This window comes from Pseudomonas sp. NBB (assembly GCF_032701105.1).
Taxonomy (GTDB): domain Bacteria; phylum Pseudomonadota; class Gammaproteobacteria; order Pseudomonadales; family Pseudomonadaceae; genus Aquipseudomonas; species Aquipseudomonas asiatica.
Genome location: NZ_CP103994.1, coordinates 5,573,048 through 5,799,631, shown reverse-complemented (window position 1 = coordinate 5,799,631; position 226,584 = coordinate 5,573,048). Strand labels below are relative to the sequence as shown.

Here is a 226,584-nt window from a genome sequence, read left to right as displayed (position 1 = left end):
TATCGGTGTTCGAGGGTATCTGCACCGGCCTGCGTGCCGACCGGGCGCAGTTCATCGCCGATTTCGCCACGCCGTTCTATGGCATCAACCATGGGCAGCAGGTGTCCCAGGGTGTGCAGACCCAGACCTTGAACATTGCGCTGATGGCATCGATCAAGGGCACCTTGGATTGCGTGACCGCGTTCTCCGAAACCGACTTCCGCCCGGATATGGCCAAGATCGATGTGCCAACCCTGGTGATCCACGGTGACGACGACCAGATCGTGCCGTTCGAGAGCACCGGCAAGCGGGCGGCGGAGCTGATTCGTGGGGCTGAGCTGAAGGTGTACGCGGGGGCGCCGCACGGGTTTGCGGTGACTCATGCACAGCAACTCAATCAAGACTTGCTGGCGTTCCTTCAGAAGTAACTGTGCTGGGGCATTCGCGGGTAAACCCGCTGCCACAAGGGACACCACAGTCTTCAAGGCCGGTGATGTCCCTGTGGGAGCGGGTTCACCCGCGAAGAGGCCAGCCCAGGCAGCGCAAATGCTGAACAAGGCTAACCTTCAACAACCCACCGCACATCCATCCAAGCCTTGTCCCTACACCAACCGGCATGCTCCGCAGTTGCGCCTGCCCGCTGCCGCACCAGACGGAGAACCCCATGTCCCAGGACCGCAACGACAAGACCCGTCGCCAGTTCCTCGCCACCAGTACCGTGCTCGGTGCCGCTGGCGCGCTCTGGTCCGCATTGCCTTTTACCGGTTCCGCCGGTTCCGCTCACGCATCCACCCAAGGAGGTTCCATGACCGCCGATCTGATTCTGTTCAACGGCAAACTGCACACCGTTGATCGTGAAAAGCCCACCGCGACCGCCGTCGCCATCAAGGATGGCCGTTTCATCGCCGTGGGCAACGACGCCGAAGCCATGGCCCACAAGGGCGCCACCACGCAGATCATCGACCTCAAGCAGCGCACGGTCATCCCTGGCCTGAACGACTCGCACCTGCACCTGATCCGTGGTGGCCTGAACTACAACCTGGAGCTGCGCTGGGAAGGCGTGCCTTCGGTGGCCGATGCCCTGCGCATGCTCAAGGACCAGGCCGCGCGCACGCCCACCCCGCAGTGGGTGCGCGTGGTCGGTGGCTGGAACGAGTTCCAGTTCGCCGAAAAACGCATGCCCACCCTGGAGGAAATCAACCAGGCCGCACCTGACACCCCGGTATTCCTGCTGCACCTGTATGACCGCGCACTGCTCAACCGCGCCGCGCTCAAGGCAGTCGGCTACACCAAGGACACGCCCAACCCGCCGGGCGGCGAGATCCAGCGTGACAAGTTCGGCAACCCGACCGGCATGCTCATCGCCCGCCCCAACGCGATGATCCTCTACGCCACCTTGGCCAAGGGGCCGAAGCTGCCGCTGGAATACCAGGTCAACTCCACCCGCCAGTTCATGCGCGAGCTCAACCGCCTGGGCCTGACCAGTGCCATCGATGCCGGTGGTGGCTACCAGAACTACCCGGACGACTATCAGGTGATCCAGGAGCTGGCCGACAACAACCAGCTGACCGTGCGCATTGCCTACAACCTGTTCACCCAGAAGCCCAAGGAAGAGCTGGACGACTTCCGCAAGTGGACCTCCAGCGTGAAGCTGCACAGCGGTACCGACTTCCTGCGCCACAATGGCGCCGGCGAAATGCTGGTGTTCTCCGCCGCCGACTTCGAGGACTTCCTCGAACCGCGCCCGGACCTGCCGCAAACCATGGAACAAGAGCTGGAGCCGGTGGTGCGCCACCTGGTCGAGCAGCGCTGGCCGTTCCGCCTGCATGCCACCTACAACGAATCGATCACGCGCATGCTCGACGTGTTCGAGAAGGTCAACCGCGACATCCCGTTCAATGGCCTGCCATGGTTCTTCGACCACGCCGAAACCATCACCCCGCAGAACATCGAGCGTGTGCGTGCGCTGGGCGGCGGTATCGCGATCCAGGACCGCATGGCCTTCCAGGGTGAGTATTTCGTTGACCGCTACGGCGCCAAGGCTGCCGAGCAGACCCCGCCGATCAAGCGCATGCTCGACATGGGCGTGCCGGTGGGCGCCGGTACCGACGCCACCCGCGTGTCCAGCTACAACCCGTGGACCTCGCTGTACTGGCTGGTCAGCGGCAAGACCGTCGGTGGCATGGAGCTGTACCCGGAAGGCCTCAGCCGTGACACCGCGCTGCAGCTGTTCACCCAGGGCAGCGCCTGGTTCTCCAGCGAGCAGGGCAAGAAAGGCCAGATCAAGGTGGGCCAGCTGGCTGACCTGGCGGCGCTGTCGCTGGACTTCTTCAGTGTCGATGAAGAGGCGATCAAAGGCATCGAGTCGGTGCTGACCGTGGTCGATGGCAAGGTGGTGTATGGCGCGGCGGAATTCGACAAGCTCGGCCCGCCCCAGGTGCCGGTGCTGCCGGAGTGGTCGCCGGTGACCAAGGTGCCGGGCCACTGGCGCGTGGGCACGCCGTCGCTGGCAGCGGTGGCGCACCAGTGTGTCGGGCCTTGCGGGGTGCATGCGCACAGCCATGAGAAGGCACGGCATTCGAATGTGCCGGTGAATGACTTCCAGGGCTTCTGGGGGGCGCTGGGTTGTTCGTGCTTTGCTTTCTAAGCTGAGCTGATGTGAAAAAGGGGGCCAGTTATTGGCCCCCTTTTTTGTTCCTTCAGTGCTGGCCTCTTCGCGGGTAAACCCGCTCCCACAGGTACGGCAGCGCCCTTCAGGCCTGTGTTGTCCCTGTGGGAGCGGGTTTACCCGCGAAGAGGCCACAGCAGACATCAATGGTGAGTCTTGTGCTCAGCTCCAGCCAACAGATGCCGAATCTTCACTTCCACACCATCGGTCTGCAGCATCCGCACCCTGGCCTCGATCTTCAGCTCACCCCGGGTTACCCGGTGGTGATGCCTCAAATGCTCCAGCCACGATTCCTCGAAGAAGAACTCCAGCCACAACGCCGGGTCCGCGCTGTCGCGCATCAACCCCCACGACAACGCGCCATTGCGCTTGCGCATCGCCTCCAGCTCCCGCGCTGCCTGCTGGAACGCCTCGGCCTTGGCCGGGTCGATGTGGTATTCCACGGTAACCATCACCGGCCCGCTTTCCTTGTCCATGTCGTCGCTCAGCAGCGGCAACGGCCAATGCAGTGACGGCGTCAGCTCCTCGGCTGCGGTTTCCGGCAGCGTCACCTTGCAGGTCAGCAGCGTGCCCAGTGCCAGGCCAGCTGCGGCCAGCAGCAGGCTCAAGGTGATGGTTGCATGGCTGGCCAGCGTGCCCCACAGCAACCCGCCACTGGCCATGGCACCAAAGAAGATCAGGATGTACACCGACAGCGCCCGCGCCCGTACCCAGGCCGGTACCGAGGTCTGCGCCGCCACCTGCAGGTTGGACAGCACGGCAATCCACGCCGCGCCGCTGAGCAGCATTGCCGGCAGCAGCACATAGAAGTTGCGCACCAGCGCCAGGGCTAGCAGGAACAGGGCATACAGCAGGCTGGCCAGCAGCACCAGGCGGTCGCGGCTGATGCGTTCGCGCAGGCGTGGCAGCAAGGTGGCGCCGGCCACCGCGCCGATGCCGATGGCCGCCAGCAGCAGGCCGAAATCGGCGGCGGTACCTTGCATCTCGCCACGCACGATCAACGGCAGCAGCGAGGTGCCGGCGCTGGCGCAGAAAAAGAATGCCAAGGCGCGCAATATCACCGCCTGCAAGGGCTTGGCACTGCGCGCGAAACGCAGCCCGGTGCGCATGGCGCCGACGAAGCGCTCGGCCGGCAGCAGCGGCTCCTTCACCTCGCGCTTCCACAGGAACAGCACCAGGATCACCCCGGCGAACGAGATGGCATTCAGGGCGAAGGTCAGCCACGGGCCGACCATGCTCACCACCACGCCCGCCAAAGCCGGGCCGATGGCGCGCGACACATTGATACCGACACTGGAAAGCGCCACCGCGTTGGCCAGGTCGTCCTTGCCTACCAGCTCCGGTGTCAGCGCACTCCAGGCCGGCATCATCAGTGCCGTGCCGATGCCCAACGCCAGGGTAAGCACCAGCAGCAGGGTGACGTTCATCACCCCGAGCAGGGTCAGGGCCGCCAGCACCACGGCCACCGAAGACATCCACAGTTGCACCAGCAACAGGTATCGGCGCTTGTCGACGATATCAGCCGCCGCGCCGGCCGGCAGGGCAAGGAAGAACATTGGTAGCGAGCCGGCTACCTGGATCAGGGCCACGTGCAACGGGCTGGCCGACAGCGTGGTCATCAGCCAGCCGGCGCCCACCTCATGCATCCAGGTGCCGATGTTGGAAGCGATGGTGGCGATCCACAGCATGCGGAAGGTGGCGTTGCGCAATGGGCTCCAGGCGCCTGAAGGGGACGTGCTCATGTCAGAAGCTGCCTTTGAGTGGGTATTCGATGATCAGGTAGATCCGGTCGATGTCATCGCCAGCCTGGGCCTGGTTGGCGCGGTGGCTGACGTGGGAAAACGACAGGCTCAGGTCCTTGGCGGCGCCCGACTGCACCACGTATTTCAGGTCGATGTCGCGCTCCCAGTGCTTGCCGCCGTCGCCGTACTGGCCCGCATAGGCGCCGCCTGCCGGGGCATGGCTACCGTCGATGCCACGGCCGCTGACGTAGCGGCCCATCAGGCTCAGGCCGGGGGCGCCGAGGGTGGCGAAGTTGAGGTCGTAGCGCAGTTGCCATGAGCGCTCGCCGGGGCCGTTGAAGTCGGCGTACTTGATCGAGTTGGCCAGGTAGATGGAGTCGCCGCCGACGAAGTCGAACGGGGTATCGCCCTCGACCTTCTGGTAGGCCAGGCTCAGCGCCTGGGCGCCGAAGCTGTACCTGGCCAGCAGGCTGTAGGCGAGGGTGTCGATTGCCCCGGCACTGGCATTGCCGGTGTCGCGGGTCTTGTACAGGTTGCCGTCCAGGCGCCAGTTACCCTCGGCCAGGTTCAGGTTGAGGTAGGCCTGGCGCCAGGTGTCCTCCAACTGGCCTGCGTACAGTGCGCCGCCGAATGGCCCGTCGGGTGCGAACGCGGCACCGGCCAGGCTGATGGCACGGTTGTCGGTGGTGGCGCCGTAGCCGCTGAAGTCATCATGGCTGGAGCTGTTGCCCTGGTTGTTGAAGGCGGTGAAGTGCCCGGCCTGCAGGCGCCAGTCGGGCAGGTCGGTGTTGTCCAGGAACCAGCCGGTGGCGTACTCCGGGTGCAGGCGTTTGTCGCTGGTGTCGAACACCGGGGTTTCCACGGTCATTTCGCCGTAGTGCAGTTGGGTGTTGCCCAGGCGCAGCTTGAGCGCGGCGCCGGCGCTGGAGTAGTCGGACTCGGCGCGGCCATCGCTGTCGCGCGGCAGCAGGCCGGTGCCGGCATGGCCGCGGCCGCCGTCCAGCTTGAGGCCGAGAAAGCCATGGGCATCGATACCGACGCCGAGCGTGCCCTCGGTGAAGCCGGAGCGGATTTCGCCAATGAAGCCCTGGGCCCATTCCTGGCGGTAGTTCTGGCCACTGCCGGAGGGCGAGCGGAAGTCGCTGTGCAGGAAGTAGTTGCGGCTGAGCAGCGACCAGCCGGGCTCTTCGGCCTGGCTGAGCACCGGGCACAGGGCGAGGGTGGCGAGCAGGGCGCAGCCTGGTCCGTGGGTGGCGCGGATCATGGGGGCTCCGGGAGGTATGATCCGGGACTGTGGAGGAAGGATAGGCCAGGGGTCTTGTATGTGTGTGCTCTGGCTGTTCTTGCCTGTGCCGGCCTCTTCGCGGGTGAACCCGCTCCTACAGATACTGCACAAACCTTGAGGCTAGTGGTGACCCTGTGGGAGCGGGTTTACCCGCGAAGAGGCCGGCACAGGCGGCAACCGGCTCAAGCCATGTCGCTGATGGCGAATTCTTCGGCCAGATGATCGATCAGCGCCCGCACCGATGGCAGCAACCCCCGCCGCGACGGGAAGATCGCATGCACGATGCCGCAACGCGGGTGCCAGTCCGGCAACAACTCCACCAGCCGCCCCGCCGCCAGGTCTTCGCGCACCGCCACCCGCGGCAGGTGAGCGATACCCACCCCGGCCACCACGAAATGGCGCAGGGCGAACAGGTCGTCCGTCACCATGCGCGGTGTGTGCGGGATGACGATGCTGCGGCTGCTGTCCTCACCCAGGAACAGCTCCCACTGGTACTCACGCTGGGCGCTGCCCCAATGCAGGCTCGGCAGCGTGCCGAGCAACTGCGGGTCGAAGCCCTTGGGCAACTGCTCCAGGTACTGCGGCTGGCCGACCAGGCACTGGGTGCTGTTGCTCAGTACCTTCATCACCATGTCGGTGTTCTCCAGCGGCGGAAAGCGCACCCGCAGGGCGATGTCGAAACCCTCGTGCAGCAGGTCGACGCGGCGGTTGGTGCTCTCGATGAACAGCTCCACCTGCGGGTACTTGAGCATGTAGCGGGTAAGCATCGGCCCGACCCAGGAATTGAGCAGGGTGGTCGGGCAACTGATACGCACCAGGCCGCGCGGTTCGCTGCGGTTGCGCTCGATGATCTCCGCCGCGCCCTCGGCCTCCACGCGCATGGCCAGGCAGCGGTTGTAGTAGGCCTGGCCGATCTCGGTGAGCGAACAATGGCGGCTGGTGCGGTGCAGCAGACGCACGCCCAGGCGGTCTTCGAGATCGGCGATGCGTCGGCTTAGCTTCGACTTGGGCATGTCCAGCGCCCGGCCAGCCGGGGCGAAGCCGCCGTGCTCGACTACCTGGGTGAAGTAGTAGAGGGAGTTGAGGTCTTCCAATGATCGGTCTCCGGGTGTTTGGTTGCCTGTGCCGGCCCTTTCGCGGGTAAACCCGCTCCTACAGGTAATGCACAGGGCTCAAGCCCTGCGCTATCCCTGTGGGAGCGGTTTTACCCGCGAAGAGGCCGGCACAGCCCCTACAAATCCATCGTTCATAAAACGGAACGCTAAAGCCAAATTCTGCTATCTACCGCCACAAAGGTGATGATTTTAATCTGTGCCCATCAACGCGAAACACCCCCGAATGCTGAAAAATTCATAACCCTCAGGAGCACAGACCATGAGTAAATTCACCTACAACCGCCTGAACAAAGACGACGCTGCTGTCCTGCTGGTCGACCACCAGGCTGGCCTGCTGTCCCTGGTCCGTGACATCGAGCCGGACAAGTTCAAGAACAATGTGCTGGCCCTGGCCGACCTGGCCAAGTTCTTCAACCTGCCGACCATCCTCACCACCAGCTTCGAGCAAGGCCCCAACGGCCCGCTGGTACCAGAGCTGAAAGCCCTGTTCCCGGACGCCCCGTACATCGCCCGCCCAGGCCAGATCAACGCCTGGGACAACGAAGACTTCGTCAAGGCGGTGAAGGCCACTGGCAAGAAACAGCTGATCATTGCCGGCGTGGTGACTGAGGTCTGTGTAGCGTTCCCGGCGCTGTCGGCCCTGGAAGAGGAGTTCGAAGTGTTCGTGGTGACCGATGCTTCCGGCACCTTCAACGAAATGACCCGCGATGCTGCCCATGACCGCATGAGCCGCGCCGGCGCGCAAATGATGACCTGGTTCGGCGTGGCCTGTGAGCTGCACCGCGACTGGCGCAACGACATCGAAGGGCTGGCGGCGCTGTGCTCCAACCACATTCCGGATTATCGCAACCTGATTACCAGCTACAACGCGTTGACTGCGGGTAAGTAACAGCCCGTTAGTTGAATGCAAAAAGGCCGGCTCCCTCTGTAGGGAGCTGGCCTTTTTTGTTTGCTGCGCTGGCCCTTTCGCGGGTAAACCCGCTCCCACAGGGACTGCACAGTTTCAGCGCCTGTGGTGATCCTTGTGGGAGCGGGTTCACCCGCGAAGAGGCCAGCAAGGACAACATCAATTCATGGGCTGCGACTCAATCCCATCCAGCAATGCCTCAACCAACCCTTCTGCCATTTCGAGCGCATTCAGGTTGCTCCAGAACAGGCTCTTGCCGGTTTCATCCAGGTGTTCCAGGGCTTTGTAGCCACAGTCGTAGGCGCCGCGCAGGTACTGGGCGACATGCACCAGGGCGTCGTGGGCAGAGACGCCCGGGTTTACTGTGAACAAAGGTGGATGGCCGGCATCGCAGCGGCTGAAAGCGCGTTCTTTGGTGTCGGGAAGAGGTGGATTGGGGACAATTTTTTTCATAGCCAAACTCCGATAGAGGTTGGCCGGCACCATCCGTTTCCACGCGAAGGGTGGCGGCTGCACGCGGGGTGGAAAGCCAGGCTATCGGAACCCCGGCAGGCCATTCGGCCTCCCGCGCGCAGCTGCCATGACAACAGCTATTCCGATTTACCTGCCGGGTTTCCACACCCGATCGCTGAACCGACAGCGACCCGGCAAGCCTAGAGAGCAGGCTTTCCCCGGACAATCAGACGGGCTTCGACACGGTGCGTAGGATAATTCGTCAGATGGTATGGCTGAGTAGGAAATGGCTCGCAACGAAGTAGGATGCTGCTGATATTTTTGTGCACTGGGGCCGCGCAGCGGACCCAGACAATCTCAAGCCAAAAATACAAAAGAGGGCCTGAGCCCTCTTCCTGAATCGATGCGCCAACCCTCAATCCGCATCCGAATCAAACAACCGCTCCAACTCCGCCCGGGCCTCCTTGGCCGTCTGCATCACCTTGGCCCGGTCATCACGCACCTGCCCCTGGGCCACCAGCACCTCTTCATCATGCTGGGTAAACCGCGCAATCCGGTCCGCCGCCTGCGCCTCGCTCAACCCCAACCCCACCAATGCCCGGCGGGTCATCTCCAGGCTGGAGTAGAACGTCTCGCGAATCGGCTCGGCGCCGACATCCGCCAACTTGTGCACATGCTGGCGGTTACGCGCGCGGGCCAGCACTTTCAGGTGCGGGTACAGGCGTTTCACCCGTTCCGCCGTGTGAATGGCAGCTTCCGGGTCATCGATGGTGATGATGAAGTATTCCGCCTCGCCCACCTTGGCGGCATGCAGCACCTCGGGGCGCAGCGGGTCGCCGTAGAACACGGGTACCTGTTCGAACATACGGGTCATCTCGATGGTGTCCACCGAGGTTTCCAGGGCAATGAACGGAACTTTCTGTGCCCGCAGGATGCGCGCGACGATCTGGCCCATGCGGCCCATGCCGACGATCACCACCCGTGGCGTGTCAGCCTGGATCTGCTTGTAATGCTCCGGCACCTCACGCGCCGGTTGCGGGCGCTTGAGGGCGTGGGCGCAGCCAATCATCAGCAGCGGGGTAATGGCCATCGACAGGGTGATGGTCATCAGCAGCAGGTCGTAGGTCTGGGTGTCGAACAAGCCTTGGTCCTTGCCCAGCTTGAACACCACGAAGGCAAATTCGCCACCGGCAGCCAGCACCATGCCCAGGCGCAGGGCGCTGGCGCTGTTCAGACCACCGGCCAGGCGCCCGACGCCGATCAGCAGTACCAGCTTAACGGCCACCAGCAGCAGGGTCAGGCCCAGCACCACCAAAGGCATTTCCAGCAGCAGGCGCAGGTTGGCGCCCATGCCGACGCTGATGAAGAACAGCCCCAGCAGCAGGCCCTTGAACGGTTCGATCTGCGATTCCAGTTCGTGGCGGTATTCCGAGTCGGCCAGCAGCAGGCCGGCGAGGAAGGCACCCAGGGCCATGGAAATGCCGGCTTCTTCCATCAGCCAGGCAGTGCCGATCACAACCAGCAGCGCGGTGGCGGTGGACACTTCCGGCAGGCCGGTGCGGGCCACGGTGCGGAATACCGGGCGCAGCAGGTAGCGGCCACCGACGATGACCACGGCGATGCTGGCGAACACCTTCAGGCCATGCTCCAGGCTGTCGCCGTGGCTGGTGTCCGGGCCACTGGCGGCCAGCAGCGGAACCAATGCGATCAGTGGGATGGCGGCGATGTCCTGGAACAGCAGGATGGCGAACGCCAGGCGGCCGTGCGGGGCGTTGAGCTGCTTGCTTTCGGCCAGGCTCTGCAGGCCAAGGGCGGTGGACGACAGCGCCAGGCCCAGACCGAGCACGATGGCCGCCGGTAGCGTCTGGCTGAAGCCGAACAGGGCGATGGCGCCGATCAGAGCACCGGTCAGCAGCACCTGGGCGGTGCCGACGCCGAATACGGACTTGCGCATCAGCCACAGGCGCTTGGGCGACAGCTCGAGGCCGATGATGAACAGCAGCAGGACCACGCCCAGCTCGGAAATGTGCGCCACGCTTTCGGTATCGCGGATCAGGCCCAGCGCCTGCGGGCCGATGATCACGCCGGCAAGCAGGTAACCGAGCACGGCCCCCAGGTGCAGGCGCTTGGCCAGGGGGACGGCGAGGACAGCGGCGAGCAGGAAGATCACCGCGGTTTGCAGAAGGCTGCCTTCGTGTGGCATTGGCTCGTACTCCATGAGCTGCCGGGGCAGCGTTAGATCAGTTTGGCGGACAATTCTGGGGGAATGGGAGAGTGCCAGACAATCTGCTGAGAGGAAGACACATTGTCCTGAATCAGGTGACAGTCGTGCCGGCCTCTTCGCGGGTGAACCCGCTCCCACAGGTACAGCGGTGTCTTCAAGCCTGCGCAACACCTGTGGGAGCGGGTTCACCCGCGAAGAGGCCGGCACAGGAAATCTGCATACTCAACTGCCACCAAACTGCGCCCGATACTGCGCCGGCGTCATGCCAATCCGCTCGCAGAAAACCTTGCGCAAATGCCGGTCACTGCCAAACCCGCACTGCGCAGCCACTACCTTCAACGGCAGGTCGCTGCTTTCCAGCAGCTTGCGCGCGCGGTCGATGCGTGCGTTCTGCAAGTATTGCAGCGGCGTGATGCCCACCTCGCGTTGAAAGGTGCGGGCGAAGTTGCGCCCACTCATGGCTACCAGGTCGGCCATCTTCTGCACAGTGAAGGCTTGCTCGATATGGTCGACGATATACGCCTGCACCCGTGCAATCGGCGAATCATCCCGCGGTACAGCCGCCAGCAGTGGCCCGTAGGGTGTCTGCCCGCCCTGGCGATGGCGGGCGACCAGCAGCACCTTGGCCACTTCCAGGGCCAGCGCCTTGCCGTGGTCCTCGGCCACCACTGCCAGTGCCAGGTCGATGCCTGCGGTGATGCCGCCCGAGGTAATCAGGCAACGGTCGATCACGTAGATCTGCTCTGTCTCGACCTTCGCCTCGGGGAACGCTTGTGCCAGGCGCTCCACGTAGTTCCAGTGGGTGGTGCAGCGATAGCCGTCCAGCAGCCCGGCCCGGCCCAGCAGGAATACCCCGGTGCATATTGCACCAAAACGTTTGGCCCGGCGCACGGCCTGGGGCAGCCAGCGCTCGATGCCTGGCAGGGCGATGTCATAGGCGCCCGGGCCGCCTGGCACCAGCAACAGGTCGACGGATTCCGGCAAATCCTCCAGACGCAGGTCGGCTACCACTTTCAACCCGCAGGAGCCGCGCACCGCTGCCTGCCCTTCGGCCAGGGTCAGCAGCCGGTACTTCCGCTCGGCAGGAAGGAAGCGGTTAGCAATGGCAAACGCGTCCATGGGCCCGGTCACGTCCAGCAACAGCACATCATTGAACAACACCATGGCCACGGTGCGGTGGGCGGGTTTTTCCTGCATCGCTCTTATGCCTTGAATGCCGGCCGCCACCAGCGGCCCGAAGCTGAATACGAAACGCATCTTAAGGTATCGGCAAAACCGTCAGGGCCAGCAGCGCGCAATTAACAACAATTCAGGTTTGGCTCAGGACTTTGTCATGTGCCGGAGGCGAGACTTTCTGCATTGAACAGGAGAGCCGCCATGCACCCCGGGACGCCCCAAGCGCCGCTGCAAACCCCCGGCGCACTGACGCCGGCGCGCTTGCGCCGGGCCAAGGAACTGATGTTGCACAGCCCGTTGTCGATCATCGAAATCGCCGGGTTATGCAATCTCACCCGCAGCCACTTCTCGCGCGCGTTCAAGGTCAACACCGGCCTCTCGCCCCAGGCGTGGCGCCTGCTGGCACGCATGGAAAAGGCCAAGCGCCTGCTCGCCACCGAGGCGCCGATCACCCACGTGAGCCTGGAATGCGGCTTCTGCGACCAGGCCCATTTCACCCGCGCCTTCAGCCGCCTGGTCGGCCAGCCGCCCAAGGCCTGGCGCCAGGCGCAGGCCCATCCTTAAGCCGAACCTATCCGCCGGTATAGCCCCTTGTGGACAGTGCCGGCCCGTTTTCCCAACCCAAGGAGTCACCCCGATGAGCCAACCCGATTACAAGCGCCTGAACAAAGACGACGCCGTGGTGCTGCTGGTCGACCACCAGACCGGCCTGATTTCGTTGGTGCAGGACTTCTCGCCCAACGAGTTCAAGAACAACGTGCTGGCCCTGGGCGACCTGGCCAAGTTCTTCGGCCTGCCGACCATCCTCACCACCAGCTTCGAGCAAGGCCCGAACGGCCCGCTGGTGCCCGAGCTGAAAGAGATGTTCCCGGATGCGCCGTACATTGCCCGCCCTGGCCAGATCAACGCCTGGGACAACGAAGACTTCGTCAAGGCGATCAAGGCCACTGGTCGCAAGCAGCTGATCATCGCAGGCGTGGTGACCGATGTGTGCGTGGCGTTCCCGACCCTGTCGGCGCTGGCGGAAGGTTTTGAAGTGTTCGTGGTGACCGATGCTTCGGGCACCTTCAACGAAACCGTGCAGCAGGCGGCCTGGGTGCGCATGACCCAGGCGGGTGCACAGATGATGAACTGGTTCTCGGTGGCCTGTGAGCTGCACCGCGACTGGCGCAACGACATCGAAGGGCTGGGTAACCTGCTGTCGCAGCGCATTCCCAACTACCGCAACCTGATGAACAGCTATGCGGCCCTGAGCGCCCGTTGATGTAAGCCTGTACCGGCCCTTTCGCGGGTGAACCCGCTCCCACAGAAACCGTGCAGTTCTCAGGCTGTGCACTATCCCTGTGGGAGCGGGTTTACCCGCGAAAGGGCCGGTACAGGCTCAAGAGGGATTCATAGGCAGCGTAAAGCGAATCCGACACCCCCCCAGCTCCGACACCTGCGCCTGCAACTGCCCTCCATGGGCCTGCACCACCGAGTTGCAGATCGCCAAGCCCATCCCCATGCCGCCGATCTTGGTGGTATGAAACGCATCGAACACTCGCTCGCGCTCATCCGCTGCAATCCCCGGTCCGTTGTCGTCCACGCAGATTTCCACCTCATTCCCGACCACCGCCGACGCAATCCGCAGCACCCCATCGCTGCGATACCCCGCCAGCGCCTCCAGGCCATTGGTAATCAGGTTGAACACCAACTGCTGCAACTGCACCGGGTCGGCCATCACGCTCACCCCCGCCTGCAAGCGCATCTGCACGTCCACCGGGCCCTTGGCGGCATCGGCCGATGTAAGGCGCACCACTTCGCGGATCAACTCGTCCAGCTTCACCACCTTGAGTTGCATCGGCGACTGTTTGGCCAGCGAGCGTAGCGCACGCACGATGTTGGCGGCCCGTTCGCTGTCGTTGCGGATGTCTTCCAGGCCGGCAATCGCCTCTTCCAGGTCGGGCTTGGCGCGTTTCAACCAGCGCAGGCTGGCAGCGGCGTTGGACGCTATGCCCAGCAGCGGCTGGCTGATCTCATGGGCGATGGACGCGGACAGCTCGTTCATCACCTGCAAGTGCGACGTGCGGGCCAATTCCGCGCGGGAGCGGCGCAACTCGGTCTCCATCTGGGCGCGGGTCTGGTTGTCTTCGGCCAGGCGTGTGTAGAACTTGGCGGTTTGCAGCGACACCGCCGCCTGTGAGGCGAGTATTTCCAGCATGGCCAGGCGCTGGCCGCCGAACAGGTTCGGCACCAGGCGGTTTTCCAGGTACACCAGGCCGATCAGCACGCCCTGGATCACCAGCGGCAGGCACAGCACCGAACGGGCCTTGCGCGCGTGCAACTGCTGGCGGAAGGCCTCGGGGCAGTCGCTCTGGGCATCGTTGAGCACCAGGGGCTTCTTGGTGCGCATGGTGGCGTTGATGATCGACAGCGGTGCCTGGGTCATGAACTTCTGGCAGTCGTCCATGCTCACGTGCAGCCCGGCGTCGTCGATGTAGGCGAGGGCAGCCATCTGGAATTCGGCACCGCTGACGATCAGCAGCGCACCGTGGTCGGCGCCGGAATGCTGGGTCAGGTGGCCCATCAGGGTTTCGATAAGGCCTTCGAGCAGCACTTCCTCGGACAGCGCCCGTGCTGCCTCGATGCCGGCTTCCAGGTCGAGCTTGGCCTGGTGGGTTGCGCGTTGGCTTTCCTGGATTGGCTGGGTGCGCAGGAACGGGTGCAACGCCTCCAGCTGGTGCACCTTGCCGGTCGCGCCCCAGATATGGAAACAGTCGCGGGCGATGCGCAGGTGCAGGTTGGCACCAGAGATCAGGCCGCTGGGGATACATACTTCGGCCAACTGCTCGTGGGCCAGCGCCTGCTCGTGGATGAAGCCGGCTGCGGTGGCGGCGATCTGTGCCTGGTCGAAGCAGCGGATGGCGGCCAGGCCGTCGCCTTCGAGCTTGGCGATCACGCCTTCGATCAGCAACAGCTTGTTGCGGAAGGTGGCCGGGTTGAAGCCGGCCCAGCGGCCGAAGCGCTCGCGAAGGGTGTGTAGTTCGCGCAGCTTGTCGGCAAGGCTGCCAATGGCCTCGGGGCTGCCCAGGGCCAGGCCGCGAAACAGGTGATAGTCGGCCAGGTTGATGTGCGCTGGTACCGCCCAGGTGTTGTCCCCGGCCAGTGCCAGGTTGCGCATGGCCTGCGGGATGTTACCCAGGTAGAAGTCGCCCATGCCGGCCATGAGGTATTGGAAGAACCGCGTGGTGGGCGATTTCGAGGCTGTGGCCGAGGCCGGGCAGGGCGTGCAGCTCAATTTGGCGACGAACGCTTGCTGGGCCTGCAGGATCTGCTCGATGTCGCGGTAACCGTAGTGACGCACGGTGGCCAGGCCTTGCGCCAGTTCCTCCACCACGTCCGGCAGGTAGCGGCCCATGAACAGCGAATCGGAAACCAGGTGGTTGCAGGCATAGCAGCTCATCGCCAGGTCGCCGCTCAGGCGCCCCGAGTCGACCGCATCCAGTGCGGTACGGCGGGCGAACTCCATGGGCGAGGTCCAGGCGCTGACCTGGTCCAGGGCCAGCAGCGCGCTGGTCAAGTCAGCGTCGAAACCGTGCCGCTCTATCAGCTTGAGCGCAGCCAGGCAGCAAGCGTGGCCATCATGGTAGGCACCGAAGCGCTCGGCAATCATCACCCCGTACCAGGCCATGCCGTAGGTGCTGCCCGGGGCGACGCCGTGCAGCAGTGACAGCTCCATGAGCTTGGCCAGGTGCAGGAAGCAGATGTCGTCCTTTACGAAAAACGATGACGACAGGGTGGCCAGCAGGCTGATGGCAACTGTCACTTCCTCCGAATCGGTGCGCTGCAGCGATTCCAGGCAGTGTCGGCCTTTCTGTTCGACCAAGGTCTGTACATGGGCATGACTGGCTTCGACCTGTTGCCAGTCGACACCTCGCACCGGGCTCATACCCAGCAAGTCCAGGCCGGAAATGGCGCTGTCGATGGCCGCCTGATAGTCGCCGCGCAAGGTGTACAGCAGCGCCTGCAGGCGGCATACCCGCGCCTGGTCCAACGCCGAGCGCGCGCGCAGGCGGCATTCAGTGATGCGGGCCTCGGCCGCGACCATTCGCGACAGTTGCATGTCGCACTCGGTGGCCATGCAGGCGATGGCAAAGCCATGCGTGGCGCGGCTTTCCAGCGTTGCGCCGCGTTGCAGCAACTGCTCGGCCGTGTGCAGGTAGCCAGCCGATTGTTCGAACGCGCCGCCATCGCGTGCGCGTGCTGCTGCCTCGCGTAAAAGCTGCAGAAAAGCTTCGCAGTCATCCGCTGCAAACCCGCATGGGCTGGCGCGTTGCAGCTGGTTGGCAAGCTCGAACAGTACCTCGTGCAGGCGCCCCGGCCAGGCCTGGCGCATGGCCTGGGCAATACGTGCATGCAGTTGGGCACGTGCGCGCGCTGGCGTGAGAGCGTACGCAGCTTCCATCACCCGTTCATGGGCGAAACCCAGGCCGTTCTGGCCCGGTTGCAGGAAACCCGCGCCAATCAAGGCTTTCAACGGCTCGCCGGGCGCTTGAGAGAGTACCTGGTGAAGCAGGCGTTCATCACAGCGGCTGCCAGCCGCACTGACCACCCGCAGCAGGTCGCGCTGCGGCTCGGGCAGGCGCACCAGGCGGTGGATCATCAGGTCGGCGACATTGTCGGAATAGCGGTGGCGGGCCACGGCCTGCAGGCACCATGACCAGCGCATGGTCTGGGTATCGAAGGTGAACAGCTGGTCCTCGACCATGGCCCGGAGGATCTGATTGATGAAGAACGGATTGCCCGCAGTCTTGTCGTGTACCAGTTCGGCCACCTGCAATGCGTCCTCGGGGCCGACGTGGTAGCGCTCGCCGATCAACTCGGTCACCGCGCTCACCGCCAGGGGCCGCAGGTTCAGCGTGGTGCTGCGCACCGCTGCGGGCAGGGCAAGGGGTGTACTGCTGGCTGGCGCATCACTGCGCCGGGCGAAGATCAGCAACAGGTTGCCGGGCGCGTGAGCCAGAAGTTGCGCCAGCAGTTGCTGGCTGGAGTCGTCGACCCAATGCATGTCATCGAAGAACAGCACCAGCGGCTGGTCGGGGCGGCTGAATACCTGCAGGAATTCGACGATCGCCCGCAACTCCTTCTGCAGCGCCAGACGCGTGGGCTTGGCCGGCAACTCGGGCAAGGGGCCGAGGATCAGTTGCAGGTCTGGTGCCAGCTTGCCGAGCAGCCGGCCGTGGCCTTTGATACGGCGCAGAATCTCGCAGCGCAAGGCGTCGAGGTCCTGGCTGTTCTTGGCCAGCAACTGGGTGGTCAGCGCGCCGAGAATTTCGACCCAGGGCGCGTAGGGCAAGGCCTGTGCAACGCCGTTGCACTTGCCGATGGCCCAGTAACCCTGGGCGTTGGCCCTGAGCGCTGCCTCGACCAGGCTCGACTTGCCCATGCCCGTAGCCCCGTTGATGAACAGGGCTTGTGGCTTGCTGTCACGGCGCTGTGCCTTGAGCAGCAGGGCGATGGCCATCTGTTCGGCACTGCGGCCATACAGGCGTGCGCGGTCGGGCGTCATCGGGTCGGCACAGCCTGGTTCGAAGGCCTCCATGGACTTGCTGGCGGCCCACTGTCGCTGGCAATAGGCCAAGTCCACCGCCAGGGCGCGAGCACTCTGGTAGCGGGCGTCCGGCTCTTTGGCCAAGGCCTTGGCCAGGATCCGGCTGAGAGGTTGCGGCACATTGCTGTCCACTTCGCAGGCCGCTCGTGGCTGCACGCCGGCATGCAGCTGGCGCCAGTGCTGGGTGTCGCGCCCGGCCAGAGGCAATTCGCCCAGCAGTAGCTGGTAAAGGATCGCGCCCAGGGCATAGATGTCGGTGCGTCGGTCGCTGCTGCTGCCGTGCGGGCAGACCTGTTCAGGCGCCAGGTAAGCCCAGTTGCCGAGCGGGGTGCCTTGTTCGCTGATCAGTTCCGCCGGGTCGGCGCGAAAGCAGCCCAGTCGCACTCGCTGGTCCGCGCGCAGGCACACATGTTCGGGCTGCAGCGCGCCGTGCAGCACATTGCGTTCGTGTGCCTGGGCCAAGGCAGTGGCTGCATTCACCGCAATCTCGAGAAACGGCGCCAGGGCGGCAGGGCCCTCTGCGATAAGGTCGGCGATGGAGCGGCCGGCCGGGTACACCAGCAGGGGGCCTTCGGCCGAGCGCACGAACGCCGAGGGGATCACCGCCCATTGCGGGTCGAGTTGCTGGCGGTAGTCGCGTTCCAGGCGCTGGCAGGCGGCGGGGACCTCGCGCGGGGCGCGCACGGCGATCCATGCCTGGTCGGTGGCTGGATCGCGAAGGCGGAAGTAACTGAGTTCACCTTCCTGGCCCAGCGCGTTGATGTCGCACCGGTTCAGCCAACCCTCGTCGACGGACTGGTCGTAATCGATGGGCCTGTGGGCAAGGCGTTCATCGAGCATAAGGCACCCCTGCTAGCGACATCCTGACGCACGAGTATACGCAGCGGACCCAGCAGGGATGCGGGCTGCAGGCTGCTTGGCAGGAAAGGGTACGCTGTTGTCCGTTATCGTCCCCTGGGGGCTGGCGGGCTTTTGTATAGTCCTCAGGCCAACCTATCCCTCGGGATAATTGTCTGAAGGCGTACCCTGGCCTAGGCTGCCCTGGGCTGGGAAACGCCCGTGCCCGCGCGAGGAAGCCATGATCCGAATAGGTAATGCCCAGGTGTCGCTGGAGCGGCGCGAAGCCTTTGTTGACGGTAAGCCTGTCCTGTTGGGGGGGCGGGCATTCGAAGTGCTGGCGACGCTGATCAAGGCCAAGGGGCGGGTGGTCGACAAGGACGAGCTGTTCAGCCAGGTGTGGGCCGGCACGGTAGTCGAGGACAACAACCTGCAGGTGCAGGTGTCCTTGCTGCGCAAGGCCTTTGGCGACCGGGGCCTGATCCAGACCGTGCCACGCCGGGGCTACCGCCTGGCCGCCGAGATCAGCCTCGAGTTGCCTGGCAAGGCGGCGGGCAAATCGCCGCTGTGCGCCGCGGCCGAACCTGTCGAGTTGTTCGATGAGCACTTGAACGTGCCGGTGCTGGTGGTGGATGACGACCCGTCGGTGCGCACGGCGTTGGGCCGCCTGCTGCGCTCGCAGGACATTCCGCATCATTTGTTCGCCAGTGCCGAGGCGTTGTTCGAGGCCCGCCTGGAAACCCCCTATGCCTGCCTGTTGCTGGACATGCACCTGCCCGATACCAGCGGCCTGGAAGTCCAAGATGCGCTGCGCCGACTTGCGCTGCCCTGGCCGATCGTGTTCATGACCGGCTTCGGCACCATCCCGATGACCGTCCAGGCCATGCGTGCCGGGGCCGTGGAGTTCCTGACCAAACCGTTCGACGAAGACCAGCTGCTGACACTGCTGCAGGCGGTGCGCACGCGTGCCGTGGCCGAAGGGCGCAAGTGGCACCATGCGCGGCAGGTCCAGGAAAAGTACCAGCGCCTGACCCAGCGCGAGCGCCAGGTGTTCTCGCTGGTGGTCGGCGGCCTGTCGCACAAGCAGATCGCCAGGCAGATCGGCACCAGCGAGGTGACGACCAAGGTGCACAAGAAGAACATCATGAACAAGATGCAGTCCCGCTCGCTGCTTGAACTGGTGGCCATGCACAACGTTATCGGGGCGCAGCCTGAGGGCCTAGGCGGCGCATGAGCAGCACGGTGTGCATCGTTGACGACGATGCTTCGGTGCGCAAAAGCCTGGCCAACCTGCTGCGTTCGGCAGGTTTCGAGACCTTGTCTTTTGCTGCCGGGGACCTGTTCCTGGCCTCGGCACTGGCGCGGCAAGCGGGGTGTGTGCTGCTCGACCTGAGGATGCCCGGAATGAGCGGGCTGGCGGTGCAGCGCGAGCTGGCCAGGCTGGGGTGGCGGTTGCCGGTGATCTGCATGTCGGCGCACTGGGATGAAGGGGCGGTGCGGGCGGCGATGGCGCTTGGGGCGCTGGTCTGCCTGGGCAAGCCATTCTCTGAAGAGGTGCTGCTGAATGTCGTTGAAGATGCTTTGGTGGGCAGCCACTGAGGTCTTCCTGCCCCGGCCCCTTCGCGGGCTTGCCCGCTCCTACAGGGACTGCACAGGCTTTGGGCCGATGTATTCGGTGTGGGAGCAACTGTCTTGCACTGCCTGTACTGGCCTGATCGCTGGCAAGCCAGGCTCCTACAGGGACTGCGCATGGTTTGAGGCCGATGCGGTCGGGGTGGGAGCTGGCTTGCCTGCGATGGGCTGCAAAGCAGCCCCGGCAATCTAACTGCTCCCCGGCCGGTACTGCAGGGCCTCGGCCAGATGCGCCCGGCCAATTGCCTGGTTACCTTCCAGATCCGCCAGCGTCCGCGCCACCTTCAGTAACCGGTGAGCCGCACGTAACGACAGGGTCAGCCGCTCACAGGCCCCCTCCAACCAGGCCTGGTCCGCCGCCGCCAACCCACAATGGCAGCGCAACCCCTCAAGGTCGAGAAATGCATTCGCACACCCTTGCCGCCGCTGTTGCAGTTCACGTGCCTCGGCTACCTTGGCCGCCACATCGGCACTGGTCTCGCCGCAGGGCTGGTTGTTCAGCGTGGTGCTCTCCCGGGCCACGGTCAGGTGCAGGTCGATACGGTCCAGCAATGGCCCTGACAGCTTGTTGCGATACCGCGCGATCTGCTCGGTGCTACAGCGGCAGCGGCCAGTGGGGTCGCCCAGGTAGCCGCAAGGGCAGGGGTTCATTGCCGCCACCAGCTGGAAACGGGCCGGGAAGCGTACCTTGTCGCGGGCCCGGGCAATCACGATCTCGCCCGACTCCAGCGGTTCGCGCAACACTTCCAGCACGCGACGCTCGAACTCAGGTAGTTCATCCAGAAACAGCACGCCATGGTGGGCGAGGGTGATTTCGCCCGGTTGCGGCCGGCTGCTGCCGCCGACCAGTGCCGGGCCGGAGGCGGAGTGATGCGGATGGCGGAAGGGCCGCTGCGGCCAGCTGCTCAGTGGCGTATGGCCGCTGACCGACTGTATCGCCGCCACTTCCAGTGCTTCGTGCTCGTCCAGTGGTGGCAGCAGCCCCGGCAAGCGGCTGGCAAGCAAGGTCTTGCCGGTACCGGGAGGCCCGGTGAACAAAAGGTTGTGCGCCCCGGCCGCCGCTAGCAGCAGCGCACGCTTGGCCGCCAGTTGGCCCTGCACTTCGCTCAGGTCTGGGTACGGGCGTTGCTGCAGGATCAGGCCGTTGGCGGCATACGGTGGCAATGGCACCTGGCCGTTCAGGTGGGCGACCAGTTCCAGCAGGTGCCCCACCGCATACACCACCAGCCCGCCTGCCAGGCTGGCTTCCTCGGCATTCTCCCGCGGCACCACCAGCGCCCGGCCTGCTTCGCGTGCCGCCAGTGCTGCGGGCAACACGCCCTGCACCGGGCGCAACTTGCCAGACAGCGCCAGTTCGCCCAGGCATTCGACCTCGGCAAGGGTGGCCGTTGGTACCTGGCCATCGGCGGCGAGGATACCCAGGGCAATTGCCAGGTCATAGCGCCCGCCATCCTTGGGCAGGTCGGCGGGGGCGAGGTTCTGGGTGATGCGCCGCTGCGGGTAGTTCAAACCGGAGTTGACGATGGCGCTGCGTACCCGGTCCTTGCTCTCTTTGACCGTGGTTTCCGGCAGACCGACCAGCGTGAGATGGGGCAAGCCGTTGGCCAGGTGGGTTTCGACGCTGACCGCCGGTGCCTGCACGCCCACCTGGGCGCGGCTGTGGACGAGGGCTAGGGACATGGACGCTCCGTTGTCGCTGAAGAGGGCCGCTTCCTGCGGCTTTGCAAGAATAGCGAGCACGGCCCGGGCCGGCGAAAGAAGTGTGCGTCCTGGTTTTTCAGGCAGGGGTTTCCCCTGCATTGTCACCCCGTCGGGTTCGTGCCTGCTGTGCGCCGGAAGGGCTCAGGCGCGTACATAAACCCAGGCGTTCAGGCCCGATGCGAGCGTTACGGCCACGCGCTTGTAGTCAGCGACTTCATAGCGATCCGCCGCTGCCAGCTCTTCTTCGCTGATCTGGAAGACCATGCCGGCCACGCTGTCGTCTGCCTGGCTGCTGGGAGCGACGATAGGGTGATGGGACTTGCCGCTGGCTGCCAGCACGGCCGGATCGGTGATCTCGACCCAGTCCTGGCGGTAGCCCAGCATGCGGTCGGCTTGGCCGCTCAGTTCGCGGCCGAAGTTGGCGAGCTGCACGGCCTTGTCCTGCAAGGTGCCGTAGGAAAACAACAGTACCGGGTATGCGCTGGAGGGTTGCATTCACTCATCCTGTGGGGTCGGGTTCAGCCGGGCTTCCAGCTCGGCCACTTGTTTTTCCAAAGCCTCCAGGCGTGCGCGGGTGCGCGCCAGTACGACCATCTGGCTGTCGAATTCTTCGCGGCTGACCAGGTCCAGCTTGCTGAAGGCACCTTGCATCAGCACCTTGAACTGACTTTCCAGTTCGGCGCGGGGCTGGGCGGTATCGCTGCTGAACAGGCGCGATGCCTGGTCGCTCAGGGCATCGAGAAGGGCTTTGGGCGCGAGCATGGGGCTGTCCACTGATACTGGGAAATGGCCGGCAGTGTAGCACGCATGCATGAGCATCCGGCCTCGTCGCTGGCTCCTACAGAAAGCAGCGCTCATCTGAAACTGCACATTTTTCGAGCGATGCGGCAGGTCGAAGTGCACCGAAATTGTGCATGTTTCCCATGCTGGCGACTGGCCAATCCCGACTGATTCACATAACTCCCTGTTTTCCCGAGCTTTGACGGAACTGGCAAGGTTTCTGCAAAGACCAGTGCGAGCCATGCACTGATGCAGTTCTTTGTGACCAGGCAGTGCGCACGCGGAGCCGGATGCCGACGACGCGTTACAAAGACAACCGCTGCGCTTAGACTTGAGACGGGTTTGTTTTCCTGGGGCAAGTCCACCAAATCGGGAGAGAGTTTCATGAAGCTAGTCACAGCCATCATCAAGCCGTTCAAGCTGGACGACGTGCGCGAGTCGCTGTCGGAAATCGGCGTGCAGGGCATCACCGTCACCGAAGTCAAAGGTTTCGGTCGGCAGAAGGGCCACACCGAGCTGTATCGCGGTGCTGAATATGTGGTCGATTTCCTGCCCAAGGTGAAGATCGATGTCGCCATCGATGACAAGGACCTTGATCGGGTAATCGAAGCCATCACCAAGGCAGCCAACACCGGCAAGATCGGTGACGGCAAGATTTTCGTGGTGAATCTGGAGCAGGCGATCCGTATCCGTACCGGCGAAACCGATACCGACGCGATCTAAGCAGCAACAAAGCCTCACCAAACCCAACGCCCCAGGAGAAAACAACATGACTCTGCGTAAGATCGCAGGGCTAGGAGCCCTATTGTCCCTCGTAATGCCCGGGCTTGCCCTGGCAGAGGAAGCTGCCCCAGCGCTGAACTCCGGCGACACCGCCTGGATGCTCACCGCAACGGCGCTGGTGCTGTTCATGACCATTCCGGGCCTGGCCCTGTTCTATGGCGGCATGGTGCGATCCAAGAACGTGCTGTCGGTGATGATGCAGTGCTTTGCAATCACTGGCCTGATGAGCATTCTCTGGGTTGTCTACGGCTACAGCATGGCCTTCGATACCACCGGTATGGAAAAGGGCGTGCTCAACTTCAATTCCTTCGTCGGTGGCTTCTCCAAGGCGTTCCTCAGCGGCGTCACGCCCTCGAACCTGACCTCGGCTGCCGCGCTGTTCCCTGAAGCGGTATTCATCACCTTCCAGATGACCTTCGCCATCATCACCCCGGCGCTGATCGTTGGTGCGTTCGCCGAGCGCATGAAGTTCTCCGCGATGCTGGTGTTCATGGGCATCTGGTTCACCCTGGTCTACGCGCCTATCGCGCACATGGTCTGGAGCGGTGACGGCGCACTGATGTGGGACTGGGGCGTGCTGGACTTCGCCGGCGGCACCGTGGTGCACATCAACGCCGGTATCGCTGGCCTGGTCTGCTGCCTGGTGCTGGGCAAGCGCAAGGGCTACCCGACCACCCCGATGGCTCCGCACAACCTGGGCTATACCCTGATGGGCGCGGCCATGCTGTGGGTCGGCTGGTTCGGCTTCAACGCAGGCTCTGCCGCGGCTGCCAACGGCACCGCCGGCATGGCCATGCTGGTGACCCAGATCGCCACCGCCGCCGCAGCCCTGGGCTGGATGTTCGCCGAGTGGATCGGTCACGGTAAACCGAGCGCCCTGGGCATTGCTTCGGGTGTGGTCGCCGGCCTGGTCGCCATCACCCCGGCTGCCGGTACCGTAGGCCCCATGGGTGCCCTGGTGATCGGCCTGGTCTCGGGTGTGGTCTGCTACTTCTGCGCCACCAGCCTCAAGCGCAAGCTGGGCTATGACGACTCGCTGGACGCCTTCGGCGTGCACGGCATCGGCGGTATCGTCGGCGCCATCCTCACCGGTTTGTTCGCAGCTCCGGCGCTGGGCGGCTTCGGTGCCGTCACCGACATCGGCATGCAGGTCTGGATCCAGGCCAAGGGCGTGATCTTCACCGTGGTCTACACCGCCATCGTCACCTACGTGATTCTCAAGGTGCTTGATGTGGTGATGGGCCTGCGGGCAAGCGAAGAAGAAGAGTCTGTCGGCCTCGACCTGGCTCAGCACAACGAGCGCGGCTACAACCTGTAACCGCGACGCGGTAAAAACTTGCCCGGCTTGCCGGGCATTTTTTTTGCCAGATTTTTAGCATTTCCCGCACGGCAAACGGTTTATCCGACACGTTCGCGACGTAGGCGGAAATCTTACAAAACGCAGAGCATTCATGGTGCTTTGCTTTTTCTGCTGGCGCGCTAGAATGCGCGCCGAAGGGTGTTTGACGAGGAGTCCACACGCTTCGCCAGCCTTTGCTAGGCTTGCCAATAGCGTGTGGCCAGCAGGGGCTAAAGGATTTGTCAGGTCCTGCCAGGAGCAGGGTCTGCTGGGTGCCGCCTCCCATCAGGAGCGCCGACCCTAGGGCAGTGGCCTAACCCACGGCCAGTTGAATTTTCACTGGTGGCTGCCGGTCTACGGCTGCACTGGTCTATAACTAACCTGCTTTTCGCAAGTCATGAGGTAGAACATGAGCGACGACGATCTGGAAAATGATGACCTCGAAGTAGGCGACGAAGACGAGGGCGATGAAGGCCTCGAAGCGGCAGCTGATGATGGTGCCGAAGACGCTGGCGATGACGACAGCAGCCCGGCACCCGCTGCCAAGGGCAAATCCAAAGCCGCGGTCTCGGTAGACGAGATGCCGAGCATGGAAGCCAAGCAGAAGGAGCGTGACGCCCTGGCCAAGGCCATGGAAGAGTTCCTCGCCCGCGGCGGAAAGGTTCAGGAAGTCGAGGCCAACGTGGTCGCCGATCCGCCCAAGAAGCCGGACAACAAGTACGGCAGCCGCCCTATCTGAGTGGCTGATCGAAAAAAAGCCCGCCGTCGCTGCGGGCTTTTTTGTGCCTGTCTGTTTTGTGTTGCCTGTACCGGCCTCTTCGCGGGCTCGCCCGCTCCCGCTGGGATCGCGCAGAAGCTGAGAGGGCAGTAAACCTGTGGGAGCGGGCGTGCCCGCGAATGGGCCGCGAAGCGGCGCCTGTCAGCGCCAGCGCGCGAGGATGTCGGGTAACTGCGACAGGCGCTGGATCTCGGCGTCCGGCGCCTGTTCGCCTACCCACGCCTTGCCCTGGGGGTTGAACCACACCGCCCGCAGCCCGGCGCGCTGGGCGCCGGCAATGTCATCGCCCGGGTGGTCACCGATGTGCACCGCTGCGCTGGCCTCCACGTCACCGCGGCGCAGGGCTTCGAGGAACGGCGCCGGGTCCGGCTTGCCGATGCCGAGGTCTTCGGCACACAGGGCAAAGCGGAAATAGTCCGCCAGCCCCAGCCGGCTTACGTCGGCATTGCCGTTGGTGACCACGCCCAAGGTGTAGTGATGGCGCAGGATCTCCAGCACCGGCTGCACCTCCGGGAAAATCTCCACCTGGTGGCGGGCATGCAGGAATACTTCGAAACCTTCGTTGGCCAGCTCCTGCGCATGTTTTTCGCTGTAGCCGACTTCTTCCAGGGCATGAAACAGCACCCGTCGACGCAGGGCGCTGATACGGTGCTTCAGGCCGGGTTCGGCTTGTACCAGGCGCTCGCGAATGGCGAACAGGTGCTCCACCGGTACGCCACCAAGGATCGGGGCGTTGGCTTCGAGCCAGTCGCGCAGCACGACTTCCGCGCTGGCAATCACCGGCGCGGTATCCCACAGGGTGTCGTCGAGGTCGAAGGTGATCAGCTTGATGCTCATGAGTCTGTGCCTTTGCTGCGTTTGGCCCGAGGGTGGGCGCTGTCGTACACCGCGGCCAGGTGCTGGAAGTCCAGGTGGGTATAGATCTGCGTGGTGCCGATGTCGGCATGGCCGAGCATCTCCTGCACCGCGCGCAGGTCCTGGGACGATTCCAGCACGTGGCTGGCGAAGGAATGGCGAAGCATGTGTGGGTGCAGGTGCTGGCCCAGCTCGCGCTCACCGGCCGCCTTCACCCGTTGCTGAACGGCCCGTGGGCTGATGCGGTTGCCTTGGCGGGTGATGAAAACCGCGCGGTCGCGCGGGTTGCCGATGCCGCGCAGGCGGTACCAGGCCTGCAAGGCTTCGCGGGCCTTGCGGCCGACCGGCAGCACGCGGGCCTTGCCGCCCTTGCCCAGCACCTGCACCAGGCCGGCGGCGAGGTCCAGGTGATCGAGGTCGAGGTTGGTCAGCTCGGACAGGCGCAGGCCCGACGAATAGAACAGTTCGAGGATGGCCTGGTCACGACGGGCGATGAAGTCATCGTCGACACCGCCATCAAGCAGTTGCAGGGCGCGGTCGGTGTCCAGCACCTTGGGCAGCCGGCGTTCGCCCTTGGGCGCGCTCAGGCCGCTGGCCGGGTCGTGCTGGCACAGGCCTTCGCGGTTGAGATAGCGGTACAGGCCACGCACCGCCGACAGCAGCCGGGCCAGGCTGCGCGAGGACTGGCCGTGGTGGTGCTGGCGGGCGATCAGCTGGCGCAGCTGCTGGATCTGCAGCGCCTGCCAATCGGCAATGCCGTGCTCCTTGCAGTAGGCGACCACCTTGTCGAGGTCGCGACGGTAGCCCAGCAGGGTGTGCTCGGACACCTGGCGCTCGTTGCGCAGGTGTGCGCAATAAGCCTCCAGCTGGCGTTCCATCAGCGTACCGGGCGCAGGGTCTGGGTAACGCGTGGCACAACGCGGCCAAGCACCTCGGCAATGTAGCCAAGGAACAAGGTGCCGACGCTGCTCTTGTAGTGTTGCGGGTCGCGGCTGCCGATCGCCAGCACCCCGTGCAGGCCCTGGTATTCCAGGGCAGCCACGGCGCTGGAGCCCACTTCCCGGCGCTGTTCTTCACCGAACAGGAATGCCAGCTCGTGCTCGCGCAGGTTGCCGCTGACCGTCTTGCCGCCGCCCAGCAGGGCACCGATGGCCTGCTGCGCTTCGGCGTTGCTCACCCAGCGCCCGACCGGCGCGACGTTTTCGCCGAACAGGATCAGGCTGACGAAGGGCACCTGGAATTCCTGGCGCAGGCTGTCTTCGACTGCCATCACCACTTCCTCCAGGCTGCCGGCGTCGAGCAGGTCGAGGATCAGCCGGCGGGTCTTGTCGAAAAGCCGATCGTTGTCGCGGGCCACGTCCATCAGTTGCGACAGGCGGTGGCGCATCTCGATGTTGCGGTCGCGCAGCAAACTGAGCTGGCGCTCCACCAGCGATACGCTGTCGCCACGCTGGTGAGGGATGCGCTGTTCGATCAGCAACTCGTCGTGCTCGGCGAAGAAGGTGGGGTGGGCGCGCAGGTAGGCGACCACCGCTTCGGCATCGAGCTCGGCGGACTGCTGGGGTACAACCTGGGGCTGATCGGTCATGGCGGTTACTCGCTTAGAGACGAACCTGTCCTTCGTAGACGCGTACGGCCGGGCCGGTCATCAGCACGGGCTTGCCGGGGCCGGCCCATTCGATGTGCAGGCGGCCACCGGGCAGGTCGAGGGATACCGGGGAGTCCATCCAGCCCTGGCTGATCGCCGCCACGGCGGCGGCGCAGGCGCCGGTGCCGCAGGCCTGGGTTTCGCCCGCACCACGTTCCCACACCCGCAGGTTGGCGCGGTGGCGGTCGATGACCTGGAGGAAGCCGGCATTTACCCGCTGCGGGAAGCGTGGGTGGTTTTCGATCTTCGGGCCCAGCTCATGCACAGGGGCGGTACGCACGTCGTCGACACGCAGCACGGCATGCGGGTTACCCATGGACACGGCGGCAATCGAATGCACCTGGCCGTCGACTTCCAGTGGGTAGTTCAGCGCCTGCTCATCGGCGACGAAGGGGATTTCGGCAGGGATGAAGCGCGGTGGGCCCATGTCGACACTGATCTGGCCGTCGTTCTGCACGTCCAGTTCGATGATGCCGCTCTTGGTTTCCACTCGGATACGCTTTTTAGCGGTCAGGCGCTTGTCCAGCACGAAGCGGGCGAAGCAGCGCGCACCGTTGCCGCACTGCTCGACCTCGGAGCCGTCGGCATTGAAGATGCGGTAGCGGAAGTCCACTTCCGGGTTGTTCGGCGCCTCGACGATCAGCAACTGGTCGAAGCCGATGCCGGTGTGGCGGTCACCCCATTGCTTGGCGTGCTTGGGCTGGATGTGCGCGTGCTGGCTGACCAGGTCGAGGACCATGAAGTCGTTGCCCAGCCCATGCATCTTGGTAAAACGCAGCAGCATGGGCTTACTCCGGCAGCAGGCTTTCGCCAGCGTACAATTCGGCGATGGTCTCGCGGCGGCGTACTTCGAAGGCCTGGTCGCCGTCGACCAGGATTTCAGCGCAACGGCCACGGGTGTTGTAGTTGGAGCTCATGACAAAACCATAGGCGCCCGCGGACTGTACGGCCAGCAGGTCACCTTCGGCCAGGTTCAGCACGCGGTCCTTGCCGAGGAAGTCGCCAGTCTCGCAGATCGGGCCGACCAGGTCGTAGGCACGGCCTTCGCCTGCGCGTGGCTTGACCGCGCTGACACCCATCCAGGCCTGGTACAGGGCCGGGCGGATCAGGTCGTTCATCGCCGCATCGATGATGGCGAAGTCCTTGTGTTCGGTGTGCTTGAGGTATTCCACGCGGGTCAGCAGGACGCCGGCGTTGGCCACGATGTAGCGGCCCGGCTCGAACACCAGGGCCAGGTCGCGGTCGCCGACGCGCTCGCGGATTGCCTTGATGTAGTCGGCCACCAGCGGCGGCTCCTCATCGCGGTAACGCACGCCGACGCCGCCACCCAGGTCCAGGTGGCGCAGATGGATGCCGCACTCGGCCAGGCGGTCGACCAGCACCAGCAGGCGGTCAAGGGCATCGAGGAAAGGCTCGACGGTGGTCAACTGCGAACCGATGTGGCAGTCGACGCCGACCACTTCCAGGTTCGGCAACTGCGCGGCCCGCACGTAGATGGCCTCGGCGTCGGCGATGGCGATGCCGAACTTGTTCTCTTTCAGGCCGGTGGAGATGTACGGGTGGGTGCCGGCGTCGACGTCCGGGTTGACCCGCAGCGAGACCGGGGCAACCTTGCCCATCTCGGCGGCCACTACCTGCAGGCGCTCCAGTTCGTCGGTGGATTCGACGTTGAAGCAGTGCACCCCGACTTCCAGGGCACGGCGCATGTCGTCGCGGGTCTTGCCTACACCGGAGAACACCACGCGGTCGGCACGGCCGCCAGCGGCCAGCACGCGCTCCAGCTCACCGCCGGATACGATGTCGAAGCCTGCGCCCAGGCGTGCCAGCACGTTCAGCACGCCAAGGTTGGAGTTGGCCTTGACCGCGAAACATACCAGGTGCTCGGTGCCTTGCAGTGCATCGGCGTAGCTACGGTACTGGGCCTCGATGTGGGCGCGCGAATACACGTAGGTAGGGGTGCCGTAGCGTTCGGCGATGGCCGACAGGCCCACGCCTTCCGCGAACAGCTCGCCGTCGCGGTAGTTGAAAGCGTTCATCTGGTTTCCTTACTGCGCTGGCGACTGCTCGGGCTCGGACTGCAGCTCGGGTTGCTGCTCCTGCGTCGGGGCCGGCTTGGCTTTTGGCTGGTACTGGTGCGACTTGTGGCTGGCCTTGCCGTCCTTGCCGTCTTCAGGCAGGTACAGCGGGCCTTTCTGGCCGCAGGCCGAAACGAGGCAGGCAACAGCGACCAGCGCCGCGAGGGAGGAAATCAGGCGCTTCATGGGTGAAATCCTTAGAAATATGCAGTATTGCGCCCGAGTATACCGAGCGACCGACGGCTTGCCTATGCAAGGGCCGGCCCGCCGGGCGGGCTATTCTTACCGCCTGCAAGGGCCCTTTCGCGGCTGAAGCCGCTCCCACCTCGACCGCATTGGCCTCACGCCATGTGCAGTACTGTAGGAGCGGCTTTAGCCGCGAAGGGGCAAGTGAAGGTAGCGGCTAAACCTTTGCATTCGGCGGCAAGCGCCCGTATCTTGCCGGGCTTGCCTGTAACGCAGCCAATTTCGAGGTTCCTGCAATGAGTTTGAGTGAAGCGCGTTTCCATGATCTGGTCGACGCGACCCAACAGGCCCTGGAAGACCTGTTCGACGAGAGCGGCCTGGACCTGGACATGGAGAACTCCGCTGGTGTCCTGACCATCAAGTTCGACAATGGCAGCACGCTGATCTTCAGCCGCCAGGAGCCGCTGCGCCAGCTGTGGCTGGCCGACCGTTCCGGCGGTTTCCACTTCGACTACGACGAAGAAAGCGGCAAGTGGGTGTGCGAGAAGAGCGAGGAGCTGCTGGGCGAAATGCTCGAGCGCATCGTCTGGGAGCGGGCCGGCGAGAAGCTGGACTTCGACGAGATCTGACATGAGCAGTACCCAGGCCCGGCCGCCCAAACCGCTCTACAGCAACGTCAGCCCCGCCGTGCCGTCGCCGTGCATCAGCGTTTGCCGGCTGGACGAACAGCGGGTGTGCACAGGTTGCCACCGGCATGTCGAGCATATCCGTGAATGGCGTTCGGCCGATGACGAACGGCGCCGGCAGATTTGCCGCGAGGCCCAGGCCCTGCGCGACCAGGCTAAGGCACACTGATCGCAGGGGCTTGAGTATTTACCCGGCTGTGGTAACGTCGGGTTCTGCGTCGGTGACGCCAAAGCCTTCACAAACCCCGCCCTTGGGCGGGGTTTTGCTTTATCTGCACGATGAAAACCGCCTGTTCAAAGGAGTCTGACTGGATCATGAGCACCAAGCCTTCCCTCATCCTCACCCGATTGGACGTACAACGTCTGGAGCGTCTGATCGACAGCCTCGACGAGAGTACGCCGGGTGTGCTCGCCCTGCAGGGCGAGCTGGACCGCGCCGAGCAGGTGGTCGGTCACGAGGAAGTCCCGGCTGGTGTGGTGACCATGAACTCGCGCGTGCACTGCCGTGAGGAAGCCAGCGGCAAGGACTACCACCTGACCCTGGTGTACCCGAAGGATGCCGGGCCGGAAGGCAAGGTCTCGATCCTGGCACCGATCGGTTGCGCCTTGCTGGGGTTGTCGGTGGGCGAACAGATCGACTGGCCGGCCCCGGGGGGCAAGACCCTCAAGCTGAAGCTGCTGGAAGTGGAATACCAGCCGGAAGCGGCGGGGGATTTCGACTTGTAAGGGCCAGGGGGGCCGCTGTGGGAGCGGGTTTACCCGCGAAGAAGGCGACGCGGTGTATGGCACCGGCTTCGCCGGTGTTCGCGGGTGAACCCGCTCCCACATGTGTCCCCCGGCAACTCAGGATCCTTCTGCCAAAACCTGCTCCAACCCCTCGTTCAAAGCCTGCTCCAGCTCCCGCTTGTAGCGCAGGTACAGCTGCGTCGACCCCAGCTGGTCATCCAGCAACTCGGACAAATCCAGGTCCGTGATGTAGCAGCGGTACTGCCCTGCACCACGTCGCTGCCCGATGATCTGCCGGGCCACCACCGCATACAACTGCTCACCATGCTCCAGTTCGGAAAACTCCTGCTGGTCGCAATACAGCGTCACGTGCGCCGCGCCTGCCACCCCGGCCTGGATGATCGCCTGCACCTCATAGTAAGGCTGGTCACTACCCTCGACCGGCGCCTGGCGCGGCTCGATGCTGCGCGCCTTGCCTGGCCCGGAAGGCAGCAGTTGCGCGTAGTGGATGTCCAGTGATGCCGCGCGCTGGGTGTCCAGCGGCAGCTGGGCATCACGGCGCATCACCACCGAGCGCAGAAAACGCTGCAGCGGCAACAGCAAGTGAGCTTCGTCGTGCAGCGGCAGGCGTTGCTGCCACAGGGCATTGTATTCATCCAGCACGTACAACTCGGCCCAGCCACCCTGCAGGCGGTAGAACACCTGGATGCAGAAAGGCCGGCCTTGCTCCAGCACCAGGTGCAGGTCGTGGTCCTGCAGGGCGTTGGCGTCCAGGTACAGTGGGCTGTAGGCGCTGCGTTCTTCGCCCAGATGGTTCAACAGTGCCTCATGTTCGGCCAAGGTGGTGAGGCCGACATGCCCGGCCATCAGCTCCAGCACATGGGTGTGCTGGGCCACCTGCAGCAGGTAGCGGTGGTTCAGGCCTTGGTCCAGCAGCAGTTGTACGGTGTCGAATATTTCCTCCACGCGTTGGCCGATGGCCTGGGCGCGGCTCTGGCAGAAGCAACGCACCCGCACCTTCGGCCGGTGTCCGCGCGGCACGGGGCTGTTGAGGAAGTCGCGCAGGCAGCGCACCAGTGCGTGCTCGCCGTCATAGCGCTGGACCAGCACTTCGTTCCAGCTGTTGAGGATGACCTGGTCCAGCGTCAGGACCAGGTTTTCGCGCACGCCTGCGTAGCTCAAAGAGTCGGTGCGCTCGGTGGTCATCAGGATGTTCAGGTCGCGGTGGTGGCGCAGCGGGTCGATGGCGACGTTGACCAGCAACAGCACCTCGTCGGCAACGCTCGGCTGCAACAAGCGCACCTCGCTGACGGTCGGCAAGGGCAGGGGAATGCTCTGCTGCAGGCAGCCGATCAGGTTGAATAGCTCGAATTCGCTGAGGTCGCTGACACCTGGGTGCAGCGCCAGGCGCGTGCTGCTGTCGATCACTCCATTGCGATAAGCCCAGGTCAGCAACTCGAGCACCTCGCGGCAGCGTTTGAGCGGGCTGAAGTGGTCCACCTCATGGGGGCTCAGGTTGCCGGTGTACAGCTCCCAGTGATGGCTGCCGGGCTCCTTGCGATTAGGCGCTTGTACCAGGGTCAGGGTGCCTTCGGCCAGGTCCGGGGCGATACCGGGGTTGATGACTTCGACCTTGCCGGCGCGGCGCTCGAAGGCGGCGTAAAGGCGCCGGCCCAGCACATTGAGATCGCGTTGGTCGGCGCGGCTGCTGGCGTTCTGGGTGCGAGCGAACTGGCTGAGAAATCGGTAGCTATGGTTCAGTTCGGCCACCAGTTCACGGCGCTCGATGGCAACCTGCTGCACCTTCCATTGATTGCGACTGTCCAGCAGGGCCAGCTGGCGCTCGTCCCAACCCCATTCGTCGGCCAGGCGCTGCAACAGCCGGCGTTGCCAGCCATTGGCCCGGGTCGGGTCGCTGAGCTTCTTGTTAACCTTCAGGTACAGGCTGCGCCGCACCAGCTCTAGGCGCGCGTGTTCGCCACGCTGCAGCAGGTAGCGCTCGATGCGCCGGTACACCATCACGTAGGGGTCCAGCTCGTCAAGGTCTAGCTGGTTGGCGAACACTGCCTGCTTGTAGTCCAGGCTCAGGCAGCGAACGGTGGGGTGCTCGCTGGCATAGGCCTCGGTCAGCAGCAGCTTGAGCAGCGACTTGTAGGGCGAGTCGATGCCTTTGAACAGCTGCCACAAGCCGGCGCCGACGAACTCGCCGGGCGGGATGTGCGCCAGGTTGCCGAGATCGAGGGCGTCCTGGCTGCGGATGAAACGCTTGGACAGCAGGGTCTGGGTATAGGTGTGGTAATCGTGTTCCTGGTAGACCGGCACCAGCCACCACAGTGGCGTGCGCCCGGCCAGCCAGATAGTGGTGCGGTAGAACTCGTCCAGCAGCAGATAGTGCTGGGTGGTGCCGCAATCGTCGGAGCCGAGCTGGCCTTCGCGCTGGCCTTGGGCGAAACCTTGCGTGTCGATCAGGAAGAAGTGCGCCTCGGCACCCAGGCTTTCCGCCCATGCCTCAAGCAGCTGGCATTTGCGGCGCAGTTCGTCCAGCAGCTCATCGGCCAGGCCCGGGGCGTGGCAAACCCACAGGTCCATGTCGCTTTGCTCGGCTTGGGCCAGTGAGCCCAGGCTGCCCATCAGGAACAGGCCGTGGATCGGCCGCGGCGGATTGCCATGACGGGCCTTGTAGGTGAACGAGCGGGCCAGGCGCTGGGCCTCGACTACCAGCTCGGCGCTTGGCTCGTAGCCCGATACGCCGGCGGGGGTGCTGCCGGAGACATAGCCCGGCAGCAACGGGTGGTTCACATGAAACAGCAGCGGCAGCAGTGTCAGCACCTGTTGCTGGCGCGTCGACAGGCCCTCCAGGGCCCGCTGCAGCCGGCCTTGGTTGAGCCGCAGGAAGCGCGCACGCAATGTCGCCAGGACCTTGCGGTCGATGCCTTCGTCCAGGTCGGGGCGGATTTCGTGGGGGTGGTTCATTGCGCACTCGGCAGGCCAGCGGGGCTGTGGCGAGTGTAGCCTGAGTGGCGAGGTCGGATAAGCGGCAATTGAAATATTGGCGCCATTTTTCCAGCGCCCATGGGTGACTGCTGCAGCTTTCGTTGCGCTTGAGGCATGATGGGGGCCTCAAGCTGATTGCGAGGTTTTCCGATGCGTGTGTGGATCGATGCCGACGCCTGCCCCAAGGCAGCCAAGGATCTGATCGTCAAGTTCGCCCTCAAGCGCAAGTTCGAGGTAGTGATGGTGGCGGGCCAGGCTGTGGCCAAGCCGGCGTTCGCTATCGTGCGCCTGATCGTGGTACCCAGCGGCATGGACGCAGCCGACGATTACCTGGTGGAGCACGCCGTGCCTGGTGAGTTGGTGATCTGCAGTGACGTGCCGCTGGCCGACCGCCTGGTGAAAAAGGGCGTGGCGGCGCTGGACCCCCGCGGGCGCGAGTTCGACGAACGCAACATGGGTGACCGGCTGGCGGCGCGCAACTTGTTTACCGAGTTGCGCGAGCAGGGCCAGGTGGGGGGAGGGCAGGCGCCTTATGGCGAGCGCGAGAAGCAGGCGTTTGCCAATGCGCTGGACCGGATCATCGCCCGGTTGTCCAAACCCTGAAGCGACCCGGCTGGCAGGATGGACACGACGTGTGGGAGCGGCCTTGTGTCGCGAAAGGGCCGCGAAGCGGCCCCAGGATTTTCAGCTTCGCCGCATAAATTGCCGGGGCCGCGCTGCGGCCCTTTCGCGACACAAGGCCGCTCCCACAGGGACCGCGTCAGATTCTGAATCTTGCACCAGTTACTCGTGCGTCAGCTCCAGCACCCGATCCACCAGCTTGTAGATCCCGCCAGCCGCTTCACTGATCGACTTGGCCTCCATGTACGCCGGGGTGGTCACCAGCTTGCGCTGGGTGTCCTCGACAATATCGTGCACATCGCATTCTTCATGAGTGCCACCCATCTTCTGCACGGCCGCCGCAGTGCCAGCGTCGGTACCGATGGTGCAGACCACGCCTGGCCCGTAAATCTTCGCCGCCAGCGCCGGCGAGATGCAGATCAGGCCGACCGGCTTGCAGGCGTCGGCAAAGGCTTCGGCCAGGGCCAGCACATCCGGGTTAACGGTGCAGTTGGCGCCTTCCACGGCAAAGTTGGACAGGTTCTTCGCCGCCCCGAAACCGCCCGGCACGATCAGCGCATCGAACTCTTCGGCCTTGGCCTCGCGGATGTCCTTGACCTCGCCGCGGGCAATGCGTGCCGACTCCACCAGCACATTGCGCGATTCGGGCATTTCCTCGCCGGTCAGGTGGTTGATCACATGCATCTGCGCAATGTTCGGCGCGAAGCACTGCACCTGCGCACCACGCTGGTCGAGGCGCAGCAGGGTGATCACGCTTTCGTGGATTTCGGCGCCGTCATAAACGCCACAGCCGGAAAGAATCACCGCTACTTTTTTTGTCATGCTTTTTACTCCAGTGTCGAGGCGCTAAATGTCCTCTAGTTTGGCAGATGTAGCCATAGGGATTCCTGCAAGCGCGGCCTAATCTTGGCGGATAACGTCTGAGGTCGTACCCATGGACCTGATCCTGCTGGCCGTGCCGTTCTTCTTCGTGCTGATCGCCGTCGAACTGCTGGCCGACCGTGTGCGTGGCCAGCGCAACTTCACCCTCGCCGACTCGATCAACAGCCTCAGCACCGGCGCGCTGTCGACCAGTACCGGGTTGCTGACCAAGGGGGTGGGGTTGGTGACCTATGCGCTGGCGTTCGAGCACATGGCGTTGCTGCGCCTGCCGCCGCAGGCCTGGTGGGTGTGGTTGCTGGCCTTTGTCCTGTACGACTTCTGCTACTACTGGCTGCATCGTCTTGGCCACGAGCGCAACGTGCTGTGGGCTGCGCATTCGGTGCATCATCAGAGCGAGGAGTACAACCTCACCACGGCGCTGCGCCAGACCAGCAGTGGGTTCATCTTCTCGTGGCTGTTCTACCTGCCGCTGGCGTTGCTCGGTGTGCCGCCGCTGGTGTTCATCACGGTGGCATCGCTCAACCTGCTGTACCAGTTCTGGGTGCATACCCGGCACATTCCCAAGCTGGGCTGGTTTGAGTGGGTGTTGATCACGCCATCCAACCATCGCGTCCACCATGCGCAAAATCCTGCTTACTTGGATCGCAATTACGGCGGCGTGTTCATTCTCTGGGATCGTCTGTTCGGCACCTTCAAAGAGGAGGACCCAGCCGAGCCGGTGGTGTTCGGGGTGACCACGCCGCTGGCCAGCTGGAACCCGCTGTGGGCCAACCTGCAGTTCTATGCCCAGCTCTGGCACGACGCCCGGCGCGCCGACAGCCTGTGGGACAAGCTGCGCATCTGGTTCATGCCCACCGGCTGGCGCCCGGCCGATGTGGCCGCACGCTACCCGCAGGCCAAGCAGGAGCTGGCGTTGTTTCGCAAGTTCGAGGTTGCCTTGGGCCGTGCGCAGCAGGCCTATGTGGCGGCGCAATTCGTGGGTTACGTGGCGCTAGGCAGCTATCTGATGGAGGTGGCCGAGCGCGTGCCAACCGCCGCCCTGGTACTTGGCTGGGCGCTGATGGCGTTTGGCTTGTTCGTACTTGGTGCGCTGCTGGAGAACCGACCATGGGCCATGCGCCTGGAGTTGGTACGGTTGCTGGCGAATGCGCCGGCGCTGTACCTGGCAGGCGCACTGGGCCTAGCGGTGGTCGTGCCGCCGACCTGGTTGTTCCTCGTGGCTTACAGCTTGCTCAGCCTCTGGGGCCTGGGCTTTGCCCGCCGCCTTGCGCTCCGCGCGCAACGTGCGGAAGCGCCGGCGCAGCCACAACAGGCCGCCCAGCGCCAACAGGCCACCGAGCACCCATAGCTCGTAGCGCTTCACGTTGCCCAGCAGGCCTTCAAGGATGGCGCCGAAGTGATACGCGGCCGCGCCCAGGGCCACTGCCCAGATGGCCGCGCCGATACCGTTCAGCAGCAGATAGCGGCGTGGCGGGTAGCCGGACAGGCCAATGGCCACCGGCATGACCGTGCGCAAGCCATAGACGAAGCGGAAACTCAGTACCCAGATGTCGGGGTGTCGACGGATGTGGTCCAGCGCCCGGTCACCCATCGCCTGCCAGCGTGGCTTGCGCGCCAGGATCCTGCGCCCGTGGCGGCGGCCCATGAAGTACCACAGCTGGTCGCCGGCATAGCTGCCGAAAAATGCCACCAGACACACCAGGTTTATGTCCATGTAACCGCGGAACGCAAGGAATCCTGCAAGCACCAGGATGGTCTCGCCTTCGAAGAAGGTGCCTAGAAAAAGGGCGAAGTAGCCGAAATCCTGCAGGAATTGTTGAAGCATTTTCTGAGGTGCTGGCGAAATGAACGCGAAGCCTACCCCTTCGCGCGCGTTCGTGAAAGTGTCCAGATGTGTCTCGACATGAACAATTCCTGCTTGGAGAATGCCAGAAGCCACGCGCCACGGCTTGCCCTGGCATGTAACACAGGCGTCATAATGGGCGCTTATCTTGCCGCTCAATAGATGATAGGGCGTTAACGTCCTCAGGAACGCCAGATGAATAATGAAGTGCTAACCCCTGTCGCGATCAAGGATGCTCAGGAACTCCCCGAAGAGATGGTGCAGACCCCGCCAGACCTGCCGCCAGCGCCCCTGCCTGCCGAACCGGTGGCAGAGACTGCGGCCCCGGCCCCTGCGCCGGCCCCGGCGATCGTCATCCCAGGCCTGGACGACAGCAGCCTGTACATTCATCGCGAACTCTCGCAGCTGCAGTTCAATATCCGTGTGCTGGAGCAGGCGCTGGACGAGAACTACCCGCTGCTCGAACGCCTCAAGTTCCTGTTGATCTTCTCCAGCAACCTCGACGAATTCTTCGAGATCCGCGTTGCCGGCCTGAAGAAGCAGATCAACTTTGCCCGTGAACAGGCCGGTGCCGACGGCCTGCAGCCGCACCAGGCGCTGGCGCGTATCAGCGACCTGGTGCACAGCGAAGTGGAGCGCCAGTACGCGATCCTCAACGACGTGCTGCTGCCCGAGCTGGAAAAGCACCATATCCGCTTCATCCGCCGGCGTTACTGGACGCCCAAGCTCAAGACCTGGGTGCGCCGCTACTTCCGCGACGAAATCGCCCCGATCATCACTCCGATTGGGCTGGACCCGACCCACCCGTTCCCGCTGTTGGTGAACAAGAGTCTCAACTTCATCGTCGAGCTCGAGGGTGTCGATGCCTTCGGCCGCGATTCGGGCCTGGCGATCATCCCGGCACCGCGCCTGCTGCCGCGGGTCATCCGGGTGCCGGAAGAGGTGGGTGGCCCGGGCGCCAACTACGTGTTCCTGTCGTCGATGATCCACGCGCACGCCGACGACTTGTTCCAGGGCATGAAGGTGAAGGGCTGCTACCAGTTCCGCCTGACCCGTAACGCCGACCTGGCGCTGGACTCCGAAGAGGTCGATGACTTGGCCCGCGCCCTGCGCGGCGAGCTGTTCTCGCGCCGCTACGGTGACGCCGTTCGCCTGGAGGTGGCCGACACCTGCCCGAAACACCTGTCGGACTACCTGCTCAAACAGTTCAGCCTCAGCGAAAGCGAGCTTTACCAGGTCAACGGCCCGGTCAACCTTACCCGCCTGTTCAGCATCACTGGCCTGGACAGCCACCCCGAGTTGCAGTACACGCCGTTCACCCCGGCGATCCCCAAGCTGCTGCAGAACGCCGACAACATATTCAGCGTGATCGGCAAGCAGGACATCCTGCTGATGCACCCGTTCGAGTCCTTCACCCCGGTGATCGACCTGCTGCGCCAGGCCGCCAAGGACCCGCACGTGCTTGCCGTGCGCCAGACCCTGTACCGTTCCGGGGCCAACTCGGAAATCGTCGATGCGCTGGTGGACGCGGCGCGTAACGGCAAGGAGGTCACTGCGGTGATCGAGTTGCGGGCGCGCTTCGACGAAGAGTCCAACCTGCAGATGGCCAGCCGCCTGCAAGCGGCCGGTGCGGTGGTGATCTACGGCGTGGTCGGCTTCAAGACCCACGCCAAGATGATGCTGATTCTGCGCCGAGAGCACGGCGAGATTGTGCGTTATGCGCACCTGGGCACCGGTAACTACCACGCCGGCAACGCCCGTCTGTACACCGACTACAGCCTGCTGACCTCCGACGACGCCCTCACCGAGGACGTCGGCAAGCTGTTCAGCCAGTTGATCGGCATGGGCAAGACCCTGCGCATGAAGAAGCTGCTGCACGCGCCGTTCACCCTGAAGAAGGGCATGCTCGACATGATCGCGCGGGAAACCCAGTTCGCCCTCGAAGGCAAGCCGGCGCATATCATCGCCAAGTTCAACTCGCTGACCGATGCGAAGGTCATCAAGGCGCTGTACAAGGCCAGCCAGTCGGGCGTGAAGATCGACCTGGTGGTGCGTGGCATGTGCTGCCTGCGCCCAGGCATTCCGGGGGTTTCGCACAACATTCAGGTGCGCTCGATCATCGGCCGCTTCCTCGAGCACACGCGGGTGTTCTACTTCCTCAATGGCGGCGAAGAGCAGATCTACCTGTCCAGTGCCGACTGGATGGAGCGCAACCTCGACAAGCGCGTCGAAACCTGCTTCCCGGTGGAAGGCAAGAAGCTGTTGCTGCGGGTGAAGAAGGAGCTGGAAGGCTACCTGACCGATAACACCCACGCCTGGACCCTGCAGCCGGACGGGCGCTATGTGCGCAGCACGCCGACCGGCAACCAGAACCCGCGCAGTGCCCAGGCGACCCTGCTGGAGCGCCTGAGCAACCCGGTCCTCAACGTACGCTGAGGACGAAGCCGACCCGGGCCAGCCACTCCGCCTCGTTGGCGAAGTCGGCCTGGGTCAGCTGGTTCTGTTCCAGCCAGCCCTCCGGGAAGGCGACATCGAGGCTGCTGTCGGCAGCCTTGAGCTCGACCTTCGGCATCTGCTGATTGCCACGGATGTGGTGGAACAGGATGGCGAAGCGCAGCAGCACGCACAGGCGCAGCAGCTTGACTCCTTCCTCGCCCAGTTCGGCGATCTTGTCCTTTGGGATGTTGCGGCGATGGCCGCGTACCAGCAAGGCCATCATCTGCTGGTCCTCGCGGGAGAAGCCCGACAGGTCGGAGTGCTCGATCAGGTAGGCGCCGTGCTTGTGGTAATGGTAGTGGGCGATATCCAGGCCGATTTCGTGCACTTTCGCCGCCCAGCCCAGTAGATCGCGCCAGTTCCCGTCTTTGAGGTCCCACGCGTCGGCCACCTGGTCGAAGGCGTGCAATGCCTTGCGCTCGACGCGTGCAGCCTGGCCCTGATCCACGTGGTAGCGCTCCATCAGCGAGTTCAGGGTGCGTTCGCGCACATCTTCGTGGTGGTGGCGGCCCAGCAGGTCGAACAGTACGCCTTCGCGCAGGGCGCCGTCGCAGTGGTCCATGCGCTGCAGTTCCAGGGCATCGAAGATCGCTTCGAGAATCGCCAGGCCCGCCGGGAAGATGGTGCGGCGGTCCGGCTTGACGCCTTCGAAGTCGATCTTGTCGACCTCTCCCAGCTTGAACAGCTTGCGCTTGACCCAGGCCAGCCCTTCGGCGTTGACCTCGCCATTGCCCAGGCCGCCTGCCTTGATGGCGGCGCCGATGGCACGAATGGTACCGGACGAGCCGATGGCCTCGTCCCAGGTCAGGCGGTGCAGGGCATTCTCGATGCTCATCAGCTCCAGGCGCGCGGCGGTGTAGGCCTGGGCGTAGCGGGCCGGGGTTATTTTGCCGTCGCGGAAGTAGCGCTGGGTGAAGCTTACACAGCCCATCTGAAGGCTTTCGCGCAGCAGCGGCTCGAAGCGCTGGCCGATGATGAACTCGGTACTGCCGCCACCGATATCGGCCACCAGGCGCTTGCCGGGGGTATCGGCCAGGGTGTGCGACACGCCCAGGTAGATCAGGCGCGCTTCTTCACGGCCGGAGATCACCTCGACCGGGTGGCCAAGGATGGCTTCGGCGCGCTGGATGAATTCGTTGCGGTTGCGCGCTTCGCGCAAGGCGTTGGTACCGACGATGCGCACGGAGCCTGCCGGCATGCCGTTGATCAGTTGGGAAAAGCGCTTGAGGCAATCCAGGCCTCTTTCCATTGCCTCTTCACTGAGCATGCGTTCTTCGTCGATGCCAGCGGCCAGCTGAACCTTCTCGCCGAGCCGCTCGAGAATGCGGATTTCGGTATGGTGGGCCTTGGCCACGACCATGTGGAAGCTGTTGGAGCCAAGGTCGATGGCGGCAATCAGGGACAGGTTCTTCGCGATGGTATGCGGCATGATCTGGTTTTTCTCGGTCGTTAACCCGGCAATCGTGCCACGATAGCAGGCTGTCGCCAACGCGTGGTACACAGCCATTGAGCTGGCCTTGATGCAAGGCAATGTGCCATTCGATGCTATGACGTTTGTATGACAGTTTCGATTCGTGGCGTCTTGCACAACTATAGTTACACTCAATCGTCCGTGGCTTCCTGTCGGGCGTGGGTACGGCTATCATGGGCCACGTTTTTTTGCTTACGACCCTGGAGATATCCATGAGCAGCGATCTGATCAAACATGTCACCGACGCCTCCTTCGAAGCCGATGTCCTTAAGGCCGAAGGCGCCGTACTGGTCGACTACTGGGCTGAATGGTGCGGTCCATGCAAGATGATCGCTCCGGTACTGGACGACATCGCCTCCACCTACGAGGGCAAACTGACCGTCGCCAAGCTGAACATCGACGAGAACCAGGAAACCCCGGCCAAGCACGGCGTGCGTGGTATCCCGACGCTGATGCTGTTCAAGAACGGCAACGTCGAAGCCACCAAGGTCGGCGCCCTGTCCAAATCGCAGCTGGCCGCGTTCCTCGACGCCCACCTGTGATGTGAAAAAGCCCCGCAGATGCGGGGCTTTTCTTTGCCCGAAGGGCCTGTGGGAGCGGGTTTACCCGCGAATTCGATGCCGAACCCGCTGCCGCCTTCGCGGGTAAACCCGCTCCCACATGGCACGATTTACCCGGTCAAAACCACTAGACGTCGAAAAAAGCAAGTGTTACATTCGGCCTCGCACTGCTTCTCCAGTGCCCTCTACACGCCGTCGCCGAAGCATCCCTAATTCGAATCAGTACGCGATCTTGTCGCCATCTAGCGGCGCGGCCTCATTAAGCCAGAAGCTTAATTCTCCCTTCTTACATGATTACGTCATTCCCCTTATGAACCTGACTGAACTCAAGCAAAAGCCGATTACCGATCTTTTGGAAATGGCCGAACAGATGGGCATCGAAAACATGGCCCGTTCGCGCAAACAGGACGTGATTTTCGCCCTGCTGAAGAAGCACGCGAAAAGCGGCGAAGAGATCTCGGGTGACGGCGTGCTGGAGATTCTCCAGGATGGTTTCGGTTTCCTGCGTTCGGCTGATGCGTCCTACCTGGCCGGCCCTGACGATATCTACGTCTCGCCCAGCCAGATCCGCCGCTTCAACCTGCGTACCGGCGACACCATCGTCGGCAAGATCCGCCCGCCGAAGGAAGGGGAGCGTTACTTCGCCTTGCTGAAGGTCGACACCATCAACTTCGACCGCCCGGAAAACGCGAAGAACAAGATCCTGTTCGAAAACCTGACGCCGCTGTTCCCGAACAAGCGCCTGAAGATGGAAGCCGGTAACGGCTCCACCGAAGACCTGACCGGCCGCGTCATCGACCTGTGCGCCCCGATCGGCAAAGGCCAGCGTGGCCTGATCGTTGCTCCGCCGAAAGCGGGCAAGACGATCATGCTGCAGAACATCGCGGCCAACATCACCCGTAACAACCCCGAGTGCCACTTGATCGTCCTGCTGATCGACGAGCGCCCGGAAGAAGTGACCGAAATGCAGCGCACCGTGCGCGGCGAAGTGGTTGCCTCCACCTTCGACGAGCCGCCAACCCGCCACGTGCAGGTTGCCGAAATGGTAATCGAGAAGGCCAAGCGCCTGGTCGAGCACAAGAAGGACGTGGTCATCCTGCTGGACTCGATCACCCGTCTGGCGCGTGCCTACAACACCGTGATCCCGAGCTCCGGCAAGGTACTGACCGGTGGTGTCGACGCCCACGCCCTGGAGAAGCCGAAGCGCTTCTTCGGCGCCGCGCGTAACATCGAGGAAGGCGGTTCGCTGACCATCATCGCTACCGCGCTGGTCGAAACCGGCTCGAAGATGGACGAAGTGATCTACGAAGAGTTCAAGGGCACCGGCAACATGGAGCTGCCTCTGGACCGCCGCATCGCCGAGAAGCGCGTGTTCCCGGCCATCAACATCAACCGCTCCGGTACCCGCCGCGAAGAGCTGCTGACTGCCGACGACGAGCTGCAGCGCATGTGGATCCTGCGCAAGTTGCTGCACCCGATGGACGAAATCGCCGCCATCGAGTTCCTGGTCGACAAGCTCAAGCAGACCAAGACCAACGACGAGTTCTTCCTGTCGATGAAGCGCAAGTAAGCGTTTCAGGCCGGAATTTATGGGGCCGCTTCGCGCCCCATCGCGACACAAGGCCGCTCCTACAGGATTACGCATTCCCTGTAGGAGCGGCCTTGTGTCGCGATGGGGCGCGAAGCGGCCCCAAGTCATTTTTGGCTATTAAGCACTGAACGGCGCTACACTCTGCACCCCCGACCGATACGGCCAACATGAGGCTTCTGCATGCAGTATCGCGACTTGCGCGACTTCATCCGTGGCCTGGAACAGCGCGGCGAGCTCAAGCGCATCCAGGTTCCGATCTCCCCCGTCCTGGAAATGACCGAGGTCTGCGACCGCACCTTGCGTGCCAAGGGCCCTGCATTGCTGTTCGAAAAGCCCACTGGCTTCGACATCCCGGTGCTGGGCAACCTGTTCGGCACCCCGGAACGTGTGGCCATGGGCATGGGTGCCGAGTCGGTCGATGAACTGCGGGAAATCGGCAAGCTGCTGGCCTTCCTCAAGGAGCCCGAGCCGCCGAAGGGTCTGAAGGATGCCTGGTCCAAGCTTCCGATCTTCAAGAAAGTCGTGTCGATGGCGCCGAAAGTGGTCAAGGACGCGGTGTGTCAGGAAGTGGTCATCGAGGGCGATGACGTCGACCTCGGCGCTCTGCCAATCCAGCACTGCTGGCCGGGCGACGTGGCACCGCTGATCACTTGGGGCCTTACCGTCACCCGCGGCCCGAACAAGGACCGTCAGAACCTGGGCATCTACCGCCAGCAGGTTATCGGCCGCAACAAGGTCATCATGCGCTGGCTCAGCCACCGTGGCGGCGCCCTGGACTACCGCGAATGGTGTGAGAAGAACCCTGGCCAGCCGTTCCCGGTCGCCGTGGCCCTGGGCGCCGACCCGGCCACCATCCTCGGCGCCGTGACCCCGGTGCCGGACACCCTCTCCGAGTATGCCTTTGCCGGCCTGTTGCGTGGCAACCGCACCGAACTGGTCAAGTGCCGGGGCAGCAACCTGCAGGTACCGGCCACCGCCGAAATCATCCTGGAAGGCGTGATCCACCCGGGCGAAATGGCCCCGGAAGGCCCGTATGGCGACCACACCGGCTACTACAACGAAGTGGACAGCTTCCCGGTGTTTACCGTCGAGCGCATCACCCATCGGCAGAAACCGATCTACCACAGCACCTACACCGGCCGCCCGCCAGATGAGCCGGCGATCCTCGGCGTGGCGCTGAACGAAGTGTTTGTGCCGATCCTGCAGAAGCAGTTCCCGGAAATCGTCGATTTCTATCTGCCACCGGAAGGCTGCTCGTATCGCATGGCGGTGGTGACCATGAAGAAGCAGTACCCGGGCCACGCCAAGCGCGTGATGCTGGGTGTGTGGTCGTTCCTGCGACAGTTCATGTACACCAAGTTCGTTATTGTCACCGATGACGATATCAATGCCCGTGACTGGAATGACGTGATCTGGGCCATCACCACACGCATGGACCCCAAGCGTGATACGGTGATGATCGACAACACCCCGATCGACTACCTGGACTTCGCGTCACCGGTATCCGGGCTGGGGTCGAAGATGGGCCTGGATGCCACGCACAAGTGGCCGGGCGAGACTACACGCGAATGGGGACGGGTCATCGTCAAGGACGAAGCCGTCACCCGCCGTATCGATGAGCTGTGGGATCAGTTGGGAATAGATTGATGCAGGTAACGTTGCAGCCGTCCGGGGCGGTGCTGGCGCTCGAACCCGGGGAACGGATCCTGGATGGAGCGCGGCGGCTGGGCTATGACTGCCCGAACAGCTGCCGCAATGGCAATTGCCATGTCTGCGCCGCGTTGTTGGTCGAAGGCCGGGTACGCCAGGACGGTGAAGTCCGCGACCATGGCGAGCTGTTCACCTGCATTGCCGAACCGCTGGAGGACTGCGTGTTGCTCTGGGATGGTGTGCTCGCCCTTGGCGAGCTGCCGGTGCGCAAACTGGCGTGCAGTGTCAGTGAGTGCGTCGAGGTCGGTGGCGACGTCTGGCGCGTGCGGTTGCGCGCGCCGGCTGGCAGGCCGCCGCGCTATCACGCGGGGCAGTACCTGATGATCGAGCGCGAAGGCGGCAAGCAGGCGGCGTTTTCGCTGGCTTCCGCACCCCATGCCGGGCGCGAGCTGGAGCTGCATGTGCTGGCGCGCGAGCCCAGTGCGCTGCAACTCATCGAGCAGCTCAAGCGCGACGGCCTGGCGCGCATTGAAATGCCGTTCGGTGACACCCACCTGGCCGAGTTGCCCGATGGGCCGCTGGTGCTGATCGCTGCTGGCACCGGCATGGGTCAGATGCACAGCCTGGTCGAGCATTGCCGGGCACAGGGTTTCAAGCACCCGGTGCACCTGTACTGGGGCGTGCGTCGGCCCGAGGACTTCTACCAGATCGAGCACTGGGACGAATGGCAGCGCCTGCCCAACCTGTTCCTGCACCAGGTGGTCAGCGACCTGTGCGGTTGGGAAGGCCGTTGCGGCATGCTGCATGAGGCGGTCTGCGAAGACATCGCCGATCTCAACAGCGTGCATGTATATGCCAGCGGCTCGCCGAACATGATCTATGCCACGCTCGACGCCTTGGTCGAAGCCGGCATGGATGCGCATCGCATGCGTGCCGATGTGTTTGCCTACGCACCGCGCGGCTAATAACTGGAGTTTGAAAGTATTGGTATAAGGCGGTAATTGTTACCGCCTTGGCTAATAACTTTCACAGTTGCTGAAACAGTACTTTCCAGTCGTCGGGAGCGAGGATGAAACTCTGGCGGGAGGGCTTGAGTATTTCTGCACTTCTGTCCTATGGTTACTGCAAGCGCCCCTGGTACAGAGGCTTGGGGTCGCATCTTAATCGAATCTCGCTACATCCGTAGTTCACAGGGATAATGGCGGCAGCTTATGTCGGCACTTGAAAGTATGTCCTGGGAAGTTTCATATCCACCGACACTCGACTTCGGTCAGCAACATACTCGCGAACAGTTGTTCAACTCCATGAAGACAACCATGTCTCGCCATCAGGGTGGGCCGGTGTGGCTGTTCGCCTATGGTTCGTTGATCTGGCGGCCGGAGTGCAACTCGGTGGAACGCCAACGCGCGCGGGTACATGGTTACCACCGTGGCTTGTACCTGTGGTCGCATGAGCACCGTGGCACCCCGGAAACCCCTGGCCTGGTGTTCGGCCTGGACCGTGGTGGCTCCTGCAGCGGTTTTGCCTACCGGCTGGATGACAGCAGCCTGGACGATTCGCTGATGGCCTTGTGGCAGCGCGAGATGCCGTACCCGGCGTACCGGCCGCACTGGCTCAGCTGCCGGTTGGATGATGGCAGCAAGGTGCAGGCCCTGGGCTTCGTGCTGGAGCGGCATTTGCCGTGCTATGCCGGGAACCTGCCGGACACCCTGCTAAGCCAGATCCTGGCCAGTGCCAAGGGGCGCTATGGCACCACGCGTGATTATGTCGAGCAGACCCTGAATGCCCTGCGCAGCCACCAGATGCCCGATCGCAACCTGGAGGCGCGTTTCAGGCGCTGCCATAACCTGCGGGAGGTTTGATCACCTGTGCCGGTCTTTTCGCGGGTGAACCCGCTCCCACAGGTACTGCACATTCCTTGAGGGCGGTGCGGTCCTTGTGGGAGCGGGTTCACCCGCGAAAAGGCCGGAACTGTCTTACCTGGCCAGCACCACCAACTTACCCACAGCCTGACGCTGCCCCAACTTTTCAATGGCAGCCCCTGCCTCAGCCAGTGGATAAGTCTGCGACACCAGCGGTTTCAACTTGCCTTCGGCGTGCCATGCAAACAGCTGCCGGAAGTTGGCCGCATTGTCCTCCGGCTGACGCTGGGCAAACGCACCCCAGAATACCCCGAGCACCGCCGCGCCCTTGAGCAACACCAGGTTGGCCGCCAGTTGCGGAATGGCCCCGCTGGCAAAGCCCACCACCAGCAACCTGCCATTCCAGGCCAGCCCGCGCACGGCCTGCTCGAACAACTCGCCACCCACCGGGTCGTAGATCACGTCTACACCCTGGCCACCGGTCAGGCGCTTGATCTCGTCACGCAGGCTGGCCTGGCTGTAGTCGATCAGTTCATCCGCGCCGGCTGCCTTGGCCACGGCCAGTTTTTCCGCACTGCTGGCGGCCGCGATCACCCGCGCGCCCATGGCCTTGCCGATCTCCACCGCCGCCAGGCCGACCCCGCCGGACGCACCCAGCACCAACAGGGTCTCGCCCGCCTGCAACTGGCCGCGCTGGCGCAGGGCGTGCATGGAGGTGCCGTAGGTCATGCCGAATGCCGCGGCAGTGGTGAAGTCCATGCTCGCCGGGATCGGCAACACATTGTAGAACGGTACCGCCACCTGCTCGGCGAATGCACCCCAGCCGGTCAGCGCCATGACCCGGTCACCGACCTTGAACGCGCCGGCCTTTTCCCCGACTGCGGCCACCACGCCCGCTGCCTCGCCGCCGGGGGAGAACGGCAACGGTGGCTGGAACTGGTACTTGCCTTCAATGATCAGGGTGTCGGGGAAGTTGACCCCTGCGGCCTGCACATCCAGCAGGATCTCGTTTTTCTTCGGCACCGGGCTGGCTACCTCTTCCAACACCAGGTCGCGCGCCGGGCCTAGGGTTTTGCACAACACAGCTTTCATCGGGGCTATTCCTTTGCGGGTCGTGGCCGATAAGTGTAGGAGGGCCGCCTGCCCGGTCAACGAGCATGGGGCGCCCTGATGTGCAGGCATAAGCGGCGGCACAAGCACGGGCTTGGGTTTGAGCGGCATGCTGGGTAAGCTGGCACCAACTGTATTGAGGAGCGAATTCTTGAAAGCGTGGATCTTGATGGTGCTGGCGCTGCTGCTGCCGGCTGCGGCCATGGGCGAGGAAGCCAAGGAAGGGGCGCCGAAAGTCGCCTACATCAGCCTGAGCCCGCCCTTTGTGGGCAACTACGCCCTCGACGGTAGCCCGCGGCTGCGCGTGTACAAGGCCGACGTGGCCCTGCGCGTGACCGGCGACGAAGCCGCCAAGGCGGTGAAGCACCACGAGCCGCTGATCCGCAACCAGCTGGTGGCGCTGTTCACCCAACAGTCGGTGGACAGCATGAGCAATGTCGAGGCCAAGGAGCATCTTCGCCAGGAAGCGCTGAAACAGGTGCAGCAGGTGATGGAAGCCGAAGAGGGCAAACCGATCGTTGAAGACTTGTTGTTCAACAACCTGATCGTGCAGTGACCGGCAAGCCGGCTCTCTCAGGAACAGCGCAATCCGCACTGTGGCGCGATCCCTGTGGGAGCGGCTTTAGCCGCGAAGAATCCAACGCGGTGCATGGCACCGGCTGCGCCGGTGTTCGCGGGTAAACCCGCTCCCACAGGAATCGCGCAATCTTTCAGATTTTGAGCCGGGTATGCGCGGATCAGGACGCCAGGCTTCGGCGAAACCGCGCCAGCGCCACGCCGAAGAACACCAGTCCGATCACGGCCAGTGCCAGGATGTCCGGCCACACCACCGTCCAACCGGCATCACGAAACAGAATTGCGGCGCCAAGGCTTACGAAATGTGTCGACGGCGACCCCTGCATCACCCACTGCAGCCACTGCGGCATGCTGTCCAGCGGTGTGCTGCCGCCGGACAGCAACAGCATCGGGATGATTACCGGGATCGCCAGCAGGCCGAATTGTGGCGTCGAGCGCGCCAGGGTGGCGAGGAAGATGCCCAGTGCGGTACTGGCGAACAGGTAGAGCGCCGTCACGGCCAGAAACAGGCCCATCGAACCGGACAGCGGCACGCCAAGCGCGCCCTTGACCACCACCACCAGCGAAATCCAGGTACAGATCACAACTACCAGCGCGTTGCTGGCAATCTTCGCCAGCATGATTTCCAGCGCGGTCAGCGGTAGCACCAGCAGGTGGTCGAGGGTGCCGTGCTCGCGCTCGCGCAGCAACGCGGTGCCGGTGAGGATGATCGCCAGGATGGTGATGTTGTTGACGATCTGGATCACCGCAAGGAACCAGCCGCCCTCTAGGTTGGGGTTGAACAGAGCCTTGGCGTTTATTACCACCGGGCTCTGTGTGTTGCTGCGCTGGCTGTAGTCGAGCAACTCGCGTTCGAAGATGCGGCCGATGTAGCCGGCACCCATGAACGCCTGGCTCATGGCCGTGGCGTCGACATAGATCTGCAGTTCCGGCGAGCGCCCGGCCAGCAGGTCGCTCTGGAAGTTCACCGGCACGTTGATCACGAAGGTGTACTGGCCGCTGTCCATGGCCTGGTCCAGACGCTGTGGGGGCAGTGGCACGGCGGGCTGGAACTCGGGTGGTTGCAGGGCTTCACCAAGCTTGCGCGATAGCAGGCTGTGGTCTTCGTCCACCATCGCGACGCTGGCGTTGTGCACGCCGATCACCGAGCCGGCTGCCGGCATGTAAATGGCCACGCTGAAGGCATACAGCAGGAACAGCAGTAGCACGCTGTCATGGCGCAGGCTGGTCAGCTCTTTCAGGCCAAGACGCAGAGTGTGGTTCAGGCGTGACATATCAGGCCTCCTGCTTCTTCAGCATGGCCAGGCTCAGGCCGGTGAACACGGCAAAGAAGCTGAGCAGGATCAGGCACTGCGGCCACAGCTCGCGCAGTCCCAGCGCTTTGGTGAATGTGCCGACCGCGATATCGAGGAAGTAGCCCGCCGGGAACAGTTGGCCCATCACCGCCGCCGCGCCGTCCAGCGACGAGCGTGGCACGATCAGCCCGGAGAACTGGATGGTCGGCAGGCTGGTGATGATCATGGTGCCCAGGATGGCGGCGATCTGGGTGCGGGTGAAGGCCGAGATCAGCAGGCCCAGGCTGGTGGTAGCCAGCAGGTAGGCGACGCCGCCACAGGCCAGGGCGAGCACGCTGCCCTTTAGCGGCACGGCGAACAGCCAGCGGTTCATCGCCACCAGCAGTGCCAGGTTGACCAGGCTCACGGCCAGGTAGGGCATCTGCTTGCCGAGGAGGAACTCCAGGCGGGTGAGGGGTGTGGCGTAGAAGTTGGTGATGGAGCCGAGCTCTTTCTCGCGGACGATACCCAGCGCGGTGAGCATGGCCGGGATGAAGGCCAGGATCAGCGCCATTACCCCAGGGCCGATGGCGTTCACGCTGACCACATCCTGGTTGTAGCGAAAACGGGTTTCCAGGCGCACCAGGTCCTGGCGCGGCTGCGGCTGTGGGCTGGCTTTGGCCAGTTGCTCGAGGTTGGCCTGGTGCACGGCTTCCACGTAATTGCGGCTGGTTTCGGCGCGGAACGGCATGCCGCCATCGAGCCAGGCGGCCACCACCGGTTGACGCCCGGCGTAGAGGTCGCGGCCGAAGCCGGGTGGAATTTCCAGTGCCAGTTTGATTTCCGAGCGCTGCAGGCGCTGGTGCATTTCGCGGGTGTCGCGGATGGGCGCCTGTTCGGCGAAATAGCGTGAACCACGGAAGGCTTCGAGGTAGGCCCGGCTTTGCGGGCTCTGGTCCTGGTCGTGTACGGCGAAGGCGAGGTTTTCCACATCCAGTGAAATGCCATAGCCGAAGATCACCATCATGAACATCGCCCCCAGCAGGGCGAAGGCCAGGCGCACCTTGTCACGCAGCAGCTCCTTGCCCTCACGGCTGGCCACCGCCAGCAGGCGACTAAGGCTGAAGCCCTGGCGCAGCGTCGGCGCAGGCGTGGCGGTCTGCTCCAGCACGGTGTTGTCGGTGGCTTGCGGCGCCAGTTCCTGAGCCTGTTCCAGGCAGCGCACGAACGCGTCTTCCAGAGTGTTGCCCTGGTAGTGGCGTTGCAGGGCATCCGGCGTGTCGCAGGCCAGTACCCGGCCTGCATGCATCAGCGAGATACGGTCGCAGCGCTGGGCTTCGTTCATGAAGTGGGTAGAAAGGAAAATGGTCACGCCCTGCCCGCGTGAAAGCTCCACCAGCAGGCGCCAGAAGTCGTCACGGGCAGCCGGGTCGACGCCGGAGGTGGGTTCGTCGAGGATCAGCACTTCCGGGCGGTGCAGCACCGCTACCGCCAGTGACAGGCGCTGACGCAGGCCGAGGGGCAGGGCGCCGGATGGCTGGTCGGCGATAGCAACCAGGTCGAAGCGCTCGATCAGCTCGTCGATGCGCTGGGCGCTCTCGGCCTTGGGCAGGTCGAAAAGGCGTGCATGCAGAGTGAGGTTCTGCCGGGTGCTCAGCTCGCCATACAACGAAAAACTCTGCGACATGAAACCGACCCGTTTGCGCGTGGCCAGGTCACTGGCATCCACCGGGCGGCCGAGCAGGCTGGCGCTGCCTTCGCTGGCCGGCATCAGGCCGGTGAGCACTTTCATGGTGGTGGTCTTGCCGCAGCCGTTGGAGCCCAGGAAGCCGAAAATCTCCCCGCGGCCAATGGCGAAGCTGACCTTGTTCACGGCAGTGAAATCGCCAAAGCGCAGGGTCAGGTCGTGGGCCTCGATGGCGACCGGGCTGTCAGCGGCCGGGCGCGGCGGGATGATGAGCGGAGGGTGTTGTGCCTTGCCCGCGCCCTGGTAGTGGGTGAAGGCGTCGTCCAGCTTGCCGCTGGGGGTGACCGCGGCCAGCTCATGGCTGGGGCCGGCGGCCAGCAGGCGGCCGCCATCGAGCATCAGGCAATGCTCGAACTGTTCGGCCTCCTCCATGTAGGCGGTGGCCACCAGCAGGGTCAGTTGCGGGCGCTGTGCACGCACTTTTTCGACCAGCTCCCAGAAGCGCCGCCGTGACAGCGGGTCGACGCCGGTGGTCGGCTCGTCGAGGATCAGCAGGTCCGGCTCGTGGATCAGCGCGCAGCACAGGCCAAGCTTCTGCTTCATGCCGCCCGACAGTTTGCCCGCCGGGCGCTCGGCAAAGCGCTGCAGGTCGGTGGCCTGTAGCAGGTTGGCCATGCGCTGTTCGCATTCGCGACGGCCGAGGCCGAACAGGGTGGCGAAAAAGCGGATGTTCTCGCTGATCGACAGCTCCGGATACAGGTTGTTGCCCAGCCCCTGCGGCATGAACGCCACTTTCGGGTACAGCGCCGCGCGATGGCGCCGCTGGCGGATCGAGCCACCCAGCACCTGCAGTTCGCCCTGTTGCAGGCGCTTGACGCCGGCGATCAGCCCCAGCAGGGTCGATTTGCCAGCCCCGTCAGGGCCGATCAGCGCGCAGCGGGTGCCCGCCGGCAGGCTGAACCCGAGGGGATGCAGGGCCACCAGGTCGCCGTAGCGATGGCTGATACCCTCGGCCAGCAGTGCCGGGGCGTTCATTGCAGGTTGGCCGGCCAGTCCACCTCAGCCGTGCGTACATAGCCGGCGCCTGGCATGCCCGGCTTGGCCTGCGGCACGGCGCCCGGGTCGGTCAGGCGCAGCTTGACCCGAAACACCAGCTTCTGCCGCTCGTCGCGGGTTTCCACCTGCTTGGGGGTGAACTGGGCCTTGGCCGCGACAAAGGCCACCTTCGCCGGCAGCGCCCGCTCGGGCAGGGCGTCGAGCACGATCCGTGCCTGGTCGCCGACGGTCAGCCGGCCGCTGGTGGAAGCGGGCAGGTAAAGGTTCATGTACTGGTCGCTGGGGTCGATCAACATCAGCACGCGGCCGCCGGCACCCAGCACTTCACCGGGCTCGGCCAGGCGCAGCTGGATGATGCCGTTGATCGGTGCGCGCAGACTGCTGTCGTCGATTTCGCTGGTGAGCTGCGCTACCTGGGCCTCGGCGGCGCCGATGGCGGCCTTGATCGCCGCCAGTTGGGCGCGGGCGGCGACCACGGCCGCGTTGGCTGTGTCGAAGCGCGCCTGCTGTTGGTCGAGCAATTGCTGGCTAGCGTATTTGCGCTGGAAGATCTCACGCACGCGCTTGAGCTCCTGGCTGGCCAGCAGCAGTTCACTTTGGCGCAGCTGCACGCTGGCCTGGGCAGCGGCGTAGTTTTCCCGGGCGCGCAGCACTTCGGCTTCGGCCTGGCTGCGCTGGGCTTCCATGGTACGGGTGTCGATGCGTGCCAGCAGTTGGCCGCGAGACACCTTGTCACCTTCGTCGACCAGCACCTCGGCCAGGCGGCCAGGGATTTTGCTGGCGATCTGCACTTCGGTGGCTTCCAGGCGGCCGTTGCCCATGCTCAGGCCTTCGGGCAACTGGTCGTGGATCGACTTCCAGTACCCCAGCCCACCGGCTGCTGCGAGTAGGGCGATCAGCGCGGTGGCGAAGATCCTGGGGGCGTATCGGTTCATCGGTCTGCATCCTTGCGGTCATGCACACTGCATCATGGCCTGCGGCCATTGGCGATGTGTTGATGCCGGTCAAAGTCCTTATGCGGTGCCTGTGGGAGCGGCCTTGTGTCGCGAAAGGGCCGCAACGCGGCCCCAGGATTTTCGCGCCCCTGCACAAATCTATGGGGCTGCTTCGCAGCCCTTTCGCGACGCAAGGCCGCTCCCACAGTACCGAGTAACTGTGCAAAGACTGACCTTAGCCGCCGTTTCAACGCAAAGCGACAATCACCGCCCATTGCTCTGGCGTCACCGGCATCACCGACAGGCGGCTGCCCTTCTGCACCAGCGGCAGTTCGGCCAGGCCTGTCTGCTGTTTCAGCCAGCCCAGCTCCAGCACCCGTGGCAGGGTTTGCACATGGGCAACATCGACCGCGCTCCAAGGGTTCTTGTCGGCCGTGGCCTTGGCATCGTAGTAGGGGCTTTGCGGGTCCAGCGCGGTTGGGTCCGGGTAGGCTGCGCGGGTGATCCTGGCAATGCCGGCGATGCCCGGCTGCGGACAGCTGGAGTGGTAGAAGAAGAACTCGTCGCCAACGTTCATGGCCCGCAGGAAATTGCGTGCCTGATAGTTGCGCACGCCGTCCCAGCGCGCTTCGCTGAGCCGGCTGAGGGCTTCGATGGAGAGCTCGTCGGGCTCGGATTTCATCAGCCAGTAGGCCATGGGAACTGCTCCTGAAAAGGTTTGAAATAACCTGTTGGACGAAACCGACAGCCGGTTGGCGTCAAGGTTTGCGTGCAGACGCAGGTTGTCGGAAAATGCGCCCCGTTTAAAGCGCGATGCTCCGGCAATACCCAGAAAATTGCCGAGCCTGAACAGTTTGCCTGGGGGGCAATCTTCGATGAATCAACGTAACAAGCCGGATCTGCTGTGGATCCTGGTGTTCATTTTTGGCCTGGGTGTGGTCACTACCGGTTATGCGCAAGGGATCTGGGAGCGCAAGCTGGACAACGCCTATCAGATGCCGGTCGACGCCAGCCAGCCGCAACGTTGATGCCCCCGCCGGCGCCGCTCAACGCGGCGCCAGGTACCAGCCACGGTCCGAGACCGTCCCCTGTAGCGGTACGTCCCAACTGGCCTGAGCCAGCCGCTCGACCTTCTGGCATTCATGTGCCAGCCCCAACAGCAATGGTTTTTTCCAGGTCTGGCGACGTGCCTGGTAGGCCAGGCTGCGATCATAGAAACCACCGCCCATTCCCAGGCGACCGCCCACTTCGTCGAAACCGACCAACGGTAGCAGGATCAGGTCCAGCGACCATATCGGGCGCTGGCGCTTGCGCTCGGTGACCGGCTCGGGAATGCGAAAGCGGTTGGGCTTGAGCTTCTCGCCTTGCTCGAAGCGCTGGAACACCATGCGCGTGCGTGGCCAGGCGTGCAGCACCGGCAGGTAGGTGCGCTTGCCGCGGCGCTGGGCCTCGCGCAGCAGCAGGTAAGGGTCGATTTCGCCATCGTTGGGCAAGTACAGGGCAATGTGCCGGGCGCGTCGGAACAGCGGGTGCTGCGCCAGCTGGCGGTAAAGGCCAAGGGCGGCCTGGCGTTGCTGAGCAGGGGTAAGGGCGCGGCGGGCATTGCGGAGCAAGCGACGGAGCTGGGGGCGGGTGAGCTGCGCGGTGTCGGTCATGGCACGGGCGATCCCAGGTGCTGGCCGACGTGGTCGGCCAATACGAATTGCCCGCCGGAAGGGGCGGGCAAGAGAATTCAGGCTCCCCGATAAGACCGCTATCGGTGTAGCCCTTGAACCCGAAAGTTCAAGGTGGAGATTGCAGGGGGCGTTAAGGCTTTCCGTCGGGCGGACATGCACACCGGCCCCAGCGTGCAACCCCCGTGGTTGTGCGTATCGGCTCAGGGACATAACCGACTGGCGCATCCCCCAGGGAGTGGCGCCAGTATACCAATCTCAGCCGATTTTGGTATCCGCGTCGTCGGACAGTGCCTGGTCGACCCGTTCCAGCAGGTCGCGCACCTGTTCGCGGGTGGTGCCGCCTGCCGGGGCATCGTTGCGGTCTTCCTGGCGGTGCAGCATTTCGTGGGTGATGTTCAACGCTGCCATGACCGCGATGCGGTCGGCGCCGATCACCTTGCCGCTGCTGCGGATTTCGCGCATCTTGCCGTCCAGGTAGCGCGCGGCACTGACCAGGTTGTTGCGCTCTTCCGGCGGGCAGATGATCGAATATTCCTTGTCGAGGATCTGCACGGTGACGCTATTGCTTGAACTCATGAGTCTTGCTCCAGAGCCTTGAGGCGTAAAATCATCGACTCGACCTTGCGCTTGGCGATCTCGTTCTTTTCGATGAGGTGGGCGCGCTCTTCGCGCCAGGACTTTTCCTGAGCTACTAGGAGTGCATTTTGCCGTTTTAGTTGCTCGACACGTTCGATCAGCAACTCGAATCGGCTCATCAGTGCCTGCAGGTCGTTCTCTTGCGTGGGTTGCACTCGATTCGCTCCGTCGTTGAGTCACCTGGCGATGATGCCTCTCCCTGGGCGGCGACGGCCAGTGCCGATGGTCTTGGCGCGCCTGCCGGTGCTAGGATACAAGGTCTCCATTCTAGTCATTGCGCCGTCTGGCGCCTAGCTGCCCATGCCCAATACCCAATCGCCCTACATCGCCTTCGCCATGCTGCTGTCCAGCAATGGCCATCCTGTAACCCCGGCCGAACTGCACGGCCTGCTGATCGGCCGCAGCTGCGCCGGTGCCGGCTTCGACGCCGACGGCTGGCTGGCCGATGCCGCCCAGCTGCTGGAAACCGAGCCCGGTGACACCGTACGCAACGCCCTGGTCGGCCTGCAGGAAATGGTCAAGGGCGAACTGACCAGCGACGAAATGGCGATCGTCCTGCTGCTGCCTTCCGACGACGCCGCCCTGAGCGATCGCGCCACCGCGCTGGGCCAGTGGTGCCAGGGCTTCATCACCGGTTTCGGCCTGAATGCCGGTGGCAAGGACTTGTCCGACGAGGCCAAGGAAGTGCTGCAGGACCTGGTGGCCATTTCCCAGGTCCAGGAAGCCCTCGAGGAGTCCGAGGATGGCGAGAGCGATTACATGGAAGTCATGGAATACCTGCGTGTGGCGCCGTTGCTGCTGTTCTCCGAGCTGGCCAAGCCGGCCGCCCCTGCACCCAAGCCATCGCTGCACTGATCAACCAGGGGTAGTCTGCCCATGAGCCACATTCCCAAGGCCGAGTATGCCCGTCGGCGCAAGGCGCTGATGGCGCAGATGGTCCCCAACAGCATAGCCATCCTGCCCGCCGCCGCGGTTGCCATCCGTAACCGCGACGTCGAGCACGTTTACCGCCAGGACAGCGACTTCCAGTACCTCAGTGGTTTCCCCGAGCCGGAAGCGGTGATTGCGCTGATTCCCGGTCGCGAGCATGGCGAATACGTGCTGTTCTGCCGTGAACGCAACCCCGAGCGCGAGCTGTGGGATGGTCTGCGGGCCGGTCAGGAAGGTGCGGTGTGCGATTTTGGCGCAGACGATGCCTTCCCCATCACCGACATCGACGAGATCCTGCCGGGCCTGATCGAAGGCCGTGAGCGGGTATACAGCGCCATGGGCAGCAACCCCGAGTTCGACCGCCGGCTGATGGACTGGATCAACGTGATCCGCTCCAAGGCCCGCCTGGGTGCCCAGCCGCCGAACGAGTTCGTTGCGCTGGATCATCTGCTGCACGACATGCGTCTGTATAAATCGGCAGCGGAAGTGAAGGTGATGCGCGCTGCCGCAGACATCTCGGCGCGGGCCCACGTGCGAGCCATGCAGGCCTGCCGGGCCGGGTTGCACGAATACAGCCTGGAAGCCGAGCTGGACTACGAATTCCGCAAGGGCGGGGCGAAGATGCCGGCCTACGGCTCGATCGTCGCGGCCGGGCGCAATGGCTGCATCCTGCACTATCAGCAGAACGACGCCCCGCTCAAGGATGGTGACCTGGTGTTGATCGATGCCGGCTGCGAGATCGACTGCTACGCCAGCGACATCACCCGTACCTTCCCGGTCAGCGGGCGTTTTTCGCCCGAGCAGAGGGCCATCTACGAGCTGGTGCTCAAGGCCCAGGCAGCGGCGTTTGCCGAAATCGCCCCTGGCAAGCACTGGAACCACGCCCATGAGGCGACCGTGCGGGTCATTACCGAGGGCCTGGTGGAACTGGGCCTGCTGACGGGCGAGGTACAGGCGCTGATCGACAGCGAGGCCTATCGTGCCTTCTACATGCACCGCGCCGGGCACTGGCTGGGCATGGATGTGCACGATGTGGGCGAGTACAAGGTGGGCGGCGAGTGGCGGGTGCTCGAACCCGGCATGGCGCTGACCGTCGAGCCGGGCATCTACATAGGCGCCGACAATCAGGCCGTGGCCAAGAAATGGCGCGGCATTGGTGTAAGGATCGAGGACGACGTGGTAGTGACCAGGCAAGGCTGTGAAATCCTGACTTCGGGCGTGCCGCGCACGGTCGCCGAGATCGAGGCGCTGATGCAGGCCGCCCGCAAGGACGCGGCATGAATCGGGTAAACCTGGCGATCATCGGTGGCGGCCTGGTGGGCGCGAGCCTGGCCCTGGCCCTGCAGGCGGGGGCCAAGGCGAGAGGTTGGAAGATCCTGCTGATCGAGCCGTTCGCCCCCGGTGACAGCTTCCAGCCCAGCTACGACGCGCGTTCGTCGGCACTGTCGTTCGGTACCCAGCAGATCTACCAGCAGCTGGGCCTGTGGCAGGCCATCGGCCATCGCGCCGAACCGATCTTGCAGATTCACGTGTCCGACCGCGGCCGTTTCGGTGCCACCCGCCTGGATGCCCGGGAAGAGGGTGTGCCGGCGCTTGGCTACGTGGTGGAAAACGCCTGGCTGGGCCAGTGCCTTTGGCAAGGGCTGGACAGCGAGGTGGTGAGCTGGCGCTGCCCGGCGGAAGTGACTGCGATGCAGGCCATCGAAGGTGGTTACCGCCTGCAGCTGAACGATGACACCCAGTTGGAGTGCGACCTGTCTGTACTGGCCGACGGTGGCCGTTCCGGCCTGCGCGAACAACTGGGTATCCACGTGCGCCACACGCCCTACCAACAGAGCGCGCTGATCGCCAACATAACCCCGGGCGAGGCCCACGGCGGCCAGGCCTTCGAACGTTTCACCGAAGAAGGCCCCATGGCCCTGCTGCCGCTGCCGGATAACCGCTGCGCGCTGGTCTGGACCCGCCAGGGCATGGACGCGCGGCGTCTGGCCGACATCGACGAGCGCAATTTCCTGCGTGAACTGCAGGGCGTGTTCGGCTATCGCCTGGGCGCCTTGCGCCAGGTCGGCGCGCGGCACCTCTACCCACTGTCGCTGATCGAGGCCCAGGAGCAGGTGCGGCCGCATCTGGTGGTGCTGGGTAACGCCGCGCACAGCCTGCACCCTATTGCCGGCCAAGGCTTCAATCTGTCGCTGCGTGACGTGCAGGCGCTTGCCGAGGCGCTGCTGGCCGGCCCGCAGCAGCCTGGCGACCTGACAACATTGCAGGCCTACCACCAGCGCCAGCGCGTGGACCAGGCCATGACCATCGGCTTTTCCGACCAGGTCACCCGTCTGTTCGGCAGCAGCCAGCCATTGCTGGCCGCCGGCCGCAACCTTGGCCTGCTCGGGCTCGACCTGCTGCCACCGGCCAAAAGCTGGTTCGCCCGCCAGGCCATGGGCCTGGGCACCCGCCCCGATCCGCGAGGTCAGGCATGAGTGACAACACGCGCAGGCTGGCGCGCCGGGCGTGCCTGTTGCGCTGGCGGCTGAACCTGTTCCCGCCGCACCTCGGCGCTGGTATCCGCGTACAGCACATCAGCCCGGACCTGCGCAGCGTCAAGGTGGCGATGAAGCTGACCCGCTGGAACCGCAACTACGTCGGCACCCAGTGCGGCGGCAGCCTGTACGGCATGGTCGACCCGTTCTACATGCTGCTGTTGATCGAGCAGCTGGGGCGTGACTACATCGTCTGGGACAAGGCCGCCAGCATCGATTTCATTTCGCCGGGCAAAGGCCCGGTGTATGCCGAACTCCACGTCGATGACGCGCTGCTGGACGAAATCCGCCAGCAGACTGCCACCGGCAAGAAGTGCCTGCCGCGTTTGCAGGTCGATATCCGCGACGGCGCCGGCGAGCTGGTGGCGCGGGTCGATAAAACCCTATATGTGCGGCTCAAGCCGCAAGCGAGGCTGGCGTAAGGCATGGAAATGCGCGCAGATCTGTTGATTGTCGGTGCCGGTATGGTCGGCAGCGCACTGGCCCTGGCGTTGCGCCACAGTGGCTTGCAAATCCTCTTGCTCGACGGCGGCCCGCTGACGGTCAAGCCGTTCGATGCCCAGGCCCCGTTCGAGCCGCGTGTCAGCGCGCTGTCGGCAGCCAGCCAGCGCATCCTCGAGCGCCTTGGCGCTTGGGATGGCATCGCCCGCCGGCGTGCCACGCCATACTCGGACATGCATGTATGGGATGGCAGCGGCACCGGGCAGATTCACTTCTCGGCTGCCAGCGTGCATGCTCAAGTGCTCGGTCACATCGTCGAGAACCGGGTGGTGCAGGATGGGCTGCTGGAGCGCCTGCATGACAGCGATATCGGCCTGCTGCCCAATGCGCGGCTCGAACAGCTGCGACGCTCCGGCGACGAGTGGCTGCTGACCCTCGCCGATGGCCGCCAGCTGCGTGCGCCGCTGGTGATCGCGGCCGACGGTGCCAACTCGGCAGTGCGGCGCCTGGCCGGCTGCGCAACCCGCGAGTGGGATTACCTGCACCACGCCATTGTCACCAGCGTGCGTTGCAGCGCCGGGCACCAGGCCACGGCCTGGCAGCGCTTTACCGACGAAGGACCATTGGCGTTCCTGCCGCTGACCCGCGACGGCCAGCAGGACTGGTGCTCGATCGTGTGGTCGACCACGCCGGAGCATGCCGAGCAGTTGATGGCGCTGGATGAAGCTGCGTTCCTGAAGGCCCTTGAGCGGGCTTTCGAGGGGCGCCTGGGTGATGTACTGCAAGCCGACCCTCGGGTGTGCGTGCCGCTGCGCCAGCGCCACGCCAAGCGCTATGTGGATGAAGGCCTGGCATTGATCGGCGATGCCGCGCACACCATTCATCCGCTGGCCGGGCAGGGCGTCAACCTGGGCTTCCTCGATGCTGCAGTGCTGGCCGAGGTGCTGGTCAACGCCTGCGAGCGTGGCGAGCGGCTGGCGGATGTGAAGGTGCTAAGCCGTTACGAGCGGCGGCGCATGCCGCACAACCTGGCGCTGATGGCGGCGATGGAAGGGTTCGAGCGGTTGTTCCAGGCCAACCCGTTGCCGTTGCGCTGGTTGCGTAACAGCGGGTTGAAGCTGGTGGAGCAGATGCCGGAGGCCAAGGCGATATTTGTGCGACAGGCGCTGGGTTTGAGCGGTGATCTGCCGGATCTCGCCAAGGCTTGAGATTGTAGGGGCTGCGCAGCAGCCCCTCTGCAACATCCAGTAACGCCTATGTAGATGAGTCGGAAAATGGGATTCACTACCATTTGCGCCTCTCATACGATCCGAGGAGTGCTTTCCATGTTGCCACGCAAGCCCCTACTGGCCGCCCTGGCCCTGACCCTGTTCGGCGGCACCGCCCAGGCAGCGGACGAAGTGGTGGTGTACTCCTCGCGCATCGACGAGCTGATCAAGCCGGTGTTCGATGCCTATACCGCCAAGACTGGGGTCAAGATCAAGTTCATCACCGACAAGGAAGCCCCGCTGATGCAGCGCATCAAGGCCGAGGGCGAAAACGGCGTGGCCGACCTGCTGCTGACCGTCGATGCCGGCAACCTGTGGCAGGCTGAGCAGATGGGCATCCTGCAGCCGATCAAGTCCGACATCATCGACCAGAACATCCCGTCGCAGTACCGCGCCTCGTCCCACGACTGGACCGGCCTGAGCCTGCGCGCGCGCACCATCATCTACTCCACCGAGCGGGTCAAGCCGCAAGAGCTGAGCACCTACGAAGCCCTGGCCGACAAGCAGTGGGAAGGCCGCCTGTGCCTGCGCACGGCGAAGAAGGTGTACAACCAGTCGCTCACCGCCACCCTGATCGAGACCCACGGCGAGGCGAAGACCGAGCAGATCGTCAAAGGCTGGGTCAACAACCTGTCCACCGACGTGTTCTCCGACGACAACGCAGTGATCCAGGCCATCGAGGCCGGCCAGTGCGATGTGGGCGTGGTCAACACCTACTACTACGGTCGCCTGCACAACCAGAACCCGAAACTGCCGGTGAAGATCTTCTGGCCCAACCAGGGTGACCGTGGCGTGCACGTGAACCTGTCGGGCATCGGCCTGACCAAGCATGCACCACACCCGGAGGCGGCGAAGAAGCTGGTTGAATGGATGACTGGTGAAGAGGCGCAGAAGCTGTTCGCCGACATCAACCAGGAGTTCCCGGCCAACCCGAAGGTCAAGCCATCGGAAGAAGTGGCAGCGTGGGGCAGCTTCAAGGCTGACAGCATTCCGGTTGAAATCGCTGGCAAGCGCCAGGCTGAAGCGATTCGCTTGATGGATCGGGCTGGCTGGAACTAAGCGCCAGGCTTTATCCTTCCGGGGCCTGCAAGGGCCCATTCGCGGCGGTTCGGCGTTCCGATAAACCCGCTCCCACAGGGACCGCACAACCCTCAAAGGCAGTGCAGATCCTGTGGGAGCGGGTTTACCCGCGAACGACCGCGCAGCGGTCGCCATCGCAATCGAGAATCAAACCTTGCCCCACTCCCCCCAACGCCGCTGGTACCTCCCGGTCACCCTGGTCGCCGCCCTGGTGCTCCTGCCCCTGAGCGTCCTGCTGTTGTCCTGGCAGTCGATCGACCTGCAGATCTGGTCGCACCTGCTCGACACCCAGATGACTCGCCTGCTGGGCAATACCCTGACGCTGGTGGTGGGTGTGGGCATCGGCGTCACCGTGCTGGGCGTCAGCCTGGCCTGGCTGACCAGCCTCTGCGAGTTCCCTGGCCGGCGCTGGCTGGACTGGGCGCTGATGCTACCGTTCGCCATCCCGGCCTATGTACTGGCGTTCGTCTTCGTCGGCCTGCTGGACTTCGCCGGCCCGGTGCAGAGCGCCCTGCGCGAGGTGTTCGGGCCGATGCGCCTGCCGCGGGTGCGCTCCACCGGCGGGGTGATCGTCGTTCTGGTGCTGGTGTTCTACCCCTATGTCTACCTGCTGGCGCGCAGCGCATTCCTGGCCCAGGGCAAGGGCCTGATGGAAGCCGCGCGGGTGCTGGGGCTGTCCCCGCTGCAAGCGTTCTGGCGTGTGGCCCTGCCCATGGCACGGCCGGCGATCGGCGCCGGTATTGCCCTGGCCCTGATGGAAACCCTGGCCGACTTCGGCGCGGTGGCAGTGTTCAATTTCGACACCTTCACCACGGCCATCTACAAGACCTGGTACGGCTTCTTCAGCCTCTCCAGCGCGGCCCAGCTGGCCAGCCTGTTGCTGCTGGCGGTGATGCTGGTGCTGTATGGCGAGCGCCGTGCCAGGGGTGCCAGCCGCAGCGGCAACGAGCGGCCGCGCGGGCAGGCGCTGTACCACCTGCACGGGGTCAAGGCGTTGCTGGCCAGCGGTTGGTGCTTGCTGGTGTTCGCCTGCGCCTTCGTCATCCCGCTGCTGCAACTGCTGGCGTGGTTCTGGCAGCGTGGCCGGCATGACCTGGACGAGCGCTATGTCGGCCTGGTGTTGCACACCCTGTACCTGGGCGGCATGGCGGCGCTGGTCACGGTGTGCGTGGCGTTGCTGCTGGCCTTTGCCCGGCGCGAGGCGCCGACGAGTGGTATTCGCGCCGGGGTGGGCCTGGCCAACCTGGGCTATGCCTTGCCCGGCTCGGTGCTGGCGGTTTCGATCATGCTGGCGTTCAGTTACCTCGACAACCACCTGGTCATCCCGCTGTCCAACTGGCTGGGTGGTGCCGGCAAGCCGCTGCTGCTGGGCAGCCTGGCCGCGTTGCTGCTGGCCTATCTGGTGCGCTTCATCGCGGTGGCCTACGGGCCGCTGGAGAGCAGCCTGGAGCGTATCCGCCCGTCACTGCCCGAGGCGTCCCGTAGCCTCGGCGTCGGTGGCGCGGGGTTGTTCTTCAAGGTGTATCTGCCGCTGCTGGTGCCTGGCGCGCTCAGCGCCGCTCTGCTGGTGTTCGTCGACGTGCTCAAGGAAATGCCGGCCACCTTGCTGATGCGCCCGTTCGGCTGGGATACCTTGGCGGTACGGGTGTTCGAGATGACCAGCGAGGGTGAGTGGGCGCGTGCATCGCTGCCGGCAATGACCCTGGTGCTGGTGGGCCTGCTGCCGGTCATCGGCCTGATCCGCCGTTCGGCACGTCGACCTGGTCACAGTCACTGAGGGTGCCAGCCCGCGCCCTTGCGGCTACAATGCGCGGCATTCGCGCGGCGGGTCCTACACAAGAAGAGCTGACGACCCGACGTCATCGACCGCCGCCGCTTCGCCACGCCCGGAAGGAGAAACCCATGGGACAGCGCACGCTTTTGTATGACCTGCACCTGGCGCTTGGCGCCAAGACGGTCGATTTCGGTGGCTGGGACATGCCCCTGCACTATGGCTCGCAGGTCGAGGAGCACCATCAGGTGCGCAGCGATTGCGGGGTGTTCGATGTTTCCCACATGACCGTGATCGATGTCGATGGTAGCGACGCCACCGCCTGGTTGCAGCGTCTGCTGGCCAACGACGTGGCCCGCCTCGACGACACCGGCAAGGCGCTGTACAGCCCGCTGTTGCAGGAACAGGGCAGGGTGATCGACGACCTGATCGTCTACCGCACACAACATGGCTATCGCCTGGTCACCAACGCCGCCACCCGTGCCAAGGTACTCGACTGGCTGCAGCAGCAGCGTGACGGTTTTGCCGTGGACTTCCAGGTCCGCCCAGACCTGGCCATCCTTGCCATCCAGGGCCCGCATGCTCGAGAAAAGGTTGCAGCCCTGCTCAGCCCCTCGCGTGCGGCGCTGATCCGCGAACTGCGTCCTTTCGAAGGCTTTGCCGAAGGCGACTGGTTCATTGCCCGCACCGGTTATACCGGTGAAGACGGCCTGGAGATCATCCTCCCCGGCGAGCAGGCCGTGGCCTTCTTCAACGACCTGGTCGGTGCCGGCATCGCCCCCAGCGGCCTTGGTGCCCGCGATACCCTGCGCCTGGAAGCCGGCATGAACCTGTACGGCCAGGACATCGACGAAAACCACACACCGCTCACCTCCAACCTCGGCTGGAGCATCGCCTGGGAGCCGGCCGAGCGCGACTTCATCGGGCGCGCTGGGCTGCTGGCGGAAATCGAGCACGGCGTGCAGGAAAAACTGGTCGGCCTGGTGCTGGAAGAGCGTGGCGTGCTGCGTGCCCACCAGGTGGTGCGTGTAGCCGGGATTGGCGAAGGGGAGATCACCAGTGGTAGTTTCTCGCCTACGCTGAGCAAGTCCATTGCCCTTGCACGCGTGCCCATGGCCACTGGCGACCGGGCCGAGGTGGAAATTCGCAGCAAGTGGTACCCGGTGCGGGTGGTCAAACCGACCTTCGTGCGCCACGGCAAGATCCTGATCTGAACAATTTTTAACCGGCGGGCGTACCGCTGAGCCAATCGAGGAATTCAAGACATGAGCAATATCCCCGCCGAACTGCGTTTTGCCGAAAGCCACGAGTGGGCTCGCCTGGAAGCCGACGGCACCGTGACCGTGGGTATCAGCGACCACGCCCAGCAAGCCCTGGGTGACGTGGTGTTCGTCGAGTTGGCCGAAGTCGGCAAGGTATTCGCCGCTGGCGATGCGGCCGGTGTGGTCGAGTCGGTCAAGGCCGCTTCGGACATCTACGCCCCGGTCGGTGGCGAAGTGATTGCGGTCAACGAAGAGCTGGCTGACAGCCCTGAGCTGCTCAACGAAGAACCTTACGATTCGTGGATTTTCAAGCTGAAGCCAAGCAACCCGGCCGAGCTGGACAAGCTGCTGGATGCTGCGGGCTACAAGGCCGCGATCGGCGAGTAAGACCGCGTCGCCTTCTTCGCGGCTAAAGCCGCTCCCACAGGTACTGCACAGCGTCTGATACGTGTGCGGTCCCTGTGGGAGCGGCTTTAGCCGCGAAGAGGCCGGGCCTGCGAGCAACTTTCCCCGCAGAATCGGCAATCCCTTCCTAGACTTGTAAGTCTCCATGAGAGCTGTTCCAGGAAGAGAGCGTCGTCATGTCCCAGTCGCCATCCCTGCATCAACTGCAAGAGCTCAACCCATTCCTGCGTCGCCACCTTGGCCCGGATGCCGCGGAGCAGCAGACCATGCTCAACGCGCTGGGTGTCGCCAGCCGCAGTGAGCTGATCGAGCAGACCGTACCGCCAGACATCCGCCTCAACCGCCCCCTCGACCTGCCGCCTGCACTGGACGAACAGGCCGCCCTGGCCAAGCTCGCCGGTTACGCCAGGCAGAACCAGGTCTGGACCAGCCTGATCGGCATGGGCTACCACGGCACCATCACCCCCACGGTCATCCTGCGCAACGTGCTGGAGAACCCGGGATGGTACACCGCCTACACGCCTTATCAGCCCGAGATTGCCCAAGGCCGGCTGGAGGCGCTGCTGAACTTCCAGCAGATGGTCATCGACCTCACCGGGCTGGCCCTGGCCAATGCCTCGCTGCTCGACGAAGCCACCGCCGCCGCCGAGGCAATGGCCCTGGCCAAGCGGGTGGCGCGCAACAAGAGCAATGCCTTCTTCGCCGATGAGCACTGTCACCCGCAAACCCTGTCGGTACTCAAGACCCGTGCCGAGGGCTTCGGCTTCGAGCTGATCGTCGACTCTGTGGATAACCTTGGCAAACACGCGGTTTTCGGGGCCTTGCTGCAGTACCCGGATACCCACGGCGAGGTGCGCGACCTGCGCCCGCTGATCGACCATTTGCACAGCCAGCATGCCCTGGCCTGCGTAGCCGCCGACCTGCTCAGCCTGGTGGTGCTGGCACCGCCCGGGGAGCTGGGAGCCGATGTGGTGCTGGGTTCAACCCAACGCTTTGGCGTACCGATGGGCTATGGCGGCCCCCACGCGGCCTATTTCGCCTGCCGCGATGACTACAAGCGAGCCATGCCGGGGCGCATCATCGGCGTGTCGCGCGATGCCCGTGGCAACACCGCGTTGCGCATGGCCCTGCAGACCCGCGAGCAGCATATCCGCCGCGAGAAGGCCAACTCCAACATCTGCACGGCCCAGGTGCTGCTGGCCAACATTGCCGGCTTCTATGCGGTATACCATGGCCCCGAAGGGCTGCAGCGCATTGCCCAGCGCGTGCACCGGCTGACCTTCATCCTGGCCGCCGGCCTTGAGGCCAAGGGCATCAAGCGCCTCAACCAGCACTTCTTCGACACCCTTACCCTGGACGTCGGCGGTGCCCAGGCGGCCATCATCGAAAGCGCCGAGGCCGCCCAGATCAACTTGCGAATCCTCGGCCGCGGGCACCTGGGCGTGAGCCTGGACGAGACTTGCTCGGAGCAGACGGTGCTGCGCCTGTTCGATATCTTCCTGGGGGTGGATCACGGCCTGGATATAGCCGCACTCGACCAGTTGGCGCTGCCCGAAGGCATCCCTGCCAGCCTGGTGCGGCGCACACCGTTTCTCGCCCACCCGGTGTTCAACCTGCACCACAGCGAAACCGAGATGCTGCGCTACCTCAAGCAACTCGAGAACAAGGACCTGGCGCTGAACCAGTCGATGATCCCGCTGGGCTCGTGCACCATGAAGCTCAACGCTACCAGCGAGATGATCCCCATCACCTGGCCCGGCTTTGCCCAGCTGCACCCGTTTGCCCCGGCGGCCCAGGCCTCCGGCTACAAGGCGATGATCGACGAACTGGAAAGCTGGCTGTGCGCCATTACCGGCTTTGATGCCATCTGCATGCAGCCCAACTCCGGCGCCCAGGGCGAGTATGCCGGCCTGATGGCCATTACCCGCTATCATCGCAGCCGCCACCAGCCGCAACGCACGCTGTGCCTGATCCCGTCGTCGGCCCACGGCACCAATCCGGCATCGGCGCAAATGGCCGGCATGGAGGTGGTGATCGTCGATTGCGACGACGATGGCAACGTCGACCTGGCCGACCTCAAGGCCAAGGCCCACTCGGCCGGGGATCGGTTGTCGTGCCTGATGATCACTTACCCATCGACCCACGGCGTGTACGAGGAGGGGATTCGCGAAATCTGCGAAGTGGTCCACCAGCATGGTGGTCAGGTGTACATGGATGGCGCCAACCTCAATGCCCAGGTGGGCCTGGCGCGTCCGGCGGATATCGGCGCCGACGTTTCACACATGAACCTGCACAAGACCTTCTGCATCCCCCACGGTGGTGGCGGCCCGGGCATGGGCCCGATCGGCATTCGCGCGCACCTCAAGCCGTTCGTTGCCAGCCATCCGGTGGTGCCGGTACCCGGCCTGGACCCGAACAACAGCGCGGTCAGTGCTGCGCCCTGGGGCAGTGCGAGCATTTTGCCGATCAGCTGGATGTACATAGCGATGATGGGCCCGCAACTGGCCGATGCCAGCGAGGTGGCGATCCTCTCGGCCAATTACCTGGCCAGCCAGCTGGGTGGTGCCTTCCCAGTGCTCTACCGCGGGCGCAACCAGCGGGTGGCGCATGAGTGCATCCTCGACCTGCGGCCGCTGAAGGCGCTGACCGGCATCAGTGAAGAGGACGTGGCCAAGCGCCTGATGGACTATGGCTTCCATGCGCCGACCATGTCGTTCCCGGTGCCGGGCACGCTGATGGTCGAGCCGACCGAGAGTGAATCGAAGGCTGAACTGGACCGATTCGTCGAGGCGATGCTGGCGATTAGGGCGGAAATTGGCGAAGTTCAGGAGGGCAACTGGCCTGCGGAGAACAACCCGCTCAAGCATGCGCCGCATACCCTGGCCGATGTGCTGACGGTGTGGGACAGGCCTTACAGCCTGGAGCAGGCGGTGGCGCCCAGTGCTCACGTGCGCCAGCACAAGTACTGGCCAGCGGTGAACCGGGTCGACAACGTTTATGGGGACAGGAATCTGTTCTGTGCTTGTGTGCCGGTGGAGGCGTATCGCTAATTGTGGTTTGCCTGTGCCGGCCCCTTCGCGGGTAAACCCGCTCCTACAGGACTTGTACAAGTTTCGAATACTGTGCAGTACCTGTGGGAGCGGGTTCACCCGCTAAGCAGGCGACGCGGTTACTCGGCTACCGCATTCTTGGCCAGGATGGCATTGGCCAGTTCCATGTCGGAAGCCTGCATCCCCGGGTTCTCCGCGCGAGCCTGGCGAATTGCCGCTTCGAGGAACGGCCCACGGATCGCGCCTTCGCTGGCCACGAAGCTGCCGGCGTCATCCTGCGCCGCCATCACCAGCTTGTGATCCCCGGAAGTCAGGTAGCTCGATGCCGTGGTAGCACCGGTAGTCATCACGTTACGCCAGAAGGTATCGGCCATGGCCGAGCCGATAGGCAGCGAAAGCAAGGCAGCGGCAGCGATGGCGGTTTTGAAACGCATGTTGAAACACCTCGAAGGGTGAGGGTTGAAGATGCGCGATTTGATCCTGCCGCAGGGGTGCAAGTTCCTTGAATACAAAGGATTTTTGCTCAGGAACAGGCCCGTAGCACTTCCTCTTGGCGAGTCTGCCCACAGGCTACCTTGGCTTCGCCGCAGCGGCGCAGATCGAGCAAGCCATCGGCCACGGCCTGGCGCCGCAAACTGGCCAGATCGCTGTCCGGGCCTATCAGGGCGCGCAGACTGTCGCTGGGTATCAGCAGCTCGAACAACCCTGTGCGGCCATGGAACCCCGTGCCACGACAGGTACGGCATGGCTGCCCTTCGCGCAGCGCTGTATCACCCCGGCAATCCGCGCACAGTGTGCGCACCAGCCGCTGGGCCATGACCCCCACCAGCGTCGCCTTGATCAGGTAGTCGGCCACACCCAGTTCCTGCAGGCGGGTGATCGCGCCACAGGCGTCGTTGGTATGCAGGGTCGACAGCACCAGGTGCCCGGTCAGGGCTGCCTGCACCGCCACCAGGGCGGTCTCGCGATCACGGATTTCGCCGATCATGATGATGTCCGGGTCCTGGCGCAGCATGGCCCGCACACCATTGGCGAATCCCAGGTCCAGGGCGGGTTGCACCTGCAACTGGTTGAAGGCGGGTTCCAGGCGCTCGATCGGGTCTTCGATGGTGCACAGGTTGACCTGCGGCGTGGCCAGCAGCTTGAGGCTGGCGTAAAGCGTGCTGGTCTTGCCGGACCCGGTCGGGCCGGTAACCAGAATGATGCCCTGACGATGACGCAGCAGGCCTTGCCACTGGTCCAGTTGCGCCCCGTCCAGGCCGAGCCGGTCGAAGCCTTCTTGCAACTGTTGCGGGTCGAACAGGCGCAGCACCAGTTTCTCGCCGAACGGAGTCGGCAAGGTCGACAGCCGCAGTTCCACCTCGCCGCCGCCAGGCAGGCGGCTTTGCAGCCGGCCATCCTGCGACCGCCGTTTTTCTGCGACGTCCATGCGCCCCAGGTGTTTCAGGCGGCTGACCAGCGCCAGGGTCACCCCGGCGGGGAAGGCATAGACGTTGTGCAGCAGGCCGTCGATACGGTAGCGCAGCTGGCCCAGTTCGCGGCGTGGTTCCAGGTGGATATCACTGGCGCGTTGCTCGATGGCGTACTGCAGCAGCCAGTCGACGATATGCACGATGTGCGCGTCGTCCGCACTGGCCTCGGCCTGGCGCTTGCCCAGCTCCAGCAGCTGTTCGAGTTCGCCCAGGCTGGCTGACTGCTGGTGTTGCGCGCCCTTTACCGATTGGGCCAGGCGGTGGAACGACTGCCCTGCCTGGCGGACCTGCTGCGGGCTGGCCAGAACGCGCCGGATCGGCCGGCCCAGGCTGCGGGTGAGGTCGGCCAGCCAGTCGTCCTGGTAGGGCTGGGCGCTGGCGACGGTGACGCTGGAGGCGTCGGCGGCGACGATAAGGATGCCGTGGCGCTGGGCGAAGGCCGGGGATATCAGGCCGGTGACCTGGGGCAGGTCCAGTTGCAGCGGGTCGATGCGCAGGTAGGGCTGGCCGACCTTGTTGGCCAGCCATTGGCAGAGGCGATCCAGGTCCAGGGGCTTGCCAGGGTGTCGGCGGTCTTCCAGGGCGCAGGCGGCGATCTGTTCCAGCGGGTGGGCGGTGGGGTGATTGGCGGCGTGCTCGAGTACCTGCAGGGTGTCGTTGGCGTGCAGGTGCTGGTCGGCGAGCAGGCCCTGGAGCACGCGCTTGAGGTCGAGTGCCGGGTTGTCGGGGGTGTGCATGATTGGCGTCCGTGCCTGATAGGGGAGTGCTGATCAAGGCTAGCCGGGCGAGGGAGGGTTACCGAGGGTGAAAGGTTTCGAAATTTTGCTTTGCTTGTGCCGGCCTCTTCGCGGGTAAACCCGCTCCCACATGACCGCACAAACTTGAATGTTGTGCAGTACCTGTAGGAGCGGGTTTACCCGCGAAGAGGCCGGCACAAGCACCGAGCATGGCTCAGACCACCGCCAGCTCCACCCGCTGCAGGTTGCTCAGGCTCACTTCACCCACACACACCAGGTTGCGCAGTTTCTGCGCAATCACCTCGGCCCGGTGCCAGCTGAGGCCGCCGATGCCGACCTCGATATCCAGCCAGTCGTCCTGCTGACTGACCTGCACGCTGTGCGGGGTCAGGAACTGCAGGGCAAACAGGTTGAGCACCCGGCACAGGCTGTCAGGCTCGGCCTCGGCCTGCAGGCGATAGTGCACGGTGCTGTGGGCGCTGCTGGCGGCCCAGGCGTCGGTACGGGGCTGTGCGTTCATGCTGGTCTCCGCAAATGTTGGAGAAATTCTTGCACGTTGGTTGCGGTATTTTTTCGCTATGATTTGATCATTTCGCTGTATTGGCGAATTGATCTATTCATAAAGTTATTCGATGGAGAATTTTCTATGCACAGCGAGCTGGATGCCTACGACCGCCGTATCCTCGAACTGCTGCAGGAGGACGCTTCGCTGTCCAGCGCGCAGATCGCCGAACGCGTGGGGCTGTCGCAATCGCCGTGCTGGCGGCGTATCCAACGGTTGAAGGAGGAGGGAGTGATTCGTGGGCAGGTGACCTTGCTGGACCGCAAGAAGGTCGGCCTGAACACGCAGATTTTCGCCGAGGTGAAACTGAACGCCCACGGGCGCTCCAACTTCACAGAGTTCACCGACGCGATCCGCGGGTTTCCGGAGGTGCTGGAGTGTTATGTGCTGATGGGGTCGGTGGACTTTCTGTTGCGCATCGTCACCCCGGATATCGAGGCTTATGAACGGTTCTTCTTCGAAAAACTGTCGAACGTGCCGGGGATTCAGGAGGTGAACTCGATCGTGGCGCTGTCGGAGATCAAGTCCACCACCAGCCTGCCACTGTCGCGCTGAGGCATTCGCGGGTAAACCCGCTCCCACAGGGTTATCAGTGAGCCAGAGAGCAGCGCGACCCCTGTGGGAGCGGGTTTACCCGCGAAGAATGCGACGCGGTATCACGCCTTGAGCAAGTGCTTCCAGCCGCGGCTCTGATCCACTGCACGAGCCTGTTCGATACGCGCTTCCAGCACTTCATCGCTGATCGGCTGCTCAGCCAGCTCGTGCAGCTTCTTCAGGTCGCCATACAGGCGGTCCATCTGCGGCGCTTCCAGCACCTGACGAGCGTGGTGCAGCCAGGCCAGCAGCTGCTCGATACGCGGCAGTTGCTCGGCCAGATCTTCCGGACGCTGCGTGTACAGCGGCAGCTTCAACGCTCGGCCTTCTTCGCCCAGCAGGTGCGCCAGCCAGCTTGCCAGCTGCGCCTTGCCCTGGCGCTCGCCACGGCCTTTGCGCTCCACGGTCCAGGCACGGGCCAGCAGCCAGCGCGAGGTTTCCAGCGAGAACTGGCCCCAGCGCACGTCCTCCAGCTCTTCGGCGAACTGCTCTGGGGCGGCGCGGCGGATATCTTCGTCTTCGTTACCGGCCTGCACCAGCGGACGCCAGTCTTCAAGCAAGGCGTCCAGGCTGCTGCGCAGGTCGCGGGTGGTGGCGCGTGGCGCGGCCTGGCCCAGGCTAGCGGTAATGGCGCGCAGCTCGCTCAGGCACTCGACCCAATCCTGCAGCAGGCGCCAGTGGCCGTTGTGGCGGTATTGCTCGGCCAGACGCTGGCTGCTACCCAGCAGTTGCCAGGCCAGTGCGGCGTAGGCGTCGTCCACGGCCATTTCGGCTTCCAGCTCGGTGTGCGGCAGGCCCAGCTCGTAGCTGTCCGGCTCCAGCAGACGGTAGCCACGCTCGGCCTTGCTGATGTCGCATGGCATCAGCGGCAGGCTGGCGGCCAGCTCGGCGGCCAGTTCCAGCAGTGCCTGCGGCTCACCTTCACGCAGTTCCAGTTCCAGCTCGCAGATTTCTTCCTTGCGCTTGCCGGCGATCACGAAACCCTGGTCCAGCGCGGCCTCGATCACCACCTTGCTCTTGCCACGGCCCCAGGCGATTTCGGCGTATTCACGGCTGAAGTCGGTGGTGAACAACGGCTTGATGGTCTTTTTGTCCAGGTTGGCCAGTTGCGCGGGCCAGCAGCTGTCGTCGAGCTTCTTCAGGTCGAGCTTGACCTTGTCCAGCTGCCATTCATGCTCGTTGCGCTCGGACAGGCCGGCCACGCTGGTGCCGCGGCACTTGAGGGTCTGGATGATGGCCTCGCCATCGCGGCGCAGGCGCAGGGCGACACGGGCGGCGGAGAGCTCGCGCTCGGGGGTGTCGAAGTACTGGTTGAGCAGTTCGCGGGTCTGCCAGCCGGACTTGTTGCGCTTTTTCAGCAGCGGGTGCTCGCGCAGGGCGGCAAGGGTCTCGCGGCTGGCGCGGAGCTTGAGTTCGGTTTCTTTGTGCATCACAGGCTCGAAGGAGGGGCGTGGTTGCCCAGCAGTCTACAGGAGTCGGCTCTCGTCTGTTGGATCGTGGTGGCCTTCTTCGCGGGTGAACCCGCTCCCACAGGTCCTGTGCTGCCCTCAGGTGCGGCGCTTTCCCTGTGTGAGCGGGTTTACCCGCGAAGAAGCCCACACGATTGGACGGCATTGTTATGATGGGCAACGCTTCCGAGGAGTACGCGCATGCCGTTGCCGACGCTGAAAGACCAGTTCGCCGCCCTGATCGCCGCGCCCTCGGTCAGTTGCACCCAGCCTGCGCTGGACCAGTCCAATCGCCAGGTCATCGACCTGCTGGCCGGCTGGCTGGGTGACCTGGGTTTCAAGTGCGACATCCAGCAGGTCAGCCCCGGCAAGTTCAACCTGCTGGCCAGCCGTGGCACCGGCCCGGGTGGCCTGGTGCTGGCGGGGCACAGCGACACGGTGCCCTACGACGAACAGCTGTGGGCCAGCGACCCGCTGAAACTGACCGAAACCGACGGCCGCTGGGTCGGCCTGGGCAGCTGTGACATGAAGGGCTTCTTCGCCCTGGTCATCGAAGCGGTCATCCCATTGCTGGAGCACGATTTCAAGCAGCCGCTGCTGATCCTCGCCACCTGTGACGAAGAAAGCTCTATGTCCGGGGCCCGTGCCTTGGCCGAGGCTGGCCAGCCGCTCGGCCGTGCGGCGGTGATCGGCGAGCCCACCGGGCTGCGGCCGATCCGCATGCACAAAGGCATCCTCATGGACCGCATCGACATCCTCGGGCGCAGCGGCCACTCCTCGGACCCAAGCCTGGGCCGCAGCGCCATGGAGGCCATGCACGCAGTGATGGGCGAGCTGATGGGGTTGCGCCAGCAATGGCAGCAGACCTACCGCAACCCGCAGTTCACCGTACCGACCCCGACCATGAACTTCGGCTGCATCCACGGCGGCGACAACCCCAACCGAATCTGCGGCCAATGTGCCCTGGAGTTCGACCTGCGCCCGCTGCCAGGCATGGATGTGGAGCAACTGCGCGCGGCCATTCGCGCCAAGCTGATGCCGGTGGCAGAGCGCTTTGAGGTGCGCATCGACTATGCGCCGTTGTTCCCGGAGGTGCCGCCTTTCGAGCAGGCAGCCGACGCCGAGTTGGTGCAAGTGGCGGAGCGCCTGACCGGCCATCGCGCCGAAGCGGTGGCGTTCGGCACCGAAGCGCCTTATCTTCAGCAACTGGGTTGCCAGACCATCGTGCTGGGCCCCGGCGACATCGCCTGTGCTCACCAGCCCGGCGAATACCTTGAAATGTCACGAATCGAGCCTACCGTGCGTCTATTGCGTGACCTGATCCGGCACTATTGCCTGGACTAAACGTCAACCGAACTGTTTCGTTCCTGCCTAGAGGAGACCGCGTGTGACCGCAAGCCTGTTCCGACGATGATCCTGAACGCCCCCTGTATCGCCGTTCTCCGTCCACTTATCCACAGGCCCTGTCATGCCCGACTACGTCAACTGGCTGCGTCATGCCTCCCCGTATATCAATGCCCATCGCGACTGCACCTTCGTGGTCATGCTCCCTGGCGATGGGGTGGAACACCCTAATTTCGGCAACATCGTCCACGACCTGGTGCTGCTGCACAGCCTGGGCGTGCGCCTGGTGCTGGTGCATGGCTCGCGCCCGCAGATCGAAAGCCGCCTGGCTGATCGCGGCCTGACCCCGCACTACCACCGTGGCCTGCGCATCACCGATGCCGCCACCCTGGATTGCGTGATCGATGCCGTCGGCGCCTTGCGCCTGGCCATCGAGGCACGCCTGTCGATGGACATCGCCGCTTCGCCGATGCAGGGCTCGCGCCTGCGTGTGGCGTCCGGCAACCTGGTCACGGCGCGGCCGATCGGCGTGCTCGAAGGCGTGGACTACCACCACACCGGCGAAGTGCGTCGGGTCGACCGCAAGGGTATCAGCCGCCTGCTCGACGAGCGCTCCATCGTGCTGTTGTCGCCGCTGGGCTACTCGCCCACGGGTGAAATCTTCAACCTGGCCTGCGAAGACGTGGCCACCCGCGCCGCCATCGAACTGGGTGCCGACAAGCTGCTGCTGTTCGGTGCCGAGCCGGGCCTGCTGGATGCCGATGGCAAGCTGGTACGTGAGCTGCGCCCGCAGCAGGTTGCCCCGCATCTGCAGCGTCTGGGCAGCGATTACCAGGGCGAATTGCTGGATGCCGCGGCCGAAGCCTGCAAAGGCGGCGTGGCGCGCAGCCATATTGTCAGCTATGCCGAGGACGGCGCCTTGCTGACCGAGCTGTTCACCCGTGGTGGTGGCGGCACGCTGGTGTCGCAGGAGCAGTTCGAAGTGGTACGCGAGGCGACCATCGAGGACGTGGGCGGTTTGCTGGAGCTGATCAGCCCGCTGGAAGAGCAGGGCATCCTGGTACGCCGTTCGCGTGAGGTGCTGGAGCGGGAGATCGAGCAGTTCAGCGTGGTCGAGCGCGAAGGCATGATCATCGCTTGTGCGGCGTTGTACCCGATTGCCGACTCCGACGCCGGCGAGCTGGCGTGCCTGGCGGTGAACCCCGAGTACCGCCATGGCGGGCGTGGCGACGAGCTGCTGGAGCGCATCGAAAGCCGGGCGCGACAGCTGGGGCTGAACACCCTGTTCGTGCTGACGACGCGTACCGCGCACTGGTTCCGCGAACGCGGGTTTGCGCCGAGTGGGGTCGAGCGACTGCCAGCGGCGCGGGCTTCGCTGTACAACTACCAGCGTAATTCGAAGATTTTCGAGAAGCCCTTGTAAACCTGTACTGGCCTCTTCGCGGGTGAACCCGCTCCCACAGGATCTTCACCGGGCCTGAGGCCGGCGCGGTCCCTGTGGGAGCGGGTTTACCCGCGAAGCAGTCGACACCAATCTTGAACAAGAACGCCGCCCTTGTGGGCGGCGTTTTCGTTTACACGGTATGCAGGTACCAGTTGTACTCGAGGTCGGAGATCGAGTGCTCGAACTCCTCCAGCTCGCTCTCCTTGCACGCGACGAAGATGTCGATGTACTTCGGATCGATGTACTTGTTCAGGATCTCGCTGTCGTCCAGCTCGCGCAGGGCATCGCGCAGGTTGTTCGGCAGGCTCTGCTCCAGCTGCTCGTACGAGTTGCCTTCGATCGGCTCACCCGGTTCTACCTTGTTGGTCAGGCCATGGTGCACGCCGGCCAGTACGGCGGCCATCATCAGGTACGGGTTGGCGTCGGCACCAGCCACGCGGTGCTCGATGCGTACGGCGTCCGGCGAGCCGGTCGGCACGCGCAGGGCCACGGTGCGGTTGTCCAGGCCCCAGCTTGGCGCGTTCGGTACATAGAACTGCGCGCCGAAGCGGCGGTACGAGTTGACGTTCGGGCAAAGGAACGCCATGGACGCGGGCAGGGTCTCGAGCACACCGCCGACAGCGTGACGTAGCGCGGCGTTCTGCTCGGGATCCTCGCTGGTGAAGATGTTGTTGCCATCTTTGTCCAGCACGGAAATGTGTACATGCAGGCCGTTGCCTGCCTGGCCCGGGTAGGGCTTGGCCATGAAGGTGGTGTCCATTTCATGGTCGTAGGCGATGTTCTTGATCAACCGCTTGAGCAGTACTGCGTAGTCGCAGGCCTTGAGCGGGTCGGCCACGTGGTGCAGGTTGACTTCGAACTGCGCCGGGGCGCTTTCCTTGACGATGGCGTCGGCCGGGATGCCTTGCTCCTTCGCGCCTTCCAGGATGTCCTGCAGGCAGTCGGCATATTCATCGAGGTCGTCGATCAGGTACACCTGCGTCGACTGCGGGCGCTTGCCCGAAATTGGCGAGCGCGGTGGCTGCGGGCGACCGTTCACGTTCTCCTGGTCGATCAGGTAGAACTCCAGCTCGAACGCGGCACAGATGGTCAGGCCCAGTTCGTCGAACTTGCTCACCACCTGACGCAGCACTTCACGCGGGTCGGCGAAGAACGGCTCGCCTTCGAGCTCGTGCATGGTCATCAGCAGCTGAGCGGTTGGGCGCTTTTGCCACGGCTCGTTACAGAGGGTGTCAGGGATTGGATAGCAGATGCGGTCAGCATCGCCGATGTCCAGGCCCAGCCCGGTGCTTTCAACGGTGGAACCGTTGATGTCCAGGGCGAAGAGGGAGGCAGGCAGGTTGATGCCTTTCTCGTAAACCTTGTGGAGGCTGGTGCGCTCTATGCGCTTGCCACGCACCACACCATTCATATCTGCAATCAGAAGGTCAACGTAGAGAACCTCAGGATGTTCCTTAAGGAACGCGTTCGCTTCGTTAAGCTGAACGGCACGCGGGGGTACCGACATGATGCAACACCTTTGTTGTTAAAAATATCAATCAAGGGGGGCTTGCAAGACCAGTCAATCGAAAAGACAAACTGATGTCAAGCCAACCCCATGATGCCCTGAAATGGCACATCGACGGCAGATTTGCTGCATATCGGGGCAAGCCATTATCCGCTATTTCCCTCGCAAAGGGCTATCTCCGACCAACCGTGTTTTATTTTTTACGGAGGTGTTGTGTAAAAAAATGAACAAGGCTAAGCTCGGTCTCAACCCAGAACACAATAATACGAGGGTCACATGGTCCGCTTGCCGAGACCTGAAAGTACTGCCTGCGCAGTGCCATCGGGTACATCCGTCATTTTTGCAAGCTTCGTCAATGGCGTGGCCGCCCTGGCCGCAATAATTGACGTTTGGCGCTCCCGGACCTGCCCTCGTAGCGGCTTGCCGCCCTTCGTTTCGTCTTCCTGCCTTTCGAACTCATTACGGACACACTTGTTTTCAGTGTATCCACTGCGGCTCTGCGCGGGGGTTTTTGCTTTAGCAATGTACTCCATCCAGAATCAGTGCGCGGACCACCTTACCTCCTGAGGTATTTATGAGTAACAACCTCGACCAGCTCACCGATTGGTTGAAAGAGCACAAGATCACCGAAGTCGAATGCATGATCAGTGACCTGACCGGCATCACGCGCGGCAAGATTTCGCCTACCAACAAGTTCATCGCCGAAAAAGGCATGCGCCTGCCCGAGAGCGTGCTGCTGCAGACCGTGACCGGCGACTACGTCGACGACGACATCTATTACGAACTGCTGGACCCGGCGGACATCGACATGATCTGCCGCCCCGACGAGAACGCCGTGTTCCTGGTGCCATGGGCCATCGAGCCGACCGCCCAGGTGATCCACGATACCTACGACAAGAAGGGCAACCCGGTCGAACTGTCGCCGCGCAACGTGCTGAAGAAAGTCCTCAAGCTCTACGCCGACAAGGGCTGGCAGCCGATCGTCGCGCCGGAGATGGAGTTCTACCTGACCAAGCGCAGCGAAGACCCGGACTTCCCGCTGCAGCCCCCGGTAGGCCGTTCGGGCCGGCCGGAAACCGGCCGTCAGTCGTTCTCGATCGAAGCCGCCAACGAATTCGACCCGCTGTTCGAAGACGTCTACGACTGGTGCGAACTGCAGCAGTTGGATCTCGACACGCTGATCCATGAGGACGGCACGGCGCAGATGGAGATCAACTTCCGTCATGGCAACGCCCTGCACCTGGCCGACCAGATCCTGGTGTTCAAGCGCACCATGCGCGAGGCCGCGCTCAAGCACAATGTGGCCGCCACCTTCATGGCCAAGCCCATGACCGGTGAGCCAGGCAGTGCCATGCACCTGCACCAGAGCGTGGTCGACGTGGCCACCGGCAAGAACATCTTCAGCAACGACGACGGCAGCATGAGCGAACTGTTCCTGCACCACATCGGTGGCCTGCAGAAGTTCATCCCCGAGGCGTTGCCGCTGTTCGCCCCCAACGTCAACTCGTTCCGTCGCTTCCTGCCCGACACCTCGGCGCCGGTGAACGTGGAGTGGGGCGAGGAAAACCGTACCGTCGGCCTGCGCGTGCCGGACGCCGGCCCGCAAAGCCGCCGGGTCGAGAACCGCCTGCCAGGCGCCGACGCCAACCCATACCTGGCCATCGCTGCCAGCCTGCTGTGTGGCTACATCGGCATGGTCGAAGGCATCGACGCCAGCGCGCCGGTGCAGGGCCGTGGCTACGAACGCCGCAACCTGCGCCTGCCACTGACCATCGAAGATGCCCTGGAACGCATGGAAAACAGCCGTGCACTGGTGCAGTACCTGGGCAAGAAGTTCATCACCGGCTACGTCGCTACCAAGCGCGCCGAGCACGAGAACTTCAAGCGAGTCATCAGTTCCTGGGAGCGTGAGTTCCTGCTGTTTGCTGTCTGATCAACTTGGTGCCGCAGGACGCGGCTGTCGAACAACGGAGAAGCACATGAGCGTCAACAACCCGCAAACCCGTGAATGGCAAACCCTGAGCGGGGAGCATCACCTCGCGCCCTTCAGCGACTACAAGCAGCTGAAGGAGAAGGGGCCGCGCATCATCACCAAGGCCCAGGGTGTGCATTTGTGGGATAGCGAGGGGCACAAGATCCTCGACGGCATGGCTGGCCTGTGGTGCGTGGCTGTGGGCTATGGCCGTGAAGAACTGGTGCAGGCGGCAGAAAAGCAGATGCGCGAGCTGCCGTACTACAACCTGTTCTTCCAGACTGCCCACCCGCCTGCGCTGGAACTGGCCAAGGCAATCTCCGACGTGGCGCCGCAAGGCATGACCCATGTGTTCTTCACCGGCTCCGGCTCCGAAGGCAACGACACCGTGCTGCGCATGGTCCGCCATTACTGGGCGCTGAAAGGCAAGCCACAGAAGCAGACCATCATCGGCCGCATCAACGGCTACCACGGCTCCACCGTGGCTGGCGCCAGCCTGGGCGGCATGAGCGGCATGCACGAGCAGGGCGGCCTGCCGATTCCTGGCATCGTGCATATCCCGCAGCCTTACTGGTTCGGCGAAGGCGGCGACATGACCCCGGACGAGTTCGGGGTGTGGGCGGCCGATCAGCTGGAGCAGAAAATCCTCGAAGTCGGCGAAGACAACGTCGCCGCCTTTATCGCCGAGCCGATCCAGGGCGCCGGCGGCGTGATCATCCCGCCGGAAACCTACTGGCCGAAGGTGAAGGAGATCCTCGCCAAGTACGACATCCTGTTCGTCGCCGACGAAGTGATCTGCGGTTTCGGTCGTACCGGCGAGTGGTTCGGCTCCGACTACTACGACCTCAAGCCCGACCTGATGACCATCGCCAAGGGCCTGACTTCCGGTTACATCCCCATGGGCGGTGTGATCGTGCGTGACACCGTGGCCCAGGTACTCAGCGAAGGCGGCGACTTCAACCACGGCTTCACCTACTCCGGCCACCCGGTAGCGGCGGCGGTGGGCCTGGAAAACCTGCGCATCCTGCGCGACGAGAAAATCGTCGAGAAGGCGCGCACCGAAGCGGCACCTTATTTGCAAAAGCGTTTGCGTGAGCTGCAGGACCACCCTCTGGTGGGCGAGGTACGCGGCCTGGGCCTGCTCGGCGCGATCGAGCTGGTCAAGGACAAGGCCACCCGCAGCCGTTACGAAGGCAAGGGCTTAGGCATGATCTGCCGCACCTTCTGCTTCGAAAACGGCCTGATCATGCGTGCGGTGGGTGACACCATGATCATTGCGCCGCCGCTGGTGATCAGCCATGCAGAGATCGACGAACTGGTGGAAAAGGCACGCAAATGCCTGGACCTGACGCTCGAAGCGATTCGTTGACAGTTTGCTAGGCTAGCGATGTGACATTAAGTCGTTACAAGGCCCTGCTTTCCTTGATACAGAGCCTTGTAACTTGCCAGACTAGCGACTGTTTCAGTCGCCGCGCGCTCTGCACCGTAGGTCCTGGCTGCTGAACAGTTGGCTAAATAAAAAATTCTGGAGCATTACGCATGAATAAATTGGGCAAGACGTTGCTGGCCACCGCCCTGATGGGTGCCATGGCTACCGCTGTTCAGGCTGAAGACAAGGTGTTGAACGTCTACAACTGGTCGGACTACATCGCTCCGGACACTATCGCCAAGTTCGAGAAGCAGTCGGGCATCAAGGTCAAGTACGACGTATTCGACAGCAACGAAACCCTCGAAGCCAAGCTGCTGGCAGGCAAGTCGGGCTATGACATCGTCGTGCCTTCGAACAACTTCCTGGCCAAGCAGATCAAGGCTGGCGTGTACGAGGAACTGGACCGCTCCAAGCTGCCGAACTGGAAGAACCTCGACCCTGACCTGCTCAAGGCCGTTGGCGATGCCAGCGACAAGGACAACAAGCACGCCTTCCCGTACATGTGGGGCTCGATCGGCATCGGCTACAACCCGGAGAAGGTCAAGGCCGCGCTGGGCGTGGACAAGATCGACTCGTGGGACGTGGTGTTCAAGCCTGAGAACATCGCCAAGCTCAAGAGCTGCGGCGTGAGCTTCCTCGATGCCCCGACCGAAATGCTCCCGGCTGCGCTGCACTACCTGGGCCTGCCGAGCAACAGCACCAAGAAGGAAGACCTGAAGGCCGCCGAGGACCTGTTCCTCAAGATCCGTCCTTCGATCACCTACTTCCATTCGTCCAAGTACATCGGCGACATGGCCAACGGCAACATCTGCGTAGCTGTCGGTTACTCGGGTGACCTGGAGCAGTCCAAGGCCCGTGCCCACGAAGCTGGCGACAAGGTCAAGGTGGACTACGTCATTCCGAAGGAAGGTGCCGGTACCTTCTACGACATGGTCGCCATCCCCAAGGATGCCGAGCATAAAGACGCTGCCTACCAGTTCATGAACTTCCTGATGCAGCCGGAAATCATGGCCGAGATCACCAACGCCGTGCGCTTCCCGAACGGCAACGCTGCCGCCACCCAGTTCGTGGACAAGGAAATCACCAGCGATCCGAGCATCTATCCGCCAGCTGACGTGAAGAAGCAGCTGTACGCGATCGCTGCGCCTGAAGCGTCTGCCCAGCGTGTGATCACCCGCAGCTGGACCAAGATCAAATCGGGCAAATAAGCCCGATGCGGTACCTCTGGGCCGGGGAACCCCGGCCCAGAGCCAGTGAAAGGCAATTGATGATTGCGGCATCGAAGCTGCGAAGGTAAGTTGCGCGCCGGTTTTGCGTGTGCGGCAGCACTGTCGCTACCCAGGCACTGATTGTGAGGACCACCCACTTGTCCATTTCTGTATTCCGCAAGGCCTTGATGGCTGGAGCGGGCCTGACGCTGGCATGCAGCGTCCAAGCGGCGCCTACGGTGCACTTCTACAACTGGTCCGACTACGTCGGCCCGACCACACTCGCGGACTTCGAGAAAGCCACGGGCATCAAACCCGTGCAAGACGTGTTCGACTCCAACGAAACCCTGGAAGGCAAACTGCTGGCCGGCAACACCGGCTATGACGTGGTCGTGCCATCCAACCATTTCCTCGGCAAGCAGATCAAGGCGGGCGCGTTCCAGAAGCTCGACAAGAACCTGCTGCCCAACTATTCCAACCTGGACCCGGCGCTGATGAAGCGCCTGGAAAGGAACGACCCGGGCAACCAGTACGCCGTGCCTTACCTGTGGGGCACAAACGGCATCGGTTACAACGTCGACAAGGTGAAGGCCGCGCTGGGCGTGGACACCATCGACTCTTGGGCAGTGCTGTTCGAGCCCGAGAACATGAAGAAGCTCGCCAAGTGCGGCGTGGCCTTCCTCGACTCGGCGGACGAGATGCTGCCGGCGGTGCTCAACTACATGGGGCTGGACCCCAACAGCACCAATGCCAAGGACTACCAGGCCGCCGAGAAAAAGCTGCTGGCGGTACGCCCGTACGTGACCTACTTCCACTCGTCCAAGTACATCACCGACCTGGCCAACGGCGACATCTGCGTCGCGGCAGGTTTCTCGGGTGATGTGTTCCAGGCCAAGGCGCGCGCCGAAGAAGCGAAGAAGGGCGTGAACCTGGCCTACGCAATTCCCAAGGAAGGCGGCAACCTCTGGTTCGACGTGCTGGCGATTCCCAAGGACGCCAAGAACGTCAAAGAGGCGCATGCCTTCATCAACTATTTGCTGAAGCCTGAGGTTATCGCCCAGGTCAGTGATTACGTCGGTTACGCCAACCCGAACCCCAAGGCTGGCGACCTGATGGACCAGGCCGTGAGGACTGACGCCGCGGTTTACCCACCGCAGGAAGTGCTGAACAAGATGTTCGTGAATTCAGAGTTGCCACCCAAGGTGCAACGGCTGATGACCCGTAGCTGGACCAAGGTCAAGTCGGGCAAGTAAAAATCCAGGCCCGTGGCGGCACCTTTAGAACAGGGCTCGCGGGCACAAAAATCTTGTTGGGAGTTTCACTCATGGCAGTTGCCTCCGGTGCCTATAAAAAAGCCCTCGAGGGTGGCCAGCAACCCAAGCAGGTGCTGGTCAAGATCGACCGGGTCACGAAAAAGTTCGACGAAACGGTAGCCGTGGACGATGTGTCCCTGGAAATCCGCAAGGGCGAGATCTTCGCTCTGCTGGGGGGCTCCGGTTCCGGCAAGTCCACCTTGCTGCGCATGCTGGCCGGCTTCGAGCGCCCGACCGAAGGGCGGATCTTCCTCGATGGCGTCGACATTACCGACATGCCGCCCTACGAGCGGCCGATCAACATGATGTTCCAGTCCTACGCGCTGTTCCCGCACATGACCGTGGCGCAGAACATCGCCTTCGGCCTGCAGCAGGACAAGATGCCCAAGGCCGAGATCGACGCCCGCGTGGCCGAGATGCTCAAGCTGGTGCACATGACCCAGTACGCCAAGCGCAAGCCGCACCAGCTGTCCGGCGGCCAGCGCCAGCGCGTGGCACTGGCCCGCTCGCTGGCCAAGCGCCCCAAGCTGCTGCTGCTCGACGAGCCGATGGGTGCACTGGACAAGAAACTGCGTTCGCAGATGCAGCTGGAACTGGTGGAGATCATCGAGCGCGTTGGCGTGACCTGCGTGATGGTGACCCACGACCAGGAAGAGGCCATGACCATGGCCCAGCGCATCGCCATCATGCACCTGGGCTGGATCGCCCAGATCGGCTCGCCGGTGGACATCTACGAGACGCCTACCAGCCGCCTGGTGTGCGAGTTCATCGGCAACGTCAACCTGTTCGAAGGTGAAGTGGTCGACGACGCCGAAGGCCACGCGATCATTGCCAGCCCGGAGCTGGAGCGCAAGATCTATGTCGGCCACGGCATCACCACGTCGGTGGAAGACAAGCACATTACCTACGCCCTGCGCCCGGAAAAGATGCTGGTCACCACCCAGCAACCGACCTGCGAGCACAACTGGTCGCGCGGCAAGGTTCACGACATTGCCTACCTGGGTGGCCACTCGGTGTTCTACGTCGAGTTGCCGAGCGGCAAGGTCGTCCAGTCGTTCGTCGCCAACGCCGAGCGCCAGGGCACCCGCCCGACCTGGGGCGATGAAGTGTACGTGTGGTGGGAAGACGACAGCGGCGTGGTACTGCGGTCATGAAACTGCGCAAGCTCAAGCGAGCCTTCCAGCGTATTACCCCGGAGGGGCGGCACCTGGTGATCGGCGTGCCGTTCATCTGGCTGTTCCTGTTCTTCATGCTGCCGTTCTTCATCGTGCTGAAGATCAGCTTCGCCGAAGCCGACGTGGCGATCCCGCCGTATACCGAGATCTACAGCTACGTCGAAGACAAGCTGCAGCTGGTGCTCAACCTGGCCAACTATGGCCTGTTGACCGAGGATGAGCTGTATATCTCGGCCTACCTGGGCTCGCTGAAGATGGCCTTCTTCAGCACCCTGCTGTGCCTGCTGATCGGCTACCCGATGGCCTATGCCATTGCCAACGCCAAGAAGGAGACCCAGACGGTCCTGCTGTTGCTGATCATGATGCCGACCTGGACCGCGATCCTGATCCGCGTCTATGCCTGGATGGGCATTCTCAGCAACAACGGCCTGCTCAACGGCTTCCTGCTGTGGACCGGGTTGATCGACCAGCCGCTGCAGATCCTCAACACCAACCTGGCGGTGTACATCGGCGTGGTCTATTCGTACCTGCCGTTCATGATCCTGCCGCTGTTCGCCAACCTGGTGAAGCACGACCCGAGCCTGCTCGAGGCCGCTTCGGACCTGGGTTCGAGCACCTTCAACAGCTTCTGGAAGATCACCGTACCACTGTCGAAGAACGGCATCATCGCCGGCTGCATGCTGGTGTTCATCCCGGTGGTGGGCGAGTTCGTGATTCCTGAACTGCTTGGCGGCCCGGAAACCCTGATGATCGGCAAGGTGCTGTGGCAAGAGTTCTTCAACAACCGTGACTGGCCGGTGGCCTCTGCGCTGGCGGTGGTCATGCTGGCGATCCTGATCGTGCCGATCCTGCTGTTCAACCGCAGCCAGGCCAAAGAAATGGAGGGCAGGGCATGAAGCGCTTCAGTTTCTCCAAGCTGATGCTGGTGCTCGGCTTGCTGTTCATCTACCTGCCGATGCTGATCCTGGTGATCTACTCGTTCAACGCCTCCAAGCTGGTGACGGTGTGGGGTGGCTGGTCGGTGAAGTGGTACGTCGGCCTGCTCGACAACACCCAGTTGATGGGTTCGGTGATGCGTTCGCTGGAAATCGCCTGCTACACGGCGGTGGCGGCGGTGGCGCTGGGTACCTTGGCGGCGTTCGTGCTGACCCGGGTTACCCGCTTCAAGGGCCGCACGCTGTTCGGTGGCCTGGTTACCGCGCCGCTGGTAATGCCTGAGGTGATCACCGGCCTGTCGCTGTTGCTGCTGTTCGTGGCCATGGCGCAGATGATTGGCTGGCCGCAGGAGCGCGGCATCGTCACCATCTGGATCGCCCATACCACGTTCTGTGCCGCGTATGTAGCGGTGGTGGTGTCGGCACGCCTGCGGGAGCTGGACCTGTCGATCGAGGAAGCGGCGATGGACCTGGGTGCCAAGCCGTGGAAGGTGTTCTTCCTGATCACCATCCCGATGATCGCGCCGTCGCTGGCTGCGGGCGGCATGATGTCGTTCGCCCTGTCGCTGGATGACCTGGTACTGGCGAGCTTCGTCTCCGGCCCTGGTTCGACCACCTTGCCGATGGAAGTGTTCTCGGCGGTGCGCCTGGGCGTGAAGCCGGAGATCAACGCCGTGGCAAGCTTGATCCTGCTGTCGGTATCGCTGGTGACCTTCTTCGTCTGGTACTTCAGCCGCCAGGCCGAAGAGCGCCGTCGCAAGGCGATACAGCAGGCGATCGAAGAGGGCGCTGCAGCGAATGCTTCGCAGCCACAGGTGAAGCGCCCGGCGCAGGTTGCGGCGTCTGCCTGATCTGGCCTCTTCGCGGGTGAACCCGCTCCCACAGGAATATCACTGCCTCGAGCCTGTGTTAATCCCTGTGGGAGCGGGTTTACCCGCGAAGGCCCCAGCACAGATTCAAAGCCAGACTGCATCCCAATGTGGATAGTCCCTGACACTTCTGACCAGGCCTGCCCGCAAGGGGTTGGCAACAATGTACCTGGCGACATGCACCATGCTTTCTTCCCTTCTTAATGCCCGGTCCTGATACCCAGACTGCCATACCGGATCATGCTCAACCCCCGCCTGATGCAAAACCAGACTGGACCTGGACTTGAACCTTCGCATCAAGGTGCCCAACGTCGTACCTTTCAACTCAATCAGCCAATGCAGATGGTCCGGCATCAGCACCCAGGCCAATGATCGGCAGGCATGTTCCTGGTCTGATTGTCGCAGTTGGTGAATGACCAGCCGGGCATGGTGGAAATCATGGAACAGCGGCTTGCGCTGGTGGGTGACGGTGGTCAGCAGATAGAGCCGGCCAAGTTCTGAATAGCGACCACGGCGAAGCAGGTGAGACTGGGCTCGCGACATTGGCTTCTTCCTTGAAAAGCAGGTGACTTTTCAAAGGTAGTGGCTGAGATACAGGTGCTGCGTAGATCATGGTTTCTGAATATGGCAGAAGCTTGCGGATGGCAGTACCGGCCCTTTCGCGGGTGAACCCGCTCCCACAGGTATTGCGCAGGTCCTGAAGGCTGCACATAACCCTGTGGGAGCGGGTTCACCCGCGAAGAGGCCCTGAAGGTGTACGACTTTTCATCAACTCAAACCAAAGGCTTCAGTTGGATCGGCTTGGGAATTATCCTACGAGCCGTGTGGAAGCTGCTCTGTTGTAGGGGAAATGCCCCAGGGATAACGTCGTCGAGTCGCCAATCAAGGTGACCGGGTGTGAGAAACCCGCTCGATGTTGAACAGGCTTCCTGTCATGGCGGCCTTGCGTGGGCAGGCCTCGGCCTGGCCGGGTTCAATGTCCTCGGTTTTCTCACCCCGCGTACGGCTGCCACCCCTTATCCGTGAGAAAGATGAGCTGGCGGTTCTATAAACGACATTGGATTCCGACCATGACAACGCACGTTCCAGATCACCCAAAAAACAGCAGCACCGTCGGTAAAGAAACCTGCATGGACCTTTTCCGCGTCCAGGCCAATATCCCTTTCAACCATGCCTTCTCCGAACTCTCCGTCATGCTCGGGTGCATCAATCACCTGACGACCGAAGCCGAGATGGAAAATGACCGGCTGGCCGGTAGTGCCGCGAGAATTCTGAGCGGTTTTGCCAAAGCACTGATCGATGACATCGAACTGGGACTGAACAAGGCTTCAGTTCAGCTCTGACCTGTACCGGCCCTTTCGCGGGCACGCCCGGTCCCACAGGTACAGCGCAGGCTTGAGGCTGGCGACCATCCTGTGGGAGCGGGCGTGCCCGCGAAGAGGCCCGCGCAGGCGCTGGAAATGCCTAATAAATTCCCGTCAGTTCTTTAAATTACGAATCTTTTTCACGCCAGCAGGGAGCTCTGTCGTTGGTGCGCCCGGTGTTGGATGTCTATTCGCTGGTGTGCTTCCAAAATTCGCTGGTGTGCTCGAACCTACACTAGGCTGGATCCTTGCTCGAGGGATAATGTACGTTCGTGGAGCCATGTAAAGCCCATTGAGTTCGAAACTCTCGTTGTTGCTCTCGGGCGGAACGGAATTTAGCTTCTCGCGGCACTTCGGTGATTATTGTTTTGGGGAATCCCGGGCGGTTGAGCAGTATTCCCTCTGCCCACGGGGGCACCCCGCGATGGTCGTAGAGGGATGCGCTTACCCAGGTTATAGGCACCCGCCGCAAGCGCGACGGCTGTAAGTAACCCAGATACGCCCTGTAGAACATCTCGGGCTTTAGGATCTTTTACAATAAAACTTGCAGTGAGTGTTCCAAGGCTGGCTAATTCTGTCGTAGCCATAAAAAGTAATGAGAAAGAAAAGTGCCCGGTGGGGTCAACGTTGTTCACCGGGTCCCCTACACAATACGCGTAGGGGTTCAACCCACCTTCCTCAAACGGGCTTTCATCATCGGGGCTGCACAACCTCTGCAGCACGGGACTATACTGACGATAGCCATTACCCAGCGAGTAACAGTCTGTTACTTCGTCCAGCTGCTCGCCATTGAATCCCAAAGGCATATTAGAATCGGCAGAGGCCGGGCGTTGGCCGTACGGGGTATAACGGTACTGCGTTCTACCAGCCTGTTCGAACGCACTCATCACTGTGTTGCTGCTGTTCACTGCGAAGAGTAAAAGCGGTGTATCTGCACCTGCCGTGCGTTGTGCCAAGAGGTTCCCCTCATGGTGAAAATACGAGCGTGTTACAGACCCGCAGATTTCGGTGGTACATCTGTTGTTCTGGTAAAAACGGAGTGAAGTTTCGCGCGCGTCCATATGGCTTCTCAGTTTCAGACTTTGACAGAAATTGCCCAGGCGTAGCTGAGTTTGTCGGTTCGACCAAGGTCATCTCACTATGTAACGGTCGCATGCTTCCAGCTACTGGCATAAATGCTAGGTTTTTGGTGGACCGTCTGACCTGTGCGGCCGATTCGCAGACCCGCCCGCCCGACAGGCGCTGAAAATGCTGAACTGATCCCCGTCAGTGATGTTTATCGAACCCTGATCTACGCTAACAGTCGCATCCCACGAATCATTTGCGCGCAAGCAAGGAGCCTGCATGACGTTGATACGTCCGCTGTTGGTCGTCTGCCTGGGGCTTGTGTCCCTGCTGTCGGGCTGTAGTAAGGAAGAAACCACCGAAACATTGCCACGCGTAGGCGTGCAACAGGTATCCCCCACCGATTTCGCTGCCAGGGTCACCCTGACTGGCGATGTGCAGGCGCGGGTGCAGACCGACCTGTCGTTCCGGGTGGGCGGCAAGATCATTTCGCGCAGCGTCGATGTCGGCGACCACGTAAAGGCCAACCAGGTGTTGGCGCGGCTGGACCCGAAAGACCTGCAGAACAATGTCGACTCGGCCAAGGCCGAGGTGTTCGCCGCGCAGGCGCGGGTCACCCAGACCAGCGCTGCCTTCGTACGCCAGCAAAAGCTGTTGCCCAAGGGCTACACCAGCCAGAGCGAATACGATTCCGCCGAAGCCGCGCTGCGTAGCAACCAGAGCGCGCTCAAGGCCGCACAGGCACAATTGGCCAATGCCAACGAACAACTGAGCTATACCGCGCTGGTCTCCGAGGCCGATGGGGTCATCACCGAGCGCCAGGCCGAGGTTGGCCAGGTGGTGCAGGCGACCATGCCGATCTTCAGCCTGGCCACCGATGGCGACCGTGATGCCGTGTTCAATGTCTACGAATCGCTGCTGGTGGCTCCGCCAAGCGACGCCGGCGTGATCGTCAGCCTGCTGGACGACCCCAAGGTCCAGGCCCGTGGCTTCGTGCGCGAAATCACCCCCACGGTGTCCGCGCAAAGCGGCACGGTACAGGTCAAGGTCGGGCTGAGGGATGTGCCGCCAGGGATGCAACTGGGTGCACCGGTGACGGCCACCACCAATGCCCAGGGCCGGCCAAGTATCGAGCTGCCATGGTCGGCACTGACCAAAGCCCTGCATGAGCCCGCCGTGTGGGTGGTGGGCGAGGGTGACAAGGTAGAGCTGCGCAAGGTCGAGGTCAGCCGTTACCTCACCGGCAGGATCGTGGTCGCCAGTGGCCTGAAAGGCGGCGAGACCGTGGTGGTCAATGGCGGGCAGTTGCTGCACCCCGGCATGCAGGTGCTGAAGATCGATGCCAAGGCCAAAGGGGGTGAGCTATGAAGCGCCTGCTGCTGATGCTGTCGGCCGGCGTGCTGTTGGCCGGCTGCAGTAGCGAGGATGAAGTGCCGGAACCGATTCGGCCGGTGCTGTCGGTCAAGGTCGAACCCCAGGTGCAGTCGCAGCTCGGCCGCTTCGCCGGCAGTATCCAGGCCCGTTTCGAAAGCACCTTGGGCTTCCGGGTTTCCGGGCGTATTGCCCGGCGCTGGCTGGATGTGGGCGCCCAGGTGAAACCGGGCGATACCCTGGCCACCCTCGACCCGACCGACCAGCAGAACCAGTTGCGCGCCGCCGAAGGCGACCTGGCCAAGGTGCAGGCGCAGTGGATCAACGCCCAGGCCGATGCCCGCCGGCAGCAACAGCTATATGACCGTGGCGTAGGCGCCCAGGCCCAGCTGGATATCGCCCAGACCAACCTGAAAACCACCAGCGCGGCGTTGGAGCAGGCGCGCTCTGCACTCAGCCAGGCGCGTGACCAGCTCGACTACAGCACCCTGCGCACCGACCACGCCGCGGTAATCACTGCCTGGCAGGCCGAAGCCGGGCAAACCGTCACCGCCGGCCAGGCCGTGGTAACCCTGGCCAGGCCGGATGTGAAGGAAGCGGTGATCGATCTGCCGATCGGCCTGGCCGAGCAGTTGAGCAAAGGCCTGACCTTCACCGTTGCTTCGCAGCTGGACCCGACCATCAACACCACCGCCAGCCTGCGGGAACTGGAACCCCAGGCCGACGCCACCACGCGCACCCGCCGCGCGCGCCTGACCCTGGCCAGCACCCCGGCGGCCTTCCACCTGGGCACTGCCATCAGCGTGACCCTGAGTTCGGAGGTGTCGCCGCGCAGCGAACTGCCCTTGAGTGCCTTGCTCGAGCGCGACGGCAAGACCCAGGTATGGGTGATTGATACGCAGCAGAAGACCGTGGCCACCCGTGATGTGGCCCTGATCGGTCGAACCGCCGACAGCATCGTCCTGACCTCGGGCGTACAGCCCGGCGAGCGGGTGGTGACTGCGGGCGTGAACAGCCTCAAGCCTGGCCAGAAGGTCACCTTCGACGAGGATGCGCAATGAAAGGAAGCTTCAACCTGTCCGACTGGGCACTCAAGCATCAATCGTTCGTCTGGTACCTGATGTTCGTCGGCCTGCTGATGGGGATCTTTTCCTACTTCAACCTGGGCCGTGAGGAAGACCCGTCGTTCACCATCAAGACCATGGTCATCCAGACCCGCTGGCCCGGCGCGACCCAGGACGAAACCCTGTACCAGGTCACCGACCGTATCGAGAAGAAGCTCGAGGAACTCGACTCCCTCGACTACACCAAAAGCTACACCCGCCCCGGCGAATCCACGGTCTACGTGTACCTGCGCGACACCACCAAGGCCAAGGACATCCCGGAAATCTGGTACCAGGTGCGCAAGAAGATCCAGGACATTCGCGGTGAGTTCCCTGCAGGCATCCAGGGGCCCGGGTTCAACGATGAATTCGGCGATGTGTTCGGTTCTATCTATGCCTTCACCGCCGACGGCCTGACCCTGCGCCAGCTGCGCGACTACGTGGAACAGGCGCGGGCCGAAGTGCGCGATGTGCCCAACATCGGCAAGATCGAGCTGATCGGCACCCAGGACGAAGTGCTGTACCTGAACTTCTCTACCCGCAAGCTGGCAGCCCTGGGCATCGATCAGCGCCAGGTCATGCAGGCCCTGCAATCGCAAAACGCCGTGACCCCTGCCGGCGTGATCGAGGCCGGGCCGGAACGTATCTCGGTGCGTACCTCCGGGCAGTTCACCTCGGAAAAAGACCTGGAAACCGTCAACCTGAAGATCAACGACCGCTTCTTCCGCCTGGCCGACATCGCCGATATCGAGCGTGGTTACGTCGACCCCCCTTCGCCAATGTTCCGCTACAACGGCCAGACGGCGTTGGGCCTGGCCATCGGCATGAAGGCCGGCGGCAATATCCAGGTGTTCGGCGCGGCGCTGAAAAAACGCATGGACCAGGTGGTCGAAGACCTGCCGGTGGGCGTCGGGGTGCACACTGTTTCCGACCAGGCCGTGGTGGTCAAGCAAGCGGTCGGCGGCTTTACCAGTGCGCTGTTCGAGGCGGTGGTGATCGTGCTGGCGGTGAGCTTCGTCAGCCTCGGCGTGCGTGCCGGGCTGGTGGTGGCCTGCTCGATCCCGCTGGTGCTGGCCATGGTGTTCGTGTTCATGGAGTACAGCGGTATCACCATGCAGCGGATTTCGCTGGGGGCGCTGATCATCGCCCTGGGCCTGCTGGTGGATGATGCGATGATCACTGTGGAAGTGATGGTCACACGGCTGGAAATGGGCGAAAGCAAGGAGCAGGCGGCGACTTTTGCCTATACCTCCACAGCCTTCCCCATGCTCACCGGCACCCTGGTGACTGTGGCCGGCTTCGTGCCGATCGGCCTCAACGCCAGTTCGGCCGGTGAATACACCTACACGCTGTTTGCGGTAATTGCCGTGGCACTGATGGTGTCGTGGGTGGTGGCGGTATTCTTCGCCCCGGTGTTAGGCGTGCACATCCTCAGCAGTGCCAAGCTCAAACACCATGAAGCCGAGCCGGGGCGCGTCGGCCGGGCCTTCGAGCATGGTTTGTTGTGGTGCATGCGCAACCGCTGGCTGACCATCATCGGCACCGTGGTGTTGTTCGCCCTGGCGATCTTCTGCGAACGCTTCGTGCAGAACCAGTTCTTCCCGTCCTCTGACCGCCCGGAAATCCTCGTCGACCTCAACCTGCCGCAGAACGCCTCGATCGAGGAGACGCGCAAGGTGGTCGACCGTTTCGAGGCGCGGATCAAGGACGACCCGGACCTGGTGCACTGGAGTACCTATATCGGCCAGGGCGCGATCCGCTTCTACCTGCCCCTCGACCAGCAGTTGCAGAACCCGTACTACGCGCAGTTGGTGATCGTCAGCAAGGGCTTCGAAGAACGCCAGGCCATGATGGAGCGCCTGCAGAAGATCCTGCATGAAGAATTCGTTGGCGTCGGCACCAACGTGCAATCGCTGGAAATGGGCCCACCGGTGGGCCGACCGATCCAGTATCGGGTAAGCGGTGCCAATATCGACGAGGTTCGCAAGCACGCCATCGAGCTGGCCACCTTGCTCGACCAGAACGAACACATCGGCGAGATGATCTACGACTGGAACGAGCCGGGTAAGGTGCTGCGCGTGGAAATCGCCCAGGACAAGGCGCGCCAGCTGGGCCTGTCGTCGGAGGACGTGGCCAATGTGATGAACAGCATCGTCAGCGGCGTGCAGATCACCCAGGTCAACGACAACATCTACCTGGTCGACGTGGTCGCCCGTGCCGAGGACAGCGAGCGTGGCTCGCCGGATACCCTGCAGAACCTGCAGATCCTGACACCCAACGGCACTTCGATCCCGCTGCTGGCGTTCGCCACCGTGCGCTACGAGCTGGAGCAGCCGCTGGTGTGGCGTCGCGACCGCAAGCCGACCATCACCATCAAGGCTTCGGTCAACGGCGACATCCAGCCCACCGACCTGGTGGCCCAGCTGAAGCCGAAGATCGACGAGTTCGCCAGCAAGTTGCCGGTGGGCTTCGAAGTGGCCACCGGCGGTACGGTGGAGGAGAGCGCCAAGGCGCAGGGGCCGATCCGCAAGGTCATCCCGCTGATGCTGTTCCTGATGGCGACGTTCCTGATGATCCAGCTGCACAGCGTGCAGAAGCTGTTCCTGGTGGTCAGCGTGGCGCCGCTGGGGTTGATTGGCGTGATCATTGCGCTGGTGCCCACAGGTACGCCCATGGGCTTCGTGGCGATTCTCGGCATTCTCGCGCTGGCGGGCATCATCATTCGTAACTCGGTGATCCTGGTGACGCAGATCGACGAGTTCGAAGCCCAGGGCTTGTCGCCGTGGGATGCGGTGGTGGAGGCAACCAACCACCGGCGCCGGCCGATTCTGCTGACCGCGGCGGCGGCGAGCCTGGGCATGATCCCGATTGCCCGCGAGGTGTTCTGGGGGCCGATGGCCTACGCCATGATTGGCGGGATCATCGTGGCGACCCTGCTGACGCTGCTGTTCCTGCCGGCCTTGTATGTGGCTTGGTACAAGATCCGCGAGCCACAGAAACACAACTGAAGCCCTGCACGGGCTCTGTGGGAGCGGGTTCACCCGCGAATGCGATGGTGGAACCACCGCCGCATTCGCGGGTGAACCCGCTCCCACAGGGTCTTCCGTCGCTTTCAAAATTGTATTTTGTTTTGGTTATATAAACATTCTCAAACAGTATTTTTAAGAATAACCCCGCCTCACTACTATTGCCCTCAAGCCAGGCGCAAATCCCCTTCAAACCTCAGCCCGGCACCCTCACTCCAAGGAGAACGAGCATGAGTGCATCTGTGCGTAGCATCGACGGTCAGGACGAAGCCACCATTCTGCGGGAAATCCAGAGCGCTCTGCGCGACCTGCGATTCGGTGCGGTGGAGATCACCGTGCACAACGCTCAGGTCGTACAGATCGAGCGCAAGGAGAAGTTCCGCCTGCAGCAGCCCGGCAACAAGACCGGCTGATCGCACCACACATTCAAAAACTAGAAAAATGCCAATCGGGAGCTTCACCATGTCCATCCGCCGTTATGCGCTTGCCGCCTTGGCCAGTGCTGTTTTTGCCGGTTCCGCCATCGCCAAGGACTACGAACTGCTGAACGTGTCCTACGACCCGACCCGCGAGCTGTACCAGCAGTACAACGCCGAGTTCATCAAGCACTGGCAGCAGGCCCACCCGGGCGACAAGGTGAAGATCCAGCAATCCCACGGCGGTTCGGGCAAGCAGGCCCGTGCGGTGATCGACGGCCTGCGTGCCGACGTGGTGACCCTGGCCTTGGCCGGCGACATCGATGAAGTCGCCAAGCTCGGCAAGACCCTGCCAGACAACTGGCAGACCCGCCTGCCGGATGCCAGCACCCCGTACACCTCGACCATCGTGTTCCTGGTGCGCAAGGGCAACCCGAAAGGCATCAAGGACTGGGGCGACCTGATCAAGAAGGACGTGTCGGTCATCACCCCCAACCCGAAAACCTCCGGCGGCGCCCGTTGGAACTTCCTGGCGGCCTGGGCCTATGGCCTGAAGGCCGGCGGTAGCGAAGAAAAGGCCAAGGAGTACGTGCAGGAGCTGTTCAAGCACGTCCCGGTGCTGGATACCGGCGCCCGTGGCTCGACCATCACCTTCGTCAATAACGGCCAGGGCGATGTGCTGTTGGCCTGGGAAAACGAAGCCTTCCTGGCGCTGAAGGAAGACGGTGGCGCCGACAAGTTCGAGATCGTCGTGCCGTCGTTGTCGATCCTCGCCGAACCGCCGGTGGCGGTGGTGGACAAGAACGCCGAGAAGAAGGGCAATACCGAGATTGCCACCGAATACCTCAAGCACCTGTACAGCCCGGCCGGGCAGAAGATCGCAGCCGAGAACTTCTACCGCCCGCGTGACGAGAAGGTCGCTGCCGAGTTTGGCAAGCAGTTCCCGAAACTGGACCTGGTGACCATCGACAAGGACTTTGGTGGCTGGAAGACTGCACAACCTAAATTCTTCAATGATGGCGGTGTGTTCGACCAGATCTATCAGGCACAGTAAGGGCCAAGGAAAAGCGGGGCCGCCATGCGGCCCATTCGCGACGCAAGGCCGCTCCCACAAGGAACCGTAATCTCCTGTGGGAGCGGCCTTGCGTCGCGATTGGGCTGCAAAGCAGCCCCAGGATTCAGAAGCTTGCACCGGCCCGGGATCTGTCCCGGGTTTCGTGCGTTCAACCAGGGATATTTATGTCACGTCGCATTTCCCCCGTCATACCCGGCTTCGGGCTGACGCTGGGTTACACCTTGGTGTACCTCAGCCTGATAGTGCTGATACCGCTGGCCGCCATGTTCGTGCATGCCGCGCAGCTTACCTGGGAGCAGTTCTGGAACATCATCAGTGCACCGCGGGTGATCGCCGCGCTCAAGCTGAGTTTCGGCACCGCCCTGTTCGCCGCCATCATCAATGGTGTGATCGGTACCCTGCTGGCCTGGGTGCTGGTGCGCTACACCTTCCCAGGGCGCAAGATCATCGATGCAATGATCGACCTGCCGTTCGCCCTGCCCACCGCCGTGGCCGGTATTGCCCTGACCGCCCTGTACGCACCCTCGGGCTGGGTCGGCCAGTTCGCCACCGACCTGGGCTTCAAGATCGCCTACACCCCACTGGGCATCACCCTGGCGCTGACCTTCGTCACCCTGCCGTTCGTGGTGCGTACGGTGCAGCCGGTGCTGGCCGACATTCCGCGTGAAGTGGAGGAGGCCGCTGCCTGCCTGGGCGCCAAGCCGCTGCAGGTGTTCCGCCATGTGCTGGCGCCAGCGCTGCTGCCTGCCTGGCTGACAGGTTTTGCCCTGGCCTTCGCCCGCGGCGTGGGCGAGTATGGTTCGGTGATCTTCATTGCCGGCAACATGCCGATGAAAACCGAGATCCTGCCGCTGCTGATCATGGTCAAGCTCGACCAATACGACTACACCGGCGCGACCGCCATCGGCGTGCTGATGCTGGTGGTTTCCTTCATCCTGCTGCTGCTGATCAACCTGCTGCAGCGCCGCATCGAAACCCCTTGAAGGAGGCCGGCATGTCCAGTTCATCCCTGAATGCAACCGCCGCCGCCAACGCCGCCCGCCGGGGCAGCGCCACTTCGCGGCGTATCCTGATCGGCCTTGGCTGGCTGGTGTTCGCGCTGTTCCTGCTGCTGCCACTGGTGATCGTGGTGTCGCAGGCGCTGAAGAACGGCTTTGGCACCTTCTTCGAGGCGATCTTCGAGCCTGACGCATTGTCGGCGCTGAAGCTGACCCTGCTCGCCGTGGCCATTTCGGTGCCGCTGAACCTGGTGTTCGGTGTCAGCGCCGCCTGGTGCGTGAGCAAGTACACCTTCCGTGGCAAGAGTATCCTGGTCACCCTGATCGATCTGCCGTTCTCGGTGTCGCCGGTGATCGCGGGCCTGGTCTACGTGCTGATGTTCGGCGCGCAAGGCCTGTTCGGGCCATGGCTGCAGGACCACGATATCCAGATCGTGTTCGCCCTGCCGGGCATCGTCCTGGCCACCATCTTCGTCACCGTACCGTTCGTGGCCCGTGAGCTGATCCCGCTGATGCAGGAGCAGGGCACGCAGGAAGAGGAGGCCGCGCGCTTGCTCGGCGCCAATGGCTGGCAAATGTTCTGGCACGTGACCCTGCCGAACATCAAATGGGGCCTGATCTACGGGGTGGTGCTGTGCACCGCGCGGGCCATGGGCGAGTTTGGCGCGGTGTCGGTGGTGTCCGGCCACATTCGCGGCGTGACCAACACCTTGCCGCTGCACGTGGAGATCCTCTACAACGAGTACAACCATGTCGCGGCCTTCAGCGTGGCCAGCCTGTTGCTGATCCTGGCGCTCTTCATCCTGCTGCTCAAGCAGTGGAGCGAGAACCGTATTAACCGCCTGCGCCACAGCGCCGCGGAGGAATGATTCATGTCGATCGAAGTTCGTAACGTCAGCAAGCGCTTCAACAGCTTCCAGGCCCTGGACAACATCAACCTGGACATCAACAGCGGCGAGCTGGTGGCGCTGCTTGGCCCTTCCGGCTGCGGCAAGACCACGTTGCTGCGCATCATCGCCGGCCTGGAAACCCCCGACCAGGGCAATATCGTGTTCCATGGCGAGGACGTGTCCGGCCATGACGTGCGCGACCGCAACGTCGGTTTCGTGTTCCAGCACTACGCGTTGTTCCGCCACATGAGTGTGTTCGACAACGTTGCCTTCGGCCTGCGCATGAAGCCCAAGGGCGAGCGCCCGAGCGAGAGCAAGATAGCCGAGAAGGTGCATGAACTGCTGAACATGGTGCAGCTGGACTGGCTGTCCGACCGCTACCCCGAGCAGTTGTCCGGTGGCCAGCGCCAGCGTATCGCCCTGGCCCGTGCGCTGGCGGTGGAGCCCAAGGTGCTGCTGCTGGACGAGCCTTTCGGTGCGCTGGATGCCAAGGTGCGCAAGGAGCTGCGCCGCTGGCTGGCGCGCCTGCACGAGGACATCAACCTGACGTCGGTGTTCGTCACCCACGACCAGGAAGAAGCCATGGAGGTGGCTGACCGCATCGTGGTGATGAACAAGGGCGTGATCGAGCAGATCGGCTCGCCGGGCGAGGTGTACGAGCACCCGGCCAACGATTTCGTCTACCACTTCCTTGGTGACTCCAACCGCCTGGCCCTGAGCGAAGGGCATCATGTGCTGTTCCGCCCCCACGAAGTGTCGCTGTCGCGGCACGAGACCGAAGGGCACCATGCGGCCGAGGTGCGCGACATTCGGCCGTTGGGCGCGACCACGCGGGTGACCTTGAAGGTGGAGGGGCAGAGCGAGCTGATCGAGGCCGAAGTGGTCAAGGACCATGACAGCCTGACCGGGTTGGCGCGGGGGGAGACATTGTTCTTCCGGCCGAAGGTTTGGCAGAAGGTGGCGGATATCTGAGTCGCCTTTGATAATGAAAAAGCCCGGGGTTGGTCCCGGGTTTTTTATGCCTGATGGATCGAGGGCGCAGCCCTCGCGGCAATCTCATGCCTTACGCGAACATTTCGCATGCCGGCAATGCATGATTGAAAGCCCGCCCGGCTACAGCCCGCGAATTCCGCAGCTTTGCCACAATTCTTCAAAAATATATTCAGTAAAGTTCTAACCATAATTCTAAAAATTACTTTAAGAGATAAGCCCCTGACACCGATGATTCAGCCACACACCTGAATCGAGTCCCAGGAGCTTGATCAATGGGTAATGTCCAGCGCGGGCCATGGCGGCTATCGAACGTGCGGGGATCAGCAAGCTGGCGGTGATTACCGCGCGCTGAACCCGTGAACTTTCTTCAAGCAAGTGCTTAGGGGCCATATCTCTTGGCAGGGGATGGCCCCTTTTTTTTTGCGTGATCCCTGTGGGAGCGGGCGTGCCCGCGAACACGGGCGAAGCCCGTGCCATCCACCGCGGTGCTTGCTTCGCGGGCATGCCAGCTCCCACAGGGGGGCGCACAATATCGATATTTTGGTTATTAATAAATATCTTCTTATTCCTTTACTGATATAACTCCCTCCCTATACTTGTCTCCAAGCACGCAAACTCACTGGAGGCGTCCCCATGCGCAATGAGTCAATTCGTTACCTGATTGTGCCGGGCTGGCAAGGATCGCCAGACAACCATTGGCAAAGTCACTGGCAGCGCACCTTGCCCAACAGTGCCCGGGTCGAGCAGCACGACTGGCTGACCCCGCAACGCCAGGACTGGGTGCAGGCACTGGAGCAGGCGATTGCCGCCGAGCGCTCGCCGGTGATTCTGATTGCCCATAGCCTGGGCTGCATAACCGTCGCTCATTGGGCCGCGCAGGCCAGCCCGGCCCTGCTGCGGCGGGTACGTGGCGCGCTGCTGGTGGCACCCGCTGACGTAGAGCGGCCAACCTGCGCGCCGGCTCTGCGCAACTTCGCGCCGATCCCGACCGAAGCACTGCCATTCCCCAGCCAGGTGGTCAGCTCGGACAACGACCCGGCCGTGAGCGTGCCAAGGGCGTTGTATCTGGCCCAGGTCTGGGGCGCCGAAGCAGGGCTGCTGACCAACGCCGGGCACATCAACGTCAAGTCCGGCCATGAGCGCTGGGAACAAGGTTTCGCCTACTTGTATCGCTTGCAGAGCCGGGTCGAGCAGCGCGCACTGCGCCGCGCCTGATCGCCCTTACTGTTTACCGTTTGCCTGACGCCCGGCCATTGAAGGTCTGGGGCGGGAGTTCGTCATGACTTTTCAAAACCCTTTTGGCCAGCCGTTGCTGACCTTCCCTGAACTGGACAAGAGCCCGCTGAGCATCCGCGCCAAGGCGCTGGTGTTCATCGACCCACGTTCGCAGCAGCTGCGCGAGGAGCTCGAGCACCTGGCGCCACAACCCTTGCCAGTGCTGATCCGTGGCGAAACCGGTACCGGCAAGGAACTGCTGGCTCGGCAGATCCACCGTGCCAGTGACCGCAGCGGGTTGTTCGTGTCGGTCAACTGCGCTGCCATCAGCCCCACCTACGCCGATGCCGAGCTGTTCGGCTACAGTGCCGGCAGCCAAGGCGGCACAGCCAGCAGCCGTGCCGGCTGGTTCGGCTCGGCCAACGGCGGCACGTTGTACCTGGACGAGATCGCCGACTTGCCGCTGGCCATCCAGGGCAAGCTGCTGGCCGCCCTTGAAAACCGTGAGGTTACCCGGGTGGGCGCGCAGCAGCCGCAACCGGTGGACGTGCGCCTGGTAGCCGCCACCAGTATCGACCTGGCGCGGGTGGTGCGCGCGGGGCGTTTCAACGAGCGCCTGTACCAGTACCTGCGCGAGGGCACGCTGGAGCTGCCGCCACTGCGCGAGCGGCCGGGCGATATCCTGCCGTTGGCCGAGTACTTCGTGGGCATCTACAGCGTGCGCCTGCAGCGGCCTGTGCCGCTGGTTAGCGAGGCGGCACAGCAGGCGCTGGAGGCACACCCCTGGCCCGGCAACACCCGTGAACTGGAGAATGTCATCCACTTTGCCTTGCTGCTGAATGATGGCGAGGAGATCCTGGCAGAGGACCTGGACCTGCCCGACCCTGCGCGCTAGGCACTGCTCAAAAGCAAAATGGCTGATAGCATTTTGTTTTTGGAATAAGCAGCTAAATAAAAGATATTTTTACGGAATAAAGAATCTGGGTATTGTCCGCCTCACGCCCGCTGGTGAACCGGTTGGGCACCCGATTCGCCATCGTCGATGGCCCAGAACCAGAACAAGGATCACCATGAAGAAGACCCTGCTGACCACTGCCCTGGCCGCTGCCCTGTCGTTTGCCGGCCTGGCTACCGCCGCCGAGAAACTGGTTGTCGCCGCCACCCCGGTACCGCACGCCGAAATCCTCGAGCTGATCAAGCCGACCCTGGCCAAGGAAGGTGTGGACCTGCAGATCAAGGTTTTCACCGACTACGTGCAGCCGAACGTGCAGGTTGACCAGAAGCGCCTGGACGCCAACTACTTCCAGACCCTGCCTTATCTGCAGAACTTCAACGAAGGCAAGGGCACCCACCTGGAAACCGTGATCGGCGTGCATGTCGAACCCTTTGGTGGTTACTCGAAGAAGGTCAAGAGCCTGAGCGAACTGAAAGAAGGCGCTACCGTTGCCATCCCTAACGAGGGCAGCAACAGCGGCCGCGCCCTGCTACTGCTGCAGAAGGCTGGCCTGATCACCCTGAAGGATCCGAAGAACGCCCTGGCCACCCCCAAGGACATTGCCGAGAACCCGAAGAAGCTGAAGTTCCGCGAGCTTGAGTCGGCCATGCTGCCGCGCGTGCTGGACCAGGTCGACCTGGACATGATCAACACCAACTACGCCCTGGAAGCCGGCCTGAACCCGGCCAAGGACGCGCTGGTGATCGAAGGCAGCGACTCGCCATACGTGAACTTCCTGGTCGCCCGCCCGGACAACAAGGACAGCGAAGCCATCCAGAAACTGGCCAAGGCCCTGACCAGCCCGGAAGTGAAGGAGTTCATCGCCAAGAAGTACCAAGGTGCGGTGCTGCCGGCGTTCTGATGCGCTTGCATTACCTGGCATGACCCAACGCCGACACCCTTGTGTCGGCGTTTTTATGTGTGGGCATAGTTACCTGTGGGAGCGGGTTTACCCGCGAACACGGGCGAAGCCCGTGCCATCCACCGCGTTGCCTGCTTCGCGGGTAAACCCGCTCCCACAAGGGCTGCAAAGCAGCCCCGGCGATCTCACTGGTTACGCGGTAGCCAGTTCAACAGGAACTCATTCACCACCCGCGGGTTCTCCAGGCTGGAGATATGCCCCGCAAACGGAATCTGCGCCGCCAGGCAGCCAATGATCCGCGCCATTTCATTGGACTCTTCCGGCGGCCGCGGAATGTCCTGGTCGCCGCACATCAGGATGGTTCTCTCGCTCGGCAGCTGCTCGAGTTGCGCCAGCAGGTCGTGTCGTCCAAAGATTATCCGCCCCATGGGATCGAGGCTCTCGCGAATGATTTGTGCACTGCTTGCCTTCAGCTGAGCACGAAACCGCTCACGGATTTCAGGCACGGTCTGGCCGCCTGCGTGGAAAAAAATAGGCACGATGATGTCGAGCAACGGGTCGCTGAATTCGCCGGCTGCGCTGGCGGTATCCAGCAAGGCGAAATACTTGAGCCGAGTTTCCTCCGGCTCGGCGCCCAGGTAAGTGTCCATGAGCACCAGGCGATCAATTCGTTCAGGGTGGGTAGCAGCCAGCGGTGCCCCCCACATACCGCCTACCGACAGCCCGACCAGGTGGCACTTGGTAATTTCCAGTTTGTCCAGCAACGTCAGGTGCTGGTGGACCAAGCTGTTCATGTCGATGGTCGTGGCAGGCGGAGCATCGGAGCCGCCGTGGCCCCACAGCTCGGGGACGATGACGCGGAAGTGTGCTGAAAAGGCTTCGATTTGTGGCTGCCACATCTCGGCGGACCACAGGTAGCTGTGGCCGAGCAGGACCGGGAAACCCTGGCCCTGGTCGATGTAGCTCATGCGGGCGCCGTCGATTTCGATGAAGTGTCTTTGCATGGAATGGGTCTCGGCTGGGAGTGCTGTAGGGTATTCGAAATTGTCGGGGCCGCTTTGCAGCCCCTTTACTGAGCTGGCACCAGACGCAAGGTACTCTGCGCCGGAATCACCCCCATCTGCGCCTTCTGGTACTGCCCCTGCACATACCCTTCGGCCTGATCCGCAAAATGCCTGTCGAACGGCACGCCACTCTGCCCGACCGGGTTGGTGGTCAGCGCCTGCCCGGCATCGGAAAAGTCGACCAGCCGCCGCGTCGACGGCCCATAGGTCACCGGCCATGGCGCCGGGCCGATCTTCGCCGAGAGGTTGTTCGGCACTTCATGGGTGCCCGGTGCGGCGAACGGGCCGACGTTGAACAGCAGGTTCAGCGGCTTTTTGACCCCCAGCGGGTGGTTGTGGGTCAGGGTATGGGCCTTGCCCCACTGCCAACTGGCCGGGTCGTTGCCCAGGGTTTCCCGCAGGTGCTTCAAGGTGTTCTGCCACGCCATGCGCACCACGGCGTTACGGTCGGTGCGCTGGTTGGCTCCGCGGGTGTTCCACCACGGCGAATCGGCATCCGCCGCCAGGCGCGGCAGGGCGGCGTCGATGGCGCGGGTGCTGATAAGTACCGGGAACCAGGTGTCGCCCAGCTCGTCATGCAGGGCCGCGAATGCCAGCTCGTAGAGGAACTGGTTGAACAGCGTGGCACTGGTCGAGTCGAGCGGGTAGTCGCCGCTCCAGGCTGCCAGTTGCTCGACCAGCTCCTTCTCTTCGTCCCCTTCGGCCACTGCGCGTAGCGTTGCCAGCAGTGGTGCAAGGGTGCGCGGGCCATAGTCGCTGGCAGTGTCCAACTGCAGCGCCTGGCTATTTTGGGTATCCCACTTCACATCGGGGTTGGCCAAGTGGCGATCGAGCTGGCGGCCTCGGTCCGGCAGGTTGTAGTAACCGGGTATCGGCACTGCCGCCGGAGGCTGGTAGTTGGCCGAGACAATGTAGCCGCGTGCCGGGTTCTCCTGCTGGGGGTTGACGCTGAAGGGGTAGAAGCCGAGCTTGTCCGCCTGCGCACTGGCACCATCGAGGATGAACACGGGGTCGACGCCGTCGGGGCGGATCGGCAACTGCGCCGCCGCCCACCAGCCGATATCGCCACGGGCATTGGCCCAGACCAGGTTCAGCCCTGGCGCATGCACCTTGGCCGCAGCCTCGCGCATCTTGCCCAGGGTATCCGCGCGGTTGAGATGGTAGAAACCGTCGAGGAGCGGGTTTTCGGTTTCCAGGAACGCCCACCACATGGCGATTGGCGTGGGCCCGGCAGTGGCACCCAGCACGTCGTTGACGATCGGGCCATGGGGCGACCGGCGGAGGCTGAGGGTGACCGGTGCTTCGCCTTTAACGGCAATCTGCTGCTCGGTCTTTTCCAGCGCCTGCCATTTGCCATCGACCATCACCTGGTTGGCGTCGGCAGGGTTGGTGTGCTCGGCGATCAGGTCGACGTCGTCATTCTGGAACATGGTCAGGCTCCAGCCGAAGTCGCGGTTGTGGCCGAGCAGGGCGAACGGGTTGAGCGCCTGGAAGTAGCCATACAGGTTGAAGCCCGGCGCCGACAGCTCGGCCTCGTACCACACCGCCGGCACCGCAAAACCGATGTGCGGGTCGCCGGCCAGCAGCGGCCTGCCGCTGCGGGTGCGGCTGCCGGCCACGGCCCAGGCGTTGCTGCCCTCGAATTGAGGGATGCCCGCATCGCCCAGCACGTCATGGCTGAGGCGGGCGAGGGCCTCCAGGCTTTGCCAGTCGGCAGCGGCCAGCGGTGTACCCAAGGCACCCTCGGGCTGCCAGGCGAGATCGAAGATGTTCAGGTACTCAGGGCCCAGCTGGTCGCGGATATAGGTAAGCGCGGGTTCGGTGCGAAACGCGGCGGCGAAGCTGTAGGCCAGGTAGCCGGCGATGCTCAGGGTGTCTTCGGCGCTGAAGGGGCGTGGGGTGATGCCGAGCAGGTCGAACTCCACGGGTTTTGGGTGGCTGGCCTGCCAGCTGTTCACCCCGTCGAGGTAGGCCTGCAGGGCTTGCCAGGCGGGTGACTGGCGGTTCTGACGCTTGGCCATCAGTGCTGCCTGTTCGCGAATGCGCAGGCTGCGGAACAGGGTGTCGGTGGGCAGCAGCTTGTCGCCCAGTACCTCGGCCAGCTCGCCCCGGGCCAGGCGCCGCAGGATCTCCATCTGGAACAGCCGGTCCTGGGCATGCACGTAACCGAGAGCACGATACAGGTCCGGCTCGCTCTGCGCCTGCAGGTGCGGCACCCCACGGGCGTCGTAGCGCACGTTGACCGGCGCCTGCAGGCCGGCGATGGCCACCTCGCCCTCGCGTTGCGGCAGCTTGCCCTGCACATACCAGTATCCGGCGCCGGCGGCCACGGCAACCATCACGGCCAACAGGGTCAAGCTGCGCTTCATGCAGGCTCCTTGTGCGTTCAAGCGAAAAATGTGGTCCGATGATCGGCGGATTCGCGACCAGAGCATAGCCCCAGGAAGGAGTTTCCATGTCCCTCAGCGAAAAACAGAAAATGCTTACAGGCCAGCTCTATCACGCTGGCTGCCCCGAGCTGCAGGCCGAGCAGATCGCCAACAAGCACTGGATGCACCGCTACAACAGCAGTGTCGAATTGCTCAACGACGCACGTCATGGGCTCTTGGTAGAGCACTTTGGCCAGGTCGGCGAAGGCGCGGTGATCCGCCCGCCGTTTTATTGCGACTATGGCTACAACATCAGCGTCGGCCGCAACACCTTCATGAATTTCAACTGCGTGATCCTCGATGTGCTGCCGGTGCATATCGGTGATGATTGCCAGATCGGCCCCAACGTGCAGATCTATACCGCCGACCACCCGCTCGACCCCGAGGTGCGCCGCACAGGGCTGGAGAGTGGCCGGCCGGTGACCATCGGCAACAACGTGTGGATCGGCGGCGCGGCGATCATCCTGCCGGGGGTGACCATTGGTGATAACGCCGTGGTGGGTGCCGGTAGTGTGGTGACTCGGGATGTGCCGGCGGGGGTGACGGTTGTAGGTAGCCCGGCGCGGGTGCGTGGTTGATATGAAAAAGCCCTGCGGTGTTGGCCGCAGGGCTTAGGGTCAGGCGGCTTTGAAGCCGGGTTTGCCGTTGGCGGCGCGCCATTCTTTAATACGGTTGACGACGCCTTGCGGGCTGACATCTGCCCCATCTGGGGGGTAATAAATCACGTCTGACCCGTCAGGGTGCTCGGTCAACTTCTCGAAAAGAAGAACAATATCAATCCGGTGCTTTTCCAGCTCAGCACCCTTGAGGCCCGTCCGATCCGCATATAGATCCGACACCAATGCGAGAAACTCAGGCTCTGTGTACTCCGTCAAACTCTGTTTCAACGTCATTGATTGTTTCCTCTGTGATGGTTTATGTGGACTTGGGGAGTCATGAACACGAGATTATCGAAGTCGTACACTGCGCCACCCTTTGCAATTTCGTGCTTGTGGTGAATCTCTAACTTGACTCGCTTTCCTACTCGCTGGTCGCGCTTGGCGAATGGCGCTAGCCCTCTACGCATGTCGTCGAGGATTGCGGGCATGATGTGGCGACTGAATACCTCATCTGTCGCAATCTCCATCCAGATTGCCTCCTTTAGCCTATCGAATCTGGCAAACCTCCGCCCCCTGAGCCTTTCCGCAATCTTTGCTGGAATCGGCGCGCCCGCCGCAGTAGTGGCTGCATCCAGAACCCTGTCTGGTGTGATAACGCCGTTGCCGCTTGCAACCCCTGGTAAATTCCGTGGGTTGCGCAACATCACATAAATCGGCGCCAGCCCCGAGTCTGCCGGGAAGATGATGACGTAGTCGTCGATCTGCAGTTCGGGCAGTTCAGGGAGCGTACGGATATCCGGATCCGGCGGGACGATGATAGGGCCCGGAAGGTGCTTCTGCAGATCCTCGACGATAGGGGAGCCAGGGATGACCGTACCGTTCTCGCCGGTGGCAGACAGCGTCGAGGGCGGCGTCGCCGGGTGCCAAAATAGCGTTGCGCCACCTGGGCCTTCGGCGGTAAATCTGTACGCGCCTTGGGCTGCGTCCCACTGTGCCTGGCGTACGCGCACATCGCGCAGAAGGGCGCTGCCATCCGTGGCTGCCAAGTACACCTCCGTCTGCTTGCCCTGAGGGACAGCGTCCATCCGCAAGGGCAGCTCAAGCGTCTGACCAGCTTTGCGGTTTGCTTCGAGGGTAAGGTCCGCGCCGGGACTCATCAGGGCGAGCGGGACGGTCACCCCCATGCGCTCACCATCGCCCAGACGAGCTGAATACAGCATCAGAGGAACATACCTGGCGACCGCCAGGAGCCCACCGGTGAGCAGACGTTGGGCGCCTTTGCCGAGTGCTTCGCCAAAGTCGAGCCAGATCGGTTCGAAATGGGCTATGCCACCGCGTGAGGTCGCCAGGATCAGCGGGTGGTGGATACTGGCTACCCAGGCGTTGAACGTTACAGGTGTATTGCCAGGAGTACGGCCAGACAAGACGGCCAGCGAAGTCTGCTCGTCGAAAACGGTGGCGACGGTGTTGTCTGTTTGTGCCAGTAACCGCATCACCTCCGTACTTTCAGCGGGCGATGTCTGGGTATGGGCGGCAATTTGGGCTTGTAGCTGTGCCTGCACGTTTAGCAATGCCGCTTTGCGGTCTGCGGAACCTTCTGGCGCGTGGTACTGGAGCGCGGAATCGATCCAGGTAGCTTGCGACGCCAAGTGGCCTTGACTCAGGTTCATGCTGGAGTAGGTTGAGGCAAGCTGCTCGCGCGCCTTGAGCAGGTCGGACGTTTCCCGTTCTAGCTCGCGGCTATGCTCGAGTGCTGCTTGCGGGGCAACGCTTTCTTGCTGATGGCGCTCGAAGGCCGTCAGCATCGCTTTCAACGCGCTGCTGGCTTGCAGGAACGCCTGGCTGGCTGTGCCCAGTTGAGCAAGGGCCTGATGGTACTGTTGGAGCGTCCGGTCAATATCCTGATCATGACTTTCCCTCATCCTGAGAGTGGACAAGGTGCTCTGCAGCTGTTGTTGGCGTTGGGCCAACTCGCCGCTTACCTGCTCCAGGTACTTCACGTCGAACGCCGCTCGGTAAGAGTCGAGCCACGCTTGCTGAGGGTCTGCTGGAGCGTTTGGTTTTCGGGCTACAGCCAGGAATTCATGAAGGTTGCGATTTACCGGGTCACCGCCGAAGAAGCTGTAAGCCTGATCACGCGTTGCTTGCAGGCGTGTAGCGAACAATGCCTGAAGCTCATTGATGGCAGCGATGGTGCGTTCTGTCGCCTGGATTTCGCCAAGACCATTCAGCGAGCCCGCTTGATCACGTAAGGCCTGGTCGAGGTCTTGCTGTAACGTGGCGAGGCGCTGTTCATGCGCCTTTTGAACGCCTAACTTGCCGTTTTCGGTCTGTACGATCAGGTCGATATCCAGGCGCCCAGGCTCGAAAACGGATACCAGTTGAAACGATGCACCGGGGTGGGTGCCCCAAAGTTGAGGGCCGACGGGAAGACGGGTGCTGTCTACATAGCTGTTGGGAAGCTCGGTGGAACCTTGTGACATACAGTTTCTCCATTGATCTGTATGTCGCTACGGTAAAAATCCTCCCTCGGGCTGAAGCTGTAGATATCTATCGGGTAGCCACTAACTACCAGGGGCAGTAACACCCTATGGCCAATGTATTGCTGGCCTGCACCGGCCGGTCTTCAAGCAAGGCCTTGATGATGGGTTCCACAAAGCTGTTGCTGGCATTGCACACGGCGCCTTCGCTGTAGGGGCCGAAGTAGGCCAGGTGGCCTTGCCGGTCCCAGATGGCCACGGCCGGGGAGGCGGGCAGGTGTTCGCTGCCGGGCAGGCTGGCGAGTGGCTTGAGGGCGGTGAGGTTGGCGGGCAGCTGGCCGTGGCTGTCGGGCTTTTGCAGCACGTGGAAGGTCACACCCTGGCTGGCGAACTGGCTGACCAGGTCGCCCAGGTGCTGCTGGTTGCCGACGTTGCACGGGCAGGCCGGGTCCCAGAAATGCACTACCCTGATCGGGCCGGGGCCGGCCAGCTCGGGGGGCAACTGCAGCTGGCTGCCGTCGAACAGCGTGGCTTGATTGTCGAACGGGCGCAGGTAGCGGGCCTGGAACGTGGTGTAGGCCTGCCAGAGGATGGTCAGGCCGACCAGAAGGGCGATTGCCATGCACAGCGGTTTGATGATCCGAGTCTTCATGAAGTTTCCGCGGCCCCCTGTAGGAGCGGCCTTGTGTCGCGAAAGGGGTGCGAAGCGCCCCCAGGATGTGTGCATCAAGCTGATATTGCTGGGGCCGCTTTGCGGCCCTATCGCGACACAAGGCCGCTCCTACAAGTTCGAAGGTGAGCAAGCTTGCCACGACGCCAGCCAGAGCTGAATATCCCAGATCAATACTTGCTTCACTGTGGATGTACCCGATGCCCGCTGCCTTTCACCCAGACCTCCTGCGCACCAGCCTGGCGCCGCTGACCGCTCGCCAGCCGTTGTCGGCGCAGGCGCAGGACTACCAGCGCTTCTATGGCCTGAACCTGTCGGCCCACAGCTGGCTGGGCGGCTTCCAGGCCGCAGGCTTCGAGCTGGTCGGGCAGGCCTGGCTACCCGACCAGCCGAGCGCGACGCTGTTCCTGCTGCACGGCTATTACGACCATATGGGCCTCTACAGGCATGTGATCGATTGGGCGCTCAAACAGGAGTTCGCCGTGATCAGTTGCGACCTGCCCGGCCACGGCCTGTCCAGCGGCGAGCGAGCCAGCATCAGTGATTTCGCGGTGTACCAGCAGGTGCTGGAGGCTTTGTTCGAGCAGGCGCGCACGCTGCAACTGCCGCGCCCGTGGCACCTATGCGGTCAAAGCACCGGTGGCGCCATCGCCGTGGACCACCTGTTGTACCAAGGCGCGCGCAGCCCCATCGATGGCCAGGTCATCCTGTTGGCACCGCTGGTGCGGCCCTGTGCCTGGCGCTGGTCGAAGCTGAGCTATCGTGTGTTGCGTCACTTCGTGAATGGCATCGAGCGGCGCTTCAGCGAGAACACCAATGACCCGACCTTCCTGCCGTTCCTCGAAGCCGACCCGCTGCAACCGCGCCGCCTGCCTACAGCTTGGGTGGGCGCCTTGATTGCCTGGGTCAAACGCATCGAGGCCGCGCCGCGCAGCACGCGGCGGCCGTTGATCGTGCAAGGAGAAGCGGATGGCACAGTGGACTGGCAGTACAACCTCGAAGTACTCAAGGCCAAGTTTGCCGAGCCGCAGATTCTGATGCTGCCCGAGGCCCGTCACCACCTGGCCAACGAGCTGCCGGGCATTCGCCAGCGCTACTTCGACTTCATCGACCAGCGCCTGGGCTGATCACTTAAGGTCGCTGCTACTCTGGCCAACTGCCAGGCCTGCGCGAACGGCGGCCAAGGCGGCCTGGTAGTAAGCCTTGCCGTCTGGCGACTCGGCAAAGGTAGCGAACTCTTCCAGCTCGGCATCGGACAGGTCGCGATAGACATACAGCAGGGTGTTGTTGAGGTCTTCGCCGATCTGGCCCATCAGGCGCTGGCGCTGGCCGTCGAGCAGGTTCTGGGCCTGACCGCCGCCGAACAGGCCGGGGATCATCGAGCTGAGGCTGTCGGCCGCCACGCCGGCAATGGCCAGGCTCACTTCGGCACCGGCTTCGCGCGCCGGCAGGGCCTGGGCCAGATGCCCGATTATCAGCAGGCGATCATCGCTGGCCTGGATCTTCGGCAAGCCCTTGGCATTCTTGGCCAGTTCGTCCTTGCGTGTGGCCTTGAGCTCCGCAGCCACCACCTTGCGCCCCAGCGGCGACCGGAAGAACGCCAGAGCCGGAGCCGGGTTGGCCAAGGTTGCGCGCAGCTGCGCCTGGGCGCGACGGTCCACCGCCTGGGCCTGGAAGCGCTGGTTGCTGTTGTTTACCAGCGCCTGGTACACGGCGGGTGGCAAACTGTTGCGGTAGCGTTCCTGGGCAGCGGTCAGGGCATCATTGAAATGGGCGCGCTGGTCGGGCCAGCCGGCGGCCTTGTACAGTTGATCCAGGTTGTCTGCCCAGACAGGCACGGTGCAGATCATCAGCAGAATCAGGGAAAACAGACGGCGCATTCAGGACTCCTGTCGGCAGGTGGCTATTGTCCGTGGCCGGGCGCCGGTTTGTCGAGATATCCGCGTGCTTCTCGGCCAAGTGGCGCTGTGCGCCGGCATGGCTAATGGATATGATGCGCGCCATGCACATCTCCCCTGAACACCCGATGCTTGCGGCCGTCGTCGACGATCTGGCCACCCATGGCTGGTCCCAGCAGGCGCTTTTCCTGCCCGCCGACCTGGTGCGTGCGCTCGCGGCCGAGTGTCGGCGCCGTGATGCCGAAGGCGAACTCAACCCTGCAGGGGTTGGGCGCGGTGCTGCCCAGGAGGTGCGCGAGGCCATTCGCGGCGACCAGATCCAGTGGATCGACCCCGGCCAGGCCGAGGCCTGCGACCAGTACCTGAGCGCCATGGACCAGCTGCGCCAGGCCATCAACCAGGGCCTGTTCCTTGGCCTGGAAGACTTCGAGTGCCATTTTGCCTTGTACCCGCCAGGGGCGTTCTATCGCCGGCACCTGGACCGCTTCCGCGATGATGACCGGCGCATGGTGTCGGCAGTCCTGTACCTGAATGAAGGCTGGCAGCCGCAGGACGGTGGCCAGTTGCGCATGTTCCTGGCGGACGGTGTCGAGCATGATGTCGAGCCGGTGGCGGGCTGCCTGGTGGTGTTCCTGTCGGGCGAGGTGCCCCATGAGGTGCTGCCGGCAGGGCGTGAGCGGCTTTCGTTGACCGGCTGGTTCCGGCGCCGTGGCAATGACCCCTTCTGACCTGCCCAAGGTGCTGGTCAGCGCCTGCCTGCTGGGGCAGCCAGTGCGCTATGACGGCCGCGCCAGTGGCCACCCCGACCTGTTGCAGCGCTGGCAGGCCGAAGGGCGCGTGGTGCCGTTGTGCCCGGAAGTGGCGGGTGGCTTGCCGACCCCACGGCCGCCTGCAGAGATACCGGGCGGGCAGGGTGGGGAGGTGCTCGACGGTGGCGCGCAGGTGCTGACGGTGACGGGCGAGGATGTCAGCGCCGAGTTCCTGGCTGGGGCGCAACGGGCGCTGGAGTTGGTGCACCGGCATGGCATTCGTGTGGCCGTGCTGAAGGCTGGAAGCCCTTCGTGTGGCAACCGGTTGACCTATGACGGCACGTTCAGTGGTGTGAAGGTGGCCGGGGAAGGGGTGACCACGGCATTGCTGCGGCGGGCGGGGGTGCTGGTGTTCAGCGAGCTGGAGCTGGACGAGGCACAGCAGGCTCTGGCCGGGCTTTCAGCTTAAGCCTGTTCCGGCCCCTTTCGCGGGTGAACCCGCTCCCACAGGGACATCACAAGCGTTGAGGGCTGTGGAGAACTTGTGGGAGCGGGTTCACCCGCGAAGAGGCCGGTACAGGCAGCAAAAATCCTATTGCCCGGCCGCAGTCTCAGGCACACCCTTGAACCACTTTTGCTCAAGTTCGGCAGTCCGCCCGCTGTCCTTGAGCCGCTGCAGTGCATTGTTCACCGCACTCTCGAACGCCGGGTTGTCCTTCTGGAACGGGATTACCAGCTGCTTCTCGCCAAACGGCAGGCTCACATCGAGCGGGCTGTCACCTTTGGGTGATTCGCTCGACGGGGTCAGTGCGATGTCGTACTTGCCACTCTCGACACCGGGCAGTACCTCTGCCGCAGGGGCTTCGATGAACTCGGCGCGCAGGTCCAGTTCCTTGGCCAGCGCCTGGCCGAAGTCGATCTCGAAGCCGCTCAGGTGGTCATTTTCCTTGAATGCGTACGGCGAGTTGTCGGCCTGTACGGCAATGCGCAGTTCGCCCCGGTCGGCAATTTCGTCAATCAGCTCGGCCTGAGCCAATGGCGTGATCAGTACCGCCAGCATTACTCCTATGATCGAACGCATTAAAGCCCCTTTTCTCTTTGGCAGATGAATAACCTTCGCCACGGCTTTCTTCCTCGCCGTGGTCGAGCGCAGCCTATGACCTTGAAGCCTCGGCATTGTTTAACCCTGATTGAAATATTTCTGCCTGACGATGTGAACATCTGGGCAAACATATCAACTAAGGTGAACCACCGCCGCCACCGGAATACTGGCGGCGGTCAATAAGTGAATCACAGGAGAAGTGAATGAACAGCCTATTTTCGCGTGCTGCCGTTGCTGGTCTGTTGATGGGAGCGTCAATGTTCGCCAGTGCCGCAGATGCCCTGAAGAGCCAGGAGCCGCCCAAGGATGCCAAGGTCTTCATCGTTTCCCCCGCCGATGGCGCCACGGTCGACAAAACCTTCACCGTCAAGTTCGGCATCGAGGGCATGGCACTCAAGCCTGCGGGTGACAGCACCCCGCACACCGGCCACCACCACCTGCTGGTGGATGTGGATAAAGAGCCGGTGGCCGACATGGCCCTGCCGGCCAGCCTGATGCCACAGGCCGGCACCGCGTTGCCGGACGGCCCGCAAGTACTGCACTTCGGCAAGGCGCAGACCGAAACCAGCATTACCCTGACCCCAGGCAAGCACACCCTGCAGCTGGTGCTGGGTGACCAGTATCACGTGCCGTTCAAGCCGAGCGTCGTGTCGCAGAAGATTACTGTCGACGTGAAATAGGGGTTGAGCTCTTCGCGGGCAAGCCCGCGAAGCAAGCGACACCAATGTCACAGGCAAAAAAAGGGAGGCCACCGGGGCCTCCCTTTTTCATGCCGCCAGCGAACTTAGAACAGGACGCGGGAACGGATGGTGCCCTTGACCTGTTGCAGCTTCTCTTGCGCCAGGTCGGAGTACTCGGCGTCAACGTCGATCACCACATAACCGACTTTCTCGTTGGTCTGCAGGAACTGACCGGAGATGTTGATGCCGTTCTCGGCGAAGACCTTGTTGATCTCGCTGAGCACGCCCGGGATGTTTTCGTGGATGTGCAGCAGACGGTGCTTGCCTGGGTGCGCCGGCAGGGCCACTTCCGGGAAGTTGACCGAGGATACCGAGGTACCGTTGTCGCTGTACTTGACCAGCTTCTCGGCCACTTCCAGGCCGATGTTGGCCTGGGCTTCGGCAGTGGAACCACCGATGTGCGGGGTCAGAATCACGTTGTCCAGGCCACGCAGCGGGCTTTCGAACTGCTCGTCGTTGGAGCGCGGCTCCACCGGGAACACGTCGATGGCGGCGCCGATCAGGTGCTGGTCCTTGATGGCGGCGGCCAGGTGGTCCAGCTCGACCACGGTGCCGCGTGCGGCGTTGATCAGGATCGCGCCCTTCTTCATCGCGCGGATTTCCTTCTCGCCGATCATCCACTGGGTGGACGGCAGCTCAGGCACGTGCAGCGAAACGATGTCGGCCAGGCCCAGCAGCTCGTGCAGGCTGGTGACCTGCACGGCGTTGCCCAGTGGCAGCTTGGTCAGCGGGTCGTAGAAATACACCTGCATGCCCATATTCTCGGCCAGGACCGACAGCTGGGTGCCGATCGAGCCGTAACCGACGATACCCAGCTTCTTGCCGCGGATTTCGAAGGAATTGGCCGCGCTCTTGATCCAGCCGCCACGGTGGCAGGAAGCGTTCTTCTCGGGGATGCCGCGCAGCAGCAGGATGGCTTCGGCCAGTACCAGTTCGGCTACCGAACGGGTGTTGGAATATGGCGCGTTGAACACGGCGATACCGCGCTCGCGGGCAGCTTCCAGGTCGACCTGGTTGGTGCCGATGCAGAAGCAGCCAACAGCGACCAGTTTCTTGGCGCAGTCGAAGATCTCTTCGGTCAGCTGGGTGCGCGAACGGATACCGATGAAGTGGGCATCGGCGATCTTTTCCTTCAGCTCGGCTTCCGGCAGCGAACCAGTGAGGTATTCGATGTTGGTGTAGCCGGCGGCCTTGAGGGTATCGACCGCGTTCTGGTGCACACCTTCAAGAAGAAGGAACCGGATCTTGCTCTTGTCGAGAGAAGTCTTGCTCATCTGCGTAAACCTGTATCCCGGAGAAAAAATGGCGAGGGTGATGCCAGGCGCAAAGGCAGCCTTAGCATGAACAGCGGGAGGGCTATGCTAGCATACGCGACACAATCTGAGCTTATCCCGACAGGTGAAGAGTGCTCAGGGTGACTATGAATAAGTCGAGAGTTCCAGCGATGACCCACCCCGCTGTAATTGATGAACTGATGACCCTTGTCGACCCTGGCAAGGTCCTGACCGACGCAGCTTCCCTGGAAGCCTATGGCAAGGACTGGACCAAGCATTACCCACCGGCACCCAGCGCCATCGTCTTTCCCAAGACGGTGGAGCAGGTGCAGGCGATCGTGCGCTGGGCCAACACGCACAAGGTGGCGCTGGTGCCGTCTGGCGGGCGTACCGGGCTTTCTGCAGGCGCCGTGGCGGCCAATGGCGAAGTGGTGGTCGCCTTCGACTACATGAACCAGATTCTCGGCTTCAATGCCTTCGACCGCACCGTGGTCTGCCAGCCAGGGGTGATTACCCGTCAGCTGCAGGCCTACGCCGAAGAACAGGGCTTGTATTACCCGGTGGACTTCGCCTCCAGCGGTTCCAGCCAGATTGGCGGCAATATCGGCACCAATGCCGGTGGAATCAAGGTGATTCGCTACGGCATGACCCGCAACTGGGTGGCCGGGTTGAAAGTGGTGACCGGCAAGGGTGAGCTGCTGGAGCTGAACAAGGACCTGATCAAGAACGCCACCGGCTACGACCTGCGCCAGCTGTTCATCGGTGCCGAAGGTACCCTTGGCTTCGTGGTCGAGGCCACCATGCGTCTGGACCGTGCGCCGCGCAACCTCACCGCGATGGTGCTGGGTACCCCCGATTTCGACTCGATCATGCCTGTGCTGCATGCCTTCCAGGGCAAGCTGGACCTGACTGCCTTCGAGTTCTTCTCCGACAAGGGCCTGGCCAGGATCCTGGCGCGTGGCGACGTGCCGGCGCCGTTCGAGTCCGACTGCCCGTTCTACGCGCTGCTGGAGTTCGAGGCCAGCACCGAGGAGGTGGCCAACGAAGCGCTGGCCACCTTCGAGCACTGCGTCGAACAAGGCTGGGTGCTGGACGGGGTGATGAGCCAGAGCGAGACCCAGCTGAAAAACTTGTGGAAACTGCGCGAGTACCTGTCGGAAACAATCTCGCACTGGACCCCGTACAAGAACGACATTTCTGTCACGGTGTCGAAAGTGCCAGCGTTCCTGCGCGATATAGATGCCATCGTCGCCGAACATTACCCGGATTACGAAGTGGTGTGGTACGGCCACATCGGCGACGGCAACCTGCACCTGAACATCCTCAAGCCCGAGCACATGAGCAAGGACGACTTCTTCGCCTCGTGCACCAAGGTCAACAAGTGGGTGTTCGAGATCGTCGAGCGCTACAACGGCTCGATCTCCGCCGAGCATGGTGTGGGCATGACCAAGCGTGACTACCTGGGCTACAGCCGCTCGCCCGAAGAAATTGCCTGCATGAAGGCAATAAAGGCCGTGTTCGACCCTAACGGCATCATGAATCCGGGTAAGATCTTCGCACCTGAATAGAAAGCAGTATCCAGAGGAGTCGGCCATGAGTTACCAGCATCAGTACGTAGACGGCACACGCATTCACTTCCCGCTGGGCAAGGTGGTGTGCATCGGCCGTAACTATGCCGAGCATGCCAAGGAGCTGGACAATCCGATCCCCACCGAACCGCTGCTGTTCATAAAGCCTGGCAGCTGCGTGGTGCCGGCCGAGGGCGGCTTCAAGATTCCGACGGAACGTGGCTCGGTGCACTATGAGGCGGAAATTGCCGTGCTGCTGGGCAAGCCGCTGTCGACTCACCCGAGCAAGGAAGAGGTGCTGGACGCCATTTCCGGCTATGCACCGGCGCTAGACCTTACCCTGCGTGACGTGCAGGCCAAGCTGAAAGAGAAGGGCCTGCCCTGGGAGCTGGCCAAGTGCTTCGATGGCGCCTGCGTACTGCCGCCGTTCGTGTCGGCCGCCAGCTTCGAGGATGTGACCGACATCCCGGTGCGCCTGACAGTCAACGGCGAAGTTCGCCAAGATGGTAACAGCGCGATGATGCTTAACCCGATCGTGCCGATGATCCAGCACATGGCCGCGCATTTCTCGCTGCAGGCGGGGGATGTGATCCTTACCGGTACCCCGGCGGGTGTGGGGCCGTTCAATGTCGGTGATGAACTGGTGCTGGAGTTGCCGGGTGTGAGCCGCTTCGAAAGCCGGGTGCTCTGACTCGAGACCGCGTCGCCTTCTTCGCGGGTAAACCCGCTCCCACAGGTACTGCGCAACCCTCAAGGGCGACGCTATGCCTGTGGGAGCGGGTTTACCCGCGAAGAGGCCGGTCCTGTTTACCGATTTTTCACACCTGATCCGGATAATGCGCGAATCTACGCCCATTTCCCCAGGACCCCCGCATGCCATCTCCCTCCAGCGCCCCGGCAACCCCCAAGCGTCGTTTCTTCCTGCGCTGGCCCTTCGGCCTGGCCGCGGCGGCGGTAATCGGCTATGGCGTGGCCGTGGCCATGCACTGGGATGACCGCGGCGCGCTGTGGGTCAAGGAAAGCTTCGAAAGCACCGCCGAACGCAGCGAAAGCGTATGGCTGCCGGACTACCAGGTCGACATCGATGCCAAGCCGCTGCCGGGCATGGACGACGATGAAGCTTCGGATGTTGCCTTCAACCCGCGTACCCGCACCCTGTTCGCAGTCATGGGCAAGAACCCGATCCTGGTCGAACTGAGCCTGGATGGCGATGTGCTGCGCAAGATCCCCCTCAACGGCTGGAACAACCCGGAAGGCGTCGCCGTGCTGGAGGACGGCTACCTGGCAATCACCGATGAGCGCCTGCACGACCTGACCGTGGTCAAGGTGGATGCGCAAACCACCTCGTTGAACCATGATGATTTCCAGAACCACGACCTGGGCCCGTCGGTGAAGAGCAACAAGGGCTTCGAGGCGGTGGCCTGGGACCCGCTGCGCCAGCGCCTGGTAATCGGCGAGGAGCGCCCGCCCCGGCTGTATACCTGGAAAACCGACGGTCGCAGCCCGCTCACGGGTGAAAAACAGCTTTTGCCCAGTGATGAACTGGACCTGCGCAACCTCTCGGCGCTTGGCGTGGATCCGCGTACCGGCCACTTGTTGGTGCTGTCGTCCGACTCCAACATGCTTCTGGAACTGGACGAGCAGGGCCAGCAAGTCAGTTTCATGACCCTGCTCGGCGGTTTCAACGGCCTGCAGCACACCATCCCGCGTGCCGAAGGGGTGGCCATGGACGACAAGGGCAACCTGTACATGGTCAGCGAGCCGGCACTGTTCTATCGCTTCAGCAAAAACTGACCCAAACATCCGACTTTTCGGATGCTGGCATTAAGCTTTACTTCAGTTGTTCGTGATTAGATTCGTCACCCCTGTGTCGAGTCTTCCCTCATGCGCCGTTTTGTTCGTCCGTTCCCTGTTCTGGTCGTTATCGGCCTGATCCTGCTCGGCTTGGCCGGGCAGGAGTTTCGCCTGTTCGAGCGTGGCTGGTTCAACCTCAAGGCCTGGTGGCAGCCAGCCGAGCAAAGCATCGGCCTGGACCGTTACCGGGTGGTGGTGGAGGCGCAGCCGATCGAGGGGCTGGATGACGACATCTCGGCGCTGACCTACGACCCCGACCGCAAGACTCTGTTTACCGTTACCAATGCTCGCTCGGAGCTGATCGAGCTGTCGCTGGACGGGCGCATCCTGCGCCGAGTGCCGCTGACCGGCTTCGGCGACCCGGAAGCCGTGGAGTACGTCGGGCCCAACAGCTATGTGATCACCGACGAGCGTCAGCAGCGGCTGATTCGCGTGCGCCTGGAGGACGACACGATGTTCCTCGATGCCGGCGATGCCGAGCAGCTGACCCTGGGCATTGGCCTGAACGGCAACAAGGGTTTCGAGGGGCTGGCTTACGATTCGGCGGGTAAGCGCCTGTTCGTGGCCAAGGAGCGTGACCCAATGCTGATCTACGAGGTGCATGGCTTCCCGCACGACAATCCTGAGCAGCCCTATGCAGTGCATGTGGTGCAGGACCGCAAGCGCGATTCGAGGCTGTTCGTGCGGGACCTGTCGAGCTTGCAGTTCGATGAGCGCAGCGGGCACCTGCTGGCGCTGTCGGACGAGTCGCGGCTGGTGCTGGAGCTTGATGTGGAGGGCCGGCCGCTGAGTACCTTGTCGTTACGCAAGGGGTTCCAGGGGTTGCAGGCGACGGTGCCGCAGGCGGAGGGGATTGCGATGGATGAGGCGGGGACCATCTATCTGGTCAGTGAGCCGAACCTGTTCTATGTGTTCAAACAGCCAGCGGAGTGAGTGCCTGTGAGGGCCTGTTCGCGGGCATGCCCGCTCCCACAGGTACGCCACAGGTTTCGGACCCTGCGCAACACCTGTGGGAGATTCTATGGTTTTCAGCAAGCCAGTTTCGCGCCTTTAGTGACGTATTCGCCCTGATTTTTCATCAGGGCGAATGCCACCCGCGCGAGCTTTCTTGCCAGGATTACCAACGCTTGGGTTGTTGCTTTACCACTGCTCCGATGCTGTTCGTAAAGCCCTTTCCAGGCTGCCGATCTGCTGGCCGCCATCGCAGCGTTGTGCAATAAGCGACGAATTTCTGAACAACCTCGCTTGGTGAGGCGACGTCGCCCATTCTTCTGTCCGGAATCACTGACTCGTAAATCCATTCCTAGGAATGCAATGTACGAGTCACTGCTTTTGAACTCGCCCCTTGTAAAAGCCATCACCAATGCTGCGGCGGTGAGAAAACCAATGCCCTCTACTGCCTGGCAGCGAGCGACTTGTTCCTGCAGCCCAGCGTCTCGCAGTACTTCTTTAATCTTCTTTTGAATCAACTGATCCAGCCGATCTATCGACTTCACAAAAGTTTCGAAGGCGGCTTTCAAAAGGCTTTCGTTAGCCCAGCTCTGAGTCATTGCAGTACGAGCAGTCACCAAGGCGGCTCTGCGTCGCAAGAGGCTCTGAAGCTTGCCGTAGACAGCGGGAGGCGGGCTCCAAGGGCGAAGGTCCTCGCCTTCATTTTTTAAAAAACGGGACAGCAACCGAGCATCGGAGGGGTCGGTTTTAACCCGTCCCCCAACACTCTTCCGGTAGTTGCTCAATTGAAAACCATCGATGACATAGACCTCGAAGCCTAGGCTGTGGGCCAATTCAACCAGGTCCAAGTGATAGACGTTGGTCGCCTCAACAGCGATAGCGGTGTTGAGGGGTTGTTGCTTGAGCCACCTTCTGATCTCGAGTTTGGAGTTTTTGAGCCTGATGATCTCGTCGCGATCATCGTGGTGGATAACCAGCTCAGCTTTCGCGACATCCGCACCCACGATCAACTTACCTACCTGCATTGCCATGGGCCGCTCCTCACGTTATGGTTTTTCGGCTTGAAGGGGTTTCACCAAGAGGCGCTGGCTTGTTTCTATCGTCGCTTGCAAACGATGCATTCTTTATCGGCGCTTTGGTGGAAGGGGTGGGGCGATGTCTCCCACGGTCTGTACTGCTGTGAACAGTCAGAATCGGGCATTTAGTCCCACCACCCCTTCAAGTCTAACCATACAAGCGGGCGCGCCCGCGAAGAAGGTTACTCAGCCTTGAGGCTCTTCACGCCCTCAGAGGTACCCAGCAGCAGCAAATCCGCCGGTCGCGCCGCGAACAGGCCGTTGGTCACCACGCCAACAATGGCATTGATCTGCGCTTCCAGCTCCACCGGGTTGGTGATCTGCAGGTTGTGCACATCGAGGATCACGTTGCCGTTGTCGGTAACCACGCCCTCACGGTACACCGGGTCACCGCCCAATTTGACCAGCTGGCGCGCCACGTGGCTGCGGGCCATCGGGATCACTTCGACCGGCAGCGGGAACGCGCCCAGCACCGGTACCAGCTTGCTGGCATCGGCGATGCAGATGAAGGTCTTGGCCACGGCGGCGACGATCTTCTCGCGGGTCAGGGCTGCGCCGCCGCCTTTGATGAGGTTCAGGTGCGCGTCGCTCTCGTCGGCGCCGTCCACGTAGAACTCCAGTTCGCTGACGCTGTTCAGCTCGTAGACCGGGATGCCATGGCCCTTCAGACGCTGGGCAGTGGCTTCGGAGCTGGCGACCGCGCCGTCGAAGGCGGTCTTGTGCTGAGCCAGGGCGTCGATGAAGAAGTTGGCGGTCGAACCGGTGCCGACGCCGACGACGCTCTTTTCATCCAGCTTGGGCAGAATGAAGTCGACAGCGGCCTGGGCGACGGCCTGTTTGAGTTGGTCCTGGGTCATGCGGGCTCCGAGAGGGGCAGGGCGGTTTCGAAAAGAGCCTAGTATAACGGCTCGGGCGGCTTTGCTGTGGTCGCCCGACGTAGCGCTGGGGTAGACTCCCAGCCCTTGTCCCGCGGCCCAGTGATGCATTCCCGATGCTCGAACAGTACGTCAAGAAGATCCTCACCTCGCGCGTCTACGACGTCGCGGTCGAAACCCCGCTGCAGAGCGCCGGGCAGCTGAGCAAGCGCCTGGGCAACCAGATTCTGCTCAAGCGCGAAGACCTGCAGCCGGTGTTCTCGTTCAAGATCCGCGGGGCCTACAACAAGCTGGCCCAACTGACCCCGGAAGAACTGGCCCGTGGCGTGGTCACCGCCTCGGCCGGCAACCACGCCCAGGGCTTGGCCCTGGCTGCGCGCGAGATGGGTATCAAAGCCACTATCGTGATGCCCAAGACCACCCCGGAAATCAAGGTCGAAGGCGTGCGTTCGCGGGGCGGCAAGGTGGTCCTGCATGGCGACTCGTTCCCCGAGGCGCTGGCCTATTCGCTGAAACTGGTCGATGAAAAGGGCTTCGTCTACGTGCACCCCTACGACGACCCGCACACTATCGCCGGGCAGGGCACCGTGGCCATGGAGATCCTGCGCCAGCACCCAGGCCAGCTGGACGCGATCTTCGTGCCGGTGGGTGGCGGTGGCCTGATCGCCGGCATTGCTGCCTACGTGAAATACCTGCGCCCGGAAATCAAGGTGATTGGTGTCGAGCCGGACGACTCCAACTGCCTGCAGGCGGCCATGGCGGCCGGCGAGCGCGTGGTGCTGCCGCAGGTCGGGCTGTTCGCCGACGGTGTGGCGGTGGCGCAGATCGGCCAGCACACCTTCGACATCTGCCGCCATCATGTGGATGAAGTGGTCACCGTCAGTACCGACGAAATCTGCGCGGCTATCAAGGATATCTACGATGATACCCGCTCGATCACCGAACCTGCCGGTGCCTTGGGCGTGGCGGGCATCAAGAAGTACGTCGAGTTGTACGGCGTGACCGGGCAGACCCTGGTGGCCATCGACTCCGGTGCCAACGTCAACTTCGACCGCCTGCGCCATGTGGCCGAGCGTGCCGAGCTGGGTGAAAAGCGCGAAGCGATCATCGCCGTTACCATTCCCGAGCGCCCGGGCAGCTTCAAGGCCTTCTGCGAGGCTATCGGCAAGCGCCAGATCACCGAATTCAACTACCGCAAGCACACCTCCGACGAGGCGCATATCTTCGTCGGCGTGCAGACCCACCCGGAAAACGACCCGCGTGCGGCGCTGGTACAGCAACTGACCGAGCAGGGCTTCCCGGTTACCGACCTGACCGACAACGAGCTGGCCAAGCTGCATATTCGCCATATGGTTGGTGGTCATTCGGCCGGCGCCAGTGACGAGATGGTGCTGCGTTTCGAGTTCCCCGAGCGGCCGGGGGCGCTGTTCAACTTCCTCAACAAGCTGGGCGGGCGCTGGAACATTTCGATGTTCCATTACCGCAACCATGGCGCCGCTGACGGGCGCGTGGTGGCGGGGTTGCAGGTGCCGGAGGACGAGCGCCACCTGGTGCCGGCGGCGCTGGCCAAGATCGGCTACCCGTACTGGGACGAAACCGACAACCCGGCTTACAAGCTGTTCCTGGGCTGAGCGGCTAAGCTGGGGCTGACGGCCCTTTCGCGGGCTTGCCCGCTCCCACAGGTACTGCGCAGGCTTCAGGGCCTGTGATATCCCTGTGGGAGCAGGCAAGCCGGCGAAGAAGCCTGCACAAAATGGCCTGCTTAAGGACAACCGAGACATGGAACACCTGACCACCCTCAAGACCCTGCACATCATCGCCACTGCGCTCCTGCTGCTGGGTGCTCTGGGCCTGGCGCTCTGGACCGTGCGCGCCCGCCGCCAGGGCGATGCCGAGGCTTTCGCCAAGCTGCTGCGTCGGCCGCTGGTGTTCGTCTGGCTGGTGATGGGCCTGTGCCTGGTGAGCATGCCGTTAACCGGCTGGTGGCTGGTGCACCTGGTGGGCTGGCCGCTGGGGCAGGCCTGGGTGCTGGCGTCCAGCGTCATCTATACGCTGGGCGCGTTTGCCGTGTGGTGGCTGCTGGTGCGGTTGAACCGGCTGCGCAAGGCCGAGGTGGTGGGGTTGCGCTTTACCCTGGCACTGGCGGTGTTCAGTGGGGTTTGCTTCCTGTCCATCGCCGGGCTGATGGGAGCCAAGCCGGTCTGACAGCTTTGTGCTGTATGTGCTGGCCTCTTCGCGGGTAAACCCGCTCCTACAGGGTCTGAGCAAGGCTTGAGCGCTGTGCAGTACCTGTGGGAGCGGGTTTACCCGCGAAGAGGCCGGCACAGGAAAACCTCAATCCCGCAGCGAAACCACCGGCCACCCACGCATCTCGGCCTCCGTCCGCAGCTTCGGGTCGGGGTCCACCGCCACCGCATGCGCCACCCGCTGCAACAGCGGCAAATCGTTCATCGAGTCGCTATAGAAATAGCTGTCCTCAAGGTCGAAGCCGTTCTCCAGCATCCAGCGCTCCAGCCGCGTCACCTTGCCTTCACGGAAACACGGTATATCGGTACTACGTCCGGTATAGCGGCCATCACGCGTTTCGCATTCGGTCGCCAGCAACACGCGAACCCCCAGGCGCCGGGCAATCGGTGCGGTGACGAAGCGGTTGGTGGCGGTGATGATCACCAGCTGGTCGCCGGCCTCGCGGTGCTGCTGCAGCAAGCTAAGCGCCTTTGGCAGGATGATCGGCTCGATGCAGTCGCGCATGAAATCATGGTGCCATTCGTCGAGCTGGGATACTGGTGTTGCCGCAAGGATTTCCATGGAAAAGGCCAGGTAGGCCTGCAGGTCCAGGGTCCCATTCAGGTATTCCTGATAGAAGCCATCGTTGCGTCGCTTGTAGGCAACCGGGTCGAGGATGCCGCGCTGGCAAAGGTAGTCACCCCAGGCATGGTCGCTGTCGCCACCGAGGAGGGTATTGTCCAGGTCGAATAAAGCCAGGCGCATCGCGGTCACTCGCATAAGCCACAGGGTAGGTCCGCAGAATACGGAGTTTTCACGCTGCTGCACATAAGCTTGGCGGGCGCGTTGCTGCGCTCGCAAGCTTTGTGGAACAATGCGGTGACATGCGTTTGCGAGGTTGCTGCCGTGATCGACCCGGATGGTTTTCGCCCCAATGTCGGGATCATTCTCACGAATGATGCCGGGCAGGTGCTATGGGCTCGACGGATCAACCAGGATGCCTGGCAGTTTCCCCAGGGTGGCATCAACCCTGACGAGACGCCGGAAGATGCCCTGTACCGCGAGCTGAACGAAGAAGTTGGCCTTGAACGCGATGATGTGGAAATTCTTGCCTGCACCCGTGGCTGGTTGCGTTATCGTTTACCCCAGCGACTGGTGCGTACGCATAGCCAGCCGCTGTGCATCGGCCAGAAGCAGAAATGGTTCCTGCTGCGTCTGGTCAGCAACGAACAACGGGTGCGGATGGACCTGACCGGCAAGCCGGAATTCGACGGCTGGCGTTGGGTCAGCTATTGGTACCCGCTGGGCCAGGTTGTGACATTCAAGCGCGAGGTCTACCGACGCGCCCTGAAAGAGCTAGCACCGCGTCTGCTGACGCGCGACTGACGACGGAGTTCGACCCCGAGCCATGCTCAATACGCTGCGCAAGATCGTCCAGGAAGTAAACTCCGCCAAAGATCTCAAGTCGGCGTTGGGGATCATTGTCTTGCGTGTCAAGGAGGCCATGGGCAGCCAGGTCTGCTCGGTCTACCTGCTCGACCCGGAAACCAACCGCTTCGTGCTGATGGCCACCGAAGGCCTGAACAAGCGTTCCATCGGCAAGGTCAGCATGGCCCCCAACGAAGGCCTGGTCGGCCTGGTCGGTACCCGGGAAGAGCCGCTGAACCTGGAAAACGCTGCCGACCACCCGCGTTACCGCTACTTTGCCGAGACCGGCGAGGAAAAATTCGCCTCCTTCCTCGGTGCACCGATTATCCACCACCGCCGCGTGGTTGGGGTATTGGTCATCCAGCAAAAGGAGCGCCGCCAGTTCGACGAGGGCGAAGAAGCCTTCCTGGTCACCATGAGCGCCCAGCTCGCCGGGGTTATCGCCCACGCCGAGGCTACTGGCTCGATCCGTGGCCTGGGCCGCCAGGGCAAGGGTATTCAGGAAGCGCGCTTCGTCGGCGTACCGGGCTCGCCTGGCGCCGCCGTGGGGCGCGCAGTGGTGATGCTGCCGCCAGCCGATCTGGAAGTGGTGCCGGACAAGACCGTCGATGACATCGACGCCGAACTGAAGCTGTTCCAGAACGCCCTCGAAGGTGTGCGCGACGATATGCGCAAGCTGTCGGCCAAGCTGGCCACCCAGCTGCGCCCGGAGGAGCGTGCACTGTTCGATGTGTACCTGATGATGCTCGAAGACGCGGCTCTGGGCGGTGAGGTGACCGAAGTCATCAAGACCGGCCAGTGGGCCCAGGGCGCACTGCGTCAGGTGGTGGGCGAGCACGTCAACCGCTTCGAGCTGATGGACGATGACTACCTGCGCGAGCGCGCCTCCGACGTCAAGGACCTGGGCCGGCGCCTGCTGGCCTACCTGCAGGAAGCCCGCGCGCAGTCGCTGGTGTATGCCGACAACACCATCCTGGTCAGTGAAGAGCTGACCCCGGCGATGCTCGGCGAAGTGCCGGAAGGCAAGCTGGTCGGCCTGGTCTCGGTACTGGGCTCGGGCAACTCCCACGTCGCCATCCTGGCTCGCGCCATGGGCATCCCCACGGTGATGGGCCTGGTCGATCTGCCTTATTCCAAGGTCGACGGCATCGAGATGATCGTCGACGGCTACAAGGGCGAGGTGTTCACCAACCCCAGCGAAGTGCTGCGCAAGCAGTACAGCGACGTGGTCGAGGAGGAGCGCCAGCTGGCCCAGGGCCTGGATGCCCTGCGCGAACTGCCGTGCGTTACCCCGGACGGCCACCGCATGCCGCTATGGGTCAACACCGGCCTGCTCGCCGATGTGGCCCGTGCCCAGCAGCGCGGCGCCGAAGGGGTGGGGCTGTACCGCACCGAAGTGCCGTTCATGATCAACCAGCGCTTCCCCAGCGAGAAAGAGCAGCTGGCCATTTACCGCGAGCAGCTGGCGGCCTTTCACCCGCTGCCGGTGACCATGCGTACCCTCGACATCGGTGGCGACAAGTCGCTGTCGTACTTCCCGATCAAGGAAGAAAACCCGTTCCTCGGCTGGCGCGGCATTCGCGTCACCCTCGACCACCCGGAAATCTTCCTGGTGCAGACCCGCGCCATGCTCAAGGCCAGCGAGGGGCTGAACAACCTGCGTATCCTGCTGCCGATGATTTCCGGTATCCATGAGCTGGAAGAGGCGCTGCACCTGATCCACCGCGCCTGGGGCGAGGTGCGTGACGAAGGCACCGATGTGCCGATGCCACCGGTTGGCGTGATGGTGGAAATTCCTGCGGCGGTGTACCAGACCAAGGAGCTGGCGCGGCAGGTGGACTTCCTGTCGGTCGGTTCCAACGACCTGACCCAGTACCTGCTGGCGGTGGACCGCAACAACCCGCGGGTCGCCGACCTTTACGACTACCTGCACCCGGCGGTGTTGCAGGCGCTGAACACGGTGGTGCGCGACGCCCATGGCGAAGGCAAGCCGGTGAGTATCTGTGGTGAGATGGCCGGTGACCCGGCAGCGGCGATCCTGTTGATGGCCATGGGCTTCGACAGTCTGTCGATGAACGCCACCAACCTGCCGAAGGTGAAGTGGATGCTGCGTCAGGTGAATATGAGCAAGGCCAAGGAGCTGCTGGTCGAGGCCTTGAGTCATGACAACCCGCAGGTTATCCACAGCTCGCTGCAACTGGCCCTGAAAAACCTTGGGTTGGCGCGGATGATCGGGCCTGGGGCCAATAAAACCCTCTGAGTGTGAGGTGGCCTTTTCCGGCCTCTTCGCGGGTAAACCCGCTCCCACAGGTACAGCGCAGCCTTCAGATGCGGCGCAATCCCTGTGGGAGCGGGTTTACCCGCGAAGAGGCCGGAGCAAGCAACGTCAAATTATCAGGCCAGCAGCTCAACTTCCCCCAAATGCCCACCAAAGGGCCCGAAACTGCGTTCAACCAGTCGCCTTTTCCCCTGATCATCCACAATCAGCACCGTGCTCGCCCGCGTCCCGTAGTTCTGGCTGGCAATGAACACGCTCGACAGCAGCTTCTCGGTCGCCAACCCCACGCCCGTCTCCGGCAACTCGCCCTCCGGCGCAGGTTCGGCATCGGCCAGCAATGCCAGCAAGCGCTGTGGCTCTGGCGTTTCCAGTAACCCTTCCAGCCCACTGCGCGCCTTCACCAGCTTAGGCCAAGGCGTATCCAGCCCGGCATTGGAAAGCCCGTAAACCCCGGCCTCCAGCAAGCGCGGCGCCGCGTCCCGGGCATGCAGATAGCCCAGCTGTCGCCCATCGCCCACCAGCAGGTTGAACCCTGAATATTGCCGGCTGCGGCTGGCCACCTGGTCCAGATAGGCCTCGACCCCCAACTCCCCCTGCAGATACGCCGCCACCAGCTCGCCCCGCGAGCGCGGCCCCAAAGCCTGCGCCGGGTCGCGAATATTGGTCAGCGCCGCGAACCGCCCCTGCGGTCCGACGCCCAGCCAGGTGCCGCCGGCCTCCAGGTCGCGCCCGGCATATACCCCGGGAGCATCCTCCCAGGCCGCCAGGGCCTGGGTGGGGCGGGCATAGAATTCATCGCGGTTGGCCGCCACGATCAGCGGCAGGGCGTGCCCCGGTCGCCAGGCGAATACGATCAGGCACATCGGTAGGGCCTCCGGTTTTTTTCCACTGTACCCACTCCGATGGGGCACTTCCAACCTGACACACAGTTCACTAGAGCCGTGAGCCCGGCTTCCGTTACCATGCCGGATTGATTTCTTGGGGAAGACGAATGGAATTCGTGCTCTATCTGCTGTTGGGTGCCTGCGCCGGTGTGCTGGCCGGGCTGTTCGGCGTGGGCGGCGGTATCATCATCGTGCCGGTGCTGGTGTTCAGCTTCACCTTGCAGGGTTTCGATGCCTCGGTGCTGACCCACCTGGCTGTCGGTACGTCGCTGGCAACCATCGTCTTCACCTCGATCAACGCCGTGCTCGAGCACCATCGCAAGGGCGCGGTGCAATGGCCGATCTTCGCCTGGATGACCCTCGGCATCCTCCTTGGGGCCGGTGTCGGCGCCAAGACCGCCTCGCTGATACAGGGGCCGTTGCTGCAAAAGATCATCGGTGTGTTCGCCCTGGTCATCGCCGCGCAGATGGCCCTGGACCTCAAACCCAAGGCCAGTCGTGGCATCCCCGGCAAGCCCGCGCTGATCAGTGCAGGTGGGGTGATCGGCTGGGCTTCGGCCATTTTCGGCATCGGCGGCGGTTCGCTGACCGTGCCGTTCCTGACCTGGCGCAGCCTGCCCATGCAGCAGGCAGTGGCCACGTCTTCGGCCTGTGGCCTGCCCATTGCCTTGGCCAGTGCCCTGAGTTTCATGCTGCTGGGTTGGCACGAAGAGCACCTGCCGGCCCACAGCCTGGGTTACGTGTACCTGCCGGCGCTGCTCGGCATTGCCGTGACCAGCATGTTTTTCGCCCGCTTCGGCGCGCGCCTGGCGCACAAGCTGTCGCCACGTCTGTTGAAACGCCTGTTCGCAGCCCTGCTGTTCTGTGTCGGCCTCAGCTTTTTGATTTGAATCGAGAGGAAGTTCCATGCTGCCTTACCCGCAGATAGACCCCGTGGCCGTGGCCATCGGGCCGCTGAAAATCCATTGGTACGGCCTGATGTACCTGGTCGGCATCGGCGGTGCCTGGCTGCTCGCATCGCGCCGGCTGAACCGCTTCGACCCCACCTGGACGCGCGAAAAGCTCTCCGACCTGGTGTTCTGGCTGTCGATGGGTGTGATCGTCGGTGGTCGCCTGGGCTACGTGCTGTTCTACGACCTGCACGCCTACCTGGCCAATCCGACGCTGATCTTCGAGGTGTGGAAGGGTGGCATGTCGTTCCACGGCGGTTTCATCGGCGTGATGCTGGCGGCCTTGTGGTTCGGCAAGCGCAACAACAAGTCGTTCTTCGAGCTGATGGACTTCGTCGCGCCGCTGGTGCCGATCGGCCTGGGGGCCGGGCGTATCGGCAACTTCATCAACGCCGAGCTGTGGGGCAAGGCCACCGACGTGCCATGGGCGATGGTCTTCCCACCGTTCAGCGACCCGGCGCAGCTGCCGCGTCACCCATCGCAGCTGTACCAGTTCGCACTCGAAGGTGTGGCGCTGTTCCTGATCCTCTGGGCGTTCTCGCGCAAGCCGCGGCCGACCATGGCGGTATCCGGCATGTTCGCGCTGTTCTATGGCATCTTCCGCTTCATCGTCGAATTCGTCCGCGTACCGGATGCCCAGCTGGGCTACTTGGCCTGGGGTTGGCTGACCATGGGTCAGATTCTGTGCGTGCCGATGATCCTGGCTGGCCTTGGCCTGATCTGGTGGGCTTATAATCGCAAGCCTACGGCGAAACCCGCCTGATTAATCCCACGGCAGGGGCGATCCCCCTGCCGTTTTTGCTACAGGTAAGCCATGAAACAGTATCTGGACCTGGTCCGCGACGTCATCGACAACGGCACGCTGCAGGGCAACCGCACCGGCATCCGCACCATCAGCCTGCCGGGCGCCATGCTGCGTTTCGACTTGCAGAAGGGCTTCCCGGCCATTACCACGCGCAAACTGGCGTTCAAGTCGGCGATCGGCGAAATGGTCGGTTTCCTGCGTGGCGTGAAGAACGCCGGTGAATTCCGCGAACTGGGCTGCAAGGTCTGGGACCAGAACGCCAACGAGAACGCCCAGTGGCTGGCCAACCCGTTCCGCCAGGGCCATGACGACCTGGGCGAGATCTACGGCGTGCAATGGCGCCAGTGGCCGGGCTACAAGCGCATCCCGCTGAGCAACCCGGCGGCCATCGAAATGGCCGAGAAGGCGGGCTTCCGCCGCATCGCCCAGGACGAGGAGGACGGCGTCGCGTTCGTCATCCTGTACAAGGCCATCGACCAGGTGCGCCAGTGCCTGGACACCATCGCCAACGACCCGGGCAGCCGCCGTATCCTGTTCCACGGCTGGAACTGCGCGCAGCTCGACGAGATGGCCTTGCCGCCGTGCCACCTGCTGTACCAGTTCCACCCGAACGTTGAGACCAGGGAAATTTCCCTGACCCTCTACATCCGCTCGAACGACCTGGGCCTGGGTACGCCGTTCAACCTCACCGAAGGCGCGGCGCTGCTGTCGCTGTTCGGCCGCCTGACCGGCTACACCCCGCGCTGGTTCACCTACTTCATCGGCGATGCCCATGTGTATGAGAACCACCTGGACATGCTCAACGAGCAGCTCAAGCGTGAGCCGCTGGAGGCGCCGAAGCTGGTGATCAGCGACCGCGTGCCAGCGTTTGCCGAGACGGGCAAGTACGAGCCGGAGTGGCTGGAGAAGATCGAGCCGAGCGATTTCTGGCTGGAAGGGTATGAGCACCATGCGCCGATGACGGCGCCGATGGCGGTGTGACAGATCTCTATTGCCTGTACCGGCCTCTTCGCGGGTAAACCCGCTCCCACAGGGACCGCACAAAGCTCAGGCCTGTGCAGTACCTGTGGGAGCGGGTTTACCCGCGAAGCTTTTGGCTTAATGCCCGTGGCTTCGCCCTACATGCGAATGCTCGGTTTCCGGCACCGATACCGCCCCGTTCGTCTCCAGTTGCTGCAAGATCGCACACTCCGCCCCTTGCGCATTGCAGCGCCGCCGCAGCTCCACCAACTGCTCCTGCAACGCCACCAATCCATCGATCCGCGCCTGCACATGCTCGATATGCTCGTCGATCAGCGCATTGACGCTGCCGCACGAATCATCGGGGCTGTCGCGCAGGCGTAGCAGGCTGCGGATTTCATCCAGGGTCATGTCCAGGGTGCGGCAGTTGCGGATGAACGTCAGCCGCTCGACGTGGGCCTGGGTGTACAGCCGGTAGTTGCCGTCGCTGCGCGCCGGCTCCGGCAGCAGCTGTTCACGCTCGTAGTAGCGGATGGTTTCCACGGCGCAGTCGGTGGCTTTGGCCAGTTCTCCGATCTTCATCACGAAATTCTCCAGCAAGTGGCTTGACCCTATAGTGGCTACAGGGTGTTCACTTGGCAACAGGCTCAAATTAAGGATGACCCCATGAACCAGCCTGTCAGCCACGAACACAAGCACGATCACCACGCCCACAGCTGCTGTGGCAGCGCTGCTGCGCCAGCCTTGGTCCAGCTGAGCGAAAAGGCCAGCAGCCACGCCCAGTTAAGCCGTTTCCGCATCGAGGCCATGGACTGCCCTACCGAGCAGACCCTGATCCAGGACAAGCTGGGCAAGCTGGCCGGTATCGAGCAGCTGGAGTTCAACCTGATCAACCGTGTGCTCTGCGTGCGCCACACCCTGGGTGGCACTGCTGAAATCGAGCAGGCCATCGACAGCCTGGGCATGAAAGCCGAGCCGCTTGGCGCCGAAGACGATGGCACTGCCAGCGCACCGCAAGTGGCCAAGACCCGCTGGTGGCCGCTGGCGCTGTCCGGTATTGCCGCGATCGCCGCCGAAATCGTGCACTTTGCCGCGCTGGCCCCGGAGTGGGTGGTGGCGGCGCTGGCGCTGGCAGCGATTCTCGGCTGTGGCCTGGGTACCTACAAGAAGGGCTGGATCGCCCTGAAAAACCGCAACCTCAACATCAACGCGCTGATGAGCATTGCCGTGACTGGCGCGGTGCTCATTGGCCAGTGGCCGGAAGCGGCCATGGTGATGGTGCTGTTCACCGTCGCCGAGCTGATCGAAGCCCGCTCGCTGGACCGCGCGCGCAACGCCATTGGCGGCCTGATGCAGCTCACCCCGGACATGGCCACCGTGCGCCAGGCCGATGGCCAATGGCGGGAAGTGGAGGTGCGGGAGGTGGCCATCGGGGCCCTGGTGCGGGTGCGCCCCGGCGAACGCATTGGCCTGGACGGTGAAGTGACCAGCGGGCAATCCACTGTCGATCAGGCGCCGATCACCGGCGAAAGCCTGCCTGTGGAAAAGGCCGTGGGCGACAAGTTGTTCGCCGGCACCATCAACCAGGCAGGGGCGCTGGAGTTCCGCGTTACCGCCGCTGCCGGGCAATCGACTCTGGCGCGGATCATCAAGGCCGTCGAGGAAGCGCAAGGCGTGCGGGCGCCTACCCAGCGTTTCGTCGACCGCTTCTCGCGCATCTACACCCCAGTGGTGTTTGCCATTGCCCTGGCCGTTGCGGTGATACCGCCGCTGTTCATGGCCGGTGCCTGGTTCGACTGGGTCTATCGCGCCCTGGTGCTGCTGGTGGTGGCCTGCCCATGCGCCCTGGTGATCTCGACCCCGGTGACCATCGTCAGCGGCCTGGCTGCCGCCGCGCGCAAGGGCATCCTGATCAAGGGTGGCGTGTACCTGGAAGGCGGGCGCCAGCTGGACTTCCTGGCCCTGGACAAGACCGGCACCATCACCCACGGCAAGCCGGTGCAGACCGACGCCAAGGTACTGGAGCCGCTGTTCGAAGGCCGCGCGCAAGCCCTGGCCGCCAGCCTGGGCGAGCGTTCCGACCACCCGGTCTCCCGCGCCATTGCCCAGTTCGGCAAGGAGCAAGGCCTGGCCTTGAGCGAGGTTGATGACTTCGCCGCCCTGGCCGGGCGCGGTGTGCGCGGTACCATCGCGGGTGAGGTTTACCACTTGGGTAACCACCGTCTGGTCGAGGAGCTGGGGCTGTGCTCGCCCGAGCTCGAGGCCCAGCTGGATGCGCTGGAGCGCCAGGGCAAGACCGTGGTGCTGCTGCTCGACCGCTCCGGCCCGTTGGCGCTGTTCGCGGTGGCCGACACGGTCAAGGAAAGCAGTCGCCAGGCCATCGCCGAGCTGCACGAGCTGGGCATCAAGACTGTCATGCTGACCGGTGACAATCCGCATACCGCCCAGGCCATCGCCACCGTGGTGGGTATCGACCGTGCCGAAGGCAACCTGCTGCCTGCCGACAAGCTCAAGAGCATCGAAACCCTGTACGCCCAGGGCCATCGGGTGGGAATGGTCGGTGACGGTATCAACGACGCCCCGGCGCTGGCCCGCGCCGAGATCGGTTTTGCCATGGCGGCGGCCGGTACCGACACCGCCATCGAGACCGCCGATGTGGCGCTGATGGACGACGACTTGCGGAAAATCCCGGCCTTCGTCAGGCTGTCGCGCCAAAGTGCGGCGATCCTCATGCAGAACATCGTTCTGGCGTTGGGCATCAAGGCGATATTCCTGGCGATCACCTTTGCCGGCATGGCCACCATGTGGATGGCGGTGTTTGCCGACATGGGCGTGAGCCTGCTGGTGGTGTTCAACGGCTTGCGCCTGTTGCGCAGATAGAGGACGTGCATGCTGAGTTCGGAGCTGAAAGCCTTCTACATGGTGGCCCGCCTGGGCAGCATCACCCTGGCGGCGAAGAAGCTCGGCCTCAGCCAGCCCACGGTGACCACGCAGATTCGCAACCTGGAGAGCCAGTACGCGGTGGAGCTGTTCTACCGCGGCGGGCGGCGCCTGGTGCTGAGCGAGGAGGGCGTGCGCCTGCTGCCGATGGTCAAGGCACTGCTGCAGCAGGAGGCCGACATCGAGTTCGAGCTGCGCAACAGTGGCCAGGCTCAGGGCAGCCTGCGCATCGCGGCCACGGCGCCTTACTACATCCTCGACCTGGTGAAGATCTACCGCGAACGCCTGCCGCAGGTGGAAGTGGCGGTGGAAATCGGCAACTCGCAGCAGGTACTGGAGATGCTCGAGGACTACCGGGTGGATATCGCCGCTTCGTCGCAACTGCTGGAAGATGCTCGGCTGGTGCGGCGGGTGCTGGGGACCGACCCGTTGGTGGTGGCGGTGCATCGCAACCACCCGTTGGCACACCGCCAGGCGGTGTCCATTGACGTGGTGGCCGGGCATTGCCTGCTGATGCGCGAGAAGGGCTCGACCACACGCAAGCTGACCGAGCAGATGATGCAAGAGGCCGGGGTGAAGGCCGGGGCGTTGCTGGAGATTGGCAGCCGCGAATCGATCCGCGAGGCGGTGCTGCGCAATATCGGCATCAGCGTGATTGCCCGGCACGAGGTGCCGCACAACCCTGAATTGCGGGTGCTGGCGCTGGAGAACGCGCCGGTGATGCATGAGTACCTGTATTGCCTGAAGGAGCGGCGGCAGGCGCGGTTGCCGGCGGCCTTCCTTGGGGTGGCGCAGGAAGTGGCCGGTTCATAGTTCTAGACCTGTGTTGGCTTCTTCGCGGGTAAACCCGCTCCCACAGGTACTGCACAGCCTTCAGATGCGGCGAGATTCCTGTGGGAGCGGGTTTACCCGCGAAGACCACTACAAAATCTGCCTATACCACTATCACCGGCTTTTGCCCTAAAGCCACAGAACCTTCGCACAGCCTTCCTAGCATGGCCCCCATCTCTTCGATGAGGCCCTGCCATGAACCACACCAACTCCGGCGCACAGATGAAAGTGCGCAACATCCACAAGCGCTTCGGCGCCTTCACGGCGCTGAACGATGTCTCGCTGGACATCGCCGCCGGCGAACTGGTGTGCCTGCTCGGGCCTTCCGGCTGCGGCAAGACCACATTGCTGCGCTGCATCGCCGGCCTGGAGCGCCAGGACCGCGGTACGTTGTACATCGGCGAGCGCGATATCTCCGAGCTGCCACCCCAGGCCCGTGACTACGGCATCCTGTTCCAGTCCTACGCGCTGTTCCCCAACCTCACCGTCGAAGCCAACATCGCCTATGGTCTGACTGGCAGCGGCCGTGAACAGGCCCGCCAGCGAGTGACCGAAATGCTCGAACTGGTGGGCCTGGCCGGCAGCGAGAAGAAATACCCCGGCCAGCTTTCCGGTGGCCAACAGCAGCGAGTGGCCCTGGCCCGCGCGCTGGCACCGTCGCCGTCGTTGCTGCTGCTGGACGAGCCGATGTCGGCGCTGGACGCCCGGGTGCGCGAGCACCTGTGCACCGAACTGCGCCAGCTGCAGCGCCAGCTGGGTATCACCACGCTGATGGTCACCCACAACCAGGACGAGGCCATGCTGATGGCCGACCGCATTGCGGTGATGAACAACGGCCAGGTCGAGCAATACGCCACCCCGCAGGAAATCTACGACCAGCCGGCCACGCCGTTCGTTGCCGAGTTCGTCGGCCAGGGCAACTGGTTGCCGTTCCAGCGCAGCAGTGACAGCCATGCCCAGGTCGGTGGCATGAACATGCGTCTGGCACCAGGTTCGGCCCGACCCAGCAGCGGTCGGCTGTTCTGCCGCCCGGAGGCGATCACGGTCAACCCGGCGGTGCACGAAGAAAACCTGTTCCCGGCCATGGTTCGTGAAATCACCTTCCTCGGTAACCGCTGCCGCATGAGCTTCGAGCTCAAGGCGCTGCCTGGCCATGCACTGCTGGCGGAACTGGCTCCCGAGGCCATGCCGCGGCTGGGCTCGCAGGACATCTGGGTGGCGCTGCCGCCGCAGAGCCTGCAGGTGTTTGCCTGAGATGGCCGCGCCAATGTCCCTGCCGCTGAGCCAGGCCAAGGCCACGCCGCGTGCTGGCGTCGCCCTGGGCGACCGGTTGTTCGTCGTCGGCGGCAAGAGCCTGCTGCTGATCCTTCTGGTGCTGGCGGTGCTGATGCCGCTGCTGGCGATCTTCTGGCGCGGCTTCAGCGCAGAAGCGGGCCAGGGTGGCGGCCTGCTGGCGGCCCGCGAACTGTTCGCCAGTGAAAACTTCCACTGGCTGCTGGGCAACAGCCTGTCGGTGGCCTTCACGGTGGCAGCCATCGTGGTGCCGCTGGCCTACCTGTTCGCCTATGCCCTGCAACGCACGCTGATTCCGGGCAAAGGCCTGTGGCGGGGGATTTCGTTGCTGCCGCTGCTGGCGCCGTCAATGCTGCCGGCCATCGCCCTGGTCTACCTGTTCGGTAACCAGGGGCTGCTGCGCGGGTTGCTCAGCGACAACATCTATGGCTTCTGGGGCATTGTGCTGGGCGAGGCCATCTACACCTTCCCGCATGCCCTGATGATCCTGCTGTCGGCGCTATCGCTGGCCGATGCACGCCTGTTCGACGCAGCGTCCAGCATGGGTGCCGGCCCTTGGCGAGCGTTCACCAGCATCACCTGGCCGGCCACTCGCCAGGCAGTATTCGCGGCGTTCTGCCTGGTATTTACCCTGACCGTCACCGACTTCGGTGTACCGGTCGTGGTCGGCGGCGACTATCAGGTGCTGGCGCTGGAAGCCTACAAGGCGGTGGTCGGCCAGCAGCAGTTCGGCCGCGGCGCGCTGATCGGCATGGTGCTGCTGTTGCCGGCGCTGTTCAGCTTTACCGTCGATGCCTGGCTACGTCGGCGCCAGGGCGAGGCCATGAGCGGCCGTGCCCAGGTGTTCGAGCCCAAGCCGTCGCGGGGCCGTGATGCCTGCTTCCTGGCGATCGTGCTGCTGGTGTGCGCGGCATTGCTGTTGGTGATCGGCATGGCGGTGTATTCGTCGCTGGTCACGTTCTGGCCCTACAACCTGTCGTTGTCGCTGCGTCACTACATGTTCGAGGACACCGCCGGTGGTGGCTGGCTGGCCTACCGCAACAGCGTGACCATGGCCATCGGCACCGCGCTGATCGGCAGCATCGTGATCTTCACCGGCGCCTACCTGATGGAGAAGACCCAGGGCCAACGCCTGCTCAACCAGGCGCTGCGCCTGCTCAGCTTCATCCCCATGGCCGTGCCGGGCCTGGTGCTGGGCCTGGGCTACGTATTCTTCTTCAACCTGAACGGTAACCCGCTGCATGTGTTCTACGGCGGCATGGGGCTGCTGGTGGTGTGCACCATCGCCCACTACCTGACCACCGCGCAGATGACCGCGACCACCGCCCTGCGCCAGCTCGACGGCGAGTTCGAGGCCGCCGCGCTGTCGCTGAAGGCGCCGCTGTACAGGCACTTCCTGCGGGTGACCATGCCGATCTGCCTGCCGGCGCTGCTGGACATCATCCGCTACCTGTTCGTTTCGGCGATGACCACCGTGTCGGCGGCGATCTTTCTGTACAGCCCCGACACCATCCTGGCTGCCGTTGCCGTGCTGAACATGGATGACGCCGGCAATGTCGGTGGTGCCGCCGCCATGTCCACCCTGATCCTGCTGACCAGTGCCGGCGCTTCACTGCTGCTGGCCGCAGCCTCACGCGGCCTGCTGCGCCGCTCCCAAGCCTGGCGCCAACGCGCCGCGACCGTCTGACCTGTAAGGAACCTACCCATGTACAAGCACCTTGCACTTGCTGCTGCCGTTTCCGCCGTGTTCAGCCTGCAGGCTTCGGCCGCTGGCACCCAGCTGACGGTCTACACCGCCCTGGAAGCCGAACAGCTGAAGAGCTACAAGCAGGCCTTCGAGAAGGCCAACCCGGACATCGAAATCAAGTGGGTTCGTGACTCCACCGGCATCATCACCGCCAAGCTGCTGGCCGAGAAAGACCGCCCGCAAGCCGACGCAGTGTGGGGCCTGGCTGCTTCCAGCCTGGCTATCCTCGACCAGAACGGCATGCTCGAAGCCTACGCACCGAAGGACCTGGGCAAGATTGCCGCCAATTACCGCGATGCTGCCAACCCGCCAGCCTGGGTCGGTATGGACGTGTGGGCCGCGACCATCTGCTTCAATACCATCGAGGCCGAGAAGCAGGGCCTGAGCAAGCCGGTGAGCTGGCAGGACCTGACCAAGCCCGAGTACAAAGGCAAGATCGTCATGCCGAACCCGGCCTCGTCCGGCACCGGCTTCCTGGATGTCAGTGCCTGGCTGCAGACCTTTGGCGAGCCACAGGGTTGGGCGTACATGGATGCGCTGCACCAGAACATCGGCCAGTACGTTCATTCCGGTTCCAAGCCGTGCAAGCTTGCCGCAGCGGGTGAATACCCGATCGGTATCTCGTTCGAGTACCCGGCCGTGCAGCTCAAGCGCCAGGGCGCGCCGCTGGACATCGTGCTGCCGAAGGAAGGCCTGGGCTGGGAGATCGAGGCGACTGCGGTGATCAAAGGTTCGCCAAAAGCGGATGCGGCCAGGCGCCTGGCTGATTTCTCGGCAAGCCCGGCGGCCATGGAGCTGTACAAGGAGAACTTCGCCGTGCTGGCTGCCCCGGGTATTGCCAAGCCGCAGACCGAACTGCCGGCGGACTATGAACAGCGCCTGATCAAGAACGACTTTGCCTGGGCCTCGAAGAACCGTGACCAGATCCTGGCCGAGTGGCGCAAACGCTATGACGGCAAGTCGGAGAAGGTGGCTCAGCAGTAACCTGCACCGGCCACTTCGCAGCACCCAATCAAGCCAGGAGAAGACAGTGATGCCGACCCCAGCCCAGATCATCGACAGCACCTTCGCGCTGTACGAACGCCACGGCAGTGACGACTACATCGGCGAAGCCATCACCCAGCTCGAGCACATGTCCCAGGCCGCGCAACTGGCCATGGCCGAAGGCTTCGACGACGAAGTGGTGCTGGCGGCGTTCTTCCACGACATCGGCCACCTGTGCGGCGGTGACGCCAGCATGGGCGGTTATGGCGTGGTCAGCCATGAGCGCATCGGCGCTGAGTATTTACGCCGCTGTGGCTTCGGCGAACGCATGGCGCGGCTGGTGCAGTATCACGTGGAGGCCAAGCGCTACCTGACTTTGCGCCAGCCTGGGTATTACCAGAGGTTGAGTGAAGCGAGCCGGCGGACCTTGGAGTATCAGGGGGGCGTGATGAGCGAGGACGAGGCGGATGTGTTCGAGCGGGATCCGCTGTTCGAGGTGAGCTTGCGGATGAGGGAGTGGGATGAGCGGGCCAAGGTGGTCGGGGTGGCGGTGATTGACCTGGATGGGTTGAAGCGGAAGGCTTTGGCATTACTTTGAGATGTGGGCTGCCTGTGCGGGCCTCTTCGCGGGTGAACCCGCTCCCACAGGAATAGTGCACATCTCAAGGAATGTGAGATACCTGTGGGAGCGGGTTTACCCGCGAAGAGGCCAGACCTGCCCACTCAAAATTGTGAAACCAGAGCCTCCAGCTGTTCCTGCCGCTCAGCCTGGTTCAGCTTCGCCCCAGGGTTGAGGGTGGACCACTGCGGATGCGCCCGCGCCTTGCTCAGCGCCTCCGGCAACTTGCCCTCCCGCCAGGCCTTCTCATCCAGTTCCCCCAGCCGAATGCTGTCCTGCGCCGCATGCCCGCGGTTTTCCAGCGCCACCATCAACTGCTGCTGACGCAAGGCCAACAGGCGCAACACCGTGTCGTCCACCGTCAGCTCGCGCTTGCCCTTGAGCTTGCCCATCAGCCGCGACCCATAGTTGCGCGCCGTCTGCAGCGCGCCGCCGGCAATTGCCCCGGCCAGGGCGGCAGCCCCCAGTGTCAGGCCGCCGACCAGCAGGTCCACCCCGGCACCCGCCGCAGCACCGGCGGCCACACCGCTGCCCAAACGCACGCCCAGCAGCTTCAAGGTTTCGGGATTGAACAGGTCATCGCCCCAACGGCCATCCAGCAACGGCAGGTCGCTGGCATGGGCGTCCTCGCGGCGGAAGGCATACAGCTTGAGCAGTGCCTCGACACAGCGCTGTTCGCGCTGGCGCACCTCTTGCCGCAATGCCTCGATGGCCCGGGCTTCGGCAGCCGGCTCGGCCTCGACGCTGCGCCGGCAGGCGGCGCAGTCCAGCAGCAGCTCGGCAATCAGGCGCTTGCCGCTGTGGCGGCGTGCCAGGCGCTGTGCCAGCTGGTCGTCGATCAGCCGCTGCAGGGCCGGGCGGGCGTCTTCCAGCAGCAGGGCCAGGCTTTCGTACAACCGGCGCTCGCCATCCTCTGGCGGGGCCACGCTGTCGAACCGCACCAACGCGTGAAGCCCAAGCCTGGCAAGGGCTTCACGCCATTGCGGCTCGCGGTGCTGATGGCTGGCGACGAAATTGAGCACCGGTAGCAGCGGCTTGCCGCAGCTGGCCAGCACTTCCAGTTCGTCGCGGTATTTGGCCAGCACCGGTTCGCGGGCGTCGATCACATACAAGCCGGCATTGCTGGCCAGCAGCTGGCGTAGCACCTTGGCCTCCTGCTCGAAACGCTGGCGTGCCTCGCTGCCTTGCAGAAAGCGCTCGAGGCGGGCCGGGCCGTCCAGGCGCTCGCCCGGGCGCTCCAGGCGTTCGAGATAGTCGAGCAGGGCAATGGCGTCTTCCAGGCCAGGGGTGTCATACAACTCGAGCAAGGGTTCGCCGTCCACCGACAGCCGCGCACCTTCCACATGGCGGGTGGTGCTGGGACGGTGGGAGACTTCGCCAAAGCCGACGTCGCGGGTCAGGGTGCGCAGCAGCGAGGTCTTGCCGACGTTGGTGTGGCCGACCACGGCCAGTTTCAGCGGCTCAGTCATGGCCATGCTCCAGCCAGGTCAGCGGCGAGGTATCGGCATGCGCCAGGCCAAGGCGGTCGAGGGCTTCGTGCCAGTCGCCCAGGCGCTGGGCGTCCAGGGCCTCGCCCGGTGCGGCCTGCAGTAGCCATATACGGGTGGCACCGGCGTTGCGTGCCAGTTCGGCGAGCAACGCCAGGCTGCCACGATCGGGAGAGCGGCGCGGGTCGCAAGCGATGGCCAGGCGTGCTGGCGGGAAACGGCTGAGCTGTTCCAGCAGGCGGTTACGCGATTCGCGGCTGTCGAGCACGCCGGCACTGGTTACGCTTTTTGGCAGCGCGGGTGGCCAGGGGTGCTGGTCGTCCAGCTCCAGGCCGACCAGCAGGGCACCGCTGCTGCCGCTCTCCAGCTGGCCAGCGGCAAACTGCGGCAAGGCCTCGGGCGCGGCATCCTGGACGCCGATGCGTTCGCTGCGCGGCATCAGCGCTTCACGCAGCTGCGCGTAGCCGGGCAGGCTGAGGTCCAGCGCCAGGCGTTGGCGGCCTTGACGCCAGCGCCACAGGCACAGCCCGGCCAGCAGCAGGCGCGGCAGCAGGCCGTACACCAGCACCACGCCAAGCAGCCAGCTGGCCCAGGCCTGGCGCGCCAGGTCCAAGGCCGGCTGGCTGTCGCCGCTGGCGCGGATCATGGCCTCGTCAGGTACCGTGAAGCCCAGCAACGAAGGCAGCGCGCCCAAGGCTTGGGTCAGGTGGATGAACGGGTCGGCGGCGAGCAGGGTGGTCTCCCAGACAAAGCCATAGCGCCGGGTCGCCAGCAAGGCCAGCAGCATGCCCAGTGCGGTGATCATCGCCAGCAGCCACAAGCCATGCACCAGCAGGCCGAGCAGCCAGCGGTTCAGGCGCTGGCGTTGCAGCAGCACCAGCAGCGCCGGTGCCAGGTGCGCGGCCTTGGCGTCTCGGGCAAAGCGTTCGCTCAGCCACAGCCACAAACGGCCCAGCCCCGCGCCATGCTCGCCGCTCAGGGCAAAGCCGATGGCCCAGCCCAGCAGCATCAGCAGGTTCAGCCCGAGCAGGCTGCCGAGGGCCCAGAACACATTCACCGGGCGCTGCCCGTCGCTCAAGGCGGCCAGGGCCAACCCTGCGCCGCTGAGCACGGCCAGCACCAGCAAGGCCAGCAGCGCCAGGCGTGCGCCCTGTTTCCAGTGGCGCAGGGCGGTGGTGATGCCGTCGCGTTCGGCCAGGAACAGGGCACGGGTTTCGATGCGGGCCGCCAGGTCGCCGCCTGCCTGGCGGGCGCGGCGGTTGGCTTCCTGGTCCTCCAAGGGGCCGGCATGTTCCTCGCGCAGGCGTACCGCTTCGGTGAGCCAGCGCTTGTCCAGTGAAGTGGGTGCAGTCACAAGGTCTTCCATTGCACAGGTCAGGGCAGAAGCATAACCCACACGCCCGGTGCTATCCTCGCTGGCATGAATACATCACTCCCCCTCAGCCTGATCGCGGCTCACGCCGAGAACCGCGTGATCGGCATCGACAACTCCATGCCCTGGCATCTGCCGGGGGACTTCAAGTACTTCAAGGCCACCACCCTGGGCAAGCCGATCATAATGGGGCGCAAGACCTGGGACTCGCTGGGCAGGCCATTGCCCGGGCGGTTGAATATCGTCGTCAGCCGGCAGGCCGGGCTGGAACTGGCGGGGGCCGAGGTGTTCGGCTCGCTGGAAGAGGCGCTGGTGCGTGCCGAGCAGTGGGCGCGGGAGGCCGGTGTCGATGAGCTGATGCTGATTGGCGGGGCGCAGCTGTATGGGCAGGCGCTGGAGAAAGGGCTGGTCAGCCGCATGTACCTGACGCGGGTCGAGTTGTCGCCGGAAGGGGATGCGTGGTTCCCTGAGTTTGATCGGGGGCAGTGGACCTTGGTGTCGAGCGAGGCGCAGGCTGAGGAAGGCAAGCCTGGGTATCATTTCGAGGTCTGGGACAAGGTTTGAGATTGCCGGGGCTGCCTTGCAGCCCTATCCGACCGGTCCGGCGCCCCGGCAAGGCCGCTCCCACATTGATCGGCACACGCCGGGCCGTTGTAGGAGCGGCCTTGTGTCGCGACAGGGGCGCAACGCGCCCCCGGCAATCTGTCAGGAATGACTTAGCTCGGCATGTTCATCGCCAGCCAGCACATCCTTGTCGGTCTCTTTCAGCAGTTGGCTTGTCACCACCCCTGCGGTCATCGAACCGTTCACGTTCAACGCCGTTCGGCCCATGTCGATCAGCGGCTCCACCGAAATCAGCAACGCCACCAGCTCCACCGGCAAGCCCATGGCCGGCAGCACGATCAGCGCGGCGAAAGTCGCACCGCCACCTACGCCGGCAACACCTGCCGAACTCAAGGTGACGATGGCCACCAGGGTGGCGATCCACAGCGGGTCGAAGGTATCGATGCCCACCGCCGGCGCCACCATCACCGCCAGCATCGCGGGATAGAGCCCGGCGCAGCCGTTCTGGCCAATGGTGGTACCGAACGATGCGCTGAAGCTGGCAATCGACTGCGGTACGCCCAGGCGGCGGGTTTGCGCTTCGATGTTCAGCGGAATGCTGGCGGCGCTGGAGCGGCTGGTGAAGGCGAAGGTCAGCACCGGCCACACCTTGCGGAAGAAGCGCAGCGGGCTCACGCCGGTGGCGGCGAGGATAACGCCGTGCACCACGAACATCAGCGCCAGGCCCAGGTACGACACCACCACGAAGCTGCCCAGCTTGAGGATGTCTTCCATGTTCGAGCTGGCCACCACCTTGGTCATCAGCGCCAGTACGCCATACGGGGTCAACTTCATTACCACCCGCACCAGGCGTATCACCCAGGCCTGCAGGGTGTCGATGGCCGACAGTGCGCGTTCGCCTTTCTCGGCATCGTCCTTGATCAGCTGCAGCGCGGCCAGGCCGAGGAACACGGCAAAGATCACCACGCTGATGATCGAGGTCGGCTTGGCCCGTGCCAAGTCACCTACCGGGTTGCTGGGGATGAACGACAGCAGCAGTTGCGGAATGTTGAGGTCGGCGACCTTGCCGGCGTAGTCGCTGTGGATAACCTGCATGCGCGCGCTTTCCTGGGCGCCGGCCACCAGGCCTTCGGCGCTGAGGCCGAACAGGTTGGTCAGGACGATGCCGATCAACGCAGCGATGGCGGTAGTCAGCAGCAGGGTGCCGATGCTCAGCACACTGATGCGGCCCAACGACGAGGCATTGTGCAGGCGCGCCACTGCACTGAGGATCGAGGCGAAGATCAGCGGCATGACGATCATCTGCAGCAAGCCGACGTAGCCGTTGCCGACCAGGTCGAGCCAGGCGATGGTGGCCTTGAGCACAGGGTGGCCCGCGCCATAGACGGTATGCAGGATCAGGCCGAACACCACGCCCAGCACCAGGCCCAGCAATACCTTCTTGGCCAGGCTCCAGTCGGTGCGGCGGGTTTGTGCCAGGCCCAGCAACAGGGCCAGGAACGCCAGCAGGTTAAGGGACAGCGGCAGGTTCATTGAAGCTCCAGCAGAAAAAAGCAGAAGAGGCATCGCCCCTGTGAGCGATTGCGAACGGAAATGCTAACAGCCTGAAAACAAACGAATTTATACCCAAATGGAATGTGTATAGTCGTTTATGGAATAACGATGTGTCGCGGATTGCAATGAACGCGGCGTTTGCAACTGCATGGAGGTCGTTATCGAGGGCTGCCAGCGGAGGGTGTTGCACTAGCGTTTCTGGGTCATTTCAGGAGATTCGTACATGAAGTTTGCTCCGAAAGCCGTCGCCGTCGGCCTGTCCCTGTTGTTCAGTATCGAAACCTTCGCCACCGAGCTCAAACACTGGCCCGCCGAGGCGGCCAAGCAGCTCGACAGCATGATCGCCGCCAATGCCAACAAGGGTAACTACGCGGTGTTCGACATGGACAACACCAGCTACCGCTACGATCTTGAAGAGGCCTTGCTGCCTTTCATGGAAAACAAGGGCCTGTTGAGCCGTGACAAGCTCGACCCGTCGTTGAAGCTGATGCCGTTCAAGGACACCGCCGAACATAAGGAAAGCCTGTTCAGTTACTACTACCGTCTGTGCGAAGTCGATGACATGGTCTGCTACCCGTGGGTGGCCCAGGTGTTCTCCGGCTTTACCCTACAGGAGCTGAAAGTGCAGGTGGATGAGCTGATGGCCTCCGGCAAGCCGATCCCCAGCACCTATTACGAAGGCGATCAGGTCAAGACCATCGAGGTACAGCCCCCCAAGGTCTTCCAGGGCCAGGCTGAGCTGTACAACAAGCTCATGGAGAACGGTATCGAGGTCTATGTGATTTCCGCGGCCTCAGAGGAACTGGTGCGCATGGTCGCGTCGGACCCCAAGTATGGCTACAACGTGAAGCCGCAGAACGTGATTGGCGTCAGCCTGTTGCTGAAGGACCGTGCCAGCGGCCAGTTGACCACCGCACGCAAGCAGATCAGCGCCGGGCACTATGATGCCAAGGCCAACCTGGGGCTGGAGCTGACCCCGTACCTGTGGACTCCGGCCACCTGGATGGCGGGCAAGCAGGCGGCGATCCTCACCTATATCGATGAGTGGAAGAAACCGGTACTCGTGGGGGGCGACACACCGACCAGCGATGGCTACATGCAGTTTCATGGGGTGGATGTGGGCAAAGGTGGCATCCACCTGTGGATAAATCGCAAGGCCAAGTACATGGACCAGATGAACGGGATGATTGCCAGGAATGCAGCGGCGCAGGCCAAGGAAGGGCTGCCGGTGACAGCAGACAAGAACTGGGTGATCGTGACACCGGAGCAGATCCAGTAACGAGGCCTGTCAGCCGTTGCGGCCCACGATGAGAGTCCGGGCCGCTTCCTGATCGATGTTCTGTGCCAACAAGGTCACTGCTTCGATGGCGCTTGCACGGACGCTGGCCCCCACCGGGCCAAGCGTCTGTTCGACCACGACACTGTGCACCTGGTTAATCCCGACGAAGCGGAACCACGTATCGATGAAGGGTTTTTCCAGTCCAAAAGCCTGGTCGGGTGTCTGTGAGTCAGAGCCGTAACCAAGTCCACGGGAGTAGATTGCAACAGCTCGACGTCCGCCCAGCATGCCATTCAACCCTTGCTCATCGAAGGTGAACAGGACGCCTTTGTGCGAAATTGCGTCGATCAGATGCTTGAGCTTGTACGGGATGCCGAAATTCCACAGCGGTACGCTGAACACCAAGGTATCAGCCCGGTGGAACCGTTCAGCGAGTGCCTTGATCTGCTCCCATGCCGCGACCTGTTCGCTCGACAACGGGACATCGGCAAGGCCTGCGTATTTTGCCGCGAGCAAAGCGCCATCTACCTCCGGGAGTTCGCATTCCCAAGGGTCCAGGCGGTCAATTTCTACGGCTTTGCGCTTGGCCAATGCGGTCAGAAACACGTCTGCAATCTGGGTGGAAACGGACCGCTCGCCTCTCGGTGATGCACAGACATACAAAATACGTTCAACCATGGGGCGTTTCCTTGTCAGCATTGAGGGCACTTTCCCTGGCGTTCGTTCGCTCAGGTGTTAAGTGCAAGTTTGATTCAGAATGATTGGTTATAGAAATCACGTATGCTCTGCATATTGAGTGAGCTAGGTGATTAATCTGTGTTCGACCCTGTGCTTTTGCGTAGCCTGCTTGCCGTTGCCGACAGCGGTGGTTTCACGCGTGCAGCGCAAAGACTGCACCTAACGCAGTCGGCGATCAGCGCTCACATCAGGCGGCTTGAGAGCGAAGCTGGGCAAAAATTGCTGGAGCGCACGACCCGTTCGGTCAGCCTGACGCCGGCAGGTGCTCGCCTGGCGGGGTATGCCCGCACGATTCTGGCGCTGCATGATGATGCTCGCGCGAGCCTTGGCGCAGGCCGTCGGGTGTCAGGTACAGTGTTTGTCGGGTTGAGCGAGGAGGTGGTGAAACCGCCCATCATCGACTGTCTGCGTCGATTCTCGGTGACACATCCCGATGCAGAGATCTCCCTGAAAGTCGGCCTGACCGGTGATCTGCTTGCCCTTCTGCAATCGGGTGGGCTCGATATCGTATTGGGAAGCAGTTGCGGCGATGAGGACCGAGGCGAACTGCTTTGGTCCGAGCCTTTGGTCTGGGCGACAGGGCCGGTTGCAGTGAACCCCGATGATGCAACTGCCCCGATACCCTTGGCGGTGTTTTCCGATCAATGCCCATATCGTGCTGCAGCCATCGAAGCCCTGGCGCGTGCGGGGCGACAATGGCGGATCGTTTGCCAGAGCCCAAGTGCCGGTGGGCTGATGACCGCTGTCAGCGGTGGGCTGGGTGTAACGCCAATCACCCGATCGTCTGCACTGGCTTCAGGTTTACAGGAAGTGCCAACGTTGCCCCCCCTTCCTCATGCGCAGTTCATTTTGACATCGACAGCGAAGCCGAAGCGTTCAGTTGCTCTGTTGCTGGCGCAATTGCGCCAATGCGCTGCGCGGGGTGAGCTTTGATCGAGCATTTTTCATAGCCATGAAAAAACCGGCGCACAAGGCGCCGGCTTTTCAAACGCCAGGAAGCCTTACAGCCCTTCCAGCATCGCCTTGTTACGCACAGCACCCTTGTCGGCACTGGTCGCCAGCAGGGCGTAGGCCTTCAGCGCGGTGGTCACCTTGCGTGGGCGTACTTCAGCCGGTTTCCAGCCTTTCTTGTCCTGTTCGACACGGCGCTCAGCCAGCTCTTCATCGCTGACCTGCAGGTTGATCGAACGATTCGGGATGTCGATCAGCACCTTGTCGCCGTCGCGCACCAGGCCGATTGCACCGCCAGCGGCGGCTTCCGGCGAGGCGTGGCCGATCGACAGGCCCGAGGTGCCGCCCGAGAAGCGGCCGTCGGTGAGCAGGGCGCAAGCCTTGCCCAGGCCCTTGGACTTCAGGTACGAGGTCGGGTACAGCATTTCCTGCATGCCCGGGCCACCTTTCGGGCCTTCGTAGCGGATGATCACGATGTCGCCGGCCTTCACTTCGTCGGCGAGGATGCCGCGTACGGCGCTGTCCTGGCTCTCGAAGATCTTCGCGGTGCCTTCGAACACCAGGATCGACTCGTCGACACCGGCGGTTTTCACCACGCAGCCATCCAGCGCGATGTTACCGTACAGCACGGCCAGGCCGCCTTCCTGCGAATAGGCGTGCTCGACACTGCGGATGCAGCCTTCGGCACGATCCAGGTCCAGGCTCGGCCAGCGGGTCGACTGGCTGAATGCCGTCTGGGTCGGAATGCCGGCAGGGCCAGCCTTGAAGAAGGTGTGCACGGCTTCGTCATCGGTCTGGGTGATGTCCCACTTGGCGATGGCTTCTTCCATGCTACGGCTGTGCACGGTCGGCAGGTCGGTGTGCAGCAGGCCGCCACGGGCCAGCGAGCCGAGGATACTGAAGATGCCGCCGGCACGGTGCACGTCTTCCATGTGATATTTCTGAATGTTCGGCGCAACCTTGCACAGCTGCGGCACCTTGCGCGACAGGCGGTCGATGTCACGCAGGTCGAACGCCACCTCGGCTTCCTGGGCGGCAGCCAGCAGGTGCAGGATGGTGTTGGTCGAGCCGCCCATGGCGATGTCGAGCATCATGGCGTTCTCGAACGCCTTGAAGTTAGCGATGTTGCGCGGCAGTACCGACTCATCGTTCTCGCCGTAGTAGCGCTTGCACAGCTCGACGATGGTGCGGCCGGCAGTGAGGAACAACTGCTCGCGGTCGGCGTGGGTGGCCAGGGTCGAACCGTTGCCCGGCAGGGCCAGGCCCAGGGCTTCGGTCAGGCAGTTCATCGAGTTGGCGGTGAACATGCCGGAGCACGAACCGCAGGTAGGGCAGGCGCTGCGCTCGTATTCGGCGACTTTTTCGTCGGAAGCCGAGGAGTCGGCGGCAATGACCATGGCGTCGACCAGGTCCAGGCCGTGGCTGGCCAGCTTGGTCTTGCCGGCTTCCATCGGGCCGCCGGAGACGAAGATTACCGGGATGTTCAGGCGCAGGGCGGCCATCAGCATGCCGGGGGTGATCTTGTCGCAGTTGGAGATGCACACGATGGCGTCGGCGCAATGGGCGTTGACCATGTACTCCACGGCGTCGGCGATGATCTCGCGGCTTGGCAGCGAGTAGAGCATGCCGTCGTGGCCCATGGCGATGCCGTCATCGACCGCGATGGTGTTGAATTCCTTGGCCACGCCACCGGTGCGTTCGATTTCGCGGGCGACCAGCTGGCCCAGGTCCTTCAGGTGCACGTGGCCCGGGACAAACTGGGTGAACGAGTTGGCGATGGCGATGATCGGTTTCTTGAAATCTTCGTCCTTCATCCCGGTGGCGCGCCACAGGGCACGGGCGCCGGCCATGTTGCGGCCTTGGGTGGAAGTCTTGGAACGATAATCAGGCATGAAACACTCCTGGCGGCTTAATCAGGTCACAAAAAGGGGAGTGAGCTTCTCTTGTCCTTTGTACCGCAGGCCGGTTGCCACTGGCACGGATGGGGCCGAAGACCGCGCGGGATCGCCGCGTGCTTGGGCAGAGCTCATAAACCCGCCGGGGATGACTGGCGATGAATAGGCCGATTCTACACCGCTGGCGCGGCGAGGGAATGCAGATGTGGATAGCTGGCGGGGAGATTGCAGCAGGAAAGGGCCGCTTGGCGGCCCTTATTAGCGGATATCAGCTGTTTGGCAGCAACCGGCAGGTGATGCTCTTGATGTAGCGGGTTTCGGCGATGGCCGGGTGCACCGGGTGGTCGGGGCCTTGGCCGCCGCGTTCGAGCAACTGCAGGTTGCGGTCCAGGTGACGGGCGCTGGTCAGCAGGATGTTGTGCAGGTCGTCCTCGGGCAGGTGCATCGAGCACGAGGCGCTGACCAGGATGCCATCCTTGGTCAGCATGCGCATGGCCTGCTCGTTCAGGCGGCGGTAGGCCGCTTCGCCGTTCTTCAGGTCTTTCTTGCGCTTGATGAAGGCGGGTGGGTCGGCAATGATCACGTCGAAGCGCTCTTCGGCGGCCTTCAGTTCGCGCAGCGCCTCGAACACATCGCCTTCGATGCAGGTCAGTTTCTCGCTGATGCCGTTCAGGGCGGCGTTACGCTCGACGCCGTCCAGGGCAAAGCCCGAGGCATCGACGCAGAACACTTCGCTGGCGCCGAAGGCACCGGCCTGCACGCCCCAGCCACCGATGTAGCTGAACAGGTCGAGCACGCGCTTGCCTTTCACGTACGGCGCCAGGCGTGCACGGTTCATGCGGTGGTCGTAGAACCAGCCGGTCTTCTGGCCTTCGCGTACCGGGGCTTCGAACTTGACGCCGTTTTCTTCCAGCGGCACCCAGTCCGGCACCTCGCCATAGACGGTTTCGACATAGCGCTGCAGGCCTTCGGCATCTCGCGCGGAGGAGTCGTTCTTGAACAGGATGCCGCTTGGCTTGAGCACCTGTACCAGGGCTGCAATCACGTCGTCCTTATGTGCTTCCATGGTGGCGGAGGCCAATTGCACTACGAGGATGTCGAAGAAGCGGTCGACAACCAGGCCTGGCAACAGGTCGGAATCGCCATAGACCAGGCGGTAGCACGGTTGGTCGAACAGGCGCTGACGCAGCGACAGGGCGACGTTCAGGCGGTGCACCAGCAGCGACTTGTCCAGCGGCAGCTTGGCGTCGCGCGACAGCAGGCGGGCGCAGATCAGATTGTTCGGGCTCAGTGCGACGATGCCTAGCGGCTTGCCGTTGGCTGCCTCGAGAACAGCCTGCTGGCCGGCCTGGAAGCCTTGCAGCGGGGTCGCACTGACGTCGACTTCGTTGCTGTAGACCCACAGGTGGCCGGCGCGCAGGCGGCGGTCGGCATTGGCTTTGAGGCGTAGGCTGGGCAGGGACATGACGTCGCTCCGGGAAAAAAGAGCGGGATTATAGCCTGTTGCCGGGCCGCATGCCCGTTGTGGGAGCGGCCTTGTGTCGCGAAAGGGCTGCGCAGCAGCCCCAGGGTTTCAGCAGCGCTGCATTGATTGCCGGGGCCGCTTTGCGGCCCTTTCGCGACACAAGGCCGCTCCTACAGGTCTCGCGTAGGCCATGAGATGACGTCAGGCTGCCAATGCCTTGATCAACTGCCGGTTGAACGCCGGAATGTCATCGGGCTGGCGGCTTGTGATCAGGTTGCCATCGACCACCACTTCTTCATCCACCCAGTCTCCGCCGGCATTGCGGATGTCGTCCTGCAGGGTTTTGTAGCTGGTCAGCCGCCTGCCCTTGGCCAACCCGCAGGACACCAGCAACCAGCCACCATGACAGATCACCGCCAGCGGCTTGCCAGCCGAATCGTGGCTTTTCACCAGTTTCTGCGCAGCGGGAATCAACCGAATCGTGTCAGAGTTTTGCACGCCACCGGGCAGCACCAGAGCATCGTAGAGATCCAGGTGGGCGCTTTCGAAGGTTGCGTCCACGGCGAATGCGTCAGCCGGCTGGTCGTGGTTCCAGCCGCGTACCGTTCCCTCTTTGTCGCTGAGGATGTCCACCACCGCGCCGCTCTGTTCCAGGGCCTCGCGAGGGCCTGTCAGCTCCACTTGCTCGAAGCCGTCGGTGACCAGGAAAGCCACTCGCTTGCCGTTCAGTTCTGCACTCATGGGCCTTGCTCCTTTCCTTGATGAATATGAGAGAGAGGCCCGCATGGATAGAGTAAAGTTCCGGCGCAACGATTCAGTGGTTGGTCCATTTCCGGTCTGGAGGGTTAGAATCGCCGGTCCCAAACGAGTGTGCACGTATGTCCCAAGAACTCAGCGCCGAACAGATCCAGCAAGCCTTGCAAGGCATCACCATCCCGCCGCAACCGCAGATAATGGTCGACCTGCAGTTCGAGCAGTACATGCCTGACCCGGACCTGGAAACCATCGCCAAGCTGATTTCCCAGGACCCGGGCCTCTCGGGCGCCTTGCTCAAGCTGGTCAATTCCCCGCATTTCGGCCTTTCCAACAAGATCGGTTCGATCCAGCGCGCGGTGAACCTGCTGGGCAGCCGTTCGATCATCAACCTGATCAACGCCCAGTCGATCAAGGGTGAAATGACCGACGAGACCATCGTTACCCTCAACCGCTTCTGGGACACTGCCCAGGACGTGGCGATGACCTGCCTCACTCTGGCCAAGCGCACCGGCATCCAGGCGGCAGACGAGGCCTATACCCTGGGCCTGTTCCATGACTGTGGCGTGCCGCTGATGCTCAAGCGCTTCCCCAACTATATGGATGTGCTGGAGGACGCCTATGCCAAGGCCGACGAGGAAACCCGCGTGGTCGACACCGAAAACCGCGTGTTCAACACCAATCATTCGGTGGTCGGCTATTTCACGGCCAAGTCCTGGCGCCTGCCCGAGCACCTCAGCGCGGCCATTGCCAACCACCACAACGCCCTGGCGGTGTTCCGCGACGAGAGCGCGCGCAATACCCAGAGCCAACTGAAAAACCTGCTGGCAGTGCTGAAGATGGCCGAGCACATCTGCGCATCGTACCGGGTGCTGGGCAGCCAGGCCGTGGACCACGAATGGAGTGTGGTTGGCCCGCTGGTGCTCGATTACATTGGTTTGTCGGAATACGATTTCGAGAACCTCAAGCAGAACATTCGCGAGATGGGCGGGCACTGACACATGCCGGAATTGCCAGAAGTAGAAACCACCCGGCGCGGTATTGCGCCCCATCTGGAAGGCCAGCGCGTCAGCCGGGTGGTGGTACGTGACCGGCGCCTGCGCTGGCCGATTCCGGAAGACCTGGATGTGCGCCTGTCGGGGCAGCGCATCGTCAGTGTCGAGCGGCGCGCCAAGTATCTGTTGATCAATGCCGAGGTCGGCACCCTGATCAGTCACCTGGGCATGTCGGGCAACCTGCGCCTGGTCGAACTGGGCTTGCCGGCGGCCAAGCATGAGCATGTGGATATCGAGCTTGAGTCGGGGTTGATGCTGCGCTACACCGACCCGCGCCGCTTTGGCGCGATGCTGTGGAGCCTGGACCCGCTCAATCACGAACTGCTGCTGCGCCTGGGGCCTGAACCGCTGACCGACCTGTTCGACGGCGAGCGACTGTTCCAGTTGTCCCGTGGGCGGTCGATGGCGGTCAAGCCGTTCATCATGGATAACGCGGTAGTGGTGGGGGTGGGCAACATTTACGCCACCGAGGCGCTGTTTGCCGCTGGCATCGACCCCCGTCGGGAAGCGGGCGGGATTTCCCGGGCGCGCTACTTGAAGCTGGCGATCGAGATCAAGCGTGTGCTGGCGGCGGCGATCGAACAGGGCGGCACCACGCTACGCGACTTCATCGGTGGTGATGGGCAGCCGGGGTACTTCCAGCAGGAATTGTTCGTGTACGGGCGGGGCGGGCAGCCGTGCAAGGTGTGTGACACGGAGTTGCGCGAGGTGAAGCTGGGGCAGAGGGCGAGTGTGTATTGCCCGCGTTGCCAGCGCTGAGGCAAGTTACGCGGAACCCCTTGTGGGAGCGGCCTTGCGTCGCGAAAGGGCCGCACAGCGGCCCCGGCAGTTTCTGCTGCGAAGCTGAAATCCTGGGGCCGCTTCGCGCCCCATCGCGACGCAAGGCCGCTCCCACACAGGGACCGCGTGGAGGCGTTCAGGCAGCGATCAGGCCTTGCCAGTAATCCGGCGGTACTTGGCCATCAGCTCTTCTTCGGTTTCCGGGTGCGCTTCATCCAGCGGGATGCAGTCGACCGGGCAGACCTGCTGGCATTGCGGCTCGTCGTAATGGCCTACACACTGGGTGCACAGGTTAGGGTCGATCACGTAGATCTCTTCGCCTTGGGAGATGGCCTCGTTCGGGCACTCGGGTTCGCAGACGTCGCAGTTGATGCAATCGTCGGTGATGATCAGGGACATGGGGACTCCGGCCGGGGCTCCGCGCCCGGGCATGTTCAACGCAGTGGGCACAATTGTGCCGCATTCGCGCCCGCAGTGCACGCGGGCGCGATGATCAGCCGCTAAAGGTCATTTCTTGAAGCGTTCGGTCAGCGCATCGGCCACCACTGGGTGGACGAACTTGCTGATATCACCACCCAGCGCGGCAATTTCCCGGACCAGGGTCGAGGAAATGAACGAATAACGCTCCGAAGGCGTGAGGAACAGACTCTCGACGTCGGGGGCCAGTTGCCGGTTCATGTTCGCCAGCTGAAACTCGTACTCGAAGTCGGACACCGCACGCAGGCCACGCAGGAAGACGTTGGCGCCCTGCTCCTTGGCGAAATGCGCCAGCAGGGAGGAGAAGCCGATGACTTCGACATTGGGCAGGTGCTTGGTGACCTCACGGGCGAGCTCCACCCGTTGTTCCAGCGGGAACAGCGGGTTTTTCTTCGGGCTGGCCGCCACCGCGATGATCACGTGGTCGAACAGCCGCGAGGCGCGCTCGACCAGGTCGCCATGGCCTTTGGTAATGGGGTCGAAAGTACCCGGGTACAACACTCGGTTCATCGCGTCATCCTGGCTGGAGTGCGTGGGGGAGTCGGATGGTAGCGCAGCGACGGCGCCCCGGCCAAGTCATGCGGCCGGCTGACGGCACTATAGACAGGGGGCCTGTTCCTTGTCATGCACTGTGTGCCAGGCGGGCGACCAGTGCTTCGGTGAGCCTGGCACTGATGGCATACACCGACAGTTGCGGGTTGGCGCCGATACTGGTGGGGAACAGCGAGCCGTCGTGAACCGACAGGTTTTCCAGCTGGTGATGGCGGCCAAGGCTGTCGCATACCGCCTGGCGCGGGTCGTCGCCGAGGGCGCAGCCACCCATCACGTGAGCGCTGCCCAGGCGTGTGCGGAACGGCTCCAGGCGCAACCGGTCGATCATGGCCAAGGCCTGCGCCAGGTTGGACGCGGCGCTGGCATCGCTGTGCACGGGGGTGACCTGGGTGGCGCCGGCGGCGAACTGGATCTGCGCCATGCTGCGGTAGGCGCGGCGCAGCCCGTCGCGCAGGTAGTCGGTGATCGGGTAATCGAGCACCGGTGAGCCATCGCCGCGCAGCTCCACGGCCCCGCCCTGGCTTTGCGGGTGGAAGCCGTCACGCAGCAGCGCCAGCATCACGTGGGTATGTGGCAGCGCGGCCATGCGCTGGGCATTCTCGTGGCCATGCCCGCCCAGCAGCGTGGTGGCCAGGGCCGGGTGCAGCGGTGGCACCTCCAGCTTGTAGCCAATCGGGCCATCGTTGCCGCCTTGCCATTGGAAGTGGTCGCTGTAGATGGACTGCGGAGCGCCGTAGTAGGGGTCGATACGATCGTTGAAGCGTGCTGCGCTGAAGTTGACCAGGTGCAGGAAGGTACGTTTGCCCAGGCGGCCATGCGGGTCGGGCGCGTCGGAACGCAGCAGCAGGGCCGGGCTGTTGATGCCACCACCGGCAAGGATGTAGTGACGCGCGCGAACGCGGATCTGCCGGCCTGTGGTGTGTATGCCCTGGCTATCCAGCGCCTGGCATGACAGGCCCTGGATGCGCTCGCCGTTGTGTTCGAAGCGCTCGGCCCGAGCCAGGTACAGCAGCTCGCCGCCTTGTTCGAGGGTGGCGGGAATACGTGTGACCAGCATCGACTGCTTGGCATTCACCGGGCAACCCATGCCGCAGTAGCCTAGGTTCCAGCAGCCGCGCACGTTGCGCGGGATCACCGCCCAGCGGTAGCCCAGCTGTTCGCAGCCACGGCGCAGCACTTCGTTGTTGGCGTTCGGTGGCAGGGCCCAAGGGGTGATGCCCAGCTCTTGCTCGATGCGCTCGAACCAGGGGCGCATCTGCTCCTCGCCCAGGCCGCTCACCTTGTGGGCTGCGGCCCAGTGGGCCAGGGTCTGTGGCGGCGTGCGAAAGCTGGAGGTCCAGTTGACCAGCGTGGTGCCGCCCACGGCGCGGCCCTGGAGGATGGTGATGGCGCCGTCCTTGCTCATGCGGCCCAGGCCTTCCTGGTACAGGCTGGCATAGGCTTCGTTTTCCAGCAGGTGGAAATCGCTGCTGGTCTTCAGTGGGCCTTCTTCGATCAGCAGCACCTTGAAGCCGGCAGTGCTGAGCATTTGCGCGCTGGTAGCGCCACCGGCACCGCTGCCGATCACGGCAACGTCGGCTTCCAGCGTGAGGTCGTGCTCCAGGCGCGAGGCGTCGTGGGTGATCCAGCCGCTTTCCAGGCCTTGGCGAAACGGGTCGGGTACAGGCATTGGCGCTGCTCTTGTTGTTTTCAGATTTTCGGTGGCCCGGGGTAGCCGCAGGCGGCCCAGGATTCGGGGCGTTCGTACCAGGCCATCTGCAGCAACTGCAGCAGCGAGGCGTGGCCCATGCGCAGCAGGTTCAGCGAGCTGTCCTGCCAACGTTTCAGGAAGGCCGTGACCTGCGCGGCGCTGGCTTGCTCCCAGGCGCCCCAGACCCCGGTCAGTGGGCCGCGGGTGAGCGGCAGGTTGAGCACGTCGAACAACTGCCGGGTGAGTTTGAGTATTTCCGGCGACAGCGCCGCCAGTTTGTGGTCGAGGCTATGCAGCACCAGTGTCTCGGCGGTTTGGGTGCCGGCCAGTACCACCGGGATCAGCGCGCGCAGCAGCGGCAGGTCGTCGTCGCGCAGTACCTGGTAACCCGTTGCGGCTGTCTGTGCGCTGCAGCCGACCAGGCTGGTACCCGCCAGAAAGACGCTGGCGCCAAGGCTGAAGCGCAGCAGTTCGCGGCGGTGCATGGGCTCGCCCTCAGCGGATGAAAAGCTTGAAGACCAGGCGCTGCAAGGCTTTGCCATAGGGCGGGTAGATCAGCCGGGCAGCGTTGAAGCGTTGCTTGGCCAGCACCGCCTTGGCCTTGCTGAAGGTCAGGAAGCCGTCGTGGCCATGGTAATGGCCCATGCCTGAAGGGCCGATGCCGCCGAACGGCAAGTCATCCTGGGCCACGTGCAGCAGGGTGTCGTTCAGGCACACTCCGCCGGAGTGGGTGTGGCGCAGCACCTGCTCCTGGGCTGCGCGGTCATAGCCGAAGTAGTAAAGCGCCAGCGGGCGCGGGCGCTGGTTGATGTAGGCCAGTGCCTGCTCGAGGCTGTCGTAGGGCACCAGCGGCAGCAATGGGCCGAAGATTTCGTCCTGCATCACCTGCATGCCGTCGTTCACCCCCAGTAGCAGGTGGGGTGGCAGGCGCCGGCCCTGGCGGGCTTCACCGGGGTACAGGTCGAGTACCTGCGCACCTTTGGCGTGGGCATCGTCCAGTAGATGCTGCAAGCGCTGCAGCTGGCGCTGGTTGATGATGGCGGTGTAGTCGGGGTTGTCGGCGATGCGCGGGTACAGCCGGCGTACGGCACGCTGGTAGGCATCGCTGAAGGCATCCAGGCGCTCGCGTGGCACCAGCACGTAGTCGGGGGCGACGCAGGTCTGGCCGGCATTGAGGGTCTTGCCGAAGGCGATGCGCTCGGCGGCGCTGTCCAGCGGTACGTCGGCAGAGACTATGGCCGGCGACTTGCCGCCCAGTTCTAGGGTGACGGGGGTCAGGTTGTGCGCCGCAGCCAGCATTACCTGGCGCCCCACGCTGGTGGCGCCGGTGAACAGCAGGTGATCGAACGGCAGGCGGGCAAAGGCCTGGCCTACCTCGACTTCGCCGAGCACCACGCTGACCAGATCGGTGGGGAACACCTGCTCCAGCAGTTGCTTGAGCGCCTGGCCAGTGGCAGGCGTGGCTTCGCTGAGCTTGAGCATGACCCGGTTGCCGGCGGCCAGGGCACAGGTCAGTGGGCCGATGGCAAGGAACAGCGGGTAGTTCCACGGCACGATGATGCCGACCACGCCCAGGGGTTGGTAGCGCACCTGCGCGCTGGCCGGCTGGAAGGCCAGGCCGACCTTGCGCCGGCTGGCGCGCATCCAGCGCTGCAGGTGCTTTTCGGCGTGACGCAGGCCTTGCACCGAGGGCAGCAGCTCGGCCAGCAGGGTCTCGTCGGCGCTGCGCCCCTCAAAGTCCTGGCCGATTGCCTCGATCAGTTCGGCCTGGCCGGCCAGCAAGGCTTCCCGCAGGCTTTTCAGCCATTGGCGCCGCTGCGCCGCCGCTGGCGATGAGTTGCCGGCAAAAGCCTGGCGCTGGGTGGCGAACGTCGCCGCAAGGTCGAGGTCGGATTGCACAGGGGGCAAGGCACTGGGCGAGTTCATGGCGGCGTCGAGTCCGGGGAGGGAATCCCTAGAGTCTATACTCTAATTTGTACGATGGTGCGAATTTTTCCGCGTTGTCGAGCGGTGCATTCCATTGCCAATACGCCGTAAGATGACCCTTTGATGAAGGCCCGCAGACTGGGAGCTGAGCATGGCCCCGCGCATGAAGACCCGAGAGCGCATCGTGCAGAACAGCCTCGAGCTGTTCAACCAGCAGGGCGAACGCAGCGTCAGTACCAACCACATTGCCGCGCACATGGAAATTTCGCCCGGCAACCTGTATTACCACTTCCCCAACAAGCAGGCGATCATCGCTTTGCTGTTCAGTCAGTACGAAGAACTGGTGGACAGCTTCCTGCGCCCGCCGCAAGGCCGTGCGGCGACCGTGGAGGACAAGCGCTTCTACCTGAAGGCGCTGTTGGCGGAGATGTGGAACTACCGTTTTCTGCATCGTGATCTGGAACACCTGCTGGACAGCGACCCGGAGCTGGCCGCACGTTATCGGCGCTTTTCCGAACGATGCCTGCGTCAGGGCCAGGCGATCTACCGCGGTTTCGTCGAGGCGGGCATCCTGGCCATGACACAAGCCCAGATCGAATCGCTGACCATCAATGCCTGGATCGTATTGACGTCCTGGGTACGTTTTCTCAGCACCACGCGGGAACATTCCGCGCATCTGGGTGAAGAAGCCTTCAAGCGCGGCGTCTACCAGGTACTGGTGCTGGAGCTCGGTTTCGTCACCGACAACGCCCGCAATGCGGTGGACGCCCTTTGCCAGGAATTCCATGTACCGTTCAACCAGGCCCTGGAGCACTAACCCAGGGCCTCAGTGTTATCGATAGTGCCTTCGATCAGGAGATTGTCATGCCCCTTGCGCAATTGATCACCCCGCAGCAGTTGGCCGAGCGTCTGGGCTCGCCCAAGTTGGTGATCCTCGACTGCCGCTTTGCCCTCGAGGATGTGGACTATGGCCAACGCAGCTATGCCCAGGGGCATATTGCCGGAGCGCATTTTGCTGACCTGGAGCGTGACCTCAGCGGGCCTGTGAGCAAGGGACGCACCGGGCGCCACCCATTGCCGGATGCGCGCCGGTTGGTCGAGCGCCTGCGTGAGTGGGGCCTGGACGATGACAGCGAGGTGGTGCTGTACGACGACGGCCCTGGCGCTTTTGCCGCCCGTGCCTGGTGGCTGCTGGCCTGGCTGGGCAAGCGCAGCGGTGTAGCGATCCTCGATGGTGGCCTGAAGGCCTGGCATGCGGCGCACCTGCCGCTCAGCCTGGACCCGCCGCTCAAGCGGGAAGGCACCTTCAACGGTGAGCCGGACGGCAAGCTGCTGATCGATGCCGAGCACCTGGCCAAGCGTCTGGGTAACCCAGACCTGACCTTGATCGATGCGCGTGCCTTGCCGCGCTTCCGTGGCGAAGTGGAACCGATCGACCCGGTTGCGGGACATATTCCGGGGGCGCAGTGCGCGGCGTTTACCGACAACCTTGGGGCTGATGGGCGTTTTCTGCCTTCGGACCAGCTAAAACAGCGCTTTGCTGAAAAGCTCGCCGGGCGTGCACCGGAGCAGTTGGTGGCGTATTGCGGGTCGGGGGTGACGGCGTGTCATAACCTTTTCGCCTTGGCGTTGGCGGGATATCCACTGGGCAAGCTGTATGCCGGGTCGTGGAGCGAGTGGATCAACGATCCGCAGCATGGCGTAGCCACTGGCGAGTAAGCAGGCCCGGCCTCATCGCCGGCAAGCCAGCTCCCGCAGGTACATCACTACCCATCGGGCCTGTGCCATACCTGTGGGAACTGGCTTGCCGGCGATTAGGTCGGTACTGCCAATGAAAACTGCAGCTCCTATTGGCCTTCCACCAACCACTGTGGAATCCGCCGCTCCAGGTAATACCCCGGGTTACGCAGGCTGCCATCGACAAACCCCACATGGCCGCCGCGGCTGTGCAGTTCGAAGCGGGTCTGCGGCGCCAGTTCGCGGGCCGTTGGCAGGCTGTGGCCGGAGACGAAAGGGTCATCGCTGGAATGGATGATCAGCGTCGGCGTGCGGTTCTGGCCGAGGAAGAAATGGCTCGATGAGCGGCGGTAGTAGTCGTGCGCATCGCGAAAACCGTTCAGCGGTGCGGTGACCTTGCCGTCGAATTCCCAGAACGTGCGCAGGTTGACCAGCGGCCCCAGCCGTTGCAGCGTCGCTAGCCGTTCATGCTGGCCCTTGTCGTGGAAGTGCCGCTGCTTGAGCTGAACATAAGCCAGCATCTCGCGCATGAAATGCGCCTGGTACACCTTTGAAAAGCCCTGGCCGATGCGGTCGGCGCAGTGATCCAGGCGAAACGGCACCGACACTGCCACCGCAGCCTGCAACTGGCTGGCGACACCGCTTTCGCCAAGGTATTTCAGCAGCACATTGCCCCCTAGCGAATAACCCACCGCATACAACGGCGCCAACGGGCGCTGGGCGCGCAGGTGGCTGACGATTTCGGCCAGGTCTTCGCTGGCACCGGAATGGTAGCTGCGTGGCAGCAGGTTGGGCTCGCCCGAGCAACCGCGCCAGTTCACCGCCACGCTGGCCCAGCCGCGGCCGTGCAGCGCTTGCTGCAAACCTTTGACGTAGGGCGAGTGGGAGGAGCCGGTCAAACCGTGCAGGACCAGCACCAACGGCGCGTGGGGCTGGTGCGGGCCGTGCCAGTCCAGGTCGATGAAGTCGCCATCGGCCAGCCATAGCCGCTCGCGGTTGCGCTGCAGTTCAGGCAGCTTGCGCCACAGTGGCCCCCACAGAGTTTGCAGGTGGGGGTTGGACAGGCCGATGGCCGGGCGGAATGTGGCGCTGGGGCTGGGCATGCTAGGCGACTCGTGATGTGCCTGCCTAGAGTGCCATGAAACAACGCCACTGTACCTGCGCTATTGGTCGGTGGCTGGCAGCGGTTGCTGGTCGACACGTGGGCCGACACTGACCAGTACCTCGCAGTTCAAGTCGAGACGGTCTTGCATCGCCGCGCAGATATCTGCCGGGCTCAGCCTACCGATGCGCTCGATGTAGCTGTTCAGGTGGTCTGCAGGCTGATGTTGGTGGGTTATCTCCGTCAGCAATGCTGCCAGGCTGTTGTTTTGCGCCACACCACGCAGTAATTGCCCGGCCAGCTGTTTGCACGCCAGCTGCAGTTCGGCCTTGGTTGGCCCTTGCTCGATGAAATCGCACAGCAAGGTTGCTACCAGTTCCTGCGAGCATTGCACGTACCGTGGCGCGATGTCCCACTCTATGGTGAACAGCCCGCCGGCACTCAACGGCGAAGCGCGGCTGTAGATGCCGTAGGTCAACCCGCGACGTTGGCGCAGTTCCACCATCAGGCGCGATTCAAGGCCTGAAGCCAACACTTCACTGGCTAGCACAATGGCTGGGAAATCCGGGTCATTGGCGGGAACGTTCATGGGCAATGCCAGCAGCACTGCGCTGCTGTTGCCGGGCTGTTCGACGTTGATGGTTGCATGGGTAGCTTCCGGAACGGCTGGCAGGTCAGCGGCGGACCAGCCTTGCGGCAGGGCTTGGCTGATCTGTTGCGCGATGGCTTGCGCCTCGCTCAGGGCCAGGTCCCCGACAAGCACCATTTCCAGGTTGCTGGCGCTATAGGCGCGTTGGTGGAATGCCCGCAAGTCTTCAGGGCTGACGGCGTTCACGCCTTGAATGGTGCTGCCCAGCGGGTTGCCATAGGGATGCCCCTGGAACAGATGGCGAAACGCCTCGCTACGCGCCCTGAGCCTGGGGCGCCGTTCGCGGGATGCGTTGTGCTGCACGAACTGGCGCTTGATCTTTTCCAGGGCAGGCGCGGGGAAAGCCGGGTTTGCCACAAGGTCGGTAAACAGGTCCAGGGCTGGTGCGAGTATCGTTTTCGTGCTCACGCTGCGCAGGCTCAGCGTTGCATGCTCCAGGCGTATCTGCTTTTCCATGATCGCGCCCAGGCGCTCCATGCCCTCAGCTTGCCTGGCGCTGGTGTAGCGCCGGCTGCCCTCGTCGAGCATGTACAGCGTCAAGGCTGCCAGGCCGGGTTGCAAGGTGTCCTGGGCCGTGCCTGCCTTGAACCGCAAGACCACATCTACGATAGGCAGCCCGCGGGCTTCGACGAACTTCACGCCTGTACCTGCTTCCGTGGTCCACGCCTGCACCTGCGTCTGAGGGGTTTCGAGCTGGTCCAGATCAACGCCTTGGACCGAGACCAGACCACTGTGACTTCCGTTGGCTACAGCCGGTTGCGGGATGCTCGCGATCTTGTCATTCATCGGTACTTTCCTTGTGGTGCATGAAGGTGATGGCCGCACGGGCTTCAGTCAGGAATTCCAGCGCAATCAGGCCTACCTGCTCGGCTGTCACGGCTTCGATGGCTTGTCGCTCATCGTCCAGGGCAACGGGGTCCAGACCGCAGGCGGCCTGTTTGCCGATGGCCTCTGCCTGTTTGCCGATGTCGTCTCTTGCGAATAGTTGCCTGGCCAGCAGGCGAGCCTTGGCGCGTTGAAGATCTTCCTTGGAGGGGGCCGACTGGCGGAACGCTTCGATTTCCTGCATCAGCCTTTCGGCTGCTGCCTCCGGCGTAACCTGCGGGCTGCAGAACGCGTACAAGGTCAGCAGGCTGTCACCGCGCTGCCATGGCTCATAGGTCGCTCTCAGGCCCTGTAGCAGCGGAGTGTCTTGTATCAACAGGCGCTGCAGCGTGCTGGCGTGGCCTTCAGCAAGAATGTCCGGCAGCAGGCGCAGTGCGCAGGCTTGTGAGCCAGAGCGGGCGGTGCATTGGCTGGGAAGGTTGAAGCTGATGAGCACGCCGGTGTTCAGGCCATGCCAGCGCAGGGTCTGGCTGCGCCGAACCTGCCCAGAAGGCATTGTGGGTTTTTGCCGTGTTGGCAGGCGGTTGGCGGGGATCGCTGCAAAGTGCCGTGTAACCAGCTTTTGCAGCTGGGCCAGGGCAATGTCACCAGCCACGGCGAGCGTGGCATTGTTGGGGTGGTACCAGGTCTGGTACCAGGTGCGCGCCGCCGTCGGGGTCATATGGTCGAGGTCGGTCTTGTGGCCGGTCACGGGGTTGCCATAGCCGCTGTTGCCATAGGCCAGCAACTGGTGATGTTCCACTGCCAGTGCCAAGGGGCTGTTGTCGATATCCTCGCGGCGCTCGGCCATGACTACTGCCAGTTCACGGGCAAAAGGCACGTCGCTGAGGGTGGCGCTGGCCATGACGTCGGCCAGCGCCTCCAAGGCAATTTCCAGGCGGTTGCGTGGCAAAGTCAGCGGAAAGACCGTGGCATCGGGGTAGGTAAAGGCATTTGGGTCACCGCCCAGGCGGCTCATGAGGGCTGAATACTGGCCTGGAGCCAGTTTGCTGCTGCCCTCGAACAGCAGATGCTCCAGGGCGTGGGACAGGCCGGTGTGGCCCTCAGGCTCGTAGCTGGAGCCTACGTGGTACCACAGCTGCACGCTGACCAGCGGCGCGCGGTTGTCTTCACGCAGGTAGACGCGCAGGCCGTTGGCGAGGGTAAAGCTGTGCACCGAGCCTGCCGGCGCGGGTGGGGCGGGGTGGTCGGTCATGGTTGAAGTGCTCCTGCAGGAATCGGAGGAGCAGCTTCAGCCATGAAGGCGGCGGGTTTGTGGTAACTAAATACGGCAACCCAGGGTTACCGGATCAACCCCGTTGCCAAAGTGCGTAGTGCACCTGGCCGGTCTTTTTCTCGCGGTGCAGGCGCCAGTTGCCCGGCAACTGCAAGGTCGACGGGGCAGCCTCGCTTTCTGTGTAGACCCACGCCTGCTCGCGCAGCCACTGGTTCTGTTCCAGCAGGTTGCAGGTGTCTGCCAGCAGGTCCTGGTGGAACGGCGGGTCGAGGAACACCACGTCGAACTGCTGCTTGGCCGGGCCTTGCAGATAGCGCAGGGCGTCGGTCTGCAGGATTTGCCCGCGCGGGCAGCGCAGGATCTCGAGGTTGTTCTTCAGGTTGGCGATGGCCGCCGGGTTGCTGTCCAGCGCGACCGCGTCCTCGGCCCCGCGGGACAGGGCTTCGAGCACCAGGGCACCGCTGCCGGTGAAGGCGTCCAGAACGCGGGCACCCTCGATACAGGGGGCCAGCCAGTTGAACAGGGTTTCCCGCACTCTGTCAGGCGTTGGCCGCAGGCCTTCGCCTTCCGGCACCGCCAGACGTCGGCTGCGCCACTCGCCGGCGATGATGCGCAGGTGGCCCTGGCCCTTGCTGTGGCCCGGTTGTGGGCGGGCGGTAGGGGTGGATCTTGGCATTAGTGCTCCGGTACCCCGAGCGGCTGCTCGGAGGGCTTGTCAGTAGGGGCTGGCAGCGGTTTTTGCGGCACTTTCGGGCCAGCGGTGACGATCACCAGTTTATCGGCTGACAGGTGTTTGTTCATGGCCGTCCTTACCTGCTCGACGGTGAGGGCCTGGGACTGCTGCATGAAGTCCTCCAGCCAGGTCAGCGGCAGGTTGTAGAAGCCAATGGCACCCAGTTGGCCGACGATGCTGGCGTTGCTGGCATTGGACAGCGGGAAGCTGCCGGCCAGTTCGCGCTTGGCATCGTCCAGCTCCTGCTGGGTGGGGCCGGCCTTGAGGTAGTCGGCGAGAATATCCTGCACCAGCTTGAGCGTGCCCTCGCTGAGTTCGGCACGGGTCTGCAGGTTGATCATGAACGGGCCGCGAACCTGCATCGGGCTGAACACCGAGTACACACCGTAGGTCAGGCCGCGCTTTTCACGTACCTCGCTCATCAGCCGGGTGCCGAACGCACCGCCGCCGAGGATCTGGTTGCCCAGTGACAGGGCCGGCCAGTCCGGGTCCTGGCGGTCGATGCCGAGTTCGGCCAGCATCAGGTGGGTCTGCTTGGACGGGAAGTCGATGTGGGTCAGGCCTGCCTTGGCTTCGCCGGGTTGGGCCGGTGCGGCCAGCGCGGGGCCCTTGGGCAGGCCAGCTGATACCTGGGCGGCGATGACTTCGGCCTCGGCGCGGCTGAGGTCGCCGACCAGGGCGATGACCGCGTTGCCGCTGGTGTAGGCCTTGGCGTGGAAGGCGCGCAGCTGTTCCAGGGTGATGCCGCTGATGCTTTCGGCAGTGCCGTCGCTCGGGTGGGCGTAGGGGTGGTCGCCGTAGAGCTTGGCGAACAGGGCCTTGCCAGCGACCTTGCCAGGGTTCTGCTTTTCATACTCGAAGCCGGCCAGCATCTGGTTCTTGATGCGCTTGAGGGCGTCTTCAGGGAAGGTCGGCTTGCCAGTCACTTCGGTGAACAGCTTGAGCGCCGGTTCACGCTTGTCCTTGGCACTGAGGCTGCGCAGCGAAGCCACGGCCATATCGCGGTAGGAGCCGTTGCCAAAGTCGGCACCCAGCCCCTCGAAGCCTTCGGCGATGGCAGTCACATCCTTGCCGGCCACGCCTTCGTTGAGCATGGCGTTGGTCAGGGCGGCCAGGCCTGGCGTGCCGCCATCCTGGCTACTGCCGGCGGCGAAGGTGATGCGCAGGTCGAACATCGGCAGTTCGCGGGCCTCGACGAACAGCACGCGGGCGCCTTCTGCAGTGTTCCAGTGCTGTATGTTCAACTGGCGCCGGCTGGGCGCCTTGCCATCCAGTTCGGCCAGTGACTGCAAGGTATTGGCCGGGCGTGCCGCGTTGCTGTCGGCCTTGGCGGCGTTGTCGGCCATGGCCGGGGCGGCCAGCACCGCCGCCAGCGCCAGGGCGCGGATGCCCGTGGCCAGCAGGGTTGGGCGTGGTGCGCGGCGATCACTCATGAGCGGACTCCTCGGGCAATACATGGGCAACGCTCAGGCGTTCGCGGGTGAAGTAGGTGCGCGCGGCGTTCTGGATGTCCTGCGGGGTAACGCGCTTGAGCTCGTCCAGCTCGCTGTCGATCAGCTTCCACGACAGGCCGACGGTTTCCAGCTGGCCGATGGTAGTGGCCTGGCTGCTGATGGAGTCGCGGTCGTAGACCAGGCCGGCAATGACCTGGGCGCGTACGCGCTCCAGCTCTTCGGCGCTGGGCGGGGTGGTCTTGAGCTCATCAAGCAGCTGCCAGATGCCTTTCTCGACATCGGCGAGGGTTTTTTGCTTCTGCACGTTCGGCGTGGCCGAGATCAGGAACAGGCTGTCGCCGCGGGTGAAGGCGTTGTAGCTGGACGAAGCGCCGGCCACCAGTTCCTGGCCGCGTTCCAGGCGTGCCGGCATGCGGGCGCTGTAGCCGCCGTCGAGCAATGCCGAGATAAGGCGCAGGGCATGCACCGTACGCGGATCCTTGGCGGTGGGCAGGCCAGGTACGTTGAAACCGTAGATCAGGCTCGGCAACTGGGTGCGCACGTGCAGCGTCAGCTGGCGCTGGCCTGGTTGGGCCAGCTCGAGCGGCAACTTGGCCGGTGGCACGGCGCGTTTGGGGATGCTGCCGAAGTACTTCTGCGCCAGGCCCTTGACCTCATCGACGGTGACATCGCCGACCACCACCAGGGAGGCGTTATTGGGGGCGTACCAGGATTCGTACCAGTGGCGCAGTTCCTCGACCTTCATGCGCTCCAGGTCGGCCATCCAGCCGATGGTCGGGGTATGGTAGCCGCTGGCCGGGTAGGCCATGGCGCGGAACAGCTCGAACGCCTTGGAGTTGGGCTGATCGTCGGTGCGCAGGCGGCGTTCTTCCTTGATCACCTCGATTTCGCGGCTGAATTCGTCAGCGGGCAGGCGCAGGCTGGCCAGGCGGTCGGCCTCCAGCTCCAGGGCCACCGGCAGGCGGTCGCGGGCCAGCACCTGGTAATAGGCGGTGTAGTCGTCGCTGGTGAAGGCGTTTTCTTCGGCGCCTATGTCACGCAGGATGCGCGAGGCCTCACCGGGGCCGACCTTGGCGCTGCCCTTGAACATCATGTGTTCCAGCGCATGGGACAGGCCGGTCTGGCCAGGGGTTTCGTAGCTGGAGCCAACCTTGTACCAGATCTGCGAGACCACCACCGGGGCGCGGTGGTCCTCGCGCACGACTACTTTCAGGCCGTTGTCGAGGATGAATTCGTGGGTGGGTTGCACATCGGCGGCGAAGACCGCGAGCGGCAGGCAGAGCGTGCCGAGCAACAGGCCAGCGGCGCGGCGGGCTAGAGCATTCATACGGTGTTTAACCTGTTCGGCGGCCCGCTGGTTTAGCGTCGGCGGGCCAGGAGGTGCTAGGATACTGATCCGGTTGCCTGGCGACCATGCCTGTCGCCGTTCTGGCCCGCAGGACACTAAGACAAAACGTTGCGCATGAACCAGCCGGCTTCAAGATAGTCTGTTCTGCGTAGAGAGAATTCCCGATGCGCCATAGCTGGCCCATCGCTACCCTGAGATAGCCGTCTTCCATGTTTGGTTCCAACGACGACAAAAAAGCGCCAGCCGAGGCTGGTGAGAAGAAAGGCCTGTTCAGCTGGTTTCGCAAGAAACCGCAGCAACCTGTGGCAACGGGCGTGCCCGCGAATGAACCCCCAGCCGTCGAGCAGCCTGCAGCCGCTCCGGTCGAAGGGGCTACCGCCGAAGCGCCACAGGCCCCTGAACCCGTTCAGGCCCCTGCGGCGCCACAGCTGACAGAACCGCAGCAGGTCGCCGCACCCGTCCAATCCCCGGTGGTCGAGGCCCCTGTCCCCGAACCGCTTGCTTCCCAACCGTTGCAGGCCCCTGAACCCGAGCCGGTCGCTTCCCAGCCGCTGGTGGCACCTGCACCGCGGCCGGTCGCGTCGATGCCCTTGCAGGCGGCCCCGATCGAGCCAGCCCCTGTCGAGGCGGCCCCGGTCGTCGAACCGGCCGCGCCGGTCAGCAACCTGGTGCTGCCGGTTGCTGAAGAGCCCGTGGCTCTGGTGCCGGATCTGGAGCCGAAAGCGCCGCCCGCCATCCCGGAACGCCCTGCACCAGAGCCTGCTGCCCCTGTGGCTGCAGCCCCGGTCGCCGTGCAGGCCGAGCAGGCCAAGCCCGGTTTCTTCGCCCGCCTCAAGCAGGGCCTGTCGAAGACCAGCGCCAGTATCGGCGAGGGCATGGCCAGCCTGTTCCTGGGCAAGAAGGTCATCGATGACGACCTGCTCGACGAAATCGAAACCCGCCTGCTGACCGCCGACGTTGGTGTGGAAGCCACTTCCACCATCGTCCAGAACCTGACCCAGAAGGTTGCCCGCAAGCAGCTGGCTGATGCCGATGCCCTGTACAAGTCGCTGCAGGAAGAACTGGCTGCGCTGCTGCGCCCGGTCGAGCAGCCGCTGGTGGTGCAGGCGCAGAACAAACCCTATGTGATTCTGGTGGTCGGTGTGAACGGCGCCGGCAAGACCACCACCATTGGCAAACTGGCCAAGAAGCTGCAGCTCGAAGGCAAGAAAGTGATGCTGGCTGCTGGCGACACCTTCCGTGCCGCTGCAGTCGAGCAGCTGCAGGTGTGGGGCGAGCGTAACCAGATCCCGGTAATCGCCCAGCACACCGGCGCCGACTCTGCTTCGGTGATCTTCGATGCCGTACAGGCCGCCAAGGCCCGTGGCGTCGACGTGCTGATCGCCGACACCGCTGGCCGCCTGCACACCAAAGACAACCTGATGGAAGAGCTGAAGAAAGTCCGCCGGGTCATCGGCAAGCTCGACGCCGAAGCGCCACACGAGGTGCTGCTGGTACTCGATGCCGGCACCGGCCAGAACGCCATCAGCCAGGCCAAGTACTTCAACCAGAGCGTCGAACTGACCGGCCTGGCCCTGACCAAGCTGGACGGCACTGCCAAGGGCGGGGTGATCTTCGCCCTGGCCAAGCAGTTCAAGCTGCCGATCCGCTTCATCGGTGTCGGTGAAGGCATCGACGACCTGCGTACCTTCGAAGCCGAGCCGTTCGTCAAGGCTCTGTTCGCCGAGCGAGACTGAACATGATCCGATTCGAACAGGTTGCCAAGCGCTATCCCAATGGTCATGTGGGTTTGCATGAGCTGAGTTTCCGGGCGCGCCGGGGCGAATTCCTGTTCGTCACCGGCCACTCGGGCGCGGGCAAGAGCACCTTGCTGCGCCTGCTGCTGGCCATGGAGCGCCCGACCAGCGGCAAGCTGATGCTGGCCGGGCAGGACCTGGGCCAGATCAGCAACTCGCAGATCCCGTTCCTGCGCCGGCAGATCGGCGTGGTGTTCCAGAACCACCAGCTGTTGTTCGACCGCACGGTGTTCAACAACATCGCCTTGCCGCTGCAGATTCTCGGCCTGTCCAAGGCCGAGGTCGCCAAGCGCGTGGACTCGGCGCTGGAGAGAGTGTCGCTGGCCGACAAGGGCGAGCTGTTCCCGGCCGACCTGTCCACCGGGCAGCAGCAACGGGTGGGCATCGCCCGCGCCATCGTTCACCAGCCAGCCCTGCTGCTGGCCGACGAACCCACCGGTAACCTCGACCCGCGCCTGGCCGCGGAGATCATGGGGGTGTTCGAGGACATCAACCGCCTGGGTACCACGGTATTGATCGCCAGCCACGACCTGGCACTGATTGCGCGCATGCGCCACCGCATGCTGACCTTGCAGCGCGGCCGCTTGATCGGCGATGGGGAGGCCGGGCAATGAGCACTACACGTACGCCGAAGGTTTCCGAGCGGGTTGCGCCGAAGCCGGCCGACCCGCAACCGGCGAAGAAAAAGCACGACGACGATGACGGCCCGGATTTCCGCACACTGCTGCATGCCTGGCTGGAAAGCCACCGTGCCAGCATGGCCGACAGCCTGCGCCGGCTGGGCAAGCAGCCGATCGGCAGCTTCTTCACCTGCCTGGTGATGGCGGTGGCGCTGAGCATGCCCATGGGCCTGTCATTGCTGCTGAAGAACGTCGAGAAGCTTGGCGGCTCGTGGCAGCGCGCCGCACAGATCTCGCTATACCTCAAGCTCGATGCCGGTAGCCGCGAAGGCGAGGCGCTGCGCGACGAGATCAAGGGCATGCCCGGTGTGGCCGACGCCCAGTATGTCAGCCGCGAGCAGGCGCTGGAGGAGTTCCAGCAACAGTCCGGCCTGGGCGAAGCTCTGCGTGAACTGCCTGACAACCCGCTGCCCGGCGTAGTGGTGGTGACCCCGACCGAAGTCGACAAGCCGGCCCTGGAAGCCTTGCGTCAGCGCCTGTCGGAGCTGCCGCGGGTGGAAGTGGCGCAACTCGACCTGGTATGGGTCGAGCGCCTTGCGGCCATCCTCAAACTGGGTGACCGCTTCGTCTTCGGCCTGGCCGTGATGCTGATTTCTGCCCTGCTGTTAGTAATCGGTAACACAATTCGTCTACATATTGAAAACCGCCGTACCGAGATCGAAGTGATCAAGCTGGTCGGTGGTACAGACGCCTACGTACGCCGGCCTTTCCTTTACATGGGCGCACTGTATGGCCTGGGTGCAGGGGTGATTGCCTGGGGTATCCTGGCGTTTGGCCTGAACTGGCTGAACGAGGCGGTGGTAGGGCTTTCCGGGCTGTACGGCAGCGACTTCGCCCTAGGTGGGGTGCCGGCGTCCGATGGTCTGTCGCTCTTGATCGGAGCGGTGCTGTTGGGGTATATCGGTGCATGGATCGCAGTGGCCCGCCATCTGAACGAGCTGGCGCCGCGATAGTTTTTACGTGCCAGCATTGACAAATTATTCACCATGGAACTTGTACCGTCGTTCCAGGTCAATGTTGGCAGCGCCCACAAGGCGCGAGTTCTGTAAGTCGGAGGTTCTTGAATGACCACATCGTTGCAACCTGCCTATGCCCTGGTACCTGGTGCAAACCTGGAAGCCTACGTGCACACGGTCAACAGCATCCCGCTGCTGACTGTCGAGCAGGAGCGTGATCTGGGCGAGCGTCTCTATTATGAGCAGGATGTCGAGGCCGCTCGTCAAATGGTGATGGCCCACCTGCGTTTCGTCGTACATATCGCCCGTAGCTATGCCGGCTACGGGCTGGCCCAGGCCGACCTGATCCAGGAAGGCAACGTCGGCCTGATGAAAGCCGTCAAGCGCTTCAACCCGGAAATGGGCGTGCGCCTGGTGTCGTTCGCCGTGCACTGGATCAAGGCAGAGATCCACGAGTTCATCCTGCGCAACTGGCGCATCGTCAAGGTGGCCACCACCAAGGCCCAGCGCAAGCTGTTCTTCAACCTGCGCAGCCAGAAGAAGCGTCTGGCCTGGCTGAACAACGACGAAGTGCACCGCGTGGCGGAAAGCCTGGGCGTGGAGCCACGTGAAGTGCGCGAGATGGAAAGCCGCCTCAGCGGCCAGGACATGGCGTTCGACCCGGCAGCGGAAGCTGACGACGACAGTGCCTTCCAGTCGCCTGCGCATTACCTGGAAGACCACCGTTACGACCCGGCGGTGCAGCTGGAGGATGCCGACTGGAGCGACAACTCTACCAGCAACTTGCACGAAGCATTGCAAGGGCTGGACGAGCGTAGCCGCGACATTCTCTACCAGCGCTGGTTGGCGGAAGAGAAGGCCACGTTGCATGAACTGGCGGACAAGTACAGCGTTTCGGCTGAGCGGATTCGCCAGCTGGAAAAGAATGCGATGAACAAGGTCAAGGCGCTGATCGCGGCCTGATCGAGCCCTGGCTGCAAGGAAAAGCCGCTGGCCCGCATAGGGTTAGCGGCTTTTTTTTGTGCAAGATTTACCGGCCTCTTCGCGGGCGCGCCCGCTCCCACAGGTACTGCACAGGCCTCAGGGGTAATGCTGGCCCTGTGGGAGCGGGCGTGCCCGCGAAGAGGCCCTCAAGGCTTGCGCGAAGTGTCGAGCTGCATCAGGTAGCTGGGCCCACCCAACTGGCTCATCTGCCGGCGTATCCAGCCGGCCCGGCTGGCCACATAGGTGCTCGGCCGGCTGGCGCTCCACTTGATCGGGCTCGGCAGCACCGCTGCGAGCTGCGCCGCCTGCTGGCGGCTAAGCCGGCTGGCATCGACGCCAAAGTGGTAGCGCGCTGCCGCCTGGGCGCCAAACACACCTTTGCCCCATTCGGCACTGTTCAGGTAGACCTCGAGAATCCGCTCCTTCGACCACAACAGCTCGATCAACGCGGTGAACCAGGCCTCCAGGCCTTTGCGGAACCAGCTGCGCCCGGACCACAGGAACAGGTTCTTGGCCACCTGCTGGGTCAGGGTGCTGGCACCGCGAATGCTGCCGCCGCGCTCGTTGTAGGCCAGCGCTGCCTGGATGGCCGGGATGTCGAAGCCCCAGTGGTTGGCGAACTTCTGGTCCTCGCCGGCAATGACCGCGACCTTGAGGTCGTCGGAGATGTTCTCCCACGGCTCCCAGTCGCGCTGCAGGTCGATCGGCTCGCCATTCACCCAGGACTGCACCTTGCGCTCCACCATCAACGCCGTACCGGGTGGTGGGATCCAGCGGAACACCAGTACCAGCACGATGCTGCCGGCAGCGAACCAGAGCAGGGCGCGAGAGAGGCGGCGGAGAAGGGTTGGCAGCATGGCGATGGCTTGGCCGTACGGGTGGAAGGGGCCATTATACAGACCCGATCCAAGGAGTCGTCCCATGCTTCGCAGCTTCCTGATGCTTGCCGCCTTTTTCGGCTTCACCGGTGTCGCCCTGGGCGCTTTCGCCGCCCACGGCCTGAAAAGCCGCCTGACGGCCGACTACCTGGCGATCTTCCAGACTGGTGTGACCTACCAGTTGGTACATACCCTGGCCATCTTCGCTGTCGCCGTGCTTTCGGTGCACCTGCCAGGGCGCCTGGTCGGCTGGGCTGGCGGCCTGTTTGCCCTGGGGATAGTGCTGTTCTCCGGTAGCCTGTACCTGCTGACCCTCAGCGGCCTGGGCAAGCTCGGCATCATCACCCCGCTTGGTGGCCTGTGCTTCCTGGCCGGCTGGCTGTGCCTGGGCCTGGCAGCCTGGCGGCTCGGTTGACCGAGTGGTCCACAATCGCGACTAATGGCGTGCAGCGCCCTTGGGTTGCAGGGCGGTTCAGCGCTAGAATGCGGGCCCCCAAAGAACAATGGTGGCCGTGCGCATGCGCATTCAACTGAACGGTGAACCTTACGAATTGCCCGCTGGCGAAAGCGTCGCGGCCCTGCTGGCCCGCCTGGAGCTGACCGGGCGCCGCGTCGCGGTGGAACTGAACCTGGATATCGTGCCGCGTAGCCAGCACGACAGCACGCTGTTGAACGACGGCGATCAGGTCGAAGTGGTCCACGCCATCGGTGGCGGCTGATTCTGGCCGGCGATTCACCTGCAAGCCCAGCAACCTTTTCCCGAGGAACAACCATGAGCAACGTTCGTAGCGACAAGCCCTTCACCCTGGCCGGGCGTACTTTCCAGTCGCGCCTGCTGGTCGGTACCGGCAAGTACCGTGACATGGAAGAAACCCGCCTGGCCATCGAAGCCTCGGGTGCCGAGATCGTCACCGTAGCCGTGCGCCGCACCAACATTGGCCAGAACCCGGGCGAGCCGAACCTGCTCGATGTGCTGCCTCCGGACCGCTATACCATCCTGCCGAACACTGCTGGCTGCTATGACGCGGTCGAAGCCGTGCGCACCTGCCGCCTGGCCCGCGAACTGCTGGATGGCCACAACCTGGTCAAGCTGGAAGTACTGGCCGACCAGAAAACCCTGTTCCCCAATGTGATCGAAACCCTCAAGGCCGCCGAAGTGTTGGTCAAAGACGGTTTCGATGTGATGGTCTACACCAGCGATGATCCGATCATCGCCCGCCAGTTGGCCGAAGCCGGTTGCATTGCGGTCATGCCGCTGGCTGGCCTGATCGGTACCGGCCTGGGTATCTGCAACCCCTACAACCTGCAGATCATCCTGGAAGAGTCCAAGGTGCCGGTGCTGGTGGATGCTGGTGTGGGTACTGCGTCCGACGCCACCATCGCCATGGAAATGGGCTGCGAAGCTGTGCTGATGAACTCGGCCATCGCCCACGCCCAGCAGCCGGTGCTGATGGCCGAGGCCATGAAGCACGCCATCGTCGCCGGTCGCATGGCCTACCTGGCCGGCCGTATGCCGAAGAAACTCTATGCCAGCGCCTCTTCGCCGCTGGATGGTCTGATCAAGTAAGAGCCCCTGATGACTGAATCGCACGATACGCCGATCACCCCCGACGGCGAAGCCCGCCCGCACCGCCGCATCAAGAGTTTCGTGATGCGCGCCGGGCGCATGACCGAAGGCCAGCAACGTGGCCTGGAGCAGGGCGGCCCGCTGTACATCCTGCCGCTGGCCGACAGCCCGGTGGACTACGACCAGGTGTTCGGCCGCTCGGCGCCGCGCACCCTGGAGATCGGCTTCGGCATGGGCCATTCCCTGCTGGAAATGGCTGCTGCCGCGCCTGAACAGGACTTCATTGGTGTGGAAGTACACCGCCCGGGTGTTGGTGCGCTGCTCAACGGCGTGCTGACCCAGGGCCTGAAAAACCTGCGGGTATATGACTGCGATGCCATCGAAGTGCTGAACCGCTGCGTGGCGGACAACAGCCTCGACCGCCTGATGCTGTTCTTCCCCGACCCATGGCACAAGGCGCGCCACCACAAGCGCCGCATCGTCCAGCTGGAGTTCGCCGAACTGGTACGGCGCAAGCTCAAGCCCGGTGGCGTGTTCCACATGGCCACCGACTGGGAACCGTATGCGGAGTACATGCTGGAAGTGATGAGCGCTGCCCCGGGCTATCGCAACCGTGCGGCCGACGGTACTTACGTGCCACGGCCGGAAGAACGCCCGATCACCAAGTTCGAGCGCCGCGGCGAGCGGCTGGGGCATGGGGTTTGGGATTTGAAGTTCGAGAAGGTGGATTGACCGGCTGATACGGCCTTTCGATTTGCCGATGCCTGCAGAAATGCAGGCGAAAAAAAACCGCCTTTGAAAGGGCGGTTTTTTATGTGAGCAACAGGACTGAGTATCCTTCGCTCTGAGGTTTCACAGAAAACCCTCACACAGTTGGCTGATCATAGGCAGCGTAGCGGGGGAACGTCAATGCTCAGAAATATCCGGCATCACGTGTGTCGGAGCGGTTAACAGTCTTGGGTGAGCATTCCAAGTATCATCGCGCTGCTCCTGTGTGGATGAAATCAGTGATGGGCCGGGTAGGAGAAGAATTCTGCTTTCCGGCCCCTTCGACACGGCCTGAGAACCGTGCCGGTGCACCTCTCGAAGGGCCATTGACCTGGCCACTTCACAGAAGACTCTCACACAGTTTTTGAAGGCATCGAAGTACCGGTTAGATGCTGGAAGATTGGCCCGCCAACACGGAGGCCAAGGCATATGAAGCGTTTGCTTGATGCGCTGAGCCGCGTTTGGACGTTCATCCGGATCTTGACTGTGCTCAAGACCGTTCGGGACTTCATGCGCGATCACTTCGATGATGCCCAGTAAGGGCTAGTCAGGTGGTAGGGCTGCCCTGGTTCTCCGGGGCAGCTTTTACAACCCATCTCTGTACTCGCCAGATTACGCGGTCATTGTAGGAGCGGCCTTGTGTCGCGATGGCCCGCGTAGCGGCCCCAGGATGTCAGCGGTGAGGCAGCAATTGCTGGGGCCGCTTTGCGGCCCATCGCGACTCAAGGCCGCTCCTGCAAGGTTCAGTGCAAGGCCGTGGCTCAGCCCCGTCGATCCGCCACCACCCCGATCAGCACCAGTACCACCAGCAGCACCGGCGCCAGCGCGTAGTTGTTGAACTGGCTCAGCCCTTTCACCACCCAAGGCGTGGCATAGATCAGCGCCGCACCGCTGCCGATCATCACCAGCAAGGCCATGAACGGTACGCGCAGGGCGCCCGCCAGGCCGCCCAGGCGCTGTTCCACCCAGCCCTTGATATCGGTGCCGAACAGCACCAGCAGGCAGCCTACCAAGGCCAGTGAAATCTCCGACAGGTTGCTGCGGCTCCAGCGAGAAACCGTCGCGAGCAGATCAAGTACCAGATCCATGGGTCATCCTTAGGTCAAGAAATACTGCAGCAGGTCATTGAGGAACAACTGGCCCCTCGGCGTGGCCACCAGCCGATCCGGTTCGACCTGCAAAAGGCCCTTTTGTTCGGCAGCGCGGCGTGCCTCGCGCAGTTGTGCCAGCGGCAAACCGGTGCGTTGGGTGAACAGTTCGGCTTCCACCCCATCGGTCAGGCGCAGGGCGTTCATCAGGAACTCGAACGGCAGCTCGTCGACTGGCAGTAGCTTTTCGCCGGCCTTGAACGGCTTGGCCAGGTTCAGGTAGTCCTTGGGCAGGCGGGTCTTCCAGGTGCGCAGGATGCGCCCGTCGGCGAAGGTCAGCTTGCCGTGGGCACCAGCGCCGATGCCGATGAAGTCGCCAAAGCGCCAGTAGTTGAGGTTGTGCCGGGCAGCGCGCCCCGCTTGGGCATAGGCCGAGACTTCGTACTGGCGGAAGCCGTGTTCGGCCATCAGTGCCTGGCCGGCCTCCTGGATATCCCAGAGGATGTCGTCCTCGGGCAGCTCGGGCGGCTGGTTCCAGAACACCGTGTTCGGCTCCACGGTCAGCTGGTACCACGACAGGTGCGTTGGCCCCAGGTCGATGGCCTGGCGCAGGTCGCCCAGCGCGTCGTCGAGCGACTGGTCGGGCAGGCCGTGCATCAGGTCCATGTTGAAGTTGTCGAAGCCGGCGGCGCGCGCCATGCCGGCGGCGCGGACCGCTTCATCGCCATTGTGGATACGCCCCAGCGCCTGCAGTTTGGCTGGCTGGAAGCTCTGCACACCGATGGACAGACGATTGATACCGGTTTGCCGGTAGGCCTTGAACTTGTCCTGCTCGAACGTGCCCGGGTTGGCCTCCAGGGTGATTTCGATGTCCGGTGCAAACGGGATACGTTGTTCCACGCCACGCAGCAGCCAGCCAAGGGCGTCGGCACTGAACAGGCTGGGGGTACCGCCGCCGAAGAAGATTGAGCTGATCGGCCGGCCTTGCACGGCAGCCAGCTCCTGGTCGAGGTCGGTCAGCAGGGCGGCGACGTAGGCATCTTCCGGCAGTTCAGGCCCGGCAGCGTGGGAGTTGAAGTCGCAGTAAGGGCATTTGCGTACGCACCACGGGATGTGGATGTACAGCGCCAGCGGCGGCAGGCTGGTGAAGCCCGCCGCGCCGGGGTTGGACAGCGTTTCGATCATGCCAGGCCCAGACGTTGGCGCAGCAGGGCCATGGCGCGGGCGCGGTGGCTGAGCTGGTTCTTGTCCACAGGGGCCAGGTCGGCGCTGGAGCAGCTGCGCTCCGGTACCCAGAACAGCGGGTCGTAGCCAAAGCCGTGCTCGCCACTGGCCTCGAACATGATGCGCCCGTGCCACAGGCCTTCGCACAGGATCGGCAGCGGGTCGTCAGCATGGCGCACCAGTGCCAGGACGCAGACGAACTGTGCGCCGCGCTCGGCTTCAGGCACGTCTTTCAGTGCTTCGAGCAGCTTGGCATTGTTCGCCGCATCACCCTTGCCGTCTGCATAGCGCGCCGAGTAGATGCCCGGCGCGCCGCCGAGGAAGTCCACCGCCAGGCCCGAGTCGTCGGCCAGGGCCGGCAGGCCGGAAATGCGTGCGGCGTTGCGCGCCTTGAGGATGGCGTTCTCGACGAACGACAGGCCGGTTTCTTCCGGCTCGACCTGGCTGAACTCACCGATCGAGCGCAGTTGCACGGACGCGCCGAGCATGGCCTGGAGTTCCTTGAGTTTGCCGGCGTTGTGGCTGGCCAATACGAGTTGCTGGAAATTCATCATTCGCCTGGGAACACTTCCTGGTTGAAACTGAGGGAGTTGCTGATGCCGCCGGTTTCGATATTCAGGTCGAAGGTGACGGTTTCTGGCTGGTCGATCTTGAACTGGGCAATGTAGTACACCGCGCCCTGTTCGGTGATCTGCTTGAACGACAGCGGGCTGCTGCGCCCGGTCAAGTCCTTGACCGTGCCGCTGACCACCGCCATGGCGGGCTTGTTGGCCTTGAGCACGGCGATGTTGAGTACGCCCTGGTTCTTGCTGCGTACCAGGCCGGTGGCTGCGGCCACCTCCGGTGTAAGCATGCTCGAGGTGAACGCGCTGTAGTGCACCGTCACGTCGCCAAACACTTCCTTGCGCTCGGGGCGGGCAGCATCGGCAGCCAGTACCGGCAGGGCCAGGCACAGGCTGATCAGGAACAGGGCTAGGCGACGCATGGGGTGATTCCTCCGGTGGGCGTCAGACCGCGAGCTGATGTTCTTGCAGGCCCGGGCTGCTGACACGATAGATGCCGATCTCACCTAGAAGATTAGGCCAAAGCCGGCCAGCCCACCCGTTGCGGTGCAAGTGGTCGACTGCCAGGCGGTCTAGCACCTTGGCGCGGCGCTCGTGGCACAGCTCTTCGAAGTCGGCAAAGGTGCAGAAGTGGATGTTTGGCGTGTTGTACCAGGTGTACGGCATGAAGTCCGAAACCGGCATGCGGCCTTTGGTCGCCAGGTACCAGCGGCAACGCCAGTGGCCGAAGTTGGGGAAGGTGATGATGCACTGGCGGCCCACGCGCAGCATCTCGTCCAGAATGCGGTCGGGGTACTCCACGGCCTGCAGGGCCTGGGTCATGATCACCACGTCGAAACTGTTGCTGGCGAAGTTGCCCAGGCCCTTGTCCAGGTCCTGCTCGATGACGTTGACGCCCTTGGCCACACAGGCCGCGATGTTGTCGGCGTCGATCTCCAGGCCATAGCCGGTGACCTGCTTGCGGTCGCGCAGCGAGGCCAGCAGTTCGCCGCTGCCGCAGCCCAGGTCGAGTACCCGGCTGCCGGCGGGGATCCAGTCGTGGATGATTTCCAGATCGGCTCTCATGCTGTCCTCAGATGGCAATGCGGTTCATGTAGTTCGAGAAACCCTGCATGTAGCGAGGCGTGGGGATCAGGAAGGCATCGTGCCCGTAAGGCGAGTCGATCTCCAGGTAGCAGACATTCTTGCGCGCGGCCATCAGGGCGTCGACGATCTCGCGCGAACGGGCCGGGGAGAAGCGCCAGTCGGTGGTGAACGACATGATGCAGTAATCCGCCTTGACGTGGGCCAGGGTGGCTGCCAGGTCGCCGCCCTGGGCGGCGGCGGGGTCGAAGTAGTCCAGCGCCTTGGTCATCAACAGGTAGGTGTTGGCGTCGAAGCGCCCGGAAAACTCCTCGCCCTGGTAGCGCAGGTAGCTCTCGACCTGGAATTCGACGCTGTGGAAGTCGTAGTTGAGCTTGTCGCTCTTCAGCTCGCGGCCGAATTTTTCACCCATCGAGTCATCCGACAGGTAGGTGATGTGGCCGACCATGCGCGCCAGCATCAGGCCACGCTTGGGGATCACGCCCTGGTCCTGGAACGAACCGCCGTGGAATTCGGGGTCGGTGAGGATGGCCTGGCGTGCCACTTCATTGAAAGCGATGTTCTGTGCCGACAGCTTGGGCGCCGAGGCGATGTCGACGCAATGGCGCACGCGCTCGGGGTAGCTGATGGTCCACTGCAGCGCCTGCATGCCACCCAGGCTGCCACCGACCACGGCGGCCCACTGCTGGATGCCCAGGCGCTCGGCCAGGCGCACCTGGCTGTGCACCCAGTCTTCCACGGTCAGCACCGGGAAGTCGGCGCCGTAGGGCTTGCCGGTGGCCGGGTTGATGCTGCTGGGGCCGGTGCTGCCGTTGCAGCCGCCCAGGTTGTTCAGGCTGACCACGAAGAAGCGGTTGGTGTCGATCGGCTTGCCAGGGCCGATACAACTGTCCCACCAGCCCGGCTTGCGGTCGGTGGCGGCATGGTAGCCAGCGGCATGGTGGTGGCCGGAGAGGGCATGGCAGATCAGCACGGCGTTGCTCGCGCTGGCGTTCAGGGTGCCATAGGTCTCGTAGACCAGTTCGTAACTGGCCAGGGAGCGGCCGCAGGCCAGGGCCAGCGGTTCATCGAACCGGGCGGTTTGCGGTACTACCAGACCGACGGAATCTTCGGGAAAGACAGTGGACATCGACCCTGCTCACGCTTGACGGAGGCGTAAGTCTAAAGAGCGCTACCCCCAGCGGCAAGCAGAGGCTTGTCGCTGGAAGCAACCAGAGTCAGGTGGGGCTCAGATCATCCGCCACAGCTCTTGTGGCATGCCGGCGTAGGCGGCCAGAGGCGGCATGACGAACGACTGGATTACCTGGATCGCGAGGAAGGCGAAGATCGGCGAGATGTCCATGCCACCCAGGTTGGGCACGATGCGGCGGAACGGTGCCAGCACCGGTTCACTGATCTGGTAGGCCAGCTCAGCCGCCGGGTTGTGGCTGTTGGGAGCAACCCAGGACACGATCACCATGACGATCATCGCGACCCAGAAAATCTTCAGGAACAGCGAGGTGATACCGATGATGGCCCACATCAGCAGGTGCAGGATGTCACCGAAGGTCCCGTAGGTGACCATCAGCACGAAAGCCATCAGCAGCGCCTGGATGACCACCGACAACAGCAGCGACGAGGTATCCAGCCCACCAACGCTGGGGATGACTCGGCGAATCGGCTTGAGCAGCGGCTGTGTGGCGCGCACGGCGAACTGGCACAGCGGGTTGTAGAAGTTGGCCTTGACCAGCTGCAGGACAAAGCGCAGCAGGACGATCACCAGGTACAGGCTGACCAGGGTTTGCACCACGAAGATCGCGGCGCCGGACAGTGCATTCATCTGAAGCTCCTTATTTGCCCAGTTGTTCGGCCAGCTCGGCGGAACGTGTAGCCGCAGCCTGCAGCGCCTGTTCGACGATGGCTTCGAAGCCGCTGGCCTGGAACGACTTGATCGCCGCTTCGGTAGTGCCTGCAGGCGAGGTGACTCGGCGGCGCAGTTCGGCAGCGTCGACATCGCTGGCAACCGCCATGCGTGCGGCGCCCAAGGCTGTCTGCAGGGTCAGCTGGGAGGCAGTTTCACGTGGCAGGCCAAGCTTTTCGCCTGCCGCGGTCATGGCTTCGATCAGCAGGAAGAAGTACGCCGGGCCGCTGCCGGAGACTGCCGTCACGGCGTCCAGTTGCTGCTCCTGCTCGAGCCACAGGGCGGTGCCCACGGCCGACAACAGTTGCTCGGCCTGCTGGCGTTGTTCGCTGGATACTTCCGCGGTGGCGTACAGGCCGCTGACGCCCTGGCGCAGCAGTGCCGGGGTGTTGGGCATGCAGCGCACGAAAGGGCGAGCGCCGACCCAGCTTTGCAGGCTGGCGCAGGTGATGCCGGCGGCAATGGAAACGATCAGCTGGCCTTCCTGCAGGTTCGGTTGCAGGGCCTGGCATACGGCTTTCATGACCTGCGGCTTGACCGCCAGCACGATGACGTCGGCGCCATCGATGGCCTGGGCGTTGTTCTCGAAGGTTTCGATGCCGTGCTCGGCCTGGATGCGGCTGCGGGTCTCGGCGCCCGGGTCGCTGGCGCGGATCTGCGAGGCGTCCAGGCCCTGGGCACGCAGACCACCGATCAGGCTGGCGGCCATGTTGCCGGCGCCGATAAAGGCAATACGAGTCTTGCTCATGTCAGGTCCTTGTAGGAAAGAGTGAGTAAAGCATGGAATCAGGGCTGCCCGTAATCGCGGGCACCGAACAGGGCGGTACCGATACGCACCCAGGTCGCACCCTGTGCAATGGCCGCTTCCAGATCGTGGCTCATGCCCATGGACAGAGTGTCCAGACCAAGGCCAAGGCCTTCCTGCAACTGGCGCAGGGTGGCGAAGGCGGCTTCCTGGGCGGCGCGGTCATCAGTGGGTTCGGGAATGGCCATCAGCCCGCGCAGGCGCAGGTTGGGCAGTGCGGCTACCGCTTTGGCCAGGGCCGGCAGGTCGGCAGGGGTGCAGCCGGATTTGCTGTCTTCGCCGCTGACGTTCACCTGCAGGCAGATGTTCAGTGGTGGCAGACCGGCCGGGCGCTGCTCCGAGAGGCGTTGGGCGATTTTCAAGCGGTCCACGGAATGTACCCAGTCGAAATGCTCGGCGATGGCTTTGGTCTTGTTCGACTGGATGGGGCCGATGAAGTGCCAGATCAAGGGCAGGTCGCCGAGTGCCTGCTGCTTTGTCAGCGCTTCCTGTAGGTAGTTTTCCCCGAAATCGCATACGCCGGCGGCGTGGATTTCGCGGATGGCGCTAGCTGGCTTGGTCTTGCTCACGGCCAGCAACTGGACGCTGGCCGGATCACGCCCGGCAGCCTGGGCAGCGCTGGCGATACGGGCGGAAATAGCGGAAAGGTTGTCTGCTAGGGTGGACATGGACTGATGCCGGCGGCTGGAGGGTTTGCGGCATTCTACCTACTTGAAGGCCTTTGGGGAGTCTCATGGATGTGACCGACCTGTTGGCCCGGGCCGTGGATGCGGGGGCTTCCGACCTGCACCTGGCGGCGGGCCAGTTACCGATGTTGCGCCTGGATGGCGAGCTGCAGCGCATGGCCCTGCCGACCTTGGGTCCGGTCGCCTTGATCGAGGGCATGGCCCCCATGCTGGATGAAGACCAGCGCCGACAGTGGGCCCAGGGTGATGAGCTGGACCTGGCGCTGGAATTGCCGGCGCTAGGGCGCTTTCGGCTGAATCTGTTTCGCCAGTTGCACGGCCCTGCGGCCACCTTTCGCCTGATCCCGGGGCATATCGCCACGCTCGATGAACTCGACCTGGGCGATGTGTTTCAAGCTGTTGCGCAGTGCCGAGATGGCTTGATCCTCGTCGGTGGGCCGACCGGCAGCGGCAAGTCCAGCACCTTGGCGACACTGCTTGACCAACTGAACCGCGATCGGGCTCTGCATATCATCACCCTCGAAGACCCTGTCGAAGTTATCCACAGCAGCCAGCGCAGCCTGGTCAACCAGCGTGAGGTCGGCCGCCATTGCGGTGGGTTCGCCCAGGGGCTGCGCAGTGCCCTGCGCCAAGACCCGGATGTGATCATGATCGGTGAGCTGCGCGACCTGGAAACCATTCGCCTGGCCTTGCGTGCGGCTGAGACCGGGCACCTGGTACTGGCGACCGTGCATACCCGTTCGGCGGTGAGCAGTATTGACCGGTTGGTGGAGGTGTTCGCTGCCGAAGAGAAGCCGTTGGTGCGGGCGATGCTGGCCGAGTCGTTGCGCCTGGTGGTAGCGCAGGTGCTGGTCAGGCGCGCGGGCGGAGGGCGGGTTGCTGCGCGGGAAGTGCTGGTGGTGACGCCAGCGGTGCGTAACCTGGTTCGGGAAGGGCGGATGGCGCAGTTGTGTTCGGTGATGCAGGCGGGTGGTGCGGACGGGATGCGGACGATGGAAGGGGCGATGCGGGGGTTGAAGGAGAGGGGGCTGATCAGCGATCTATAGTGCCTGTGCTGGCCCTTTCGCGGGTAAACCCGCTCCCACATGGATAACACAGCCTTCGAATGCTGTGGTGTACCTGTGGGAGCGGGTTTACCCGCGAAGAGGCCCGGACAGGAGAGCGCCGATCAGATCAGCGCTTGGCCAGGCTCAGTTGCTGCTGTTCTTTCGGCAGCACTCGCTTGGCCACCACGTAATGCTTCTGCCAGTAAGGCTTGCTCAGGGTGTCGATGCTTACCCGCTTGCCACGGCGTGGAGCATGGATGAAGCGGTCGTTGCCCAGGTAGATGGCAACGTGGTTCACCCGACGGCTCTTGATGTTGAAGAAGATCAGGTCACCTGGCTTCAGGTCACCCTTGGCTACCTTGACGCCGTGGCCCTGGGCCATGGCATTGGAGGTGCGCGGCAGGTCGACGTCGGCGACGTCGTTGAAGGCGTATTTGACCAGCCCGCTGCAGTCGAAGCCTTTCTTCGGGCTGCTGCCGCCCCAGACATAAGGGGTGCCGAGCACATTCACCGCACGGCTGAGCACATCGCTGCTCTGCTTCGGCGACATTGCCGCGACTGGCACACCGGGCACGCCGCGGCTGTTGGCGGCATTGCTTGGACGGGTGCGCATTGCGGTCTGCTTGACCGGTGCATGTTTTACCGAGGCATTGGTGGTGTAGCCGGTAAAACCATTGGGAAGACGTTGCTCACGATTGGTGGCGTGGGCGGCCAGGGGCAATAATAGGCAGAGGGTCAGCCATGTCTTGAGTAAAGGCGGCATAGATGAAGCTCTTATGAATAGTTATGTGTTGGGCGCGCAACTTTATAACAGCTTTTTGATCAATCTTTGATCCGTTGGTCGATTGTCCAGGTGCCGTACGTCGGCCTGCGACGAGAAAGTCACATTTTTTCTTAGAAAATTTTCGGATAACCCACGGGGGCTATGAATGAACAGTTATCAACAGGGGGCGCCGTTTCACGACACCCACAGCAAGACCATTGGCTACCTGCTATGGATTTTCGGCTTTACCGGGTCGCATCGTTTCTATTACGGCAAGCCCGTAACCGGCACTATCTGGTTCTTCACCCTGGGCCTGCTGGGCATCGGCTGGTTGATCGACCTGTTCCTGATCCCGTCCATGGACCGTGAAGCCGACCTCCGGTTCCAGTCCGGGCGCATTGACTACAACATCGCCTGGATCCTGCTGACCTTCCTCGGGGTGTTTGGTCTGCACCGGCTGTATCAGGGCAAGTGGATCACCGCGATCATCTACTTCTTTACCGGCGGGCTGTTTCTGGTGGGGGTGCTGTACGACTTCTGGACGCTGAACAGCCAGGTTTCCGAGCGGAATGCGGGGCGGGGTTGAGGACACAGGGGGCGCAAAGCGCCCCCGAATTCCAGGTTACTGACGGGTCTGCCGCTGTTGCAGCAGCAGGTTGCTGAAGCCTGCCCCGGCCAGTTGCTTCTGCGCCCCGGTCAGCTGCTCGCGGTTGCTGAACGGCCCCACCAGCACGCGGTACCAGGTTTCGTCCTTGACCGTGCCCGACTCTACCTTTACCGACTGCCCCAGCAGGATGATCTGCGCGCGCACCTTGTCAGCATCGGCCTGCTTGCGGAACGAGCCGGCCTGCAGGAAGAACTGGGTGGTCGCCGCCGGCTTGATGACTGGCGGTGCCGGTGGCGGTGTCTGGCCCATCAATGCTGCCTGGGCTCGCGCCGTGTCGATCTTTGCCGCTTCGGCTGGCGTCACCGGGGTCACCGGCTGGGCCGGGACGGGTGGCGTCTTCTCTGGTACGGCCTCCGGCGGTACGATCACCTCGGACTCCGGCAGCAGCGTGTAGAAGTCGTACTTCGGCTTCACCGGCTGCTGCGGAGTGGGCTGCGCCGACTTGCCGGCTTCGGCCACCTTGTCCGCTTTCTGCTGCTCCGGCTTGGTGCGCTTGATGTCTTCGCCACCAGGCTCGAGCTTCATCAGGAACACGATGAACGCGCCTACGGTCAGGCCGACCGCCAGCCATACCCAACCGGGAATCGGCTGCTTGGCCGGCGCCGTCTGGCGGCTGGCGCCGCGTTTGGGTGCAGGTTTTTTCTTGGCAGCCAACTTACATGCGCTCCAGGGTTTCCAGGCCGAGCAGTTCCAGACCTTGCTTGAGGGTGCGGCCGGTCAGGGCCGCCAGGCGCAGGCGGCTCTGCTGCTGCTGCGGGGTTTCGGCGGCAAGAATCGGGCAGTTCTCGTAGAAGCTGGAGAACAGGCCGGCCAGGTCGTACAGGTAGCTGCACAGCACGTGCGGCGTACCCTTGTCGGCGACGTTGTTGAGGATTTCGCCAAACTGCGCCAGGCGCGCGGCCAGGTCCTGCTCGTGGGCAGCCTGCAGCACAATGTTGCCATCGACTTCATCGAAGCCTTTGCCCAGTTTGCGGAATACGCCGGCCACGCGGGTGTAGGCGTACAGCAGGTAAGGCGCGGTGTTGCCTTCGAAGTTGAGCATCAGCTCGAAGTTGAAGCTGTAGTCGCTGGTGCGGTGCTTGGACAGGTCGGCGTACTTCACAGCGCCGATGCCAACCACTTCACCGATGTGGCGCAGTTCTTCGTCGGCCAGGCTCGGGTTCTTTTCCTTGACCAGCGCGTAGGCGCGTTCCTTGGCCTCGGTGAGCAGGTCGATCAGCTTCACGGTACCGCCGTCACGGGTCTTGAACGGGCGGCCGTCGGCACCGTTCATGGTGCCGAAGCCCATGTGCTCCATCTGCATCGGGTGGCCCACGAAGCCTGCGCGGCGTGCAACTTCGAACACCTGGTTGAAGTGCAGGGCCTGGCGCTGGTCGACGAAGTACAGGGCGCGGTCCGCCTTGAGGACGTTGCTGCGGTAGCGCACGGCGGCCAGGTCGGTGGTGGCGTACAGGTAGCCGCCGTCGGCCTTCTGCACGATCACCGGCAGTGGCTCGCCTTCGCTGTTCTTGAACTCGTCGAGGAACACGCACTGGGCGCCCTGGTCTTCGACCAGCAGCCCCTTGGCCTTGAGGTCGGCGACCACGTTGGCCAGGTCGTCGTTGTAGGCGCTTTCACCCATCACGTCGGCCATGGTCAGCTTGACGTTCAGCAGCTCGTAGGTCTTCTGGCAGTGCGACAGCGAAATGTCCTTGAAGCGCGTCCACAGGGCCATGCAGTCCGGGTCGCCGGCCTGCAGCTTGACCACCAGGCCACGGGCACGGGTGGCGAACTCTTCGGATTCGTCGAAGCGCTTCTTGGCGGCGCGGTAGAAGTTTTCCAGGTCCGACAGCTCGTCGCTGGTGATCGGGTTTTCTTCCAGGTAGGCCAGCAGCATGCCGAACTGGGTGCCCCAGTCGCCCACGTGGTTCTGGCGGATCACGTCATCGCCGAGGAACTCCAGCACGCGCGCCACGCTGTCACCGATGATGGTCGAACGCAGGTGGCCGACGTGCATCTCCTTGGCCAGGTTGGGTGCCGACATGTCGATCACAACCTTTTGCGCAGGGCCGGCCTTGCGCGCGCCCAGGTGGGCGTCGGCCAGTGCGGCATCCAGGCGGTTGGCCAGGGCGTCGGTGTTCTGGAAGAAGTTGAGGAAGCCGGGGCCGGCGATTTCGACCTTGCTGATGTCGGCGCTGGCCGGCAGGGCATTGATCAGTTTCTCGGCCAGGTCGCGCGGCTTCATGCCGGCCGGCTTGGCCAGCATCATGGCGATGTTGCTGGCGAAGTCGCCGTGGGTCTTGTCCCGGGCGTTTTCCACCTGGATCGCCGGCGACAGCCCTTCAGGCAGCACACCGTCGGTGACGAGTTGGGTGAGGGCTTGCTGGATCAGCTGGCGAATGGTGTCTTTCATGGGGATCTCTTTTCGACCGCAAGCGCGGTGGAGCGCTTGGATGCGCAGGTGGAAAAACTGGGCATTATCCGTGGCTGGGGGCGGGTTGCCAACCTTTGGGGCTGCAAAGCAGCCCGCAGGATCAATAAAGGTCTACCGGGTCGACATCCAGCGACCACCGCACCTGGCGCCCGCTCGGCATCTGCTCCAACACTAGCAACCAGGCGCTGATCAGTCGATGCAAAGGCGCCCGCGTATTGGCCTGTATCAACAGTTGTGCGCGGAAGCGCCCGGCGCGGCGCTCCATCGGTGCTGGCACCGGCCCCAGCAGCTCGATGCCAGGTAGGCGCTGTTCGGCCACCAGGCGCTCGGCGGCGGCGCAGGCCTCGTCGAGGAAACCTTCGGCCTGCCCGGGCTTGTGCGCTTCGGCGCGTAGCAGCGCCAGGTGCGAGTAAGGCGGCAGCCCGGCGGCGCGGCGTTCGTCCAGGGCCTGCTCGGCGAAGGCGAAGTAGCCCTGCTCGGTAAGCTGCACCAGCAGTGGATGGTCGGCCAGGTGGGTCTGGATGATGACCTTGCCGGGCTCTTCGGCCCGCCCGGCCCGCCCGGCGACCTGCACGATCAACTGTGCCATGCGTTCGCTGGCACGGAAGTCGCCGGAGAACAGCCCGCCATCGGCATCGAGGATGGCCACCAGGGTCACCCGCGGGAAGTGATGGCCCTTGGCGAGCATCTGGGTGCCGACGAGGATGCTCGGCTGGCCGCGCTGGATGGTGCTGAACAGGTTGTGCATGGCGTCCTTGCGCGCGGTGCTGTCGCGGTCCACACGCAGGATCGGGTAATCCGGGAACAGCACTTTCAGGCGCTCCTCGGCACGCTCGGTGCCGGCGCCGACCGGGCGCAGGTCAACATGGTTGCACTGCGGGCACTGCTGCGGCAGGCGCTCGTCATAGCCGCAATGGTGGCAGCGCAGCACGCCGGAGCGCTGGTGCACGGTCATGCGTGCATCGCAGCGTGGGCATTCGGACAGCCAGCCGCAATCATGGCACAGCAAGGTCGGGGCGAAACCGCGGCGATTGAGGAATACCAGCACTTGCTGGCCTGCCTCCAGGGTTTGGCGGATGGCCTGCTGCAGTGGGCCGCTGATACCGCTGTCCAGCGGCAGGCTCTTCACATCCAGGCGCAGCATGCGTGGCGGGCGGGCACCGCCGGCGCGCTGGTTCATGCGCAACAGGCGGTAGCGACCGGTCAGGGCATTGTGCAGGGTTTCCAGCGATGGCGTGGCGGAACCGAGCAGGATCGGGACGTTTTCCTGGTGGGCGCGCACCAGTGCCAGGTCGCGGGCGTGGTAGCGCAGGCCTTCCTGCTGTTTATAGGAGCCGTCGTGCTCCTCGTCGATGATGATCAGGCCGGGGTTCTTCATCGGCGTGAACAGTGCCGAGCGGGTGCCGATGATGATGTCGGCCTCGCCGTCCCGGGCTGCCAGCCAGGCATCCAGGCGTTCGCGGTCGTTCACCGCCGAATGCAGCAGGGCGATGCGGGCGTTGAAGCGCTGCTCGAAGCGGGCCAGGGTCTGCGGGCCGAGGTTGATCTCCGGGATCAGTACCAGGGCCTGCTTGCCGGCTTCCAGTGTTTCGCGGATCAGTTGCAGGTACACCTCGGTCTTGCCGCTGCCGGTGACACCGGCCAGCAGGAAGGCGCCAAAGCCGCCAAAGCCTTCGCGCACGGCGTCGAAGGCATCGCGTTGCTCTTCGTTGAGCGGTAGTTCCGGCTGTGCCAGCCAGTGTTCGTGGCGCAGTGCCGGCAGATGGCGGCGGACCTCGATCTGCACCAGGTCCTTGGCCAGCAGCAGGTCCAGGCTGTCCTTGTTCAGATTGAGCTTGGCCAGGAGGCTATGGGCCACGCCGTGCGGGTGCTGGGCCAGGGTCTTGAGGGCATCGCGCTGGCGCGGTGCGCGGGCGATGCGCGGGTCTTCCAGGCGGGCGCCGGGGGCGACGTGCCAGAAGCGCTCCTGACGCATCTCGGAGGGTTCGCCCTGGCGCAGCAGGGTCGGCAAGGCCCAGCTCAGGGTGTCACCCAGGCTGTGCTGGTAGTACTGGGCGGTCCACAAGCACAACTTGAACAGCGACGGCGGGATCGGTGATACCGGGTCGAGCAGGGCGCTGGCCGGCTTGAGCTTGTCGGCGGGCACTTCGCTCTGCTCGCACACCTCCACCAGCACGCCGATCATTTCGCGGCGGCCGAATGGCACGCGAATGCGCATGCCCGGAGTCAAGGCCTGGCGCGCCATGCTTGCCGGCGCCTTGTAGTCGAACAGGCGACGCAGCGGGGAGGGCAGGGCAAGGCGCAGGATGACGTCGGACACGCGGAAAGTCTCGGAGGGCGTTTCAAAGACTGGCGAGCCTAGCAGACGACGGTCGGTGCAAGCGACAACTTGCGTTGGCGTGATGCTCTGGTATTATTCGCCGCCTAATTACGTGCGGTATTCAACAATTGGTGTTGGGTGGCGGCACGCAGCTCGAGGAAGTGACCATGAAAGCAGATATTCATCCGAACTACGAAGTAGTTGCAGTCACCTGCAGCTGCGGCAACAAGTTTGAAACCCGTTCGACCCTGGGCAGCACCCTGGCGATCGACGTTTGCAACCTGTGCCACCCGTTCTACACCGGTAAGCAGAAAGTCCTGGACACCGGTGGTCGCGTACAGAAGTTCGCCGATCGCTTCGGTATGTTCGGTACCAAGAAGTAATCATGCGCATGGCGAACCCCTCGGGTTTCGCATTGCTGCAAAAAAAGGCGCCCCTTGTGGGCGCCTTTTTTATGGGCGTCATCTGGCATTTCCCGGCCCTGGCGTTCTGCCCGCTACCAGGCAGCCCTCAGCAGGTGGCGGTGCGCCAGGTGGTCGATGGCGATACCTTGCGCCTGGTCGATGGCCGCAGCGTGCGATTGATCGGCATCAATGCCCCGGAAATCGGCCGTAACGGGCGCTCCAGCGAGCCCTATGCCGAGGCTGCCAGGCAGCGTTTGCAGGCCTTGGTCAAAGCCAGCGATGGGCGTATCGGGCTGGAGCCGGGCGTCGAGTCCAAGGACAAATACGGCCGCACGCTGGCGCATATCTACGGCCGCAATGGCGACAATATCGAAGCACAGCTGCTCAGCGAGGGCTTGGGCTATCGCGTCGCGGTTGCCCCCAATGTGCGCCTCAGCGCTTGCCAGCAGCTTGCCGAGCAGGCTGCGCGCAAGGCTGGCTCCGGGCTGTGGCGTCGTTCGCCGGTGGTGCGTGCAGGGGATGTCCGGCAGTCGGGATTCGCGGTCATTGCGGGCCGCATCGAAGGCGTGGAGCGCAACCGTGGCGGGGTCTGGCTGAACCTGGACGGTGCGGTGGTGCTGCAGGTTCCCGCTCGTCTGCAGCGCAACTTCCCCGCCAGCTTCTTCGATAACCTCAAGGGACGCCAGGTCGAGGCGCGTGGCTGGGTGCTGGATCGTTCCCGCAAGGGCGGCCTCAAGCCCGGGCAGCGACGCTGGCTGTTGCCGTTGACCGATCCAAGCATGTTGGAGCGCATTTCAGGCTAAAAGATGTAGACATTTCGCTATTGGATTGTACACACTGTTAGGCGTATGCCCCGTGGGTTATAGCGTAAAGTCGTAGGCTAAAGGCCTTGACACAAGTGACCGACCAGTCTTGTGGCTCCCCGGCTCTTTGCGTATCCTCGGCGGTCCGTCAGAACAGTAAATAGCGGAATGCCCACCATGTCAGACCTGAAAACCGCCGCTCTCGAATATCACGCTCAACCTCGTCCGGGGAAACTGAGCGTCGAACTCTCCAAGCCCACAGCCACCGCCCGTGACCTCGCCCTGGCCTACAGCCCAGGTGTTGCTGAGCCCGTGCGTGAAATCGGCCGTGATCCAGAGCTGGCTTACAAATACACCGGCAAAGGCAACCTGGTTGCGGTGATTTCCGATGGCACCGCCATCCTCGGTCTGGGTGACCTCGGCCCACTGGCTTCCAAGCCGGTCATGGAAGGCAAGGGTGTTCTGTTCAAGCGTTTCGCCGGTATCGACGTGTTCGACATCGAAGTGGAATCGGAAAGCCCGCAGGCGTTCATCGACACCGTTCGCCGCATCTCGATCACCTTCGGTGGCATCAACCTCGAAGACATCAAGGCGCCTGAGTGCTTTGAAATCGAGCGCACCCTGATCGAACAGTGCGACATCCCGGTATTCCACGATGACCAGCACGGTACCGCCATCGTGACCGCGGCCGGCATGATCAACGCCCTGGAAATCGCCGGCAAGAAGCTGGAGGACGCCAAGATCGTCTGCCTGGGTGCCGGCGCTGCCGCCATCTCCTGCATGAAGCTGCTGGTAAGCATGGGTGCCAAGGTCGAAAACATCTACATGATCGACCGCAGCGGCGTGATCCACGCTGGCCGTGACGACCTGAACCAGTACAAGGCGCAGTTCGCCCACGCCACCGACAAGCGCACCCTGGCTGACGCACTCGACGGTGCCGACGTGTTCGTAGGCCTGTCTGGCCCGAACCTGCTGAGCGCCGAAGGCCTGAAGTCGATGGCTGCCAACCCGATCGTGTTCGCCTGCTCGAACCCGGACCCGGAAATCTCGCCAGAGCTGGCGCATGCCACTCGCAGCGACGTGATCATGGCTACCGGTCGTTCCGACTACCCGAACCAGGTCAACAACGTACTGGGCTTCCCGTTCATCTTCCGTGGTGCCCTGGACGTTCGCGCCAAGCGCATCAACGAAGAAATGAAAATCGCCGCCGCCATCGCCCTGAAAGATCTGGCCAAGCTGCCAGTGCCGAAGGAAGTGTGCGACGCCTACGGCGTACAGGCTCTGGAATTTGGTCGTGAGTACATCATTCCGAAGCCGTTGGACGCACGTCTGATCACCGTCGTTTCCGACGCTGTGGCCAAGGCCGCCATCGAATCCGGCGTGGCAACCCTGCCGTATCCGAAGCACTACCCGCTGACCAGCGTGGATGACGTGTTCAAAGGCTGATTGCTGCCTGGCGACACAAAAAGCCCCGGCTCGTATGAGCCGGGGCTTTTTGTTTGGCGGTGCGCCATGCTGCTATTTTTGGTTGCCTGTCGGATTCTGGGGCTGCTTTGCAGCCCATCGCGACACAAGGCCGCTCCCACAGGGGCTAGGCGTTTCCTGTGGGAGCGGCCTTGTGTCGCGATAGGGGCGCAAAGCGCCCCCGGCTTTACATCTGGTCAGAACAGATCCATCGGCGCCGCTTCATCCGCCGGCAGCGGGCTGCCCGGTGCTGCGCCAGTGCCCAGTTCGTCCACCGACGGCGGCGAGTCCTCGGCCTTGAACAGCTCGAAGTAGGCATTCGGCGTGCTCGGCGAAGCGGCACGGCCGCTGACCGGGTCGACGCGCAGGCTGAGGATGCCTTCCGGTTCTGCCGGCGCATGCGCAGGCTTGTCCTTGAGTGCCGCGCCCATGAAGCTCATCCAGATCGGCAGTGCCGCCGTGCCGCCGTACTCGCGGCGTCCAAGGGTTTCGGGCTGATCGAAGCCGACCCACACGGTGGTCACGTAGTCGGCGTTGTAGCCGGAGAACCAGGCGTCCTTGGACTCGTTGGTAGTACCGGTCTTGCCTGCCAGATCGGTGCGGCCCAGGGCCAGCGCCCGGCGTCCGGTGCCGCGCTTGATCACGTCCTGCAGCATGCTGGTGAGGATGTAGGTGGTGCGACCGTCGATGATACGCTCGGCCACGGCCGGCGCCTGCGGTGCAGAAGCCACCTGGCTGAAGGCAGCGGGTGCCTCGCCAGGCATGGCGGTTGTGCTGATCGGCTGTTCGGGCGCGGCCACACCCGCCTGGTCCTCGGCACCTTGCGGTACCCGAGCCGGGTTGGCGGTGAACAGCGTCTCGCCGCTGCGGCTTTCGATGCGTTCGATCAGGTACGGGGTGATCTTGTACCCGCCGTTGGCAAAAGTACTCCAGCCTGTGGCGATTTCCATAGGGGTCAGGGTGGCGGTGCCCAGTGCCAGCGACAGGTTGCGTGGCAGGTCCTGCTTGTTGAAGCCGAACTTGGCGATGTAGTCGATGGTGCGGTCCACGCCCATGGCCTGCAGCAGGCGGATCGACACCAGGTTGCGCGACTTGTACAGCGCTTCGCGCATGCGGATCGGACCAAGGAAGGTATTGGTGTCGTTCTTCGGTCGCCAGACTTTGTCCAGGTACTCGTCGACGAACACGATTGGTGCATCGTTGACCAGACTGGATGCGGTGTAGCCACTGTCCAGTGCGGCGCTGTAGATGAACGGCTTGAAGCTCGAGCCCGGCTGACGCTTGGCCTGCATGGCGCGGTTGTAGTTGCTCTGCTCGAACGAGAAACCGCCGACCAGGGCGCGGATGGCGCCGTTGTAAGGGTCGAGGGTGACCAGCGCACTCTGCGCGCCAGGTACCTGGCTGAACTTGAGCTTGCCATCCTCGAGGCGCTGCACGCGCACCAGGTCGCCAACCTGGGCCACATCTGCCGGTGACTGCGGCGCACGGCCCTGGGAGTTGCTGTTGATGAACGGGCGCGCCCATTTCATGGTGTCCCAGGCCACCTGCTCTTCCTGGCCGCTGCGGGTCAGCACCTTGAGGCCGGTTTTTTCGACCTGGGTGACGATGACCGGCTCCAGGCCGCCGAGGCTGCGCTGCTTGCCCAGTTCCTGCAGCCAGGCTGCCTGGGTGCGGCCCGGGAAGCGTGCTTCGGGGCCGCGGTAGCCGTGGCGCTCATCGTAGTCGGAGAGACCGTTGAGGATGGCCTTGTTGGCCATTTCCTGCATGTCGCTGGGCACCGTGGTAGTGACGCGGAAGCCTTCGGTGTAGGCGTCGCTGCCGTAGCGACCGACCATTTCGGCGCGGGCCATTTCGGCGATGTAAGGCGCATTCACTTCAGGCGTGGGCACGTGGTAGCTGGCGTTGAGCGGCTCGGCCAGGGCCGCCTGGTAACTGGCTTCGTCGATCTTGCCCAGCTTGTACATGCGGCCGAGGATCCAGTCGCGGCGCTCTTTGGCGCGTACGGGGTTGGCCAGCGGGTTGAAGCGCGAGGGTGCCTTGGGCAGGCCGGCGATCATCGCCATCTGCGCCAGGCTCACGTCGCGGATCGACTTGCCGTAGTACACCTGCGCGGCGGCATCGATACCGTAGGCGCGGTTGCCCAGGTAGATCTTGTTCACGTACAGCTCGAGGATCTCGTCCTTGGTCAGCTCACGCTCGATCTGCAGGGCCAGCAGGATTTCGTTGGTCTTGCGCGAGAAGCTGCGCTCGCTGGTGAGGAAGAAGTTCTTCGCCACCTGCATGGTGATGGTACTGCCGCCGGTCTGGATATGGCCGGTTTTCACCAACTGGGTCGCGGCGCGCATCAGGCTGCTGGGGTCGACACCGTAGTGATTGAGGAAGTTGTCGTCCTCGGCCGACAGAAGCGCCTGGATGAATTGTGGGGGAATTTCCTCGAAGCGGATCGGTGAGCGACGCATTTCGCCGAACTCGGCAATCAGCTTGCCGTCGCTGCTGTACACCCTGAGGGGGATCTGCAACTGGATGCTTCTGAGCGACTCGACCGAGGGCAGGTTGGGGCTAAGATACAGAAACGCACCGCTCACACCGAGTACGAGCGCGCAGATGACTGCGACGGAAGACCACCAGAAGAACTTCAGCAGACGTATCAAGGCTTTTCGGTGTCCAGGTTGGGAGTGGATTGCACGCAGGTCCGGCGGACCAAAAAACGCTGGGCATTATAAGCATTTTTTCGCCTCTCCGGGTTACCGGCCAGGCTGCCCGTCGCCTCGATGGGCAGGCGCGGCCTAGTGCTGACGCGGGGTTGGGGCAGGTAGCCGCGAAGGATGGCGGCGACAGACAACAAGGATGCCACGATGCTAGGACGCTTCGGCAAGGATGCCGGTTCACTTGTGGGGGTGGAAATTGCCCCTGACTCCGTTCGGATTGTGCAACTGCAGCGGCGTAACCGGCGCTGCCGGGTGCTTGCCTCGGTACAAGAGCCGTTCGAATCATTGGCTGGCAGTGATTGGGCGGCAGAGCCTGGCGCCGTGGCGGCTGCCTTGAGGCGCGCCTACAGGCGCAGCGGCCTCAAACAGCGCCGGGTCGCGCTGGCACTGCCGGGTAACCAGGTGATATGCAAGCTGTGCCACCTGCCAGTGGAACAGGGCGGTGCAGAAGTGGAGGCGCAGCTGCTGGCTGACGCCGAACGGCTGTTTCCATTTCCGCTGGAAGACCTGGCCCTGGATTTTCAGGTCCTGGGCGGTTCTCGCGTCCAGCCAGGCTGCGCCGAGGTGATGGTGGCGGCATGTCGGCAGAGCGCACTGGCGCCACTTGAAGGCATCGTCGAGGAGGCAGGGTTGCAACTGGAGGCCGTGGAGGTCGACAGCATTGCCTTGGGGCGCATGCTGCCGCAGGGCCGGCACCAGAGCTCGGCGTTGCTGCGTATCGAGGCGCACAGCACCATCCTTTATGGCTGGCATTCGGGGCAGCCTCAGCAACGGCGTGAGCTGAGCCTGGGGCTGTCGACGATAACCGGGGCGCTGCCAGAGCGCCTGCTGGCCTTGCTTGCCGGTGAGCCTTTGCCGGAATGCCTGTTGATTGCCAGCTGTTCTCCGGTCGAAGCGGGCCAGTTGCAAAGCCTCGGCTCCCAGCTGAACCTTCCGTGTCGCCTGGTGCCTGACCTGGCGCGCCTGGAGCACGTCGATGGTGCGATGATTCTGGCTTGCGCCCTGGCTCTCGGAGGATTGCGTCGATGATGCGGCTGAACCTTCTGCCCTGGCGCGAACGGCAGCGCCAAGCGGCGTTGCGGTCTTTCCGCAGGCAACTGGTCGCCGGCGCTCTACTGGCCCTGTGTGGCGTGATGTTGGTCGACCAGCTGGCCCGCCAGCGCGGGGAGCAGCAGGCGCTGGCCAATACCCGGCACCAGGCAGCCCTTGAAGTGTTGGGCGAGCAGTTGCAGCCGCTGGCCGATGTGCATGCGCAGCATGAGGCGCTGCTGGCACGCGCGGCGGCGCTGGAAGCACTGCGCGCCCATCAGGATGTGCTGGCCGGGGTGTTCGCTGACCTCGAGCGGGCGTTGCCGGTGGGTGTGCAACTGCTCGACCTCAGCCTGGAAGATGGCAATTTGCAGATGACCGGGCTGGCCAAGTCAGGTGCCGTGGTCGCGCAGTTCATGCGTGACCTGAGCCGCTCGAGTGCGCTGGTTGGTCTGGAGCTCAAGCGCATCAGGAGCCTGCCAGGCGGCGATGAATTCCTGCTGGGGGCGCGCGTTTCGGCGTTCTGGTCGTGAATGCTGCGCAGGTGCTCGGCTGGCTGGCCATGGCCGAGAGCTCCAGCCGCTTCAGGCAGCTGGCGCCAGTGCTGGTGGCCTTGGCGTTGTTCGGCCTGGGCTGTGCCATACGTCTGCCTGCAGCGCTGCAACAGCAGGCGCAGGAGGAGGCTCGGCACGCCGAGTTGCACGAACAGCATTCAGCCGGCGCGGTGCAACTGGCCGAGTTGGAGCAACTCCACGCGTCGGTAACCATCGCCGAGCAACGCTTGCGCGAGGCGCACTGGCACCTGGCGGCCGGTGAGGGCATGAGTGACCTTCTCGAACGTCTGGCGGCTTCGGGGCACGCGCATGGCTTGCTGATCGAGCGCTTCGACGTTCATGAAGACGAACAGCAGGCCGGTTTCCGCCAGGTGCCGCTGGAGCTACAGGTGGTGGGGCGATACGCGGCATTGCGCCAGTGGCTGGGTGACTGGTTGGGCCAGGCGCGTGTTTTGCGTAGTGGTGACCTGCAACTGGCTCCAGCAGATGGCAAGCCTGGGCTGCTGCGCCTGCAGTTGCGGGTTGATGCCTATCAGGCGCTGGCGCCAGTGCCGCAGCCTGCGATGCTAGCGCGCATGCCAGCCAGGGGCGTGACGGCAGCGCCCGCAGTCGACCCGTTTGCGCCTGGAGCGACGCGATTGTCGGCCAGCGGGTTGGCCGGCGTGCCTTTGGCGCAACTGGAGATGGTCGGCAGCCTGTCACGTGGAGCGGAACACGAAGCACTGCTGATGGCGGCGGGCAGGCTCTATCGCGTACGCCCTGGGGACCGGGTCGGGCGTGACCAGGGGGTGGTGGCGAGAGTTGATCAATCCCAGGTCGAAGTACGCGAACGGCTGTTCATGGCCGGGGGGTGGCATGAACGCACGGCGTTCATCACGCTGGCAAAGCACCTGGGCAAGGAGGCCCCGGATGACGATGAAAAGATTGATGAAATGGATGCTGGCAGCCCTGCTGCCGTTCCCGCTGGCGTCGGCAATGCCTTATCAGGGTGAACCACTGTCGCTGAACTTCCAGGATGTGGAAGTGCGCTCGGTGCTGCAGGTGCTGGCTGACTATGCCGGTGTCAACCTGGTTGCCAGCGATGCCGTGCAGGGTAGCGTCACTTTGCGCCTTGAGGATGTTCCATGGGACCAGGCGCTGGATCTGGTGCTGCGCACCAAGGGCTTGGCCCGGCGACAGGAGGGCAATGTGCTGCTGGTGGCGCCCGCAGCGGAGTTTGCCGCGCAGTCTGTCGATGCCCATGTGGGCCAGGCGCTGGATGCACAGTTGCAGCCATTGCGTCGGGAGCTGTTGCCCATTCATCACGCCAAGGCCGCCGATCTGGCAGAGCTGCTGCTGGCGAGCCTGGCGGATGACGGCATCCTCACCAGTCGGGGCAGCCTCAGTGTCGATGAGCGCACCAATACGCTGGTGGTGCACCAGCCGGCAGACCGCCTTGCCGAGCTGAGGCAACTGGTGGCGCAGCTGGATGTGCCGGTGCGTCAGGTGGCGATCGAGGCACGTATCGTCGAGGCCAACGTCGATTACGAGAAAAGCCTGGGGGTGCGCTGGGGTGGGCCGCTGTATGTCGAGAGCCCGCGCCCGGGCAAGGATCTGTTCGTCGATCTCGGGGTGGAGCGGGTGGGCGGTAGCATCGGTCTGGGCCTGTTGCGTGGCGATGTGCTGCTCGACCTGGAACTCAGTGCCATGGAAAAGAGCGGCAACGGCGAAATCATCTCGCAGCCCAAGGTGGTCACGGCCGACAAGGAAACGGCCAGGATCCTCAAAGGCACCGAGGTGCCGTACCAGGAAACCAGCAAGAGCGGCGCCACCTCGGTAGCATTCCGCGAAGCCTCGTTGTCGCTGGAAGTGACCCCGCAGATCACTCCGGACAACAAGGTGATCATGACCGTCAGGGTGACCAAGGACGAGCCGGATTACGTCAATGCCCTGAACAACGTACCGCCGATCCGCAAGAACGAGGTCAATGCCAAGGTTCGCGTGACGGACGGAGAAACGATCGTGATCGGTGGCGTGTACTCGACTTCGCAAAACAATGTGGTCGACAAGGTGCCATTTTTCGGCGATCTGCCGTATGTTGGGCGGCTGTTTCGACGCGATGCATTACAAGAGAAAAAATCCGAGCTGCTGGTCTTCCTGACTCCGCGTATCATGAGTGACCAGGCGATTGCTGTGAGTCGTTGATTCTGTGCGAAATTTGATACTTGTGGGGCCCATGGGTGCTGGTAAAAGCACCATCGGACGCCTATTGGCCAAAGAGCTGCGCCTGCTGTTCAAGGATTCCGACAAGGAAATCGAACTGCGATGCGGCGCCAACATCCCGTGGATTTTCGACAAGGAAGGCGAGCCGGGTTTCCGTGACCGCGAGCAGGCGATGATCGCCGAGCTGTGCGCACTCGACGGCGTGGTCTTGGCGACCGGCGGTGGCGCGGTAATGCGCGAAGCCAACCGCAAGGCCCTGCATCAGGGTGGCCGGGTGATCTATCTGCATGCTTCGGTCGAACAGCAGGTTGGTCGCACCGCGCGTGATCGCAATCGCCCCCTTTTGCGCACCGCCAATCCCGAGGCGACCTTGCGCGCCCTGCTGGAAGCCCGCGACCCGCTCTACCGCGAGATCGCCGACCTGGTGGTAGAAACCGACGAGCGGCCGCCACGCATGGTGGTGATCGATATTCTCGAGCGCTTGCAGCAGTTGCCGCCCCGTTAGCCCGGGACTATTCTCGGCCACCAGCGCCGAGGCGAGGTTCAACGTAACCGCGTAGGTGCCCGAGCGGCGCCGCGCCCAAGTACATTGTGGGGATACATGCAGACACTAAAGGTCGACCTGGGCGAGCGTAGCTACCCGATCTACATTGGCGAAGGCCTGCTGGACCAGCCCGAGCTGCTGGCGCCGCACATCGCCGGGCGGCAGGTTGCCATCGTTTCCAACGAGACCGTCGCTCCCCTGTATCTCGAACGCCTGAGCAAGACCCTGGGTGCCTATTCGGTGCTGCCAGTGGTATTGCCCGATGGCGAAGCCCACAAGAACTGGGAGACCCTGCAGCTGATCTTCGATGGCCTGCTGACTGCACGGCACGACCGCCGCACCACCGTGGTTGCCCTGGGCGGCGGCGTGATCGGTGACATGGCCGGCTTCGCTGCCGCCTGCTACCAGCGCGGCGTCGACTTCATCCAGGTGCCGACCACTTTGCTGTCCCAGGTCGACTCCTCGGTCGGCGGCAAGACCGGCATCAACCACCCGTTGGGCAAGAACATGGTCGGTGCCTTCTACCAGCCCAATGCGGTGCTGATCGACACCACCAGCCTCAAGACCCTGCCGTCGCGCGAGCTGTCCGCAGGCCTGGCCGAAGTGATCAAGTACGGACTGATCTGCGACAAACCGTTCCTTGCCTGGCTCGAGGACAATATGCAGGCACTGCGTGCCCTCGACCCGGTGGCGCTGACCGAAGCCATCCGCCGCTCCTGTGCGGCCAAGGCCGCGGTGGTGGGTGCCGACGAGCGCGAGTCTGGCGTGCGCGCCACGCTTAACCTGGGGCACACCTTCGGGCATGCTATCGAGACCCACATGGGTTACGGCGTGTGGCTGCACGGCGAAGCCGTGGCGGCGGGCACGGTGATGGCTCTGGAGATGTCCATGCGCCTTGGCTGGATCGACCAGGCCGAGCGCGATCGCGGAATCCGCCTGTTGCAGGACGCAGGCTTGCCGGTGGTGCCACCACAGGAGATGACCCCGGCGCATTTCATGGAGCACATGGCGGTCGACAAGAAAGTGCTCGACGGCCGCCTGCGTCTGGTGCTGCTGCGCCAGATGGGCGAGGCCGTGGTGACCGACGACTATCCGAAAGAGATTCTACAGGCCACGTTGTCGGCGGATTACCGCGCGATCGTGGCCCAGCTTTGAGGTTGTGACAGCGCAATGACCAGTTTGCATGCCGATGAGGCCTTTCTCGACCATTACCAGTTGAGCCATGATCCGTTCGCGCCCCGTGTGCCCGGCTTCAAGTTCTTCCCGGCCCAGCGCAAGCCCGTGCTCGGCCAGCTGCATCACCTGGCGCGCTACAGCCAGCTGATGCTGGTTGTCACCGGCCCGCTGGGCAGTGGCAAGACCCTGCTGCGCCAGGCCCTGGTGGCCAGTACCAACAAGCAGGCGGTGCAGAGCGTGGTGGTGTCCGCCCGTGGCGCCAGCGATGCCGCCAGCGTACTCGGCCAGGTTGCACAGAACCTGGATGTGGCCGAGGCCGAAATGCAGGCGATCCTGGCCAAGGTGGTGCAACTGGCACTGACCGGCCAGGAAGTGTATTTGCTGGTGGACGATGCGGAACAACTCGACGAGTCGGCACTCCAAGCGTTGCTGGAATTGGCGGCGGGTGTACCGGAAGGGCGCCCGCACGTGTTCCTGTTCGGTGAGCCGTCGCTGATTGCCGGGCTGGACGAGATCAATATCGAGGAAGAACGCTTCCACATCATCGAACTCGCCCCCTACAGTGAAGAAGAAACCCGCGAGTACCTGGAGCAGCGCCTGGAAGGTGCTGGCCGGGGCATCGAGGTGTTCAGCCGTGAACAGATCGTCGATATCCATGAAAACTCCGACGGCTGGCCTGGCAACATCAACCAGGTCGCCCGTGACACTTTGATCGAAGCCATGATCGCCAGCCGCTCGACGGCCAAGCGACCATCCATGGGGTTCAAGATGCCTAAAAAACATGTGCTCGCGCTGTCCGCTGTGGTTGTGGTCGCCGTTGCGGCCGCGGTGTTGATGCCGAAGAAAGGTGACAAGGCGCCTGCCGAAGCGCCGGCCGCCCAGGCCCAGCTGCCGCTTGGCGAGGGCCAGGCCAATGGTGGCAATCCCGCCATCGAGTTCTCGGGTTCGTCCCAGCCGATGCCGCTGCCGCTGGTTGGCCAGTCGCAGCCGGTGATGCGCGAGCCACTGGCCCAGGCCGCGGGCATGGGCGAGGGTGAAGAGGGCAGCCCGGCCGGTGATACCGCCCTGCAGCCAGGCAACCCGCCGCCAACCGTGACCACCATCGCACCGCCGCAAGGTGTGCCAGCGGGCCCGGCACCGGTACCTGCCCAGCCAGTACAGACGCAACCGCAGCCGGTTGCGCCTGCGCCAAAACCTGTCGCAACCCAACCTGCCAAGCCGGTTGCGCCTGCCAAGCCTGCCCCAGCACCGACCCAGGTCGCCGTGGCCAAGCCGGCCGCCAAGCCAGTCGAGAAGCCGGCAGCCGGTGGCAGCGGCAACAGCGGCTGGTACGCCGGGCAGAAACCGGGCAATTACGTGGTGCAGATCCTGGGTACCAGCTCCGAGGCTTCGGCTCAGGCGTTCGTTAAGGCTCAAGGTGGCGACTATCGCTACTTCAAGAAAAACCTGCAGGGCAAGCCGCTGTACGTAGTCACTTACGGCAACTTCGCCAACCGCGACGCAGCGGTTGCGGCAATCAAGAACTTGCCAGCGAAGGTCCAGGCTGGTAAACCTTGGCCACGTACCGTCGCCAGCGTCCAACAAGAGCTGGCCTCGGCCCGCTGATACCTTCCGGGCAGCACCACCCCGCCGCCCAGTTGCTGAGCGATTACTGACTTTCGACTAGCCTGCTGCGTTGTCACGCGGCAGGCTTTTCTGTCCCAGACTGCCGGCCACAAGCCTTACTTGCAGTCATGGCTGAAACGCTTCAGACTCGAGCCAAGCCGATATCACGGCGCATGGCGCAAAAACATTCAAAATTGCGACATAAATTTTCAATGGTGAGACATGAAAATTTGTGAGCATCGCTGTCGCTGTGCAACAATGGTTTTCCATGGCCACCGCAAAAAAGCTGGCGTTTGATCGGCGTGGATGGTAAGTGGTTGTTAAAAAAGAGATTTACCTCCGTTGAGAGGTGAACCTGGTGAGAATGTGTCTATGAAAACAGGTCTGTACCATCCCGAAGAATTCAAGGACAACTGTGGTTTTGGCCTGATCGCCCATATGACGGGCGAACCGAGCCACCACCTTCTGCAAACCGCCATGCAGGCACTGACCTGCATGACCCACCGCGGCGGTATCAACGCCGACGGCAAGACCGGTGACGGTTGCGGTCTGCTCATGCAGAAGCCCGATCAATTCCTGCGTGCCGTGGCCCAGGAGCACTTCGCCGTCGAGCTGCCCAAGCAGTACGCTGTCGGCATGGTGTTTTTCAACCAGGACCCGGTCAAAGCGGAAGCCGCCCGCGCCAACATGGACCGCGAAATCCTCGCTGCTGGCCTGAAACTGGTCGGCTGGCGCAAGGTGCCGATCGATACCAGCGTGCTCGGCCGCCTGGCCCTTGAGCGCCTGCCACAGATCGAGCAGGTGTTCATCGGCGGTGAAGGCCTGAGCGACCAGGAATTCGCCATCAAGCTGTTCAGTGCCCGTCGCCGTTCCTCCGTGGCCAACGCCCACGACGCCGACCACTACATCTGCAGCTTCTCGCACAAGACCATCATCTACAAAGGCCTGATGATGCCGCGCGATCTCGCGGCCTTCTACCCGGACCTGGGTGACGAGCGCCTGCAAACCGCGATCTGCGTGTTCCACCAGCGCTTCTCCACCAACACCCTGCCGAAATGGCCGCTGGCGCAGCCGTTCCGCTTCCTCGCCCACAACGGCGAGATCAACACCATCACCGGCAACCGCAACTGGGCCATGGCCCGTCGCACCAAGTTCGCCAACGACCTGATCCCCGACCTCGAGGAGCTCGGCCCGCTGGTCAACCGCGTCGGCTCCGACTCCTCTAGCATGGACAACATGCTGGAGCTGATGGTCACTGGTGGCATCGACCTGTTCCGTGGCGTGCGCATGCTGGTACCGCCAGCCTGGCAGAACGTCGAGACCATGGACGCCGACCTGCGCGCCTTCTACGAATACAACTCCATGCACATGGAGCCGTGGGATGGCCCGGCCGGTATCGTAATGACCGAAGGCCGCCATGCGGTGTGCCTGCTCGACCGTAACGGCCTGCGCCCGGCGCGCTGGGTGACCACCAAGAACGGCTACATCACCCTGGCGTCGGAAATCGGCGTATGGGACTACAAGCCCGAGGACGTCATCGCCAAGGGCCGCGTTGGCCCAGGCCAGATCTTCGCCGTGGACACCGAAACCGGCCAGATCCTCGACACCGACGCCATCGACAACCGCCTGAAGTCGCGCCACCCGTACAAGCGCTGGCTGCGTCAGCACGCCACGCGCATCCAGGCGACGCTGACCGATGACCAGGGCGTGGCCAGCTACGACGCCGACCAGCTCAAGCAGTACATGAAGATGTTCCAGGTCACCTTCGAAGAGCGTGACCAGGTCCTGCGCCCGCTCGGCGAGCAGGGCCAGGAAGCAGTCGGCTCGATGGGTGACGACACGCCGATGGCCGTTCTGTCGCAGCGCGTGCGTTCGCCGTACGACTTCTTCCGCCAGCAGTTCGCCCAGGTGACCAACCCGCCGATCGACCCGCTGCGCGAAGCGATCGTCATGTCCCTGGAAATCTGCCTGGGCGCCGAACGCAACATCTTCCAGGAATCCCCCGAGCACGCTTCGCGGGTAATCCTCAGCTCGCCGGTCATCTCGCCCGCCAAGTGGCGTTCGCTGATGAACCTGGAGCGCGAAGGTTTCGACCGCCAGCTGATCGACCTCAACTATGAAGAGAGCGTCGGCCTGGAAGCGGCCATCCGCAACATTGCCGACCAGGCTGAAGAAGCAGTGCGCGCTGGCAAGACCCAGCTGGTGCTGAGCGACCGCTACATTGCCCCTGGCAAGCTGCCGGTGCACGCCTCGCTGGCCGTTGGTGCGGTACACCACCGCCTGACCGAACAGGGCCTGCGTTGCGACAGCAACATCCTGGTGGAAACCGCCACCGCCCGCGACCCGCACCACTTCGCCGTGCTGCTGGGCTTCGGTGCCTCGGCCGTTTACCCGTACCTGGCCTATGAAGTGCTGGCTGACCTGATTCGTACCGGCGAAGTGCTGGGCGACCTGGACGAAGTCTTCAAGTACTACCGCAAGGGCATCTCCAAGGGCCTGCTGAAGATCCTGTCGAAGATGGGTATCTCCACCATCGCCTCGTACCGTGGCGCGCAGTTGTTCGAAGCCATCGGCCTGTCCGAGGAAGTGGTCGGCCTGAGCTTCAAGGGCGTTTCCAGCCGCATCAAGGGTGCGCGTTTCGCAGACCTGGAAAGCGACCAGAAGCTGCTGGCAGCCGAAGCCTGGAGCGCGCGCAAGCCGATCCAGCAAGGCGGCCTGTTGAAGTTCGTTCACGGTGGCGAGTACCACGCCTACAACCCGGATGTGGTCAACACCCTGCAGGCTGCCGTGCAGCAGGGCGACTATGCCAAGTTCAAGGAATACACCACGCTGGTCGACCAGCGTCCGGTGTCGATGATCCGCGACCTGCTGAAGGTGAAAGTGGCTGACCAGCCGCTGCCGCTGGAGCAGATCGAGCCGCTGGAGGCGATCCTCAAACGCTTCGACTCCGCCGGTATTTCGCTGGGTGCACTGTCGCCGGAGGCTCACGAAGCGCTGGCCGAGGCGATGAACCGCCTGGGCGCGCGTTCCAACTCTGGCGAGGGCGGTGAAGACCCGGCGCGCTACGGCACCATCAAGAGCTCGAAGATCAAGCAGGTGGCCACCGGCCGCTTTGGCGTGACCCCGGAGTACCTGGTCAACGCCGAAGTGTTGCAGATCAAGGTTGCCCAGGGCGCCAAGCCCGGTGAAGGCGGCCAGCTGCCAGGCGGCAAGGTCAACGGCCTGATCGCCAAGCTGCGTTACGCGGTACCGGGCGTGACCCTGATCTCGCCACCGCCGCACCACGACATCTACTCGATCGAAGACCTGGCCCAGCTGATCTACGACCTCAAGCAGGTCAACCCGCAGGCCCTGGTTTCGGTCAAGCTGGTGGCAGAAGCCGGCGTCGGCACCATCGCCGCCGGTGTGGCCAAGGCCTATGCCGACCTGATCACCATCTCCGGCTACGACGGTGGTACCGGTGCTTCGCCGCTGACCTCGATCAAGTACGCCGGCGCCCCATGGGAGCTGGGCCTGGCCGAGACCCACCAGACCCTGCGCGGCAACGACCTGCGCGGCAAGGTACGGGTACAGACCGACGGTGGCCTGAAGACTGGCCTGGACGTGATCAAGGCAGCCATCCTCGGCGCCGAAAGCTTCGGCTTCGGTACCGCGCCGATGATCGCACTGGGCTGCAAGTACCTGCGCATCTGCCACCTGAACAACTGCGCTACCGGCGTGGCCACCCAGAACGACAAGCTGCGCAAGGATCACTACATCGGCACCGTCGACATGGTGATCAACTTCTTCACCTTCGTCGCCGAAGAAACCCGTGAGTGGCTGGCCAAGCTGGGCGTACGCAGCCTCGGCGAGCTGATCGGCCGTACCGACCTGCTCGACGTGCTGCCAGGCGACACCGAGCGCCAGCAGTACCTGGACCTGACGCCGCTGCTGGGCAGCTCGCACATCCCGGCTGACAAGCCGCAGTTCTGCGAAGTCGACAAGAACCCGCCGTTCGACCAGGGCGAGCTGGCCGAGAAGATGGTGGAAATGGCCATGCCGGCCATCCGCGACCAGGCCGGTGGCGAGTTCAGCCTCGACATCTGCAACTGCGACCGCTCCATCGGTGCGCGGGTCTCGGGTGAAATCGCCCGCCTGCACGGCAACCAGGGCATGGCCGCGGCACCGATCACCTTCCGCTTCAAGGGCACTGCGGGCCAGAGCTTCGGCGTGTGGAACGCTGGTGGCCTGAACCTGCACCTGGAAGGCGATGCCAACGACTACGTCGGCAAGGGCATGACCGGTGGCAAGGTCACCATCGTGCCGCCAGCCGGCAGCCCTTTCGAAACCCAGCACAGCGCCATCGTCGGCAACACCTGCCTGTACGGCGCCACTGGCGGCAAGCTGTTCGCCGCCGGTACTGCTGGCGAGCGCTTCGCTGTACGTAACTCCGGCGCCCACGCTGTTGTCGAGGGCACTGGCGATCACTGCTGTGAGTACATGACCGGCGGCTTTGTCTGTGTGCTGGGCAAGACCGGTTACAACTTCGGTTCTGGCATGACTGGCGGCTTCGCCTACGTGCTCGACATGGACAATACCTTCGTTGACAAGCTCAACCATGAGCTGGTGGAAATCCAGCGTATCAGTGGTGAAGCGATGGAGGCCTACCGCAGCCACCTGGCGCGGGTCCTTGCCGAGTACGTGGAAGAGACCGGCAGCGAGTGGGGGCGTGAGCTCTCGGAGAACCTGGACGACTACGTGCGGCGCTTCTGGCTGGTCAAGCCGAAGGCAGCCAACCTGAAGCAACTGCTGTCCAGCACCCGTGCCAACCCGCAGTAACAACAGCTGCAAGTGACGGCCCCGTGCGCGGGGCCCGTCGTGCTCAAGTGATCGTCTTGCAGCTTGCAGCCTGAGGCTGGCAACTGCGGTAAAGAGGTTTTGAAAAATGGCTGAACGTCTGAACAACGACTTCCAGTTCATCGAAGTGGGCCGCAAGGACCCGAAGAAAAAGCTGCTGCGCCAGCGCAAGAAGGAGTTCGTGGAAATCTACGAGCCGTTCAAGCCGCAGCAGTCCGTGGAGCAGGCACACCGCTGCCTGGGCTGCGGTAACCCGTATTGCGAATGGAAGTGCCCGGTACACAACTTCATCCCCAACTGGCTGAAGCTGGTTTCCGAAGGCAACATCCTGGCTGCGGCGGAGCTGTCGCACCAGACCAATACCCTGCCGGAAGTGTGCGGCCGCGTATGCCCGCAGGACCGCCTGTGCGAGGGTGCCTGCACCCTGAACGACGGCTTCGGTGCGGTGACCATCGGCTCGGTGGAGAAGTACATCACCGACACCGCCTTCGCCATGGGCTGGCGCCCGGACATGTCCAAGGTCAAGCCAACCGGCAAGCGCGTTGCCATCATCGGTGCCGGCCCGGCCGGCCTGGGCTGTGCCGACGTATTGGTACGTGCCGGCGTGACCCCGGTGGTGTTCGACCGCAACCCGGAAATCGGCGGCCTGCTGACCTTCGGTATTCCCGAGTTCAAGCTGGAAAAGACCGTGCTCAGCAACCGCCGTGAAGTGTTCACCGGCATGGGCATCGAGTTCCGCCTGAACACCGAGGTGGGCAAGGACGTGACCATGGAGCAACTGCTCGCCGAGTACGACGCGGTATTCATGGGCATGGGTACCTACACCTACATGAAGGGCGGCTTCCCGGGCGAGGACCTGCCGGGCGTGCATGACGCGCTCGACTTCCTGATCGCCAACGTCAACCGCAACCTGGGCTTCGAGAAGTCGCCGGAAGACTTCGTCGACATGCAGGGCAAGAAGGTGGTGGTACTGGGCGGTGGTGACACCGCGATGGACTGCAACCGCACCTCGATCCGCCAGGGCGCCAAATCGGTGACCTGCGCCTATCGCCGTGACGAGGCCAACATGCCGGGTTCGCGTCGTGAGGTGAAGAACGCCAAGGAAGAGGGCGTGAAGTTCCTCTACAACCGCCAGCCTATCGCCATTGTCGGCGAGGACAAGGTCGAAGGCGTGAAGGTGGTCGAGACCCGTCTCGGCGAACCGGACGCCCGTGGCCGCCGCAGCCCGGAACCGATCCCGGGGTCTGAAGAGATTCTGCCGGCCGATGCCGTGGTCATCGCCTTCGGCTTCCGCCCAAGCCCGGCGCCTTGGTTCGAGCAGCATGGCATCCAACTGGACAGCCAGGGCCGCGTGGTTGCACCGGAGAAAGGCAAGTTCAAGCACCAGACCAGCAACCCGAAAGTGTTTGCCGGTGGCGACATGGTGCGTGGGTCGGACCTGGTGGTGACGGCTATCTTCGAAGGGCGTACTGCTGCTGAAGGCATTCTGGACTACCTGGAAGTCTGATTGATTGTCGGGGCCGCTTCGCGGCCCATCGCGACACAAGGCCGTTCCTACAGGGGATCGCGTACTTCCTGTAGGAGCGGCCTTGTGTCGCGACGGGCTGCAAAGCAGCCCCAACGGCATTTTTGTATACAAAAACCCTTGATCCATGGCATCCAATAGACAAAACGCATGGCCTTGACCGTGCCTTTTGCGCTGGCGTCTGAGAAAATGCCCGCACTATTTTTCCGGATGCCGACATGACTGCCCTGAAGAACGATCGTTTCCTGCGTGCACTTCTCAAGCAACCCGTAGACGTCACCCCGGTGTGGATGATGCGCCAGGCCGGCCGCTACCTGCCGGAGTACCGCGCCAGCCGCGCCAAGGCCGGTGACTTCATGAGCCTGTGCATGAACCCGCAGTTCGCCTGCGAGGTCACCCTGCAGCCGCTGGACCGCTACCCGCTGGACGCGGCGATCCTGTTCTCGGACATCCTCACCATCCCCGATGCCATGGGCCTGGGCCTGTACTTCGAAAGCGGCGAAGGCCCGCGCTTCAAGAAAGTCGTCAGCACCCCGGCTGACATCGAGGCGCTGCCAATCCCCGACCCGCAGAAAGACCTCGGCTACGTGATGGACGCGGTCAGCACCATCCGCCGTGAGCTCAACGGCCGCGTGCCGCTGATCGGCTTCTCCGGCAGCCCGTGGACCCTGGCCACCTACATGGTCGAAGGCGGCTCGTCGAAGGACTTCCGCAAGACCAAGGCCATGGCCTACGACAATCCGCAGGCCCTGCACCTGCTGCTGGACAAGCTGGCCCAGTCGGTCACCAGCTACCTCAACGGCCAGATCCTCGCTGGTGCCCAGGCCGTGCAGATTTTCGACACCTGGGGCGGCAACCTGTCGGCGGCCGCTTACCAGGAGTTCTCCCTGGCCTACATGCGCAAGATCGTCAGCGGCCTGATTCGCGAGCACGAAGGGCGCAAGGTGCCGGTGATCCTGTTCACCAAGAACGGCGGCCTGTGGCTGGAAAGCATCGCTGAAGCCGGCGCCGACGCGCTGGGCCTGGACTGGACCTGCGAGATCGGCGATGCCCGCCGCCGCGTGGGTGACAAGGTTGCGCTGCAGGGCAACATGGACCCGACCGTGCTGTACGCCAAGCCCGAGGCCATCCGCAAGGAAGTGGCGCGCATCCTGGCCAGCTATGGCCACGGCACAGGCCATGTGTTCAACCTCGGCCACGGCATCACACCGGAAGTCGACCCAGAGCACGCCGGCGTGTTCATCAACGCCGTGCATGAGCTGTCGGCGCAGTACCATCAGTGAGTCGATCGCTGAACACGAAGCCCGGCCATGTGTCGGGCTTTTTGTTCATTAAGTTTTAATTCAGCGATCGTCGTTAATCTGGTCCCATCGAAACCGAAACAGGACCTGATCCTCATGAAAGCACGTTACATTGCGATGATTCTTGCCCCCTTGTTCAGCACTGCCGCCCTGGCTGCCGGCTACACCGGCCCTGGCGCCCAGTCGGTCACCACCGTAGCTGCGGCCAACGATGCTGCCGACGACACTCCAGTGGTGCTGCAAGGCTTCGTGACCAAGAAGATCAACAACGACGACAAGTACGAGTTCAAGGACAACACCGGCACCATCACCGTGGAAATCGATGATGAAGACTTGCCACCGACGCCGTTCAACGACAAGACCAAGGTCAAGCTGACCGGTGAGGTGGAGAAGCACCTGATGAGCCGGGAGGTGGATGTGGATTTGGTCGAGATCATCAACTGATCCGCTGGCCTCTTCGCGGGTGAACCCGCTCCCACAGGTACGGCGCTTCCCTTATTTCCAACGCGGTCCCTGTGGGAGCGGGTTTACCCGCGAATGGGCCTCAAGCAGTTTTCGGTGGTAGCCTGCTCAGGTGCAGCGCCACCAGCAACGCCACCGCCAGCAGGCCGCCAATGAACAGCCCGATGCCATTCCAGCCCCACTGGTGCCAGAACACCCCGCCCGCCGTACCGGCCACACTCGACCCTGCGTAATAGCTGAACAGGTACAACGACGACGCCTGTCCCTTGGCCTTCAAAGCCCTGCGGCCGATCCAGCTGCTGGCCACCGAGTGCGCGCCAAAAAAGCCGAAGGTGAACACCAGCATACCGAGGATCACCATCACCAGCGGGCTGGCCAGGGTCATCAGCAAACCGCCCGCCATCACCACGATACTGGCCCAGAACACCTTGCGCCGGCCCAGTTTGTCAGCCAGCGCGCCGACCTGCGCCGAGCTGTAGATGCCAGACAGGTACACCACTGACAGCAAGCCGACCAGCGCCTGGTTCATGTGATAGGGCTCGGCCAGCAGGCGGTAGCCGATGTAGTTGAACAGGGTGACGAAGGCGCCCATCAGCAGGAAGGCTTCGAGGAACAACCAGGGTAGTCCGGCATCCTTGAAGTGCATGACGAAGCCATCCAGCAGGCTTCGTGGGTTCATCGCCTGCGGGTGGAAATTGCGCGATTCGGGCAGCACCCTCCAGAACACCAGCGCCGCAACCAAGGCCAGGCCGCCGATGGTCAGCATCGCCGTGTGCCAGCTGACGAAATCGATCAGCACGCCGGTGATCAGGCGCCCGCTCATGCCGCCAATGGCGTTGCCGCCGATGTACAGGCCCATGGCCAGGCCAATGTGCTGCGGGTGGATCTCTTCGCTCAGGTAGGTCATCGCCACCGCCGCCAGGCCGCTCAGCGACAGGCCGACCAAGGCGCGGGTGGCCAGTACCAGCTCCCAGCTCGGCATCACCGCGCTGGCCAGGGTGGAAAGGGCGGCGCATACCAGGGCAAACACCATCACCAGCTTGCGCCCGATGCGGTCGGAGATAGGGCCGGTGATCAGCAGGCCGAACGCCAGCATGGCTGTGGAGACCGACAGCACCAGGCTGCTCTGCGCCGCATTGATGGCAAATTCCTTCGACAGCAACGGCATCATCGGCTGCACGCAGTACAGCAGGGCGAAGGTGGCGAAGCCGCCGCTGAATAGCGCCAGCACGGTCTTCATGAAGGCGGGGGTGCCTTTTTCGATCCACATTTCGTTCAGCGGGGCAGGTTCGGGCTCGGCGGGAAGGGCAGCTGCAGCAGTTTTCACGGGGGGTACCTCTGGCGCAATGAAAAAAGCATATAGCTGGCTAATGATTAGATCCAATATATTGTTCGACCTATTTGAGATGTTTTGCGACCTGTTCGGAGCTGATCATGGAACTGCGCCATTTGCGTTACTTCATCGCCGTGGCCGAAGAGCTGCATTTTGGCCGCGCTGCCCAGCAACTGGGTATTTCGCAGCCGCCCTTGAGCCAGCAGATCCAAGCGCTGGAGCAGGAACTGGGTGCCCGGCTGTTCGAGCGCACCAACCGTCGGGTGGAGCTGAGCGAGGCGGGTCGATTGTTCCTCGAGGAGGCCCGTCAGGTGTTGGCGCAGGTGGAAAAGGCTGCCGATGTCGCCCGGCGTGCGCAGTTGGGGGAGCTGGGGGAGATGAAGATCGGCTTTACCTCCTCGGCACCGTTCACCTCGAAGATCCCCAAGGCCATCCACGCGTTTCGCCAGCGCTTCCCGGTGGTGCACCTGAACCTCAAGGAAATGAGCAGCCGCGATGTGGCGGAAGGGGTGTTCGACGAGTCCATCGAGGTCGGGCTGATGCGGCCGATGCCGCTGCCGGAAGGGCTGATGGCCACCGAGTTGTTTCGCGAGCCGCTGGTGGCAGTGATCAATGCCTCGCATCCGTTGGCCGAAGGCACGGAGCATGGCGTGCAAATGGCCGCGCTGGCTCATGAGCCGTTCGTGTTCTTCCCGCGCAGCTATGGCAGCGGGTTGCACGCACAGTTGCTGAGCCTGGCGCGCCAGGCGGGTTTCAGCCCGCATTTTGCCCAGGAGGCGGGGGAGGCGATGACCATCATCGGGCTGGTATCGGCAGGGCTTGGGGTATCGGTGCTGCCGGCGTCGTTCCAGCGCATGCGCATCGAGGGGGTGGTCTATCGTACGCTGCTGGATGAAGGGGCGATGTCGGCTGTGTGGCTGGTGCAGCGCGAGCATGGTGGGTCGGCGATGGCACGGGCATTTGCCGAGTTGCTCACGGGGCAGGTGGTTGGCGGGGCAGTGTAGTTGTTCCGGGCAAATGGCACTGGTCATTGCCGCAGCGGCGCCACATACTCGGGCATTCGTTGATACACGGAGGTCAATCATGCGGCGCGTGGTGTTCAATCAGAAAGGTGGTGTGGGCAAGTCGAGCATCGCTTGCAACCTGGCGGCTGTGAGCGCCAGCGAAGGTTATCGGACCCTGCTGATCGACCTGGATGCCCAGGCCAACTCGACCCAGTACCTGACTGGCCTGACCGGCGACGATATCCCCATGGGCATCGCCGACTTCTTCAAGCAAAGCCTGTCCAGCGGGCCGTTCAGCAAGAAGAACCAGGTCGATATCTACGAAACCCCGTTCGACAACCTCCATGTGGTCACCGCCACGGCCGAGCTGGCCGATCTGCAGCCGAAGCTTGAGGCGAAGCACAAGATCAACAAGCTGCGTAAGTTGCTCGACGAACTGGACGAGGACTACGAGCGCATTTACATCGATACCCCGCCAGCGCTGAACTTCTATGCGGTTTCCGCACTGATCGCCGCCGATCGCGTGCTGATTCCTTTCGACTGCGACAGCTTCTCGCGCCAGGCCCTGTATGGCCTGCTGGCTGAGATCGAAGAGCTCAAGGATGACCACAACGAAGACCTGGTGGTCGAAGGCATCGTGGTCAACCAGTTCCAGTCCCGTGCCAGCCTGCCACAGCAGATGCTCGACGAGCTGCTGGCCGAAGGGCTCCCGGTGCTACCGGTGTACCTGGGCAGCTCGGTGAAGATGCGTGAGTCGCACCATGCCAGCCTTCCGCTGATTCACCTGGAGCCCAGGCACAAGCTGACCCAGCAGTTTGTCGAGTTGCATTCGCTGCTCGAAGAGAACGCTTAAACCCCCTGGCTACGCAACCACTCCAGCAATGACTGGAGTGGAAACGCCCCGGCCTGACGGCTGACTTCACGGCCATTCTTGAACAGCAGCAGGCTGGGGATAGAGCGGATGCCCAGTTGCCCGGCCAGGTTGCGGTTGGCTTCGCTGTCGAGCTTGGCCAGGCGGCAGCGGCCGGCCAGTTGGCGGGCGGCCTGTTCGAAGGTGGGGGCGAAGGATTTGCACGGGCCGCACCAGTCGGCCCAGATGTCGACCAGCAGTGGCAGGTCGCCTTTGATCTGGCTGGCGTAGCTGGCTTCGGTGAGTTCGAAGGGGGTGCTCAGCAGCACGTCCTGTTTGCAGCGGCCGCATTTCGGCGCGTCGCCCAGGCGCTCGGCGGGCAGGCGGTTGAGGCCGTTACAGTGGGGGCAGGGGATAACCAGTGGTTCGGACATATCAATTCCTTGTGTTGTTTGTTCGGGCCCTATCGCCGGCAAGCCAGCTCCCACAGGGTTCGGAGTTGGTCAGGAGGAGCAGCTGATTTCCAGGTGCTTGCCCCATTCCGGCGGGCGTTCGGCATAGCCCTGCATCCCGGCCTGCTCCTCGAACGGTTTGCTCAACACCTGATGCAACCGTCGCACTTCACTGTAGTCCCCCGCTTCGGCCGCTTCGATAGCTTTCTGTGCCAGGTAGTTGCGCAGCACATACAGCGGGTTCACCGCATGCATGCGCTCACGCCGCCCTTCGACATTATCCGCTTCGCGCTCGCAGCGGGCCAGGTAGTCCGCCCCCCAGGCATCGAAACCGGCCAGGTCGATGAAGTCGTCACGCACCACCTTCAGCGCCTCGGCCACGGGCTGATCGCCCAGCTTGCGGAAGAACAGGTTGTAGTCCACACCACCGCTCTGCATGCGCTGCAACAGGCGCTCGACCAACGCCATGTCGTCCTCTTCCGCGGTGGTCAGGCCCAGGCGGCGGCGCATCAGGTCCAGGTAGTGTGCCTGGTACAGCGGCAGGAACAGGCCCAGCGCCTCTTTGAGTGGTTCGACTTCGATCACCGTGGTCAGCGCCTGGGCCAGCGCACTGAGGTTCCAGTGGGCGATCGGTACCTGGTTGGCGTAGCTGTAGCGGCCACGGTCGTCGGAGTGGTTGCAGATGAAGTTGGCGTCGAAGTCGTCGAGGAAGGCGTACGGGCCGAAGTCGAAGGTGATGCCGAGGATCGACATGTTGTCAGTGTTCATCACCCCGTGGCAGAAACCGTAGGCCTGCCAACGGGCGATCAGCTCGGCATTGCGCTCGACGATGGTGCGGAACATGGCCAGATAAGGCTGCTCGGCATCGCGGCATTCGGGGTAGTGCTGCTCCAGCACGTGGTCGATCAGCACGCGCTGCTGTTCCGGCTGCCTGGTGTAGTAGAAGTATTCGAAATGCCCGAAACGCACATGGCTCTGCGCCAGGCGGGTGAGCATGGCTGCGCTTTCGCGGGTTTCGCGCCACACCGGAGTGCTCGAGCCGATCACGCACAGTGCCCGGCTGCTGGGAATGCCCAGGGCGTGCAGGGCCTCGGAGGCGAGGAACTCGCGGATCGAGGAACGCAGCACGGCGCGGCCGTCGCCCATGCGCGAGTAGGGCGTCTGGCCGGCGCCCTTGAGGTGCAGGTCCCAGTGCTCGCCCTGGTCATTCAGCACTTCGGCCAGCAGCAGGCCGCGGCCATCACCCAGGCGTGGGTTGTAGGAGCCGAACTGATGGCCGGAATAGACCATCGCCCGCGGGTCGGCCTCTTCCCATAGCTTGTGGCCGCTGAACAGCTCGGCGAAAACCGGCAGCTCTGCCTGGGCTGGGTCGAGGTCGAGCAGCGCCATGGCCGACTCGCTCGCTACCACCAGGCGTGGGTCTGCGATGGGTTCGGGCAGGACCTGGGTGGAGAACGCGTCGCCCAGGCGGGCGAAGCGATTGTCGAAGGTGAGTTGGTCGAGGGCTTTCACGGGGCCGGCTCCAGAAATTGATGGACTGGGGCCGCTTTGCGGCCCTTCGCGGGCAAGCCCGCTCCCACAGGTATTGCGCAGTGCCTGAGAGCGGCGCGGCCCTTGTGGGAGCAGGCGCGCACGAGGGCGAAGCCCTCGCAGGGATTCTGCACAGAATAAAGTATTAGAGCCCACTCAGGCCGAAGCAGTGCCATCCGGTTTCGGCTGCTCCACCGGAATCAGCTGCTGTTTGCCGCCCTTCGGATCCATCAGAAACACCTCGACCTGGCGCACCGAGATCTTGATGTTGTGAGCCTTGAACTCGCGGTTGATGTAGCGGTTGATCTCGTCCAGCGTCGGGTTGCGGTCGCCCAGGTCGCGTACGTGCATGCGCAGCTCGTGGTCCAGCGAGCTCTCACCGAAGTTGAGGAAGTACACGATCGGCTCCGGGTCCTTGAGCACGCGCGGGTTTTCGTGGGCTCCCTTGAGCAGCAGGTCGCGGACCAGGTCCAGGTCGGAGCCATAGTCGATGCCCAGCTTCAGCGTAACCCGGGTGACCGTGTCGGTCAGCGACCAGTTGATCAGCTGGCCGGTGATGAAGGTCTTGTTGGGGACGATGATGTCCTTGCGGTCGAAGTCGGTGATGGTGGTGGCGCGGATGCGGATCTTGCTCACCGTGCCCGACAGGTTGCCGATGGTGATGGTGTCGCCAATCCGTACCGGGCGCTCGAACAGGATCATGATGCCGGAGATGAAGTTGGCGAAGATCTCCTGCATACCGAAGCCCAGGCCCACCGACAGCGCGGCCACCAGCCATTGCAGCTTGTCCCAGCTGACCCCCAGGGTCGACAGGGTGCTGACGATACCGACGCCGACGATGACATAGGACAGCAAGGTTGTAGTGGCATACGCACTGCCCTGGGCCAGGTTGAGCCGCGACAGCACCAGGACTTCGAGCAGGCCGGGCAAGTTCCGTGCGAGGGCGAAGGTGATGCCGATGATGACCAGCGCACCGAGGAAGTCGCCCAGGCTGATCGGCACCATGCTGGCGGTGGCTCCGGTGCCGCTGGAGTACTCGTACAGGGTGAAATTGTTGAGGTAGGCGAACACCGAAATCAGGTCCGACCACACCCAGTACAGGCCGGCGATGAAGCCGCCGAGCAGGGCCAGGCGGATCAGGCGCAGCGACTGCTGGTTGACCTGTTCGATATCCAGCGTTGGTTCTTCGGTGATGACTTCGCCATCCAGCCCTTCCTTGGCCGCCGCCCGCTTGCTCAGCGCGCGCTGGTAGGCCAGGCGCCGTGCCGCCACCGACAGGCCACGCACGAACGCGGCTTCGATCACCAGCCAGAACAGCAGCAGGTACAGGGTGTAGATCAGCCGGTCGGTAAGTTTCAGCGCGGTGTAGTAGTAGCCGAAGCACACGGCCACGAACAGGGCGATGGGCAGGGCGGTGAAGGCCACGCCCACGGCCTTGCGGAACAGCGAGGTGTCGCGGTGTGCCGGGCTGCTGAGCAGCAGGCGGCTGAGCAGCCAGGCCATCAGTGCGTAGCAGGTCAGTACCACGCCGATACCCAGCACATCATCGGCCAGCGCCGAAGGCTGATGTTCGGCCACCGCCACCACACCGACCAGTGCCAGTACCACGGTGCCCAGGCGCCGCACCCAGCCGCGCAGGAACTCGACCTGCGGCTTGTGCCAGCGGAAGTGGATTTCCGCCACGCCGCCCGGGGCGAGGATGCGGTAGGCGGTGTAGAACACCAGCCAGGCCTGGGCCAGTTGCCAGAGGGCGGCGCCGAGGTTGGCATTCTGCCCGCGGGCGTCGATCTGCAGGGCGTAGCTGCACAGGGCCAGGCCCAGGCTGACCGGCATTGCCAGCAGGATGTTGATGAAGATCGCCTGGGGCGTGTGCCACTGGCTGTCACGGCGGAAGTGGCCGATGTCCTGGTGCACCTTGCCCAGCCGTTGGTACAGGTATTTGCGCCGCCACAGCAGGCCGCCGATCACCAACAGCAAGGGCAGGAACAGCAGCGGGCGCTGGCCCAGCCCATCGGCCAGTTCCTTGAGGCCCGAACCCCAGGGCAGGCTGGCTACCTGGTCGGCAAAGCGTGCCGGCACCAGGCTCAGCCATTCCCAGTCCAGTGGCTTGTTGCTGGGAATCCAGAACATCTGCTCTTCGAGCGTGGTGCGCAAGCCCTGGGCGGTGCCGAGCAGCTGCTTCTGGTTGAGCTGCAAGGTGATCGATTCGTTGAGCAGTGCCGACAGCTCCCGGCTGAGGCGTTCGAGCAGGTCGACGCGGGTAATCATCACCTCCAGCAGCGCCTTGCGCAGCTGAGGGGTAACCTGCTCCTGTGGCTGGCCAAGCAGCAGGTTGTCGACGTACGCGGCGGGGCTGCTCATCTGCTCGCGTTGCTGGTTCACCTCGAACTGGTAAAGACGGATATCGGCGATCTGGTCAGCCAGGTCGCGGTCCACTTTCAGGTGCGGCAGGGCCTGTTTCTGCTTGTAGAGGATCTTGGACAGCAGCAGGCTGCCCTTGAGCACGCTGATCTGTTCATCGAGGGCCTGGTCGGCCTGGGTCAGGCTGTCTAGCTGCTGCTTGCTGCGCAGGTTCTGCTGGGTCAGCTCGTTGAGGCGGTCGGTGCTCTTGAGCAGGTAGTCGGACAGTTTCAGGTTGGCAGCGCTTTCGTTGGCCAGCAGGGTGCTGCCGCCGGCTTTCTGCGCTTCGATCGATTGCTGGGTGACCGCCTGCTGCGACTGGGCCAGGCGCTTTTCGTTGATCAGCGATTGCAGGTCCTGGATTTCCTGCTCCATTCGTGTGGCGCGCTCGATCAGCAGGTCGTGACGGGCATTGCCCAGGTCCTGCAGCAGGCCGTTGCCGGCCAGTTCCTGGCGACGCAACGAGGTCAGGGCATTGAGCGACGCCAGCTCGGCATTGAGCTTGTTGCGTTGGTCGCTGTTGAGTGGCTTGCCGTTCTCCTTGCCGCTCTTGAGGCTGAGGTTGATCTGCTGGGTACGTGTCTGGTTGTTGCTGATTTCTGCCTGAGCCCGCTCTGGGCGGGTCTGCGAGTTGATGATCAGGCTGTTGGCATCCGACAGTGCCTTTTGCAGTTCGCCTTGTTGCGTACTGCGCTCGCTGAGCATCTGCTCCAGCTGTGGCACGTTCAGGGTGGCGTAGCGTTGGGCCACCGGCAGTGGCTTGCTGGCCTTGAGCTTGATCAGCTCGCGCTGGCTGTCGGCGGTTTCCTTGGGCGCGCCAGCCAATTGCTGCTTGAGTGCCTCAAGCTTCTTTTCGCTGTCTTCCTTGCTGAGCAGCAGTGCCAGGGTCTGTTCCAGCACCTGTTGCTGGGCCTTCTGCTCCGGTGTCTGTTGCGCAGCCTTGGGGTCGGCCTCGGCACCCTTGGGCTGGGAAATCTTGTTCAGGCTGCTCTGGATGCTAGTCGTGGTGGGAAGCTCGGCCGCGCCAGCGGCGAACGAGAGAGACAGGCACAGCCCGAACAGGGCTGTGCGGAGGTACACGCGCAGGGACATAGGCAGACTACTTGTGGATCCGGCAGAAACGAAGTTTAGAGGAACAATCCTGGTCCGGGTCGCGTTCCTTCGGGGAATCTGACGCCTACTTTCTGAATCTTGTTCCCGTCCATGGTGGCCACGGTCCAGATCGTGCCATGCCATTCGACCTGGTCACCTACTACTGGAGCGCCTCCGACCTTTTGTCGGATGAACTGGGCCAGTGGCATTTTCGCGTCCAGGCCGTCGAGTTTCAGACCGTACAACGCTGCCACCGCACCCAGTTCGGCATCGCCTTCGAGCACGAAGTCGCCGAAGAAACGCAGGTCGAGGCCACGTTGTGGTGCCTGGCTGAACAGCTTGCCCAGGGCCGGCAGGTTGTGCTCGTGGCCGATCACGCAGAGCATGTCGCCTACTTCCAGTACCGTACTGCCGGACGGGTGCAGCAGTTGCTCGCCCCGGAACAGCGCGGCGATTCGCGTGCCTTCGGGCATCTTCAGCTCGCGCAGGGCGGCGCCGATGCACCATTTTTCGGCACCCAGGCGGTAGACGAACATTTCCCACTCGCTGGTGATGTGCACTTCCAGCGCCGAACGGGAGATCGGCGCCGGGTCTGGCGGTACCGTCACTTTCAGCAGCTTGGCCATCCACGGCAGGCTGGTGCCTTGCACCAGCAGCGACACCAGCACGATGAAGAAGGCCAGGTTGAAGAACAGCTGGGCGTCCGGCAGGCCGGCCATCAGCGGGAACACCGCGAGGATGATCGGAACCGCACCGCGCAGGCCGACCCAGGAAATGAAGGCTTTTTCACGGCCGTGGAAGGCCTTGAACGGCAACAGGCTGGCGACCACCGACAGCGGGCGCGCCACCAGGATCATCCACAGCGCCAGGCCCAGCGCCGGCAGGGCGATGGGCAGCAGGTCGTGGGGCGTGACCAGCAGCCCCAGCACCAGGAACATGCCGATCTGCGCCAGCCACGCCATGCCGTCGAGCATGTGCAGGATGCCGTGGCGGCTGCGGATGGGCTTGTTGCCCAGCACCAGGCCGCACAGGTACACGGCAAGGAATCCGCTGCCGTGCAGGGCGTTGGTCAGCGAGAACACCACCAGGCCGCCGGCGATCACCAGGATGGGGTACAGGCCGCCAGCCAGCTTGATGCGGTTGACCAGTTGCAGCATCAGCCAGCCGCCGCCCAGGCCCACCAGCCCGCCGATGCCGAATTCGCGCAGCAGGTGGGTGAGCAGGCTCCAGTGCAGGCCGGTCTGGCCGCTGGCGATCATGTCGATCAGGGTGACGGTGAGGAAAACTGCCATCGGGTCGTTGCTACCCGACTCGATCTCCAGGGTGGCGGTGACCCGCTCGTTCAGGCCTTTGCCGCCGAGCAGCGAGAACACCGCCGCAGCGTCGGTGGAACCGACGATGGCGCCGATCAGCAGGCCCTGGATCAGGCTCAGGTCGAACAGCCAGGCGGCGACCAGGCCCGTGAGGGCGGTGGTGATCATTACGCCGATGGTGGCCAGCGACAGCGCCGGCCACAGCGCCACGCGGAAGCTCGCCACCCGTGTGCGCAGGCCACCGTCGAGCAGGATCACGGCCAGCGCCAGGTTGCCCACCAGGTAGGCGGTCGGATAGTTGTTGAAGATGATGCCGCCACCATCGACGCCGGCGATCATGCCGACCGCAAGGATGATGACCAGGATAGGGATGCCCAGGCGCGACGACAGCGAACTGACCAGGATACTTGCGCCCACCAGCAATGCGCCGATCAGGAACAGGCTGTTGATGGTGCTTGCATCCAAAGGCAGGTACTCCGGGGACCGCGGGGGAGGGGACTTGATAGCATGACGCTAGCAGGTCGCGTGCCAAATGATTCTAACCTGATGAATTGGCAGGCTGTAAAGCGTTTCTGCAGATGAAAAAAAGGCACCGCGGTGGGTGCCTTTTCGGGTGTTGCCTGGGCGGGCCCTTTCGCGGGTGAACCCGCTCCCACAGGTACTGCACAGTTGCAAAACCTGTGTGAGCCCTGTGGGAGCGGCTTTAGCCGCGAAGAGGCCGGTGCAGGCTTACGCCTGCTTGACCTCGCGCATCGGCTTGCCCTTCACCGGTGCATCGCCCGCCACGTAGTACTTGGCAGTGCTGCGCGGCAGCGGCTTGCGGCCACGGATCTTGTCCGAGATTTTCTCGGCGATCATGATCGTGGTGGCGTTGAGGTTACCGGTGATGATCAGCGGCATGATCGACGCATCGACCACACGCAGGCCCTTCATGCCATGCACGCGGCCTTCGCCGTCGACCACCGCCATGTCGTCGGTGCCCATCTTGCACGAGCAGGACGGGTGGAAGGCGGTTTCGGCGTGCTCGCGGATGAACTTGTCCAGCTCTTCATCGGTCTGCACGTGCGCGCCGGGGCTGATCTCACGGCCACGGTACGGGTCCAGTGCCGGCTGGGCCATGATTTCACGGGTCAGGCGGATGCCGTCACGGAATTCCTGCCAGTCCTGCTCGGTGGACATGTAGTTGAACAGAATGCTCGGGTGTTGGCGCGGGTCCTTCGACTTGGCCTGGATGCGGCCGCGGGCAGGCGAGCGCATGGAACCCATGTGTGCCTGGAAGCCGTGTTCCTTCACGCCATTGGAGCCGTTGTAGTTAATGGCCACTGGCAGGAAGTGATATTGAATGTTCGGCCATTTGAATTCAGGGCGGGTACGAATGAAACCACCGGCCTCGAACTGGTTGCTGGCGCCGATGCCGGTGCCGTTGAACATCCACTCGGCACCGATGGCCGGCTGGTTCCACCACAGCAACGATGGGTACAGCGACACCGGTTGGGTGCAGGCGTACTGCAGGTACAGCTCCAGGTGGTCCTGCAGGTTTTCGCCAACGCCTGGCAGATCGTGCACCACCGGGATGTCGAGGCTTTCCAGCAGGGCGCGCGGACCAACGCCGGAGCGCTGCAACAGCTGCGGCGAAGCGATGGCGCCGGAGCTGACGATGACTTCCTTGCGGGCACGGGCTTCAACGCGCTCTTCGCTGTCACCGACCAGGTAGGTCACGCCGATGGCGCGCTTGCCGTCGAACAGCACGCGGTCAGTCAGGGCGTGGGTGACGATGGTCAGGTTCGGGCGCTTCTTGGCCTGGTCCAGATAGCCGCGGGCGGTGCTGGAGCGGCGGCCGTTCTTGGTCACCGTACGGTCCATCGGGCCGAAGCCTTCCTGCTGGTAGCCATTCAGGTCTTCGGTGCGCGGGTAACCGGCCTGCACGCCGGCTTCGACCATGGCGTGGAACAGCGGGTTGTTGCCGGCTTTCGGCGTGGTCACGCTGACCGGGCCTTCGCCACCGTGGTAGTCGTTCGGGCCGATGTCGCGGGTTTCGGCCTTGCGGAAGTACGGCAGGCAGTCCAGATAGGTCCAGTCTTCCAGGCCTGGCAGTTCTGCCCAGCCATCGAAGTCCAGGGCATTACCGCGGATGTAGCACATGCCGTTGATCAGCGACGAGCCACCCAGGCCTTTGCCGCGACCGCATTCCATGCGGCGGCCGTCCATGTACGGCTCCGGATCGGTCTCGTAGGCCCAGTTGTAGCGGCGGCCCTGCAGCGGGAAGGCCAGGGCTGCTGGCATCTGGGTGCGGAAGTCGAAGCGGTAGTCGGGGCCACCGGCTTCCAGCAGCAATACGGTGACGCCTGCGTCTTCGGTCAGGCGGGTCGCCAGGGTGTTACCGGCCGAACCGGCACCGACGATGATGTAATCGAATTCTTGGGACATGAAAGTACCCTCGTGTTGGCGGTGTTCAGGGAGCAGGAACGCCCGTGCGCTGAGGCACGGGCGTGGCTGGACAGGGCCTTAGAAGACCGAGTTGTAGCCGCCCAGCTCGACCTGGACCGACTTGATGCGAGTGTATTGAGCCAGCGAGCTGACGCCGTTCTCACGGCCGACGCCCGACTGCTTGTAGCCACCGACCGGCATTTCGGCCGGCGATTCGCCCCAGGCGTTGATCCAGCAGATACCGGCTTCCAGCTTGTGGATGATGCGGTGGGCGCGGGTGATGTCGTTGGTGCAGACACCGGCGGCCAGGCCGTACTCGGTGTCGTTGGCACGACGGATGACTTCTTCTTCGGTTTCGTAGGTGAGGATGCTCATCACCGGGCCGAAGATCTCTTCCTTGACGATGGTCATGTCGTCGGTGCAGTCGGTGAACACGGTCGGGGCCACGAATGCACCCTTGGCGAAATCACCGGCGGTCAGACGCTCGCCACCGCACAGCACGCGGGCACCTTCTTCCTTGCCCTTGGCGATGTAGCCAAGCACGCTTTCCATGTGCTGGAAGCTGACCAGCGGGCCGAAGTTGGTGTTTTCGTCTTCCGGGTTGCCAGCGCGGATGCGGGCAACGCGTTCGACGATCTTGGCCTCGAAGGCAGTTTTCATTTCAGCCGGGATGAACACGCGGGTGCCGTTGGTGCAAACCTGGCCCGAGCTGTAGAAGTTGGCCATCATGGCGATGTCGGCGGCCTTGTCCAGGTCGGCGTCGGCGCAGATGATCAGTGGCGACTTGCCGCCCAGCTCCATGGTGACTTCCTTGAGCGACGAGCTCGAGGCGCTGGCCATGACCTTCTTGCCGGTGGTGGTGCCGCCGGTGAAGGAGACTTTTTCGATGCGTGGGTGTTCGGTCAGCCAGGTGCCGACTTCACGGCCGCTGCCGGTCAGGACGTTGAACACGCCGTTCGGCAAGCCGGCTTCGGTGTAGATCTCGGCCAGTTTCAGGGTGGTCAGCGAGGTGACTTCCGACGGCTTGAAGATCATCGCGTTGCCGGCGGCCAGGGCTGGAGCGGATTTCCACAGGGCGATCTGGATCGGGTAGTTCCAGGCGCCGATACCGGCGGTCACGCCCAGCGGCTCGCGGCGGGTGTAGACGAAGGACGATTCACGCAGCGGGATCTGCTCGCCTTCGATGGCCGGAACCAGGCCTGCGTAGTACTCCAGCACGTCGGCGCCGGTGACGATGTCGACGTAGCGGGTTTCCGAGTACGACTTGCCGGTGTCCAGAGTTTCCAGCATGGCCAGCTCGTCGTTGCGCTCGCGCAGGATCTCGACGGCGCGGCGCAGGATGCGCGAACGCTGCATGGCGGTCATCGCGGCCCAGACTTTCTGGCCACGCTCGGCGCTTTCGACGGCTTTCTCGACGTCAGCCTCGGTGGCACGTTGCACGTGGGCGAGGACTTCGCCGGTAGCCGGGTTGATGGCTTCGAAGGTGGCATCGCTGCCAGCGTCGACGTAAGCGCCATCAATGTAGAGTTTTTGCGTTCCGAAACGGGCCATAGTGTCCTCGCAAGTGCAGTGTGTGGTTTGGCTTGCGCGTCACGCTCCTGCTGGGTTGGCAAGGGCCGTGCGCGGTTGTTCAGCGGCCTGGTCGTTTGTACCCAGGGTGTGCTGTTTAGCCAGTTGTAGATCCATGTATTCGTAAGCAATCCGTATCGCCTGGTCGGTGTCGAATGCATCACCCGACAGGGCGCCACGCAGCCACAAGCCGTCGATCAAAGCTGCCAGGCCGCGGGCTGCCTTGCGCGCATGGTAGAGCGGCAGGGCGCGGCGGAACTGGCAGCACAGGTTGGAATACAAGCGGTGGTCGTTGATCCGCTGCAACCTGTGCAAATCGGGCTGGTGCATGCTGGAAGCCCAGAAGGCCAACCAGGTTTTCATCGCCGGGCCGTTTACCTGGCTGGCATCGAAGTTGCCCTCGATGATCACTTTCAGGTGGGCGCGCGGGCTGTCGTCCGTCAGGGCCTGGCGACGTGCTCTGACACCTTCGTTGAGCATGTTCATGATGTAACCCATCGTCGCTGCTATCAGGCCGTTCTTGTCCCGAAAGTAGTGACTGATGATGCCGTTCGACACACCGGCCAAACGGGCAATCAGCGCAATGCTGGCGTCACCCAGTCCGACCTGATCGACCGCCTGCAACGTGGCTTCGATCAACTGCTGGCGGCGGATGGGTTGCATACCGACCTTGGGCATCTTGCGTTCTCCTCAGGCCTGCGAGCAGACGACGGGCGGCTGACTCGGCGAAGGCCAGTCTATTTTGTTTTGATTGAACGTTCAATCAATAAAGAATAAGCTCTGCGACAATTTGTGCCATTGACAGTTTTTAAGGCGGTCGAGAAAGCACGGATTGACACCCCAGGAAATCGCGTAACCCCCTGAATACAAGGCGTTGACGGGCATGAGCGATGCGAAATGCAGATTCTGCCGTGCGGTCATGGACCCTGCGGCGGGCCCTTGGAGCGGGCGGGGTGATCTGTGACGAATGCGCGCACCTCAGCTGAGGCGTGGCATTTGCAGCAGGCCACCTGTCTGTTTTTTGCAACGTATCGATTCGGGATCACGGTTTCCAAGGGTGCTTTTATAACACCTGATGCAGTGGGGATATTCCACCAATTGCTCGGGAAAGACTGATTAGCCTCCACAGCCGCACTGCCCGGAGCATTCGTGCAATGAGTTCTGCCTCACTTACCAACCCTCCGGCCGAGAGGGTACGGGTCAACCGCGTGGTGTTCTTCACCTCCGCGCTGATGATTCTCGTTTTGACTGCCTTGCTTATCGCTGTACCCGAAACCGCCGGCCAAGTGCTGGGCGTAGCCCAGAAATGGCTGACGCGCACCTTCGGCTGGTATTACATGCTGGTAATCGGCGGTTACCTGCTGTTCGTCATCTACCTGGCCTTCTCCGACTACGGCAAGCTCAAGCTTGGCGGCAAGGATGACCAGCCCGACTTCAGCTATGGCGCCTGGGCCGGCATGCTGTTCTCCTCCGGTATCGGCATTTCGCTGTTGTACTTCGGCGCCTCCGAGCCGCTGGACCACTACTTCAACCCACCGGAAGGCACTTCTGCCAGCCTCGACGCAGCGCGCCAGGGCCTGCAGCTGACCTTCCTGCACTGGGGCCTGCATGGCTGGGCGATCTACGCCCTGGTCGGCCTGGCCGTGGGTTACTTCGCCTACCGCCACAACCAGCCGCTGGCGCTGCGCTCGGCGCTGTACCCGCTGGTGGGTGAGCGTTGGGTCAAGGGTGCTGCCGGCAATGCCGTGGACATCTTCGGCATGTTCGTCACACTTCTGGGCCTGGTGACCAACTTGGGCATCGGTTCGATGCAGGTGGCCTCCGGGCTGGAATACCTGTTCGGCATGGACCACAGCAAGACCAACCTGCTGGTGGTGATCCTGGTCATGGCCGGCGTTGCCACCGTGGCGGCGGTCTCGGGTGTGGAAAACGGCATTCGCCGCCTGTCCAACCTGAACATCGTGCTGTTCAGCGGCCTGTTGATCTTCGTCCTGCTGGGCGGCGAAACCCTGCACCTGCTCAACGGCTTCGTGCAGAACATCGGCGACTATCTCAACGGCATCGTGCTGAAAACCTTCGACCTCTATGTGTATGAAGGCGAAGCCGGCAAGTCCGAGCGCTGGCTGGGCCTGTGGACCGTGTTCTACTGGGCCTGGTGGATCTCCTGGGGCCCGTTCGTCGGCATGTTCATTGCCCGTATCTCCAAGGGCCGCACCGTGCGCCAACTGGTCAGCGGCGTGTTGCTGATCCCGCTGGGCTTCACCCTGGCCTGGCTGTCGATCTTCGGCAACACCGCGCTGGACCTGGTGATCAACCAGGGCGCCGTGGAACTCGGCAAGACCGCCCTGGAACAGCCGTCGATGTCGATCTACCAGCTGCTGGAATACTTCCCGGCGGCCAAGATCGTCATCGGTGTAGCGGTGTTCGTCGGCTTCGTGCTGTTCCTCACCCCGGCCGACTCCGGCGCGGTGATGATGGCCAACCTGTCGTGCAAAGGTGGCAAGGTTGACGAAGACGCCCCGCACTGGATGGTGGTGTTCTGGTCGGTGGTCATCACCCTGGTCACCATCGGCCTGCTGTTCGCCGGTAACTTCGAGGCCATGCAGACCATGGTGGTACTGGCGGGCCTGCCGTTCTCGGTGGTGCTGGTGCTGTTCATGTTCGGCCT

At 63.4% G+C, this 226,584-nt stretch carries 200 protein-coding genes, 1 other RNA gene and 1 pseudogene (2 of these 202 only partly in view); 111 read left to right on the top strand and 91 right to left on the bottom strand.

Features of this window, described 5'->3' with window-relative positions; translation table 11 throughout:
• Positions 1 to 407: the 3' portion of an alpha/beta fold hydrolase gene (locus NY023_RS26695; protein WP_013974765.1), read on the top strand. It extends 412 nt beyond the left edge of the window; the window shows 407 of its 819 coding nt (coding positions 413–819); the start codon falls outside the window, past its left edge; its stop codon occupies positions 405 to 407.
• A gap of 377 nt (positions 408 to 784) precedes the next feature.
• Positions 785 to 2,626 (top strand): amidohydrolase, encoded by a 1,842-nt coding sequence (locus NY023_RS26690; RefSeq protein WP_038410295.1) that lies wholly within the window; start codon positions 785 to 787, stop codon positions 2,624 to 2,626.
• A gap of 164 nt (positions 2,627 to 2,790) precedes the next feature.
• Here NY023_RS26690 and NY023_RS26685 read toward each other — a convergent pair whose 3' ends face one another.
• The 3 genes from NY023_RS26685 to NY023_RS26675 all read right to left on the bottom strand — a co-directional run bounded on the left by NY023_RS26685 (position 2,791) and on the right by NY023_RS26675 (position 6,768).
• Positions 2,791 to 4,389, bottom strand: a complete 1,599-nt coding sequence (locus tag NY023_RS26685; RefSeq protein ID WP_044047176.1) for an MFS transporter — start codon at positions 4,387 to 4,389, stop codon at positions 2,791 to 2,793.
• A 1-nt stretch (position 4,390) separates the two neighbouring features.
• A complete protein-coding gene (locus tag NY023_RS26680; protein ID WP_013974762.1) occupies positions 4,391 to 5,653 on the bottom strand; it encodes an OprD family porin in 1,263 nt (420 codons plus the stop codon).
• A gap of 203 nt (positions 5,654 to 5,856) precedes the next feature.
• The gene (locus NY023_RS26675; RefSeq protein ID WP_013974761.1) at positions 5,857 to 6,768 is read right to left on the bottom strand and encodes a LysR substrate-binding domain-containing protein; all 912 of its coding nucleotides are present in this window, start codon (positions 6,766 to 6,768) and stop codon (positions 5,857 to 5,859) included.
• Positions 6,769 to 7,048: 280 nt separating this feature from the next.
• On the opposite strand from NY023_RS26675, the gene ycaC (NY023_RS26670) reads away from it, so the two are divergent.
• Positions 7,049 to 7,678: an isochorismate family cysteine hydrolase YcaC gene (gene ycaC, locus NY023_RS26670; protein ID WP_013974760.1), complete on the top strand. Its 630-nt coding sequence runs from the start codon at positions 7,049 to 7,051 to the stop codon at positions 7,676 to 7,678.
• Between the two features lie 177 nt (positions 7,679 to 7,855).
• Here ycaC (NY023_RS26670) and NY023_RS26665 read toward each other — a convergent pair whose 3' ends face one another.
• The 3 genes from NY023_RS26665 to NY023_RS26655 form a co-directional block, all read right to left on the bottom strand.
• Positions 7,856 to 8,149, bottom strand: a complete 294-nt coding sequence (locus tag NY023_RS26665) for a hypothetical protein (RefSeq protein WP_015272306.1) — start codon at positions 8,147 to 8,149, stop codon at positions 7,856 to 7,858.
• Positions 8,150 to 8,564: 415 nt separating this feature from the next.
• Positions 8,565 to 10,352, bottom strand: a complete 1,788-nt coding sequence (locus NY023_RS26660; protein ID WP_024087900.1) for a monovalent cation:proton antiporter-2 (CPA2) family protein — start codon at positions 10,350 to 10,352, stop codon at positions 8,565 to 8,567.
• Between the two features lie 243 nt (positions 10,353 to 10,595).
• Complete coding sequence (locus tag NY023_RS26655) at positions 10,596 to 11,570, bottom strand: GlxA family transcriptional regulator (RefSeq protein WP_031324360.1); 975 nt, start codon at positions 11,568 to 11,570, stop codon at positions 10,596 to 10,598.
• Positions 11,571 to 11,750: 180 nt separating this feature from the next.
• Here NY023_RS26655 and NY023_RS26650 point away from each other — a divergent pair, with 180 nt between their 5' ends.
• Both NY023_RS26650 and ycaC (NY023_RS26645) read left to right on the top strand, forming a co-directional pair.
• On the top strand, positions 11,751 to 12,113 hold the full coding sequence (locus NY023_RS26650; protein ID WP_013974756.1) for a helix-turn-helix domain-containing protein: 363 nt from the start codon (positions 11,751 to 11,753) through the stop codon (positions 12,111 to 12,113).
• Between the two features lie 73 nt (positions 12,114 to 12,186).
• Positions 12,187 to 12,813, top strand: coding sequence for an isochorismate family cysteine hydrolase YcaC (gene ycaC / locus NY023_RS26645; protein WP_004375560.1), 627 nt, complete (start codon positions 12,187 to 12,189; stop codon positions 12,811 to 12,813).
• 117 nt (positions 12,814 to 12,930) lie between these two features.
• On the opposite strand, the gene NY023_RS26640 is transcribed toward ycaC (NY023_RS26645), so the two are convergent.
• Positions 12,931 to 17,979 carry an ATP-binding sensor histidine kinase gene (locus tag NY023_RS26640; protein ID WP_013974755.1) on the bottom strand — a complete coding sequence of 1,683 codons (5,049 nt, stop codon included), beginning with the start codon at positions 17,977 to 17,979 and terminating at the stop codon, positions 12,931 to 12,933.
• A gap of 238 nt (positions 17,980 to 18,217) precedes the next feature.
• Between NY023_RS26640 and NY023_RS26635 the strand changes: the two genes are divergently transcribed.
• Positions 18,218 to 19,210: a response regulator gene (locus NY023_RS26635; protein WP_013974754.1), complete on the top strand. Its 993-nt coding sequence runs from the start codon at positions 18,218 to 18,220 to the stop codon at positions 19,208 to 19,210.
• A complete protein-coding gene (locus NY023_RS26630) occupies positions 19,207 to 19,575 on the top strand; it encodes a response regulator transcription factor (protein ID WP_013974753.1) in 369 nt (122 codons plus the stop codon). The genes NY023_RS26635 and NY023_RS26630 overlap by 4 nt, the downstream gene beginning before the upstream one ends.
• Before the next feature lie 222 nt (positions 19,576 to 19,797).
• On the opposite strand, the gene NY023_RS26625 is transcribed toward NY023_RS26630, so the two are convergent.
• From NY023_RS26625 to NY023_RS26615, 3 genes are all read right to left on the bottom strand, one after another.
• A complete protein-coding gene (locus NY023_RS26625; protein ID WP_024087897.1) occupies positions 19,798 to 21,288 on the bottom strand; it encodes a YifB family Mg chelatase-like AAA ATPase in 1,491 nt (496 codons plus the stop codon).
• Between the two features lie 162 nt (positions 21,289 to 21,450).
• On the bottom strand, positions 21,451 to 21,804 hold the full coding sequence (locus NY023_RS26620) for a gamma-glutamylcyclotransferase family protein (RefSeq protein WP_013974751.1): 354 nt from the start codon (positions 21,802 to 21,804) through the stop codon (positions 21,451 to 21,453).
• Entirely contained in the window at positions 21,805 to 22,071 is a 267-nt protein-coding gene (locus NY023_RS26615; RefSeq protein ID WP_015272255.1) for an accessory factor UbiK family protein, read from the bottom strand.
• Between the two features lie 402 nt (positions 22,072 to 22,473).
• On the opposite strand from NY023_RS26615, the gene glnK reads away from it, so the two are divergent.
• The 3 genes from glnK to sutA all read left to right on the top strand — a co-directional run bounded on the left by glnK (position 22,474) and on the right by sutA (position 24,950).
• Positions 22,474 to 22,812 carry a P-II family nitrogen regulator gene (glnK, locus tag NY023_RS26610; protein WP_002555808.1) on the top strand — a complete coding sequence of 113 codons (339 nt, stop codon included), beginning with the start codon at positions 22,474 to 22,476 and terminating at the stop codon, positions 22,810 to 22,812.
• A gap of 46 nt (positions 22,813 to 22,858) precedes the next feature.
• Positions 22,859 to 24,190 (top strand): ammonium transporter, encoded by a 1,332-nt coding sequence (locus tag NY023_RS26605; RefSeq protein ID WP_044047175.1) that lies wholly within the window; start codon positions 22,859 to 22,861, stop codon positions 24,188 to 24,190.
• Between the two features lie 430 nt (positions 24,191 to 24,620).
• Positions 24,621 to 24,950, top strand: a complete 330-nt coding sequence (sutA, locus tag NY023_RS26600; RefSeq protein ID WP_013974748.1) for a transcriptional regulator SutA — start codon at positions 24,621 to 24,623, stop codon at positions 24,948 to 24,950.
• Between the two features lie 180 nt (positions 24,951 to 25,130).
• On the opposite strand, the gene NY023_RS26595 is transcribed toward sutA, so the two are convergent.
• The 6 genes from NY023_RS26595 to lptM are packed head-to-tail and all read right to left on the bottom strand — an operon-like array spanning position 25,131 to position 29,753.
• On the bottom strand, positions 25,131 to 25,826 hold the full coding sequence (locus NY023_RS26595; RefSeq protein WP_013974747.1) for an HAD family hydrolase: 696 nt from the start codon (positions 25,824 to 25,826) through the stop codon (positions 25,131 to 25,133).
• A complete protein-coding gene (xerC, locus tag NY023_RS26590) occupies positions 25,823 to 26,722 on the bottom strand; it encodes a tyrosine recombinase XerC (RefSeq protein WP_013974746.1) in 900 nt (299 codons plus the stop codon). The genes NY023_RS26595 and xerC overlap by 4 nt, the downstream gene beginning before the upstream one ends.
• Positions 26,722 to 27,432 carry a DUF484 family protein gene (locus NY023_RS26585; protein WP_013974745.1) on the bottom strand — a complete coding sequence of 237 codons (711 nt, stop codon included), beginning with the start codon at positions 27,430 to 27,432 and terminating at the stop codon, positions 26,722 to 26,724. The genes xerC and NY023_RS26585 overlap by 1 nt, the downstream gene beginning before the upstream one ends.
• Before the next feature lie 13 nt (positions 27,433 to 27,445).
• Positions 27,446 to 28,276, bottom strand: a complete 831-nt coding sequence (gene dapF / locus NY023_RS26580) for a diaminopimelate epimerase (protein ID WP_013974744.1) — start codon at positions 28,274 to 28,276, stop codon at positions 27,446 to 27,448.
• A 4-nt stretch (positions 28,277 to 28,280) separates the two neighbouring features.
• Positions 28,281 to 29,528: a diaminopimelate decarboxylase gene (lysA, locus tag NY023_RS26575; protein ID WP_013974743.1), complete on the bottom strand. Its 1,248-nt coding sequence runs from the start codon at positions 29,526 to 29,528 to the stop codon at positions 28,281 to 28,283.
• A gap of 9 nt (positions 29,529 to 29,537) precedes the next feature.
• Positions 29,538 to 29,753 carry an LPS translocon maturation chaperone LptM gene (gene lptM / locus NY023_RS26570; RefSeq protein WP_004375542.1) on the bottom strand — a complete coding sequence of 72 codons (216 nt, stop codon included), beginning with the start codon at positions 29,751 to 29,753 and terminating at the stop codon, positions 29,538 to 29,540.
• A 296-nt stretch (positions 29,754 to 30,049) separates the two neighbouring features.
• On the opposite strand from lptM, the gene cyaY reads away from it, so the two are divergent.
• From cyaY to rnk, 3 genes are all read left to right on the top strand, one after another.
• Entirely contained in the window at positions 30,050 to 30,382 is a 333-nt protein-coding gene (gene cyaY / locus NY023_RS26565; protein WP_004375540.1) for an iron donor protein CyaY, read from the top strand.
• 1 nt (position 30,383) lies between these two features.
• On the top strand, positions 30,384 to 30,608 hold the full coding sequence (locus NY023_RS26560) for a DUF1289 domain-containing protein (protein WP_013974742.1): 225 nt from the start codon (positions 30,384 to 30,386) through the stop codon (positions 30,606 to 30,608).
• Positions 30,609 to 30,754: 146 nt separating this feature from the next.
• Positions 30,755 to 31,165, top strand: coding sequence for a nucleoside diphosphate kinase regulator (rnk, locus tag NY023_RS26555; protein WP_023661830.1), 411 nt, complete (start codon positions 30,755 to 30,757; stop codon positions 31,163 to 31,165).
• A 117-nt stretch (positions 31,166 to 31,282) separates the two neighbouring features.
• On the opposite strand, the gene NY023_RS26550 is transcribed toward rnk, so the two are convergent.
• On the bottom strand, positions 31,283 to 34,138 hold the full coding sequence (locus NY023_RS26550) for a class I adenylate cyclase (RefSeq protein WP_013974740.1): 2,856 nt from the start codon (positions 34,136 to 34,138) through the stop codon (positions 31,283 to 31,285).
• A gap of 171 nt (positions 34,139 to 34,309) precedes the next feature.
• Between NY023_RS26550 and NY023_RS26545 the strand changes: the two genes are divergently transcribed.
• Positions 34,310 to 34,762: a YaiI/YqxD family protein gene (locus tag NY023_RS26545; RefSeq protein WP_013974739.1), complete on the top strand. Its 453-nt coding sequence runs from the start codon at positions 34,310 to 34,312 to the stop codon at positions 34,760 to 34,762.
• Positions 34,763 to 34,942: 180 nt separating this feature from the next.
• On the opposite strand, the gene elbB is transcribed toward NY023_RS26545, so the two are convergent.
• Positions 34,943 to 35,602, bottom strand: coding sequence for an isoprenoid biosynthesis glyoxalase ElbB (gene elbB, locus NY023_RS26540; protein ID WP_013974738.1), 660 nt, complete (start codon positions 35,600 to 35,602; stop codon positions 34,943 to 34,945).
• 112 nt (positions 35,603 to 35,714) lie between these two features.
• Here elbB and NY023_RS26535 point away from each other — a divergent pair.
• Positions 35,715 to 36,293: pseudogene (locus NY023_RS26535) on the top strand (sterol desaturase family protein); the annotation flags it as partial.
• Positions 36,294 to 36,842: 549 nt separating this feature from the next.
• Here NY023_RS26535 and NY023_RS26530 read toward each other — a convergent pair.
• Entirely contained in the window at positions 36,843 to 37,487 is a 645-nt protein-coding gene (locus tag NY023_RS26530) for a DedA family protein (protein ID WP_015272245.1), read from the bottom strand.
• A gap of 213 nt (positions 37,488 to 37,700) precedes the next feature.
• On the opposite strand from NY023_RS26530, the gene ppk1 reads away from it, so the two are divergent.
• Positions 37,701 to 39,941, top strand: a complete 2,241-nt coding sequence (gene ppk1, locus NY023_RS26525) for a polyphosphate kinase 1 (protein WP_013974735.1) — start codon at positions 37,701 to 37,703, stop codon at positions 39,939 to 39,941.
• Here the strand turns inward: ppk1 and ppx are convergent.
• Positions 39,928 to 41,430 carry an exopolyphosphatase gene (gene ppx, locus NY023_RS26520; RefSeq protein ID WP_004375529.1) on the bottom strand — a complete coding sequence of 501 codons (1,503 nt, stop codon included), beginning with the start codon at positions 41,428 to 41,430 and terminating at the stop codon, positions 39,928 to 39,930. The two genes, ppk1 and ppx, sit on opposite strands and share 14 nt — an antisense overlap.
• A 254-nt stretch (positions 41,431 to 41,684) precedes the next feature.
• On the opposite strand from ppx, the gene trxA reads away from it, so the two are divergent.
• From trxA to NY023_RS26495, 5 genes are all read left to right on the top strand, one after another.
• Positions 41,685 to 42,014 (top strand): thioredoxin TrxA, encoded by a 330-nt coding sequence (gene trxA, locus NY023_RS26515; protein WP_003253660.1) that lies wholly within the window; start codon positions 41,685 to 41,687, stop codon positions 42,012 to 42,014.
• A gap of 328 nt (positions 42,015 to 42,342) precedes the next feature.
• A complete protein-coding gene (rho, locus tag NY023_RS26510; protein WP_003253661.1) occupies positions 42,343 to 43,602 on the top strand; it encodes a transcription termination factor Rho in 1,260 nt (419 codons plus the stop codon).
• A gap of 201 nt (positions 43,603 to 43,803) precedes the next feature.
• The gene (ubiD, locus tag NY023_RS26505) at positions 43,804 to 45,270 is read left to right on the top strand and encodes a 4-hydroxy-3-polyprenylbenzoate decarboxylase (RefSeq protein WP_013974733.1); all 1,467 of its coding nucleotides are present in this window, start codon (positions 43,804 to 43,806) and stop codon (positions 45,268 to 45,270) included.
• Positions 45,270 to 46,238, top strand: a complete 969-nt coding sequence (locus NY023_RS26500) for a CDP-6-deoxy-delta-3,4-glucoseen reductase (RefSeq protein WP_013974732.1) — start codon at positions 45,270 to 45,272, stop codon at positions 46,236 to 46,238. Before ubiD ends, NY023_RS26500 begins: the two co-directional genes overlap by 1 nt.
• 246 nt (positions 46,239 to 46,484) lie before the next feature.
• Entirely contained in the window at positions 46,485 to 47,135 is a 651-nt protein-coding gene (locus tag NY023_RS26495) for a gamma-glutamylcyclotransferase (protein ID WP_044047173.1), read from the top strand.
• Between the two features lie 114 nt (positions 47,136 to 47,249).
• Here the strand turns inward: NY023_RS26495 and NY023_RS26490 are convergent, their stop codons facing one another.
• Positions 47,250 to 48,227, bottom strand: coding sequence for an NADPH:quinone oxidoreductase family protein (locus tag NY023_RS26490; protein ID WP_013974730.1), 978 nt, complete (start codon positions 48,225 to 48,227; stop codon positions 47,250 to 47,252).
• 169 nt (positions 48,228 to 48,396) lie between these two features.
• On the opposite strand from NY023_RS26490, the gene NY023_RS26485 reads away from it, so the two are divergent.
• A complete protein-coding gene (locus tag NY023_RS26485; RefSeq protein WP_003259380.1) occupies positions 48,397 to 48,801 on the top strand; it encodes a flagellar basal body-associated protein FliL in 405 nt (134 codons plus the stop codon).
• 181 nt (positions 48,802 to 48,982) lie between these two features.
• Here NY023_RS26485 and NY023_RS26480 read toward each other — a convergent pair whose 3' ends face one another.
• The 4 genes from NY023_RS26480 to NY023_RS26465 all read right to left on the bottom strand — a co-directional run bounded on the left by NY023_RS26480 (position 48,983) and on the right by NY023_RS26465 (position 54,470).
• Complete coding sequence (locus NY023_RS26480; RefSeq protein ID WP_013974728.1) at positions 48,983 to 50,095, bottom strand: ABC transporter permease; 1,113 nt, start codon at positions 50,093 to 50,095, stop codon at positions 48,983 to 48,985.
• A gap of 1 nt (position 50,096) precedes the next feature.
• Entirely contained in the window at positions 50,097 to 52,817 is a 2,721-nt protein-coding gene (rbbA, locus tag NY023_RS26475) for a ribosome-associated ATPase/putative transporter RbbA (RefSeq protein ID WP_013974727.1), read from the bottom strand.
• A complete protein-coding gene (locus NY023_RS26470) occupies positions 52,814 to 53,773 on the bottom strand; it encodes an HlyD family secretion protein (protein WP_013974726.1) in 960 nt (319 codons plus the stop codon). The genes rbbA and NY023_RS26470 overlap by 4 nt, the downstream gene beginning before the upstream one ends.
• Positions 53,774 to 54,020: 247 nt before the next feature.
• A complete protein-coding gene (locus tag NY023_RS26465) occupies positions 54,021 to 54,470 on the bottom strand; it encodes an EVE domain-containing protein (protein WP_013974725.1) in 450 nt (149 codons plus the stop codon).
• Positions 54,471 to 54,648: 178 nt separating this feature from the next.
• Between NY023_RS26465 and NY023_RS26460 the strand changes: the two genes are divergently transcribed.
• On the top strand, positions 54,649 to 54,801 hold the full coding sequence (locus tag NY023_RS26460; RefSeq protein WP_013974724.1) for a hypothetical protein: 153 nt from the start codon (positions 54,649 to 54,651) through the stop codon (positions 54,799 to 54,801).
• An 18-nt stretch (positions 54,802 to 54,819) separates the two neighbouring features.
• Here the strand turns inward: NY023_RS26460 and NY023_RS26455 are convergent, their stop codons facing one another.
• The 4 genes from NY023_RS26455 to NY023_RS26440 all read right to left on the bottom strand — a co-directional run bounded on the left by NY023_RS26455 (position 54,820) and on the right by NY023_RS26440 (position 56,204).
• Entirely contained in the window at positions 54,820 to 55,428 is a 609-nt protein-coding gene (locus NY023_RS26455) for a 5-formyltetrahydrofolate cyclo-ligase (protein WP_003259369.1), read from the bottom strand.
• A gap of 79 nt (positions 55,429 to 55,507) precedes the next feature.
• Positions 55,508 to 55,687: non-coding RNA, 6S RNA (ssrS, locus tag NY023_RS26450), on the bottom strand.
• Positions 55,688 to 55,704: 17 nt separating this feature from the next.
• Positions 55,705 to 56,025, bottom strand: coding sequence for a cell division protein ZapA (locus NY023_RS26445; protein WP_003259368.1), 321 nt, complete (start codon positions 56,023 to 56,025; stop codon positions 55,705 to 55,707).
• Complete coding sequence (locus tag NY023_RS26440; protein ID WP_029886233.1) at positions 56,022 to 56,204, bottom strand: TIGR02449 family protein; 183 nt, start codon at positions 56,202 to 56,204, stop codon at positions 56,022 to 56,024. The genes NY023_RS26445 and NY023_RS26440 overlap by 4 nt, the downstream gene beginning before the upstream one ends.
• A 181-nt stretch (positions 56,205 to 56,385) precedes the next feature.
• Here NY023_RS26440 and NY023_RS26435 point away from each other — a divergent pair, with 181 nt between their 5' ends.
• The 10 genes from NY023_RS26435 to gcvP all read left to right on the top strand — a co-directional run bounded on the left by NY023_RS26435 (position 56,386) and on the right by gcvP (position 68,829).
• The gene (locus NY023_RS26435) at positions 56,386 to 56,940 is read left to right on the top strand and encodes a YecA family protein (RefSeq protein ID WP_013974723.1); all 555 of its coding nucleotides are present in this window, start codon (positions 56,386 to 56,388) and stop codon (positions 56,938 to 56,940) included.
• A gap of 21 nt (positions 56,941 to 56,961) precedes the next feature.
• A complete protein-coding gene (gene pepP / locus NY023_RS26430) occupies positions 56,962 to 58,296 on the top strand; it encodes a Xaa-Pro aminopeptidase (RefSeq protein WP_013974722.1) in 1,335 nt (444 codons plus the stop codon).
• The gene (gene ubiH / locus NY023_RS26425; protein ID WP_013974721.1) at positions 58,293 to 59,492 is read left to right on the top strand and encodes a 2-octaprenyl-6-methoxyphenyl hydroxylase; all 1,200 of its coding nucleotides are present in this window, start codon (positions 58,293 to 58,295) and stop codon (positions 59,490 to 59,492) included. Before pepP ends, ubiH begins: the two co-directional genes overlap by 4 nt.
• Entirely contained in the window at positions 59,489 to 59,974 is a 486-nt protein-coding gene (locus NY023_RS26420) for a DUF4442 domain-containing protein (RefSeq protein WP_013974720.1), read from the top strand. The genes ubiH and NY023_RS26420 overlap by 4 nt, the downstream gene beginning before the upstream one ends.
• Positions 59,975 to 59,983: 9 nt before the next feature.
• Positions 59,984 to 61,201, top strand: a complete 1,218-nt coding sequence (locus NY023_RS26415) for a 2-octaprenyl-3-methyl-6-methoxy-1,4-benzoquinol hydroxylase (protein ID WP_169775117.1) — start codon at positions 59,984 to 59,986, stop codon at positions 61,199 to 61,201.
• Between the two features lie 117 nt (positions 61,202 to 61,318).
• Positions 61,319 to 62,320, top strand: a complete 1,002-nt coding sequence (locus NY023_RS26410) for an extracellular solute-binding protein (protein ID WP_013974718.1) — start codon at positions 61,319 to 61,321, stop codon at positions 62,318 to 62,320.
• 175 nt (positions 62,321 to 62,495) lie between these two features.
• The gene (locus NY023_RS26405; protein ID WP_044047172.1) at positions 62,496 to 64,118 is read left to right on the top strand and encodes an ABC transporter permease; all 1,623 of its coding nucleotides are present in this window, start codon (positions 62,496 to 62,498) and stop codon (positions 64,116 to 64,118) included.
• Between the two features lie 125 nt (positions 64,119 to 64,243).
• Positions 64,244 to 65,326, top strand: coding sequence for a glycine cleavage system aminomethyltransferase GcvT (gcvT, locus tag NY023_RS26400; protein WP_013974716.1), 1,083 nt, complete (start codon positions 64,244 to 64,246; stop codon positions 65,324 to 65,326).
• A 51-nt stretch (positions 65,327 to 65,377) separates the two neighbouring features.
• The gene (gene gcvH / locus NY023_RS26395; protein WP_013974715.1) at positions 65,378 to 65,761 is read left to right on the top strand and encodes a glycine cleavage system protein GcvH; all 384 of its coding nucleotides are present in this window, start codon (positions 65,378 to 65,380) and stop codon (positions 65,759 to 65,761) included.
• A 194-nt stretch (positions 65,762 to 65,955) separates the two neighbouring features.
• On the top strand, positions 65,956 to 68,829 hold the full coding sequence (gene gcvP, locus NY023_RS26390; RefSeq protein ID WP_013974714.1) for an aminomethyl-transferring glycine dehydrogenase: 2,874 nt from the start codon (positions 65,956 to 65,958) through the stop codon (positions 68,827 to 68,829).
• Between the two features lie 119 nt (positions 68,830 to 68,948).
• On the opposite strand, the gene NY023_RS26385 is transcribed toward gcvP, so the two are convergent.
• From NY023_RS26385 to NY023_RS26375, 3 genes are all read right to left on the bottom strand, one after another.
• Positions 68,949 to 69,263: a DUF2388 domain-containing protein gene (locus NY023_RS26385; RefSeq protein ID WP_003259356.1), complete on the bottom strand. Its 315-nt coding sequence runs from the start codon at positions 69,261 to 69,263 to the stop codon at positions 68,949 to 68,951.
• 89 nt (positions 69,264 to 69,352) lie between these two features.
• A complete protein-coding gene (locus tag NY023_RS26380; protein ID WP_013974713.1) occupies positions 69,353 to 71,038 on the bottom strand; it encodes a GspE/PulE family protein in 1,686 nt (561 codons plus the stop codon).
• Between the two features lie 214 nt (positions 71,039 to 71,252).
• Complete coding sequence (locus NY023_RS26375; RefSeq protein ID WP_003259353.1) at positions 71,253 to 71,558, bottom strand: hypothetical protein; 306 nt, start codon at positions 71,556 to 71,558, stop codon at positions 71,253 to 71,255.
• Between the two features lie 126 nt (positions 71,559 to 71,684).
• Between NY023_RS26375 and NY023_RS26370 the strand changes: the two genes are divergently transcribed.
• Positions 71,685 to 72,155 (top strand): Lrp/AsnC family transcriptional regulator, encoded by a 471-nt coding sequence (locus tag NY023_RS26370; RefSeq protein ID WP_015272225.1) that lies wholly within the window; start codon positions 71,685 to 71,687, stop codon positions 72,153 to 72,155.
• Positions 72,156 to 72,256: 101 nt separating this feature from the next.
• On the opposite strand, the gene NY023_RS26365 is transcribed toward NY023_RS26370, so the two are convergent.
• A complete protein-coding gene (locus NY023_RS26365; RefSeq protein ID WP_003259352.1) occupies positions 72,257 to 73,624 on the bottom strand; it encodes a CYTH domain-containing protein in 1,368 nt (455 codons plus the stop codon).
• Between the two features lie 219 nt (positions 73,625 to 73,843).
• Between NY023_RS26365 and argE the strand changes: the two genes are divergently transcribed.
• Together argE and argA are read left to right on the top strand one after the other, a co-directional pair.
• Positions 73,844 to 74,986: an acetylornithine deacetylase gene (argE, locus tag NY023_RS26360; protein WP_013974711.1), complete on the top strand. Its 1,143-nt coding sequence runs from the start codon at positions 73,844 to 73,846 to the stop codon at positions 74,984 to 74,986.
• Between the two features lie 124 nt (positions 74,987 to 75,110).
• Positions 75,111 to 76,409 (top strand): amino-acid N-acetyltransferase, encoded by a 1,299-nt coding sequence (gene argA / locus NY023_RS26355; protein WP_013974710.1) that lies wholly within the window; start codon positions 75,111 to 75,113, stop codon positions 76,407 to 76,409.
• 151 nt (positions 76,410 to 76,560) lie between these two features.
• Here argA and NY023_RS26350 read toward each other — a convergent pair whose 3' ends face one another.
• Both NY023_RS26350 and NY023_RS26345 read right to left on the bottom strand, forming a co-directional pair.
• Positions 76,561 to 77,937 (bottom strand): glutamine synthetase family protein, encoded by a 1,377-nt coding sequence (locus NY023_RS26350; protein ID WP_003259348.1) that lies wholly within the window; start codon positions 77,935 to 77,937, stop codon positions 76,561 to 76,563.
• Between the two features lie 272 nt (positions 77,938 to 78,209).
• Positions 78,210 to 78,470, bottom strand: a complete 261-nt coding sequence (locus NY023_RS26345) for a hypothetical protein (protein WP_023663073.1) — start codon at positions 78,468 to 78,470, stop codon at positions 78,210 to 78,212.
• Between the two features lie 41 nt (positions 78,471 to 78,511).
• On the opposite strand from NY023_RS26345, the gene NY023_RS26340 reads away from it, so the two are divergent.
• The 7 genes from NY023_RS26340 (at position 78,512) to NY023_RS26310 (ending at position 86,820) form a co-directional block, all read left to right on the top strand.
• Complete coding sequence (locus tag NY023_RS26340) at positions 78,512 to 79,870, top strand: glutamine synthetase family protein (protein WP_013974708.1); 1,359 nt, start codon at positions 78,512 to 78,514, stop codon at positions 79,868 to 79,870.
• 46 nt (positions 79,871 to 79,916) lie between these two features.
• Positions 79,917 to 81,278 carry an aspartate aminotransferase family protein gene (locus NY023_RS26335; RefSeq protein WP_013974707.1) on the top strand — a complete coding sequence of 454 codons (1,362 nt, stop codon included), beginning with the start codon at positions 79,917 to 79,919 and terminating at the stop codon, positions 81,276 to 81,278.
• Positions 81,279 to 81,448: 170 nt separating this feature from the next.
• The gene (locus NY023_RS26330; RefSeq protein WP_013974706.1) at positions 81,449 to 82,546 is read left to right on the top strand and encodes a polyamine ABC transporter substrate-binding protein; all 1,098 of its coding nucleotides are present in this window, start codon (positions 81,449 to 81,451) and stop codon (positions 82,544 to 82,546) included.
• 158 nt (positions 82,547 to 82,704) lie between these two features.
• The gene (locus tag NY023_RS26325) at positions 82,705 to 83,799 is read left to right on the top strand and encodes a polyamine ABC transporter substrate-binding protein (protein ID WP_044047171.1); all 1,095 of its coding nucleotides are present in this window, start codon (positions 82,705 to 82,707) and stop codon (positions 83,797 to 83,799) included.
• Between the two features lie 71 nt (positions 83,800 to 83,870).
• Positions 83,871 to 85,013, top strand: coding sequence for a polyamine ABC transporter ATP-binding protein (gene potA, locus NY023_RS26320; RefSeq protein WP_013974704.1), 1,143 nt, complete (start codon positions 83,871 to 83,873; stop codon positions 85,011 to 85,013).
• Positions 85,010 to 85,930: an ABC transporter permease subunit gene (locus NY023_RS26315; protein WP_013974703.1), complete on the top strand. Its 921-nt coding sequence runs from the start codon at positions 85,010 to 85,012 to the stop codon at positions 85,928 to 85,930. Before potA ends, NY023_RS26315 begins: the two co-directional genes overlap by 4 nt.
• Complete coding sequence (locus tag NY023_RS26310; RefSeq protein WP_003258560.1) at positions 85,927 to 86,820, top strand: ABC transporter permease subunit; 894 nt, start codon at positions 85,927 to 85,929, stop codon at positions 86,818 to 86,820. Before NY023_RS26315 ends, NY023_RS26310 begins: the two co-directional genes overlap by 4 nt.
• 105 nt (positions 86,821 to 86,925) lie before the next feature.
• Here NY023_RS26310 and NY023_RS26305 read toward each other — a convergent pair whose 3' ends face one another.
• The gene (locus NY023_RS26305) at positions 86,926 to 87,381 is read right to left on the bottom strand and encodes an REP-associated tyrosine transposase (protein ID WP_013974702.1); all 456 of its coding nucleotides are present in this window, start codon (positions 87,379 to 87,381) and stop codon (positions 86,926 to 86,928) included.
• Between the two features lie 527 nt (positions 87,382 to 87,908).
• On the opposite strand from NY023_RS26305, the gene NY023_RS26300 reads away from it, so the two are divergent.
• Positions 87,909 to 88,181 carry a DUF3077 domain-containing protein gene (locus tag NY023_RS26300; RefSeq protein ID WP_023660782.1) on the top strand — a complete coding sequence of 91 codons (273 nt, stop codon included), beginning with the start codon at positions 87,909 to 87,911 and terminating at the stop codon, positions 88,179 to 88,181.
• A gap of 356 nt (positions 88,182 to 88,537) precedes the next feature.
• On the opposite strand, the gene NY023_RS26295 is transcribed toward NY023_RS26300, so the two are convergent.
• A complete protein-coding gene (locus NY023_RS26295; protein WP_255248790.1) occupies positions 88,538 to 89,089 on the bottom strand; it encodes an RHS repeat-associated core domain-containing protein in 552 nt (183 codons plus the stop codon).
• A gap of 457 nt (positions 89,090 to 89,546) precedes the next feature.
• Between NY023_RS26295 and NY023_RS26290 the strand changes: the two genes are divergently transcribed.
• From NY023_RS26290 to NY023_RS26240, 11 genes are all read left to right on the top strand, one after another.
• Positions 89,547 to 90,635, top strand: a complete 1,089-nt coding sequence (locus NY023_RS26290) for an efflux RND transporter periplasmic adaptor subunit (protein ID WP_024087886.1) — start codon at positions 89,547 to 89,549, stop codon at positions 90,633 to 90,635.
• Complete coding sequence (locus NY023_RS26285; RefSeq protein WP_013974699.1) at positions 90,632 to 91,699, top strand: efflux RND transporter periplasmic adaptor subunit; 1,068 nt, start codon at positions 90,632 to 90,634, stop codon at positions 91,697 to 91,699. Before NY023_RS26290 ends, NY023_RS26285 begins: the two co-directional genes overlap by 4 nt.
• The gene (locus NY023_RS26280; protein WP_013974698.1) at positions 91,696 to 94,749 is read left to right on the top strand and encodes an efflux RND transporter permease subunit; all 3,054 of its coding nucleotides are present in this window, start codon (positions 91,696 to 91,698) and stop codon (positions 94,747 to 94,749) included. The genes NY023_RS26285 and NY023_RS26280 overlap by 4 nt, the downstream gene beginning before the upstream one ends.
• A 248-nt stretch (positions 94,750 to 94,997) precedes the next feature.
• A complete protein-coding gene (oscA, locus tag NY023_RS26275) occupies positions 94,998 to 95,180 on the top strand; it encodes a sulfur starvation response protein OscA (RefSeq protein ID WP_023660784.1) in 183 nt (60 codons plus the stop codon).
• A gap of 49 nt (positions 95,181 to 95,229) precedes the next feature.
• On the top strand, positions 95,230 to 96,237 hold the full coding sequence (locus tag NY023_RS26270; RefSeq protein WP_013974696.1) for a sulfate ABC transporter substrate-binding protein: 1,008 nt from the start codon (positions 95,230 to 95,232) through the stop codon (positions 96,235 to 96,237).
• Between the two features lie 185 nt (positions 96,238 to 96,422).
• Positions 96,423 to 97,241, top strand: a complete 819-nt coding sequence (gene cysT, locus NY023_RS26265) for a sulfate ABC transporter permease subunit CysT (RefSeq protein WP_013974695.1) — start codon at positions 96,423 to 96,425, stop codon at positions 97,239 to 97,241.
• A gap of 11 nt (positions 97,242 to 97,252) precedes the next feature.
• Positions 97,253 to 98,125 carry a sulfate ABC transporter permease subunit CysW gene (gene cysW / locus NY023_RS26260; RefSeq protein ID WP_015272212.1) on the top strand — a complete coding sequence of 291 codons (873 nt, stop codon included), beginning with the start codon at positions 97,253 to 97,255 and terminating at the stop codon, positions 98,123 to 98,125.
• Positions 98,126 to 98,128: 3 nt separating this feature from the next.
• Complete coding sequence (locus tag NY023_RS26255; RefSeq protein ID WP_013974693.1) at positions 98,129 to 99,118, top strand: sulfate/molybdate ABC transporter ATP-binding protein; 990 nt, start codon at positions 98,129 to 98,131, stop codon at positions 99,116 to 99,118.
• A 654-nt stretch (positions 99,119 to 99,772) separates the two neighbouring features.
• Positions 99,773 to 100,354, top strand: a complete 582-nt coding sequence (locus NY023_RS26250) for an alpha/beta hydrolase (protein ID WP_013974692.1) — start codon at positions 99,773 to 99,775, stop codon at positions 100,352 to 100,354.
• Between the two features lie 64 nt (positions 100,355 to 100,418).
• The gene (locus NY023_RS26245) at positions 100,419 to 101,249 is read left to right on the top strand and encodes a sigma 54-interacting transcriptional regulator (RefSeq protein ID WP_013974691.1); all 831 of its coding nucleotides are present in this window, start codon (positions 100,419 to 100,421) and stop codon (positions 101,247 to 101,249) included.
• Positions 101,250 to 101,424: 175 nt separating this feature from the next.
• The gene (locus tag NY023_RS26240; RefSeq protein WP_013974690.1) at positions 101,425 to 102,210 is read left to right on the top strand and encodes a MetQ/NlpA family ABC transporter substrate-binding protein; all 786 of its coding nucleotides are present in this window, start codon (positions 101,425 to 101,427) and stop codon (positions 102,208 to 102,210) included.
• A 185-nt stretch (positions 102,211 to 102,395) separates the two neighbouring features.
• On the opposite strand, the gene NY023_RS26235 is transcribed toward NY023_RS26240, so the two are convergent.
• Both NY023_RS26235 and NY023_RS26230 read right to left on the bottom strand, forming a co-directional pair.
• Complete coding sequence (locus NY023_RS26235) at positions 102,396 to 103,214, bottom strand: alpha/beta fold hydrolase (RefSeq protein ID WP_013974689.1); 819 nt, start codon at positions 103,212 to 103,214, stop codon at positions 102,396 to 102,398.
• Between the two features lie 65 nt (positions 103,215 to 103,279).
• A complete protein-coding gene (locus NY023_RS26230) occupies positions 103,280 to 105,643 on the bottom strand; it encodes a penicillin acylase family protein (protein WP_013974688.1) in 2,364 nt (787 codons plus the stop codon).
• Between the two features lie 86 nt (positions 105,644 to 105,729).
• Between NY023_RS26230 and NY023_RS26225 the strand changes: the two genes are divergently transcribed.
• Positions 105,730 to 106,281, top strand: coding sequence for a sugar O-acetyltransferase (locus NY023_RS26225; protein ID WP_013974687.1), 552 nt, complete (start codon positions 105,730 to 105,732; stop codon positions 106,279 to 106,281).
• Positions 106,282 to 106,320: 39 nt separating this feature from the next.
• Here the strand turns inward: NY023_RS26225 and NY023_RS26220 are convergent, their stop codons facing one another.
• From NY023_RS26220 to NY023_RS26210, 3 genes are all read right to left on the bottom strand, one after another.
• Positions 106,321 to 106,596, bottom strand: a complete 276-nt coding sequence (locus NY023_RS26220; RefSeq protein WP_023662887.1) for a bacteriocin immunity protein — start codon at positions 106,594 to 106,596, stop codon at positions 106,321 to 106,323.
• On the bottom strand, positions 106,593 to 108,785 hold the full coding sequence (locus NY023_RS26215) for an S-type pyocin domain-containing protein (RefSeq protein ID WP_013974685.1): 2,193 nt from the start codon (positions 108,783 to 108,785) through the stop codon (positions 106,593 to 106,595). The genes NY023_RS26220 and NY023_RS26215 overlap by 4 nt, the downstream gene beginning before the upstream one ends.
• An 85-nt stretch (positions 108,786 to 108,870) precedes the next feature.
• Positions 108,871 to 109,434, bottom strand: coding sequence for a DUF6436 domain-containing protein (locus NY023_RS26210; RefSeq protein WP_013974684.1), 564 nt, complete (start codon positions 109,432 to 109,434; stop codon positions 108,871 to 108,873).
• 218 nt (positions 109,435 to 109,652) lie between these two features.
• Here NY023_RS26210 and NY023_RS26205 point away from each other — a divergent pair, with 218 nt between their 5' ends.
• Positions 109,653 to 110,579, top strand: coding sequence for an alpha/beta hydrolase (locus NY023_RS26205; protein WP_024087881.1), 927 nt, complete (start codon positions 109,653 to 109,655; stop codon positions 110,577 to 110,579).
• On the opposite strand, the gene NY023_RS26200 is transcribed toward NY023_RS26205, so the two are convergent.
• A complete protein-coding gene (locus NY023_RS26200; RefSeq protein ID WP_013974682.1) occupies positions 110,580 to 111,332 on the bottom strand; it encodes a DUF2059 domain-containing protein in 753 nt (250 codons plus the stop codon).
• A gap of 113 nt (positions 111,333 to 111,445) precedes the next feature.
• Here NY023_RS26200 and NY023_RS26195 point away from each other — a divergent pair, with 113 nt between their 5' ends.
• Both NY023_RS26195 and NY023_RS26190 read left to right on the top strand, forming a co-directional pair.
• Positions 111,446 to 112,078, top strand: coding sequence for a 2OG-Fe(II) oxygenase (locus tag NY023_RS26195; protein WP_024087880.1), 633 nt, complete (start codon positions 111,446 to 111,448; stop codon positions 112,076 to 112,078).
• Complete coding sequence (locus NY023_RS26190) at positions 112,065 to 112,568, top strand: DUF523 domain-containing protein (RefSeq protein ID WP_013974680.1); 504 nt, start codon at positions 112,065 to 112,067, stop codon at positions 112,566 to 112,568. Before NY023_RS26195 ends, NY023_RS26190 begins: the two co-directional genes overlap by 14 nt.
• A 123-nt stretch (positions 112,569 to 112,691) precedes the next feature.
• Here the strand turns inward: NY023_RS26190 and NY023_RS26185 are convergent, their stop codons facing one another.
• Positions 112,692 to 113,180, bottom strand: a complete 489-nt coding sequence (locus tag NY023_RS26185; RefSeq protein ID WP_024087879.1) for a substrate-binding periplasmic protein — start codon at positions 113,178 to 113,180, stop codon at positions 112,692 to 112,694.
• A 224-nt stretch (positions 113,181 to 113,404) separates the two neighbouring features.
• Between NY023_RS26185 and NY023_RS26180 the strand changes: the two genes are divergently transcribed.
• A complete protein-coding gene (locus tag NY023_RS26180; RefSeq protein WP_024087878.1) occupies positions 113,405 to 113,881 on the top strand; it encodes a DUF4399 domain-containing protein in 477 nt (158 codons plus the stop codon).
• Between the two features lie 104 nt (positions 113,882 to 113,985).
• Here NY023_RS26180 and serA read toward each other — a convergent pair whose 3' ends face one another.
• Positions 113,986 to 115,215: a phosphoglycerate dehydrogenase gene (gene serA, locus NY023_RS26175; protein ID WP_003258542.1), complete on the bottom strand. Its 1,230-nt coding sequence runs from the start codon at positions 115,213 to 115,215 to the stop codon at positions 113,986 to 113,988.
• Between the two features lie 170 nt (positions 115,216 to 115,385).
• Between serA and NY023_RS26170 the strand changes: the two genes are divergently transcribed.
• The 4 genes from NY023_RS26170 to NY023_RS26155 all read left to right on the top strand — a co-directional run bounded on the left by NY023_RS26170 (position 115,386) and on the right by NY023_RS26155 (position 119,570).
• Positions 115,386 to 116,783 carry an FAD-binding oxidoreductase gene (locus tag NY023_RS26170; RefSeq protein WP_013974677.1) on the top strand — a complete coding sequence of 466 codons (1,398 nt, stop codon included), beginning with the start codon at positions 115,386 to 115,388 and terminating at the stop codon, positions 116,781 to 116,783.
• Positions 116,784 to 116,808: 25 nt separating this feature from the next.
• On the top strand, positions 116,809 to 117,474 hold the full coding sequence (locus NY023_RS26165; RefSeq protein WP_013974676.1) for a fumarylacetoacetate hydrolase family protein: 666 nt from the start codon (positions 116,809 to 116,811) through the stop codon (positions 117,472 to 117,474).
• Positions 117,475 to 117,656: 182 nt separating this feature from the next.
• Positions 117,657 to 118,577 carry an SdiA-regulated domain-containing protein gene (locus NY023_RS26160; RefSeq protein WP_013974675.1) on the top strand — a complete coding sequence of 307 codons (921 nt, stop codon included), beginning with the start codon at positions 117,657 to 117,659 and terminating at the stop codon, positions 118,575 to 118,577.
• A gap of 90 nt (positions 118,578 to 118,667) precedes the next feature.
• On the top strand, positions 118,668 to 119,570 hold the full coding sequence (locus NY023_RS26155) for an SdiA-regulated domain-containing protein (RefSeq protein ID WP_013974674.1): 903 nt from the start codon (positions 118,668 to 118,670) through the stop codon (positions 119,568 to 119,570).
• 95 nt (positions 119,571 to 119,665) lie between these two features.
• Here NY023_RS26155 and NY023_RS26150 read toward each other — a convergent pair whose 3' ends face one another.
• Positions 119,666 to 120,619 carry an IS110 family transposase gene (locus NY023_RS26150; RefSeq protein WP_013974673.1) on the bottom strand — a complete coding sequence of 318 codons (954 nt, stop codon included), beginning with the start codon at positions 120,617 to 120,619 and terminating at the stop codon, positions 119,666 to 119,668.
• Between the two features lie 227 nt (positions 120,620 to 120,846).
• Positions 120,847 to 121,521, bottom strand: coding sequence for a ribose-5-phosphate isomerase RpiA (gene rpiA, locus NY023_RS26145; RefSeq protein ID WP_013974672.1), 675 nt, complete (start codon positions 121,519 to 121,521; stop codon positions 120,847 to 120,849).
• Positions 121,522 to 121,655: 134 nt separating this feature from the next.
• Between rpiA and ilvA the strand changes: the two genes are divergently transcribed.
• Positions 121,656 to 123,170: a threonine ammonia-lyase, biosynthetic gene (ilvA, locus tag NY023_RS26140; protein WP_013974671.1), complete on the top strand. Its 1,515-nt coding sequence runs from the start codon at positions 121,656 to 121,658 to the stop codon at positions 123,168 to 123,170.
• Positions 123,171 to 123,318: 148 nt separating this feature from the next.
• Positions 123,319 to 123,744 (top strand): DUF2269 domain-containing protein, encoded by a 426-nt coding sequence (locus tag NY023_RS26135; RefSeq protein WP_013974670.1) that lies wholly within the window; start codon positions 123,319 to 123,321, stop codon positions 123,742 to 123,744.
• A gap of 129 nt (positions 123,745 to 123,873) precedes the next feature.
• Here NY023_RS26135 and NY023_RS26130 read toward each other — a convergent pair whose 3' ends face one another.
• Complete coding sequence (locus tag NY023_RS26130) at positions 123,874 to 124,530, bottom strand: HAD family hydrolase (protein ID WP_013974669.1); 657 nt, start codon at positions 124,528 to 124,530, stop codon at positions 123,874 to 123,876.
• 141 nt (positions 124,531 to 124,671) lie between these two features.
• Here NY023_RS26130 and NY023_RS26125 point away from each other — a divergent pair, with 141 nt between their 5' ends.
• Together NY023_RS26125 and ptsP are read left to right on the top strand one after the other, a co-directional pair.
• Positions 124,672 to 125,151, top strand: a complete 480-nt coding sequence (locus tag NY023_RS26125; protein ID WP_003249017.1) for an RNA pyrophosphohydrolase — start codon at positions 124,672 to 124,674, stop codon at positions 125,149 to 125,151.
• Between the two features lie 22 nt (positions 125,152 to 125,173).
• Positions 125,174 to 127,453 (top strand): phosphoenolpyruvate--protein phosphotransferase, encoded by a 2,280-nt coding sequence (gene ptsP / locus NY023_RS26120; RefSeq protein ID WP_013974668.1) that lies wholly within the window; start codon positions 125,174 to 125,176, stop codon positions 127,451 to 127,453.
• A gap of 134 nt (positions 127,454 to 127,587) precedes the next feature.
• Here ptsP and NY023_RS26115 read toward each other — a convergent pair whose 3' ends face one another.
• On the bottom strand, positions 127,588 to 128,334 hold the full coding sequence (locus NY023_RS26115) for an NRDE family protein (protein WP_013974667.1): 747 nt from the start codon (positions 128,332 to 128,334) through the stop codon (positions 127,588 to 127,590).
• 128 nt (positions 128,335 to 128,462) lie between these two features.
• Between NY023_RS26115 and NY023_RS26110 the strand changes: the two genes are divergently transcribed.
• The 3 genes from NY023_RS26110 to NY023_RS26100 are packed head-to-tail and all read left to right on the top strand — an operon-like array spanning position 128,463 to position 131,091.
• On the top strand, positions 128,463 to 129,245 hold the full coding sequence (locus NY023_RS26110) for a sulfite exporter TauE/SafE family protein (protein WP_013974666.1): 783 nt from the start codon (positions 128,463 to 128,465) through the stop codon (positions 129,243 to 129,245).
• Between the two features lie 16 nt (positions 129,246 to 129,261).
• A complete protein-coding gene (gene lgt / locus NY023_RS26105) occupies positions 129,262 to 130,068 on the top strand; it encodes a prolipoprotein diacylglyceryl transferase (RefSeq protein WP_013974665.1) in 807 nt (268 codons plus the stop codon).
• Between the two features lie 51 nt (positions 130,069 to 130,119).
• Entirely contained in the window at positions 130,120 to 131,091 is a 972-nt protein-coding gene (locus tag NY023_RS26100; RefSeq protein WP_013974664.1) for a thymidylate synthase, read from the top strand.
• A 117-nt stretch (positions 131,092 to 131,208) separates the two neighbouring features.
• Here the strand turns inward: NY023_RS26100 and cadR are convergent, their stop codons facing one another.
• Positions 131,209 to 131,652 carry a cadmium resistance transcriptional regulator CadR gene (cadR, locus tag NY023_RS26095; protein ID WP_015272183.1) on the bottom strand — a complete coding sequence of 148 codons (444 nt, stop codon included), beginning with the start codon at positions 131,650 to 131,652 and terminating at the stop codon, positions 131,209 to 131,211.
• Positions 131,653 to 131,736: 84 nt separating this feature from the next.
• On the opposite strand from cadR, the gene NY023_RS26090 reads away from it, so the two are divergent.
• The 6 genes from NY023_RS26090 to NY023_RS26065 all read left to right on the top strand — a co-directional run bounded on the left by NY023_RS26090 (position 131,737) and on the right by NY023_RS26065 (position 139,463).
• Positions 131,737 to 133,950 carry a heavy metal translocating P-type ATPase gene (locus NY023_RS26090; RefSeq protein ID WP_013974662.1) on the top strand — a complete coding sequence of 738 codons (2,214 nt, stop codon included), beginning with the start codon at positions 131,737 to 131,739 and terminating at the stop codon, positions 133,948 to 133,950.
• Between the two features lie 9 nt (positions 133,951 to 133,959).
• Positions 133,960 to 134,823, top strand: coding sequence for a LysR family transcriptional regulator (locus tag NY023_RS26085; protein ID WP_013974661.1), 864 nt, complete (start codon positions 133,960 to 133,962; stop codon positions 134,821 to 134,823).
• Between the two features lie 213 nt (positions 134,824 to 135,036).
• A complete protein-coding gene (locus NY023_RS26080) occupies positions 135,037 to 136,095 on the top strand; it encodes a putative 2-aminoethylphosphonate ABC transporter ATP-binding protein (RefSeq protein WP_013974660.1) in 1,059 nt (352 codons plus the stop codon).
• A 1-nt stretch (position 136,096) separates the two neighbouring features.
• Entirely contained in the window at positions 136,097 to 137,821 is a 1,725-nt protein-coding gene (locus NY023_RS26075; protein ID WP_013974659.1) for a putative 2-aminoethylphosphonate ABC transporter permease subunit, read from the top strand.
• An 18-nt stretch (positions 137,822 to 137,839) separates the two neighbouring features.
• On the top strand, positions 137,840 to 138,865 hold the full coding sequence (locus NY023_RS26070; RefSeq protein WP_013974658.1) for a putative 2-aminoethylphosphonate ABC transporter substrate-binding protein: 1,026 nt from the start codon (positions 137,840 to 137,842) through the stop codon (positions 138,863 to 138,865).
• Positions 138,866 to 138,914: 49 nt separating this feature from the next.
• Positions 138,915 to 139,463, top strand: coding sequence for a phosphonate degradation HD-domain oxygenase (locus NY023_RS26065; protein WP_024087867.1), 549 nt, complete (start codon positions 138,915 to 138,917; stop codon positions 139,461 to 139,463).
• A 125-nt stretch (positions 139,464 to 139,588) separates the two neighbouring features.
• Here NY023_RS26065 and NY023_RS26060 read toward each other — a convergent pair whose 3' ends face one another.
• Together NY023_RS26060 and NY023_RS26055 are read right to left on the bottom strand one after the other, a co-directional pair.
• Positions 139,589 to 140,953, bottom strand: coding sequence for a GTPase/DUF3482 domain-containing protein (locus tag NY023_RS26060; protein WP_038410220.1), 1,365 nt, complete (start codon positions 140,951 to 140,953; stop codon positions 139,589 to 139,591).
• Positions 140,946 to 142,337 (bottom strand): DUF2868 domain-containing protein, encoded by a 1,392-nt coding sequence (locus tag NY023_RS26055; RefSeq protein ID WP_024087865.1) that lies wholly within the window; start codon positions 142,335 to 142,337, stop codon positions 140,946 to 140,948. The genes NY023_RS26060 and NY023_RS26055 overlap by 8 nt, the downstream gene beginning before the upstream one ends.
• A gap of 54 nt (positions 142,338 to 142,391) precedes the next feature.
• On the opposite strand from NY023_RS26055, the gene NY023_RS26050 reads away from it, so the two are divergent.
• Positions 142,392 to 142,907 (top strand): dihydrofolate reductase, encoded by a 516-nt coding sequence (locus NY023_RS26050; RefSeq protein WP_013974654.1) that lies wholly within the window; start codon positions 142,392 to 142,394, stop codon positions 142,905 to 142,907.
• A 141-nt stretch (positions 142,908 to 143,048) separates the two neighbouring features.
• Here the strand turns inward: NY023_RS26050 and NY023_RS26045 are convergent, their stop codons facing one another.
• Positions 143,049 to 144,440: an L-cystine transporter gene (locus NY023_RS26045; protein ID WP_013974653.1), complete on the bottom strand. Its 1,392-nt coding sequence runs from the start codon at positions 144,438 to 144,440 to the stop codon at positions 143,049 to 143,051.
• Between the two features lie 244 nt (positions 144,441 to 144,684).
• On the opposite strand from NY023_RS26045, the gene NY023_RS26040 reads away from it, so the two are divergent.
• Complete coding sequence (locus NY023_RS26040; protein WP_013974652.1) at positions 144,685 to 145,740, top strand: phosphorylcholine phosphatase; 1,056 nt, start codon at positions 144,685 to 144,687, stop codon at positions 145,738 to 145,740.
• A gap of 9 nt (positions 145,741 to 145,749) precedes the next feature.
• Here the strand turns inward: NY023_RS26040 and NY023_RS26035 are convergent, their stop codons facing one another.
• A complete protein-coding gene (locus NY023_RS26035) occupies positions 145,750 to 146,418 on the bottom strand; it encodes an FMN-dependent NADH-azoreductase (RefSeq protein ID WP_024087862.1) in 669 nt (222 codons plus the stop codon).
• Between the two features lie 138 nt (positions 146,419 to 146,556).
• On the opposite strand from NY023_RS26035, the gene NY023_RS26030 reads away from it, so the two are divergent.
• Positions 146,557 to 147,411: a LysR family transcriptional regulator gene (locus NY023_RS26030; RefSeq protein ID WP_013974650.1), complete on the top strand. Its 855-nt coding sequence runs from the start codon at positions 146,557 to 146,559 to the stop codon at positions 147,409 to 147,411.
• A 68-nt stretch (positions 147,412 to 147,479) separates the two neighbouring features.
• Here NY023_RS26030 and ilvD read toward each other — a convergent pair whose 3' ends face one another.
• The 3 genes from ilvD to NY023_RS26015 form a co-directional block, all read right to left on the bottom strand.
• Positions 147,480 to 149,321, bottom strand: a complete 1,842-nt coding sequence (gene ilvD / locus NY023_RS26025) for a dihydroxy-acid dehydratase (RefSeq protein WP_013974649.1) — start codon at positions 149,319 to 149,321, stop codon at positions 147,480 to 147,482.
• A gap of 271 nt (positions 149,322 to 149,592) precedes the next feature.
• Complete coding sequence (locus NY023_RS26020; RefSeq protein ID WP_013974648.1) at positions 149,593 to 150,789, bottom strand: class I SAM-dependent rRNA methyltransferase; 1,197 nt, start codon at positions 150,787 to 150,789, stop codon at positions 149,593 to 149,595.
• A 201-nt stretch (positions 150,790 to 150,990) separates the two neighbouring features.
• Positions 150,991 to 151,530: a type 1 glutamine amidotransferase domain-containing protein gene (locus NY023_RS26015; RefSeq protein WP_013974647.1), complete on the bottom strand. Its 540-nt coding sequence runs from the start codon at positions 151,528 to 151,530 to the stop codon at positions 150,991 to 150,993.
• A gap of 191 nt (positions 151,531 to 151,721) precedes the next feature.
• Here NY023_RS26015 and NY023_RS26010 point away from each other — a divergent pair, with 191 nt between their 5' ends.
• Together NY023_RS26010 and mutM are read left to right on the top strand one after the other, a co-directional pair.
• The gene (locus tag NY023_RS26010) at positions 151,722 to 152,540 is read left to right on the top strand and encodes an HDOD domain-containing protein (RefSeq protein ID WP_169774634.1); all 819 of its coding nucleotides are present in this window, start codon (positions 151,722 to 151,724) and stop codon (positions 152,538 to 152,540) included.
• A gap of 3 nt (positions 152,541 to 152,543) precedes the next feature.
• Entirely contained in the window at positions 152,544 to 153,356 is an 813-nt protein-coding gene (mutM, locus tag NY023_RS26005) for a bifunctional DNA-formamidopyrimidine glycosylase/DNA-(apurinic or apyrimidinic site) lyase (RefSeq protein ID WP_013974645.1), read from the top strand.
• A gap of 168 nt (positions 153,357 to 153,524) precedes the next feature.
• Here mutM and NY023_RS26000 read toward each other — a convergent pair whose 3' ends face one another.
• The 5 genes from NY023_RS26000 to NY023_RS25980 all read right to left on the bottom strand — a co-directional run bounded on the left by NY023_RS26000 (position 153,525) and on the right by NY023_RS25980 (position 158,022).
• Positions 153,525 to 153,776 carry a YfhL family 4Fe-4S dicluster ferredoxin gene (locus NY023_RS26000; protein WP_013974644.1) on the bottom strand — a complete coding sequence of 84 codons (252 nt, stop codon included), beginning with the start codon at positions 153,774 to 153,776 and terminating at the stop codon, positions 153,525 to 153,527.
• 108 nt (positions 153,777 to 153,884) lie between these two features.
• Positions 153,885 to 154,364 (bottom strand): pantetheine-phosphate adenylyltransferase, encoded by a 480-nt coding sequence (coaD, locus tag NY023_RS25995; protein ID WP_003249065.1) that lies wholly within the window; start codon positions 154,362 to 154,364, stop codon positions 153,885 to 153,887.
• Between the two features lie 112 nt (positions 154,365 to 154,476).
• Positions 154,477 to 156,075 carry a GMC family oxidoreductase gene (locus tag NY023_RS25990; RefSeq protein WP_013974642.1) on the bottom strand — a complete coding sequence of 533 codons (1,599 nt, stop codon included), beginning with the start codon at positions 156,073 to 156,075 and terminating at the stop codon, positions 154,477 to 154,479.
• A gap of 20 nt (positions 156,076 to 156,095) precedes the next feature.
• Positions 156,096 to 156,581 carry a hypothetical protein gene (locus tag NY023_RS25985; RefSeq protein ID WP_013974641.1) on the bottom strand — a complete coding sequence of 162 codons (486 nt, stop codon included), beginning with the start codon at positions 156,579 to 156,581 and terminating at the stop codon, positions 156,096 to 156,098.
• Positions 156,582 to 156,591: 10 nt separating this feature from the next.
• The gene (locus NY023_RS25980) at positions 156,592 to 158,022 is read right to left on the bottom strand and encodes a coniferyl aldehyde dehydrogenase (protein WP_013974640.1); all 1,431 of its coding nucleotides are present in this window, start codon (positions 158,020 to 158,022) and stop codon (positions 156,592 to 156,594) included.
• Between the two features lie 151 nt (positions 158,023 to 158,173).
• Here NY023_RS25980 and NY023_RS25975 point away from each other — a divergent pair, with 151 nt between their 5' ends.
• Complete coding sequence (locus NY023_RS25975; RefSeq protein WP_013974639.1) at positions 158,174 to 158,839, top strand: TetR/AcrR family transcriptional regulator; 666 nt, start codon at positions 158,174 to 158,176, stop codon at positions 158,837 to 158,839.
• 47 nt (positions 158,840 to 158,886) lie between these two features.
• Positions 158,887 to 159,741 carry a sulfurtransferase gene (locus NY023_RS25970; RefSeq protein ID WP_013974638.1) on the top strand — a complete coding sequence of 285 codons (855 nt, stop codon included), beginning with the start codon at positions 158,887 to 158,889 and terminating at the stop codon, positions 159,739 to 159,741.
• A 128-nt stretch (positions 159,742 to 159,869) separates the two neighbouring features.
• Here the strand turns inward: NY023_RS25970 and NY023_RS25965 are convergent, their stop codons facing one another.
• The 6 genes from NY023_RS25965 to NY023_RS25940 form a co-directional block, all read right to left on the bottom strand.
• Entirely contained in the window at positions 159,870 to 160,862 is a 993-nt protein-coding gene (locus NY023_RS25965) for a hydrolase (RefSeq protein WP_013974637.1), read from the bottom strand.
• Between the two features lie 60 nt (positions 160,863 to 160,922).
• Positions 160,923 to 162,296, bottom strand: a complete 1,374-nt coding sequence (locus NY023_RS25960) for a M16 family metallopeptidase (RefSeq protein ID WP_023663003.1) — start codon at positions 162,294 to 162,296, stop codon at positions 160,923 to 160,925.
• On the bottom strand, positions 162,289 to 163,590 hold the full coding sequence (locus NY023_RS25955; RefSeq protein WP_013974635.1) for a M16 family metallopeptidase: 1,302 nt from the start codon (positions 163,588 to 163,590) through the stop codon (positions 162,289 to 162,291). The genes NY023_RS25960 and NY023_RS25955 overlap by 8 nt, the downstream gene beginning before the upstream one ends.
• A 94-nt stretch (positions 163,591 to 163,684) precedes the next feature.
• Positions 163,685 to 164,287, bottom strand: coding sequence for a 16S rRNA (guanine(966)-N(2))-methyltransferase RsmD (rsmD, locus tag NY023_RS25950; RefSeq protein WP_013974634.1), 603 nt, complete (start codon positions 164,285 to 164,287; stop codon positions 163,685 to 163,687).
• The gene (locus NY023_RS25945; RefSeq protein WP_013974633.1) at positions 164,287 to 165,777 is read right to left on the bottom strand and encodes a M16 family metallopeptidase; all 1,491 of its coding nucleotides are present in this window, start codon (positions 165,775 to 165,777) and stop codon (positions 164,287 to 164,289) included. Before NY023_RS25945 ends, rsmD begins: the two co-directional genes overlap by 1 nt.
• Positions 165,770 to 167,125, bottom strand: coding sequence for a M16 family metallopeptidase (locus tag NY023_RS25940; protein WP_013974632.1), 1,356 nt, complete (start codon positions 167,123 to 167,125; stop codon positions 165,770 to 165,772). Before NY023_RS25940 ends, NY023_RS25945 begins: the two co-directional genes overlap by 8 nt.
• A gap of 230 nt (positions 167,126 to 167,355) precedes the next feature.
• Here NY023_RS25940 and ftsY point away from each other — a divergent pair, with 230 nt between their 5' ends.
• From ftsY to rpoH, 4 genes are all read left to right on the top strand, one after another.
• Positions 167,356 to 168,882, top strand: a complete 1,527-nt coding sequence (gene ftsY, locus NY023_RS25935; RefSeq protein WP_024087859.1) for a signal recognition particle-docking protein FtsY — start codon at positions 167,356 to 167,358, stop codon at positions 168,880 to 168,882.
• A 2-nt stretch (positions 168,883 to 168,884) separates the two neighbouring features.
• Entirely contained in the window at positions 168,885 to 169,556 is a 672-nt protein-coding gene (ftsE, locus tag NY023_RS25930) for a cell division ATP-binding protein FtsE (protein ID WP_013974630.1), read from the top strand.
• Positions 169,553 to 170,575, top strand: a complete 1,023-nt coding sequence (ftsX, locus tag NY023_RS25925; protein WP_013974629.1) for a permease-like cell division protein FtsX — start codon at positions 169,553 to 169,555, stop codon at positions 170,573 to 170,575. Before ftsE ends, ftsX begins: the two co-directional genes overlap by 4 nt.
• A gap of 111 nt (positions 170,576 to 170,686) precedes the next feature.
• The gene (rpoH, locus tag NY023_RS25920) at positions 170,687 to 171,541 is read left to right on the top strand and encodes an RNA polymerase sigma factor RpoH (RefSeq protein WP_003249083.1); all 855 of its coding nucleotides are present in this window, start codon (positions 170,687 to 170,689) and stop codon (positions 171,539 to 171,541) included.
• Positions 171,542 to 171,708: 167 nt separating this feature from the next.
• Here rpoH and mtgA read toward each other — a convergent pair whose 3' ends face one another.
• On the bottom strand, positions 171,709 to 172,419 hold the full coding sequence (gene mtgA / locus NY023_RS25915) for a monofunctional biosynthetic peptidoglycan transglycosylase (protein WP_013974628.1): 711 nt from the start codon (positions 172,417 to 172,419) through the stop codon (positions 171,709 to 171,711).
• Between the two features lie 64 nt (positions 172,420 to 172,483).
• On the opposite strand from mtgA, the gene NY023_RS25910 reads away from it, so the two are divergent.
• The 4 genes from NY023_RS25910 (at position 172,484) to trmB (ending at position 174,739) form a co-directional block, all read left to right on the top strand.
• A complete protein-coding gene (locus tag NY023_RS25910) occupies positions 172,484 to 172,855 on the top strand; it encodes a DUF423 domain-containing protein (protein ID WP_013974627.1) in 372 nt (123 codons plus the stop codon).
• A gap of 103 nt (positions 172,856 to 172,958) precedes the next feature.
• Complete coding sequence (gene thiS, locus NY023_RS25905) at positions 172,959 to 173,159, top strand: sulfur carrier protein ThiS (protein WP_003257817.1); 201 nt, start codon at positions 172,959 to 172,961, stop codon at positions 173,157 to 173,159.
• A gap of 53 nt (positions 173,160 to 173,212) precedes the next feature.
• A complete protein-coding gene (locus tag NY023_RS25900; RefSeq protein ID WP_013974625.1) occupies positions 173,213 to 174,007 on the top strand; it encodes a thiazole synthase in 795 nt (264 codons plus the stop codon).
• A 9-nt stretch (positions 174,008 to 174,016) separates the two neighbouring features.
• Positions 174,017 to 174,739 carry a tRNA (guanosine(46)-N7)-methyltransferase TrmB gene (gene trmB / locus NY023_RS25895; RefSeq protein ID WP_013974624.1) on the top strand — a complete coding sequence of 241 codons (723 nt, stop codon included), beginning with the start codon at positions 174,017 to 174,019 and terminating at the stop codon, positions 174,737 to 174,739.
• Between the two features lie 797 nt (positions 174,740 to 175,536).
• On the opposite strand, the gene NY023_RS25890 is transcribed toward trmB, so the two are convergent.
• From NY023_RS25890 to NY023_RS25850, 9 genes are all read right to left on the bottom strand, one after another.
• Entirely contained in the window at positions 175,537 to 175,863 is a 327-nt protein-coding gene (locus NY023_RS25890) for a DUF3392 domain-containing protein (RefSeq protein WP_003257821.1), read from the bottom strand.
• 9 nt (positions 175,864 to 175,872) lie between these two features.
• On the bottom strand, positions 175,873 to 177,048 hold the full coding sequence (gene hemW / locus NY023_RS25885; RefSeq protein ID WP_013974623.1) for a radical SAM family heme chaperone HemW: 1,176 nt from the start codon (positions 177,046 to 177,048) through the stop codon (positions 175,873 to 175,875).
• Positions 177,045 to 177,641 carry an RdgB/HAM1 family non-canonical purine NTP pyrophosphatase gene (rdgB, locus tag NY023_RS25880; RefSeq protein ID WP_003257822.1) on the bottom strand — a complete coding sequence of 199 codons (597 nt, stop codon included), beginning with the start codon at positions 177,639 to 177,641 and terminating at the stop codon, positions 177,045 to 177,047. Before rdgB ends, hemW begins: the two co-directional genes overlap by 4 nt.
• Positions 177,638 to 178,072 (bottom strand): DUF4426 domain-containing protein, encoded by a 435-nt coding sequence (locus NY023_RS25875; RefSeq protein WP_013974622.1) that lies wholly within the window; start codon positions 178,070 to 178,072, stop codon positions 177,638 to 177,640. The genes rdgB and NY023_RS25875 overlap by 4 nt, the downstream gene beginning before the upstream one ends.
• Positions 178,073 to 178,094: 22 nt before the next feature.
• Positions 178,095 to 178,715, bottom strand: a complete 621-nt coding sequence (gene metW, locus NY023_RS25870) for a methionine biosynthesis protein MetW (protein WP_013974621.1) — start codon at positions 178,713 to 178,715, stop codon at positions 178,095 to 178,097.
• A gap of 7 nt (positions 178,716 to 178,722) precedes the next feature.
• Positions 178,723 to 179,862 (bottom strand): homoserine O-succinyltransferase MetX, encoded by a 1,140-nt coding sequence (locus NY023_RS25865; RefSeq protein WP_013974620.1) that lies wholly within the window; start codon positions 179,860 to 179,862, stop codon positions 178,723 to 178,725.
• Between the two features lie 99 nt (positions 179,863 to 179,961).
• On the bottom strand, positions 179,962 to 180,552 hold the full coding sequence (locus NY023_RS25860; RefSeq protein ID WP_013974619.1) for a YggT family protein: 591 nt from the start codon (positions 180,550 to 180,552) through the stop codon (positions 179,962 to 179,964).
• Between the two features lie 10 nt (positions 180,553 to 180,562).
• Positions 180,563 to 181,381 (bottom strand): pyrroline-5-carboxylate reductase, encoded by an 819-nt coding sequence (proC, locus tag NY023_RS25855; RefSeq protein WP_013974618.1) that lies wholly within the window; start codon positions 181,379 to 181,381, stop codon positions 180,563 to 180,565.
• A gap of 38 nt (positions 181,382 to 181,419) precedes the next feature.
• Positions 181,420 to 182,106 carry a YggS family pyridoxal phosphate-dependent enzyme gene (locus NY023_RS25850; protein ID WP_013974617.1) on the bottom strand — a complete coding sequence of 229 codons (687 nt, stop codon included), beginning with the start codon at positions 182,104 to 182,106 and terminating at the stop codon, positions 181,420 to 181,422.
• 65 nt (positions 182,107 to 182,171) lie between these two features.
• On the opposite strand from NY023_RS25850, the gene NY023_RS25845 reads away from it, so the two are divergent.
• On the top strand, positions 182,172 to 183,170 hold the full coding sequence (locus tag NY023_RS25845) for a type IV pilus twitching motility protein PilT (protein WP_013974616.1): 999 nt from the start codon (positions 182,172 to 182,174) through the stop codon (positions 183,168 to 183,170).
• A 127-nt stretch (positions 183,171 to 183,297) separates the two neighbouring features.
• On the opposite strand, the gene NY023_RS25840 is transcribed toward NY023_RS25845, so the two are convergent.
• Positions 183,298 to 183,933, bottom strand: a complete 636-nt coding sequence (locus NY023_RS25840) for a C40 family peptidase (protein ID WP_013974615.1) — start codon at positions 183,931 to 183,933, stop codon at positions 183,298 to 183,300.
• A 166-nt stretch (positions 183,934 to 184,099) separates the two neighbouring features.
• Between NY023_RS25840 and NY023_RS25835 the strand changes: the two genes are divergently transcribed.
• Positions 184,100 to 184,519: an NINE protein gene (locus NY023_RS25835; protein ID WP_013974614.1), complete on the top strand. Its 420-nt coding sequence runs from the start codon at positions 184,100 to 184,102 to the stop codon at positions 184,517 to 184,519.
• A gap of 36 nt (positions 184,520 to 184,555) precedes the next feature.
• On the opposite strand, the gene NY023_RS25830 is transcribed toward NY023_RS25835, so the two are convergent.
• From NY023_RS25830 to NY023_RS25820, 3 genes are all read right to left on the bottom strand, one after another.
• Positions 184,556 to 185,254, bottom strand: a complete 699-nt coding sequence (locus tag NY023_RS25830) for an SPOR domain-containing protein (RefSeq protein WP_003257831.1) — start codon at positions 185,252 to 185,254, stop codon at positions 184,556 to 184,558.
• A 1-nt stretch (position 185,255) separates the two neighbouring features.
• Complete coding sequence (argS, locus tag NY023_RS25825; protein ID WP_013974613.1) at positions 185,256 to 186,992, bottom strand: arginine--tRNA ligase; 1,737 nt, start codon at positions 186,990 to 186,992, stop codon at positions 185,256 to 185,258.
• 121 nt (positions 186,993 to 187,113) lie between these two features.
• Positions 187,114 to 189,333 (bottom strand): primosomal protein N', encoded by a 2,220-nt coding sequence (locus NY023_RS25820; RefSeq protein WP_013974612.1) that lies wholly within the window; start codon positions 189,331 to 189,333, stop codon positions 187,114 to 187,116.
• Positions 189,334 to 189,500: 167 nt separating this feature from the next.
• On the opposite strand from NY023_RS25820, the gene rpmE reads away from it, so the two are divergent.
• The 3 genes from rpmE to NY023_RS25805 all read left to right on the top strand — a co-directional run bounded on the left by rpmE (position 189,501) and on the right by NY023_RS25805 (position 191,986).
• Positions 189,501 to 189,716, top strand: coding sequence for a 50S ribosomal protein L31 (gene rpmE, locus NY023_RS25815; RefSeq protein WP_003257833.1), 216 nt, complete (start codon positions 189,501 to 189,503; stop codon positions 189,714 to 189,716).
• Between the two features lie 2 nt (positions 189,717 to 189,718).
• Positions 189,719 to 190,540, top strand: a complete 822-nt coding sequence (locus NY023_RS25810) for a thermonuclease family protein (protein WP_023662593.1) — start codon at positions 189,719 to 189,721, stop codon at positions 190,538 to 190,540.
• A 177-nt stretch (positions 190,541 to 190,717) separates the two neighbouring features.
• Complete coding sequence (locus tag NY023_RS25805) at positions 190,718 to 191,986, top strand: malic enzyme-like NAD(P)-binding protein (RefSeq protein WP_024087853.1); 1,269 nt, start codon at positions 190,718 to 190,720, stop codon at positions 191,984 to 191,986.
• 215 nt (positions 191,987 to 192,201) lie between these two features.
• On the opposite strand, the gene NY023_RS25800 is transcribed toward NY023_RS25805, so the two are convergent.
• Positions 192,202 to 194,652, bottom strand: a complete 2,451-nt coding sequence (locus tag NY023_RS25800) for a penicillin-binding protein 1A (protein ID WP_372241081.1) — start codon at positions 194,650 to 194,652, stop codon at positions 192,202 to 192,204.
• A 207-nt stretch (positions 194,653 to 194,859) separates the two neighbouring features.
• Between NY023_RS25800 and pilM the strand changes: the two genes are divergently transcribed.
• From pilM to NY023_RS25745, 11 genes are all read left to right on the top strand, one after another.
• Positions 194,860 to 195,741 (top strand): type IV pilus biogenesis protein PilM, encoded by an 882-nt coding sequence (gene pilM, locus NY023_RS25795; protein ID WP_024087852.1) that lies wholly within the window; start codon positions 194,860 to 194,862, stop codon positions 195,739 to 195,741.
• The gene (locus NY023_RS25790; protein WP_023662590.1) at positions 195,738 to 196,274 is read left to right on the top strand and encodes a PilN domain-containing protein; all 537 of its coding nucleotides are present in this window, start codon (positions 195,738 to 195,740) and stop codon (positions 196,272 to 196,274) included. The genes pilM and NY023_RS25790 overlap by 4 nt, the downstream gene beginning before the upstream one ends.
• Before the next feature lie 11 nt (positions 196,275 to 196,285).
• Positions 196,286 to 197,287: a pilus assembly protein PilP gene (locus NY023_RS25785; RefSeq protein WP_031325416.1), complete on the top strand. Its 1,002-nt coding sequence runs from the start codon at positions 196,286 to 196,288 to the stop codon at positions 197,285 to 197,287.
• Positions 197,211 to 198,479, top strand: a complete 1,269-nt coding sequence (locus NY023_RS25780) for a type IV pilus secretin PilQ (RefSeq protein WP_080563829.1) — start codon at positions 197,211 to 197,213, stop codon at positions 198,477 to 198,479. The genes NY023_RS25785 and NY023_RS25780 overlap by 77 nt, the downstream gene beginning before the upstream one ends.
• Before the next feature lie 4 nt (positions 198,480 to 198,483).
• On the top strand, positions 198,484 to 199,002 hold the full coding sequence (aroK, locus tag NY023_RS25775; protein WP_015272136.1) for a shikimate kinase AroK: 519 nt from the start codon (positions 198,484 to 198,486) through the stop codon (positions 199,000 to 199,002).
• A 96-nt stretch (positions 199,003 to 199,098) separates the two neighbouring features.
• A complete protein-coding gene (gene aroB / locus NY023_RS25770) occupies positions 199,099 to 200,196 on the top strand; it encodes a 3-dehydroquinate synthase (RefSeq protein WP_013974602.1) in 1,098 nt (365 codons plus the stop codon).
• A gap of 15 nt (positions 200,197 to 200,211) precedes the next feature.
• Entirely contained in the window at positions 200,212 to 201,822 is a 1,611-nt protein-coding gene (locus NY023_RS25765) for an SPOR domain-containing protein (protein ID WP_013974601.1), read from the top strand.
• A gap of 372 nt (positions 201,823 to 202,194) precedes the next feature.
• On the top strand, positions 202,195 to 206,640 hold the full coding sequence (gltB, locus tag NY023_RS25760; protein WP_013974600.1) for a glutamate synthase large subunit: 4,446 nt from the start codon (positions 202,195 to 202,197) through the stop codon (positions 206,638 to 206,640).
• Between the two features lie 106 nt (positions 206,641 to 206,746).
• Positions 206,747 to 208,165 (top strand): FAD-dependent oxidoreductase, encoded by a 1,419-nt coding sequence (locus NY023_RS25755; RefSeq protein WP_013974599.1) that lies wholly within the window; start codon positions 206,747 to 206,749, stop codon positions 208,163 to 208,165.
• 236 nt (positions 208,166 to 208,401) lie between these two features.
• Positions 208,402 to 209,466 (top strand): uroporphyrinogen decarboxylase, encoded by a 1,065-nt coding sequence (hemE, locus tag NY023_RS25750; RefSeq protein WP_013974598.1) that lies wholly within the window; start codon positions 208,402 to 208,404, stop codon positions 209,464 to 209,466.
• A gap of 114 nt (positions 209,467 to 209,580) precedes the next feature.
• Positions 209,581 to 209,928, top strand: a complete 348-nt coding sequence (locus tag NY023_RS25745) for a YgiW/YdeI family stress tolerance OB fold protein (protein ID WP_013974597.1) — start codon at positions 209,581 to 209,583, stop codon at positions 209,926 to 209,928.
• A gap of 100 nt (positions 209,929 to 210,028) precedes the next feature.
• On the opposite strand, the gene NY023_RS25740 is transcribed toward NY023_RS25745, so the two are convergent.
• Entirely contained in the window at positions 210,029 to 211,273 is a 1,245-nt protein-coding gene (locus tag NY023_RS25740; RefSeq protein WP_023660964.1) for an MFS transporter, read from the bottom strand.
• Positions 211,274 to 211,380: 107 nt separating this feature from the next.
• On the opposite strand from NY023_RS25740, the gene NY023_RS25735 reads away from it, so the two are divergent.
• Together NY023_RS25735 and NY023_RS25730 are read left to right on the top strand one after the other, a co-directional pair.
• Positions 211,381 to 212,283 (top strand): LysR family transcriptional regulator, encoded by a 903-nt coding sequence (locus tag NY023_RS25735; protein WP_013974595.1) that lies wholly within the window; start codon positions 211,381 to 211,383, stop codon positions 212,281 to 212,283.
• Between the two features lie 79 nt (positions 212,284 to 212,362).
• Positions 212,363 to 213,136, top strand: coding sequence for a ParA family protein (locus NY023_RS25730; protein ID WP_013974594.1), 774 nt, complete (start codon positions 212,363 to 212,365; stop codon positions 213,134 to 213,136).
• Here the strand turns inward: NY023_RS25730 and trxC are convergent.
• From trxC to betI, 7 genes are all read right to left on the bottom strand, one after another.
• Entirely contained in the window at positions 213,133 to 213,567 is a 435-nt protein-coding gene (gene trxC / locus NY023_RS25725) for a thioredoxin TrxC (protein ID WP_013974593.1), read from the bottom strand. The genes NY023_RS25730 and trxC overlap by 4 nt on opposite strands.
• Positions 213,568 to 213,636: 69 nt before the next feature.
• Entirely contained in the window at positions 213,637 to 215,097 is a 1,461-nt protein-coding gene (selO, locus tag NY023_RS25720; RefSeq protein ID WP_013974592.1) for a protein adenylyltransferase SelO, read from the bottom strand.
• Positions 215,098 to 215,271: 174 nt separating this feature from the next.
• Positions 215,272 to 218,607, bottom strand: a complete 3,336-nt coding sequence (mscK, locus tag NY023_RS25715) for a mechanosensitive channel MscK (protein ID WP_013974591.1) — start codon at positions 218,605 to 218,607, stop codon at positions 215,272 to 215,274.
• Positions 218,608 to 218,642: 35 nt separating this feature from the next.
• On the bottom strand, positions 218,643 to 220,385 hold the full coding sequence (locus NY023_RS25710) for a potassium/proton antiporter (protein WP_013974590.1): 1,743 nt from the start codon (positions 220,383 to 220,385) through the stop codon (positions 218,643 to 218,645).
• Positions 220,386 to 220,649: 264 nt separating this feature from the next.
• Positions 220,650 to 222,347 carry a choline dehydrogenase gene (gene betA, locus NY023_RS25705; protein ID WP_013974589.1) on the bottom strand — a complete coding sequence of 566 codons (1,698 nt, stop codon included), beginning with the start codon at positions 222,345 to 222,347 and terminating at the stop codon, positions 220,650 to 220,652.
• A gap of 78 nt (positions 222,348 to 222,425) precedes the next feature.
• Positions 222,426 to 223,898, bottom strand: a complete 1,473-nt coding sequence (gene betB, locus NY023_RS25700; RefSeq protein WP_013974588.1) for a betaine-aldehyde dehydrogenase — start codon at positions 223,896 to 223,898, stop codon at positions 222,426 to 222,428.
• A gap of 39 nt (positions 223,899 to 223,937) precedes the next feature.
• A complete protein-coding gene (gene betI / locus NY023_RS25695; RefSeq protein ID WP_003259891.1) occupies positions 223,938 to 224,594 on the bottom strand; it encodes a transcriptional regulator BetI in 657 nt (218 codons plus the stop codon).
• 533 nt (positions 224,595 to 225,127) lie between these two features.
• On the opposite strand from betI, the gene NY023_RS25690 reads away from it, so the two are divergent.
• Positions 225,128 to 226,584, top strand: the 5' portion of a protein-coding gene (locus NY023_RS25690) for a BCCT family transporter (RefSeq protein ID WP_238531277.1). 490 nt of this gene lie beyond the right edge of the window; 1,457 of the gene's 1,947 nt are visible here — the first part of the coding sequence; it begins with the start codon at positions 225,128 to 225,130; its stop codon lies beyond the right edge, outside the window.

Bases quoted from the DNA above. Each gene is read 5' to 3' on its own strand.
- NY023_RS26690 (WP_038410295.1), top strand. From the start codon at position 785: ATGACCGCCGATCTGATTCTGTTCAACGGCAAACTGCACACCGTTGAT.
- gcvH (WP_013974715.1), top strand. From the start codon at position 65,378: ATGAGCAATATCCCCGCCGAACTGCGTTTTGCCGAAAGCCACGAGTGG.
- betB (WP_013974588.1), bottom strand. From the start codon at position 223,898: ATGGCCCGTTTCGGAACGCAAAAACTCTACATTGATGGCGCTTACGTC.
- potA (WP_013974704.1), top strand. From the start codon at position 83,871: ATGGCAGTTGCCTCCGGTGCCTATAAAAAAGCCCTCGAGGGTGGCCAG.
- NY023_RS26160 (WP_013974675.1), top strand. From the start codon at position 117,657: ATGCCATCTCCCTCCAGCGCCCCGGCAACCCCCAAGCGTCGTTTCTTC.
- NY023_RS26180 (WP_024087878.1), top strand. From the start codon at position 113,405: ATGAACAGCCTATTTTCGCGTGCTGCCGTTGCTGGTCTGTTGATGGGA.
- mutM (WP_013974645.1), top strand. From the start codon at position 152,544: ATGCCGGAATTGCCAGAAGTAGAAACCACCCGGCGCGGTATTGCGCCC.
- NY023_RS26415 (WP_169775117.1), top strand. From the start codon at position 59,984: ATGCGCGCAGATCTGTTGATTGTCGGTGCCGGTATGGTCGGCAGCGCA.
- NY023_RS26635 (WP_013974754.1), top strand. From the start codon at position 18,218: ATGATCCGAATAGGTAATGCCCAGGTGTCGCTGGAGCGGCGCGAAGCC.
- NY023_RS26250 (WP_013974692.1), top strand. From the start codon at position 99,773: ATGCGCAATGAGTCAATTCGTTACCTGATTGTGCCGGGCTGGCAAGGA.
- NY023_RS25755 (WP_013974599.1), top strand. From the start codon at position 206,747: ATGGCTGAACGTCTGAACAACGACTTCCAGTTCATCGAAGTGGGCCGC.
- NY023_RS26655 (WP_031324360.1), bottom strand. From the start codon at position 11,570: ATGCAGGAAAAACCCGCCCACCGCACCGTGGCCATGGTGTTGTTCAAT.
- NY023_RS26310 (WP_003258560.1), top strand. From the start codon at position 85,927: ATGAAGCGCTTCAGTTTCTCCAAGCTGATGCTGGTGCTCGGCTTGCTG.
- NY023_RS25765 (WP_013974601.1), top strand. From the start codon at position 200,212: ATGACCAGTTTGCATGCCGATGAGGCCTTTCTCGACCATTACCAGTTG.
- NY023_RS26085 (WP_013974661.1), top strand. From the start codon at position 133,960: ATGCTGAGTTCGGAGCTGAAAGCCTTCTACATGGTGGCCCGCCTGGGC.
- NY023_RS26000 (WP_013974644.1), bottom strand. From the start codon at position 153,776: ATGTCCCTGATCATCACCGACGATTGCATCAACTGCGACGTCTGCGAA.
- NY023_RS26315 (WP_013974703.1), top strand. From the start codon at position 85,010: ATGAAACTGCGCAAGCTCAAGCGAGCCTTCCAGCGTATTACCCCGGAG.
- NY023_RS26625 (WP_024087897.1), bottom strand. From the start codon at position 21,288: ATGTCCCTAGCCCTCGTCCACAGCCGCGCCCAGGTGGGCGTGCAGGCA.
- NY023_RS26685 (WP_044047176.1), bottom strand. From the start codon at position 4,389: ATGAGCACGTCCCCTTCAGGCGCCTGGAGCCCATTGCGCAACGCCACC.
- oscA (WP_023660784.1), top strand. From the start codon at position 94,998: ATGAGTGCATCTGTGCGTAGCATCGACGGTCAGGACGAAGCCACCATT.
- cyaY (WP_004375540.1), top strand. From the start codon at position 30,050: ATGAGTTTGAGTGAAGCGCGTTTCCATGATCTGGTCGACGCGACCCAA.
- ubiH (WP_013974721.1), top strand. From the start codon at position 58,293: ATGAATCGGGTAAACCTGGCGATCATCGGTGGCGGCCTGGTGGGCGCG.
- NY023_RS26195 (WP_024087880.1), top strand. From the start codon at position 111,446: ATGCGCGCCATGCACATCTCCCCTGAACACCCGATGCTTGCGGCCGTC.
- gltB (WP_013974600.1), top strand. From the start codon at position 202,195: ATGAAAACAGGTCTGTACCATCCCGAAGAATTCAAGGACAACTGTGGT.
- NY023_RS26235 (WP_013974689.1), bottom strand. From the start codon at position 103,214: ATGCAAAGACACTTCATCGAAATCGACGGCGCCCGCATGAGCTACATC.
- NY023_RS26495 (WP_044047173.1), top strand. From the start codon at position 46,485: ATGTCGGCACTTGAAAGTATGTCCTGGGAAGTTTCATATCCACCGACA.
- NY023_RS26270 (WP_013974696.1), top strand. From the start codon at position 95,230: ATGTCCATCCGCCGTTATGCGCTTGCCGCCTTGGCCAGTGCTGTTTTT.
- NY023_RS26375 (WP_003259353.1), bottom strand. From the start codon at position 71,558: ATGAACGCACAGCCCCGTACCGACGCCTGGGCCGCCAGCAGCGCCCAC.
- NY023_RS26545 (WP_013974739.1), top strand. From the start codon at position 34,310: ATGCGTGTGTGGATCGATGCCGACGCCTGCCCCAAGGCAGCCAAGGAT.
- NY023_RS26135 (WP_013974670.1), top strand. From the start codon at position 123,319: ATGGAACACCTGACCACCCTCAAGACCCTGCACATCATCGCCACTGCG.
- NY023_RS26255 (WP_013974693.1), top strand. From the start codon at position 98,129: ATGTCGATCGAAGTTCGTAACGTCAGCAAGCGCTTCAACAGCTTCCAG.
- NY023_RS25960 (WP_023663003.1), bottom strand. From the start codon at position 162,296: ATGAATGACAAGATCGCGAGCATCCCGCAACCGGCTGTAGCCAACGGA.
- dapF (WP_013974744.1), bottom strand. From the start codon at position 28,276: ATGCTGCTGCGTTTTACCAAGATGCATGGGCTGGGCAACGACTTCATG.
- NY023_RS26245 (WP_013974691.1), top strand. From the start codon at position 100,419: ATGACTTTTCAAAACCCTTTTGGCCAGCCGTTGCTGACCTTCCCTGAA.
- NY023_RS26500 (WP_013974732.1), top strand. From the start codon at position 45,270: ATGCAGGTAACGTTGCAGCCGTCCGGGGCGGTGCTGGCGCTCGAACCC.
- argA (WP_013974710.1), top strand. From the start codon at position 75,111: ATGCCCGACTACGTCAACTGGCTGCGTCATGCCTCCCCGTATATCAAT.
- ycaC (WP_013974760.1), top strand. From the start codon at position 7,049: ATGAGTAAATTCACCTACAACCGCCTGAACAAAGACGACGCTGCTGTC.
- NY023_RS25780 (WP_080563829.1), top strand. From the start codon at position 197,211: ATGAAAAGATTGATGAAATGGATGCTGGCAGCCCTGCTGCCGTTCCCG.
- ftsY (WP_024087859.1), top strand. From the start codon at position 167,356: ATGTTTGGTTCCAACGACGACAAAAAAGCGCCAGCCGAGGCTGGTGAG.
- NY023_RS25850 (WP_013974617.1), bottom strand. From the start codon at position 182,106: ATGTCCACCCTAGCAGACAACCTTTCCGCTATTTCCGCCCGTATCGCC.
- NY023_RS26445 (WP_003259368.1), bottom strand. From the start codon at position 56,025: ATGAGTTCAAGCAATAGCGTCACCGTGCAGATCCTCGACAAGGAATAT.
- lgt (WP_013974665.1), top strand. From the start codon at position 129,262: ATGCTGCCTTACCCGCAGATAGACCCCGTGGCCGTGGCCATCGGGCCG.
- NY023_RS26340 (WP_013974708.1), top strand. From the start codon at position 78,512: ATGAGTAACAACCTCGACCAGCTCACCGATTGGTTGAAAGAGCACAAG.
- sutA (WP_013974748.1), top strand. From the start codon at position 24,621: ATGAGCGACGACGATCTGGAAAATGATGACCTCGAAGTAGGCGACGAA.
- proC (WP_013974618.1), bottom strand. From the start codon at position 181,381: ATGAGCAAGACTCGTATTGCCTTTATCGGCGCCGGCAACATGGCCGCC.
- NY023_RS26470 (WP_013974726.1), bottom strand. From the start codon at position 53,773: ATGAACCGATACGCCCCCAGGATCTTCGCCACCGCGCTGATCGCCCTA.
- NY023_RS26230 (WP_013974688.1), bottom strand. From the start codon at position 105,643: ATGAAGCGCAGCTTGACCCTGTTGGCCGTGATGGTTGCCGTGGCCGCC.
- cysT (WP_013974695.1), top strand. From the start codon at position 96,423: ATGTCACGTCGCATTTCCCCCGTCATACCCGGCTTCGGGCTGACGCTG.
- trmB (WP_013974624.1), top strand. From the start codon at position 174,017: ATGACTGAATCGCACGATACGCCGATCACCCCCGACGGCGAAGCCCGC.
- NY023_RS26205 (WP_024087881.1), top strand. From the start codon at position 109,653: ATGCCCGCTGCCTTTCACCCAGACCTCCTGCGCACCAGCCTGGCGCCG.
- NY023_RS25975 (WP_013974639.1), top strand. From the start codon at position 158,174: ATGGCCCCGCGCATGAAGACCCGAGAGCGCATCGTGCAGAACAGCCTC.
- rsmD (WP_013974634.1), bottom strand. From the start codon at position 164,287: ATGCCAAGATCCACCCCTACCGCCCGCCCACAACCGGGCCACAGCAAG.
- NY023_RS26040 (WP_013974652.1), top strand. From the start codon at position 144,685: ATGAAGTTTGCTCCGAAAGCCGTCGCCGTCGGCCTGTCCCTGTTGTTC.
- ptsP (WP_013974668.1), top strand. From the start codon at position 125,174: ATGCTCAATACGCTGCGCAAGATCGTCCAGGAAGTAAACTCCGCCAAA.
- ppx (WP_004375529.1), bottom strand. From the start codon at position 41,430: ATGCCGCATACCATCGCGAAGAACCTGTCCCTGATTGCCGCCATCGAC.
- mtgA (WP_013974628.1), bottom strand. From the start codon at position 172,419: ATGCTGCCAACCCTTCTCCGCCGCCTCTCTCGCGCCCTGCTCTGGTTC.
- NY023_RS26620 (WP_013974751.1), bottom strand. From the start codon at position 21,804: ATGCAACCCTCCAGCGCATACCCGGTACTGTTGTTTTCCTACGGCACC.
- NY023_RS25980 (WP_013974640.1), bottom strand. From the start codon at position 158,022: ATGAACTCGCCCAGTGCCTTGCCCCCTGTGCAATCCGACCTCGACCTT.
- NY023_RS26370 (WP_015272225.1), top strand. From the start codon at position 71,685: ATGCACAGCGAGCTGGATGCCTACGACCGCCGTATCCTCGAACTGCTG.
- NY023_RS26465 (WP_013974725.1), bottom strand. From the start codon at position 54,470: ATGGCCTACTGGCTGATGAAATCCGAGCCCGACGAGCTCTCCATCGAA.
- NY023_RS26630 (WP_013974753.1), top strand. From the start codon at position 19,207: ATGAGCAGCACGGTGTGCATCGTTGACGACGATGCTTCGGTGCGCAAA.
- pepP (WP_013974722.1), top strand. From the start codon at position 56,962: ATGAGCCACATTCCCAAGGCCGAGTATGCCCGTCGGCGCAAGGCGCTG.
- NY023_RS25875 (WP_013974622.1), bottom strand. From the start codon at position 178,072: ATGCGTCGCCTAGCCCTGTTCCTGATCAGCCTGTGCCTGGCCCTGCCG.
- NY023_RS25790 (WP_023662590.1), top strand. From the start codon at position 195,738: ATGATGCGGCTGAACCTTCTGCCCTGGCGCGAACGGCAGCGCCAAGCG.
- NY023_RS26225 (WP_013974687.1), top strand. From the start codon at position 105,730: ATGTCCCTCAGCGAAAAACAGAAAATGCTTACAGGCCAGCTCTATCAC.
- NY023_RS26410 (WP_013974718.1), top strand. From the start codon at position 61,319: ATGTTGCCACGCAAGCCCCTACTGGCCGCCCTGGCCCTGACCCTGTTC.
- NY023_RS26280 (WP_013974698.1), top strand. From the start codon at position 91,696: ATGAAAGGAAGCTTCAACCTGTCCGACTGGGCACTCAAGCATCAATCG.
- NY023_RS26295 (WP_255248790.1), bottom strand. From the start codon at position 89,089: ATGAGTGCGTTCGAACAGGCTGGTAGAACGCAGTACCGTTATACCCCG.
- NY023_RS26110 (WP_013974666.1), top strand. From the start codon at position 128,463: ATGGAATTCGTGCTCTATCTGCTGTTGGGTGCCTGCGCCGGTGTGCTG.
- NY023_RS26070 (WP_013974658.1), top strand. From the start codon at position 137,840: ATGTACAAGCACCTTGCACTTGCTGCTGCCGTTTCCGCCGTGTTCAGC.
- mscK (WP_013974591.1), bottom strand. From the start codon at position 218,607: ATGTCCCTGCGCGTGTACCTCCGCACAGCCCTGTTCGGGCTGTGCCTG.
- NY023_RS26435 (WP_013974723.1), top strand. From the start codon at position 56,386: ATGCCCAATACCCAATCGCCCTACATCGCCTTCGCCATGCTGCTGTCC.
- ycaC (WP_004375560.1), top strand. From the start codon at position 12,187: ATGAGCCAACCCGATTACAAGCGCCTGAACAAAGACGACGCCGTGGTG.
- trxC (WP_013974593.1), bottom strand. From the start codon at position 213,567: ATGTCCGAACCACTGGTTATCCCCTGCCCCCACTGTAACGGCCTCAAC.
- xerC (WP_013974746.1), bottom strand. From the start codon at position 26,722: ATGGAACGCCAGCTGGAGGCTTATTGCGCACACCTGCGCAACGAGCGC.
- NY023_RS26480 (WP_013974728.1), bottom strand. From the start codon at position 50,095: ATGTCACGCCTGAACCACACTCTGCGTCTTGGCCTGAAAGAGCTGACC.
- ftsX (WP_013974629.1), top strand. From the start codon at position 169,553: ATGAGCACTACACGTACGCCGAAGGTTTCCGAGCGGGTTGCGCCGAAG.
- NY023_RS26305 (WP_013974702.1), bottom strand. From the start codon at position 87,381: ATGTCGCGAGCCCAGTCTCACCTGCTTCGCCGTGGTCGCTATTCAGAA.
- coaD (WP_003249065.1), bottom strand. From the start codon at position 154,364: ATGAACCGAGTGTTGTACCCGGGTACTTTCGACCCCATTACCAAAGGC.
- NY023_RS25865 (WP_013974620.1), bottom strand. From the start codon at position 179,862: ATGTCCACTGTCTTTCCCGAAGATTCCGTCGGTCTGGTAGTACCGCAA.
- NY023_RS26650 (WP_013974756.1), top strand. From the start codon at position 11,751: ATGCACCCCGGGACGCCCCAAGCGCCGCTGCAAACCCCCGGCGCACTG.
- NY023_RS25835 (WP_013974614.1), top strand. From the start codon at position 184,100: ATGAACAGTTATCAACAGGGGGCGCCGTTTCACGACACCCACAGCAAG.
- NY023_RS26050 (WP_013974654.1), top strand. From the start codon at position 142,392: ATGAATACATCACTCCCCCTCAGCCTGATCGCGGCTCACGCCGAGAAC.
- NY023_RS26165 (WP_013974676.1), top strand. From the start codon at position 116,809: ATGAGTTACCAGCATCAGTACGTAGACGGCACACGCATTCACTTCCCG.
- rdgB (WP_003257822.1), bottom strand. From the start codon at position 177,641: ATGATGAATTTCCAGCAACTCGTATTGGCCAGCCACAACGCCGGCAAA.
- NY023_RS26130 (WP_013974669.1), bottom strand. From the start codon at position 124,530: ATGCGCCTGGCTTTATTCGACCTGGACAATACCCTCCTCGGTGGCGAC.
- NY023_RS26640 (WP_013974755.1), bottom strand. From the start codon at position 17,979: ATGCTCGATGAACGCCTTGCCCACAGGCCCATCGATTACGACCAGTCC.
- NY023_RS25805 (WP_024087853.1), top strand. From the start codon at position 190,718: ATGTCAGACCTGAAAACCGCCGCTCTCGAATATCACGCTCAACCTCGT.
- NY023_RS26170 (WP_013974677.1), top strand. From the start codon at position 115,386: ATGACCCACCCCGCTGTAATTGATGAACTGATGACCCTTGTCGACCCT.
- NY023_RS25965 (WP_013974637.1), bottom strand. From the start codon at position 160,862: ATGCCCAGCCCCAGCGCCACATTCCGCCCGGCCATCGGCCTGTCCAAC.
- NY023_RS26455 (WP_003259369.1), bottom strand. From the start codon at position 55,428: ATGACCGACACCGCGCAGCTCACCCGCCCCCAGCTCCGTCGCTTGCTC.
- rpmE (WP_003257833.1), top strand. From the start codon at position 189,501: ATGAAAGCAGATATTCATCCGAACTACGAAGTAGTTGCAGTCACCTGC.
- NY023_RS26080 (WP_013974660.1), top strand. From the start codon at position 135,037: ATGAACCACACCAACTCCGGCGCACAGATGAAAGTGCGCAACATCCAC.
- trxA (WP_003253660.1), top strand. From the start codon at position 41,685: ATGAGCAGCGATCTGATCAAACATGTCACCGACGCCTCCTTCGAAGCC.
- pilM (WP_024087852.1), top strand. From the start codon at position 194,860: ATGCTAGGACGCTTCGGCAAGGATGCCGGTTCACTTGTGGGGGTGGAA.
- NY023_RS25985 (WP_013974641.1), bottom strand. From the start codon at position 156,581: ATGCACCGCCGCGAACTGCTGCGCTTCAGCCTTGGCGCCAGCGTCTTT.
- NY023_RS25955 (WP_013974635.1), bottom strand. From the start codon at position 163,590: ATGACCGACCACCCCGCCCCACCCGCGCCGGCAGGCTCGGTGCACAGC.
- NY023_RS26210 (WP_013974684.1), bottom strand. From the start codon at position 109,434: ATGAAGACTCGGATCATCAAACCGCTGTGCATGGCAATCGCCCTTCTG.
- NY023_RS25745 (WP_013974597.1), top strand. From the start codon at position 209,581: ATGAAAGCACGTTACATTGCGATGATTCTTGCCCCCTTGTTCAGCACT.
- glnK (WP_002555808.1), top strand. From the start codon at position 22,474: ATGAAGCTAGTCACAGCCATCATCAAGCCGTTCAAGCTGGACGACGTG.
- NY023_RS25810 (WP_023662593.1), top strand. From the start codon at position 189,719: ATGCGCATGGCGAACCCCTCGGGTTTCGCATTGCTGCAAAAAAAGGCG.
- cysW (WP_015272212.1), top strand. From the start codon at position 97,253: ATGTCCAGTTCATCCCTGAATGCAACCGCCGCCGCCAACGCCGCCCGC.
- NY023_RS26200 (WP_013974682.1), bottom strand. From the start codon at position 111,332: ATGCGCCGTCTGTTTTCCCTGATTCTGCTGATGATCTGCACCGTGCCT.
- ilvD (WP_013974649.1), bottom strand. From the start codon at position 149,321: ATGCCTGATTATCGTTCCAAGACTTCCACCCAAGGCCGCAACATGGCC.
- metW (WP_013974621.1), bottom strand. From the start codon at position 178,715: ATGAGAGCCGATCTGGAAATCATCCACGACTGGATCCCCGCCGGCAGC.
- lptM (WP_004375542.1), bottom strand. From the start codon at position 29,753: ATGAAGCGCCTGATTTCCTCCCTCGCGGCGCTGGTCGCTGTTGCCTGC.
- serA (WP_003258542.1), bottom strand. From the start codon at position 115,215: ATGAGCAAGACTTCTCTCGACAAGAGCAAGATCCGGTTCCTTCTTCTT.
- NY023_RS26290 (WP_024087886.1), top strand. From the start codon at position 89,547: ATGACGTTGATACGTCCGCTGTTGGTCGTCTGCCTGGGGCTTGTGTCC.
- lysA (WP_013974743.1), bottom strand. From the start codon at position 29,528: ATGAACGCTTTCAACTACCGCGACGGCGAGCTGTTCGCGGAAGGCGTG.
- NY023_RS25890 (WP_003257821.1), bottom strand. From the start codon at position 175,863: ATGGATCTGGTACTTGATCTGCTCGCGACGGTTTCTCGCTGGAGCCGC.
- betI (WP_003259891.1), bottom strand. From the start codon at position 224,594: ATGCCCAAGGTCGGTATGCAACCCATCCGCCGCCAGCAGTTGATCGAA.
- NY023_RS26220 (WP_023662887.1), bottom strand. From the start codon at position 106,596: ATGACGTTGAAACAGAGTTTGACGGAGTACACAGAGCCTGAGTTTCTC.
- cadR (WP_015272183.1), bottom strand. From the start codon at position 131,652: ATGAAGATCGGAGAACTGGCCAAAGCCACCGACTGCGCCGTGGAAACC.
- NY023_RS26365 (WP_003259352.1), bottom strand. From the start codon at position 73,624: ATGCACAAAGAAACCGAACTCAAGCTCCGCGCCAGCCGCGAGACCCTT.
- NY023_RS26490 (WP_013974730.1), bottom strand. From the start codon at position 48,227: ATGAAAGCTGTGTTGTGCAAAACCCTAGGCCCGGCGCGCGACCTGGTG.
- NY023_RS26060 (WP_038410220.1), bottom strand. From the start codon at position 140,953: ATGACTGAGCCGCTGAAACTGGCCGTGGTCGGCCACACCAACGTCGGC.
- rnk (WP_023661830.1), top strand. From the start codon at position 30,755: ATGAGCACCAAGCCTTCCCTCATCCTCACCCGATTGGACGTACAACGT.
- NY023_RS26045 (WP_013974653.1), bottom strand. From the start codon at position 144,440: ATGAACCTGCCGCTGTCCCTTAACCTGCTGGCGTTCCTGGCCCTGTTG.
- ftsE (WP_013974630.1), top strand. From the start codon at position 168,885: ATGATCCGATTCGAACAGGTTGCCAAGCGCTATCCCAATGGTCATGTG.
- NY023_RS26150 (WP_013974673.1), bottom strand. From the start codon at position 120,619: ATGGCAATGCAGGTAGGTAAGTTGATCGTGGGTGCGGATGTCGCGAAA.
- NY023_RS26615 (WP_015272255.1), bottom strand. From the start codon at position 22,071: ATGCTCGCGCCCAAAGCCCTTCTCGATGCCCTGAGCGACCAGGCATCG.
- NY023_RS26585 (WP_013974745.1), bottom strand. From the start codon at position 27,432: ATGACCGATCAGCCCCAGGTTGTACCCCAGCAGTCCGCCGAGCTCGAT.
- NY023_RS26440 (WP_029886233.1), bottom strand. From the start codon at position 56,204: ATGAGCCGATTCGAGTTGCTGATCGAACGTGTCGAGCAACTAAAACGG.
- NY023_RS26015 (WP_013974647.1), bottom strand. From the start codon at position 151,530: ATGAGTGCAGAACTGAACGGCAAGCGAGTGGCTTTCCTGGTCACCGAC.
- NY023_RS25970 (WP_013974638.1), top strand. From the start codon at position 158,887: ATGCCCCTTGCGCAATTGATCACCCCGCAGCAGTTGGCCGAGCGTCTG.
- NY023_RS26190 (WP_013974680.1), top strand. From the start codon at position 112,065: ATGACCCCTTCTGACCTGCCCAAGGTGCTGGTCAGCGCCTGCCTGCTG.
- argS (WP_013974613.1), bottom strand. From the start codon at position 186,992: ATGAAAGACACCATTCGCCAGCTGATCCAGCAAGCCCTCACCCAACTC.
- NY023_RS26065 (WP_024087867.1), top strand. From the start codon at position 138,915: ATGCCGACCCCAGCCCAGATCATCGACAGCACCTTCGCGCTGTACGAA.
- NY023_RS26460 (WP_013974724.1), top strand. From the start codon at position 54,649: ATGAATCAACGTAACAAGCCGGATCTGCTGTGGATCCTGGTGTTCATT.
- NY023_RS25730 (WP_013974594.1), top strand. From the start codon at position 212,363: ATGCGGCGCGTGGTGTTCAATCAGAAAGGTGGTGTGGGCAAGTCGAGC.
- NY023_RS26055 (WP_024087865.1), bottom strand. From the start codon at position 142,337: ATGGAAGACCTTGTGACTGCACCCACTTCACTGGACAAGCGCTGGCTC.
- NY023_RS26335 (WP_013974707.1), top strand. From the start codon at position 79,917: ATGAGCGTCAACAACCCGCAAACCCGTGAATGGCAAACCCTGAGCGGG.
- NY023_RS25860 (WP_013974619.1), bottom strand. From the start codon at position 180,552: ATGAATGCACTGTCCGGCGCCGCGATCTTCGTGGTGCAAACCCTGGTC.
- NY023_RS26185 (WP_024087879.1), bottom strand. From the start codon at position 113,180: ATGCGTTCGATCATAGGAGTAATGCTGGCGGTACTGATCACGCCATTG.
- NY023_RS25940 (WP_013974632.1), bottom strand. From the start codon at position 167,125: ATGAATGCTCTAGCCCGCCGCGCCGCTGGCCTGTTGCTCGGCACGCTC.
- NY023_RS26420 (WP_013974720.1), top strand. From the start codon at position 59,489: ATGAGTGACAACACGCGCAGGCTGGCGCGCCGGGCGTGCCTGTTGCGC.
- NY023_RS25990 (WP_013974642.1), bottom strand. From the start codon at position 156,075: ATGCCTGTACCCGACCCGTTTCGCCAAGGCCTGGAAAGCGGCTGGATC.
- gcvT (WP_013974716.1), top strand. From the start codon at position 64,244: ATGGGACAGCGCACGCTTTTGTATGACCTGCACCTGGCGCTTGGCGCC.
- NY023_RS26020 (WP_013974648.1), bottom strand. From the start codon at position 150,789: ATGTCCCTGCCCAGCCTACGCCTCAAAGCCAATGCCGACCGCCGCCTG.
- NY023_RS26300 (WP_023660782.1), top strand. From the start codon at position 87,909: ATGACAACGCACGTTCCAGATCACCCAAAAAACAGCAGCACCGTCGGT.
- NY023_RS25900 (WP_013974625.1), top strand. From the start codon at position 173,213: ATGAGCAACGTTCGTAGCGACAAGCCCTTCACCCTGGCCGGGCGTACT.
- elbB (WP_013974738.1), bottom strand. From the start codon at position 35,602: ATGACAAAAAAAGTAGCGGTGATTCTTTCCGGCTGTGGCGTTTATGAC.
- NY023_RS26345 (WP_023663073.1), bottom strand. From the start codon at position 78,470: ATGGAGTACATTGCTAAAGCAAAAACCCCCGCGCAGAGCCGCAGTGGA.
- NY023_RS26380 (WP_013974713.1), bottom strand. From the start codon at position 71,038: ATGCACACCCCCGACAACCCGGCACTCGACCTCAAGCGCGTGCTCCAG.
- NY023_RS25945 (WP_013974633.1), bottom strand. From the start codon at position 165,777: ATGAGTGATCGCCGCGCACCACGCCCAACCCTGCTGGCCACGGGCATC.
- NY023_RS26240 (WP_013974690.1), top strand. From the start codon at position 101,425: ATGAAGAAGACCCTGCTGACCACTGCCCTGGCCGCTGCCCTGTCGTTT.
- NY023_RS26605 (WP_044047175.1), top strand. From the start codon at position 22,859: ATGACTCTGCGTAAGATCGCAGGGCTAGGAGCCCTATTGTCCCTCGTA.
- NY023_RS26560 (WP_013974742.1), top strand. From the start codon at position 30,384: ATGAGCAGTACCCAGGCCCGGCCGCCCAAACCGCTCTACAGCAACGTC.
- NY023_RS26100 (WP_013974664.1), top strand. From the start codon at position 130,120: ATGAAACAGTATCTGGACCTGGTCCGCGACGTCATCGACAACGGCACG.
- ppk1 (WP_013974735.1), top strand. From the start codon at position 37,701: ATGAATAATGAAGTGCTAACCCCTGTCGCGATCAAGGATGCTCAGGAA.
- NY023_RS26530 (WP_015272245.1), bottom strand. From the start codon at position 37,487: ATGCTTCAACAATTCCTGCAGGATTTCGGCTACTTCGCCCTTTTTCTA.
- NY023_RS26090 (WP_013974662.1), top strand. From the start codon at position 131,737: ATGAACCAGCCTGTCAGCCACGAACACAAGCACGATCACCACGCCCAC.
- NY023_RS26680 (WP_013974762.1), bottom strand. From the start codon at position 5,653: ATGATCCGCGCCACCCACGGACCAGGCTGCGCCCTGCTCGCCACCCTC.
- NY023_RS26550 (WP_013974740.1), bottom strand. From the start codon at position 34,138: ATGAACCACCCCCACGAAATCCGCCCCGACCTGGACGAAGGCATCGAC.
- NY023_RS26595 (WP_013974747.1), bottom strand. From the start codon at position 25,826: ATGAGCATCAAGCTGATCACCTTCGACCTCGACGACACCCTGTGGGAT.
- rpoH (WP_003249083.1), top strand. From the start codon at position 170,687: ATGACCACATCGTTGCAACCTGCCTATGCCCTGGTACCTGGTGCAAAC.
- NY023_RS26155 (WP_013974674.1), top strand. From the start codon at position 118,668: ATGCGCCGTTTTGTTCGTCCGTTCCCTGTTCTGGTCGTTATCGGCCTG.
- rho (WP_003253661.1), top strand. From the start codon at position 42,343: ATGAACCTGACTGAACTCAAGCAAAAGCCGATTACCGATCTTTTGGAA.
- hemW (WP_013974623.1), bottom strand. From the start codon at position 177,048: ATGATCGAAACGCTGTCCAACCCCGGCGCGGCGGGCTTCACCAGCCTG.
- argE (WP_013974711.1), top strand. From the start codon at position 73,844: ATGCCGTTGCCGACGCTGAAAGACCAGTTCGCCGCCCTGATCGCCGCG.
- aroB (WP_013974602.1), top strand. From the start codon at position 199,099: ATGCAGACACTAAAGGTCGACCTGGGCGAGCGTAGCTACCCGATCTAC.
- rbbA (WP_013974727.1), bottom strand. From the start codon at position 52,817: ATGAACGCCCCGGCACTGCTGGCCGAGGGTATCAGCCATCGCTACGGC.
- NY023_RS26385 (WP_003259356.1), bottom strand. From the start codon at position 69,263: ATGCGTTTCAAAACCGCCATCGCTGCCGCTGCCTTGCTTTCGCTGCCT.
- NY023_RS26660 (WP_024087900.1), bottom strand. From the start codon at position 10,352: ATGCCACACGAAGGCAGCCTTCTGCAAACCGCGGTGATCTTCCTGCTC.
- hemE (WP_013974598.1), top strand. From the start codon at position 208,402: ATGACTGCCCTGAAGAACGATCGTTTCCTGCGTGCACTTCTCAAGCAA.
- NY023_RS25910 (WP_013974627.1), top strand. From the start codon at position 172,484: ATGCTTCGCAGCTTCCTGATGCTTGCCGCCTTTTTCGGCTTCACCGGT.
- betA (WP_013974589.1), bottom strand. From the start codon at position 222,347: ATGTCCCAAGAATTCGATTACATCATCGTCGGTGCCGGTTCGGCCGGT.
- NY023_RS26215 (WP_013974685.1), bottom strand. From the start codon at position 108,785: ATGTCACAAGGTTCCACCGAGCTTCCCAACAGCTATGTAGACAGCACC.
- NY023_RS25735 (WP_013974595.1), top strand. From the start codon at position 211,381: ATGGAACTGCGCCATTTGCGTTACTTCATCGCCGTGGCCGAAGAGCTG.
- NY023_RS25840 (WP_013974615.1), bottom strand. From the start codon at position 183,933: ATGCCGCCTTTACTCAAGACATGGCTGACCCTCTGCCTATTATTGCCC.
- ilvA (WP_013974671.1), top strand. From the start codon at position 121,656: ATGCTCGAACAGTACGTCAAGAAGATCCTCACCTCGCGCGTCTACGAC.
- NY023_RS26115 (WP_013974667.1), bottom strand. From the start codon at position 128,334: ATGTGCCTGATCGTATTCGCCTGGCGACCGGGGCACGCCCTGCCGCTG.
- NY023_RS26075 (WP_013974659.1), top strand. From the start codon at position 136,097: ATGGCCGCGCCAATGTCCCTGCCGCTGAGCCAGGCCAAGGCCACGCCG.
- NY023_RS26350 (WP_003259348.1), bottom strand. From the start codon at position 77,937: ATGTCGGTACCCCCGCGTGCCGTTCAGCTTAACGAAGCGAACGCGTTC.
- NY023_RS26035 (WP_024087862.1), bottom strand. From the start codon at position 146,418: ATGGTTGAACGTATTTTGTATGTCTGTGCATCACCGAGAGGCGAGCGG.
- NY023_RS26285 (WP_013974699.1), top strand. From the start codon at position 90,632: ATGAAGCGCCTGCTGCTGATGCTGTCGGCCGGCGTGCTGTTGGCCGGC.
- NY023_RS25845 (WP_013974616.1), top strand. From the start codon at position 182,172: ATGGATGTGACCGACCTGTTGGCCCGGGCCGTGGATGCGGGGGCTTCC.
- gcvP (WP_013974714.1), top strand. From the start codon at position 65,956: ATGTCCCAGTCGCCATCCCTGCATCAACTGCAAGAGCTCAACCCATTC.
- rpiA (WP_013974672.1), bottom strand. From the start codon at position 121,521: ATGACCCAGGACCAACTCAAACAGGCCGTCGCCCAGGCCGCTGTCGAC.
- ubiD (WP_013974733.1), top strand. From the start codon at position 43,804: ATGCAGTATCGCGACTTGCGCGACTTCATCCGTGGCCTGGAACAGCGC.
- thiS (WP_003257817.1), top strand. From the start codon at position 172,959: ATGCGCATTCAACTGAACGGTGAACCTTACGAATTGCCCGCTGGCGAA.
- NY023_RS26665 (WP_015272306.1), bottom strand. From the start codon at position 8,149: ATGAAAAAAATTGTCCCCAATCCACCTCTTCCCGACACCAAAGAACGC.
- NY023_RS26330 (WP_013974706.1), top strand. From the start codon at position 81,449: ATGAATAAATTGGGCAAGACGTTGCTGGCCACCGCCCTGATGGGTGCC.